A 225044-nucleotide genomic window follows, 5' to 3' on the forward strand; every position below is an offset into this window, starting at 1 on the left:
GGCACCGTCACTCTCGCCGCGCGCCGTGGCGAGTCCGACGCCACCGTCGTCATCGAGGTCGGCGACACCGGCTCCGGCGTGCCCGACGAGCTCGCCCCGCACATCTTCGAACGCGGCTTCTCCGGCGGTGGCTCCACCGGTGTCGGCCTCGCCCTGGCCCGCGCCCTCGTCGAAGCCGACGGCGGCCGCCTCGAACTGTCGAACAAGCGTCCGGCGATCTTCAGCCTGTTCCTGAAGGTGCCCCGCCCGGACGATGTCGGCGAGGTCCGCTGGCCGGCGGAGCCGGTGCCGCGCTAGGCCGAGCGGCGCGGGTACCGACCGAGGTGGACTGCGAGCTTCGCCCGTTCGAGCAGCAATGAGCAGTTCTCGACCAGACCCGCGACGACGATCCGCGCGCCGTCGCGGAGTTCGAGCTTGCCGACGGCGGTCCAGCGCGTGCCGCCGGTCCGCTGGTGCACATAGGCGACGTCGGCCCACTTGACTGTCCGCGTGCCGTGGCGGTCGGTGTGGACGAAGCCGCCTTCGTGCAGGCGGAACTCCTCGTCGCCGTGCCGCACCTCGCGCACGCCGACGCTGATGCCGCTCGCCAGCACGGCGAACGCGAGCCCGGCCAGCGCCGCGAAGCCCCCGATCGGCACCACGTGGTCGCCTGAGTCGTCGCCGAGCGCAGTGAAGTCGATCCAGAGCACGGCCGTTAGCCCGACGAACCCGATCAGCGTGGCCCGCAGCGCGACCCGGCGCCGCCGGTGTCGGCCCTCCGAGCGGTGGACCGACACCAGCGCACCCAGCTCGGCGGGACCCGGCTTCGTTTCCCTGATCCCGGCGATCTGAAGCACCTGCTGGCGGCGAAACGTCCTGGACGAGCGGATCTTCGCGATGGTGTACCAGGTCATGCCCACCAGCCAGACCGCGCCGATGACGACCACGACCTCGGGCACCGCCGGTTCCTGGTCCACCTCGCGCCCCCCTTTCGGGGGCCGAGGCTAGAGCTGCGGCCGGGGACCGGTCCCCTGCTTGGTCATCCGGCGACTTCCCTGGCCCAGTCGGCGAACGTCAGCGGCTTGCGGCCCAGCAGCCGTTCCACCGTGTCGAACACGACGTCCTCCCGGCCGGCCGACTGGCGCTTGAGCTCGAACGCGCCGTCGATCGCCTGGGCCGGCCAGCCCAGGGCGAGCATGCGCGCGCGGGCGGCGGGTTCAGGCTCTTCGACATAGCGGACCGGCCGGCCGAGCGCGTCGGCGAGGATGGCGACCTGCTGGGCGGGTGTGAGGGCTTCGCCGCCGGTGAGCTCGTAGGTGGCGCCCTCGTGGCCGGGGGTGGTGAGCACGAGCGTGGCGACGGCCGCGACGTCGCGGACGTGCACCAGGGCCGACGCGGGGTCGCCTTCGGGGACGTACACGGCGCCGTCCGTGCGGGCGGAGTGGAGCCAGAATCGGCGGTTGTCCATGAACGCGCCGGGGCGCAGGATCGTCCACGCCGGACCGGCTTCGCGGATCGCCTGCTCCGCACGGGCGTGCGCGAGGGTGATCGGGTCCGTCTGTCCGAAGTGGACGCCGGTGGTGGACAGCTTCACGAGGTGGGTGACGCCGGCCCGGGCGGCGGCGCCGGCGAGCGCGGTCTCCTGCGCAGCCGAGTCGCCACCGTGGCCGGAGGTCAACACGAACACCCGGGAGACGCCGTCCAGTGGCACGGAACCGACGTCGTCGAGGTTGCCGCGCACCACTTCGGCACGGGGGTCGATGCGGGCGCGGCCCGGGTCGCGCGTGAGGGCGCGGACTGAGGCACCGGCGTCCAGCAGAGCGGGAACGAGGGCGCGGCCGACCTTGCCGGTGGCGCCGAGAACGAGGATCACGAAAAGAACTCCTTGAGACAGAACGAAAACCGCACGAGGGCATGCGAGGGCACGAGACGGGAAAAGGTTCCAACCGTCACCCGTGAACGGGTGCGGTCCTCTTCGCGCTCGGCGACCACCTCGGATTCGTCCCACCGGCCCGGTCGACTCCGGGCGGCGTCTCAAGAAGCAACAACAACAAACATGACGTTAGACAAGTGCATGTCGACGAGCAACCAATTTACCGCGGCAGCCGCGTGACCTGCTCGCGCCGGCGTTCGCCCAGCTCGGCCGGGAAGACCCACTTCTTGAAGCCCCAGTACCTGAACACCATCGCCAGCAGCATGCCGATGATCGAGCCGCTCGCGAAGTCGGCGAACTCCTGCATGAACCTCGACACGAACGGCTCTTCGAGGTGCAGCACGTACCGCGAGGCGTACAGCGGGATCAGGTTCACCACCACCGCCACGCCACTGATTACGAAGAACAACGCGGCCTCGTGGGTCCGCTCGCGGCCGCCGCGGGTGCGGAAGGACCACTCGCGGTTGAGCACGTACGACACGATCGTGGCCACGATGATGGCGATGGCCTTCGCGGTCGTCGGCTTCGACTCGAGGACGCTGAGCTTGAGCAGGTACCAGACGCCGTTGTCGACCACGAAAGTCGTCCCGCCGACGATCGCGAACTTCAGCATCTCCCGGTGCTTGATGAGCACCGAGCGCAGTGGCTCCGGCGTGCGGGCCAGCACGGTCTCGACAACGGTCACGCCGCCCAGTTTAGAGAACCCGAGGTCACCGCGGGTCTCAGGCGGCCTTCCTGCCGGGAATGTCCGCATCGTCCGATGACCTGATCGCACGCAGGCGGGCACCCTCCGTGGGGAACACCCACTTCTTGAACGCCCACCAGCGGAACAGCGTGCCCAGCAGCGTGCCGATGATCATGCCGCTCACGAAGTCGGCGACTTCCTGCCCGAGCAGCGTGAGGTGCGGCTGCTGCAGGTCGAGCACGTAGCGCGAGATCCACTGCGGCAACGCGTTGAGCCCCAGCGCGATGCCGCTGATGAGGAAGAACAGCGCGGCCTCGTGCGTGCGCTCGCGGCCGCCGCGCGTGCGGAACGACCACTCGCGGTTGGCGACGTAGGAGAAGATCGTGGCGATCAGCACGCCGATGATGAGCGCCGTGACCGGGTTTTGCCGGAGCACGGTGAACTTCAGGACGTAGGTGATCGCCGTGGTGATCAGGAAGCTGATCCCGCCGACCACGGCGAACCGCAGCAGTTCGCGGTGCTTCGCCAGGAACCCTCGCACCTGGGCGACGCTACCCCCTCAGCCAGTCGAAAAAGCCGCGGGGCTCGATCGACGGCGGGGTCTCGCCGGGTTTGCCGGAGTTGCCGCTTCCCGGGGTCGGGGGCGCGCTCGTGGTGGTCGACGGCGTGCTCGGCGGGGTGGTGGTGACCGGGTCCGTCGGCTTCGCCGGAGGGGTGCTCGACGGCGTCGGCTTCCGGTGCGGCGGCTTCTTCGACGAGCTGGACGATTCGGAGGTCTCCGGGGTCGTCGTCGAGGAAGTAGACGGCGTCGGCGGGACTCCGGTCGTCGGGTACGGCACGTCGCAGATCTCGAGCCAGCAGCCGAACGACACCTTGGCCTGCTGCGCCGCCTTGCCGAGTGTCGCGTTCACGGTCACGGCCGCGTTGTGCGCCGGGCGGCCCTTGAGCCGCACCCACAGGTTCACGTGCTGGCCGGGTGCGAGCGCACCGCGCGTGGTGCACGTGGCGCCCGTGTCCGTGGAGTGGCACGGGAAGCCGCTGAGGCTCCACGACTGGTACAGCGCGTGGTCGAACGTGACCGTGACCGGCTTCGTGGTGTCACCGGTGTTGCGGACGCGGACGTAGACGAGCGGGTTGCGCGTCCACGGGAACGCCGAGAGCCCGTCGGTGTCGGCCTGCAGCGCGAGCAGGTCGGGCGGGGACTTCACGGTGACCTTCACGCTCACGGCGACCTTGATCGTCGCGCCCGCCGTGACCGAACCCGTGACGGTGCCGCCCTGCGCGGAGTCGTCGGCCTGCAGACGGAACGTGAGCACGGCCGTCTGGCCGGGCTGCAGGCCGGAGCCCGTTTTGCACGTCACGGTGCCGGTGCCGCCGGGGCAGTCGACGCTCAGCTGGGTCGTCGCCGGCGTTTCGGCCTGGCGCGAGAAGCCGCTCACGGCACCGCCACCGCCACCCGCTGGCACGGCGGACACCCCGGGCGGCAGGTTCAACGCGACCTGCACGGGGTCGGACGGGCTGCCACCGTCGTTGCGGACTGTGATCGGCAGGTTCACCGGTCCGGCGCCGGGCTGGAGTTCGAGATCACCGGAAGGAGTGGTTGCCGACATCTTCGCCGCCGCGGGTGTCGCCGGGGGCGGCGGTGCCGCGGGCGGCGCGGCAGGCGGCTGGACGGGCGGGGGCGCGGGGACCGCGGGCGGCGGCGCCTGCGGCGGTGCGGGCGGGGCCGGGGGCGCGGGAGGCGCGGGCTTGGCCGGCGGCACCGCGGGCGCGGCGGCAGGCGGCGGGACTTGCGCGGCCACGGGGATCTCCTGCGGCGAGCCGGCCGCGGCCAGCGCGACCGCCACCGTCGCCACGATGGCGGCGCCCGAAGCCGCGACGCCCGCGAACTGGCGGGGCGCGGAAGCGGCGGCTGCGGCACCGGCCTTGGCACCACCCGCCGCGGCGGCGCCGGCACCCACGGCGGCACCCGCCGTGGCCGCGCTCGCCTTGGCGGCGCCGATCGTCGCGAGGTAACCCAGCGCGGCGCCGCCCAGCACGATCGGAGCGATGATCGCGCGCAGGCCGCCGTTCACGTCGGCCAGTTCGGCCGCCAGTCCGCGGCAGTCCTCGCACTCGTCGAGGTGGTTCTCCACTTGGGAGCGTTCGCGTTTGGACAGCCCGTCGCGCGTCCACGCGCCGAGCCGCTCGGCCGTGGCGTGGCAGCGTTCGGCGGCGGTTTCCTGCAGGTGGACTTGCAGGTACGCCTGGCGCAGACCCTCGCGGGCGCGGTAGGCGAGCGCGGACACGCCGTTCGCGGTCAGGCCCAGCAGCGGCGCGACCTCGGCCGGGCTCTGCTGCTCGATCTCGGTGTGCCAGAGCACGGCCTGCCAGCGTTCCGGCAGCCGCGCGAACGCTTTCGCTGCCAGCGTGCGCTCGAGCCCGGCCACGGCGGTGTCGGAAAACGGCACGGTGAGCGCCTCGCCGATGGCCCCGCCGACGTCGCTCATGTCCTCGTTGAGGTCGACGCGGCGGTCGCGGCGGGTCTTGTCGTACGCGGTGTGGCGCAGGGCGGTGAGGAGGTAGGCGCGGAACGCGGTGTCCGGACCTTTGCCGCCGCGCAGCGTCTCGAGGACCTTCGAGAAGGCTTCGGACACCAGGTCGTCGGCCTCGGAGCTCGAACGCGCGAGCTGGCGGGCGAGGTTGTGGGCGGCGCGGCTGTGGCGTTCGTAAAGGGGCCCGTAGCTGGCGATGTTCCCTGAGCGGACCTCGGCGATCAGCTCGGTGTCGCTCTTACCGGACAGATCGGCGGGAACGGTGGACACGAGGCTCCTTCATCTGGCGCACGCGGCCTGGCCAGCCACGATCTACCTCTGTAACGCGAGCACAAGTGTGACGGACGCGGCGATACGCGTCACCTCGTGGTCGGTGTGTTGACTCCGTCGGCGCAACAAGTTCACCCGGGTCTGGGGTGTGTCGCTGCGCCCGTCCTGCGAAAAAGACCCCGGAACGCCGTCACGCGGACGGCGGTGTCACGTCCCCTGAGTGGAGCAGGACAAGATCGACATCGACCGGGAAGGAGCGGTGGCCAGTGGATGTACCGGCGACCGGGGCACTGTCCGGTCCCGCCGGCGAGCAGGAGTCCCGCGCCCGGTTCGACCGGGATCGGAACCTGCGCGCGCTGCGGGCCAGATGGCGCACCGCCAGTCTCGCCGCGGGGTGGCGCTTCCCGAGCGACTGGGCACTGCCCGAAGTGGACGCCGTGTGCGCCGCCGTGGTCCGCCACGGCGCGACGGGCGCGGAGACGGCGCTGGCCGGCCTCGGTCGAGCCCGGGCCGCCGCGGGCGCGAACCTCGCGGAGACGCTGTCCGACCTGGCCGCGCTGCACGCGGTGCTCGCCGACCCGGACGCGGTCGACGGCTTTGTCTCACCGGACGTCGACGCGACACCGGCGCGGTTACTGCGCGTGACCGCGCTGGCGTGGGCGGACGTGGCGACGGATCAGCTCGTGCACACCGAGGTGACCGATCCGTTGACCGGGTTGCCTTCTGCCGCGTACCTGCGGACGCGGCTGGCGGAGGTCTACCGGGCGAGTGCGGCCGACGAGCACGTGCTGCTGGTGGTGGCGATGGACCTGACCGCGGTGTCCGGCTGGCCCCGGCTGACGGGGATGATCTTGGTGGCCGACGCGATGCGCGCGGTCTTCGACACCGGCGAGAGCCACGCGACGTTGGGGCCGTCGGTGGTCGCGGTGCTGTGCCGCCGGGACGGCCGGCTGGCTTCGCGGGGAGTGGCTTTGCGCCGGGCCCTGAACGACCGGCTGTCGGTCGACGCGCAGCTTCGGGAGGTCAACCGGCCGCGCGTCTCGGCGGTCCGCCTGCCTGCTTCGCACGACCGTGCGTGCGACTTGCTGGCGGACCTCGCCCGGGGCTGACGCTCGGCCCCGGCCCGACCCATCGGGCCTGCTCCGGCGCGTTCATGATTTCCTGGTGTGGTGACCAGGACCGTACCCTCCGCCGTCGACGGCGAAGTTCCGGCGAGCGCTGCCCAGCCTCGTCTGGCCCTGCGCAAGTCACTCGCCAGACTGTCGATGCGGCCGCGGTCGATCCTGATCTTGTCGGTGATCCCGCTGGTCGCGATCGGTGTCGGGATCTGGGGCTGGACGCACGAGTGGGGGCTGGGGGTCGACAGCGCGGTCTACCGCGGCGGCGCGCTCACGCTGCTGCACGGAGACTCGCTCTACGACACCAACACCCTGTCCACCGAACCGTGGTGGGCGCTGCTGCCGTTCACGTACCCGCCGACGGCCGCGTTGTTCTTCGTGCCGCTGGCGCTCGTGCCGACGCAGGTGGCGTGGGGGTTCCTGACGGCCGTCTCGCTGGGCGCGCTCGCGCTGTCCGTGCGGATCTCGATCGGCGCGCTGCCGAGGCCGGAGGAGGACGGGCCGCGGTGGTGGGCCTCGCCCGCGCGGTCGACGATCGTGTTCTTCGTGGTCTTCCTCGGCCTGGAACCGGTGTGGCGCACGATCTTCCTGGGTCAGATCAACCTGATCCTGATGGCCATGATCCTGCTGGACATGCTCGTGCTCGGCGCGCGCGGCAGCCGGTGGGGCGGCGTGCTGGTGGGCGTCGCGGCGGCGATCAAGCTCACGCCGCTGGTGTTCCTTGGCCATTTGTTCATCACCGGCCGCCGCAAGGACGCATTGCGCGGGCTGGCGACGTTCGTGGTGCTGCAGGGCCTGATGTTCCTGATCAACTCCCACGACGCGTGGCGCTACTGGACCGCGACGCTGCCCGACACCGGCCGCATCGGGCCCGTGCACTGGGCTGGCAACCAGTCGCTCAACGCGCTGATGAACCGCGCCACCGACCTCGCGCCGTGGGCGTCGAAGGCGGCGATGGGCATCGGGCTGCTGCTGGCGATCCCGGCGCTGTGGCTGCTGATCCGCTTCCACCGCAAGGGCCAGGCGCTGGCCGCACTGCTCGTCACGGCGTTCTGGACGCTGCTGATGTCGCCGATCTCGTGGTCGCACCACTGGGTGTGGGTGGCGCCGCTGATCGTGCTGCTCGTGTCGCGCCTGCCGAAGACGACGCCCGCCACGGCGTGGAAACGCTGGCTGGGCACGGGGCTGGTGGCGTTCGTGTTCGTCAGCTGCGTGCTGCTGATCCTGCCGAACGGCCGCAACGTCGAGCTGCACTGGAAGGTGTGGCAGAACGTCCTCGGTGACGCGTACATCCTGATGCCGGTGGTGCTGGGGGTTGCCTTGATCCTGCGGTGGGGGCTGCAGCGGCGGGCGCGTAATCGCGGTTCGGGCCCAGGCCCGGATTCGGGGCCGGATTCCGGTTCTGGATCGGGTTCGGGCTCAGGGGAGGCCGCGGACCGTGCCGACGCCACGCCGGCTCACTGACCCGCGCCTGCTGGCGCTGCCGTTCCTCGCACTCGTCCTCGGAGCCGCCGTCTGGCTCACCCACCGGCACCTCGGCGCCGACAGCGCCGTCTACCGCGGCGGCGCGCTGACCCTGCTCAAAGGCGAGCCGCTCTACACCACCGGCGATCTCACGACCCTGCCCGACTGGGTCCGGCTGCCGTTCACCTACACCCCCGCCGCGGCCGCGCTGTTCCTCCCGCTCGCCCTCGTGCCGGCCGGGCTGGTGTGGGGCGTGGTGACGGTGTTGTCGGTGGTGTCACTGACCGTGGTGATCGCGGTCGTCGCGCGCCCCTCGCGCTGGTGGCTCCTCGGCGGCACCGCGTTGGCCCTGGCGCTGGAACCGGTGTGGAAAACGCTGTTCCTGGGCCAGATCAACCTGATCCTGATGGCGTTCGTGGTCGTCGACGTCCTGGTGCTTTCGCTGCGCGGCTCACGCCGGGCGGGCATGCTGGTCGGCGTCGCCGCGGCCATCAAGCTGACGCCCCTGATCTTCGTGCCGCACCTGTTCTTCACCGGCCGCTGGAAAGACGGCCTGCGCGCACTGGCCACCTTCGTCGGCCTCGAGGCCGTCATGTTCGCCGTCATCCCGCACGACGCGTGGTTCTTCTGGACGAAGTCCGCCACCGACCCCAGCCGCGTCGGCTCGGTCACGTGGATCTTCAACCAGTCGCTCAACGGCCTCGTCAACCGCGCCTCCGCCCTCGCCCCGTGGTCGCTCACGGTGGCCGTCGCCGTCGGCGCGGTCCTCGCCGTGCCCGCCGTGTGGCTCGTGATCCGGCTGCACCGCAGGGGCGAACCGAAGGCCGCCCTGCTGGTGACGGCGTTTTACGGACTGCTGCTTTCGCCCGTTTCCTGGTCGCACCACTGGGTGTGGGCCGTGCCGTTGATCGCCCTGCTCGTCACCACGGGTCGCCGCTGGTGGGCCCTCGCGGCCACCGCCCTGTTCGCCTCGGAAGTCGTCATGCTCGTCCCGAACGGCGCCGACGTCGAGTTCACGTGGGGCCTGGGCTGGTCGATCCTCGGCAACGCCTACGTCGTCGCGGCGGCCTGCACGATCGTCGGCCTGGCGGTGCGCGAGCTCCGGCTGAGCTCTCCCGTGGCGAGGCTGGCGAAATAGCATCGCCGCTCCCCAGCGTCGAATCCGCGTCGTACAGTGGAACGACTGCCGGGAGGTGCATGGCGGTGGTGAACGGCGAGACGGCCGAGCGGGCCTTCGCCGGACAGGCGTGGCGGGAGGTGTACACACGGCTCACCGGAGGCCGTGCGTCGCTCACCGCGGAAGATCTCGTGCGCCTTTCGACGGCGGCATATCTGCTCGGGCACGACGACGAAAGTTTCGAATCACGGGAGCGCGCGTATCTCGAGTACGTGCGGGATGGTGGGCCGGCCGAGGCTGCCCGATGCGCGTTTTTCCTGGCCCTGCCACTGCTGCTGCGGGGTGAGCCGGCTCGTGCGAACGGCTGGCTGGCGCGGGCGCGGCGGCTGCTCGACGAGCACGGCCTGGACTGCGTCGAGCGGGGTTACCTCCTCGTCCCGGTCGGCCTGCAGCGCATCCAGGGCGGTGACACCCGGGGCGCGCACGACGCGTTCACCGCCGCTGTGCAGATCGCTTCCCGCTTCGGCGACACGGACCTGCTGGCGCTGGGCCGGCACGCGCAGGGCCGGGCCCTGATCAAGCTGCACCGCACCGCCGAAGGACTGGCCCTGCTCGACGAGGCGATGGTCTCGGTGACCTCGGGCGAGGTGTCGCCGATCCCCGCCGGAGTGGTCTACTGCAGCGCGATCGAAGGCTGCCACGAGGTTTTCGACGTCATCCGGGCGCAGGAGTGGACGGCGTCGCTGAGCGCGTGGTGCGCGGCGCAGCCGGACCTGGTGCTGTTCCGCGGCCAGTGCCTGGTGCACCGTTCGCAGGTGCTGCAGGCGCTCGGCGCGTGGCCGGAAGCCCTGGTGGAGGCCCGCCGCGCCGGTGAGCGGCTCTCCGGCCTGCGCCGTCAGCCGGCGCTCGGCATGGCGCTGTACCAGGAGGCCGAGCTGCGGCGGCTGCGCGGCGAGCTCACCGCGGCCGACGACGGTTACCGGAAAGCCGGCGAGTACGGCCATCCCACCCAGCCCGGCTGCGCGTTGCTGCGCCTGGCCCAGGGCCGGACGGCAGCGGCTGTCTCGGCGATCGGCCACGCCGTGGCCGAGGCGGCGGACGACCACCTCGTGCGCGCCCGGATGCTCGCGGCGCAGGTGGAGATCGTGCTGGCCGCCGGAGAACCGGGTGCCGCCCGCGGCGCGGCCGACGAGCTGACGGCGATCGCCGCCGAGATCGGGATGCCGCTGCTGCGGGCGACGGCCGCGCACGCGCGGGGCTCGGTCCTGCTGGCGGAGGGCGATCCGTCGGCCGCGCTGGCCGAGCTGCGCACCGCGTGCGAGGGGTGGGCCGAGCTGGACGCGCCGTACGACGGAGCCCGCTCGCGCCTGCTCATCGGCCGGGCCCGGCAGCTGACGGGTGATGACGACGCGGCCGAGGTGGACTTCGCCACCGCGCGCGAGGTCCTGCACCGGCTCGGCGCCGGCACGAGCGTTCCGCCGATTCTGCCGACGCCGCCCACCTCGCTGACCGAGCGGGAACTGCAGGTGCTGGCGCTGGTGGCCGAGGGGCTGTCGAACCGGCAGATCGCGGCGCGGCTGGTGATCAGCGAACACACCGTGCGCCGGCATCTGCAGAACGTGTTCGCCAAGCTCGGCGTGCCCTCGCGCGCCGCCGCGGCCACCCACGCGGTGCAGCACCACCTCATCTGAGCAGTGGTACGGACGGACCATCCCGCCCCGGACCGAAGTGGTACGGCTGTTCGATGCCGGCCGCGCGGGCGGCTCCTAACGTGCTGGTCAGGAGGTGTCACTGATGAACGAGCACGAGCGCACCGAGACCGTGATCATCGGGGCGGGGCAAGCGGGCCTGTCAGCCGGCCACTACCTCGCGCGGCGGGGGCGCGACTTCGTGGTCCTCGACGGCAACGACCGGATCGGGGACAACTGGCGCTGCCACTGGGACACGCTGCGGTTGTTCACCCCGGCCCTGGCGGCAGGGCTGCCCGGCATGGCCTACCCGGGTCCGCCGATGCACTACCCGACCAAGGACGAGATGGCGGACTACCTCGAGACCTACGCTCGCCGGTTCTCGCTGCCCGTGAGGGGTGGGCAGCGCGTGGAGAGCGTGAGGCGAACCGAGGCCGGTTACGAGGTGACCACCGGGACCACGACGTTCACCTGCGACAACGTGGTGGTCGCGACAGGTACCTTCGGCCGTGCGCCGCGGGTCCCGGAGTTCGCCGGGGGGCTCGACCCCGGGATCCGGCAGCTGCACTCCAGCGAGTACCACAACCCGGCGCAGCTGAAGCCCGGGCCGGTGCTGGTCGTCGGCGCTTCGCACTCGGGCGGCGACATCGCGTACGAGGCCGCTCGGGCGGGTCATCCGACGGTGCTCAGCGGGCCGATCCGCGGTGAGTTCCCGTTCGACATCAACCGGCGCCCGGCCCGGGTCATCTTCCCGGTGCTGTTCTTCGCGGCCAAACACGTGATGACCCTGCGGACGCCGCTCGGCCGTGCAATGCGGTCCGAGATCCGGGCGCACGGCGGACCGTTGATCCGGGTGAAGCGCGCCGATCTGACCCGCGAGGGCGTCGAGCTCGTCGCCGACCGCACGACCGGCGTCCGCGGTGGTGCGCCCGTCCTCGGCGACGGCCGAGCGCTCGACGTCGCCAATATCGTGTGGTGCACCGGGTTCCGCCAGGACTTCTCCTGGATCGACCCACCCGTCACGGACGACTCCGGCTGGCCGCGTGAGGAGCGCGGCGTGGCGACCACGGCACCGGGCCTGTACTTCGTGGGGCTGTCGTTCCAGTGGGCGTTCTCGTCGATGCTCGTCGGTGGCGCCGGCCGCGATGCCGAGTACGTCGTGAAGCACTTGACCGCGCGCACCAAGGCGGCGGCCGGGGAGCGGAACGGACGCGCGCGGCTGGCCGCGGGTGCGGGTGGCGCGGCTCACTGAGCCGGTACCCGCAGCTCCGCCAGGTCTCGCCAAGTAACCTGAGCGGCGCTATGGACAAACGAACCGGTCTTCCCGTGGTGGGCATGGTGGGTGGCGGGCAGCTGGCCCGCATGACGCACCAGGCGGCGATCTCCCTAGGTCAGTCGTTGAGGGTCCTGTCGGCGAGTGCGGACGATTCGGCCGCGCTCGTGGCGTCCGATGTCGTCATCGGGCACCACACGGACCTCGAGGCGCTGCGGAAGTTCGCGCAGGGTGTCGATGTGCTCACGTTCGACCACGAGCACGTGCCGGGTGAGCACCTGCTGACGCTCGTGATGGAGGGCGTCGTGGTGCGGCCGGCGCCATCGGCGCTCGGGTTCGCGCAGAACAAGCTCGTGATGCGCGAGATGATGGCCGGCATGGAGGTGCCCGGCCCCGCGTTCGCCGAGGTGTCCACTGTGGACGACGTGATCAGCTTCGGCGCGGCGCACCGTTGGCCGGTGGTCCTCAAGGCCGCTCGCGGCGGCTACGACGGGCGCGGCGTCTGGATGCTCGACACGGCGCGGCACGCGCGCGAGGTGGTGCCGCGCCTGCTCGACGCGAGCACGGCGCTGCTGGTCGAGGAGAAGGTCGAGATGAAGCGCGAGCTGGCGGCGCTGGTCGCCCGCTCGCCGTTCGGCCAGGGAGCCGCGTACCCGGTGGTCGAGACGGTGCAGACCGGCGGCATCAACACCGAGGTCCTCGCCCCCGCGCCCGGCTTGTCCGAGGAGCGCGTGCACGAAGCGCAGGACCTCGCGTTGCGCATCGCGTCGATGCTGGACGTCACGGGGCTGCTGGCCGTCGAGCTGTTCGAGACGGAGAAGGGCCTGCTCGTGAACGAGCTGGCCATGCGCCCCCACAACTCCGGCCACTGGACGATGGACGGCGCTCGCACGTCGCAGTTCGAGCAGCACCTGCGCGGCGTGCTCGACTACCCGCTGGGCCGCACCGACCTCGTCGCGCCCGCGTGCGTGATGGCCAACGTGCTCGGTGCCGACGTCACGCCGCAGATGAGCCCGGACGAGCGCGTGCACCACCTGTTCGCGCGCTACCCCGACGTGAAGATCCACCTCTACGGCAAGCAGGACCGCCCCGGCCGCAAGCTCGGCCACGTCAACTTCGTCGGCGACGACATGGACGACCTGCGCAACCGCGCGCTGCTGTCGGCCCACTGGCTGTCCCACGCCGTCTGGCTCGACGGCTACGAGATCCACTGATCCACTGAAGGGAACACATATGGCGCCGCAGGTGGGCGTGATCATGGGCAGCGACTCCGACTGGCCCGTCATGGAGGCCGCCGGCCAGGCCCTGGCGGAGTTCGGCGTGGAGTACGAGGTCGGCGTCTACTCCGCCCACCGCACCCCGCAGCGCATGCTGGACTACGCCACGTCCGCCGCCTCCCGCGGCCTGCGCGCCATCATCGCCGGCGCCGGCGGTGCCGCCCACCTGCCCGGCATGGTCGCCTCCGCCACCGTGCTGCCCGTCATCGGCGTGCCGGTCCCGCTGAAGTACCTCGACGGCCTCGACTCGCTGCTCTCCATCGTCCAGATGCCCGCCGGCATCCCCGTCGCCACAGTCTCCGTCGGCGGCGCGCGCAACGCCGGCCTCCTCGCCGTGCGCATCCTGGCGGCTTCGGACCTGCAGCTGCAGTCGAAGCTGGCGGAATTCCAGTCGAGCCTGGAGGCGCTGGTGCTGGAGAAGGACGCGGCGCTGCGGGAGAAGGCCGGCCAGTAGGTCAGGGCAGCTGCTTCCGAAGCTCCCGCTTCAGCACCTTCCCCGCCGCCGACACCGGGATCTCGTCGACGAAGTACAGCTCCCGGATCCGCTTGTACGGCACCACCTTCTCGTTCACGGCGGCGATCAGCCCTTCGGCGTTCAGGTCCGCATCCGGCTGCCCCACGACGAACGCGACGGGCAGCTCGCCGACGTCGGCCTGCGGGCGGCCGACCACGGCGGCTGTCGCGACGCCCGGCAGTGCGATGAGCAGCTCCTCCAGCTCGCGCGGGAAGACGTTGTATCCCTTGTACAACAGCATGTCCTTCTTGCGGTCCACAATGGATAGATAGCCGTCCTCGTCGAGCACGCCGATGTCGCCCGTGTGCAGCCAGCCGTCAACGAGCGCCGCGGCCGTTTCGTCCGGCCGGTTGCGGTAGCCGCGCATCATCTGTGGCCCGCGCAGGCAGACTTCGCCCTCAACGCCGGCGGGCAGCGGGTCCTCGTCGAGGCCGACGATCTTCACCTCCGTGTCGAAGATCGGCCCGCCGACGGAGCCCACCTTGCGCACGCCTGAGCGGTTCGACGGCGAGATCACCGCGCCCATCGTCATCTCGGTGAGGCCGTAGCCCTCGGCGATCACGATGCCGGGGAAGCGCTCGTGGAGCGCGCGGATCATCTCGTGGTTCATCGGCGCCGCGCCGGAGCCGATGCTGCGCACGGACGACAGGTCGGCCGTGTGGAACGCGGGCGTCGCCAGCAGCGCGGCGAACAATGCGGGCGCGCCGCCGAGGGACGTGACGCGCAGGCGTTCGGCGTCGGAGACGTACGCGGCCGGGTCGAAGCGCGCGTGCAGCACGGTCTGGGAACCGCTGAGCAGCGCGGCGTTGAGGCCGGCGATTACGCCCATCGCGTGGAACCAGGGCGTCAGGTTGATCGCGACGCCGGTGCCGAGGCGTCCGACCCACTCGTCCGCGCTGCCGATCTGGTCGAGGATCACGTCACCGTGGGTATCCAGCGCCGGGATGGAGCCGCTGCTCCAGCACGCGCTCTGCAGCGTGTTCGCCACGATGTTGCGGTGCGTGAGCTCCACGCCCTTCGACCGGCCGGTCGTGCCGCCGGTGTAGGCGAGGTGGGCGAGGTCGTGGTGGACGTCGATGGCCACGTCGGGCCGGGTGGCCGGCGCTTCGGCGAAGAACTGCTTGAACTCGACGACGGCGTCGGACCAAGCCGGCGCACTCGGCGCGACCACGATCGTCAGCCGCGCCGGGATCCGGTCCGCGACGGCCGCGACGGTGCCCGCGACCGGCCCGAACGTGACCACCGCGGCGGCCTCGCAGTCGGTGAGCTGGAAGGCCAGGTCGTCGGGCGGGAGCAGCGGGTTCGTCGGGCTGAAGGTGGCGCCGGCGAGCAGGGTGCCGTAGTAGGCGACGGGATAGGCGAGGCAGTTGGGCAGGTGGATCGCGACCACGTCGCCGTGGCCGATGCCGCGGGCGAGCAGCGCGTTGGCGAACTTGCACGCGCCTGCGTACGTTTCGGTGAAGGTGAGGCTGTCGTCGCCCATCGCGAACGCGGTGCGATCACCGAAGCGGGCGGCGGCACCGGCGAGTATCGAACCCACCGGAACATCGGGGTAAGTGAGGGAAGCGGGCAATCCGGGCGGCGGCGTCGACGCGGTGATGGCCATCACCCGACCTTACGAAGAGTGCGGCCAAGGACACAAGAACGAGCGGAGCGCCCGGCGTGAACGAGCGCTAACATCGACAGAACTCTCCCCATTGCTGCAGAGAAGGTGACGGAAGTGGCCGAGGGCCTGTACCAGCTTGCCGAGGAGCACGAGGAGCTGCGGGCCGCGGTCCGGGCTCTCGCCGAGAAGGAGATCGCGCCGTACGCGGCCGAGGTCGACGAGAACGAGCGGTTCCCGACCGAGGCGCTGGAGGCGCTGACCAAGTCGGGCTTCAACGCCGTGCACATCGGCGAGGAGTACGACGGCCAGGGTGCCGACGCCGTGGGCGCCTGCATCGTGATCGAGGAGGTCGCGCGGGTCGACGCGTCGGCGTCGCTGATCCCGGCGGTGAACAAGCTCGGCACGCAGCCGATCATCCTGTCGGCCTCGGAAGAGCTGAAGAAGATCGTGCTGCCCTCGATTGCGCGGGGCGAGGCGATGGCGTCGTACGCGCTGTCGGAGCGCGAAGCCGGCTCGGACACCGCGTCGATGCGCGCACGGGCGAAGCTCGACGGTGATCACTGGGTGCTCAACGGCACCAAGGCGTGGATCACCAACGCGGGTGAATCTTCGTGGTACACGGTGATGGTCGTGACCGATCCGGACGCGGAGAAGAAGTCCAACGGCATTTCCGCGTTCGTCGTGCACAAGGACGACCCGGGCTTCTCCGTGGGGCCGAAGGAGCGCAAGCTCGGCATCAAGGGTTCGCCGACGCGCGAGATCTACTTCGAGAACTGCACGATCCCGGCCGAGCGCATCATCGGCGAGCCGGGCACGGGCCTCAAGACCGCGCTGAAGACGCTCGACCACACGCGCCCGACCATCGGCGCGCAGGCGCTGGGCATCGCCCAGGGTGCTCTGGACGCCGCGATCGCGTACGTCAAGGACCGCAAGCAGTTCGGCAAGGCGATCGGCGATTTCCAGGGCGTGCAGTTCATGATCGCCGACATGGGTACGAAGATCGAGGCCGCCCGCCACCTCGTCTACGCCTCCGCCGCCGCCTCCGAGCGCGGCGACAAGCGCGCGGGCTTCATGGCGTCGGCCGCGAAGGCCTACGCGTCCGACATCGCGATGTCCGTGACCACCGATGCCGTCCAGCTCTTCGGCGGCGCCGGCTACACCCGCGACTTCCCGGTCGAGCGCATGATGCGCGACGCGAAGATCACGCAGATCTACGAAGGCACGAACCAGATCCAGCGCATGGTGATGGCCCGGGCTCTGCTCAAGGGCTGAGGCTCTTGTTGTTCGGCCCGCGCACCTTTTCCGGGTGCGCGGGCTTTTTTTATTGCCGTCGCCACCCGGCGCGGATCTTGGCGGCGTCTTCGATGCGGTAGAGGACGTCGAGGCAGATCAGTTCTTTTTCCTCCAGTTGCAGCAGCCTTGACTCGGTTTCGGGATCGGTCGCGTCGGCGTTCTTCGCCAGGTTGATCCGCTGCTGTTTGAACGAATCCCGCTGCTCGCTCCAGGTGCCGGCCAGGCGGTGCAGGTCTCGCGCGGTGTAGCGCAGGATCTCTTGCAGGCTGGGGACTTCGCGTTCGACGAAGCGGCTTTGCAGCGTGCGGACTTTTTCCTCGGCGTCGTCGCGGTGGCGATTGGCTGTGTCGGCGGCGTCGGTTGCGGATTCCAGTTCTTCTGCCGCGTGGGACAGTTGTTCGAACAGGCTCGAGCGCGCGGGCAGGACCATGTTCGCGAGCGAAGTGTTGAGCACCTTCGCGATGGCGACGGCTTCGCTGAGGCGAATTGTCCGCCCGGTGGTGCCGTCGGCGTGTTTTTCGATGCGGGTGATGGCTGTGCTGTCGAGTTGGATTCCTACCCGTTCCAGCTTCTTCGCGAGGCCCGCTTGGGACACGCCCAGCTCTTCTCGTAGCGCGCGCATGTTCAGGGCGAAGGTGCGCTCGGCTTGGGCGCCGATGGCGTCGCCGGGAGCTTCGCGCGGTGGTTCCGGGTGATCCTGCACGAGGAGCAGTGTAGTGCTTGACGTGCAGCACCGTTTGAGGCACTCTGGGTGACGGGCGGTGCTGATGGAGCACCGTGCTGCACGAGGAGCACTGGGTGAGGAATGGTGATGACGAAGACCTGGTCGGTAGGGGATGGGCGGCTCGGCCGTATCGGCACGCGGAGTGGTGCCGGTACCAGGACGAGGAGCGGCAAGCGTGTGATGCAGGTGCGCCGGACGTGCGCGGGATGGTGTCCGACATCGCCGAGCCGCCGATCGTCTCCGCGACGGCCTGGCGGACCGAGACCACCGAGCGGCAGACGGTGCTGGTGCACGTCGAGAACCGGGACTGCTGGGCCGATGTCGAGGTCGACGGGGCCGGGGCGCGCGAGCTTGCCGCGCAGCTGGTTGCTGCGGCGGAGTTGATCGAGGTGCCGTTGCGGGAAGCGGCGTGACGAGGGAGCGTTCGGTGCGTCGGTCGCTGGGTCGGAAGGGAGTGGGATGTCGTTTGCGGAACAGGCGTTCGCTGCGTTTCGGCGAGGGGAGACCGACGCTGTCGAGCGGTTGAGTCGCGCGGAGCTCGGGCGGGCGAAGGCCGAGGGCGACGCTGCCGGCGAGGTTGATGCGCTGTGCATGTTGGCCAGGGTTGCCGTGCGGGGTGGGGACTTGTCCGGGTGCTGGGAGTTGGCCATGGAGGCGCTCGAGGTCGCGCGCCGGAGCGGTGACTCGGCGTTGGAGCGGGGGCCGGTGCATGTGCTGGCGGCCGTCGCGCGGATGAGGGGCGAGCTGGCGGAAGCGCGGGAGTTGTTCGCGCGGAGCATCGCGTTGCGGGAGGAGGTGGGGCTGGCTGATCTCGTGGTCTGGGAGCAGATGAACCTCGGGTACGTCGAGCTGGAGTCCGGCGCCGCCGGGCGGGCTCGGGAGTTGTTCGAGGGAGTTCGGCGGTACGCGAGGGAGCACGGCGTCGGTGACCTGGTGCCGTACGGCGAACTCGCGAGTGCCGTGCTGGCGGAGAGGGATGGAGACGCCGCGGGGGCCGTCCGGTTGCTGGCGGAAGTGGAGAGGGCGTTGCGGGAGCGGGGTCAGGTGCTCGATCCCGATGACGCCGAGGTGCGGGAGGCGTTGCGGGCGCGTCTTGTCACAGCACTGGGAGAGGAGGGGTTCAAGGACGAACACTCGAGCGAAAGCTAACCGTCCACTGTGGCCGGTGAGGTCCAGCTCGCCAGGAGGCGCAGGCGTTCCTCGGAAGGGGAGCCCGGCTCGACGGTCGTGATGCCGAGGGTTTGTTCGGGGTCGTCGACGGGGGTCATGGCTTCGTAGCCCAGCGTCAGCTCGCCGACGAGCGGGTGGTGGTAGTGCTTGACGCCGTGGGTGCGTTCGAAGACGTCGTGGTCGGCCCACCAGCGGCGGAAGTCCTGGTCGCCAAGGGAGAGTTCGCCGATGAGCTCCGCGAGCGCCGGGTCGTGGGGGTAGCGGCCCGCATACAGGTGGAGGGTGGCGACGACGCCGCGGGCGGCGCCTTCCCAGTCGGTGTAGAGGCCGCGGACGGTGTCGTCGAGAAAGATGAGCCGGGCCATGTTGCGGGAGCGAGGAGGGAGGGCGCCGAAGTCGGAGTAGAGGGCGTTGGCGAGGCGGTTGGCGGCGAGCACGTCCATGCGGCGGCCGAGCACGATGGCCGGCACGTGGTGGAGGCTGTCGAGCACGAGCTGCAGGCCCGGGCGGACGCGCTGGGGCGGCAGGGGCCGCGGCCGTGAGCGCGTGGGCTTGGCGAGGGTGAACAGGTGGGTGCGCTCGAGGTCGTTGAGCTGCAGGGCTCGGGAGATGGCGTCGAGGACGGACTTGGAGACGTTGAGGTTGCGGCCGCGTTCGAGGCGGACGTAGTAGTCCACGCTCACGCCCGCGAGTTGCGCGACCTCCTCGCGGCGGAGGCCGGGCACGCGCCGGGGGCCGGGGTGCGGGGTGAGGCCCGCGTCGGCGGGGGTGATCTTCGCTCGGCGCGAGCGCAGGAAGTCCCGGAGTTGCTCGCTCATGCGACCCAGCGTAAGGCCGATGTCCGCCTCGAGAGGGGGTCTGCTGGACCCCCGGTAGAGGGAGTCCTCTCACCTCGGGTGCGAAGGGTGGTTGCGTGGGAACCATGAAACGACGCATTCTCGGCGGCACCGGCATATCCGTGAGCGAGTACGCGCTCGGCACGATGATGTTCGGCGCCATGGGCAACACCGACCACGACGAGTCGGTCCGCATGATCCACGCGGCGATCGACGCCGGCATCAACTTCCTCGACACGGCCGACGTCTACTCGACCGGGGAGTCGGAGGAGATCGTCGGCAAGGCGCTCGCGGGTCGGCGCGAGGGCGTGGTGCTGGCGACCAAGTTCGGCCTCCCCATGGGTGAGGACCCGAACCAGCGCGGCGGCTCACCGCGCTGGGTCAAGCGGGCGCTGGAGAACAGCCTGCGCCGCCTCGGCACCGACTACGTGGACCTGTACCAACTGCACCGGCCCGACCCGGACACCGACATCGACGAGACGCTCGGCGCGCTGTCGGACCTCGTGCGGGAGGGCAAGGTGCGGGCGATCGGCAGCTCGTTCTTCTCGCCGGAGGAGACCGTGGAAGCGCAGTGGACGGCCGAACGCCGTGGCCACCAGCGCTTCCGCACCGAGCAGCCGCCGTACTCGATCCTCACGCGTGGCATCGAGCAGCGTGTGTTGCCGACCGCGCAGCGCTACGGCATGGGCGTGCTCACCTTCGGCCCGCTCAACTCCGGCTGGCTCTCCGGCCGCGCCGACCCGACGGCCGGGCACCGCAACGCCGGCCGCGGCGCGCAGATGTTCGACCTCTCGCGGCCGGGCGTCCAGGCGAAGGCCGACGCCGTCGCGGAGCTGACCAAGCTCGCCGCCGACACGGGGATCTCCGTGCCGCACCTGGCGATCGCGTTCGTGCGCGCCCATCCGGCCGTCACGTCGGTGCTGATCGGCCCGCGCCGGCCCGAGCACCTCACCGACTTGCTGGCCGGCGCAGACGTGGAGCTGAGCGACGACGTGCTCGACCGCATCGACGAGATCGTGCCGCCGGGGGTCGACGTGCACTCGGGCGACTTCTACATCAACCCCACGCCGGCGATCCTCGACAAGCGCCTGCGCCGGCGCTGATCACCGAGCCGCGGAAGGTCACTTCGCGGTGGCGAGCAGCAGCCCGATGACCTGTACGGCGTCGTCGAGCCGCGGCTCGCCCCCGAGGAGCTGGGAGTACATGAACGAGTCGCCGATGCGGATCACGGCCTGCGCGACGGCCGCCGTCGGCGCGTCGAAGCGCAGGCCGTTGCGGTCGAGCAGCTCGGTGAACAGGCGGGCCGCCCGGGACTCGACCTCGCCGGGTGACATGATCACCTTCGCGAACAGCACGGGGTCGCGCCGGGCGAGGTCATTCAGCGGCGCGAGCGTGACGACGGTGCGCATGAACCGCTCGACTACCACCAGCGTCCGCGCGAGGCCCGGGGGACCGGTCACGCCGGCCTCGATCGCGAGGTAGGTGCGTTCGGTGCTGTCGGCTAGCACGCGCCCGAGCAGCTGCTCGTGGTTGCCGACGCGGCGGTACAGCGTCGCGCGGCTCAAGCCGAGCTCGGCCGCGAGTGCCGACATGTCGATCGTCCGGCCGCGCAGGTACGCCTCGGTCGCCGCGCGGACGACGTCGTCGGTGGAGGGAGGGCCGGCCATCCGCGCAGTATGGCCGACTCCGCTTGCCAAAACACCCTGAACGTGAGACAAAACGTCTGTCTGTCTCAATGCGGAGGTGCGGTGTGGCCACGGTGACCGTGAACGGTGGGCAACAGGTCCACTACGTCGACCACGGTGGCGACGGCCCGGCCGTCGTGCTGCTGCACAGCTTCCTGATGGACGTCGACATGTGGCTCCCGCAGGTCGAGGCGTTGCGCGGCGACCACCGGCTGATCGCGATCGACGAGCGCGGCCACGGCGAGACCCCGGCCGACGGGCCGTTCGACTACTGGGACGTCGCCCGCGACGCGCTCGCGGTGCTCGACCACCTCGGCTTCGACCGCGCCGCCGTGATCGGCACCAGCCAGGGCGGGTTCGTCGGCCTGCGCATGGCTTTGCTCCAGCCCGAGCGTGTGACCGCGCTGGCCGTGCTCGGCACGTCGGCCGCCGCCGAGCCCGACGAGGTCGCCGCCGTCTACCGGCAGCTCGGCGACGTGTGGGCGCAGAACGGCCCCGACGGCGTGATCGACGGCGTCGCCGCCATCTGCTTCGGCGACAGCTTCGACGCCGCGGCGTGGAAGGCCAAGTGGCGCGAGCACTACCAGGGCGAGCAAGCCGGCCTGCTGATCGGCGTCCTCGCCGGCCGCGACAGCCTCCTCGACCGCCTCGGCGAGATCCAGACCCCGGTGCTGGTCCTGCACGGCACAGCCGATCGCGCCTACCCCGTCGAGAAGGCGGAAGAGCTCGTCAACGGCCTGCCGAACGCGAAGCCGCTGGTCACGATCGCGGACGGCGCGCACTTCCTCAGCCTCACCCACGCCGCCGACGTCAACCCGCACCTCAAGGGTTTCCTCGCCGCGCACGCCGCCGTGGACTGACCCGCGCGGCACCGGCGAAACCGCGGCACCGGCGGGCATTCGGGTGAGGATTTCCCTGCCTGTTGCCCGATCCGGGCGCATGTGAGACATGTGCCATGCTGATCCCCAAGGCGGAGGTGTCGGATGGCGACGGTGACTGTCAACGGTGGGCAGCAGGTGCATTTCGTCGACTACGGCGGTGATGGCCCCGCTGTCCTGCTGCTGCACAGCTTCCTGATGGACATCGACATGTGGGAGCCACAGGTCCAGTCCTTCGGCGCGGAATACCGGCTCATCGCGATCGACGAACGCGGCCACGGCGGCACTCCGGCCGACGCGGACTTCGACTACTGGGACGTCGCCCGCGACGCCTTCGGCGTGCTGGACCACCTCGGCATCGAGCGGGCCGCCGTGATCGGCACGAGCCAGGGCGGGTTCATCGCCCTGCGCATGGCTTTGCTCCAGCCCGAGCGCGTGACCGCGATGGCCGTGCTCGGCACGTCCGCCGAGAAGGAAGCCGAAGGCACCGCCACGGTCTACCGGCACCTGATCGCCGCCTGGCTCGAAGCCGGGCCGGAGCCACTGGTCGATGGCGTTGCCGTCTTCTGCCTCGGCGACTACGAAGCGTCCGCGTGGAAAACGAAGTGGCTCGAGGTCCCGGGGGAGAAGTTCCAGCGGATCATGGAGACGCTCGTCAGCCGCGACAGCGTGCTCGAACGCGCGGGCGAGATCCAGCTGCCGGTGCTCGTGCTGCACGGCAGCGGCGACAACGAGTACCCGATGGCCCGCGCCGAGTCGCTCGTGGCCGCGCTGCCCAACGCCGAACCGCTGGTCACGATCGTGAGCGGCGCGCACTTCCTCAGCCTCACCCACGCGTCGGACGTGTACCCGCACCTGAAGAAATTCCTCGAAGCCCACGCTGCGGGCAAGTAACCCACTCGGAGGAGTTTCCGTTCCTCTCGCAACGCGTTAACTGATCAGGTGACTGGGGTCACCATCGGTTCACAGAGAGGTGGAGCGGATGGGTGTGCGCGCGTTCGGGCGTCGGGTAGTGGTTCTCGTGGCGGCAGTGGGAGCAGTCGCCCTGAGTACCGGCACCGCGGACGCGGCGGTGAAGGAGCCGACCGGTCCGGTCCAGCCGAACATCATCTCGGCCGCGCTGTACTCCGTGGTGCAGCCGACGATCGCCCCGCCCGGCGCCAACGACTGGAACTGCAAGCCGTCGGCCGAACACCCCAATCCGGTGCTGGTGTCCAACGGCACCACGGCCAACGCATACGAGAACTGGGCCAACCTCTCGAAGGTGCTCGCCGACCACGGTTACTGCGTGTTCGCCGGAAACTTCGGCGGCTCGCCGGGCAGCTTCTTGCAGACCGTCGGCCCGGTCGCGGGCACGGCCGCGCAGCTCGCGGCGTTCGGGGACAAGGTCCTCGCGGCCACCGGGGCCGCGAAGCTGGACGTCGTCGGGCACTCCCAGGGCGGCATGAACCCGCGTTACTGGATCAAGTACCTCGGCGGCGCCTCGAAGATCGGCAAGCTCATCGGCCTGTCGCCGTCGAACTACGGCACGAGCTTGTTCGGCCTGCTCAGCACGCTGCAGGCCATCCCGCCGGTGCGCGATCTCGTGGGCCTCGCGTGCGCGTCGTGCAACGAGCAGTCCACCGGTTCGGCGTTCCTGACCGACCTCAACGCCGGCGGCGACACGGTGCCCGGCATCGACTACACCGTGATTCAGACCAAGTACGACGACGTGGTCACGCCCTACACCAACGCGTTCCTCAAGCCGGCTTCGAACGTCAAGAACATCGTGCTGCAGGACGTCTGCTCGGCCGACTTCACCGACCACCTGGGCATTCCGTACGACCCGATCGCCGAGCGCGAGGTGCTCAACGCGCTCGACCCGGCGCACGCGCAGACCCCGAGGTGCGTGTTCGTGCCCCCGGTGATCAGCTGAGCGACTGGTACATCACGTGCAGCCCCACGTACCCGCGCACCGGGTGGTGGAAAGCCCCGGGCACCGTGCCGATCACGGTGAAGCCGAGTGATTCCCACAGGGCGACCGCGCGGGTGTTGGTTTCGACCACGGCGTTGAACTGCACCCCACGGTAGCCCTCGGCGCGCGCCCACTCCAGCATGTGTGTGCCGAGCGCGCGGCCGACGCCTCGACCGGCGGAAGCGGGCGCGACCATAAAGCTCGCGGTCGCGATGTGCGAGCCTGGTCCTTCGCGGTTCGGCCCCATCTTCGCCGAGCCGAGAATGGCGTCGGAATCGTTCCCAGCGACAACGGTGCGGCCGGGCGGGGACATCAGCCAGAGGTCGCGCGCGGCCTGTTCGCCCAGGTCGCGGGGCAGGGCGTAGGTCTCGCCGGCGGCGGCGATGTCGTGCAGGAACGGCCAGATGGCGGGCCAGTCTCGGCTCGTCGCGTCGCGGATCAGCACGTAACGAGGATTCCAGAATTAGGTACAAACGCGAACTCTTTTCGTCCCGTTGTGCCATTCCGGTTGTGCAGGCCTGCGGCCGAGTGTCACAGTCGTCGACATGTTCTGGCCGGTCCCTGACACCTGGAAGCCGAGCGACGACGCCGAGCTGGTCGCCGGCTGGCGCCTGTGGCTCGAGCTGAGCGACCGCGCCTGGCCCACGGCCGCGTGGGACGGCACTCCCGCCGACGCGGTCAACCAGCTGCGCGAACTGCTCGGCGCGTGCGACGACATCGAGACCGTGTACCGCGAGACTTCCGCCGACCCGTCGGAGGAGTTCGTGCACGTCATCCAGTCGCTGGCGCTGTGCGCGAGCGCCGTGATCGGGCTGTGGTGGGACGATTTCGCGCCACTGGACTCCGACCGCGCGCCCAAGCTCCACGAAGATCTGCAGCGCTTCGCCGCGCACGCCGAGCAGGTGCTGACACTCCTGGCCACCCACGGCGGCTGGGCCGCGCTCGACTCGGTGCGCCGCCGCCCGGCCTGAGTCCATTCGGGACAGTCCAATTGCGCTGAATGGCCCAATCGGCCCCGGTTTTCGTGTCAGGCGGGTGAAACCCGGGCACTCCGGCCACGGAGGTGCCCGGATGAACGCAGTCAGAACGAGAATCCCGATCGGCAACACCCGCCGCAGCACGACCGCGCAAGCACTCGGCCGCGCCGGCATAGCCTGTTACGGGGTGGTGCACCTGATCGTCGCCTACCTCGCGCTGCGCATCGCGTTCGGCGGTGGGAGCGGCGCACCTGCGGACCAGAACGGTGCGCTGCAGGAGATCGGCTCGAACTCCTTCGGCCTCGTGGTGCTGTGGGTGCTCGCGATCGGGCTGCTCGCGTTCGGGTCGTGGCAGGTGCTCATGGCCGCGACCGGCTACGAGTGGGTGTCCGGCGGCGAACGGGTGCGCAAACGCCTCGGCGCGGCCGGGCGCGCGATCGTGGTGTTCGCGCTGGGCTACAGCGCGATCCGGATCGCCGTGGGCGCCGGTTCGGCCGCGGGCAACCAGCGTCAGCAGGAGGCCACGGCGAAACTCCTCTCGTTGCCGGCCGGACCGGCGATCGTCGTGGTGGCGGCTTGTTGCGTGGCCGCGGTGGCCGTCGCGGCCGGCGTGAAGGGCGTGCGGAGGTCGTTTATGGAGGATCTCGACACCTTCGAACTGCCGCGGGCCACCCGGCGCTGGGTGGCCCGCCTCGGCACCGGCGGTTACCTGGCGAAAGGCGTGGTTTTCGCCGTGATCGCCGTCCTGCTGGGGTACGCCGGTCTGCGGTCGGACGCGCGGGCGGCCGGTGGCCTCGACGCGGCGCTGCGGACGTTGGCAGGCCAGCCGTTCGGCACGGTGCTGCTCACGATCGTCGCATTAGGACTCGCGGCGTTCGGCGCGTACTGTTTCGGGGCCTCGTGGGCGCACCGGCGGTGAAGCTCAGCGCGGCCGGTATTCGGCGAACTCACTGAAGAACACCCCCTCGCCCTGCGTCAGCGTGGGCAACGCCTGCTCGAACTCGTGCAGGGACGCGGCCGGGATCGTGCCGGTGACGGTGCAGCCGGTGGCCGTGACCGTGGGCTCGTCGGGCACCGCGCGCAGCTCCACGAGCTTGCGGAGCACGCCGCTCACCGCGTTCGCCGGGGCCTCGACTTCGAAGCTGTGCACGGGTTCGTGCACGCGGGTGACGGCTGCGCGCAGGGCTTCGGCAAGCACGAGCGCGGTCATGCCCCGGAAGTCGCCGGCCGTGGTGAGCGGCGGGAAGAACGCGGCGTCGGTCAAGGTCACCACGCAGTCGATCACCGGGCGCGGGCGGTGGCGCAGCTGCTCGTGCACGGTCTCCTCGATGGCCTTGTGGAATGCCAGCGGCAGTGAGCCGAGGTGCACTCCCCGCCGGTATGCGACGCCAGAGGCGGGCGGGCCGGGTTCCACGCGCAGGCCGACGGTGGCCCAGAAGTACACGCGTTCATCAGGCGCGCGGTGGCCCACGGCGTGGCCCGCACGGCAGAGGCGTTCGACGAGCAGGATGCGGGACTCCTCGAACTCCGCGGCCAGGCCGAAGTCCTCGGCCAGCGTCGAGCGGATCACCTCTTTCTGGACTTCGCCGTAGAGCCGCACGGAGACTTCGTGTTCGTGGCGGCGGACGCTGATCAACGGGTCCTGTTCGGACAGTCGTTCCAGCGCCGAGTACAGGGCCACGGCGTCGTCCGGGTCGACGGGCCGCACCACCGTCTCCAGGCTGGGCGGGGCGAAAAATCCGGGCTCGGCCAGGGTTCCGGCGAGACCCAGGTGGTCGCCGATCCGCACGTCCTTGAGGCCCCACACGCGGGCGACGTCGCCGGTGCACGCCGTGCCGTCGACCGGGATGGCGCCGTGTTCGTAGACCCGCACGGCGGACGCGCGGCCGGTCAGCTCGGTGACCGTGCCGTCGGTTTCGCGGCGGTGGAAGGGAAATGGCGTGCGCGGGCTCAGTGAACCCGACCGCACCCGGACGTACGCGATCTTCTCCCCGGCGCGCCCGCGTTCGATCTTGAACACGGTGGCGGCCAGCTCGCCGGCCTCGGTGCGTTCCCTTGCAGGGAAGAGCTCCCGCACGCGCGAGACGAGCGCGGCCACGCCCGAGCCGGTGATCGCCGAGCCGAACACCACCGGGTGCACGGCTCCGCGCGCGACCTGGCGGACCAGGGCCGCGTGATAGTCCGGATCACGTCCCTCCACGTAGGACGCCAAGAACTCGTCGTCGTCCGCCAGCGCCTCGGCCAGCTCGTCGCCGGGTGGCAGCGGCACGGGTTTCGCCTGCGGTGTCCCGAGTCCGGTCACGGTGTCGAGCGCGACGCAACGCGGGGAAAGCCGCGTGCGCAGGGCGTCGAGCAGGGCGGTTTCCTGCGCGCCCACGCGGTCGATCTTGTTCACGAACACGAGCACGGGGATGCCGAGGCGCGTGAGGGTCCGCATGAGCACGCGGGTCTGCGCCTGCACCCCGTCGGCTGCGGACACCACGAGCACGGCGCCGTCGAGCACACCGAGCGCGCGTTCGACCTCCGCGATGAAGTCGGAGTGGCCGGGGGTGTCCACGAGCGTGAGCCGGTGCTCGCCCGTGGTCACGGCGACCACAGCCGATTTGATGGTGATTCCGCGGCGGCGTTCGAGCTCCAGGGAGTCGGTCTGGGTGTCGCCGGAGTCGACGCTGCCGAGGTGGCCGATCACGCCGGTCTCGAAGAGCAGGCGCTCGGTCAGGCTGGTTTTACCGGCGTCGACGTGCGCGAGGATGCCAAGGGTGAGGGTTTTCATGAACGGGTGAGGTCCTCATCGATGCGATGGACAGGCCGAACTGGGGTCGGTCGGACTGTCGGCGCATCGGGGTCTCCTCACCGTCTCGAACAGGGCGGTCGGCACGATACCGCTCGGTGACGGACGCGTACAGCGAGTATTTTCCGGTGCCTGTCGGTTTCCTGTCGATCACTCGCCGAAGCGGGCTTCGGCGGCACCCTCCGACCTACTGTGGGCCGGGACAGTGGGAAGATCACCGATCAGGAGTTTTCATGTTCCCTCGAGTCAAGGACGTCGCACTGCTGCTCGGCCGCATTGGCGTGGCGGTGGTGTTCTTCGCCCACGGCCTGCAGAAGTGGAACAGCGGGGTCGGCGCCACCGCGGACTTCTTCGGCCAGGTCGGCGTGCCGCTGCCCACGATCGCGGCAGTCTTCGTGATCGTCCTCGAGGTGCTCGGCTCGATCGCGTTCGTCGCCGGCTTCCTGCTGCCGCTGATCGCCGTCGGCTACGTCGTGGACATGGCGGGCGCGCTGCTCTCCGTCCACGCGCCCAACGGCCTCACCGGCACGGGCGGCTACGAGCTCGTCCTGGTGCTCGGCCTGGCCGCCCTCGCCCTCGGCTTCAACGGCGGGCGGCTTTCCCTGGACCACGTTCTGTTCTGGCGCAAGCGCGAGGCCCGTACCCGTACCACCCCTATGGCCGAGCTGGAAACCGTGTAACCACAGCGTCAGCGGGCTTCGGCCAGCACCGTCCGGATGACGTGCCGGGCGGTGTTCGCCATCGTCGCGTTCGTCTCCCGGTAGTACGGCAGGGCGACCAGCGCCTGGGAAAGCGTGCGGGCCCGGCCTCGGGCCCAGGTCGCGTCGTCCACGCCGAGCGCCTCGCGGAAGACCTCCCGCGCACCCGCCGGCAGCAGGTTCCACGCGGGGAACAGATCGCAGGCCGGATCACCCGTCCCCGTGCAGCCGAAGTCGATCACCGAAGTCAGCCGGCCGTTCTCGAGCAGCAGGTTGCCCGGCATGAGATCGGCGTGCAGCCACACCGGCTCCCCGGTCCAGCCCGGCGCGCGCAGCGCCTGCTCCCACACGGCGAGCGCGGCGTCGCAGTCGATGCCCTCCTGCGGCAGGCCACGGAGTTCGCCGATCGCGGCCCGCGTCCACGGATCGAGCTCGGTGAGCGGTCCGCCGCGGTGGGCGCGCGGCGCTCGCGGCAAGGTGATGCTCCGCATCGCCGCCACGAACCCGGCCAAGTCTTCGGCCAGCGCCAGCGGCTTGGCAAGCGCTTCCGCCTCGGGGTGCTCGCCCGTGCGCCAGCCGTAGACCGACCACGGCCACGGATACCCCTCGGCGGGCTCGCCGGCCCCGACCACCTCCGGAATGGCGGTCGGCAGGCTCGGGGCGAGGCGAGGCAGCCACTCCTGTTCCAATGCGACGTCCTTCGCCCCGCTCTCGAGCAGCGGCAGCCGCACGGCCAAGTCCTCGCCGAGCCGGTACACGGCGTTGACCGTGCCGCCCGAGGGATGGCGCCGCACGGGCAGCGCCGCCCACCGCGGGAACTGCCCGGCGACCAGCCGCCGGACGAGGTCGTCGTCGAGGGGGTGCGGTTGTCCGGGGGTCATGGCACGTCATCCGACCCGGGGAAACCGTTGGCCGTCAAGCGGGTTTCCGCCGCTGACGGTCAGCCGAGGTCGGTGGTGGTGCGTTCGGCGTCGCGTTTGCGGTCGAGCTTCGCCGGGTCCGCGTGAGTGACCTGGACGAGGTGGGCGCTCGCGGCCAGGGGCACGAGGAAGCCGTCCAGGACGCCTTCGGGGATAGTCCAGTCCAAGGTGGACAGGGTGCGGTCGGTGGCGGTCAGACCCAGCTTTTCGGCGCGCGCACGGGCTTCCGCGAGAACCCCGTCCACTGTGGACGATCCGAGCGCGGGAGTGTCCCCGGGGATGGCGGACATCGGTGTGAACTGGTCGCCCGACATCCGCGCCTCGGTGAGGTAGTCGAGGGCGCCGCCCGCCGGGGGAGTGGACAGGCCCCGGCCCATCGGGTCGAGGGAGACCACGGCGACGGCCGGTGCGTCGACGGAAGCGTCCGGTCCGATGAACACCACGCGCGCGCCGTTGGGCTCGGGGACCACGCGTGCGCCGCACCACCAGGCGCCGAGCAGGATGCCGGCGGTCTGCCAGTGGGCGGGCAGCTGCACGGCGACGTCGTCGCCCGGCTCGACGTCGAACTCGTCGACGAGCCAGTTGGCGGTCTTCGCGGCCCAGTTCAGCGTGGTCGCCACCGACAGCTCGACGCGGCTGCCGAGCTGGTCGTCGTAGTGCGTGATCAGCGGTTTCGCGGGCGACGCCAGCAGCGGGCGCAGCAGCTGTTCCGTAAGACTCATGCGCCCCAGGCTAGCCGGGGCCTCAGTCGACGCAGGGCACGCCGGGGATGCCCGACTGCAGCTGCGGCGCGGGCGCGCCGGCCGCGGCCCCACCACCGCCGGTGGGCGCGCGTCCGACCAGGCCGGAGACGAACTTGCGCACCGCCGTCGGGTCGATCTCGACGATGCTCTGCCCGTCGGCGCTGCGGCCGTTGGCCGTGATCACCGGCACGGTCGTGAAGTTCAGGTCGCCGGACGCCACGCCTTTCACCTGCTGCGCGAAGTCGAGCACGTCGAGGCCGTCGTCGAGCGTGATCGAGCGGTGCACGGCGTCCATGAGGCTGCTCACCGTCGACGGGCTGGTCAGCGTGCCCGCCGACAGCACCTGGTGCAGCGCCGAGGAAAGGAACGCCTGCTGGCGCACGATCCGGTCGAGGTCGCCGTGGGGCAGGTTCTTGCGCTGGCGCACGAACGACAGCGCCTCGCCGCCCGACACCGTCTGCACGCCGCGGCGGAAGTCCGCACCCGAGTCCTTGTCCGACGTCGAGTGGTTCAGGCACACCTTCACGCCGCCGAGCGCCTCGGTGAGCAGGTAGAAGCCCAGCAGGTTGATCTCGGCGTAGTGGTCCACCCGGATCTTCGTCAGGTCCTGCACGGTCTGGACCAGTACACGCCGGCCCTCGCTGTCGGAGTCGCGCTCGATCTTCGCCTGGTCGCGCTCGCCCTTGGCGCGCTCGGCGTCGGCGAACTTGGCCTTCGCCACGCCGTACGCCGAGTTGATCTTCGCCTGGCCGCGGCCCGGGATGTCGACCCAACTGTCCCGCGGGATCGAGACGCCCGACGGCTTGCTGCCGTCCTTTGGGAAGCGCAGCAGGATGATCGTGTCGGTGTTGATCCCCGCCTTCTCCTCGGTGCGCAGCGACTTCAGCATGCTCAGCGGCAGCGGGTTGCCCTGCGCGTCGGTGCGGGCGTCGCTGCCGACGAGGAGGATGTCGGTGGCGCCGTCGTCGGCGGGCGGGGCCGGCGGTTCCCCCGCGCGGGGGGTGAGGACGTCGGTGGTGGGGACGTTGCTCTGCAGCTGGTCCTTCGTCACGTACGCGTAACCGGTGGCGCCCAGCGCCAGCACCGAGACGAGCCCGAGCGCGATCCGCCGGGTGATCCGGCCGGCGCGGCCCGGGCGGACACGCGGGGTCCGCACCGTCGGCTGCGGCAGGTCCAACCGGGGGTAGGGCGACGGCTTCCAGTCGGAAGACTGTGCCGGTTCTTCACTGTCCGTGTCCGAATCCGGCGTCTCGGCAGCTTCAGCCGGCTCGACGGCTTCGTCCGACGACGGCTCTGTCGGCTCCGCGCTCTCGGCCCGGTCCGGCTTGTCCTCGTTCTCGTCCACCCCACGTACCTCCCCATAGCCCAGCCTAGAGGCCGCCCCCGGCCGCCACGCTGAGTGCCCGACTCTAGTTGACGCAGGGCACTCCGCCGGCCGTAATCGGCGGAGCGGGTGGTGCGGCCGGCGCGCTGGGTTTGGTCGGGGTGCTCGTCACGGTCGGGGTCGACCCCGATCCGGCGCCCGCTCCGCGACGGTCCTTGCCGAGCAGCACACGCACGTGCCCGGCGGTGACGTCGGAGTCCGGCTCGGCCTCGAGGTCGCCGCCGAGGGCTTGGCGGACCAGCGCGAGCGCGGCGTCGTCGGCCGGGTTGTAGCGGATCACCGTGCTCGCCCGGGTGGACAGCTTCGTGTCGCCGGCGAGCTGGAAACCCTTGCCCTGCAACAGGGTGTGGGTCTGCGTGGCGACGTCGGCGCCGCTGCCGTCGAACAGCTCGACCGTCACGGCGCCGGCGCCGGGCAGCGTGGCGGGCGTCGAGGTGGGGGTGTCGGGTGTGCCGTCGGAGGTGAGCCGGTCGACCTCCGCCTGCACCTGGGCCGGATCGACGCGCAACACGTCGGCGCCGCCGATCACCGCGTTGCCCTGCGTGGGGATGGTGTGGAACTCGACGTTGCCGCCCGTCAGGCCGCGCATCTGCTCCGCGAACTCGGTGAGGTCCCAGCCCTCGGAAAGCACCACGGACTTCTTCACCGCGGCCACGAGTTGCGCGATCTTGCCCGGGTTGGTGAGCACGTCGCCGGAGAGGACCTTGTTGGCCAGCCCCGAGAGGAACGCCTGCTGGCGCGCGATGCGGTCGAGGTCGCCGTTGGGCAGGCCGTAGCGCTGGCGCACGAACGCGAGTGCCTGCACGCCCGAGATGCTCTGGCGGCCCGCCGGCAGGTCCACGCCGGACTTCTTCTCCTTCACGGCCTTGTTCAGGCACACGTCCACGCCGTCGATGGCCTTCGTGATCTCGTAGAAGCTCGCGAGGTTCACCTCGGCGTAGCGGTCGATCATGCCCGGCTTGCCGATGAACTTCTCCAGCGTGGCCACGAGGTTCTTGCGACCGGCCACCTTGGACTTCTCGTCGACGTCTTTGAGGTCGGCGTCGCCCTGGTTCTGCAGCGTTTTGAACGTGTCGTTGTAGGCGTACACATACGCGCTGTTGAGCTTGTGCTTGCCGAAGCCGCCGGTGATCTCCACCCACGAGTCGCGCGGGAACGAGATGGCGACCGCGTGCTCTCCGTTCTGGGGGATGTGCACCAGGATCATCGTGTCGGTCTGCTTTTCACCGTCCGCGATGCCGGCGTGGAGCATGTCGAGCACTTCGCGCGGCAGCGGGTTGCCCTGCGCGTCGGTGCGGCTGTCCTGGCCCACGAGAAGGATGTCGATGGCGCCGTCGAGCGGTTTGGCGTGCGCCTCGGGCTGGTCGAAGATCTGCGTGGTCGTGAACCCGGTCTGCGGGTCGCCGATGAACTGCCAGCCGTACCAGGTCAGCGCCAGGACCACGATCGAGAACATCGAGAGCACGACCTTGCCACCGCGGCGCAGCACCACGAGTACGCCGCGGCCCTGCGTTGCCGGTACCCGCTGCGACGGCAGCGGCGACCCAGGCCACTCGGTCACGCGTTCCTCCCCCACCCATGCCCTAGTGGGCACCGGAGTGCCTCCAGGAGACTGTACCGAGTCTCGTGTGAGTCATCCGTAGTCTGGTGGTCGGATTGCCCGGTCGGGCACGAGAAGCGGGCACGAAGGGTGGAGAAGGATGCGAGTCCTGGTCACGGGCGGTGCAGGGTTCATCGGATCGCACTACGTCCGGCAGGTGGTTTCGGGTGCCTACCCGACGCTGCGTGACGCCGAGGTCGTGGTGCTGGACAAGCTCACCTACGCCGGCAACGAGGCGAACCTCGACCCGGTCGCCGGCAGCCCCCGCCTGCGGTTCGTCCGCGGCGACATCTGCGACGCCCCCCTGGTCTCGGACCTGATGCGCGGCGTCGACCTGGTGGTGCACTTCGCGGCGGAGTCGCATGTGGACCGTTCGATCCTGGGCTCGGCCGACTTCGTGCTCACCAACGTACTGGGCACCCAGACGCTGCTGCAGGCCGCGCTGGAGGCGAGCGTCGGCAAGTTCGTCCACGTGTCCACCGACGAGGTCTACGGGTCCATCGCGGACGGTTCGTGGTCGGAAGACCACGTGCTGGAGCCGAATTCGCCGTACTCGGCCTCGAAGGCGTCGTCGGATCTGATCGCGCGCTCGTTCTTCCGCACCCACGGGCTGCCCGTGTGCGTCACGCGGTGCTCGAACAACTACGGCCCGTACCAGTTCCCTGAAAAGGTCATCCCGCTCTTCACCACCAACCTCCTCGACGGGCTGAAAGTGCCCCTCTACGGCGACGGTCTCAACGTGCGCGACTGGCTCCACGTCGACGACCACTGCCACGGCATCCAGCTCGTCGCCGACGGCGGGCGCGCCGGCGAGATCTACAACATCGGCGGTGGCACGGAGCTCACCAACCGCGAGCTCACCGGCCGGCTGCTCGACGCGGTGGGCGTCGGCTGGGAGCGGGTGGAGCCCGTGGAGGACCGCAAGGGCCACGACCGGCGCTACAGCGTCGACATCACCAAGATCAGCTCCGAGCTCGGTTACGCTCCGCGGGTGTCCTTCGAGGACGGTCTGGCGGGTACGGTGCGCTGGTACACCGACAACCGCGCGTGGTGGGAGCCGCTGAAGGGCCGCGCCGCGCTCGGCACATCCTGAACTTTTTTCGTGCTCGGCGAAGCTTTTCGTGTGGAGGTAAGACGGTGCGGCTCGCTCTGCTCGTCCCCGGCGGTTCCGGCCAGCTCGGCCGCGACCTGGCAGCGCTCGCGGGTCCCGCGGTGGAGGTGGTCGCGCCGTCTTCGGCGGAGCTGGATCTCCGCTCGGCGGGCGAGGTCGTGAGGGCACTCGACGCCCTGGTTTCCCGCGCCGCCGCCTCGGGTGCGGCCCCGGTGGTCGTGAACGCGGCGGCCTACACGGCGGTCGACGCGGCCGAGCAGGATGAGGTTCGCGCGTTCGGCGTGAACGCCGACGGGCCGCGGGTGCTCGCCGCGGTGTGCTCGTCGCGGCGGGTGCCGCTGGTTCACGTGTCCACGGACTACGTGTTCCCGGGCGACGCTTCGCGGCCGTACGAGGTCACGGACGAGCTGGGGCCGAAGAGCGCATACGGGCGGACCAAGGCGGCCGGCGAGGACGCGGTGCTCGGATCCGGCGCGTCGGCCTGGGTGGTGCGGACGAGCTGGGTCTACGGCAAGAGCGGGGCCAACTTCGTCAAGACCATCCAGCGGCTGGAGGGCGAGAAGGACCAGCTGACCGTGGTGGACGACCAGGTCGGATCGCCGACGTGGTCCGCGGACCTGGCCGGTGGGCTGGTGGAGCTGGCAGGGCGGATCGCGGCCGGCGAGGGTCCGTCGTCGCGGGTGCTGCACTGCACCGGCGAGGGCGAGGTGACGTGGTGCGGGTTCGCGAAGGCGATCTTCGAGGAGATCGGCGCGGATCCCGAGCGGGTGCGGCCGTGCACGACCGAAGAGTTCCCGCGCCCGGCGCCGCGGCCCGCGTATTCGGTGCTGTCCAACGCATCCTGGCGCGAGGCGGGGCTGACGCCGTTGCGGCCGTGGCGCGAGGCGCTGGCGGAGTACTTCCGGAGCTGACTCGTGAGTGGCGCGCGCCGGTTCCGTCGGCGGGCGCCACTCACGAGCGGATCAGCGGCCGGCGGCCCGGCGGTAGGCCTCGACGGTCAGCGTCGCGCAGTTGCGCCAGGTGAAGCCGGCGGCGTGCGTGCGGCGGGCTGTGGACGTGGCCGTCGCGTGCGGATCGAGCACGGCTTGCCGCAACGCCGTCGCCAACCCGTCGACGTCGTCGTAGGGCACGAGCGTCGCACACGGACCGGCTACTTCCCGCAGCGCCGGAATGTCCGTGCAGACCACGGGAATGTCGGACGCCATGGCCTCCAGCACCGGCAGTCCGAAGCCCTCGTCGCGTGACGGCAGCACCAGCGCGGCCGCCCCGGCGACGACGGTCCTGAGGTCCACATCGGACAGATAGCCCGTCTGTCCGGAGCGCGGCAGCCGCGGGAACGGGCCCGGCCCGGCGAATACGAGCGGCGGCAGATCGGGCGCCGACGCGTGCGTGCGGGCCAGCCAGTCGAGGCCCTTGCGCGGCCCGGCGGCGCCGGCGAACAGCAGGTACTTCTCGGGCAGGCGAAGCTTCGCCCGCTGGCCGTCGTCCGGCGGGCGCGCGGTGAACCACGCCGGGTTCACGCCGAGCGGGGTGACGACGATCTTGTCGCGCGAGACGTCCAGGCGCTCGGCCACCGAGTCGGCGACGGCCGAGGTGGGTGTGCAGATCACGTCGGCGCGGCGGGCGCCGCGGCGCACCAGCTCCGGCAGCGTCCGGTCGGACGGCGCGAGCTCACCGGGTTCGTCGAGGAACGCCAGGTCGTGGATGGTCAGCACGCCGGCGGCGCGCAGGCGGCCGGGGAGGACGAAGTTGGTGCCGTGGACGACGTCGGTGGGGCCGGCGAACAGCTCGACCGGCGGGAGCTCGGAACGCAGCCACGCGCGGCGCAACAGCCGCGCGGGCACCGGCATGCCGCGCGCCCGCGCGCCGTGGGGCAGGACGCCGCGCAGCTTTCGCCAGCCGCGCAACGTGAACGCCACTGCGCGAGGGTCCACTTCGGACATCGACGCCAGTTCCTCGCTCAACGCCGCCGTGTAGCGGCCGATGCCCGTGCGGGAGCCGAGCAGCGGGGTGCCGTCGAGCAGCACGCGCAGCGGTCGGTCAGCCACGGCGCAACCGTTGCCGGGCGACCTTCACGACGCGGCCGCCGACGCGGCGGGCCAGCTCGCTCGCGCCGCCCTGCGCGAGGTACTCGCGGACGAGGTCGACGTCGCGGCGGACCAGGGCCGTGCCGCGAACCGGGGCGGTGGTCGTGAGGTCCGCGGTGCCCGGCAGCCGGTCGGCGGCGGGCCGCGGGTTGCGGCAGAACTCCACCAGGGGCTTCAGCGCCTCCGGCCACGCGTAGCGGCGCGCGACCTCGGCGATCCGCTCGACGCAGCCGGCCGCGAACTCCTTGTCGTACAGCGACTTCTCCAGCGCGGCCGCCAGCGCCTCCGCGTCCTCGGCCGGCACGACGACTCCGAGCCGCTCGGTGCGGACGAGGTCGGCGAACGCGTCGCCGTCGGTGGTGACGATCGGCAGGCCCGCCCACAGGTAGTCGAGCACGCGCGTGCGGAAGGCGAACGTGGTCTCGACGTGCTCGTAGTGCGTGGTCACGCCGCAATTGGCGTCGAGCAGCCAGTTCTGGCGCTCGCCGTATGGGACCCACTGCTCGTTGAAGAACACGTGCTTGTCGGTGAGGCCCAGCGAGTCGGCCAGGCGGATGGTGCGCGCGCCGATGTCCATCTCGGCGACCTCGGGGTTCGGGTGCTTCATACCCAGGAACACGAGCCGCGCGTCGTCCCGGTTCTGGCAGAGCAGATCCATCGCGCGGATGAGCGTGAGCGGATCGAACCAGCTGTACACGCCGCCGGCCCACAGCACCACACGGTCGGACTCGCCGAGACCGAGCGACGCGCGCAGGCCGGGGCCGGTGCGCACGGGTTCCTGCGGCGAAAGGCCGAACGGCACCACGGCCAGCAGTGACTGCGTGGTCGGGTCGGCGTCGTAGAGCCGCGGCGACAGCCGGCCCAGCGCGGCGAGGTGGCCCAGCCAGAAGTGGCGCTGCCGCTCCGACGCGCAGAGGAAGAAGTCGGCGCGCTCCAGCTGTGCGTCGAGGACCTTCGTGACGCCCGCGAGGTCGAGGGCGCGCTGGTCGTCGGCCACGCCCTTGCCCTGCTCCAGAAGCTCGAGGTGCATGGGGTCGTAGACGTCGGCGACCACGATCTTGTTCGCGTGCTGCTTCTTCAGCGTCGGCGCGAGTTCCAGGACGTGGCCTTGCAGGATGATCACGTCGGCCCACTCGACGGGCGCGTCGAGGTCGCGGAACTTGCCCGAGCTGATCTTGAACGCGGCGGGTGGTGGCGAGAGCAGCGGGTTGGTGGTCATCAGGTGCACTTCGTGCTCGGCCGCGAGCGTCGAGGCGATGTTCCACGCGCGGATCGCCGGGCCGGCCATGCGCTCGGTGATCGAGTCGCCCGTGAGCACGAGGATCTTGCGGCGCTGGCCGAACACGGCCTCGATGCCGAAGGCTTCCACGAGGATGTCGTGGGCGCGCAGGTAGTCCGGCAGGGGATACGCGGGCTCCAAAGCCTTGCGCAGCAAGGGAAGCAGGTCGGCGTCGGTGCGGACGCGGGCGGCCTGCTCCTCGGCGCGCGACTCGGCGAGCGACGGCATCATCTCCACGAACCGGTCGATGGCCAGCACGCCCGCGACCGTCGTCCGGGGCACCGCGAGGTCGCCCGTCTCGACCGGGCCGACACCCTTTTCGAGGTTGAGCTGCTCGGGGTCCAGCCCGCCGCGGGCGGTGGCGCGGCGCACGGCCAGCGCGAGCGCCGCGGGCAGGGCCTTGGCCAGCGACTCGTCGGAGAGGTTCTTGTAGAGCGCGGCGAGCGCGTTGCGTTCCAGCAGGAAGGTCTCGCGGCCGGTCTCGGGTGCGTCGACGGCCGACATCGTGCCGTGGTGGCGGTGATACGCCAGCGATTCCGGCACGTAGCGCACGCGCCAGCCGCGCAGGTTCAGCCGCCAGCCGAGGTCGACGTCCTCGTAGAACATGAAGAATCGTTCGTCGAAGCCGCCGAGCTCGGCGAACACCGAAGCGCGCACGAACATCGCCGAGCCGGTGCCGAAGAGGACGTCCTTGGCGACGTCGCGCTCCGCCTCGGGCACGTCGGCCAGCGGGCTGCCCGCGTGACGCTTGTAGCCCATGCCGAACCAGGTCAGGCCCGCGTCGACGAAGTCGGTGCCGGTGCCGTCCCAGTCGACGACCTTGCTGGCCACCGCCGCGACGGTCGGCTGCGCCCGCAGCTCCGCGACGGCCGCGGAGACCCACGTGGGCGCCGGGCGGGCGTCGTTGTTGAGGAAGGCGAGGACGGTGCCGCCCGCGTGCTTCGCGCCGAGGTTGCAGCCCCCGGCGAAGCCGCTGTTCACGGGCGACTCGATCAGCGTCACGTCCGGCACGGCGGCGCGGATGCGCTCGGCGTCGTCGCCCCCGGAGGCGTTCTCGACGCAGATCAGCTCGACGTGCTCGTAGTCCAGCTCGGCCGACAGCGCGCGAAGGCAGGTGATCGTGTCTTCGGCGCCGCGGTAGTTCACCACGATCACCGAGACGAGCGGTTGAGGTTCCCCCAGCGCCAAAACGAGCTCCTGTCCGTGGTGTCGGGCCTGACCCAGCTTAAAGGCCCGCCCAGGCGTCCCAGATCGCCCCTCGGCCGAGGGTGGTGATCGCGCCTGTGCGTCTGCGGGAGCGCAGGGTGGCGGGGAGCTTGATCGCGACTTCGGCCAGCACGCGAGCGCGAAGGCCGACGTGGAAGTTGGCGGCGTCGGGCTTGCTGCGGCGGAGGGGGAGCAGGGCGGTGATCAGGGCGAAGCGCACGATTTCGCGCACGGCGATCGCGGCCGGAGCGCAGCGCAGGAGCATGAGGAGACGGTTGCGTTCGTTCCAGCGGTGGAACAGGGGTGAGCCGGGTTTCGTGCTCGCGCCGTGGAGGTGGCGGACGCGGGCCTTCGGGGCCGAGACGACGTGCCACCCGGCCAGGCGCAGGCGCCACGCGGTGTCGGTGTCTTCGTAGTAGCAGAAGAAGCTCGCGGGGACGCCGCCGACGGCGCGCACGGCGTCGGCCCGCAGGAGTGCGGCGCCGCCGCAGAAGCCGAAGACCTCGTCGACGGGTTCGGTGAGGTCGGCGCCGTGGCCGTCGGCGGTGAGGCGGACGCCGGTCGACTGCGTGGTGCCGTCGGCGAGCTCCAAGTGGCTCGTGACGGCGGCGGCGAGCGGCTGTTCGTCGAGGGTGTCTTCGAGCTCGGCGAGCCAGGTGGGTTCGGGCGCGGCGTCGTCGTTGAGCCAGGCGATGGCCGGGGTTGTCGTGCGGTCGAGGGCCACGGCCATCGCGCCCGCGTAGCCCGTGTTGCGCCTGAGGCGGATGACCTGCGGTCTCGACGGGTGGGCCGCCAGGAGGGCGGCCGTGCCGTCGTCGGAGGCGTTGTCGATCACGAGCGTCCGATGTGGACGCGTCTGGGCGGCGAGGGCGTCGAGGCAGGCCTCGACGTGAGCCGCGCCACGCCAGGTGACCACGACGACGGTGCTGCCGGTTTCCGCGCTGGTCACCTGGGTGAGAATAGCGGCGTGCCCGAACTGGTAGTGCTCGCCGAGCAGCTGCTCGCCCCCGTCCCGGGTGGTACGGGCCGGTACACCGCCGAACTGCTGCCCGCGCTGGCGCGCACCGCGCCGCCGGGTTGGACGGTGTCGAGCGTGGTCGCGCGCCACGCAGACGTATCGCCTGCCGTTGTCGAAGGCGTCGAGGGGCCGCGCGCGCTCCCGGTTCCGCCGCGCGCCCTGGTCGGCCTGTGGCAGCTCGGCGTGCCCTGGTGGCCGGGCGGCGACGCGGTCCACGCGCCGACGCCCTTCGCGCCCCCGCGCCCGCCCGCGGGCCGCACGCTCACCGTGACCGTCCACGACACCGTGCCGTGGACCCACCCCGAGACCCTCACCGCCCGCGGCGTGAGCTGGCACCGGTCGATGATCGCGCGAGCCGCGCGTCGGGCGTCGACCTTGATCGTGCCGACGCGAGCGGCGGCCGACGAGCTGGCCGTGCTGGTGGACGTGACCGTGCCGGTGCGCGTCGTGCCCCACGGCGTGACGGTGCCTCAGGGACAGGCGGCGCTGGACCTGCCGTCGAAGTACGTCCTGGCCGTCGGCACGATCGAGCCGCGCAAGGGCATCGACGTGCTGGTGGACGCCGTCGCCGCGGTGGGCGATGTCGCCTTGGTGCTCGCCGGGCAGCCCGGCTGGGGCGGCATCGATCCGGTGCAGCTCGCGGCTTCGCGCGGCCTGACGGACGTGCACGTCCTGGGCAAGGTCACGGACGCGGAACTGGCTACGGCCCTGCGCGGCGCGAGCGTCCTGGCCGTGCCCAGTTTGGCGGAGGGCTTCGGGCTGCCGGTTTTGGAGGCCATGGCTTCCGGAGTGCCGGTGGTGCACACGGACGTGCCGGCGCTGGTGGAGGTCGCCGGTGGCGCGGGGGTGGTCGTGCCGCGGGGTGATGCGGTGGCGTTGGCGGCCGGGTTGCGTGAGGTGCTCGGGTCGCCTTCGCGGGCGGCGGAACTGGTGCGGCTCGGCCGCGACCGCGCGCGCGAGTTCACGTGGCGCGCCGCGGCGGAAGCGGTGTGGGCGGCGCATCGGAAGCGAACCTGAGTCACCTGCGAGATCGGGTCACGCACTGTCAGTTCGTCGGTTCCTTACTTGCTCGCTGGGTGATCGCCGTACTCTGCTCACGTGACCGGTGATCCCCGTGTGTTGATCGACGCGACCGCGGTGCCCGCGGATCGGGGTGGCGTCGGCCGGTACGTGGACTCGCTCGTCGCGGCGTTGGACCAGGACGGCGCGCGGCTGACGGTCGTGTGCCAGCCCCGTGACCTGTCGCTGTACGACCGGCTCGCCCCCGGCGCGCGCGTGGTGCCCGCGTCGCCCGCGACCTCCACCCGCACGGCCCGTCTGACCTGGGAACAGGCGACGTTGCCGCGGCTCGTGCGCCGGCTGGCGGCCGACGTCGTCCACTCGCCGCACTACACGATGCCCCTCGCGAGCGGCGCGGCTTCGGTCGTGACGCTGCACGACGCGACGTTCTTCACCGACCCCGTGCTGCACTCGTCGGTGAAGGCGCGGTTCTTCCGCGCGTGGACCGTGGCCGCGCTGCGCCGCGCGACGCTGTGCGTCGTTCCGAGCCAGGCGACGGCGCTGGAGCTGGGCCGCGTGACCCCCGTCCGGCACGCGGAACTGGAAATCATCCACCACGGCGTGGACACGGAACGCTTTCACCCGCCGTCCCCCGAGGAGATCGCCGCGGCTCGCGCGGCCGTCGGCATCGGGCGGACGCCGTACATCGCCTTCCTCGGGGCGCTCGAGCCGCGCAAGAACGTGCCGGCGCTGATCCGCGGCTACGCCCGGGCGATGTCGGGCGAGCGCGACGCCCCCGCACTGGTGCTCGCCGGCCAGCCGGGCTGGGACACACAGGTCGAACGCGCACTCGACGCCGTGCCCCACCGCCTGCGCGTGATCCGCGCCGGGTACCTGCCCTTCGGGACTCTCGCGGGCTTCCTGGGCGGCGCCGAACTGGTCGCCTACCCGTCCCTGGGCGAGGGCTTCGGCCTGCCCGTGCTCGAAGCCATGGCCTGCGGCGCCGCTGTCCTCACCACCCGCCGCTTGTCGCTACCGGAAGTCGGCGGCGACGCCGTGGCCTACTGCGGCGTCGGCGCGGGCGACGTGGCCGCCGCGATCACCGAACTCCTCGCCGACCCGTCCCACCGCGCCTTCCTCTCGGCGGCCGCCCAGCAACGCGCCAAGGACTTCTCCTGGGCGACGACGGCGGAGCGTCATCGGGAGGCGTATGGGAAGGCTTGGGATCGGCACCGCCGAATGCACTGACCGGCGCGGTTGAACGCTGCGCGGGTGCTCGCCGAAATCGGCGGCAGGGCGAACGGCGTCGTGTCCCGAAGACCGCCCGGCCCGCCCCGCATCACCCTCGGTGACGGGGTCGATGCGTGCCCGTAGCCGTGTGTGAGCAGGGGACAATGGGTGCCGTGACTGAGCAGCGCAGCTACGGCGACAATCTGGCCGTCGTGACCGTGACCTACTTTCCCGGCGACATGCTCGAGAAGTTCCTCGACACGCTGGAAAAGGCGACCGACCGTGAGGTCCGTGTGGTGGTCGCGGACAACGCGTCCACGGATGGCGGGCCCGAGAAGGCGGCGGAGCGCGAGAACGTCCGGCTGGTCAGCATCGGCGAGAACGTCGGGTACGGCACGGCCGCCAACCGCGGCGTGGCGGCGCTCGACGACAGCTATGGGTGGGTCGTCGTGGTCAACCCGGACCTGGAGTGGGAGCGGGGGTCGCTGGACGCGCTCCTCGAGGTCGCGAAGCGGTGGCCGCGTGGGGGTGCGTTCGGGCCGTTGATCCATGACCTCGACGGGACCGTCTACCCGTCCGCTCGTCTTCTGCCGTCGTTCGGGCGGGGGATCGGGCACGCCGTCTTCGCGAAGGTCTGGCCGGGCAACCCGTGGACGCGCCAGTACCGCCAGGAGAACGCCACGCCGCAGGAGCGCACGTCCGAGTGGCTGAGCGGTTCGTGCCAGCTGTTCCGGCGCGAGGCGTTCGACTCGGTCGGCGGCTTCGACACGCGCTACTTCATGTACTTCGAAGACGTCGACCTCGGCGACCGCCTGGCGAAGGCCGGCTGGCTGAACGTCTACGCGCCCTCGTCGAGCGTGATGCACATCGGTGGCGTGTCCACGGCGCGCGTGTCGAAGAAGATGCTGCGCGCGCACCACGCCAGCGCCTACCGCTACCTCGCCGACCGGCACCAGGGCGTGCTGTGGAAGCCCGTGCTGGCGGCGGTGAAGCTCGGGCTGGCCGTTCGCGTCAAGCTCGAGGGCGCGTGATCACAGCCCGTCGAGACGCCGCGAAAGGTTCGACCGGCCGCTGCTCTGCTTGATCGTCGGCACCAGCCCGGTCAGCTCTTCCTCGGCAGGCTCCCGCAGGGGACTCGGCACGGGCGCGGCCTGCGGGCGCGCCACCAGCGGCGTGGTCACCTGCGCGGCCGGCACCTCCAGCGGCGTGGTCGTGCTCGCCTTCGCCAGCGGATGCTCGTCGTTCTCCTCGATCAACGACGCCGGCAGCTGCGTCGTCGTGTCGGGATCCTGCTGGTCGAGCTCCGAGACCACGGATCTCGGGATTTGCTGCGTGTTGGAGGCGTCCATCGGCGATGTCATGTTGTCCGGCGTCACCACAAAGGCGCCGCGGGAACGTGCGCGTGCGAGCAAAGCGTCCGCGCGATCGCGGGGGTCCATCCCCTCGGCCTCCCGACTGACCCGGGGCCTCTGGGGAAAGGCCCACCTGTTTCCTGTCTAGGGTAGGCCCTCTGGGGCGCAGCCGTCAGCGTTTCCCGCGGCTTGTCGCTCAGCGGTGCGTGATACAAGAGGAGTTTTCTGTGACGTCCGAGCTCGAGGTCGACGCCGTCGTGCTGGTCGGGGGCAAGGGCACCCGCCTGCGGCCGCTCACCCTGTCCGCGCCGAAGCCGATGTTGCCGACGGCAGGCACCCCCTACTTGAGTCACCTGTTCTCGCGAATTCGCGCGGCCGGGATCCGCCACGTCGTGCTCGGCACGTCCTACCGTGCCGAGGTCTTCGAGGAGTACTTCGGCGACGGGGCGGCCCTCGGCCTCGAGCTCGAGTATGTGGTCGAGGACGAGCCGCTCGACACCGGAGGCGCGATCCGCAACGTGTACGACAGGTTGCGCGCGGACCACGCGATCATTTTCAACGGCGACATCCTCTCCGGCGCCGACCTGCGCCACCAGCTCCAGACCCATGTGGACACCGGCGCCGACGTCACCCTCCACCTCCAGCGCGTGCCCGACCCGAGCCGCTTCGGCTCCGTCCCCACGGACGAGCACGGCCGCGTGCAGGCGTTCCTCGAGAAGACGCCCAACCCGCCGACGGACCAGATCAACGCCGGCTGCTACGTCTTCCGCCGCTCGGTGGTCGAGACCATCCCGGCGGGCCGGCGCGTGTCGGTGGAGCGCGAGACGTTCCCCGGACTCCTCGAAGCCGGCGCGCACCTGCACGGCTTTGTGGACTCCTCGTACTGGCTCGACGTCGGCACGCCCGAGGCGTTCGTCCGCGGCAGTGCGGACCTCGTGCGCGGCATCGCGCCGACGTCCGCGTTGGCGGGCCCGACCGGCGAGTCGCTGGTGCTCGACGGTGCTTCCGTGGCTTCGTCGGCTCAGCTGACGGGCGGGACGACGGTCGGCGAGAAGGCCGTGATCGGCGACGGTGCGACCGTCGACGGTTCGGTCGTGTTCGACGAAGCCGTGGTCGAGGCCGGGGCCACTGTGGAGCGTTCGGTGCTGGGCCGCGGCGCGTTCGTCGGGGCGGGTGCCGTGCTGCGTGGCGTGGTCCTGGGCGACGGCGCGTCCGTCGGCGCGGGCTGCGAACTCCTCGACGGCGCCCGCGTCTGGCCCGGCGTCACCCTGCCCGACGGCGGCATCCGGTTCTCGAGCGACGCATGATCGAGTGGCGACCGCCCTTCCCGCTGGACCTGGCCGCGGTGCTGGGCCCGCTCAGCCGTGGGCGCGGTTCGCTGAACTTCCGCGGTGACCGCGGCGTCTGGTGGCTGGCCGCCAACACGCCGTCCGGCAAGGGCACGCTGGCTCTGCTGCGCCGGCCCGACGGCGTCGTCGAGGCCGACGCGTGGGGCCCGGGCGCGGAGTTCCTGCTCGACGGCGTGCCGGCGTTGCTGGGCGCCGAGGACGACGACACCGGCTTCGTCGCGCACCACCCCGTGGTCGCCCGCGCGCGCCACGACGCCCCCGGCCTGCGCCTCGGCTCGACGCGGCGCGTGTGGGACTCGCTCGTGCTGGCGGTGCTGGAGCAGAAGGTCTCGGGCAAGGAGGCGATCCGGTCGTGGGCCGAGATGTGCCGCTGGTTCGGCACGCCCGCGCCCGGCCCGGGGCCTGCTTCGCTGCGCGTGCCGCCGTCGCCGGTCGCAATCCGGTCCATTGTGGACTGGAACTGGCACCGCATCGGCGTGGACCTCAAACGCCGGACGGCGCTGATCAACGCCGCGCGCGTGGCTCCACGGCTGGAGGAAGCCGTGGCGCTAAGGGGTTCCGAGGGCCGGGCCCTGCTGCGCAAGGTCTCGGGCATCGGCGTGTGGACCGCCGCCGAAATCGCCCAACGCGCCTGGGGCGACCCGGACGCCGTCAGCTTCGGCGACTACAACATCCCCTCGATGGTCGGCCACACGCTCCTCGGCCGCCGCATCGACGACGAGGCCATGGCGGAACTCCTCGCGCCCTACGCCCCGCAACGCCAGCGCGCGATCCGGTACCTGGAGGTCGGCGGGGCCCGTGCGCCACGCTTCGGGCCCCGCATCGAACTCCGCGACTACCGCGCGATGTGACCTACTGCGGCGGCTGCTGACCCTGGCCCGGCTGTTGGTTCGGCTGTTGCTGACCAGGCTGACCCGGCTGACCTGGCTGCTGCGGTGAGGGGTAGGGCTGCCAGTTCTGCACGGCCTGCTGGTTCGGCTGACCTTGCTGCTGCGCGGGATATCCCTGCTGCGGATACGGTCCTGGCTGTTGCCCGGGGTATCCCGGCTGCGGGTACTGCCCCGGCTGCATCGGCTGCTGCTGCGCGAACTGCTGCGGCGGATACTGCTGCTGCGGCGGGTACTGCGGACCAGGCTGCTGCTTCGGCTTCCGCCCGACGGTGAACTTCAGCACGAGGATGACCACCAGCACGATGATCAGCAGCGCTGGGAGTGCGAAACGCAACACGGCGGCTGAATCTCCTTTTCAGTTCCCGAATCCGGACGGCGGTTGTTGACCTGGCGGGTACGGCTGCGGCGGCGGGTATCGGCCGGGCGGCGCCGGAGGCTGCTGTCCCGGATAGCCCCCGTACGGCTGGCCCGGCGGATACCCCGGCTGCTGCGGATATCCAGGTTGCTGCCCCGGCGGATATCCCGGAGACTGCATTCCTTGCCACGGCGGGGGAATCGGCGGCTGCCGCCGCTTCTTCGAAGCCTGCACACCCACCACGATCGCCACGACGATGCCCGCCAGCAGCAACAAGATGATGAGATGCCAAGGCTGAATGGCGTTCACGACACAATCCCCTCTCCCCGGCCACAGGCCATCGCCATCGTAGGGCGACCGGCCGTCAGGGGCCGGGCGAAACCGAAACGGTCAGCGCAGCGCGGCCGTCACGATGGCCAGCGCCTCGTCCGTCGACAGCCCCAGCTGCCGCGTCACCGCTGCGTAATCCGCGGCCGCCGCCAGAGCCCGCGAACGCGACTCATCCCCCGAAGCACCCACGAAACTCCCTGCCCGGCCGCGCGTTTCGATGAGGCCGGCTTCCTCGAGTTCCCGGTAGGCGCGCGCCACCGTGTTCGGGGCGACGCCCAGGTCCGAGGCCAGTGCGCGCACGGTGGGGAGCTTGGCGCCGACGGCGAGGGTGCCGTCGTTGATCTGCGCGGCGATCGACGAGCGCACCTGCTCGAACGGCGGCACCGAAGAGGCGCTGTCGTAGCTCACGGTCACCGCGGAACCTCCCTAACGCCGGCGCTTCCTGCGCAGGCTGACGATCACACCCACCACGACCAGCACGATCGCCACCCCGAACCCCACGGCCACGACCCAGCCGCTCACGAAACCACCGTCGCCGGTGTGGATGTGCGGGTTGGCGGGCACCAGGGGCATGCCCGCCATGCTAACGGGACGAAACGGCCGCGTTCACGAGTTCGGCCAAGTCCTCCGACCCCGCGGGCAGGGCGCCGACCGGCCACCAGCGCAGGTCGTCGGACTCGTCGCTGCGGACGGGCAAGGCCCCCGCCGGCGCGCGGACCGCGTAGCGCACGTCGAAGTGCCGCGTCGGCACGCCGAGGGAGCACGTGATCGGGTGCACGTCGAGGTGCACCGGCTCGGCGCCGATCGTCAGGCCGGCCATGCCCGACTCCTCCGTCGCCTCGCGCAGAGCGGCCTCGGCGACCGACGCGTCAGAAGGCTCGCAATGCCCGCCCAGCTGCAGCCAGCGGCCCACGCGCGGGTGCAGCGTCAGCAGCACCTGCGTACCCGTCGAGTCCAGGACCACGGCCGACGCCGTGAGGTGCCCTGCCTCGCACGAGCGCTGCACGGTGTCGTCCCGCGTCGCCAGGAAACCCAGAAACGCCTGGCGCAAAGATTCCTGCGAGCCCAGAGAAGGGGTCCACGTCGAAAGGACCGTCACGGCGTCCGAATGCAAGTTCACAGCTCCACCAGACCTTCGCCCGGCTCGCCCAGTGAACGCACGGGCGGCGTCTCCAGCGGATGCCCGATCGCGACGGCGCCCAGCGGCTCCCAGCGCGAATCCAGGCCCAGCGTCGACCGCACGAGGTCGGCCGCGAAGATCGTCGACCCGATCCAGCACGAGCCCAGGTCCTCCGCCGCCAACGCGACCAGCAGACCCTGTACCGCGGCGCCGGCGGCGACCGTGAACATCGTGTGTTCGCAGTCGTTGCGCCGCTGGTCGCGGTAGGTGTGTGCGCCCTCGGGCACGAGGAACGGGATCACGACCTCGGGCGCGCGATACAGAATGTCCCCGCGCGACAAGCGTTTCTCGACCTGCGACGGTGTGAAGTCGTCTTTCGAAAGGTCCGCGCGCCACGATTCGCGCATGGCGTCCAGCAGCTTCGCGCGCAACCCGGCGTCGCGCAGCCACACGAACCGCACGGGGTGCGTGTGGTGCGGCGCGGGCGCGGTCAACGCCGCCGCGACCGCCCGCCGAACCACCGATGGATCCACCGGCGCGTCGGAGAACGTGCGCACGGAACGCCGGTGCGGCACGGCTTCGCGCCGCCCCTGTGCCAGAGCTTCGTTGGTACCCAAGCGGAACAGGTCCTCGTCGACGGGCCGGATCAGGTTCCGCGCGGTGGAGCCGTCGTCGGTGAGCTGCAGGCCGCGCACGACCGCCACCGGCAGGCCGCCCAGCTTGCCCTTGACCAGGTCTGCGGCGGAGGCGAGCTCGTCGGCCACCGCGATCTCCGTGACGGCCAGCTCGTTGCCCTGCGAGTCGACCTGCCCTGCGTACGCGTGCAGCACGCGCAGGCCCGAAGCACCGATCGCGGCGTCGGTCTGCCCGACGCGCCACGCGCGGCCCATCGTGTCCGTGACGACCACGGCGACCTCGACACCCAGCCGTTCCCGCAGCCCGCCGCGCAGCGCGTGCGCCGATGCGTCCGGGTCCGCGGGCAGCAGTGCGACTTCGTCGCCCTGCACGTTCGACGCGTCGATCCCCGAAGCCGCCTGCACGATCCCCAGCGGGTTCTCCGTGATCACCGTGCGCGCGACGCGCGCGACGACCCGCACCGTCTCCTGGTCGATCAGCTCGCGCCGCGCCGCGTCGCGGGCCTCGGGGTCGCTCGGCACGCGCACGAGCCGGCCCTCGACCTTCGAGAACACCTTGCTCGTCACCACCACCACGTCGCCGGACCGCAGCCACGGCGCGGCCGCGACGAGGGCGCCGGTGAGGTCATCGCCCGGACGGAACTCGGGCAGCCCGGTCACGGGCAGGATCTCGACCTTGGCCGAGGCGTGATCGCTGAACTCAGGCTTGGCCGAATCAGACACCGGAAACTCCCGCAACGTCGAAGGCCGCCCGCACCATCGCGGCGGTCGCGTCCACATCGGACATCAGCAGCGGCACCGCGCGCACGGCCACGCCCGGCACCGTCACATCGTGGTCCTCCTCGGCGACGAGCCAGCCGTCCAGCACCCCGCCGTCGGAGCGAGCGCCGTAGTGCAGGCCGACGGCCTCGGCGGAGGTCTCCACGCCGATCGCCGTGAGGCACGCGTCGGCCATGCCGCGCAGCGCCTTGCCACCGATGATCGGCGAGATGCCCACGACCTTGGCCTTCGACTTGCGCAGCGCTTCGCGCACGCCCGGCACCCCGAGCGTCGTGCCGACGCTCACCACCGGGTTCGACGGCGCGAACAGGATCAGGTCGGCCTCGCCCAGCGCCTCGAGCACCCCCGGCCCGGGCTTGGCCTCCTCGGCGCCGACCGAAACGATCGAGTGCGCCGGCCGGTCGGCCCGGTAGCGCACCCACCACTCCTGGAAGTGGATCGCCTTCTGCTGCTCCGGCTGGTCGGGGTCGTCGATCACGACGTGGGTCTCCACGCGGTCGTCCGACATCGGCAGCAGCCGCACGCCCGGGCGCCAGCGGTCGCACAGCGCGTCGGTGACGGCCGAGAGCGGGTAGCCCGCGCGCAGCATCCGCGAGCGGATCAAGTGCGTCGCGATGTCCTTGTCGCCCAGCCCGAACCACGTCGGCTCCGCGCCGTACGCGGCGAGTTCCTCCTTGACGACCCACGTCTCGCCCGCGTGGCCCCAGCCGCGTTCGGTGTCGATGCCACCGCCGAGGGTGTACATGCAGGTGTCGAGGTCGGGGCAGATGCGCAGGCCGTGCATCCACACGTCGTCGCCGGTGTTCACCAGCGCCGTGACCTCGTGCGGTGACGGGCTCTCCGGCTCGCCGATCGCGGGCATCCCGAGTGCGGTCTTCACGCCGAGCAGGAAGCGCGCGCCACCGACTCCACCGACCAGTACGACGATCTTCACGACTGCGGATCCTCGCACGCGGAGGCACCGGGGCCCCAGTAGCGGTACCTGTGGTGCTCCGTACAGCCGAGCGCGGAATACAGCTTCAACGCGCCTTCGTTGCCCACGGCCACCTGCAACACCCACCTCTCCGCACCGTGCGCGCGGCCCCAGCCGGCCAGCGCGAACATGAGCGCCGACGCGAGCCCACGCCGGCGGAACTCCGGCCGCACGGCCAGCCGCGACACGTGCAGCCACCCGTCCACGATGGCACCGCGCACAGCTCCGGCGGTGACGCCGTCCACGTCAACCACGCCATAACCCACCTTGCCCGTGCTCAGCACGTGGCGTTCGGCCGTGCCCGGTGACGGGTTGTCCGCGGCCAGCTCCCACCACGCCGGCGTCGGCTCGTCGAGGACCTCGGCGTCCTGCGCGGGCCCGGCCGGCAGCGGCCCGACGAGCACCGACACCTGGTAGCCCGCGGCGTGCTTGGTCCACTCGCGCCAGCCGGCGGCCGCCACCTCACGCTCGGTGCCGCTGTCCTGGATCACCTGGACGACCGGTGGGATCCCCCGATCGTGGGCGAAGTCACAGACGGCCTTCAACGCGACGGCCACGCTCCGGCCGGGGTTGCCCACGGCGAGTGCGCTGTTGGCGCGCCCGGTGAAGCCGCCGGCCCAGCGCAGGCGCCAGTCGCCGAGGGGTTCGTCGACCACCGGCTGCCAGGCCTGCGCACACACGAGTTCGAGCTTTTCCGAGTCGTTCACGGTTAGATTGTCCTTGAGGCGGCACCCCATGTTCTCAGGGAGAACCGATGAGCTACGTGCGCAGGGACGACAAGCACAACGACGACCTGGTCGACGAGATCGCCGACGGTTTCGAACGCACCCTCAAAGAGAAGCGCGAGGGCGACACCAAGCCCGCCGGCCCGGGGTTCACCATCACCGGCGACGCGCGCAACGCCCCGAAGCCCCGCCGCCGGGACCGCTGAGCGGGACATTCGGCCCCATACCAGGGGTATGGCTAAGGGTTGCCTAAGCACTACCGGTGCCTCGGGAAGCGCGTAATGTCCGCAGGGACTGGCTAAGCAGAGAAAAGCAGGAGTACGCAGTGACCTACGTGATCGCCGAGCCCTGCGTCGACGTGCTCGACAAGGCGTGTATCGACGAGTGCCCCGTGGACTGCATCTACGAGGGCGAGCGGATGCTGTACATCCACCCCGACGAGTGCGTCGACTGCGGCGCCTGCGAACCGGTCTGCCCGGTCGAGGCGATCTACTACGAGGACGACGTCCCCGACAACTGGTCCGACTACACCAAGGCCAACGTCGACTTCTTCGACACGCTGGGCTCGCCCGGCGGTGCCTCCAAGGTCGGCAAGACCAGCCACGACCCCGCCTTCATCAAGGCGCTGCCCCCGCAGGGCGAATGACGACCCGCCCCCTGCCCGACTTCCCCTGGGATTCGCTCGCCGAGGTCAAGGCCCGCGCGCAGGCGCATCCCGGTGGGATCGTCGACCTCTCCGTCGGCACGCCCGTGGACCCGGTTCCGGCCGGGATCCGCGACGCGCTTGCGTCGGTCTCGGAGATCCCGGGCTACCCGGCCACCCACGGCACGCCCGCGCTGCGGACCACCGCGGTGGAGGCGCTGGGCCGGCGCTACGGCGTGGAGGGTCTGGAGCCCGACGCGGTGCTGCCGACGATCGGGTCGAAGGAAGCCGTGGCCTGGCTGCCGCGGCTGCTCGGCCTCGGTCAGGGCGACACCGTCGTGATCCCCGAGCTGGCGTACCCGACCTACGAGGTGGGTGCGCTGCTGGCGGGCGCCGACGTCATCCGCGCGGACGGGCTCACGCAGCTCGGTCCTCAGCGTCCGGCCATGATCTGGCTCAACTCGCCGTCGAACCCGACCGGCAAGGTGCTCGGGGTCGAGCACCTGCGCAAGGTTGTGGAGTGGGCGCGTGAGCGCGACGTGATCGTGGCGTCGGACGAGTGCTACCTCTCGCTCGGCTGGGACGCCGAGCCCGTGTCGGTGCTGCACCCGTCCGTCCACGGTGGACGGCTCGACGGGCTGCTGGCCGTGCACTCGCTGTCGAAGTCGGCGAACCTCGCGAGCTACCGCGCGGGCTTCATCGCCGGCGATCCCCGGCTGGTCAAGCAGCTGCTGGAGATCCGCAAGCATGCCGGGATGATCGTGCCGCGTCCGGTGCAGGAGGCCATGGTGGCCGGCCTGACCGACGACGAGGCCGTCGCCGCGCAGCGCGAGCGTTACCTGCGCCGTCGGCTCGTGTTGCGGAAAGCGTTGCAGGACAACGGTTTCGAGATCTCCCACTCCGAAGCCGGGCTGTATCTCTGGTCCACGCGCGGGGAACCGGCGCTGGACACCGTCGCGTGGCTGGCCGAGCGCGGCATCCTCGTGGCGCCGGGCACGTTCTACGGCCCGGCCGGCGGCAACCACGTGCGCGTGGCGCTGACCGCCACCGACGAGCGCATCGACACCGCCGCGGAGCGGTTGAACTCCTGATTCCCGAGCGGGCGCGCTTCGGTGCGCCCGCTCAGAAATCGCGTCCCGTGAAGCCCCGGTAGACGAACCTCGTGAGCGCCTCGACGGCCTCGTCGTCGCTCGGCGCCGTCCAGCCCGTGGGTTCCGGGGCGGTGAGCCACATCTGCGCGAAGTTGTCGATCAGCTGGTACATCATCACGATGCTCAGCTGCGTCGACGCGGGCAGCTCGTAACCGGCGGCTGTGACGCGCTCGAGGTGTCCCGTGAGGTCGGCCGCTTGTGTGACGCCGAAGCTCGCGAGGGTGCTCGCGAACCCGTCGTGGACCATCGACGCCTGGCGCAGCGCCTGCATCGTGGCCGCGTTGGCCTTGTAGAAGTCCCAGTACTGGCGCACGTGCCAGCGCACGGCCTCGGGGTCGCTGAAGTCCGACAGGTGGCCCTCCGCGGCCGCCTCCTCGTCGCCCGCCGCGGCCAGGTCGCCCAGGAGTGCTTCGAGCAGCTCCTCCTTGCCGGCGAAGTGGTTGTAGAACGAGCCCGCCGCGCGGCCGGCTTCCGCCGTGATGTCGGTGATCTTCGTGTTCAGGTAGCCCTTGCGCGCGAACACGCGCTTGGCCGCCTCCTTCAACGCGGTTTCCGTCTCGGCGGCCTTCCCCTTGCGGCTCGTCGCCGTCATCTCGGCACCTCCCTTGACACGAACGCTAGCAGCGCGCATGCTGAATCCAGATTCATTGAATCCTAATTCACTGGAGGGGACATGGACACCACAGTGCTGATCGCGGGAGCGGGCCCGACCGGCCTGACGCTGGCCATCGAACTGGCCCGGCGCGACGTCGCGGTCCGGCTCATCGACAAGGCGTCGGCGTTCTTCAACGGCTCCCGCGGCGACGGCCTGCAGCCCCGCACGCTGGAGGTTTTCGAGGACCTGGGTGTGCTCGACGCGGTGCTGGCCGCGGGCTCGCCGCAGTACCCGATGAAGGTCTACCTGGACGGCGAGTTCGTGCAGGAGCGCTGGATGAGCGACACCGTCGAGCCGACGCCCGCGGTGCCGTACCCGAACATCTGGTTCCTGGGGCAGTCGCAGACAGAGGGGATCCTGCGGGAGCGGCTGTCGTCGTTCGGGGTGCAGGTGGAGCTCGGGGTGGGGCTGGAGGGCTTCACGCAGTCTTCTTCGGGTGTGACGGCTTCGCTGTCGACGGGGGAGACGGTGGAGGCGGCGTACTTGGTCGGCGCCGACGGCGGCAAGAGCTTTGTGCGCAAGGCACTGGGGATTCCGTTCGAGGGCACAACTGATGAGTCGATCCGGATGTTGCTGGGGGACGTCCAGGCTTCGGGGCTTTCGCACGACTCGTCGTACTGGTTCGCGCCGGCTTCGTCGCCGATGAGCGGGGTGGCGTTCACGCCGCTGGCCGGTACCCCGCACTTCCAGTTCGGGGCGCCACTGGGGGATGGGGATCTGGCGGTGGAGACTTCGCTGCCGGCGTTGCAGGCGCGGCTGGACTCCGTGTCGGGCGGGGGGATTCAGCTGTTCGACCTGGCCTGGTCGACCGTGTGGCGGCCGAACATCCGCCTGGCTGCTTCCTTCCGCGTCGGGCGCGTGTTCTTGGCGGGCGACGCCGCGCACGTGCACCCGCCGACGGGCGGGCAGGGTCTGAACACCGGGGTCCAGGACGCGTACAACCTGGGATGGAAGCTGGCCTCCGGGTCCGCCGACTTGCTGGACAGCTACGAGCCCGAGCGGCGCGCGGTCGCGGCGCGGGTGCTGGGGATTTCGACGGCTTTGATGGAGAAATACACCGACGGGGATGAGGACGCGCATCGGCGGGGGTCGGAGACGCAGCAGCTGGATGTCGGGTACCGAGGTGGGCCGTTGGCTGGTGCTGGTGCCGGCTCGCTTCGGGCGGGGGACCGGGCTCCGGATGCACCGCTGGTGGATGCGAACGGCAAGTCGATGCGGCTGTTCGAGCTGTTCCGGGGGCCGCACGCTGCGGAGCTGGTTTTCGGTTCGGGTGTGGTGGGTTCGTCGGAGGTTCCGGGGTACCGGATCTTGCCCGCCGGGTCGGTGGCTTCGGGCCCGGACCTGGTGGACGCGGGCGGCCACGCTTACGCGGCTTACGAGGCCGCGGCGGGCCGCCGGGTGCTGGTTCGGCCGGACGGCTACGTCTGGTCGATCACGGCTTGGTGACTGGGGTTGAGTGGGTTGTCCACAGCTCCGTCGAGTTGTGGACGACTCGGTCCCCAACCGGCTTGACCACCGGTTTTGTCGGAGGTGGCCGATAGAATGGACATGGGGACGCCCCCTGGGGAGGGCGGGGGCTGTCTGTCGGCGGGTGTTCGGTCAGAGAGCCGCGTGAGCCGCCTTGTCGATCCGGGCCCACACCGCCGGCCAAGCCGCCCGGGCCTCGGTGCGCTTCAGCAGTTCGTGTTCCGCAATCCGGCCCGCGATGAAGCCGACCTCGCTGTCGGCGCCGGGCAGGACGGAGCGCACCTTCTCGGCCGCGATCACCGCGTCCTGGTGGTCGCCGAGGACGGTTTGGAGTTTGCGGGTCGCCTTGACCAGGTCGGTGAGGGCGGCGGCCTGCTTCTTCTTCGCCGACGAGCAGGCCAGCTCGGCGGTGTAGCGCAGCTTCTTGCTGTAGATGCGCAGGGCGTGCAGGTCGTCGTCCGGCGGGTCGGACGGCAGGGCGCGCACGGCCTTGAGAAGGCGGCGGTAGGGCTTGCGGACGTCGGTGGCGAGGCTGCCCGACCCGAGCGGCGTGGGGTCGAGCTCGTGGTCCGGCGTGCGCGTGAGCTGGGCGATGCGCTGCAACAGCGTGGCGTAGCGGGCGCTCGACAGGGCGCGCGCCAGCCGCCGGCGGGCGGCGCCGCGTTCGGTGACGAACTTCGAGACCAGGCGACGGCCCGCGGGTTGGTCGCGGACCTCGAAGGTGGCGATCACCTCGCGCAGGTGGCCGATCAGCACGTCGTAGTCGCGGACCTCGCCGAGGGACTGGCCGAGCCAGCCCAGCTCGACGCGCACGGGCTCGGCGGAGCCGCCGATGAGCGCTCCGGAGGTCTTCAGCACACTGCGCATCCGCCGGAGGGCGACGCGCATCTGGTGCAGGTCTTCGGGATCCGCGCCGCTGCGGGTGCCGGGCTCGCGGGCCAGCAGCTCGCGCAGCTCGTGGTCCAGCTTGGCCCGGATGTGGGTGGCCGCCGGGTCCCGGGGGCCGGCTTTCGCGGGCTCGTCGGGCAGGCCGAGCTCGGCCGGGGTCGTCGGCTCAGGTGCGCGGCGGCGGGTCGAGGAGGGCAACGATTCGGTGGTCACAACATGAATGGTAGGTGAACCCGCAGGCAGAGTGGACGTGACGTGTGACGAAAAAGGGCGCGCCCCTGGTGGAGCGCGCCCCGTTTCGTAAAGGATCAGTTCGCGTGCAGCGCTTCGTTCAGCTCGATCCCGACGCCGGTGCGCGACACGACCTCCACCGCACCCGTCGCCGAGTTCCGCCGGAAGAGCGCACCCGAAATACCCGAGATCTCCCGGGCCTTCACGGTCTTGCCGTCGACGACGACCTTCGTGCCGGCCGTGATGTAGAGCCCGGCCTCGATCACGGAGTCGTCGCCGAGGGAGATCCCCACGCCGCCGTTGGCGCCGATCAGGCAGCGCTCGCCGATCCCGATGACCTCCTTGCCGCCGCCCGAGAGCGTGCCCATGATCGACGCCCCGCCGCCGACATCGCTGCCGTCGCCCACGACCACGCCCGCCGAGATGCGGCCCTCGACCATGGACGCGCCGAGCGTGCCGGCGTTGAAGTTCACGAAGCCCTCGTGCATCACGGTCGTGCCGGACGCGAGGTGCGCGCCCAAGCGCACGCGGTCGGCGTCGGCGATGCGCACGCCCGTGGGCAGCACGTAGTCGACCATCCGCGGGAACTTGTCCACGCCGTACACGGTCACCGCGCCACGGCTGCGCAGCCGCAGCCGGGTCTGCTCGAAGCCCTCGACGGGGCACGGGCCGTGGTTCGTCCACACGACGTTGGCCAGCTTGCCGAAGATGCCGTCGAGGTTCTGCCCGTGGGGCTGCACGAGCCGGTGCGACAGCAGGTGCAGCCGCAGGTAGGCGTCGTACGCGTCGGCCGGGGCCGTGGCCAGGCTGTCGATCGTCACGCGCACCGCGACGACCTCGACACCGCGGTCGGTGTCGGGCCCGAGCAGCGCTGCCGCGGCGTCGCCGAGCAGCTCGGTGGTCTCGGCGGCCGACAGCCGCTCGGTGCCACTGGCGCTGGTGCCGGTCAGTTTCGGGTGCGGGTACCAGGTGTCCAGCACCGTCCCGTCGGACGCGACGGTGGCCAGCCCGACGCCGACGGCGCCGGTCGTTTCGGGGTCAGGGGTCTGCTCGCTCACGCCGGTCACGGTAGTCGAGTGACGCGCCTCAACCCGTGGTGGCCTGCTGGTTCACGAGCTTCTTCACCGACGTGAGCGCGCCCGAGATGGTGATCAGCGCCTGCGTGCACGCGCCACCCGGGCTCGGCACGGTCGTGCACCCCGCCCCGCGGAACGCGCTCACGCCCTGGTCGAGCGCGGCCGCCGCGTGGTCGAGCGCCACGTCGACGGTCTTGCCGGCCGCTGCGCGCTCGTGCACCGACGCGGCCGTGCCGCCGACCTCCGTGACGAACTTCTCGCAGCCCTTCGGCAGCTGCGTCTGCGGGCTCGTGTAGCAGGCGTCGGCGGACAGCGCGTCGAGCTTGATCGGCAGGGCGTCCGGGCCCGGCGAGCCGGGGTTCGGGCCGGGCGTGGGGCCCGCCTCGGAGCCGCAGCCGGTCAGGACCAGGGTCAGGAGGACGCCGCCGAGAGCGACCAGGGAGCTTCGCGTGCGCACGTCCCTCACCGTAGCCCTCGCACCGGGTCGGTACGGTGCCGGTATGACCTCGTTGGACCTGCGCGCCGACCCCGCCGACCTCACCGCCACCCTCGTCGACGCGTTCAGCGTCTCCGGCGAGGAGGGCCGGCTCGCCGACGCCGTGCAGGCCGCGCTCACCGAGCAGGCGCCGCACCTCGAGGTCGTCCGCAACGGCGACGCGGTGCTCGCGCGCACGAACCTCGGCCGCGGCTCGCGCGTGATCCTCGCCGGGCACCTCGACACCGTGCCGGAGAACGCCAACCTCCCGTCGCACCGCACCGGATCCGGCGACGAGGAGCTGCTCCACGGCCTCGGCTCCGTCGACATGAAGGGCGGCGACGCGGTGTTCCTGCACCTCGCCGCCACGCTGCCCGAACCGAAGCACGACATCACCTTCGTCTTCTACGACAACGAAGAGGTCGAAGCGGTCAAGAACGGCCTCGGCCGCATCGAGCGCGAGCTGCCCGAGTGGCTGGCCGGCGACCTGGCCGTGGTCGGCGAGCCCTCCAACGGCACGATCGAGGCCGGCTGCCAGGGCACGCTGCGCGTCGAGATCCGCACGAGCGGGACCCGCGCGCACACCGCCCGCGCGTGGATGGGCGAGAACGCGATCCACGCCTTGGCCGAGCCCCTGCGCCGGCTCGCCGAGTACGCGCCGCGCGTGGTCGACATCGACGGCCTCACCTACCGCGAGGGCCTGCAGGCCACGAAGATCTCCGGCGGCGTGGCCGGCAACGTCGTGCCCGACGCCGCCGTGCTCACGGTCAACTTCCGCTTCGCCCCGGACCGCAACCCCACGCAGGCGGAAGCCCACGTGCGTGAGGTCTTCCACGGCTACGACGCCACGCTCACGGACCTCTCGCCGGGCGCGTTGCCTGGTCTTTCGGCCCCGGCGGCCGCCGAGCTCGTGGCCGCCGCCGGTGGCCGCGCGGCCGCCAAGCTCGGCTGGACCGACGTCGCGCGCTTCGCGGCGCTGGGCATGCCGGCCGTCAACTTCGGCCCCGGCAACCCGAGCCTCGCGCACACGCAGCAGGAACACGTGCACGTGGCGGAGATCCGCCAGGTGGCCGACATCCTGCGCAAGTTCTTGAGCTGACGGCCGGCCGCCGCGCCCTGCTCACCCACCCCCAATGTGGCATTGGGTGCGCTGAACGCACCGAACGCCGCATCGGGTGCGTTGGGCGCACCGAACGCGGCATTGGGGTGCTTGCCGCAACCCGGCGGCCGGGGGTGAGTGGCGAGGACGGCTAAGCGCGAACGGCCTGGATGTCGAGCTTGATCTCGATCGTCGAGCCGACCATGACCAGGCCTTTGGCCAGCGTCTGCTGCCAGTTGATCGTGAAGTCCTCGCGGTGCAGCTCGGTCGTGGCGATGGCGCCGAGCCGGTCGCCGTTCCACGTCCGCAGGCCCAGGTAGCCGGCGTCCAGCCGCACGCCGCGGCTGGCTCCGTGCAGGTTGAGCGTGCCGTCGATGCTCCAGCGGTCGCCGGGCGCGCGGCGGAACCGGTGCCCGTGGAAGCGGATCTGCGGGAAGCGGCGCACGTCGAGGAAGTCCGGGGACCGCAGGTGGTCGTCGCGCTTCTCGGCCGAAGTGTCGATGCTCGCGGCGTCGATCACGACCTCGACGGTGGAGTCCTCGATCTGCTTGCCGACGACGATGCTGCCCTGGAAGCTGCGGAACCGGCCGTGGACCTCGCACAGCCCGATGTGCCGCGCGATGAACCGGATGGCCGTGTGGTCGGGGTCGAGCACCCATTCGCCCGGGTCGGGGAGCTGGCGGTTGTCGTCCGGCACGAGCCGCAGGTCCGCGAGCGAGGTGTGGTCGCCGCTCACGACCTCGACGGTGCTGTTTTGTGCCTGGTAGCCGCTCGCGCTCACGGACACCGCGTATGTCCCGGCCGACAAGGTGCTCACTGCCAGGCCGAACTCGTCCGCGACGGCCTTCGTCTGACGCTGGCTGCGCTTGTGCAGCATCACCATCTGCGTGCCCGGGAGCGGGTGGCCGTTCTCGTCACCGACCCGCACACTCAGGAGTCCGGCATCGGCGTTGAACGTCACGGGCCCGCCACGCTGTCCGTTGCTTCGCTTGCGCCCGAACACGTCGTCTCCTCTGCTTGACTTTGTCGGGGCACGTTATCAGCGACGTCAACGGAAGCCGGACCTGTTGAGCCGTAGTGAAGTCCGGCAGCGGGATCCCGGGCAGCGGTTCCGGGGCCGGGGCCTGGTGTTTCAGGCCCCGGCGCCGGGTTCAGCGGCCTTCGAGCGAGCGGACGTTGTCGCCGAACGTCCAGTTCTTCGAGCCGTCCCAGTTGATGGACCAGGTCATCAGGCCCTTTACGCCTGAAACGGCACGATAGGCCTGCGAGACGAGGTTCGGCGCCATGTACCCACCGCCCGCGCCGGACTGCGCCGGTAGCCCGGGCACCTGCTTGTCGAGCGGCACCTTCACCGTCGTGCCCTGCACGACCAGGCCGTTGGCGAGGCAGTTGGTCTGCGTGGTGAAGCCCTGCACGGTGCCGGCCTCGTAGGAGTCACCGGAGCAGCCGTACATGGAGCCGTTGTAGTACTGCATGTTCAGCCACCACAGGCGGCCGTTGTCGGCGTACTTCTTGATGATCGGCAGGTACGAGCCCCAGATCGAGCCGTAGGTGACGCTGCCGCCGGTCACGTAAGCGGTTTCGGGCGCCATCGTGAGGCCGAAGTTCGACGGCATCTGCGCGAGCACGCCGTCGATGATGCGGATGAGGTTCGACTGCGAAGCGGAGAGCGAGTTGATGTTCCCGCTGCCGGTCAGACCAGTCTCGATGTCGATGTCGATTCCGTCGAAGTTGTACTTCTTGAGGATCGGCACGATCGTGCTCACGAACTTGTCCGCCACCGTCGACGACGACAGGTCGATGCCCGCCGCCGCGCCGCCGATGGACATCAGGATCGTGGCGCCCGAGGCCTTGGCGGCGCACATGTCGGCCGGGGTCGCCACCTTCACGCCGGCGTCCATGCCGTCTTCCCACAGCACCGTGCCGTCGGACCGGATGACGGGGAAGGCCGCGTTGATCACGTTGTAGCCGTGGGACTTGATGCGGGCGTCGGTGATCGGGACCCAGCCGAGGCCCGGGTGCACGCCGTTGGCTGCGCCGTCCCAGTTCTCCCAGTAGCCCTGCAGCACCTTCCCGGCGGGCTTCGACTTCGCCGCGCACGTGTCGGCCTGCACCGACGCCCCGGCGGTTCCCGTGAGCCCCGCCAGCGGCAGGGCGAGCGCAGCGGCCACCACCGCGCCGAAGATCCGTGACTTGCGACCGAACATACCGGCTCCCGTCTCGCGGCAACGCTGTCCCAGCACGCGGCGTTCCGGGGAACGGTAAGCGGCGAACGGAGCAGTTGACTACCTACGAACGAGTGGTCTAGACAAATGAGTGGTCTGGACAAGTAGATCGGGTTGGAGGAAGGAGATTCCAGCGATCACCCTCAAAGCAATCTTTGCCACTGGAGGGCTGAACAACTCGACGACCAACAGCTACGACTCGCTCAACAACCTGATCGGCCTGCCAGCTACACCTACGACTCGCTCTCCCGAGGTTGCCACGGTCACCGACGGACGCGGGGTCCGGCTGAACCACGGCTACGGCTAGCTCGACCGCGTGGTCTCGGTGACCAAGCACAGCAACGCTGTCGTGCTGCAGAGCGCGGCATCGGCCTCCCCTTGCCGGCGGTGTGATACATCGAGGATTCGCTCACGCGCGGCCAGGCGGTGGAGTTGACCTCGACCGTCGAGGTGCCGCCCGCACTGCCGGTTGGCTGGGGCCCCCTTGCGCGCACGCGCCAGGTGCATCCGGCCGCGACGGCCTGGCGCGAACCCCGCGCCAGGCCGCCTCTGGCTCACGCCGCCCGCGACGTTTGCTCCACGCCGGCGGCAGGGGCGCGCTTTCTGCTCCCTCGCGCGTGGTTGAACAACACGTTCAGCACGAACGCGCACAGCGCTGTGCTGGTGATGGCGCTGCCGAAGACGATCTGCAGGCCCTGTGGTAGGTGCGTGTAGATGGACGGCGCCACCACCGGCACCATGCCGACCGCGATCGACAGGGCGACCACCAGCAGGTTGTGGTTGTCGGCGTAGTCGACTTTCTTGAGCACCCTGATCCCGACCGCGGACACCATCGCGAACATCACCAGCCCCGCCGCGCCCACCACCGGGTCCGGCAGCGACGCCACCACCGCCCCGAGCTTGGGCACGCAGCCCAGCACGATCAGCATGGCGCCGGTCGCCGCCGTGATCCACCGGCTGCGGATGCGGGTGATCTCGACCAGGCCGACGTTCTCGGCGTAGGCGGTGTCGATGAACGAGTTCATGATTCCGGCGAGCACTCCGGAGAGCCCGTCCGCGGCCAGGCCGCGGGCGAGGTCGCCTCTGCTGAGCGGCTTGCCGACCATCTCCGAGACCGCCAGCATGTCGGCCGTGGACTCGGTGAACGTCACCAGCATGACCACGCACATCGAGAGCACGGCGGCGATCGGGAAGTGCGGGGCGCCGAACTGGAACGGCATCGGGAACCCGAACCACGGGGCGCCGGCCACCCCGGCCAGGTTCACGAAACCGAGTGGTACCGCCACCGCGGTGCCCAGCACGAGCCCGATCAGCACCGCGGCCTGGCCGAGGATTCCCTTGAACAGCCGCATGAACGCGACGATGACCAGGATCACCCCGGCCGCCAGCGCCAGCCGCGGCACCGACGCGTAGCCCGGCGCGGTGCTGTCGCTCCCGGCGACCAGCTGCACGCCGACCCCGATCAGGGACAGCCCGATCACCGTGATCACCGTGCCGCTGACGATCGCCGGGAAGTACCGCACCACCCGCGCGAACAGCGGCGCGATGACGAGCCCGAAGATCCCCGCGAGCAGCATCGAGCCGTACACCGCTTGTAGCCCGTAGCCCTTGGTGATCAGGATCATGGGGGTGATCAGGGTGAACGTGGCGCCCGCCACGATGGGCAGCCGGACCCCGAGGATCCGGCCCACCCCTGCGCTCTGGATCAGCGTGATGACCCCGGACACGAGCAGGTCGGCGTCGACCAGCAGCGCGATCGTGTCGTGCGACAGGCCGGCGGCCGCCCCGAAGATGAGCGGGACCGCGATGCAGCCGGTGTACATGATGAACAGGTGTTGCAGGCCCAGCAGCAGCAGCCGGCCCGTCGGCGGTACCTGGTCGGTGGGGTGGCGGACCCCGTTCTCGGTGGGGGACATGCCGGCCTCCTAGCGGGCCGCGGCGGCGTTGAGGCGGGCGGCCTCGCGCTCCGCCGCGGCGTTCGGCCGAAGAGCCCGGGACCCGGCGAGCTTGGCGGCGATGTGGTCGGCCACGGTGGTCGGCGTGTAGAGCGGCTGCTCGCCTTCGGGCACGCACTGGGGCAAGACCTCGATGACAGCGTCGAAGTTGCCGTCGTGGAAGTAGGCGGCCGACCGGCGCGGGATCAACCGGCCCGTGCCGTCGGTCGGTGGCAGCACCCGGTGCAGGGTCGAGCGCCACTGGTCGTTCGTCCAGCGGGCCAGGGCGTCGCCGAGGTTGACCAGCAGCGCGCCGTCGGCGGGCAACACGTCGTGCCACGCCCCGTCGCCGTCGAGGATCTGCAGCCCCTGCACGGCGTCGGCCCACAGCACGGTGACGATGCCGTAGTCGGTGTGCGCCCCCATGCCCATCTGACCCCGGTCCACCACCGTCTCCTGCTCGGGCAGCCGGTAGTTGTTCATCCGCAGCACGTCGATCGAGTGCGTCGTGCGGGTGGCGAAGAAGTCCTCATCGAGGCCGAGCGCGAGCGCGAAGATGTCGGTGAGTCGGTGGGCCAGTGCGCCGGCGTGGGTCATCCACTCCGTGACCCGCTCCCGGAAACCGGGCACGGGTGGCCAGATGTTCGCCGGGTAGTGGTCGGCGGGCAGCTCCGGTGCCCCGGCCGCAGTCACGTCGGCGCCGACGTTGAACGCCTCGAACAGGTCTTCCGGGCTGGTCACACCGAGACTGAGGCTCACCTTCTCCGCGCGGGGCGGGGTGTAGCCGCGGTTGGTCTCCGGCGTCGCGGGGAGCCACTGTCGCTTCTCGTCCGCCGGCCGGGAGAAGAACGCGTCGATCGCCCTGGCGAGCCCGTCGGCCGCCGCGGCCGGGATGCCGTGCCCGACGATCTGCATGAAGCCGACCGTTCGGGCCGCCTCGTCGACCGCCGCCGCGATCGCGGCCAGGTCGGACGCGGACCCGCCGGGCCAGCGGCTGAGGTCGATGAGGGGGACCTGCAGGGTGCCGGAGTGGGGACCGGACATGGTGGCACCGACCTTTCGCATCGAGCGCGGGGCGGCTGCCTCCGCACACCGTTCACCAGTGTGGTGACCTGTGTTGCGGACATGTAACGAACCGAAGAATCCCCCGTTTCGATTGGTGTCACCTATCGCCGGCGACGATCAGCACCACGCGCAACCGGTCCTCGTCCACCCGGGCCCAGCGGTGCCGGGTCGTGCCGGGGTGGAACAGGCAGTCGCCCGGATCGAGCCGCACGGACTCCTCGCCCTCGAAGTCGACTCGCAGTCGGCCTTCCAGGACGATCAGCGCCTCGTCGCTGTCCCGCCAGAACCAGCCGTCGATGTCCTGGCCCGGCTCCGCGATGTACTCGATGATCTCGGCGATGGCGCCCGAGCCGCGGGCAGTCCTCGAGTACGCCGTCTCGGGCCGTTCGTTCAGGGCGTCGAGCCGGCGATCCGCCGCCCGCACCACGCGGATCGGCGAGGCCGGCAACGCGGGCAGCAGGTCGGCGGGGGAGACGGCCAGCGCTTCGGCGAGCCGGTACAAGGTGTTGACCGACGGTGCGTGCAGCCCTCGCTCCAGCTGGCTCAGGAAGGGCTGGCTGATGCCGGCGCGCGCGGCAAGATCTCGTGTGGACAGCCCCGATCGCGTCCGCGCTGCTCGTACCGCGGCCCCGACAAGTGCCCCGGCTTCGCCGGCTCGTCCTGTGTCCGTCGCCATCACCACTCCCTTTTCGTTGAGTCCGACGATAGGCGACACCATCTAAGACTGGGTTGGCTACGTGCGCCGGACAGGGTGCTCACCGGACTGTTCGTGGTGGCTGCGGCGCGCCGCTCTCGGCCGGGGCCGGCTCGGCGCCGCCCGGATCGAAAGGACACCGCGGCGCTGCTGCAGACGGCGACGGCGCGAGCAGCGGAAATCCACCATCGGGACCTGCTCACCGTCGCGGCCCTCGAGGTACTCGCAGACGACGACTGCGGTGCCTCGATGGCCGAACTCGGTCACGATGTGCCGTCGGGGTTCCCCCGAGTGTTCCTCGGATTCGAGGAACGCGAGGCCGTACCCCTCCGGCCGGCGGTGCTCGGGAAGCAAGAGCCTCTCCTCCAGTTCCGCGGAGCCAGGCTGCTCAGGCATTAGCATCGCGGTCGCGAAGTACTTGTCGAACACGTTCTTGATCGAAGCGACGTCGTCGTAGACGAAGTAGCCCCAGTTCTTCGAGCCGATCATGTCGAAGTTGAGGTACGCGGTGATCTTCGCGCGCTTGGCCGCCGCGATACTGTTCACGGAGAACTTCGAGCCGCGCATCCCCGACTCTTCGTCGGCCCACCAGGCGAACCGCACGCGCTGGGCCATCGCCGGATCGGTGCGCGCCGGCGTCAGCGCGACCTCCGGGATCGACGCGCTGCCGGAACCGTTGTCGTTGATGCTCGGCCCGGCGCTCACGCTGTCGAGGTGCGCGCCGAGCATGAGCACGCGGTTCGTGTCGCCCTTCGGCCATTCCGCGACGAGGTTCTGCGTCCGACCGGCACAGCTCGTGCACGTCTGACGGGTCACGGTGTAGCGGCGGCGCGCAGCTTACCCTCCACATAGGACACTGAGGCCGCGTAACCACCACCGTCTGAGCGGTTGCCGCCGTTCTGGCGGGCGATGGTCTCCAGCTGGTTGAGGTGCGTCTTGATGTTGGCGAGCGAGATGTCCGGCGCTACCGCGGCCGCCGCGACGGACGGCTGCGCGAGCGCGCCCAACGCGAACACCGGCGTCGCCAGGCCTGCGGTGATCCCTCTCCTGCCGGTCATCGGGTTCCCTTCGCGGACGGGGATGATCACCGTGAGTAAAGGAGTCGTCACAGGGTCGGTCAATGCTCCGAATGACCCAGGAAAGCATTACCCAGGCATTAATCAACCGCGAAAAACCCTTGAACATCAGGGCGTTTACCGGTCTGCGGTACGCGGCGCTACTTTCGTCGGGACTTGCTGTCAACCGGCCGTTGGTAGGTGTGGACCGGTGGTCCACAAGGGACCGTTCACCTCGCCGTCACCGACGTCGCCCGATGGTGGCGACGCTGGGGTTCTGCCTGGCGGGACGGCCCGTAGGCTGGGTTGGTGAGTGAACAGTCTGAGTTTCCGGACGGCCAGTACCCCGAGCGCCCGGTGGAGCGCCACAAGGGCCCGGTCGTGCTTCGGCGCGACCGTCGTGACCAGGGCAGCACCACCGACCAGCGGCTCCTGGACGCGCGCGGCCCGAGCGACTGGGTGCACACCGACCCGTGGCGGGTGCTGCGCATCCAGGCCGAGTTCGTGGAGGGCTTCGGCGCGCTCGCGGAGGTGCCGCGTGCGGTGACCGTGTTCGGCTCCGCGCGGACCAAGCGCGACGACCCCGAGTACGACCTGGGCCGCAAGATCGGCGGCGCGCTCGCCGAAGCCGGCTTCGCCGTGATCACCGGCGGTGGGCCGGGCGCGATGGAGGCCGTGAACCGCGGCGCGAACGAGGCCGGCGGCTTCTCCGTGGGCCTCGGCATCGAGCTGCCGTTCGAGCAGGGCCTGAACCCGTGGGTCGACCTGGGCGTGAACTTCCGCTACTTCTTCGCGCGGAAGACGATGTTCATCAAGTATTCGCAGGCCTTCATCTGCCTGCCCGGCGGCTTCGGTACGCTCGACGAGCTGTTCGAGGCGCTGGTGCTGGTCCAGACCAAGAAGGTGACCAAGTTCCCGGTGGTGCTGTTCGGCACCGAGTACTGGGGCGGGCTTTACGACTGGATCTCGAAGTCGGTGCTCGACGGCGGCAAGATCGGCGAGAAGGATCTCGACCTGCTGCACCTCACCGACGACATCGACGACGCCGTGCGCGTGGTCGAGGAGTCGTACCAGGCCTGGGAGGACACCCACTGATGAGCTCGTTGCGCCGGGTCTGCGTCTTCTGCGGGTCCTCGATGGGCTTCACCCCGGCGTACGCGGAGGCCGCCGCCGAACTGGGCAAACTGCTGGCCCAGCGCGGCATCGGCCTCGTGTACGGCGGTGCGAGCGTCGGCACCATGGGCGTGGTTGCCGACGCCGCGCTGGCGGCGGGCGGTGAGGTGATCGGCGTGATCCCCGAGGCGCTGTCCAGTGTGGAGATCGCGCACGCGGGCCTCACCGAGCTGCACGTGGTCTCCGACATGCACCAGCGCAAGGCCAAGATGGCCGCGCTGTCCGACGGTTTCCTCGCGCTGCCCGGCGGTGCGGGGACGTTGGAGGAGCTGTTCGAGGTGTGGACCTGGGCTCAGCTCGGCCTGCACTCGAAGCCCATCGGTCTCGTCGACGTCGGCGGTTACTACGGCCCGCTCGTGTCCTTCTCCGACCACATGGTCACCGAAGGGTTCCTGGGCGCCGGCTACCGCGACCTGCTGCTGGTCGACTCCGACGCGTCGGCGCTGCTGGACCGCTTCGCCGAGTACGCCCCGCCTGCGCCCCCGAAGTGGAACTGACTCAGGCGGCGCCCTCGCTCGGGCGCTTGTGGTAGGTGTCCACGTACTCCTGGCCCGAAAGCTCGAGGATCGAGTACATGACCTCGTCGGTCACGGAGCGGCGGATGGCCGACGACGAGTCCTGGCCCTCGTAGCGGGAGAAGTCCAGCGGGGTGCCGAACTTGATCTTGATCTTGCACACGTGCGGGATCTTCGAGCCGTCCGGCTGGATGCCCTCGGTGCCCCACAACGCGACGGGCACGACCTTCGCGCCGGTGGACAGCGCGAGCGCCGCGACGCCAGTGTGGCCGCGGTGCAGGCGGCCGTCGAGCGAACGCGTGCCCTCGGGGTAGATCGCGAACACGCCGCCGTCGTCGAGCACGCGCCGCCCGGCTTCCAGGGCGGCGAGGCCGGCGGAGGCGCTGCCGCGCTCGACGGGGATGTAGCCCAGCGCGTCGAGCGAGTTGGCGATGAAGCGGCCCTTCAGGCCCGTGCCGGTGAAGTACTCGGCCTTGCTGAGGAAACACACCTTGCGCGGCGTGGTGAAGGTGATCACGCCGGTGTCCAGCGCCGCGCGGTGGTTGGCCGCGAGCAGCACCGGTCCGTCGGCCGGCACGTTCTCCACACCCTCCACCTCGGGGCGGTAGATCGTGCGGACCAGCGGGCCGAGCACGAAACGGACGAGCAGGGGCAGCAAGGGGTCTCCCTCCGGCGGGCAGGTCGGTGGCACCAGCATGGCACGATCGGCCGATGAGCTGGTTCGAACGTCGCACCTGGCAGGAACCCGCGTGGACGCCCGCTGACATCCTGGCGGCCAAGCGTGACCGCACGGTTTCCGTGGTGCTGCCGGCGCTGGACGAAGAGCGAACTGTCGGTGACGTCGTCGCGTCGGTGCGGCCACTGCTCGGCAACGTCGTCGACGAGCTGGTGGTCGCCGACTCCGGTTCCACCGACGCCACCGCCGAGGTCGCGGCCGCGGCCGGCGCGCGGGTGGTGCACCGCGAGGACGTGCTGCCTGAGCTGCCGCCGCGCTCCGGCAAGGGCGAGGTGCTCTGGCGATCGCTGGCCGCGACGACCGGCGACGTCGTGGTCTTCCTCGACTCGGACCTCGTGGACCCGGACCCGGCGTTCGTGCCGGCGTTGCTCGGGCCGCTGCTCACCGAACCCGGCGTGCACCTGGTCAAAGGCTTCTACCGGCGTCCGTTGCGGCTGGAGAGCACCGGCGGCGGCCGCGTGACGGAGCTGCTGGCCCGGCCCGTGTTGTCCGCGTTGCGCCCGGCGCTGGGTGAGCTCGTGCAGCCGCTCGGCGGCGAGTACGCGGGCACGCGCGAGTTCTTCGAGTCGGTGCCTTTCGCCGGCGGCTACGGCGTGGAGATCGGCCTGCTGCTCGACGCCGAACAGCGCTACGGCCTCGACGGACTCGCCCAGGTCAACCTCGGCGTCCGTAAGCACCGCAACCGCTCGCTGCTGCAGCTGGGCGTGATGGCTCGGCAGATCCTCGGCACGGCCCTGGGCCGCTGCGGCGTGCCGACCGACGCCGACGCGCGGCTGACGCAGTTCGTGCAGGTGTCGGGGGAGTGGCTGCCCGACGTCAGCGAGATCCCCGTGCTGGACCGGCCGCCGATGGCGCAGGTGCGGGCCGCCCGTCCTCGAGGCTGAGCACGCGGTCGAAGCCGGCCAGGTGCTCAGGGCGGTGCGTCACGAGGACGACGGTCCCTTTTGCGTTCGCGAGGACGCGGGCGAGGACCTCGTCGCCGTGGGTTTCGTCGAGGCCTTCCACCGGCTCGTCGAGGACGAGGACCGGCGGGGCGGCGAGAACGGCACGCGTGAGGACCAGGCGCTGGCGCTGGCCGCCGGAGAGGGTGGTGGCGTCGCGGTCCAGGGGGACGTCGAGGTCGGTGACGGTGCAGGCGGTGCGGAGGTCTTCGTCGGACGCTCTTGGCGAGGCGATGAGGAGGTTTTCGCGGACGGTGGTGGCGAAGACGTGCGCGTCGGCGAGGGCGCCGGAGACCACCTGCGGGCTGGGGCCTTGGATCTGTTGACTGTCCACTGTGGCCCGGCCGGACGTGGGTGTGGTGAAGCCGAGCAGGACGTGGAGCAGGGTGGTTTTGCCGGCGCCCGACGGGCCGAGCACGCCCAGCCGGGTGCCCGGTGGGAGGTCGAGGTTGATGTTTTGGAGGGCGGGCTGTCGGCCCGGGTACTGGACTGTCACGTTCTCCAGCCTCAGGTGACCGGGTCCGGTGTGTTCGGGAGTCTCCGGCGGGGTGGTCGCCAGCAGTTCGCGCACGCGGTCCAGTGACGTCCGCAGCTCCGGGACTCGCTGGGCCGCGGCGATCAGGGGCAGGACGATCTCGAACAGCGCCAGCACGGCCAGTGTCAACGCGGCGGTCACCGGCAGACTCGCGCCGGCGAGCAAGGCCACGACTGCCGTCGTCGCGAGCTGGATGAAGGCGCCGGCCGCGGTCAGCGCTGACAGCCGGGTCGAGACGCTGCGGGCCCGCGCGGCGATCCCGTCGATCACGGTGTCGGCGGCTTTCGTCGCCTGAGGTTCGGCGCCGTAGGCCACGAGTTCATGGCGGCCGGTGACCAGCTCGACCGTGCGTTCGGCCAGCTCCTGCCGCGCGGGCGAGGTGAGGGCCTGGCTCTTCGCCGTGACACGTGCGGCCAGCCACGGCAGCAGCGCACCCGCGATGAGCAGCCCGGCCACGAGCACCGCCGCGGCCGGGAGACTCACGAATGCCGTGACCACGGCCAACGCCAGGCCGACGATTCCCGCCACCGCAGCCGGAAGTGCCAGCCGTAGCACGGCGTCCTGTACGGCGTCCACATCGGACACCAACCGCGTCACGAGGTCGGCGCCGGAATGTTCGGCGACGCGCCTCGGCACGAGCGCCGCGTACACCCGGGCCCGCAACGCCCCGAGATAACGCAGCACGACCTCGTGCCCGGCCAGGCGCTCGGCGTAGCGCAAACCACCGCGGGCCAAGGCGAACACGCGCACCGCCACGATCGCGACGGTCAACGCGGCGAGCGGCGGACGCTCGGCCGCCCGCATCAGCAGCCACGCTGCCGTTCCGGTCAGCGCCAGCCCGGAGATCTCGGCGCCGGCTGCGAGCAACGCGGCCCGGAGCAGTCGTGCGACGTTCATCGGACCCCCAGGGGAACTCGGCCGCCCACGAGCGGGACGGAACGCGTCGCCATCGCGGCCAACGCGGGGTGGTGCGCGACGAACAACGCCGTGCGGCCGGGCAGCAACGCCGCGGCCCCGTCGAGCACCGCCTGCTCGGTGCGCCGGTCGAGCCGCGCGGTGGGTTCGTCGAGCAGCACGAGCCCGGTGTCGGTTCGAGCAAGGGCGCGGGCGAGGCCGACGCGTTGCCGTTGCCCCGCCGACAATCCCGCGCCCAGCTCGCCGATGCGCGTCGCGTAGCCCTCGGGCAGCTCGGCGACGACCTCGTCGAGCGCGGCAGCGCGGGCGGCGGCGGGTACGTCGGCTCCGGAACCGAGCGCGATGTTCTCCGCGACGGTGCCGCTGAACAACGTCGGCCGCTGCGGCAGCCACGCCGTGTCGCGCAGCCAGGCCGCGTGGTCGAGGGACCGCAGGTCGACGCCATCCACGAGCACCCGGCCGGTTGTCGGCGTGACGAACCCCAGCAGCACGGCCAGCAGCGTCGACTTCCCGGAACCACTCGGCCCGGCGATGGCGACGTGGTCACCGCGACCGATCACGAGGTCCACTTCGGACAATGCGGTTACCTCGCCGTAGCGCACGGAAACACCGTCGAACTCGATCTCCGGCGGGCCCGCCGGCCGGGTCACCGTGCCACCGCGCCGGGCCGGCAGGGGAGTAGCCAAGGCTTCACGCATCGCCGTGAGCCCTTCGGCCGCCGCGTGGAACTTCGCGCCCGCCGCGCGCAACGGCAGGTACGCCTCGGGCGCGAGCACCAGCACGAGCATCGCCGTGTGCGCGGTGAGAGAGCCTTCGAGCAGGCGGAACCCGATGGGCACGGCGATCAGCGCGATCGACAGTGTCGCCACCAGTTCCAGGACCAGCGACGACAGGAACGCGACGCGCAGCGTGCCCAGCGTCGCGTCGGCGTGGGCGTCGGCCATCGCGCGCACGTGCTGGGCTTGCGCGCGGGCGCGGCCGAACAGCTTCAACGTCGGCAGGCCACGCACGGCGTCGAGGAAGTGCCCGCCCAGCCGGGTGAGCAGCGCCCACTGCCGTTCCGTGCGCGCCTTCGCACGAGCCCCGACCAGCGCCGCGAACACCGGGATCAACGGCAGCGTGGCCACCACGATCAGCGCCGACGTTAGGTCCGTCGTGACCAGCCGCACCACCACGGCAACCGGCACGAGCACCGACGCGACGAGCGCCGGAAGGTAGCCGGTGAGGTACGCCGTGGTCGCGTCGACGCCCTTCGTGACCTGCGTGGTGACCACGCCGGCGTCGGCCGTCGACCCGAGCAGCCGCCGGCGAAGCCCGGCCTGGGCGTCGGCCGCGAACCGGCCGGTGACCACGCTTTGCCCCAGCGTGAGCAGCACCCGCGCGCCCACGGCGACAAGGAGCGTGACGCCCAGGCCGCCGCCGGTGAGCAGCGTCGCGAGGCCTTCTGCCTGCAACAGGATCACGCCGGCGGTCAGCGCGCCGAGGACTCCGAGCAGGACCAGGTACCGGCGCGAGCCGGGCAGTGACGGCATTTCTTCCCCCTCTAGAAGTGCAGCAACGACTGCCGGTCGACCGGCCCGCGGTTCGCCCGCCAGGTCAGCAACTGCACGACCACCAGCACCACGAGCACGGGCACCGCGAACCACGCGAGCAGCCCCGCTGTCTCGGGTGCGGTGAAGGCGTCGGAAACGGTCAGCGCGTACCCAGGGTCCGAAGTGGACACCAGAATCGTCGGGAACCGCAGTGCGCCCACCACCAACGCCGGGGTCGCCGACAGCAGCATCGCCGCGGGCAGCGCGAGCCGGTACCGCTTGGACCGCAGTCCGAACAGGACGGTCCCGAACGCGGCGAACGCCACTGCTGTCACCGCGATCGCGGCCCACGAGATCCCCGACACCGCCAGCGCGCCCCACGCCGTGGCCACCACCAGGAAGGTGCCGACCGGCGTGGCGAACGTCTTCGCGAACCGCGCCGCCCGGCCGGCGAGCTCCGCCGGGCCGCGCACGGTGAGGAACACCGCGGCCTGCAGCCCGAACAGCGCCACGAACCCGAGCCCCCACAGCACGGCGTACGGGTCGAAGAGCGCGAGCACGTCGTCGACCGGGTTGCCCTGGGCGTCGACCGGCAGGCCGAGCACGAGGTTGCCCAGGAACAGGCCCCACGCCAGCGTGGTCACGAGCGCGCCCGCCGTGATGCCGAACGACCACGGCCCGCGGCGCGCGTCGGGCCGGCGGCTGCGCAGCTGAACCGACGCGGTGAATGTGACGAGCCCCAGCAGCAGCGCCACCACCAGCACGTACGCGCCGGCGAACACCCGGCCCTCCAGGTGCGGGAACACGCCGAACAGCACCCCGACGGCGGCGATCAGCCACACTTCGTTGGCCAGGAAGAACGGCCCGAGCGCACCCAGCGCCCGCCGTTGCTTCGCCTCGTCGCGGCCGAGGCCGGGCAGCAGGAAGCCCACGCCGTAGTCGTAGCCGGCCAGTGCGAAATACCCGCCGAGCAGCAGCCCGAGCACACCCCACCAGATGGTCGTCATCGTCAGACTCCGCTCAGTACGGGGAGTTCGGGCTCCGCGGGCGCCTCTTCCGGCTCCGGCCCACGCCGCGCGATCCGCGACAGCAGCACCCAGTCGGCCACGGCGAGCGCCGCGAACAGCACGCCGAACGCGATGAAGGAGAACAGGACCTGGCCGCCGGGCACGTCGGCGACCGCGTCGGCCGTGCGCAGCTTCCCCCAGATCAGCCACGGCTGGCGGCCGATCTCCCGCACGAGCCAGCCGCAGATCGCGGCCACGAACGGCAGCGCGATCGCCGGGACCATCAGGTAATGCAGGAACCGGGCGCACATCAGCCAATTGCGGATCAGCAGGATCGTGCCGGCCAGCGAGCACAGCAGCGCAACGAACCCGATCCCGATCATCGCCGCCAGTGGCACCCCGACGGCACTCTCGCCGAGCTTGTCCGGCTGGTACTTCGCGAGCTCGCCGAACTGCACGAAGCCCTGGTTGATCGTGACGATGCTGCCGATCAGCGCCGTGACCACGCCGAACCGCATCGAGCGGGTGAAGAAGTCGACCTCCGCGGTGCGCTTGAGGAAGTGGTACGCGCTCACGCCGGTCACGAAGAAGCCGCCGGTCATCAACGCGCCGCCGATGACGTGCGGCAGCGACGCCACGAGCGCGGGGTTGGTGAGCAGCGCGCCGAAGTCGTCGAGGTGCAGCACCCCGCCCTGCAAGTGGCTGCCGACCGGGTTCTGCAGGAACGAGTTGGCGACCATGATGAACAGCGCCGACGCGTACGCGGTGAGCGTGACCAGCCAGATCAGCGCCAGGTGCAGCCACTTGTTCAGCCGGCCCCAGCCGAAGATCCACAGCCCCAGGAATGTGGACTCGAGGAAGAACGCCACCAGCGTCTCGATCGCGAGCGGCGCGCCGAATACGTCGCCGGCGAATGTGGAAAGCCCGGTCCAGGTGAGCCCGAACTGGAATTCCATCACGATTCCGGTCGCGATGCCCAGCGCGTAATTGATCACATACAGCCGGCCCCAGAACCGGGTCATGCGGAGCAGCTGCGGAGTGCCGCTGATCGTCGCGCGTGTCTGCATGACCGCTGTCACGGTCACCAAGCCCAGCGTGAGCAGCACGAACAGGAAGTGGAACGACGTCGTGGTCGCGAACTGGAGTCTTGCTATGGGTAGGGGGTCCATGCCGAGCGAGTGTATAGGTAGCGCAGCTACATGTAGCTGAGAAATCTATGAGATCCGGGTCATCTCAGGGTTTTACCCGGGTCCCCGGCGTGGAACGGGGGATTACGCTTCCGGGGACGACATGAGTAGACTGCCCACCTATGAAGGCGGACACGTTGCGCGGGCACCTCGACGCGTTGCTGCTGGCTGTGCTCGACGGCCGGAAGCTGCACGGTTACGCGATCATCGAGGCGCTCTCGCTGCGGAGTGACGGCGCGCTCGACCTGCCGACCGGGACCGTGTACCCGGCGCTGCGCAGGCTGGAGCGGGCCGGCTACCTGGCCAGTGAGTGGGACGTGGTGTCGGGGCGCAAGCGCCGCACCTACCGGCTCACCCGCTCCGGGCAGCAGGCGCTCGCCGCCGAGCGGGCCGAGTGGCGGGAGTTCACCACGGTGATCGGCGGCGTCCTGCGGGCGGAGGCATGACGGCGGGGGAGGTCCGCGTGAACGCGATCGAGGGGTACTTGAGCGATCTCGACCGGCGGCTCGTCGGCTGCCGATCGACGAAGGACGACCTGCTCTCCGAAGCGCGCGACGGCCTGCACGACGCGGCCGACGCGTACCGCGAAGGCGGCTGGCCGGCCGAGGAAGCCGAGCGCCGCGCGGTGGCCGACTTCGGCGGCGTCGCGGTGGTCGCCGACGACTACCAGGCGGAGCTGTCCATGCACAGCGGCGTGCGCACGCTGTGGAAGCTCGTGCTCGGCGTGCCCGCGATGCAGCTTTCCTGGGACTTCGCCCGGATCCTCACCTTCGGCGACTGGACGCGCCTGTCGACCCCGACGCCCGAGTGGTACCGCGTGGCCACGCACTTCTCCCACGGCGCGGTGTTCGTGGTCCCCGCCGTGGGGCTCATCGCGCTGGTCTGCGCACGCTGGCTGAGCCGTCGCATCGACGGCGTCCGCCTGGCGCGCACGTGCGGGTACTTCATCGCCGGCGCCGTCGGCGTGAACCTCGCTTCGGTGCTCACTCTCGTGGTGGCGACGGGGTTCGTGGACGTCTCGCGGCTGTTCCTGTCCGTTCCGTGTGTGTTGCTGATGGTGGCGTATGTACTGCTGTCGGTGCGTCTGGTCGTGCTCGCGCGACGTTCCTGGGGCCGGTGTGCCACGATCGTGGCGTGACGACCGCGCTGATCTACCTCGTAGTCATGCTGCTGGTGGCCGCCGTGGTGTTCCTGCTCGCCGCCGTGGTGTTCGGCCGGGGCGAGGAGCTGGCCCCGCTGCCGCCGGGCAGCTCGCCCACGCGCCTGCCCGCCGAGGACATCACCGGCGAGGACGTGCGTCACGTGCGTTACCAGCTCGTGCTGCGCGGGTACAAGATGTCCGAAGTGGACTGGGTGATGCGCCGGCTCGGAGTGGAGCTCGACGAGCTGCGCGTCCGCGTCGCGGAGCTCGAAGCGGCCCAGCCGGAGCCGAGGCCCGCGGGTGAGTAGTGACCTGATCCTGTCCGTCGAGGTCGAGGCACCGGCGGGCACGACGTGGCTGGCGCTCACCGACTGGCCGCGCCAGAGCGAGTGGGTGCTCGGCACCACCGTGCGCGTGCTCGAGGGCAACGGGCGCAGCGTCGGCTCGAAGATCGCGGCCACCACGGGGATCGGCGGCGTCGGGTTCACCGACACCATGGAGGTCACGGCGTGGGAGCCGCCGCTTCGGGTGACCATGCGCCACCTGGGCAGCCTTGTGCGCGGCACGGCGGCGTTCCAGGTCGTGGCCAACGGGCCGACCCGCTCAACGTTCGTCTGGGCCGAGCACCTCGACCTGCCGTTCGGGCTGATCGGGCGCCTCGGCTGGCCCGTGGTGCGCCCGGCGTTCTCGCTCGGGGTGCACCAGTCGATGAAGCGGTTCGCGAAGTTCGTGCAGGATTATTCGGTCGGTGAGCAGTGATCGAGCTGCTGGGCCAGGACGGCGTCAAGCGCTGCTCCTGGGGGAACTCGACGCCGGACTACACCGCCTACCACGACGAGGAGTGGGGCAAGCCGCTGCACGGCGAGGCCGCGCTGTACGAGCGGCTGTCGCTCGAGTCGTTCCAGTCGGGGCTGTCGTGGATCACGATCCTGCGCAAACGGGAGAACTTCCGCAAAGCGTTCCGCAAGTTCCAGCCGGCGAAGGTCGCGCGTTTCGGCGACGCCGACATCGAGCGGCTGATGGCCGACGCCGGAATCGTGCGCAACCGCGCGAAGATCCTGGCGGCCGTCAACAACGCGCGCGCGATCGCTGATCTGGACGTGCCGCTCGACGAGCTGCTGTGGTCGTTCGCCCCGGCGAAGCACAAGCGGCCGCGGACGATGGCCGACGTGCCGGCCGTGACCGACGAGTCGAAGGCGATGGCGAAGGAGCTGAAGAAGCGCGGCTTCGCATTCCTCGGCCCGACCACTTGTTACGCGCTGATGCAGGCGACCGGCATGGTCGACGACCACGTCGCGGGCTGCTTCCGGGCGAACCGCTCGTGAGTGTTTCCGTCCGGCCGGAACCGGACGGAACACTGACGGCTACTTGCCCTGGAAGTTCGGCTTGCGCTTGCCGACGAAGGCTTCCACGGCCTCGGTGTGGTCGGCGGTGGCGCCGAGCGCGGTCTGGGCTTCGTCTTCGGCCGCGAGCGCTTCGTCCAGAGAGGACTGCGCGGAGACGGCGAGCACGTGCTTGATCTTCGAGTACGCCACCGTCGGGCCGGCGGCAAGCTTCGCGGCCACGGCCTGGGCGCGCGCGGCGAGCTCCTCGTCGGGCACAACCTCGCCGACCAGGCCGATGCGCTGCGCCTCGGCGGAGTCGACGGTGCGGGCCAGCAGCATCAGCTCGGCGGCGCGGCCGAGGCCGATGAGCCGCTGCAGTGTCCACGACGCGCCGGAGTCCGGGCCGAGCCCGACGTTCGCGAAGGCCATCAGGAACGACGACGACTCGGCGGCGATCCGCAGGTCGCTCGCGTAGGCGAAGGCGGCACCCGCGCCGGCGGCCGTGCCGTTGACCGCGGCGATCACCGGCTTCGGCATGTCCACGATGGCCTTGACGATCGGGTTGTAGTGGTCGCTCACCGTGTGCAGCGGGGCCGGGTCTCCCGCCTGCAGCAGCCCGACGTGTTCCTTCAGGTCCTGTCCCGCGCAGAACGCCTTGCCCGCGCCGGTGAGCACGATCGCGCGCACGTCCGCGTCGTCGGCCGCGGCGCGCAGCTCCGCGAGCAGCCGTTCCTTGAGCTCGACGGTCAGCGAGTTGTACGCCTCCGGCCGGTTCAGGGTCAGGGTGCGCACGCCGTCGGCGTCGGCGGTCAGGAGGACGTCGGGTGTGGTCACTGTGGTGCTCCTCTTGGCGTAATCGTGGGTCCTCCGCCGAGTCTTTCAGCCCCGCGTGGCGCATACCAGCACCGATACGGCGGCAAATGATCGGTCCGCGTTCGCGCCCGGCCGCTGATGAGGGACAATGGGGGTCAAGACCCGGCTGGCATGGGAGTGCGCGACCCGGGCGCGCCGGTTGAGACGGAGGGAGCACGCTATGGCGGCCATGAAGCCCCGGACCGGAGATGGTCCCCTCGAAGTGACCAAGGAGGGGCGGGGCCTCGTGATGCGAGTGCCATTGGAAGGTGGCGGCCGTCTCGTCGTCGAGCTCTCCGCGGAAGAAGCGAAGGACCTCGGCGCAGCACTTCAGGAGGTCACCGGCTGATTCCGGCTCCCCTCCCCATCCACTCACCGAACCCCGGTCTCCTCATGGAGGCCGGGGTCGTGGTTCATCTGCGCCCGAAGGTTGCTCACTGTGCGTAACTCGCTACCGCCTGTCCCGACCAAACTGCCCGAGATCGAGGTCGCCGACGCGTTCCGGCGCGGGGCCCCGCAAGTGGTGCTGGCACTTTCGTCCGCAGAAGTGGAACTCGGCGGGGTGAAGGCGACCGGCAAGGCGGGCGACGTGCAGGAAGTCCCGGCCGACGGCGCGGTGCGCTGGGTCGCGGGCCTCGGCGCGGGCGAACCGCGCGACTACCGCCGCGCGGGGGCGGCGCTGGCGCGCGCGGTGTCCTCGGTGGACCAGCCGGTTCGGACCGTCCAGGTGGGGCTGCCCGAGGACGTGTCCGCTGCGCATGTAGGCGAGCTCGCGATGGGCTTGTTCCTGGGCGGCTACCGGTTCGTCGTGACCACAGAGGACCCGAAGCCCGCGGTGCAGACCGTCCGGCTGGTGAGCCCTTCGGCCGCAGCGTACGCAGACGAGGTCGCCCGCGTCCGTGAGCTCGCGGCCGCCGCCGCGCTGACGCGGGACCTGGCCAACGCACCGTCGAACATCAAGAACCCCGCGTGGCTCGCGAACACCGCCGCGAAGGTCGTCGGCTCGGCCGCGGTGACCGTGAACGTGCGCGACGAGAAGTGGCTCGCGGACAACGGCTTCGGCGGCGTGCTCGCCGTCGGCGGCGGCTCGGATTCCCCGCCGCGCCTGATCGAGCTGGAGTACCGCCCGCGCGGCGCGAAGACCCACTTGCTGTTCGTGGGCAAGGGCATCACGTTCGACACGGGCGGCCTGTCCGTGAAGCCGGCCGACGGCATGCACCTCATGCGCACCGACATGGCGGGCGGCGCGGCCGTGATCGCCTCCGTGCGCGCCATCGCCGCGCTGGGTCTTGCGGTGCGCGTGACGGCGTTGGTGCCCGCCGCCGAGAACCACGTCTCCGGTGGTTCGTACCGCCCCGGCGACATCGTCCGCCACTACGGCGGCCGCACCACCGAGGTCGGCAACACCGACGCCGAGGGCCGCATGGTCATGGCCGACGCGCTGGCCTACGGGATTCAGACGTACAAGCCCGACCTCGTCGTGGACGCCGCCACCCTCACCGGCGCCATGAAGGTCTCACTGGGATTGCGCACCGGCGGCCTGTTCTCGACAGATGACGACCTCGCCGCCCGCGTGATCGAAGCGGGCACCCGCGCCGGCGAATCCTGGTGGCGCATGCCCCTGGTCGACGACTACGCCCCCGGCATCGAAGGCGAACTCGGCGACGTCCGCCAGGCCCCCGGCGGCCCCGGCGGCATCATGGCCGCCCTCTTCCTCCGCGAGTTCACGGCCGGCCTGCCCTGGGCCCACCTCGACATCGCCGGCCCCGCCCGCGCCGACAAGACGTATGACGACGTGGTCCCCGGCGCCTCCGGCTTCGCCGCCCGCACCCTCGTGGAACTCGCCGCCTCCTACTCGGCCTAGCCCCCCCGCCCCACGCTTCGCCCGCACCCCAATGCGGCGTTGGCTGCGCTCACCGCACCCAACGCCACATATTGGGGCGCTTTGACGACTCCACCCACCGCCACCCGCCCAACCAACTCACGACTCGCCCAAGCCGCGTCCACCCTCGCAACCGCCGCCCACCCACGCGACGAAACCCTGCACCCAGCCCCTCCCCGGCACCCCGATCCGAAGCCTTCTTGCGGCCGGCGAGCCGTTGTCAAGGCACGCTTTCCCGCCTTGACAACGGCTCACCGGCCGTCAACACAATCCAGCTTCGGGGTGCACGCCCAACGCAACACGCCCTGCGAGGACCGAGAACCCAGAACCGAAAACCCCACAACCCCCAACAAAGAACGAATCACCGAGCCACCCCACCCAACACAAACTCCCGAAATACCCCCACAGCCCGACTAACCGGCTCCCCTCTCCGCCAAGCCAGCCCGATCGTCCTCCCCACCGGCGGCTCGATCTGCACCTCCGCCACCCCAGCCGGCGCCCCAGGCTCGAAATGCGGCAACAACGCCACCCCCAACCCGGCCGCCACCAACCCCCGCACGGTGTCCGACTCCTGCCCCTCAAACGCAATCCTCGGCGAAAACCCCGCAGCCGCACACAACTCGTCCGTGATCCGCCTCAACCCGTAGCCGGGCTCCAGCAACACGAACTCCTCGTCGGCGAGCTCCTCCATTCGCACCCCACTGCGCCCAGACAACCGATGCCCTGCCGGCACCGACAACAAAATCGGCTGCGTGGACAACACCGCCGTCTCGAACACCGCATCCTCAGGAACCGGCGCCAGCAACGCCAAATCCAGCTCGCCACCGGCAAGCCGGTCGACCATTTCCTGCCGCGACCCCTGCACCAACGTGAACCGCGCCCTCGGCGCTTGCGCCCGGTACCCCCGCAGCAACGAAGGCACCAACGACCTCCCCAGCAGATGCAGGAACCCGAGCACCACCCGCCCGCTCTCCGGCTCGATCTCCTCCCGAGCCGACCGCGCGCCCGCGTCGACGGAAGCCAGAGCCCGCTCGGAAGCCTCCGCCAACAGCTCCGCCGCCCGCGTCAGCCGGATCCCGCGCCCGTCCGGCACCGTCAACGGCGCCCCCAACGACTCCGCGAGGGCCGCGAGCCGACGGCTGACCGTGGGCTGCGGCACACCCAGTAGCTCGGCCGTGCGTGTGACGTTCCTCGTGCTCCGCAGGGTCGCGAGGAGCAGCAAGTGGGGCGCGAGCTGGGAAGTCAGGCTTTCATGCGTCACGGTATGGATTATCGCGCACAACCGTATTGGACGTATTGTTTAGCTCTCCTTACTTTCGGCGGATGTGACCACTACAGCCAGTACCACCGTCCGGGTGAAGGTCGCCGTCGCAGCTGCCGGGTTCACGTCGTTCGCGCTGCTCTACGCGCCGCAGCCGGTGCTGCCGCAGCTCGCGCTGCAGTACCACCTCGACCCTGGCGGCGCGTCGCTCGCGGTGAGCGTGGCGACGGGGGCGCTGGCGATCTCCGTGCTGCCCATCGCGGCACTGTCCGAAGTGGTCGGGCGCCGGTCGGTGATCATCGCGTCGGTGGTGATCTCGGCGGTGCTGGGGCTACTGCTGCCGCTCGTGCCGTCGTACTCGGTGATGCTGGTGCTGCGCGCTGTCCAGGGCGTGGCGATCGCGGGGTTCCCCGGCGTCGCCACGGCGTACCTCGTCGAACGGCTCGGCAAGGTCGGCGTCGCGGCGGCGGTGGGCGCGATGATCGCCGGCAACTCCATCGGCGGCATGACCGGCCGCCTCGCGACGGGCTTCACCGCGGGCCCGCTGGGCTGGCGCGGTGCGCTGTACGTCGTGGCCGGCATCTCGCTGATCTGCGCGATCGTCACCGTCGTCGCGCTGCCGCGTGGCCGGCAGCACCAGGAAGACCGTCAATCCCTGCGTGACGTCGGCATCGGCCTGCTCCACGCGGTGCGCAAACCCGTGCTCCTGGCCCAGTACGCCGTCGCGCTGCTGGCCATGGGCTCGTTCGTCGCGCTCTACAACGCCGCCGGCTTTCGCCTCACCGGCGAGCTGCACCTCTCGCCGGCCATCGCGTCACTCGTCTTCCTCGCCTACGCGTTGGGCTCGGTCTCCTCGGCGACGGCCAACCGGCTGGCGACGAGGATCGGCCGCCGCCGCGCGATCATCGGCGCGCTGCTGCTCATGGCCGTCGGCGCGGCGCTCACCATTCCGGACTCCGTGGCGATGGTCGCCGTCGGTTTTGTGGTGCTGACCTGCTCGTTCTTCGCCGCCCACGCCATCGCCAACAGCTGGGCCGCGGCCGAAGCACCCGAGAACGCCCGTGGCCAGACCGGCGGCTGCTACACGCTCATGTACTACCTCGGCAGCAGCGTCGGCGGCGGGGTCGGCGCGGTGATCTACGGCGAAGCCGGCTGGGTCTGGCTCATCGCCGCCGTGGCCGTGTGGCTCGTGCTGGCCGCGGCCGCCGTCGGCGTGGGCACCACGGTCCACGTCCGCACCCGCGAGCTGGCGCACACGTAAAACCTCAGCCGACCGCCGCCACCAGCAGCCCGCCGCCGACCGGCAACAGGGCCGGGACCAGGCGTTCGTCCTCCCGCATCGCCCGCGCGACCTCGCGCAGGGCGAGTGTCTCCGGGTCCCGCCGCGACGGGTCGGCGACGCGGCCGCCGGCCAGCACGTTGTGGAAGGCGATGATCCCGCCGCGGCGCAGCAGCGAGACGCCCTTCTCGTAGTAGTTGGGGAACTCGAGGCGCGCCGCGTCGATGAACACCAGGTCGTAGCCGCCGGGCGTGAGCCGGGGGAGCACGTCGAGGGCGCGGCCGACGATCAGCCGCGTGCGGCCGGGCGGGATGCCGGCTTCGAGGAACGTCTTGCGCGCCGCGCGCTGGTACTCCGGCTCGAGGTCGATCGACGTCAGCACGCCGTCGGGGGCCATCCCGCGCAGCAGGTGCAGGCCGCTCACCCCGACCCCCGTGCCGACCTCCACCACGGCCCGCGCGCCGAGCGTCGCGGCGAGGAAACGCAAGGTCGCGCCCGCCCCCGACGCCAGCGGGGCGCAGCCCAGGTCGGCCGCGCGCGCCCGCGCCGCGGCCAGTACGTCGTCGTCGGGAAGGTACCCGTCGACGTACTCGGCGCCGACCGGCTCGGCCGCCGAGGCCGCATGCGTCCCGGAACTCACGCGCGAAGGTTAGCGTTGCTTGTCGATAAATCAGCGAAGGCTCCCTGGTAAGCCCGCCGAAATAACTTCTCAGCCTGCTCTCAGTCCTGTCTCACTAGAACCATAAGGAGACCCGACAAACTCAATCTCGACCGTGCGGGAACACCGTGCCCGAGAGCAGCGTTGGCTGAGCAGAAGAGGAGAGTCGCAGATGGAGGTGCCTGCTCCCCTGATGCAGACCGCTGACAAGTCGGAGCCAGAGCTGGTGACCGTGGACTCGGGCGAGGCCACCTGGACGCCCCCGTCGTGGGACGAGGTCGTGCGCGAACACGCCGACCGCGTCTACCGCCTGGCCTACCGCCTCACGGGCAACAGCCACGACGCCGAGGACCTCACGCAGGAGACGTTCATCCGCGTCTTCCGCTCGCTCGCGTCGTACAAGCCGGGCACCTTCGAGGGCTGGCTCCACCGCATCACCACGAACCTGTTCCTCGACATGGCCCGCCGCCGCTCGCGCGTGCGCATGGAGGGGCTGCCGGACGACACCGACCGCATCGTCGGCGACGACCCGAGCCCCGAGCAGGTCTACACCGACACACACCTCGACCCCGACTTGCAGGAGGCGCTCGACGAGCTGCCCCCGGAGTTCCGGGCCGCCGTGGTGCTCTGCGACGTCGAAGGCCTCTCGTACGAGGAGATCGGCGCCACGCTGGGTGTCAAGCTCGGCACCGTCCGCAGCCGCATCCACCGCGGCCGGCAGGCGCTGCGTGCGTCGCTGGAGCGCCGCCGTGCGCTCCGGGACGAGTCTGTGAAGGTGTCGGTATGACCGCTGCGCGAGGGTGGGGTCTCCCCGAGTCGCATCTGCTTCCGGATGTCGTGGTCGCCCTGGTCGACGGCGAGCTGTCGCTCGGCGCGCAGGACCGCGCGTCGGCCCACATCGCCCGTTGCCCGGGGTGCGCTGCCGAGGTCGCCGCCCAGCGGCAGGCCGTCGCGGCTGTGAAGTGCGCCGGCGAGCCGTCGATGTCGGCCGGGTTCCTCGCGAGCCTGCGGTCGATCCCGGACCACACCGAGCTGCCCGGCACTCCCGACAACCTGGCGATGACAGCCGACGGTCAGCTCGTCGCCATCCAGCGCCCGGACCGGGTCGCGGGCCTGCGTGACGCGGGGGTTCTCGGAGGTACTGCCCCGTTGGGCTCGTCCACGCCGCTCGGGCACTCGTCCCACGTGCTCGGCGGCGGCCGTTTCACCCTCACCCGTAAGCGCGCCGCACAAGGCGCGGGCGTCGTCGTCTCCGGGCTGGTGCTGAGCGCGCTGGCCCTGGTCGGCACGACCGCCGACAGCGGCGAAGGCGCCCCGGACACCGGCGGCGTGCCGCAGCCCAACGCGAACCTGCTACCCGCCCAGATGGCCGTGCCCCGCTCCGAGCCGACGCTGCCGCCCCCGTCCTCGACGTTGCCGACGGCCACGTCGGTCGTCGACCGGCTGACCCCGGTTCCGGCTCGCTGAGCCACCCGCACCGCTTCTCCAGGGGGAGGTAGCGGTGTGGGGCAACAGCCCATGCGGCCGGTGTTTTCGGCCACTGCACCGGTTGGCTGAGCGCTCGCCGGCGTTCCACCTCGCGGAGTCCGCGCGGCCGCCCATCTGCCGCCGACTGCCACACGGCTGGTCGCGTGGCGGCCCGTACGGGCTTGACGAACGGCCCCGGCCACCGAGGCAGATCGTGTGGTGCGGCGCGGGCCAACAGCCATTTCACCGTCGTCTGGGCAGACTCGGACGTCGAGGCTTGGGTATCGTCACGCCCAGCCACCTGATCTCAGCCCCGGGGAATGATGACCGAGCAGCCGAACGCGAACTCCGCCCAGCCGCCTGCCGCGGGCGACGACCGGCTGGGACCCCGGCCGCTCGACCGCCCTGCCGTGGACCCGGCGCAGGAAGCGGTGTTCGGCCGGCCGCGCGGTGTCGACGGCGCGTTCGACAAGCTCTACACACCCGCCACCAACGGCAAGGGCAACCTCGACCTCGCCCCGCCCACACCGGAGTCGCTCGCGGAGGCGTTCCGCCGCCCGCCGGGTGCCGAAGGCGTGGTGCTGGAGCGCCCGCGCGAGGCGACCGGCGAGCAGCCCGCGCCCGAAGATCCCCTGTGGACGGACACGCGCGACCCGTGGCGTGATCCCGCGGCCGGCGCTGTGCTGGCCGGCCCGGCGATGCCCGCGGAAGACAAAGAGAAGCCCCGCAAACGCCCGTCCGGCGCGCTGCTGAGCCTGCCCGAGGTGCTGTTCGGCCGTCGCGTGCAGCCGAAGGCCCTGGCGCTGCTTGGTGTGGTCGCGCTGCTCGTGGGCGCGGTCGGCGGGCTCGTCGGCTGGTGGATCGCCGACACGGGTTCGGCGCTCACCGGCAGCGCCACGATCTCCGAGGCCGAAGCAGCCAAGGAACGCCCGCCGGGATCGATCGCCGACATCGCGAAGCGCGTCTCGCCCGCGGTCGTGTCGCTCGAGGTCTTCAAGCCCGGCGCCGACTCCGGTGAGCAGGGCTCGGGCGTGATGATCGACCCGCAGGGCTACATCCTCACCAACGAGCACGTGGTCACCACCGCTGTCGCCGACTCGACCGTGAAGATCACCGCGATCTTCAACGACGGCACGCGCACCGAGGCCAAGATCGTCGGCTCCGACCAGAAGACCGACCTCGCCGTGGTGAAGGTCAACGTGACCAACCCCGTGGTGATGCAGATCGGCAAGTCGTCCGACCTGCAGGTGGGCGACGCCGTGATCGCCGTCGGTTCGCCGCTGGCCCTGCAGAACTCCGTGACGTCGGGCATCGTCAGCGCGCTCGACCGGCCGATCACGGCCGGTGGCGACAGCGGCGAGCCGCCCGTGACCTACGAGGCCATTCAGACCGACGCTGCCATCAACCACGGCAACTCCGGTGGCGCGCTCGTCGACTCCACCGGCGCACTCGTGGGCATCAACTCGTCGATCCGCTCGTCGAGCGCCGACGGCGGCAGCATCGGCATCGGCTTCGCCATCCCGAGCGACTACGCGATGAAGATCGCGAAGGCGCTGATCAAGGACGGCAAGGTCGTCCACGCGGACATCGGCATCAACGCCTCCTCCACGGTCGCCGGCTCGTCCACGATGGGCGCGCAGGTGAAGAACGTGGAGCCCAACGGCCCCGCGGCTGCGGCCGGCATCAAGGAGGGCGACGTGATCACGAAGATCGGCGACCGCCTGGTGCGCGACTCCGCGGAGCTGACCGTGGCTGTCCGCAACCACGACGTCGGTGAGGTCGTGCCGGTGCAGCTCGCGCGCGCCGGCGCGGTGCTGGTTGTCGACGTGACTCTCGGATCCGACTGATCGACGTCACATCGTCTTAAGCCCCGCTTCGTCCTTCGGGCCTGCCGGAACACGGGGCGGCCCGGGTAGTCTGACCGGGGAAGCACCGAGCGGAGGTTCACGGGTGTTCGACAGTGTCGGATGGGGCGAGATCCTCGTGCTCATCGTCGCCGGTCTCTTCATCCTCGGCCCGGAGCGCCTTCCGGAAGCCGCGTCGTGGATGGCGAAGAGCGTGCGCAAGGTCCGCGAGTTCGCCAACGGTGCGCGCGCACAGCTGCGCGAGGAGATGGGGCCGGAGTTCGACCAGCTCCGCAAGCCGCTGGAAGACCTGCGCGGGCTGCGCAACTTCGACCCCAAGCGGGTCGTGACCCAGCACCTGTTCGACGGGGACGCGGATCCGTTGGGGCTCAGCAGCTTGAACTCCACGAACGGTTCGAACGGGACGAACGGCTCCAACGGTTCCCAAGCCGTGAAGCCGCAGAGCGCCACGCCGCAGGCCGAACCGCTCAAGCCGGGCGAGCGGCCCCCGGTCGACCCCGACGCCACCTGAGCGCCGGGTCCGTCCCTTAGCGACCGGTCAGGGTGTGACCTCGGCCGGACCTCGCAACGTCGGGCGAGTGCCGACTTGCGGCGGTCGGAACGGGCGAGTTGGCTGTGGCGGGTTGCCGGTGTGGCGGCCGGCCCGACGTGACCCGACCTCTCGCACGACGAAACGAACTTCCTGGGTAGTCTCGGGCAAACCGCCCATAACGACCCTGGAGGTCTCTGACATGTCACGCCGTGCGGGCGCGCTGGCCGCAATCATCGCCGCAGCGGGTGTCCTGGCCGCCGGGTGCACCGCGGACGACGAGCCCAGCACCCAGCCACCGGCCACCTTCACGTCCGTGCCCGCTCCCGCGACGACCGGCGGGCCGTTCGCCTCGCCGTCCCCGAGCAGCACGCTGAACGCGCCGGCAGGCGACCAGACCTACGTGAAGCGCGGCGCCCAGACCGGCGTGCCCGACCTCGACGTCCTCATCACGGTCGACTGGGCCAAGGGCAAGATCAACCCGCCCGCCGGCACCGTCGACGTGCAGGTCGGCGACCGCGTCCGGGTCGTGCTCACTTCGGACCAGCAGGTCGACGTGAACGTCGACGGCCACCCCGAAGCCGCCACCGCCGTCGGCCCCGGCGACTCCGCGAACGTCGACTGGGCCGTCACGCAGCCCGGCGCCACCGCGGTGACGCTGGGCGCCGACAAGACGCTCCTGACGACGGTCCGCGCCTCCTAGGCGCCGACAAACCGCTCAGCGGCCGGCGGGGCTGACGTTCAGCATCATCCCCGCCAGGCCGCGGGCCCGGACGGTGAGCTTCTTCGCCGCTTCCTTGAGCACCAGCGACGCCGGCGCGTCCGGCTCCGCCAGCACGATCGGCGTGCCCTCGTCGCCCTGCTCACGCAGGCGCGGGTCGAGCGGCACCTGGCCCAGCAGCGGCACCTGCGAGCCCACGGACTTCGACAGCGAGTCGGCCACGGCCTGGCCGCCGCCGGAGCCGAAGATCTCCATGCGCTCGCCCGAAGGTGTCTCCAGCCACGACATGTTCTCGATCACGCCGGCCACGCGCTGACGCGTCTGCATCGCGATCGCGCCCGCGCGCTCGGCCACCTCGGCGGCGGCCTGCTGCGGCGTGGTGACCACGAGGATCTCCGCGTTGGGGATCAGCTGCGCCACGGAGATCGCGATGTCGCCGGTGCCCGGCGGCAGGTCCAGCAGCAGGATGTCGAGGTCGCCCCAGAACACGTCGGCGAGGAACTGCTGCAACGCGCGGTGCAGCATCGGGCCGCGCCACACCACCGGCGCGTTGCCCGGCGTGAACATGCCGATCGAGATCACCTTCACGCCGTGCGACTGCGGCGGCATGATCATCGTCTCGACCTTGGTCGGCTTCTCGCGCGCGCCCAGCATGCGGGGGATCGAGTGGCCGTAGATGTCCGCGTCGACGACACCGACGGACAGGCCGCGCTCGGCCATCGCGACGGCCAGGTTCACGGTGACCGAAGACTTGCCGACCCCGCCCTTGCCCGAAGCCACGCAGTAAACGCGGGTCATCGAACCCGGCTGCGCGAACGGGATCACCGGCTCGGCGGAGTCGCCACGCAGCGACTTGCGCAGCTCCGTGCGCTGCTCGTCGCTCATCACGTCGAGCTCGACCCGCACGTCGGCGACGCCGGGGAGCTTCTTGACGGCCTTGGTGGTGTCCTCGGTCAGCGTCGCCTTGAGCGGGCAGCCCGCCACGGTGAGGTAGATGCCGACGGCGACCACGCCGTCTTCGCCGACCACGACGTCCTTGACCATGCCGAGGTCGGTGATCGGCTTTTTGATTTCGGGGTCGTACACGTCCTTCAGCGCGGTGCGGACGTCTTCGACGCTGGGGAGCTGCTGTGTACTCGTCACCACACCCATGTTACGTACCGGTCGGCACGTCCGATTTCGCCGCCTGCTTCGGCTTGCGTGATTTCGGTCGTACCGCGAGGTCGTCACGTAGCCGGTCGAGCTCGCTGCGCAGGTAGTCGCGGGTGGCGACCTCGCCGACGGCGAGCCGCAGCGCCGCCAGCTCACGCGCCAGGTACTCGGTGTCGGCCTTCGTCTGCGCGGCGCGCGTGCGGTCCTCTTCCAGCGAGACGCGGTCGCGGTCGTCCTGCCGGTTCTGCGCCAGCAGGATGAGCGGCGCGGCGTACGCGGCCTGCGTGGAGAAGGCCAGGTTGAGCAGGATGAACGGGTACGGGTCCCAGCGCAGCGACACCGCGACCAGGTTCAGCACGATCCAGATGATGACGATGAGCGTCTGCCAGAACAGGTACTTGCCGGTGCCGAGGAACCGCGCGATGCGCTCGGTGAAGCGGCCGAAGGTGTCCGGGTCGATGTTGAGCCGGAACCGCGCCTGGCTGCGCGGCTGGTCGAGCCGGCGGCCCGAGGTGAGTTCAGGCACGGTCGGCCTCCTGGGTGTGGGCTTCGGCCTGGTCGTGGACCTCGGCGGGCACGTCGGCGACGTCGTGCAGGCCGGTTTCGCGCCAGTCGTCGGGCAGCAGGTGGTCGAGCACGTCGTCGACGGTGACGGCGCCCAGCAGGTGCTCCTCGGGGTCGACCACGGGGCCGCACGCGAGGTTGTACGCCGCGAAGTAGCGCGTGACCTCGGCCAATGAGGCCTCGGGCCGCAGCGCCGTGAGGTCGGTGTCCACGGCGCTCGCCACGAGCTCCGCGGGCGGCTCGCGCAGCAGGCGCTGGAAGTGCACCACGCCCACGAACCGGCCGGTCGGCGTCGCCGTCGGCGGGCGGCACACGAACACCATGCTGGCCAGCGCGGCGGGCAGGTCGGCGTTGCGGATGTGCGCGAGCGCCTCGGCCACGGTCGCGTCGGGCGTGAGCACCACCGGTTCCGGGGTCATCAGGCCGCCCGCGGTGTCGGACGAGTACGCCAGCAGCCGCTTGACCGGCGCCGACTCCTCGGGCTCCATGAGCGCCAGCAGCCGGCGCTGGTCGGCGGGCGCCAGCTCGGCCAGCAGGTCGGCGGCGTCGTCCGGGCTCATCGCCTCGAGGATGTCGGCCGCGCGCTCCTCCGAGAGGTAGGCCAGCAGCTCCTTCTGGTCGTCGTCGGGCAGCTCTTCGAGCACGTCGGCGAGGCGTTCGTCGTCCATCGCGTCGGCGACTTCGTGCCGGCGCTTCAGCGGCAGGTCACGCACGGTGGCCGCGATGTCGACGGCCCGCATCGTGTCGAACAGCATCAGCAGCTGCCCGGCGCCTTGGGGTTCCTGTGCGGTCAGGTCGGTGAGGCCGAGCCCGGCGACCTCGTTCCACGGCAGCACGTGCATGGCCGTGCGGCGGCGGGCGATCCCGAGCCGGGTCTGGCGTTCGCGGATGGCGAGCTTCGCGAGCACCCAGTCGCGGGTGCGGGTGGGTTCCATGGCGGCGTCGACCACCGTCACGCGCGTCTCCGTGCCGGCGAGTGACGCGTGCGCGTCGAGCAGCTGCCCGCAGACGAGGACCTCGTTGGGGCGCTGGGTGAAGTGCCGCATGTTCACCGAACCGGTGGCCAGCGTCACAGCCGTCGGCTCGATCGTGGTGACGCGCAGCATCGGCACGAAAACGCGCCGTCGCGTCGCGAGCTCGACCACGAGGCCGAGGATGCGGGGCGGCTGCTGGTCGAGTCGCAGGCCCGCGACGACGTCGCGGACCTTGCCGATCGACTCGCCGTCGGGCCCGAACACCGGCAGACCCGCCAGCCGAGCCACAAAAACCCTGTTCACGGCAGCCATGGGCCAGACACTATCCGCAAGGCGGTCCCTGCGCCCGCGTCGCGCAACCGTGTCTTGCCAGCGTCCTCTCAGCTAGGACTTGCAGGCCCAGGCGCTCAAAGTGGGAAGAACCGCGTAGAAGGGCTGCTCGTCGCCGAGATCGGTGACGTCGCGCAGATCCGACTCGAACCAGAGCCGGTTCTGCACCGCGCGCACGAGCGTCCACGCGCGGGCGCGGTCGGGGTCGAGTCCGGTGGCTCGCAGTTTGTCGTCCACTGTGGCTTCGCCGAACCGGTTCCACAGCAAGGAGAACACGCCGTACTCGAGGTCGCCGGCGATCGGTTTGGGGTCGATCACGAGCCATGGTTCGCGCCGGGCGGCCAGCACGTTCTCGTAGTGCAGGTCCTCGTTCACGAGCAGCGCGCCCGCGGCGGGGCCGAGGTCGCGGCACACCTCGAGGGCCGCGTCGAGCTCACGGCGGGGGAACGGGCCGCCGAGGTCGTGCCAGCTCTTCGGCAGCACCTCCAGGAGACGTTCGGTTTCGCTGCTCAACGTCCGCGACAACGCGGGTGGCGCCGGCACGGCCAGCCGGCGGGCGAGCTCGCTCATGATTTCCGCGGCTTCGAGCACCGGCTCGGTCTGGAGCGTCCGCGTGTGGTCGAGGCGTTCCAGCAGTTGCACACCTTCGTCCGGCGCGGACTCCAGCACCAGCACGGCACCCCGACCGGCCCATGTGGACAGTGCGAGCGGCTCGTCGCGGGATTCCTCGTGCGGCCAGCCGAGTTTGAGCACGGCGGGCGTGCCGTCGGCCCGGCGCGCGGGCTGCACGACGCCGACGAACCCGTGCATCGCCTCGCCTTCGAACTCCAGGCCCCATTCGCGGGCGAAGCGGTCGGCGAGGTCGGGCAACGACGTCAGCCACGGCAGGCATTCCGGTCCGAGGACCCGGGGTGCGCGAGCGGCGAACGACGGCGGGATCACGAGTCGGGGCACATCCTTAATCGTGCCGGTCACGTCGAGTCATTTCTTTGGGCCGATTCCGCGCGTACAGTGAAAATCCAGGGGTTCTGCGATCCCGGGGAGCTGCCATGATCGTTGAAATTCTCAGCGCTGTGGTCGTCGTGGGCGGAGTCTGGCTCGCCTCCGGTGTGCGCGTGGTGAAGCAGTTCGAACGTGGCCTGGTGTTCCGCTTCGGACGGGTGCGCCCGGAGGTGCGCGGGCCGGGCTTGACGCTGCTGGTACCGGCTGCGGACCGCATGCACAAGGTGAACATGCAGATCGTCACCATGCCGGTGCCGGGCCAGGACGGCATCACGCGCGACAACGTGACGGTCCGGGTCGACGCCGTCGTGTACTTCAACGTGGTCGACCCGGTGCTGGCCGCGGTCAACGTGCAGGACTACCGCGCGGCCGTCGGCCAGGTGGCCCAGACGTCGCTGCGGTCCATCATCGGCAAGAGCGACCTCGACGACCTGCTGTCGAACCGGGAACGGCTCAACCAGGGCCTCGAGATCATGATCGACAGCCCCGCGATCGACTGGGGCATCCACATCGACCGCGTCGAGATCAAGGATGTGGCCCTGCCGGAGTCGATGAAGCGCTCGATGTCCCGCCAGGCCGAGGCGGAACGCGAGCGCCGCGCCCGCGTGATCTCGGCCGACGGTGAGCTGCAGGCGTCGGAGAAGCTCGCGCAGGCCGCGGCGGCGATGAGCGACCACCCGGGTGCGTTGCAGCTGCGCCTGCTCGAGACGGTGGTGCAGGTTTCGGCGGAGAAGAACTCGACGCTCGTGCTGCCGTTCCCCGTGGAGCTGCTGCGGTTCCTTGACGCGAACACGCCGAACGCCAGGAAATCGGCGCCCGAGGAGGCGGATTCGCCGGAGCCTGCCGCGCTCGACAAGTCCGAGACCAACGGGTTCGTGGGCCCGCCACAGCCGCGCCACGAAGGCGACGCGCTGACCGAGTGACGCGCGAGGCCCGCCTTGGTCGACGGGCCGCGCGAGTGTGCTTTCCGGTCAGTTGTCCAGGTACCCGTTGGTTCCGAGGATCACGATGGTGACGAAGAAGCCCACGTACAGCGCCACGATCACGTAGCCGATCACCACAGCCGACAGCGCCATGCCGCGTCCGCCGGCCTCGCCGCGGTTGGCCTTGGCGAGCGCGATGTGGCCCATGACGATGCCGGGGATCGCGATCAAGCACGTGATCAGGCCCAGCAGTGAGCACACGAGCGCGCCGATGGCGAGGCCGTTGGACTGCTGCTGGCCGTACGGCGAGTACGGCTGACCGTAGGGCTGAGGCGGGCCGTACGGCGAGTACGGCGCGGCGGCCGGCATACCGGGAGCACCGGGAGCAGCGGGAACACCGGGAGCAGCGGGAGCGCCCGGGTACGAGGCGGTCGGGCCCGGGTACGGCTGGCCGGGGTAGGCCGGAGCCGCGTACGCACCGGCCGGCTGCACGCCGGGATACGCGGCGGGTTCGGGCTGGCCGGGCACCGCGAAGCCGCCGGAGGGCTGGCTGCCGGGCGCGGCGTAGGGAGACGGCTGCTCGCCGGCCGTGCTCCCCGGCGCGGCGTACGGCGACGGCGTTTCGGTTGAGCCCGGCGCGGCGAACGAGGACCCGGTGCTGTCCGGCGCCGCGAAGGTCGTCGGCTGGTCGCTCGCCGAGCTGACGCTGTCGGGCGAGCTGAACGCCGTCGCGTCGCCCGACGGCGGGTCGTACGGGGCCGGGTCCGCGGTGGCCGGTGGGTCGTACGAGCCGGGGTCGGCGGTCGCCGGCGGCTCGTACGCCGTGGTCTCGTTCGGCCGGTCCTGCGGCTCGGACGGGTTGGTCATCGGGTTCCCCCTCGGTTCTGGTGGTCGCCCACCGCGAGCCTTCTCAGCCGAAGGCGCCGTACTTGTCGAGCTCGTGCAGCACGAGCGGGATCATGATCCCCCACACGGCCAGCGCCAGGTAACCGATCACGAAGCCGGCGATCGCCAGCGCGCCGCCGGTCGCCCGCCCGTGGCGCGAGCGGTAGTAGGCGATGTGCCCCATCACGATCCCGGCGATCGCGGCGGGCGCGCACACGATGAAGCCCGCGATCGAGCACACCAGCGACCCGATCGCCAGACCCGCGCCGGGCGGCGGGCCCTGCGGCGGGTAGGGCTGGTGCTCGAACGACGGGTGTTCGTAGCTCTCGTTCATCACGCTCCTTCCCGGCCACAGGTTGCCCGGAACCGCACTTTACTAATTCGGCCAAAAGTAGGCCGACCCCCGCGCGGCACGTAACTTGTTGCCGCGAAGCCATTCGGCCGTGACTGTGGCCGGATTAGTAACGATCGACACAGTACCGGGGCAAACGCGGTCACGGCGTGAGCACCCTCATAGGCGCGTACCCGCCCGGCCGTCCATACTCCGCGGTAACCCCGCGGAAGGAGCCCGTGATGGCCCGCCTCGCCCAGACCGCCGGCCTGACCGACGTGCAGTCCGAGATCCTCGCGACCGTGCGTTCGTTCGTGGACAAGGAGGTCATCCCGCACGCGCAGGAGCTGGAGCACGCGGACGCCTACCCGGCGGAGATCGTCGAGGGCATGAAGGCGCTGGGCCTGTTCGGCCTCACCATCCCCGAGGAGTACGGCGGCCTCGGCGAGTCGCTGCTCACCTACGCGCTCGTGGTGGAGGAGATCGCGCGCGGCTGGATGAGCATCTCGGGCGTCATCAACACGCACTTCATCGTCGCGCACATGATTTCCCGCCACGGCACCGAAGCGCAGAAGCAGCACTACCTGCCGAGGATGGCCACGGGTGAGGTGCGCGGCGCGTTCTCGATGTCGGAGCCGGACCTGGGTTCCGACGTCGCCGCGATCAAGACCCGGGCCCGTCGCGACGGCGACGACTACGTGATCGACGGCGCGAAGATGTGGCTCACCAACGGCGGCACTTCGAACCTGATCGCGCTGCTGGCAAAAACCGACGAAGGCGCGCCGAAGGCCCACCACAACCTGACGACGTTCCTCGTCGAGAAGCCCGAGGGCTACGGCGAGGTGCTGCCGGGCCTCACCATCCCGGGGAAGATCGAGAAGATGGGTTACAAGGGCGTCGACACCACGGAGGCGGTGTTCGACGGCTTCCGCGTCGGCGCCGACCAGGTGCTCGGCGGCGCGCCCGGCGAGGGCTTCGCGTACATGATGGACGGTGTCGAGGTCGGCCGCGTGAACGTGGCGGCGCGGGCGTGCGGCATCGCGATCCGCGCGTTCGAGCTGGCGGTGGAGTACGCGCAGCAGCGCAAGACGTTCGGCAAGCCGATCGCCGAGCACCAGGCCATCGCGTTCAAGCTCGCGGAGATGGCGACGAAGGTCGAGGCCGCGCACCTGATGATGGTGAACGCCGCGCGGCTCAAGGATTCCGGCGCCCGCAACGACGTCGGGGCCGGCATGGCGAAGCTGCTCGCGTCGGAGTACTGCGCCGAGGTCACGCAGGACGCGTTCCGCATCCACGGCGGCTACGGCTACTCCAAGGAGTACGAGATCGAGCGGCTCATGCGCGAGGCGCCGTTCCTGCTGATCGGCGAAGGCACCAGCGAGATCCAGAAGACCATCATCAGCCGCGGTCTGCTGCGCGAGTACAAGTCGAAATCCTGAGCGGCTCCGAGTACCCGAGTTCACACCGAAGTGCGCGAAACCACTCGTACCCTGGACCAGTGAGCGAGCTTTCGGACACCGAGCTGACGCGCGCCGCGCAGTCCGGTGAAGTGACGGCGCTCGGCGCGCTGCTCGCGCGGCACGAAGCCGGCATGCGCGGCGTCGCGATCGCGATCCTCGGCTACACCGCCGAGACTGACGACGCCGTGCAGGACGCGGCCGTGGTCGCGCTGCGCCGGATCGGCGATGTCCGCGACCCGGCCGCGGTCGGCGCGTGGCTGCGGACGGTGGTGCGCAACGCCTGCCGCGCGCGGCTTCGGTCCACACGCGACATTCCCGTCGCCGACGGCTGGGACCTCACCGCGTCCACGCTCGCCACTCCCGAGCAGCTGCTCGACGACCACGCGCTGCGCGACTGGGTCTCCCACGCCGTCGAACAGCTCTCGCCACCCGTGCGGCTCGTGATGCTGCTGCGGCACTTCTCGCTCGGCGTCACGTCGTACGAGCAGATCGCGCGGGCGCTCGGCATCCCCGTCGGCACCGTGCGCAGCCGGCTGAACCAGGGTCGCGCCAAGCTCGCCGAAGCCCTGCGCGCCACCGCGGCTTCGGCCCACGACGACGCCGGCGCGCTCGTCGCGGGCAGCAAGCTCGACGCGCTGGACACCCTGGCCGCGGCCGAACGCGGCGAGTTCACCCGGGTGCTCGCCGACCGGTGGGCCGAGGACGTCGTGCTCACCGCGGGCGACGTCCGCGGTGTCGGCCACGACTTCCTGCTGCGCGGCATGGAGGGCGACCTCGCCGCCGGCGTGCGCCAGCGGCCGGTGCACATCGTCGCGAGCCGCGAGGTCGTGGTGTGGGAGATGGACCTGCTCAATCCACCCGACAACCCGACGCACTGCCCGCCCGGCGTCGCCTGGCTGATGAGGCTGGACGGCGGCCGCGTCGCAGATCTGCGGCTCCACCACGCGCCTATGGCCGCCGTCACAGCGAACTGATCGAACCAACGGTCGTCGCTGCGCATCGTGCGGGTGTCCAGACACCCGTACGAGACGGAGCACCCCGTGACCGAACACCTCGCCCCTGGCACCCACACCGTCGAGCTCGACGGCCTCGTGCAGCGCTACCACGTCCACGGCTCCGGCCCGGTGTGCGTCGCGCACTCCGGCGGCCCCGGCATCGACTGGGAGTACCTGCGGATGCCGCTCGTGGAAGAGCAGTTCACCGTCGTCTACCCGGAGCCCATCGGCACCGGCGGTTCGAGCCGGCTGGCCACGCACCCCGACGGCTACACGCGCGACCGCTACGTCCGCGCGGTCCTCGCCCTGCTCGACCACCTCGGGCTCGCGAAGACCCTCTTCCTCGGCCACTCCCACGGCGGGTTCGTGGCCCAGCGCCTCGCGCTGACGCACCCCGAGCGCGTCTCCGGGATCGTGCTCTACGACAGCGCGCCCGTCGTCGGGGCGGAGCACGGCGAGGAGCTGATGCGACAGCTGGAGGAGTACGCGGCCCGCTCCGAAGGAGACTCCGGTCTGCCCGACGTGCTCGCCGCGTTCCAGTCGCTCGGCTCGCTGTCGTCCGACGAAGACGTGACCAAGGCCGTGCGCGGCATCCTGCCCGCGTACTTCGCCGACTTCCGCGGCCGCTTCGCGGAGTTCGGCGCGCTGCAGGGCCAGGTGAGTGGCGTGTACATCTCCGGCCGCGACGCCGACGGCACCCCCGAGCTGTTCGACGACCGCCCGGTGCTGAACACGATCGGGGTGCCGGCGCTCGTGGTCGTCGGCCGCTACGACGTGATCTGCGGGGTGCGCTGGGGCCGCGAGCTGCACGACGGGATCCCGGGCTCGCGGCTCGTGGTCCTGGAGCACAGCGGGCACTTCGGCCACCTGGAGGAGCCCGGGCTGTTCGCCGACGCGGTGGTCGGTTTCGCCAAGGGCCTGGACCACTGACGCACCCTGGGTGAACGGCATTCACCAGTACGCGGTTCGCACGGTTCGCCGGTTCTTGACAAGATGGACCCCTCGGACCGGACGAGTACGCAGGTGATGATGGTGAGCAGTCCCTTTGGTGGTGGACGGCCGGCCGGGCCGCCGCGGCTTCCGACGCCGCCCACCGGCTGGCCGATCGGGTCGTACGGCACTTACCGGGAAGCCCAGCGCGCGGTGGACTTCCTGGCGGAGAGCGAGTTCGCGGTCACGGATGTGACGATCGTCGGGGTGGACCTGATGCTCGTGGAGCGCGTGATCGGCAGGCTCACGTGGGGCCGGGTCCTGGGCGCGGGCGCGATGTCGGGCGCGTGGTTCGGCTTGTTCGCCGGGCTGATGCTGGGCCTGTTCGTGAACCAGGGCTTCGCGTTGCAACTGCTCACCGGGCTCGTGCTCGGCGTCCTTTCGGGTCTGTTGTTCGCCGGCATCGGCTACCGCGCGTCCCGCGGGCGCCGTGACTTCTCGTCCGCGAGCCAATTGGTGGCCGGCCGTTACGACGTGCTGTGCCAGCCGCGTTCGGCCGAACAGGGGCGGGAACTGCTCTCGAAGCTGGCGTTGAAGCCGCCGCCCGCCACCGCCTGACACCCGTTTTCGCGCTGCCCGGCGCCGCATCCCGTGGTGCCGGGCAGTGAAGAACAGGGGGCGGATTAGGGGCGTCCTAGGCCGAATTCGGGTTGTGCCGTTGGCGAATTCGTGCTGAGTCACCCGAATGGAAGCAGTGCCGGTCCACAGTTCACCCCGGTAATTCCGGCGTTTCGCGCTGCGCAAGCCTGAATCGTTACGGATACTGCTTGCGGGGTGTGATCGCCGGGCATAGGTTGTCCGACACCAGTCGGGCGGCCGCGTTCTCCAGCGCGACCGGCCGAGCACTGGCACGTCGGGGTGCTGGCGCGACTCGCCTCATCGCGTCGTGATGCCTGGGGGCGTCACGGTAACCGGCGTGCGCGGGTGAGGAGGCTTTTGTTCGATGGGGAAGAAGAGGCTACGGGGTCGCTCGCCCGCCCGAATGGGCGCGCTGCTGGCCGCCGGATTGATGACCACGGGTCTGCTCGCCGCGTGTGGCACAGGCTCGGGACCGATGAAGATCAACGTGTACTACGCGCCCGAGGACAATTTCCAGACCGTTGTGGACAACTGCAACAAAGCCGCGAACGGGCGCTACGAAATCGTCTACAACAAACTCCAGCGCGGTGCCGACGACCAGCGAATCCAGATGGCGCGCCGGCTCGCCGCCGGTGACACGTCGATGGACATCCTCGGTCTCGACGTGACGTGGGTGTCGGAGTTCGCCGAGGCCGGCTGGGCCGAGGAGTGGACGGGGCAGAACAAGGCCGCCGCGTCCGACGGCGTGCTGCAGGGCCCGCTCGAGACGGCCACCTACAACGGGAAGCTCTACGCCGCACCGAAGAACACCAACGTGCAGCTGCTCTGGTACGACGACCGCATCACCCCGAACCCGCCGAAGACGTGGGACGAGATGATGCAGATGTCGCAGCAGCTCAAGAGCCAGGGCAAGCCGTACAGCATCGTGTTCACCGGTGCGCAGTACGAAGGCCTGGTCGTCATCTACAACACGCTCGTGGAATCGCTCGGCGGCCACATCCTGTCCGACGACGGCAAGTCCGTGGTGATGGACCAGGGCGCGGTCGACGCGCTGGCGCTGCTCAAACAGGTCACGTCGTCGGGCATCACGGACCCGTCGCTGACCAACCAGAAGGAGGACGACGTCCGCCAGACGTTCCAGCGCGGCAACGCCGCGTTCGAGCTCAACTGGCCGTTCGTCTACGCCTCCTACGCCGAGGAGAAGCCGCAGGACCTGTCGCACTTCAAGTGGGCGGTGTACCCCGAGGCGAAGGCCGGCATGCCGGCGAAGACGACCATCGGTGGTTACGACCTCGCGGTGAGCACGTACTCGCAGCACAAGCCCGAGGCGTTCGAAGCCGCGTTGTGCTTGCGCAGCGCGGAGAACCAGAAGTTCTCGGCCATCAACGACGGGGTGCCGCCGACCATCGAATCGGTGTACCACAACGACGTTCCGCTCGACCCGTCGAAGCCGGCGTCGAACGACAACCCGAACATGGCCATCAAGTACCCGATGCGCGACACCATCCTCGACGCGTTGAAGACCGCCGCGGTGCGCCCGCTTTCCCCGGCGTACCAGAACGCGTCCACGGTCATGTCGAAGATCCTGTCGCCGCCTTCGGAGATCGACCCGCCCGTGACGGCCCAGCAGCTGCGGGAACAACTCAGTGACGCGCTCCAGTCGAAGGGAGTGATCCCGTGACCGTCCAGGACCCCTCAACCGGCACCGCCGAACCCACCGGCGCACCGCCCGCGCACGAGGCCGTGAGCCACCGCAAGGGAAAACCCGTTCTCAGCGAGGGGAAGAGGGCCGAACGGCGGCTGGGCCTGTGGCTCTGCGCGCCGGCCTTCCTCGTGATGATCGCGGTGACGGGCTACCCGATCGTCTACTCGATCTGGCTTTCGCTGCAGCGCTACGACCTGAGGTTCCCCGCGCAGCAGGAGTTCATCGGGTTCGCCAACTACGGGGCCGTGCTCACCAGCTCCTACTGGTGGACCGCGTTCGGCACCACGATGTTCCTGACCGTGGTGTCGGTGGCAATCGAGTTCGTGCTCGGCATGGCGCTCGCGCTGATCATGCACCGCACGCTCGTGGGCCGCGGGCTCGTGCGCACCGTCGCGCTGATCCCGTACGGCATCGTCACGGTCGTCGCGGCGTTCTCGTGGTACTTCGCGTGGACGCCGGACACCGGCTACCTCGCGAACTCGCTGGCGTCGGGCGGCGCACCGCTCACCGAGCAGTGGCCGTCGCTGTTCATCATCATCCTCGCCGAGGTGTGGAAGACCACGCCGTTCATGGCGCTGCTGCTGATGGCCGGTCTCGCGCTGGTGCCGGAGGACCTGCTGAAGGCCGCCGCGATGGACGGGGCCTCGGCGTGGCAGCGGTTCACCAAGGTGATGCTGCCGGTGATGAAGCCCGCGATCCTCGTCGCGCTGCTGTTCCGCACGCTCGACGCGTTCCGCATCTTCGACAACATCTACGTGCTCACCAGCGGCGCGCAGGACACCGCATCGGTGTCGATGATGACCTACGACAACCTGGTCAAGGGTCTCAACCTCGGCATCGGGTCCACGATGGCCGTGCTGATCTTCATCACGGTGGCGATCATCGCGTTTCTCTTCATCAAGGTGTTCGGCACCGCCGCACCCGGCACGGACGACGGGGGTAAACGCTGATGGCCATCGGTGGTGCGGTCACGACCGGCCGCAAAGTGCGCTGGGGCGTCATCGACATCCTCGTCGTGGCGTTCGCGCTGATCCCCGTGCTGTGGATCATTTCCCTGTCCTTCAAGACGAAGGAAACGCTCAACGACGGCAGCTTCTGGCCCCAGGAGTGGACGCTCAAGAACTACGCCGACATCTTCCAGACGTCGGAGTTCCTGCGGGCGCTGGTGAACTCCATCGGAATCTCGGTGATCTCCACGGTGATCGCGGTGGTGCTGGGCACGATGGCGGCCTACGCCATCGCGCGCCTCGAGTTTCCTGGGAAGAAGCTGCTCGTGGGGCTGTCCCTGCTGATCGCGATGTTCCCGCAGGTCTCGCTCGTCACGCCGCTGTTCAACATCGAGCGCAACCTGGGTCTCTTCGACACGTGGGCGGGGCTGATCCTGCCCTACATCACGTTCGCCCTGCCGCTTTCGATCTACACGCTCTCGGCGTTCTTCCGGGAGATCCCCTGGGAGCTCGAAAAGGCGGCGAAGATGGACGGCGCGTCGCCGGCCCAGGCCTTCCGGAAGGTGATCGCGCCGCTGGCCGCGCCGGGCGTGTTCACCACGGCGATCCTGGTCTTCATCTTCTGCTGGAACGACTTCCTGTTCGCCATCTCGCTGACGTCCACCACTGCGTCGCGCACGGTGCCGGCCGCGTTGTCGTTCTTCACCGGGTCTTCGCAGTTCGAGGACCCGACGGGCCAGGTGAGCGCGGCCGCGGTCGTGATCACCATCCCGATCATCCTGTTCGTGTTGTTCTTCCAGCGTCGCATCGTGGCGGGGCTGACGTCCGGTGCGGTGAAGGGCTGACCCATGGCTGAAATCGTCCTCGACAAAGTTTCGAAGCGTTACCCCGACGGTGCGCTCGCAGTGTCCGAAGTGGACATCACGATCGCGGACGGCGAGTTCATCATCCTCGTCGGCCCGTCCGGCTGCGGGAAGTCGACCACGCTCAACATGGTGGCCGGGCTGGAGGACATCTCGTCCGGCGAGCTGCGCATCGACGGCAAGCGCGTGAACGAGCGGGCGCCGAAGGACCGCGACATCGCGATGGTGTTCCAGTCCTACGCGCTTTACCCGCACATGAGCGTGCGCGAGAACATGGCGTTCCCGCTGCGGCTGGCCAAGGTGGCCGACGCGACGGTGCGCGCGAAGGTGGAGGAGGCGGCGGAGATCCTCGACCTCACCGCGCACCTGGACCGCAAGCCGTCGAACCTCTCCGGTGGCCAGCGTCAGCGCGTGGCGATGGGGCGCGCGATCGTGCGCAACCCCAAGGCGTTCCTGATGGACGAACCACTGTCCAACCTGGACGCGAAGCTGCGCGGCCAGATGCGCACATCGGTGTCGAAGATCCAGAAGCAGCTGGGCACGACCACGCTGTACGTGACCCACGACCAGACCGAGGCCATGACGCTGGGCGACCGCGTGGTGGTGCTGCGGGCCGGGTACGTGCAGCAGATCGGCTCGCCGCAGTTCCTCTATGACAACCCGGCGAACCTGTTCGTGGCCGGGTTCATCGGCTCGCCGTCGATGAACTTCGTGCCGGCGACGCTGGAGAACGGTGAGCTGCACAGCCCGCTGGGCACCACGCCGCTCACCGACCGGATCCGCCGGATGGCCGAGGCCGCCAACGCGCCGCGCGAGGTGATCGTGGGCGTGCGGCCGGAGCACTTCGAGGACGCGGCGCTCGTCGACTCCGCCCAGCGTGGCGAGGGTTCCACGTTCACCGCGCACATCGATGTGCTCGAGTCGATGGGCTCGGAGAAGTTCGCGCACTTCACCGTGGAAGGCGAGGTGGCCACGTCGGCCGAGCTCGCCGAGCTGGCCGCCGACAGCGGTTCCGCCGACGTGCCGGGCGCCGAGTCGCTCATCGTGGCCCGGCTCTCGGCCGAGTCCCAGGCCGCGGAGAACGCGGACCTGGAGATCTGGTTCGACGCGGACAAGGTGAAGCTGTTCGACCCGAGCAACGGGCGGAACCTGACCTACCAGGAATAGGTTTCCAGTACGGAGGCCCCTTCACGCTCTGCTCGGGAAGGGGCCTTCGTCGTGTTCAGGGGATCTTCGCGAACACCAGCGCCGCGACCTGGCTCGCGACCGGGCACGCGGCCGCGCCGCTGGAACCGCTCGTGTCCACCACGCTCACCACCGCCTGCTCGCCGCGCCCCGGGGTGTCCGGCGACGGCTGAGTGGTCGTCAGGTGGCAGAACGCTCCGTCGGTGCTCTGGCGCGCCGTGCGGCCGCCGAGGGTTGCGGTCGCGCCGGTGGGTGCCTGTTTCTGCACGGAGAACGCGACGCTCACCGTGCCGCGGATGCAGGAGTGGCCCGACAACCCGGCCGAGGGCTGCGTGCCGGCGCCGGCGATCGCGTCGAGCTCGTGGACGTTGAGCAGTGCGCACGGGTCGACGCGGCCCCACGAGCGGTCGGGGAACTGGTGGTGGCGCACCTTGCCGCCGCTCGCGGCCGCGAGGACCCCACCGACCACGGCGTCGGCGTCGGAGCAGCGGTCGGCCGACGCGCCGGCGCCTTCGGCGTCGGTCACGGCGATGTTGAGGCGGATCCCGTCGGCGAACGTCACCACGCGCGAGCACGTCTTGTCGGGCGTGAAGCCGGCCTGCTGCACGGCGACGCCGTCGGGGAGCGGGCCGGAGTACTCGTACGGCTTCACGTTCGGGTCCGCGTCGGCGGCCAGCGGGCCCACGCTCACCGTGTGCTGGCGCCCGCTGCGCACGTAGTCGGTCCGGCAGTCGGTGAACGACGAGTCGGGGTCGTCGGCCGTCGCGCCGCGCAGGCGGGAGACGTCGAGCAGGCTGCAGTAGTCGAGCGTGGTGAAGTCGCCGAGCGCCGCCACGGCCGTCATCGGCGAGGGGGCTAACGAGACGGGCGCGGGGGCGGCCGCCGAGGAGCAGCCGGCGAGCAGGAGCGCGCCACCGAGCGCGACGACAACGGGTCCAAAGGGGGAACGCACGGGGTGCAGTATCACCACGAATCGCGCGAAAAATCAGCCCTGACAGGGAAATCCCACACTGCGCTGTGGTGTCCGCGCAGGTCAGCGCCGCGAAATCGGACGCCGGTCCGTGCGTGGCGGGATGACCGGCTCGGGCCCTTAGGGGTCCGAATCGTCCCGGGGAGCGATGTGCTCGCGGCGCATTCCTGGTGTCCTTGAGTCACGAACCCAACGGGAGGGACCACGATGACCGCACCTGTCACGCAGAGGCTGAGCCGCCCGCGCAACGACCGCATGATCGGCGGCGTGTGCGCCGGGCTCGCCCGCCGATTCGGCACCACGCCGGGCAAGGTCCGCGTGCTCGCGCTGCTGTCCTGCCTGCTGCCCGGCCCGCAGTTCGTCGCCTACCTGATCCTCTGGGCCGTCATGCCCAGCGAGTGAGGTCCGGCCGCACCGAAGCCGTGAAGGGCACCCGCGTGGTGCCCTTCACGGCTTTTCGCGCGGAACCGGGGGAGTGGCCGGATGCGGGTGGCGCGGCTGGCGCCACGCGCACATCGCCTGGTCGATCTCGGCCTGGTCGAGCCCCGGGTGCGGCAGCTCGGTCGCGCGGCCCGGCTCGGCGCGCAGGCCGTCGAGGATCAGCGCGAGACAGCGGCGCCACAGGTGCGGCTCCACGGCGCTGGTGTACTCGACCGCCGCGCCGACCATCTGGTGGATGAGCGGCAGATCGGTGGGCACGAGGTCGGCCCGCAGCTGCCCGGACTCCTGCGCACGCTCCATCAGCCGCGTGATGAGCGGCACCATGTGAGCTTTCACCTCGGCCACGTGCTCGTGCCCGAACGCCTTGGACAGCATGATCTCCCGCAGCCCGCGGTCGGCGGAGTGCAGCTCGACCGTGCGCCACACGAAGTCGACGAAACCGTCCCACGGGTCTTCGGCGCCCAGCGCCTGCTCCGCGAGATCGGCGATGTCCTGCAGCTGCTCGACGAACATCGCCTCGACCAGGTGTTCCTTGCTGGGGAACCGCCGGTAGACGGTGCCGACGCCCAGGCCGGCGTGGTGCGCGACGTCGTCGAGCGTCGCCTCCAGCCCTCGTTTGCCGAAGACGGCGCGAGCGGATTCGAGGATGCGCCGGCGGTTGAGCTCGGCATCACGCCGCAGCGGCCGCGCCGGTGCGGCGTCCGGTGTCATGACGCCCAGGTTACCAAAAGAAGTCGAGGCACCATCTCCGGTTTTTGTGTACTTTGGGCCGCGTAACGGGAGGGACCTACTCCACATAGCGCTTTGATCACTATCGTGAGGGAAATCCACATGCCTGACTCGACGGCCACGCTCGAGCGTCCGGGGGAGGACGCGCCGAGCCACGCCGAAAACCCGCACCACTCCAGACGCTGGGCCATCCTCGTGATGATCGGCCTGGCCCAGCTGATGGTGGTGCTCGACGCCACCGTCGTGAACATCGCGCTGCCTTCGGCGCAGGTCGACCTCGGTTTCTCCAACGACGCCCGCCAGTGGGTCGTCACCGCGTACGCGCTCGCGTTCGGCAGCCTGCTGCTGCTCGGCGGGCGGCTCGCGGACCTGTTCGGCCGCAAGAACGCGTTCCTCGTGGGCCTGGCCGGCTTCGCCGCGGTGTCCGCGATCGGCGGCGCGGCGAGCAGCATCGAGATGCTGCTGATCGCCCGCGCGGCGCAGGGTGTGTTCGGCGCGCTGCTCGCGCCGGCCGCGCTTTCCCTGCTCACCACCACGTTCACCGACCCGAAGGAACGCGGCCGCGCGTTCGGCGTGTTCGGCGCGATCGGCGGTGGCGGTGCCGCCATCGGCCTGTTGCTGGGCGGCGTGCTCACCGAATACCTCGACTGGCGCTGGTGCATGTTCGTGAACATCGTGTTCGCGGTCATCGCCTTCATCGGCGGCGCGCTGCTGCTGCGCCGCCAGGAGTCCGACGGCCCGCGCCCGAAGCTCGACCTGCCGGGCACGGTCAGCGCGTCGGCCGGTCTCTTCGCACTCGTCTACGGCTTCTCCAACGCCGAGCACGACTCGTGGGGCTCGATCTCGGTGTGGGGCTTCCTCGCGGCCGGGCTGGCGCTGCTGGCGACGTTCGTCGTGCTGCAGCAACGCGTGAAGCACCCGTTGCTGCCGATGCGCGTGCTGCTCGACCGCGACCGCGGCGGCTCGTACATCGCGATGTTCCTCATCGCGATCGGCATGTTCTCGATCTTCCTGTTCCTCACGTTCTACGTGCAGCAGAACCTCAAGTTCACGCCCATCGAGAGCGGATTCGGCTTCCTGCCGATGGTCGCCACGCTGATGGCGGCCGCGACCACCGCGACGGGCGTGCTGCTGCCGCGGTTCGGGCCGAAGCCGCTGGTGCCCACGGGCATGCTGATCGCCGCGGGCGGTCTGCTGTGGCTGAGCGCGATCGACGCCGGCAGCACCTACGCCGAGGGCGTGCTGGGGCCGCTCATGGTGCTCGGCGTGGGCATCGGCCTGTCGATGGCGCCGGCGATGAGCGTCGCGACCTTCGGGGTCGAGCTGCACGACGCGGGCGTCGCGTCGGCGACGGTCAACACGATGCAGCAGGTAGGTGGCTCGATCGGCACCGCGCTGCTGAGCACGCTCGCGGGCAACGCGGCGACGTCGTTCCTGGCCGGGCGCGCGCCCACGCCGCAGCTCGCCGCGGAGGCGGCCGTGCACAGCTACACCACGGCGTTCACCTGGGCCGCGGTCATCTTCGCGGTCGGTGCGGTGATCACCGGGCTGCTGCTGCGCCCGGGCGCCCCGCGCGGCGTGGCCGTGGTGCAGGCCGTGCACGTCTGAAGCTCGCTGATCGGGGTGAACGGTCCCTTCCCTGCTCGGCCGGGAAGGGACCGTTCTTTTTTCAACACCGGTAACCCGCGCCGCGGCTCACCCGACTCACTGGACATGACGGACCCGGCGAAGGTCTTTTTCCGCGATCCGAGCTACGACGGCCAGTTCGCGCGCACGCTCAACGCCGCGGTGGTGCACGCGGCCGACCTCGGTGAGGCGTTCGCGACCGCGCGCGGCCTCGGCAAGCTCTCCGGCGGCGGCTGGTACGACGCGTGGTCGGCCACCGCGGACCGCGCGCGCGTCGTGGCGGACTCGGCGCTGGCCGCGGGGGACCGCGTGAGCGCGCGCCACGCGTTCCTGCGCGCGAGCGAGTACTTCCGGCAGGCGTACTTCTTCATTCGGTCCGATGTGGACGATCCACGGCTGCAGTCCGCGTACCGCGGTCACGTCGAGGCGTTCGCGGAGGCCGCGAAGCTCCTCGAACACCCCGCCGAAGCGGTGCGGATCCCGTACGAGGACACGACTTTGCACGGCTATTTCTTCGCGCCGCACGCGTCCAGCACGCCGCGGCCGACCGTCGTGCTGCCGTGCGGCTACGACTCCACGGCCGAGTCCGGCTGGCTCGACGTGCCCGGCGCCGTCGACCGCGGCTACAACGTGCTCGTGTTCGACGGCCCCGGGCAGGGCGAGACGCTCTACGTCCAGCACCGGTACCTGCGCCACGACTTCGAAAACGTGCTGACCCCCGTGCTCGACTGGCTGCTCGACCGGCCCGAGGTCGACCCGGCGCAGGTGGTGCTCGTCGGCCGGTCGTTCGCCGGCTACCTCGCGCCGCGCGCCGCGACCGCCGAGCACCGGATCGCCGCGCTCGTGTGCGACCCGGCGCAGCCGGACCTCGGCGCGCGGGTGCCGTCCGGCCCGGCCGCGCTGGCGGCCGCGCCCGTGGTGCGGGTGCAGATGCGGCGCAACGCCGACCGCGCGGAGTTCTTCCGCGCCCGCATGGCCGCCCACGGCATCGACTCCGTCCGCGAGTACTTCGCCGAGCTGCGGCGGTTCACCATGCTCGCCGACGCGGCGAACATCACCTGCCCGGCCCTGCTCGTGGAGTCCGAACACGACTTCACGGCCGGCGGCGGCCCGACACTGCGCGACGCGCTCACCACCAAAGCCCAGGTCGTCCAGCTCACCGCGGCCGAAGGCGTCGACGGTCACTGCGCAGGCCTCGGCCAGCAGGTGTGGACGGGCACCGTCTATCCATGGCTGCACCGGACCCTGTCCACCTCACTTGTCGGCTGAAAACCGTTCCCACCCTGACTGCCGCGTCACGCCCAGTGCTTCGCCGATGCGCGCCCACGCGACTCCGCGCGACCGCAGCAGGTCCACCTGGGCCTGGATGCGTGCGTCGGCCTGGGCGCTCACCATGGCCATGCGCGGGATGCTCTGCAGGATCTCGTCGTCGGACTTCAGTTCCCACAGCGTCACTTCCGGCGTGGCCGGCTCTTGTTGCCCGGCGAGGATCTCGCCGCACAGGCTCACGCAGCCGTCGCAGATGTACACACCCGCGCCGGAGATGAGCTTGCTGACCTCGTCGGCGCGCTTGAGGCAAAACGAGCAGTAGCTGTCGTCGGTCATCGAGACCTCCCCAGGAACATGTCAGGGGCGACGGGAGCGCAGCGCCTCGATCACGTCGTCGTCCCAGCGGTGGGTGCGGATGAGCCGGTAGCGCTCGGCGGCGACCCACAGGTAGGCCTCGGCGTCGGTGCGGTCGCCGACCAGGTCGGCCTGGCGGAGCATGCCGGTGACGGGCGTGAACTCCTCGTCGAACCAGCGCTGCGCGAGGTTGGCGCGATCGGTGAAGCGGCCCTCGTCCTGCATCAGCCGGAAGCCCCACGCCTCCACGTGCTCGCCGAGCTGCGCGTAGTCCCACGGGTCCGACATGATCACAGACGCCCGCGCGTGGCCGGTCAGCGGCACGCGTTCGAGGAACAGCCGCCGGTAGTCCTTCACGATCAGGTCGCCGCGGTAGCGGATGCCGTTGGGGTTGAGCTTCGTGCGCACCGCGGTGACCTGAGCCTCTATTGTGGACAGACCCTGCGCGTGGGCGACGGACACGCGGTGGTGACCGTCGATGATGAAGTGCAGCTCGCCCACGCGATACACCTCGATCGGCGGGATCGCCTCCCCGCGGCGGGCCGCGAGCGCGAGCCGCTCCCAGCGTTCGCGCACGCGCCCGGACGTGGGGCGGAAGCGGCGGTCGAAGTCGCGGCTGCGGTCCACTGTGCCCACGATCGAGTCCAAAGTGATCACTCGCGGCCCGATGCGCGACTCGCCGGCGTAACCCAGCGCGTCGACGACTTCGTGGAACGGCAGCATGATGTTCACGTCGTCGGGCTCGCGGCGCAGCCAGGTGGACAGTCGCGAAAGGACCTGGCCGCGGCGGGCGCGCAGGAAGTCGTGTTCGGCGTCGGCGCGCGGGAAACCCGTGGGTCTGGTCATCGCGGGAACTCCATGATCCGGTGGCCCACCACGTTGCGCACGCGGGTGGTGCCGACCACGCGGTCGGGCACCGGTTCGCCGTGCGGGTGGATGTGGCCGTGCAGCAGCCAGCGCGGCCGCAGCGTGGCGATCGTGCGGTGCAGGCAGGCGAAACCGCGGTGCGGTGGGTCTTCGCGGTCGACGAGGTGCAGCGGAGGGGCGTGGGTGAGCAGCACGTCGACCTCGTGCCCGTCGCGGCGGCGCCACTTCGCGCGCCACTCGAGCCCGCGGGCCCGGCGCGACTGCTGGCGTTGGGTCCACTGGTTCGGGCCCTCGTTGTACCGGATCGAGCCGCCGAGCCCGGCGAACCGGAGCCCGGCGACGTCGACCACGCGTCCGTCGGCGTTGATCCCGCCCGCGGGGCCGGGCCATTCGGTGGGGAAACCGTCCTTCATGGACAGTCCGCCGTAACGGGTGTAACCGCTCAGGTCGGGATCGTGGTTGCCCGGCACGAACACGCACGGCACGTCGAGCGCGCCGGCGAGGAACTCGAGGTAGTCGTAGGGCAGGTCGCCGGCGGCGACCACGAGGTCGACGTCCAGCGAGCGGACCGCACCGGTCCACAGCCGCTCGTCGACCTCGTCGGCCACCACCAGCGCCTTGGGCATGCGCCCAGAGTAAGGCCTGACAGCGTTACTTCACGCGATCACTTCATGCCGTGAGAGAAACCCGGGTTGAGGGTGATCACGGTGACGATGCCGAGGATCCAGACGATCCCGAGGGTCAGGGCCCAGAACTTGAGGTTGGTCAGCAAACGAGGCATGGGAGTACTCCTGTAGCGCTACCGGGTGAAGGAACGGGGACCGCGTGGCGGCCTAGAGCCAGCCGTTCTTCCGGAATATTCGGTACAGGAGCAGGCAGATCGCGAAGATCACCGTGACCGCGATCGGGTAGCCGAACTTCCAGTGCAGCTCGGGCATGTAGTCGAAGTTCATGCCGTAGATCCCCGCGCCCATCGTGGGCACGGTGATGATCGCGGCCCACGCGGTGATCTTGCGCATGTCGGTGTTCTGCTGCAGCGAGATCTTCGCGACGGTGGCGTCGACCAGGGTGCTCAGCAGCTCGTCGAACGCGGCCACGCGCTCGGACACGGTCACGAGGTGGTCAGCGACGTCGCGGAAGTACGAACGCACCTCGTCGGGCACCAGCCGCGTGTAGCCCTCGGCCAGGCGCGAGACGGGCGTGGCGAGCGGCAGCACGGCGCGGCGCAGCTCCAGCACTTCCCGCTTCATCAGGTAGATCTGCTCGGCGCTCACCAGCGAGCGCGGCGCGAACACCTGCGCCTCGATCTCGTCGATGTCGGACTCGATGCGGCTCGAGACCTCGAGGTAGTGGTCCACCACGTGGTCGGCGATGGCGTGGACCACCGCGGCCGGGCCGAGGCTCAGGCGCTCCTGGTCGTCGTCCATGTCGCGGCGCAGCCGGGCGAGGCCGGAGTGGTTGCCGTGGCGCACGGTGATCACGAAGTCGCGGCCGAGGAACACCATGAGCTCGCCGGTCTCGACGATCTCGTTGGCCGTGGTCGGCGACTCGTGCTCCACGTAGCGGACGGTCTTGAGCACCAAGAAGAGCGTGTCGTCGTAGCGCTCGAGCTTCGGCCGCTGGTGGGCTTCCAGCGCGTCTTCCACGGCCAGCTCGTGGAGCCCGAACGTGTCGGCGATGCCCTGGATCTGCTCTCCGTCCGGTTCGTGCAGTCCGATCCAGACGAACCCCGCGTGCCGCTTGCGCACCTCTTTGATGGCGTCGGAATGCGTCCAGCGGCCGGGCAAGCGCGCGCCGTCGACGTACACCGCGCAGTCGACGACGTACGCCGACAAGGGCACAGGGATCGGCCGCTCGAGCATCGGCTTGGTGCGGCTGCCGCCGCGGCCGCGAAGGCCTCCGAGGGAGGGGATGGCAGGCATGGGATCTCCTGGGCTGGCGTCGTGGTGGAACACAAAGACGACGGCCAGGCGGACTTCAGCGTCCGTCCGGCATCACCGGCGTTCCCTGTTCGCCGGACCTACCAGGAGAAAAATCGGCCGGCCGGCTCGGCGGGAACGCTGGGACTACTAGGGAGCGGACTATCGCCACTACTCATGGGGCGTTCCTCACCTCCTTCAGGCCGGCGCGATCGTAAGACGCGGAGAGTGGTGGGGCTCGCGTTGACGCACGAACACCAATGGTCGAGGGTACTCCTCACCACCGGTGAGTGTCGCAAGTGGCTCAGGCGGCGTTACCCGGCCGGGAGTTGTTTCGAGGAGGAACACGGGTGGCCATCGCCCTGGAAGAGATCAAGCAGCGGTTGCGCAGGTTCGCCGAGGTCGAGGCGCGCGGCGTCTCGCCGCTGTACGACCACCTCGCCACGCAGTCGGCCGAGGACGACGACGTCGCCGGCCTGCTCACCGACGCCCGCGGCGGCGAGGCCCGCGGCACCCTGCTGCTGGCCGCGGCCCACCGCCTCATCCAGGCCGACCCAATCCACCCGCTGTCGCGCTACTACCCGTCACTGGGCGGTTTCGACGGCGTGGACAACGAGACCTGGCCGCTGTTCCGCACCTTCCTGCTGGAGCGCGCGGACAAGGCCCGCCAGATCATTTCGACGCGCTACACCCAGACCAACGAGGTCCGCCGCGCGTCGCTCGTGTACCCCGCGGTCGCGGCGGCGGCGAAGGAAGCGGGCGGCAAGATCGCCCTGCTCGAGGTCGGCTGCAGCGCGGGTCTGCTGCTCGGCCTCGACCGCTTCTCCTACCGCTACCAGTGCGACGGCGGCGAGCAGCTCGTCGCCGGACCCGCCAAGGCCGCCGTCGGCCTGCACTGCGCCCTGGACCTCGCGCCCGGCGCGGTGCTGCCGAAGCTGCCGAAGAAGGTCTCCATCGCCGCGCGCGCCGGTCTGGACCGTGCCCCCGTCGACCTCGCCGACGAGGACGAGCTGGCCTGGCTGGAAGCCTGCGTCTGGGCCGACCAGCCGGATCGCATCCGGCTCCTTCGCACGGCCGCCGCGGAACAGCGCAAGCACGTCCCGCCCCTGATCGCCGGTGACGGCGTGGACGACCTGGCCGCGGCCGCGGCCACGTTGCCGCCCGAGCTGCCGCTGGTGGTCCTCACCAGCCACGCGCTGGCCTACTTCGGCGACCGCCGGGCCGACTTCGTGGCCGCGTTGGCTTCGCTCGCGGCTACGCGCCCCCTGTGGTGGGTCACGGAGGGCTCTTACTCGGCCGGCCTCAAGCTCGTGATGCCGGATCGCACCGACCTGGACGCCCCGGCGCCCGGCTTGTCGGACCCCTGCGTGCTCGGCCTGGTCTCGTGGTCCGACGGCAAGCCTGTGGCCCGTGCGCTGGCCCGGACCACGCCGCGCGGGCAGCGCATGACCTGGCTGCCCGCCTGACGGTTCGCGCAGGCGCACCAGCTGCACGCTGTGTCACCTGTGTCACATTCACCCCATCAGTCACACCCGCGCACCGCTCGCCTATGCGTCCTCACATGCACAGGCATTGATGTGGAATTGCTCAACCCACATTTCCCGTGCTCATCCGGCGATCGGTGCGGGGATAACACCATTCACCGACGTACGAAATCCACAAACATTCGCGCAAGCAATCGACGCACCGCGGAAATGCACCGACTTGACTCAGGCCCTTGGTAGCGCACCCCAGTCACGCAGTGTGATGAAAAGCAAGTCGACGAGCAGGCCTGAGGCGTCCAGTTCCACCAGTTCGGCCGAGTCGACCCAGCGGGCGTCGTCGGCGTCGTCGCCGGCGGTGAGGGTTCCGGCCGCGACGGTGCACTCGTAGTCCCGGATGTCGTAGGGGCCGCGGGCGACCATGCCCACGAATGCGTGCGGTGTCACGTCGAGTCCGGTCTCTTCCCGCAGCTCGCGGACGACGGCTTCAATGTCCGTTTCGCCCTGTTCGACCCGGCCGCCGGGCAACGACCAGAGACCCCTGCCCGGATCGTGACCGCGCTGGATGAGCAGCAGTCTGCCCTGGTCGTCGAACACGATGCCGCCCACGCAGGGCACTCGGATGGCCATGAGTGTCAACCCCTGGATTCGTCACGCTGTACACGGAGAGTAGCCATACGGTACACTTCGGACGGCCTGCTGACCCATGCGCGGGACTTTCCTGCCGCGTGGGTGGTTGGTGCGGTACAACATAGAAAGTCAGTTTTCCGGTGCCACGTTTAGAGACGGGATTGATCGCTGTGAACGCGAAGAAGCTTGCGGGTCTCGTGGGTATCGCGTTGGTGCTGTTCTTCGTGATCGCTCAGCCGAATCAGGCGGCGGGACTCGTCGGCAACATCGTCGAATTCCTCCGTAGCTCGGCCGAATCGGTGGTCTCGTTCGTCAGCAACGTGTTCAACGGCTGACGGAGGATAACCTCGAGACATGTTCGCGCCACGCGACCCTGACGAGTACCTGCTCGACACTGAGCGGCGGGTCATCCGCATCCGCCGCCACTGGGCAGTCCTGCTCTGGGACACGTTCGAGGCGGCGGCTCTGCTCGCCGTCTGCGTACTGGTCTCGTACCTGCTGCCACCGTCGTTGTGGGTGGTGCAGAACATCCTCTGGTACGTCGCGCTGCTGGTCGTGCTGCGGTTCGCCTACGCGGTGGTCCAGTGGTGGGTCGAGCGGCTTGTCGTCACGGACAAGCGGTTCGTGCTGACCAAGGGCGTCATCACCACGAAGGTGCTGATGATGCCCATCACGAAGGTCACCGACCTCACCTACGAGCGGCCCGGCTGGGGCCGGGTGCTCGGTTACGGGACGATGGTCGTCGAGTCCGCCGGTCAGATCCAGGCGCTGAACCGCATCGACTACCTGCCTCGGCCCGAGGAGTTCTACGACACGATCTCGGAGCTCGTGTTCGGCGACAAGCAGAAGCAGGCCGAGCGCTTCTCCATGATCAAGGCGCAGCGTGCCGCGAGGGGCAAGAAGCCCGTCGGCTGACCTGCGGGCGTTGTCCCAGGTACCGGCGTCGCTGTGACGCAGCGCATCGTCGAGAATGGTCACGATGCGCATCGACCTGCACGCCCACTCCACGGCCTCCGACGGCACCGACAGCCCTGCCGGGCTCGTCGAAGCCGCCGTCCGGTCCGGCCTCGACGTGGTCGCGATCACCGACCACGACACCACCGCCGGCTGGGCTCCGGCGGCGGCGGCCGTCCCGCCCGGGCTGACTCTCGTCCCCGGCGCCGAGCTGTCCACCGTGTCCGTCGACCCGGAAACGGGCTGGCGGATCAGCGTGCACCTGCTCGCGTACCTCTTCGACCCGACCGCGCCCGCGCTGGTCGCCGAGCAGACGCGCCTGCGGGCCGAACGCCGCACGCGGCTGCGCGCGATGGCGGCCCGCATGGCCGCCGACGGCCTCCCGATCGACGCCGACGAGATCATGGGCCTGCTGCCCGCCGACTCGCCGGCCGGCCGGCCGCACCTCGCGCAGGCGCTCGTGCGCGCCGGGCTGGTGTCGAGCGTCGACGAGGCCTTCGCGGAGTACCTCGGCAGCCGCCGCGGCTACTACGTGCCGCGCCACGACACCCCCGTCGAAGAGGCGATCGACATGATCGTCGCCGCGGGTGGCGTCACGGTGATCGCGCATCCGTTCGCCTACAGCCGCGGCGCGACGATCAGCGAGGACACCCTGCGTGACCTCGCCCGCCGTGGCCTGACCGGCGTCGAGGTGGATCACCCCAACCACGAGCCGGCCACGCGCGTCCGCACGCGTGAGCTCGCCGACGAGCTGGGGCTCATCCGCACCGGGTCGAGCGACTACCACGGCACGAACAAGACGATCGGCCTCGGCCAGGAGACGACCGACCCCGGTCAGTTCGAGCAGCTCGTCGCGCGCGCCACCGGGTCGCAGATCGTGAAGGGCTGAGATGGGCGTCGCGCAGTTCTTCGACGCGAAGCTGTTCATCAGCGCCACCATCACGCTCATCGTCATCATGGACCCGCCGGGCACGGTGCCGGTGTTCCTGAGCCTCGTCGGCCGCAAGCCGATGGCCACGCGCGTGAAGGCGGCGCGCCAAGCGGTGTTGGTTTCGCTGCTGGTCATCACGCTGTTCGCTGTTGCCGGGCAGGCGATCCTCGCGTACCTCGGCATCGGCATCCCCGCGCTGCAGGGCGCCGGCGGCCTGCTGCTCCTGCTCATCGCGCTGCAGCTGCTCACGAGCAAGGGCGGCAACGAACCCGAAGCGACCGACGACGTCAACGTTGCCCTCGTGCCCCTCGGCACGCCGCTGCTCGCCGGCCCGGGCGCCATCGCGGCGACGATCGTGTTCGTCCGCCAGGCCGACGGCCACCTCGGCGCCTACATCGCGCTGGGGTGCGCGATCATCGCCGTGCACTTCGTGATCTACACGTGCATGCGCTTCTCGGGTGTGGTCATCCGGCTGATCAAGGAAAGCGGCATCACGCTCGTCGCGAAGATCGCGGGTCTGCTGCTGGCGGCGATCGCCGTGGAGCTGGTGGCGAACTCCGTGAAGGGCTTCATCGCCGGGAACTTCTAGGCTCGGCCGGCCGGTCGCTGCCCGAGGCGTGGATCTCGCGCACCGACACGGTTTCGCGGTTGCCGGGCAGGGAGCCGCGGCGTTCGGCTGAGGGCCGCCCCCGCGCCGGAAAGTGTCGGTGGTGGTGCGTAGCGTGGACGCCGGAACCGAACGGGGGTCGAGTGAAGGAACAGCTGGGGTTCGATTTCGGCGTCGAGCAGCCGCAGCGGCTCACGAAGGTGTCGCCGGCGCGGCTGAGCACGTTCGAGGACTGCCCGCGCCGCTACCGCTTGAGCTACCTGCAGCGCCCGACGCCGCAACGCACCGGCCCGTGGGCGCACAGCACGCTGGGCGCGGTGGTGCACAACGCGTTGCGGGCGTTGTTCGACTTGCCGGTCGCCAAGCGCACCGCGCAGCGCGCGATGGCGCTCGTGGGCGAGTACTGGAAGGACGCGGGGTTCGAGGACGCCGAGCAGGCCGCGCGCTACCGGGCGCGGGCCAAGGGCTGGGTCGGGGAGTACGTGGAGGACCACGACGTCACCGAGGACCCGATCGGCCTCGAGCGCTGGGTGTCCGCGCCGGTCAGCACCACCGGCGGGCAGCCAACGATGATCATCGAGGGCCGCGCCGACCGCATCGACCGGCGCGGCGGCGAACTGGTCATCGTCGACTACAAGACCGGCCGACGCGCTCCCGACGAGTACGAGGCCCGCGCTTCGCAGGCGTTGGCCATGTACGCGGTCGCTTCTTCGCGCACACTTCGCATGCCCTGCACCAAGGTCGAGCTCCACCACCTGCCCACCGGCACGATCGCCGCGGCCGAGCACACGCCCGACTCGCTCCGCCGCCACCTCCAACGCGCCGAAGAAACCGCGGGCGACTTACGCCTGGCCACGGATACCCTCGACGCAGGCGCCGATGGCGACGCCCTGTTCCCCGCCCGCCCCGACCGCCGCTGCTCCTGGTGCGACTTCCGCCCGAGCTGCGCGGAAGGCCAGCAGGCCGCGCCCGCGTCCCAACCGTGGGACCTCCTGGCGCCTTGACCGCCCTCCCTTCGAGCCGACGATTGGACGGACCCCCCACCGTGGCCTCACCCGACACCGAGGAACTGACCACCGCCCCCTTGGCCGCGGCGGACGTCGCCACTCGCGAGGGCACCCCTCCGTCGGACGCCCACGCCGAACCTCCGTCGGCTGAGGCTGACGAGCACGGTGAGCCTTCGGAACCTGTCGCGGAAGCGTCTGCCGCCGAGTCGCCGGCCGTCGACGCCGAGCCCGACCCGACCACGGCGACGCACTCGGCCGAGACGCCGGCCGAGTACGTGCCCGTCGCGGCGCCACAGCGGATCGAGGCCGTCGGCGCGGGGAAGCCGCGCGGGCGGTGGTGGCGGGGGTTCACCGGGTCGATCGCCGCGGGACTGGCCGTGCTGGCGGTGGGCGTGCTGGGTGTCGGCGCGGTCTGCCTCGCAACCGGGGCGCCGGGGCCGAGCGTGCTGTTGCTGGTGGGCCACCCTGTCGCCGCGGTGGTCGCGTTGGTGCTGCAGCGGGTCGCGGATCGGCGCTACGGCCGCGCCGCCGGGCTGGCGGGCATCGGGGTGCTGGTGGTCACGTTCGTGGCGCTCACCGTGTTCTGGTGGGCCTGACCCGGGTGCTGTCCGAGGACGAAGCGGCGGAGCTGTACGACGTCCTACGGCCCGGCGGAAGGTTCGCGTTCGAGACGTGCCACCCGCAGGCAAAGGCTTGGGAGGACTGGATTCCCGCTCACCCGGTCACGGTCTCCCAGCCGCGTCCCCTCCGGCTGTAGCACGAGGTCGAGTCGGTCGTCGGCGGCGTTGTTGTCACGTTCACCGAGACCGCCGTCGACCCCGAGGGCACCGTGCCGCGAGATCGTCACGATCGCTAGCGCAGGGCGGCAACCACAGGACCGCGCTGCTCAAGCAGCACCGGCCCCAAAGCCGTAAGCCGCACAACCCCGCGGTACGCCCCACGGTCGACGCCGACCGTGCGGATCGTGGCGCCGTTGGATTCGTTGAGCACGGCCAAACCGCCGTTGATGGGGACGACGAGCTGGCGGGCGAAGGTGATGCCGGGGCCGCGGGTGCTGTCGAGGGTCCAGCGCGGGGTGAGGTCGTCGCGCGACAGGGCGACGGTCTTGGTGCCCGTGAACCAGTACACGCCGCTGTCGGTGCGAGTGGTCTGTTCGACGCCGCCCGCGGGGTCGCCGGCCAAATCACTGGCCGGCAGGTCCATCGGGTACGCGGAACGCTCGTTGCCGTCCGGGCCGTAGATGACCAGGAGCTTCTGGTCGGGCAGCAGCACGGCCGTGAAGTCGCCGGACATGGCGATCACGCGGGCGCGCGAGCCGGCCAGGATGGTGCTGAAGACGACCTGCGGCTCGTCCTCGTGTTCGGCCGTGGCCTTGTAAACGGTGAGGCGGTCGTGGGGATCACCGGGGCAGCGCTCGATCACGCCGACCTTCTCGGCGGCCGCGGCGACCGTGCCGTACGTGCAGCCCGTGCGCGGCTGCTTGTTCGGGTTGACCATGAACGGGACCTGGCCGTACTCCATGCTCTTCACGAGGTCGTCGCGCCAGGTGTCGAGCAGGTGCTTGCCGGTGGTGGTCACGTGGCTGCCGTCGCTGACGAGCTGGGTGCCGAGCTCCGCGTCGCCGTTGCGCTGGGCCGTGATCTGGCCCGTGGTGGGGTCGAGCTGCGTGACCTCGCTGCAGCCCATTGCCTTGTGGTACACCGCGTTCACGCGCCCCCACGCGGTGTCCACAGTGCACAGTTGCAGGTTCTCGCGCGTGTAGTGCCAGCGGATCTGCCCGGTGAGCGGGTCGCGGCCCGCGACCTCGCCGCCGTCGGCGGTGGTCACGGTGTCGCCCTCGCCGATCGGCACGGGCGTGGCCGAGCTGGGCGCCTGCCACAGCTGCGCCATCGAACCCGGCACGGCCGTGGGCGCCGGCGGCAACGTCGGCGGCGGGGAAGCGAGCGCGCGGCTCGTGTGCAGGTTGTCGCTGTTCAACGCGACAACCAGCGTCACGACCACCACGACCACGGCGATCAACGCCGCGATCACGCGGTCCCGCCCGCTGTTCCACGGCGAGCGCCGCGCGCGAACGGGAGGCCCCGTCACAGTGCTCGCAGAGCTCTGCGACGGGGGCAAAACATCTTCGGTGCCGAGGGGGCGGTGTGAAACCACCCCGGAGTCCGAAGGCGGTACAAAAGCCGGAACGTCCGGTTCAGACTGGTCCGGTGCGCCGTCTTCGTGGTCGCTCACGTACCTGACTCCCGCCGTCGGCTCCGCTGGTCCCCTCAGTCTGCCGACGCAGGTGTATCAGACGTCGCGGAGGGGCGGCGACGACGGCGCCGACGTGCCGGACGCTCACCCGTTTCTCCGGTTTCTCCCGAAGCCGAGGCCGACGCGGTGGCCGCGCCGGCAGGGCCGGTCGACTCCCCACCGCCACCACCACGGGTGCGGCGACGCGAGCGCGAGCGCTCCTCACCCGAACCTGAACCCGACGCAGCGGAGTCGGAGGAAGCAGCAGCGTCCGCCTTCTCGACCGCCTCAGCCGCATTCGCACCACCACGGGTGCGCTTGCGCGGAGCCCGCGTGCGCTTGCGCGGCGCGGCGTCGTCGTCAGAAGCAGAACCGGCGCCCCGGCCACCACGGCCACGGCGCTTGCCGCCCAGGTCCTCTTCCTCCTCGGCGGCCAGCCCGGCGCGGGTCCGCTTCGCGAGCGGGAGCCGGCCGGTGGTGCCCTCTGGGATGCCGAGGTCGCTGAACAGGTGCGGCGACGACGAGTACGTCTCCACCGGCTCCGGCTTGTCCAGACCCAGCGTGTCGGAGATCAGCTTCCAGCGGGGCATCTCGTCCCAGTCGACGAGGGTGACCGCGACACCCGTGCGCCCCGCGCGGCCGGTGCGGCCGATGCGGTGCACGTAGGTCTTCTCGTCGTCGGGGCACTGGTAGTTGATGACGTGCGTGACGTCGTCGATGTCGATGCCGCGAGCCGCGACGTCGGTGGCCACCAGCACGTCGACCTTGCCCGAGCGGAACGCGCGCAGCGCCTGTTCGCGAGCGCCCTGGCCGAGGTCACCGTGCACGGCGGCGGCCGCGAAGCCGCGCTCCACCAGGTCGTCGGCCACCTTCTGCGCGGTGCGCTTGGTGCGGCTGAAGATCATGGTGAGTCCGCGGCCTTCGGACTGCAGCACTCGGGCGATGACCTCCGGCTTGTCCATCGAGTGCGCCCGGTAGACAAACTGCGTGGTGCGCTCGTGGATCGCGCTCGCGTCGTTTTCCTCGGCGCGGATGTGCGTGGGCTGACGCAGGAACGTGCGCGCCAGCGTGATGATCGGGCCCGGCATCGTGGCGGAGAACAGCATCGTCTGCCGTTCGTCCGGCACCATCCGCAAGATGCGCTCGATGTCGGGCAGGAAGCCCAGGTCGAGCATCTCGTCGGCCTCGTCGAGCACGAGCCCGCGGACCTTGCCCAGCACCAGGTGCTGCTGCTCGGCCAGGTCGAGCAGGCGGCCCGGGGTGCCGATCACGACGTCGACGCCCTTGCGCAGCGCGTCGATCTGCGGCTCGTACGGCCGCCCGCCGTAGATGGCCAGCGTGCGGATGCCGAGGTGCTTGCCGGCGCCCTTGAGGTCGTTGGCGACCTGGATGCACAGCTCGCGGGTCGGGACCACGACCAGCACCTGCGGGGTGCCGTCGCCGGGCACCTGCACGCGGTGCAGCAGCGGGACGCCGAAGCCCAGCGTCTTGCCCATGCCGGTGCGGGCCTGGCCGATGAGGTCGTCGCCCGCCATGGCCAGCGGCAGCGTGAGCGCCTGGATGGCGAACGTGCGCTCGATGCCGGCCTCGCCCAGCGCCTTCACGATCTCCGGCTTCACGCCGAACGAGGCGAAGGTGGGTGCCTCGGGCTCGACCTCGACGCCCGCCTGCAGCGGGTGCGAGGTGTCGAGCGCGGCCGGGCCGGTCTCGCTGTGCTCCAGCGCGACTGCGGGGGTGGTGGTTTCTTCGGTTGTGGACTGTTCTGCGGTCAGGGTGATCGCCTCTCTCGTGACCAGCGCGCACAGGCCGGTTGTCACTCGACACTCGACCGGGGGGTCTGGGCAGGCACCTTGAGGATCCGGCGCCGCAGCCGCCCTCCCGGGAATGCCGCTGGAGGCGTGCACGCACAATTGCAGCGAGCCCCGGCAGCCCTGGTGGCGCCGGTCGCCCGCCTGTTTCCCGCAGCCAGAAGACGTGCGGAAGCCTTGTCAATTCTTCCGCAGTGTACCTGGTCAGGAGTTTTTCAACACTACCGGGCGCGACGGCGCGGCGTGGGATCGGTCTCTTCACGGCGTCGACCACGGGTTCGGCGATACCCTCGTCGCCGTGACCGACCCGAAAGAGATCAGCGAAGGTGTCGTCGACCTGCTCGGCGTGATCGCCTATCTCGAGCTTTCCGCGTTCGACCGGATGGCCGAGGACGCCCGCACCGCGCCGACGCTCGCCGGCCGCGCCGCGCTCGCCTCCATGGCCGCGGCCGAGATCGGTCACTTCGACATGCTGTCGGCCCACCTCGCCGGCCACGGCGTGTCCGTCGACGACGCCATGCGCCCGTTCGTGGCCCAGGTCGACGCGTGGCACGCCTCGACGCGGCCCAAGTCGTGGCTGGAATCGCTGGTCAAGGCCTACGTCGGCGACGGCCTCGCGGCGGATTTGTACCGCGAGATCGCCAGCTGGCTCGACCCGGAGACGAAGGACCTGGTGCTCACCGTCCTCGCCGACACGGGTCATTCCGCGTTCGCCGAGCGCGAAGTCGCCGCAGGCATCAAGGCCGACCCGAAGACGCGCGACAAGCTCGCTTTGTGGGGCCGCCGGCTCCTGGGCGAGGCCCTCACGCAGGCCCAGTACGTGGTCGCCGAACGCGATGGCCTGGCCGAACTCATCGTCGCCGGCTCCGGCGACCTGTCGGGAATCGCCGGGTTGTTCCGGCGGTTGCAGCAGGGGCACACGAAGCGCATGCAGGCGCTCGGTCTCGGCTGAAGTGCCGGTTCACCACGCGGTGGCGCGACACCGCAGCGCTGCGGTTGGGCTAGCCTTGCCAGGCGTAACGACAACGAATTTCCAGCGGAGGTCCCACGTGGAGGTCAAGATCGGCATCAAGGACACGCCGCGCGAGCTGGTGGTGTCCAGTGGCCAGACCGCCGACGAGGTGGAGAAGCTGGTCGCCGAGGCCCTGACGGCCGGTGACGGGCTCTTCCGCCTCAACGACGAGAAGGGCCGCAAGTACATCGTCCCGTCCGACCGCATCGCGTACGTCGAGATCGCCCCCTCGGACGTCCGCAAGGTCGGCTTCGGCGTCGGCGACTGAGGCTCGCGAGTTCTGGCGGTTCTCGAGTTTTCGCGGTTTGACGAAAAAGCCGCCCTGGGCTTTGGCCCGGGGCGGCTTTTTCATGTCTTGGGGAGCTTTGGCGAGTCGCTGGGCCCCGAATCAGGCAGTCGCTGCTTCGACTTCTTCCAAGCTCGTCGGCACCGAAAACGGCGGCGTGGACGTCCCCGTGATCCGGTACCGCCCCCAGGGGTCCGGATCCGACAGCTCACCGTCGGCCGAACGATCCTCCACCACGACCGTGCAAGCCTTCTTCCGGCCGCCCACCGCCGCGGTCAGCTCGCCCGAGGCGGAAATCCGCCCGTACCAGTGGTAATACCCGTCGATCGGCTGGAAGTGGCCGCGCAGGTCGACCTGCACAGCCATTTCCACGCCAGCGACGACGAGGGTCGCAGTGCCGGCGTAACCGTCTTCGTCGCTCATGAAAAGCCTCCCAACGATGGAAAACAGCTCAGCCCGCGTCGCTGTCCGCCGGGGCGTCGGTCTTGGCGCGTCCGAGTTGGACGACCTTGTTCTCCTCCAGCGGCAGGTTCGGGTCGATCACCACGCCGTGCTGGCGGGTGAGCCCGTCGATGGCCGCCCAGATGATCTGCGTGAGGTACTCGACCACGGAGTCGCGGCTCATGGAGCGGCGGTCGAGCCACCATTCGCCGGTGCTCTGGACCATGCCGACGATCCCGTGCGCCCACGGTTCCGCCGCGCCGGAGTCCATGGAGAACATGCGCATGTAGTCGCCGAGCAGGGCCGTCAGCGCGGTGGCGATGACTTCCTTGTCCTCGGCGACGACGTCGGAGTCGCTCACCGTCTTCTCGTGCAGGCCGCCGCGGGCGAGGAGGCGGTAGAGGTTCGGGTGTTCCTCGATCACGGAGAAGAACGCGTCCAGCGCCATCCGGATGCGCGGCACGGGCGCGAGTTCCGCGTTGATCGCCGGGATCAGGCGCTCGAAGAGGATCTCCGTCCCGCGCTGCCCGAGCGCCACATACAGGTCGGCCTTGTCCTCGAAGTGCCGGTACAGCACGGGTTTCGTGACGCCGGCCTCGGCCGCGACGTCCTCCATGCCCAGGTCCGGACCATGGCTGTCGAGCGCCCGCAGCGCGGCCTCCACGAACTCCGCCCGGCGCGCAATGCGGTGCTTGCGCCACCGGTCGCGCCGGGCGTCACCGGTCGCGGCTTCCCCCGGAGCCGGGTGCTTGCCGGACTGCTTGCTGGAGCGCTTGACACGTTCGATCACCCGGGTCATGCTACCAGAGGTAACTGTTACCTCAAGTTACAGCTATAGGAGAGAGGGCGAGCGATGACGCGGACGCTCAAGGAGACCGACCGGGAGAAGACCGCCGACCGGCTGCTCAAGTCTTCGGCGAACAAGTTCTACGACCCCGATGTCGACATCGACTGGGACGCACCGCTCGTCGACGGCAAGAACTACATCCTCCCCGAGCGCTCGTCGCTCTATGGCACGAAACTCTGGGACGGGCTCACCCCCGAGCAGCGCATCGAGCTCGGCAAGCACGAGGTCGCGAGTGTCGCCACCACCGGCCTGTGGTTCGAGATCCTCTTGATGCAGATGCTGCTCAAGGAGGTCTACGACGAGGACCCCACGAGCTCCCACGCGCAGTTCGCCCTCACCGAGATCGCCGACGAGTGCCGCCACTCCACGATGTTCGCCCGCATGGCCGCGCGCATCGGCTGCCCCGCGTACGGCCCGGTGCCGGCGCTGCGCCAGTTCGCGAAGCTCATGCCCACCATCTCCTACGGCCCCGCCCGCTACGGCGCGATCCTCGTGGCCGAAGAGGTGCTCGACCGCCTGCAGCGCGAGCAGATGGTGGACGAGAACGTGCAGCCGCTGGTGCGCATGGTCAACCGCATCCACGTGCTCGAAGAAGCGCGCCACGTGACCTTCGCGCGCGAAGAAGTCACGCGCGGGATGGCCAAGCTGGGCAAGCACGAGATCGCCTACCAGCAGTTCATCATCGCGTTGATCTCGTACTTCGTCACGCGCGCGTTCATCAACCCCAACGTCTACAAGGCCGTCGGCATCCGCCCGCGCGACGGCGTCGAAGCGGCGCTGAACAACCCGCACTGGCGCGCGACGATCGCGTGGGCCGGCGAGAAAATCATGCCGTTCCTGCAGGAGTCGGGCCTGGTCGGCTTGCCGGGCCGCTACTTCTGGAAGAAGTCCTTCCTGCTGCCGGAGGGCAAGTGACCACGCTCGAACGGCTGCGTGACCCGGCGCGCGACCATCGGTTCATGGCCGGCGACGGTGCCGCCCTGCACGTCGAGACGTCCGGTCCGGCAGACGCACCGGTCACGCTCGTGCTGGTGCACGGCTGGACGCAGGACCACCGCACGTGGGACGGCGTCGTCCGGCACCTCGGACCGGCCACGCGGGTGTTGCGCTACGACCTGCGTGGCCACGGGGGATCGTCGCCGGCTCGACGGGGGGCGGCGACGATCCCGCGACTCGCGGACGACCTCGCCGAGCTGATCGCCGAACGCGTACCGAACGGACCGCTCGTGCTGGCGGGCCATTCGATGGGCGGCATGACGATCATGGCGCTCGCCGAACGTCATCCGGACCTGCTGAAGGCGCGCGTCGCCGGTGTGGCGTTCGTGGCCACGTCGTCGGGCCAGATGGACCGGATCACGCTCGGCATGCCCGGGCCGGCAGGGGCGATGTCGGCGCGGTTCGAGCGGCGGCTGGCCAAGGCGCTGGCGCACCGCAAGGGCGAACGGCTGCCGTTGAGCCCGGCGATGGTGCGGTCCGGTGCGCGGTTCCTGGTGTTCGGCGACAATCCGAAGCGCGGCGACGTGAACAGCGTCGTCGACCAGCTGCTGTGCGCGCATCCCGCGAGCCTGGGCGAGTTCCAGGACGCGATCTCCGTGCACGACTGCCGCGTGGCCTTGCGCGCACTGCGGACCGTGCCCGCGGTGGTGCTGGCGGGGGAGAAAGACCGGCTGTGCCCGCTGCCGCACGCGAAGGTGATCGCCGACGAGCTGCCCGACGCCGAGTTCATCCGCTACCCGGGCGCCGGCCACATGCTTCCGCAGGAACGCGCGGCCGAAGTCGCCGCGCGGATCAAGACCCTGCTGCCGGCTAGGACCCCTGCTCCATAAGGGACTTCAAAGCCGAGACGGTCGCGGGCACATCCTCGAACACGGGGGTGTGCCCAGTGTCCACTGTGGTCAGTTCCGCGTCCGGCAGGTGCTCCACCAGGTAGCGCGCGTCCGCCACGGACCGAGCCCGGTCGTGGACGCCGTGCAGCACCCGCACCGGACACCGGATCGACGCGAGCTCCGGCGTCAGGTCGAGATCGCGCTGGCTCGTCAGCACCTCCAGCGCGGCCTCCTGCGGCACGCGCGCGGCGTACGCGAGCAGGTCGTCACGCAGCTCCACCGGCAACGGTGAAGCGAACGACCGGTCCAGCACCGCCGCGTGCAGCTCCGGCCCCCAAGCCTGCGAAATCGTCTGAAGGATCCCGTCGACGTCACCGTGGCCCCGCATGTGCGCACCGGTGTTCGCGAGCAGCAGCCCGGCCACCAGTTCGGGGTGTTTCGCCGTGAGCCGCAACGCGATGCAGCCACCCGTCGAATGCCCCACGAGCAGCACCGGCCGGTCGATCCGCGAAGCGATCCGCTCGGCCACGTCCTCGATCCGCCACGGCCCGGGCGCCGACATCCAGTCCACGGCGTGCACGACGCCCGGCCACGCCCGCGCCAGGGGACCGAAGACCGCCGGGCTGCAGAGCGTGCCGGGGACGGCCACCACGAGCGGGGCCAAGCGCGTCAGCCGTCCTTGAGCGGGAAGCCACCGCCGATGCCGCGCCACGCGAGGTTGGCCGTGAGCGCGACGGCTTCCTCCTGGGACATCGACTGGTTGTGCTGCAGCCAGTAGCGCGCCGAGACCTGCGACATGCCCACCAGGCCCACGGCGAGCAGCCGGGCCTTGTCCTCGTCCAGGCCGGCGTCGGCGGTGATGGTCTCGGTGATGGCCTCGACGCTGGCGGACACCGCGCGGTCCACGGCCTCCTGCACGGCCGGCTCGCCGCGCAGGTCGCTCTCGAAGACCATCCGGAACGCGCCGGCGTCTTCACTCACGAAGTCGAAGAAGGCACCGACCGTGGCCGGCACGCGCTGGCGGTTGTCGCTCGTCGAGTCGAGCGCGCCCTTCACGCGGCTCACCAGGTCGTCGACGTGACTTTCGAGCAGCGCGATGTAGAGGTCCAGCTTGCCGGGGAAGTGCTGGTACAGCACGGGCTTGCTGACGCCCGCCTCCTCGGCGATCTCGTCCATGGCCGCGGCGTGATAGCCGTTTTCGGCGAAGACGCGTTGCGCGGCCGTCAGCAGCTGGGCGCGGCGTTCGGTCCTGGGCAGCCGAACGCCTCGTTGCTGCAGTCGCGCCATTTCCGTCATTCTTCCTCCCGTCCACGGCTTCGCCGGGCAGTAGCACCGCCGCGTGAAGCGGGTTTGAGATTACTCGCGGGTACGCCCGGAACGCCAAGTGTCGGGCATCCTGGGGTGGTGACCACATCCACGACGCGCCCGGCGACCGCGACGGCGGTGTGCCCGGCTGTGACTCACGTGCCGCTGTCCACGGCGCCGTTGCCCGCGCTCGAGCCGGTGCTGCCGCCCTGGCCTGGCGTTGTCGAGGACGTGGGCGGTGTTTCGCTGAACGTACGCCGCACCCCTGGACCCGACGGTACCGTCGCCGTCTACGTGCACGGGCTCGGCGGGTCGTCCAGCAATTGGACCGACCTCGCCGCGCTGCTCGCGCCCACCGCGAGCGGCCGAGCGATCGACCTGCCGGGCTTCGGCTTTTCAGAGCCCGCCGCCGGCTTCGACTTCAGTCTCGACGAGCACGCCGAGGTCGTCGCGCGCTACATCGAGGGCCTCGACGCGGGGCCGGTGCACCTGGTCGGCAACTCGATGGGCGGCGCGGTCGTGCTGCTCGTGGCCGCGGCGCGCCCCGAGCTGGTCCGCACGCTCACGCTGATCTCGCCGGCGATGCCCGACCGCCGCCCGGACCCGCGGCGGCTGTCGGACCCGCTGATGGCGCTGGCGTACCTGCCGGTGGTGGGCGCGCGCGTGCGCCGCCGGCTGGCCTCGATGACGGCCCGCGAACGCGCGGCGCAGGTCATCAAGCTGTGCTTCTACGACCTGGCGAAGTTCCCCGAGCAGCGGCTCGACGAGCTGACCGAGGAACACGGCGCCCGCGCGGCGCTGGCCTGGGCCGCGCCCGCGATGGCGCGCAGCACGTTCGGCATTTTCCGGCGCTGGAGCGCGGTCGGTGACGCGTCGCTGTGGTCCGTCGCGGCGCGGGTGAGCATCCCCACACTCGTCGTCTGGGGCCTTCACGACCGGGTGATCTCCGTGCGGCGCGCGCCCCGCACCGCGCGGCTGCTCCGACACGCCCGGCTGCTGGTCCTTCCCCGAACCGGGCACGTGGCTCAGATGGAACGCCCGAATGTCGTAGCGCGGGCCGTTCTGGGGTTGTGGGAGGCCGCCGAAAAGGGCACCTGGTAGTCCGAACGAGTGACAGATCATCTCTCGGTCATCAGCCGGTCGCCGAGAGCATCACGGTTCGGATATGGCACCCTGGGGCGGTGGACCGGCCGAAGGACGCACGAGGAGACGACCGGCGAGCCTCGTACGCCGGTTCAGCCAGGCGTGCGACGTCGGCCTCGTCAAAGAATTCGTCGAGTAGTTCGTCAACCAGCTCCAGGAACGCATCGCTCACGGACACGGGCTCCCCGCGCGTCGGCCAGTTCCGGCCGTCGAAGCCGCCCGCCCAGCGCGTGGGCGAGGACCGCTACCGCCCCGGCTCCCGGCGCACCAGCGCGGAGCCGCTGAAGGCGTCGTGGCAGCCGAAGGGTGACGAGGAGAAGCCCGCCGCCCGCAGGCCGGCCGCGAAGAAGCGCGGCGTCGGCGGGTTCGTGAAGACCTACGGCTGGCGCGTGTACGCGCTGCCGATCCTGGTCGTCATCACCGCGCTCGTCGTGGTGAACACGGCCACCAGCCCGGCCGAGCCCGGTTCGACCACCACCGCGGGCACCGGCGAATCGGCGGTGGGCGACGCGGCGGCCGGCGCGATCGACGGCGGCCAGGCCATCCCCGAGAACCCCGCCAAGCCGGCGGACGTGAACGTGCCGACGGCCGAGCTGCCCACGGGCGGCAACTACACCGAGAGCGGCAAGGGCACCTGGCACGTCGTGCCGGGCTCCGGCCCGACGGTCGGCAAGAGCGGCAAGCTGTACACCTACACCGTCGAGGTCGAAGACGGCATCGACCCGTCCAGCTACGCCGGCGACGACAGCTTCGCCACGGCCGTGCAGGGCATCCTGTCCGACCCGCGCAGCTGGACGTGGAACGGCAAGATCCGGCTGCAGCGCGTGGACGCGAGCTACCCCGACCCGAGCTTCCGCGTGAGCCTCACCACGCCGAACACCACGCACCGCGCCGACGCGTGCGGGTTTCAGATCAAGTTCGAGGCCTCCTGCTACCGCCGCAGCATGGGCCGCGTGCTCATCAACCTCGCCCGCTGGGTGCGTGGCGCGAAGGCCTACGGCGCGGACATGACGGGCTACCGGCAGTACGCCATCAACCACGAGGTGGGCCACGCGCTCGGCAACATCCACGTCGGCTGTCCCGCGACCGGGGACCCGGCGCCCGTGATGATGCAGCAGTCGTTCGGCGTCGCCGACGACTATGTGGCGATGCTCAACAACATCCCCGGCGGCGACAAGGGCAAGGTGGCCTCCGACCACCACGTCTGCGTGCCCAACGCCTGGCCGAACCCGACGCCGCCCGCGTAGAACCGGTCCCGCCGTACAAAGCAACCCTCGTCCCACGATCCGGACGCCGGGAAGCCCACCTTGCCTGTGGGCGTTGTGGATACTGGGATTGACTACGCGATCCACGCGAGTATGGAGGACCCGATGTCAGACACGGCACTGCCGCCGCTCGTTGAGCCGGCTGCGGAGCTCACGAAGGAAGAGGTGGCCCGGTACAGCCGCCACCTCATCATCCCGGACGTCGGGGTGACCGGGCAGAAGCGGCTGAAGAACGCGAAGGTCCTGGTCATCGGTGCCGGCGGCCTCGGCAGCCCCGCGCTGCTGTACCTCGCCGCGGCGGGTGTCGGCACGCTCGGCATCATCGACTTCGACGTGGTCGACGAGTCGAACCTGCAGCGCCAGGTCATCCACGGGGTGTCCGACGTCGGCAAGCTCAAGGCCGCGTCGGCGCAGGAGTCGATCGCCGAGATCAACCCGCTGGTCAAGGTGTACCTGCACGTCGAGCGGCTGGAGTCGGCGAACGCGCTCGAGATCTTCGAGCAGTACGACCTGATCCTCGACGGCACCGACAACTTCGCCACGCGCTACCTGGTCAACGACGCCGCCGTGCTGCTGGGCAAGCCGTACGTGTGGGGCTCGATCTTCCGCTTCGAAGGCCAGGTCAGCGTCTTCTGGGAAGACGCGCCCAACGGCAAGGGCCTGAACTACCGCGACCTCTACCCGGAGCCGCCGCCTCCGGGCATGGTCCCGTCGTGCGCCGAGGGTGGTGTGCTGGGCGTGCTGTGCGCGTCCATCGGCTCGATCATGGTGACCGAGGCGATCAAGCTCATCACCGGCATCGGTGAGCCCCTGCTCGGGCGGCTCATCAGCTACGACGCGCTGGAGATGAAGTACCGCGAGGTCAAGATCCGCAAGGATCCGGAGACCCCGAAGATCACCGAGCTGATCGACTACGAAGCCTTCTGCGGTGTGGTGTCCGACGAGGCCGCGCAGGCCGCTTCGGGCAGCACGATCACGCCGGCGGAGCTCAAGGCCAAGTTCGACAACGGCGACGACTTCGCCCTCATCGACGTCCGCGAGCCCGGCGAGTACGAGATCGTGAACATCAAGGGCGCGACGCTGATCCCGAAGGACCGCATCCTCTCGGGCGAGGCGCTGGCCGAGCTGCCGCAGGACAAGCCGATCGTGCTGCACTGCAAGTCGGGTGCGCGTTCGGCGGAGGCGCTGGCCGCTCTGCACGCGGCCGGGTTCAAGGACGCCACGCACCTCGGTGGCGGCATCCTGTCCTGGGCCAAGCAGATCGACCCGAGCCTGCCCACCTACTGACGGTTCCCGCGCAGGAAGGCCTCCCCGGTTCGCCGGGGAGGCCTTCCTGGCGTTTTGGGCGCGTGGCGGCGGGTGTGTCGGAAATATGAAAGCGTTCCGTGACCAGCGCGTCTTCTCGTTCGTGGCGCGCACAGGCGGGTACCTTCGGTTCTCGTGAGGTCCACTCTCGAACGGCCACCTGAGCGGGTGTGCGCAGCCTTCGGCGGCGACATCGGCCTCGTTTCGGCGTTGCCGGACTCGACGGCCTGGCGCTGCGGCGAGCTGGTGCTGAAGCCGGTTTCCGACCGCTCGCGCACGTTGTGGACCGCCCGCGCGCTGGAGCACGCTGACGACCCAGGCCTGCGGATCGCGAAGCCGGTGCGCGCGAGCGACGGCCGCTGGATCGTCGGCGACTGGTCGGCGTGGCGCTACGTCTCGGGCGCGGCCGAGAACCACGTCGACGGCGCCATGCTCGCGGCGGTGAAGCTCCACCGCGCCACGGCCGACCTGCCGCGGCCCGATTTCCTGTCCGCGCGCGACGACCTCGACGCGGTGGCCGACCGCATCGCGTGGGAAGAGCTCGATCGCCCGCTCGACGAGGCCAAGGGCGGTCGTTGGTTCGAGGTGCTCGCGCCGTCGCGCCGGCCGATCAAGCTGCCGTTGCAGGTCGCGCACGGCGAGCTGCTCGCGGGCGTGCTCTTCGACGGTGACGCGGCGCCCGGCATCGTCGACTTCGTGCCGTATTACCGGCCGGGCGAGTGGGGCGCGGCGATCGTGGCCGTCGACGCCCTGGCGTGGGGCGGCGCCACCGGCGAGCTGCTCGACCGCTGGGCGCACCTGCCGGAGTGGCCGCAGCTGCTGCTTCGCGCGGTGCTGTTCCGCTTGGCGGCCAACGCGTTGAACCCGCGTTCGACGGGCGCGGCGCTCGACGGTCTGCGCGCGGCGGCGCGTGAGGTCAGCGCGATCCTCTGAGTTTTTCCGACCTCACCGTGAGGTCGCGGAAAGTGGCGAGTGATGTCAACTGCCTGAAACAATCAGGCATCTCCAGGTAACACGGCGTGCTTAGCGTCGGGGCCATCGCCGACCCCGAGGAGCGCCCGTGCCGCACGTCGACACGCATTGCCCCTACTGCGCGCTGCAGTGCGGAATGCGCTTGGCCGGCACGCGCGTCACTCCGCGCGACTTCCCGGTCAACGCGGGTGGCCTGTGCCAGAAGGGCTGGACGTCCGGGGAGCTCCTGCGTTCCGGCGATCGGCTGACCACACCGCTGATCCGGCGTGACGGTGAGCTGACGCCGGTGAGCTGGGCCGAGGCGCTGGACCTCGTGGCGGCGAAGCTGCGTGAGCTGCGTTCGTCGCACGGGCCCGACTCCGTCGCGGTGTTCGGCGGCGGTGGGCTGACCAACGAAAAGGCTTACCTGCTGGGGAAGTTCGCGCGGGTCGCGCTGGGGACGTCGCAGATCGACTACAACGGCCGGTTCTGCATGTCGTCGGCCGCGGCGGCGGGGCTGAAGGCGTTCGGGGCCGATCGCGGGTTGCCGTTCCCCGTCACGGATCTGGCCGAAGCGGACGTGGTGCTGCTGGCCGGGGCGAACCCGGCGGAGACGATGCCGCCGTTCGTGCAGCACCTGCGCGGTGCCGAGCTGATCGTGATCGACCCGCGGCGCACGCCGACGGCCGAGCTCGCGAGCCTGCACCTCGCGCCGGCACCGGGGACGGATCTGGCTTTGGCGTCGGGAATCCTGCACGCGGTGGTCGCCGAGGGGCATCTCGACAAGTCCTATGTGGATCTTCGCACGAACGGGTTCGACGAAGCCTGGCGCCTCGCCGCTGCGTGGTGGCCGGAGCGGGCCGAGCGCGTGACCGGGGTTGCGGCGGCCGATCAACGCCGAGCTGCCGAGATGTTGGGTGAGGCGCACAACGCGTACGTGCTGACTGCGCGGGGCACCGAGCAGCACGCGACGGGGACGGCGAACGTCAGCGGGTGGATCAACCTGGCGCTGGCGTTGGGGCTGCCCGGTCGCGCCGGTTCCGGGTTCGGCTGCCTCACCGGTCAGGGCAACGGCCAGGGCGGGCGCGAGCACGGGCAGAAGGCGGACCAGCTGCCGGGGTACCGGAAGATCGACGACCCGGCCGCGCGCGAGCACGTGGCCGGAGTGTGGGGTGTCGCGCCGGAAAGCCTGCCGGGGCCGGGGCGTTCGGCGACGGAGTTGCTCGAGGCGCTGGGGCAGGAGGGCGGGCCGAAGGCGTTGCTGGTGTTCGGCAGCAACGTCGTGGTGTCGGCGCCGCGGTCCCGCCGCGTCCAAGATCGGCTGTCCGCTTTGGACCTCCTCGTGGTCGCCGACTTCGTGCTGTCGGAGACGGCCGAGCGCGCTGACGTTGTGCTCCCCGTGACGCAGTGGGCCGAGGAAGACGGCACGCTCACCAACCTCGAGGGCCGGATCCTGCTGCGCCGCAAGGCCGTCGACGCGCCGGTGGGCGTCCGGTCCGACCTCGACGTGCTGCGGGAGCTCGCCACCCGGCTCGGTCAGCCCGCCGAGCGGTTCCCGGTGGACGCCCCGGCTGTGTTCGACGAGCTGCGCGCGGCCTCCAAGGGCGGCACGGCGGACTACTCCGGCATCACCTACGACCGGCTGCGCTCCGGTGAGGCGCTGCACTGGCCGGTGCCTTCCGCGGAGCACCCCGGAACCCCGCGGATGTTCCTCGATCGCTTCGCCCACCCGGACGGCCGCGCTCGGTTCGCCGCCGTCGACCACACCGGGCCCGCGGAGCTGCCGGACGCCGAGTTTCCCTTGCAGGCCACCACGGGCCGGGTGCTCCAGCACTACCAGTCCGGCGCCCAGACGCGCCGGATCCCGGAGCTGGTGGACGTCGTGCCCGAGGTGTTCGTGGAGGTCCACCCCGACACCGCCGCCCGCGCGGGCCTCGCCGAGGGGGAGCGGGCGCTGGTCCGTTCGCGACGCGGGGAGACGGTCGCCCGCGTGCGGTGCGTCGCCTCGCTGCGGCCCGACCTGGTGTTCCTGCCGTTCCACTTTCCCGGCGAGGGGCGCGCGAACCTCCTGACGAACCCGGCGCTCGACCCGGTGAGCCGCATGCCGGAGTTCAAGGTGTGCGCGGTCGCACTGTCCAGAGTGGATGCCGGGGTGGCCGCATGAGAGCCCGGCACGTGGTCGTGGCCGGTTACGGCATGGCCGGCGCCCGGCTGGCCGACGAGCTGCGGCGCCGGGACCCGTCGGCGGAGCGGGTACGGCTGACGATCGTCGGCGCCGAGCCGCATCCCGCGTACAACCGGGTGCTGCTGTCGTCCGTGCTCGCGGGCGGGCTGAGCGCGGCGACGGTGCGGCTGCACGACGAGGACTGGGCGGCTCGGTCCTGCGTCGACCTGCGGCTGGCCACGTCCGTCACCGGGGTCGACCGCGCGAACCGTCGTGTGGAGACCACCGACGGCCCGCTGGAGTACGACGCGCTCGTGCTCGCCACCGGCGCCACGCCGTGGCTCCCGCCGGTCGAAGGGCTCGAGCCGGGGCCGGGCGTCGCGATGTTCCGGACCCTCGACGACTGCACCCGCATCCTCGACGCCGCCCGGCCCGGTGCTCCGGTCGTGGTGCTCGGCGGCGGGCTGCTCGGCCTCGAGGCCGCACGGGGCCTCGCCGGGCGCGGCGCGAATGTGACCGTGGTGCACCCGCACGGCCACCCGATGGAACGCCAGCTCGATGCCGGCGCCGGCCGCGTGCTCGCGCGGCGGCTCGCCGAGCTGGGCGTGACCTTCCGCTTCGACGCGACGGCCGCGCGCCACCTGCCTGGCGACGGCGTGAAGCTCGACGACGGCAGCTTCGTCCCGGCCGACCTCGTGGTGGTCGCCGCCGGCGTCCGCCCGGACACGGCGCTGGCCGAGGCCGCCGGGCTTGCGGTGGACCGCGGCGTGCTCGTCGACGACCTGCTGCGCACCAGCGACGGCCGCATTCACGCGCTCGGTGACTGCGCGCGCCACGCACACGCACCGGCCGGGCTCGTGCAACCCGCGTGGGAGCAGGCCGCGGTGCTCGCGGACCTCCTCACCGGCGCCGACACCGCGGCGCGCTACCGAGGCACGAGCGTGGTCACGCGGCTGAAGGCGCGGGGTGTCGACCTGACCGCGCTCGGCGAGACGCACGCGAGTGACGACGCCGACGTGCTCACGATCGACGACCCGTCCGGCGGCCGCTACGGCAAGCTCGTGGTCCGCGACAACCGCGTGACCGGCGCGATCCTGCTCGGCCTGCCCGACGCCGCGGCCACCGTCACGCAGTTCCACGACCGCGGCATCCCGCTGCCCGAAGACCGGCTCGCCGTGCTGCTCGGCCGCGCGCTGCCCGCGGGCGCGCCGGCCGCCGCGAGCCCTGCCGACCTGCCGGCGTCGGCGCTGATCTGCCGGTGCAACGCCGTGACCAAGGGCCGGCTCGTCGACGCGTGGCGCGGTGGCGCCACCGACGTCGCCGCGCTCGCCCGCACCACCCGCGCCACCACCGGCTGCGGCGGCTGCCACGACACCGTGTCGGCCGTCGCGGGCTGGTTGGCGGCGCAGTGAGCACCCGACTCTCTCTTGCCAAGGAGGACGCCGTGAAGAATCGCTGGATCGAGCACTGGACACCCGAGGACGAGACCTTCTGGGAGACGACCGGGAAGCGGATCGCCCGCCGCAACCTGTGGTTCTCCGTGTTCGCCGAGCACATCGGGTTCTCGATCTGGACACTGTGGTCGGTCGTCGTGCTGTTCATGGGCCCCGCGTACGGGTTCTCGGCGGCGGACAAGTTCCTGCTGGTGTCCACGCCGACGCTCGTGGGCGCGATCATGCGGCTGCCTTATACGTTCGCCGTCGCGAAGTTCGGCGGTCGCAATTGGACGATCTTCAGCGCGGCGTTGCTGCTGGTGCCGACGGTGCTGACGGCGATCGTGCTGCACCCCGGAACGTCGCTCGGCACGTTCGTGCTGATGGCTGCGCTGGGCGGCGTCGGCGGCGGGAACTTCGCGTCGTCGATGACGAACATCAACACGTTCTACCCGGAGCGGTACAAGGGCTGGGCGCTCGGCCTCAACGCGGGCGGCGGAAACCTGGGTGTCGCGGTGATCCAGCTGGTCGGCTTGCTGGTGATCGGCACAGTGGGTGCGACCGCGCCGCGGCTGGTGCTGTTCATCTACCTGCCGCTGATCGTGATCGCGGCTTTGTGCGCGGCGCTGTTCATGGACAACCTCGCCACGGTCCGCGGTGACACCAAGGCCATGCGTGAGGTCGTCCGATATGGACACACGTGGGTGATGTCGCTGCTGTACGTCGGCACGTTCGGGTCGTTCATCGGCTACAGCTTCGCGTTCGGGCTGGTGCTGCAGAACCAGTTCGGCCGCACGCCGTTGCAGGCGGCGGCGGTGACGTTCCTCGGGCCGCTGCTCGGTTCGCTGGCCCGGCCGCTGGGCGGCCGGCTGTCCGACCGGCTCGGCGGCGGCCGGGTCACGTTCGCGACGTTCGGCTTGATGGCGCTCGCCACGGTGGTGCTGGTGCTGGCTTCGTCGGCGAACTCGCTGGGGTTGTTCACGGTCGCGTTCATCGTCCTCTTCGTCCTGACGGGCATCGGCAACGGTTCGACGTACAAGATGATCCCCGCGATCTTCCAGGTGAAGGCGCGCGCGGCCATCGACCTCGGTGGTGACGAGGCCGCGGAACTGCTCAAGGCCCGTCGCCTGTCGGGTGCGTTGATCGGGCTCGCGGGGGCTATCGGCGCACTGGGCGGGTTGTTCATCAACCTCGCGTTCCGGCAGTCGTTCGCCGACGCGCACAGCGGGATTCCCGCGTTCGTCGGCTTCCTGGTGTTCTACGCGGTGTGCGTGGGCGTGACGTGGGTGGTGTACCTGCGCAAGCCCGCGGTGCGGGCGCAGGTCGCGCTGGCCGGGGCGGAGGTCTGATGAGGACACTCGTGGTGGCCGGGCACGGCATGGTCGCGCACCGGCTCGTGGAGGCGCTGCGCGCGGCGGACACGGCCGGCGAGTGGCGGGTCGTGGTGCTGGCGGAGGAGAACCGGCCCGCGTACGACCGGGTGGCGCTGACGTCTTATGTGGACACGTGGGATCCGGCCGCGCTGGCCCTGCCGGGCGCGGACTACGCGGACGATTCCCTTGTGGATCTTCGCCTCGGTGACGCCGTGGCGGCGGTCGACCGGGCAGCTCGTACGGTGACGACCGCGACCGGTCGCGTGCAGGAGTACGACGCTCTGGTGCTGGCCACCGGCTCGCGGCCGTTCGTGCCGCCGGTGCCGGGGCGGGAGCTGCCGGGTGTGTTCGTGTACCGGACGATCGACGACCTGGATGCCATCCGGGTGGCTGCCTCGAAGCCGGGCCGTGGGCGACGGTCCGCGGTGGTGATCGGCGGCGGGCTGCTCGGACTGGAGGCCGCGAAGGCGTTGCGGGACATGGGCTTGTCGCCGCACGTCGTGGAGATGGCGCCGCGGCTGATGCCGCTGCAGGTCGACGAGGGTGGTGGCGCGCTGCTGCGCCGGCTCATCCAGCAGCTCGACGTGACTGTCCACACGGGAACGGCGACGGACGCCCTCGAGGCTGACGGGTCAAGGCTGTTGGCCAAGCTCGGCAACGGTACGGAGCTGGACGTGGACCTCGTGGTGTTCTCCGCGGGTGTCCGCCCACGCGACGACTTGGCGCGTGAGTGTGGCCTGGCCGTGGGCGAACGCGGTGGGGTGCTGGTGGACCCCGAGTGCCGCACCAGCGATCCGGCCGTGTTCGCGATCGGCGAGTGCGCGGCCGTCGAGGGGCGGGTGTACGGGATCGTCGCCCCGGGGTACGCGATGGCGGAGGTCGTCGCGGCGCGGCTCACCGGGGGAGCGGCGTCGTTCCCGGAGCCCGATACGGCCACGAAGCTGAAGCTGATGGGTGTCGACGTCGCCAGCTTCGGCGACGCGCACGCGGCAACCGAAGGTGCGCTGGAAGTCGCGGTGAACGACGCCGTGGCAGGGACGTACAAGAAGCTCGTGGTCACCGACGACGGCCGGACGCTGCTCGGCGGCGTGCTGGTGGGCGACGCGGCCGAGTACCACACGCTGCGGGCACTGGTCGGCCGTCCGTTGCCCGCGGAGCCGGGTGCGCTGCTCGCGCCGGCCGGCGGCGGCGCGGCGGTCGGAGTGGAGGCGTTGCCGGACGAGGCCCAGATCTGTTCGTGCAACGGCGTTTCCAAGGGTGCGCTGACGCGGGCCATCCACGAGGAGGGCTGCGACTCGGTCGGCAAGCTCAAGGCGTGCACGCGAGCGGGCACGTCGTGCGGCTCGTGTGTGCCGATGTTGGCGAAGTTGCTCAACGCGTGCGGAGTCGAACAGTCGACGGCGCTTTGCGAACATTTCGCGCACTCGCGGGCGGAGCTGTTCGAGATCGTGCGGGCCACGCGCATCACCACGTTCAGCGAGCTGGTCAGCCGCTACGGCACGGGTTCGGGCTGCGCGGTGTGCAAGCCGGCCGTCGCGTCGATCCTGGCGACGCTCGGCAACGGCCACATCCTCGGCGGTGAACAAGCGACGCTGCAGGACACGAACGACAAGTTCCTCGCCAACCTGCAGCGCAACGGCAGCTACTCCGTGGTCCCGCGCATCCCCGGTGGCGAGATCACGCCGGAGAAGCTGATGGTGATCGCGCAGGTCGCGAAGGACTTCGGGCTGTACACGAAGATCACCGGAGGCCAGCGGATCGACCTGCTGGGCGCGACGGTGGACCAGCTGCCGGAGATCTGGCGGCGGCTCGTGGACGCGGGGTTCGAGTCCGGGCACGCGTACGGCAAGGCGCTGCGGACGGTGAAGTCGTGTGTCGGGTCGACCTGGTGCCGCTACGGCGTGCAGGACAGCGTCGGCCTCGCGATCGAGCTGGAACTGCGCTACCGCGGGTTGCGTTCGCCGCACAAGATCAAGTCCGGCGTCTCCGGCTGCGCGCGGGAATGCGCGGAGGCACGCGGCAAGGACTTCGGCGTGATCGCGACCGAGCACGGCTGGAACCTCTACCTGGGGGGCAACGGCGGCGCCACCCCGCGCCACGCGCAGCTGTTCCTGTCCGATGTGGACACCCCGACGTTGATCCGGACGATCGACCGGTTCCTCATGTTCTACATCCGCACGGCCGACCGGCTGCAGCGCACGGCACCGTGGCTGGAGGAGCTCGACGGCGGCCTGGAGCACCTGCGCGCGGTGATCGTGGACGACAGCCTCGGCATCTGCGAGGACCTCGACGCCGCGATGGCCAAGCACGTCACGGACTACGAAGACGAGTGGCGCGGCGTGCTGGAGGATCCGGAGAAGCTGGCGCGGTTCAGCTCGTTCGTGAACGCGCCGGGCACGCCGGACCCGTCGATCTCGTTCCGGCCGGAGCGCCTCCAACGGGTTCCGGTACTGCTGGGCGTTCCGGAGGTGCGGCGATGACGACATCGATCGAACGGACCTGGACGGCGGTGTGCGCGGTCTCGCGGGTGGGCGACTGCTCCGGCGTGGCGGCGCTGGTGGAGGGCGAGCAGGTGGCCGTGTTCCACGTCGGCTCGCAGTGGTTCGCTCTGTCCAACTGGGATCCGTGCAGTGCCGCGGCGGTGCTGTCGCGCGGGATCGTGGGCGACGCCGGGGGTGAGCCCGTGGTCACGTCCCCGGTCTACAAGGAACGGTTCTCGCTCCACACCGGACAGTGTCTGGACGCGCCGGGTGTTTCCGTGCCGGTCTATCGCGTGCGCGTGCGGGAAGGGATCGTCGAGGTGGGCTCCCCGTGACGGACGTGCTCCCGCTGGCCGGTTTCGTAGCCGGCATCACCGCGGCGCGCCGGGCGGACGAGCTCGGCGCGCTGCTGGTGCGCAAGGGGGCTGCCGTTCGGTACGGCCCGGCCATCCGGATCGTCCCGCTCGCCGACGACACGGAGCTGCACGCGGCCACCGTGCGGCTGCTGGGGTCCACCGTGGATGTAGTGGTCGCCACCACCGGCATCGGCTTCCGTGGCTGGGTGGAGGCCGCCGAGGGCTGGAACCTCGGCGATGCGCTGCTGGCCCACCTTGCCCGCGCCCGCCTCGTCGCCCGTGGCCCGAAAGCCACGGGCGCCCTGCGGGCCGCGGGCTTGTCGGAGGACTATTCCCCACCGTCCGAAAGCAACGCGGGCGTGCTGCAGCACCTGCTGGCGTCCGGTGTGGACGGTTTGACGATCGCCGTCCAGCTCCACGGCGAGCCCCTGCCGTTCTTCACCGAGGCCCTGCGGGCGGCGGGTGCGTCGGTGATCGAGATCCCCGTCTACCGCTGGGTCGGCCCGGCCGACCCGGGCCCGCTCGACCGCCTGGTGGACGCCGTGCTCGACGGCACCGTCGATGCCCTGCCCTTCACCTCCGCGCCGGCCGCCGCTTCGACGCTCGCCCTGGCCCGCCGCACCGGCCGTCTGCCGGCGTTGGTCGACGCCCTGACGTCGCGCGTGGTCGTCGCCTGCGTCGGCCCCATCACGGCCGCACCCCTTGCGGCGCTGGGCATCCCCACCGTCCAGCCCGCGCGCTCCCGCCTCGGCGCCCTCGCCCGCACCGTCGCCGACGCGCTCCTGGCCCGCACCCCGTGCCTCTCCGTCGCCGGCCACGCGCTGGAACTGCGTGGCCACGCCGTCCTCCTCGACGGCGACTGGCACGACATCGCCCCCGCCCCCATGGCCTTGCTCCGTGCCCTGGCCCACTCACCCGGCCGCGTAGTCTCCCGCCGCGAACTCACCACCTCCCTCCCGGGCGGCGGCGAGGAACACGCGGTGGAGACAGCGATCGGCCGCCTGCGCACCGCCCTCGGCGGCCCGGCCGTGATCCAGACCGTGGTCAAACGCGGCTACCGGCTGGCCGTCGACCGGTGAGGCCGGCGCGGATACTGGAGCCATGCCGCAGCCGCACGAGACCGCGATCGCCCACATGGCAACCCTCGCGGCCGGTGCGCCCGCGGACCCGTCGTGGCGAGTGACCCTGCACTTCCACCCGGATCGGCTCGTCGCAGGGACACCGATTCTGGAACTGCTGGCTCGTGACGCGGTGTACCGGTCGCAGTTCGAGACCGGCACGGGCAACGGGGGCCTCACCGCGCACCCCGGCGGCGCCCGCTGGCGCTGGGAGAGCCGGATCTTCGCCGGGGCCTACGACGACGCACCGCCGGCGCAGCGGCCGAAGTACGGTTCGCTGAACTTCCGCCGACGCCGGATCGGTGGCTCACCGCGTTTCGGGTCGGCCCACCTGCGCCTGGCCGGGCCGGTTCTGGCTCGCACCACGTTCTGCTACCCCGACAGCTTCTTCGAACCCCGGCGATTCGGCGTCGCGTCGAGCCTGTGGGCACTGATCGCGGCAGCCCTGGCGGACGACCCGGATCCGCTCGACGACTACGTCGAAGCGCACGTCCACGGTGTGCTCGATCTTCACGCCGACGTCGAAGCTGTGGTGCTGGACCCCTGCTACCGCGGCACTCCGATCGAGGCCGCTGCCGCCCGGTTGCCGTGCGCCGTCGAATGGCACGGGGGCTTTGTCCTGGCTACGAGCGAACTGCGTCGGCATCCGGAGTACCGAGGCTCGGAGGTCGTGCGGCTCGGGGAATCGCTGGCCCGCGACGGCCGCCTCGATCCCCGTGTTCTCGGTGACGCGTCGCGCGCCGGCCGGCACGACGAGCAGGCACTCAAGCGGGTCTGGCACTACGTGGCGAGGTTCGGCTCTGCCGAGCTTCGAGGATGAGCGCGCACCGGACTGTCCGAAAAGGACGTAACCCGGTCAGACGCGGCTGCCGGCCGGCCGTCGACCGGTGAAGTCCGGCAGTACCAGTGCACTGTGCTCCGGGCGGCCCGGGCCGACGGGCAGCGTCGTGAGTTCGCGCAGGCCGGCGTTGCGTTCGGCAAGGGCTTCGGGCGTGGCGGGGAACATGGTGGCGTTGCCGACGGTGACGAGGGCCTGGTTGGCCTCGACAAACGGGCGCGCGGTCTGTTCGTAGGCGGCGAACGCGGCGGTGTGGTCGGCGTGCGAGGCCAGCTCGCCCGCCAGCACGTAGGCGCCGACGAGCGCGGTGCTGGAGCCCTGGCCCGTGAGGAACGACGGCGCGTGGGCGGCGTCGCCGACGAGGGCGACGCGGCCGGAGGACCAGCGAGGCAGGTGGATCTGGCTGACGATGTCGAAGAACAGGTCGTCGGCCGTGCGCATGGCCGCGACCAGGCGCGGGATCTCCCAGCCGTCGCCTTCGAAGACCTCGGCGACGAGCTCGCGCTGGGCGGCCGGGTTGCGGAAGGCGTCGAAGGGTGGCTCGGGGCGGGTGAAGTTGAGGAAGCCGAAGATGGTGTCGCTGTCGCCCACGGCGTAGAGGGCGGCGCCGCGGCCCGGGGTGGACCAGAGGACGCCTTCGTGGGCCAAGCCGAAGTCGTTGTGCATCGTGAAACCGGCGAAGCAGTAGCCGAGGTAGCGGTGGAACTGCTCCTCCGGGCCGAACGCCAGCGCGCGGACGCCCGAGTGCAGGCCGTCGGCGCCGATGACCAGGTCGAACGTGCGGCGCCGGCCGGCATCAGGCCCATGCGTTCGACCACGCCGAGGGCGGTGCCGCGGATGTCGATGGGGTAGCCGCCGCCGCGCAGGGCCTCGGCCTTCTCGACGACGGTGACGTCGAAGCCGTATTCACGCAGCCAGTAGGCCAGCGCGGGGCCGGCGATGCTGGCGCCGGAGATCAGGACGGTGGTCATGGTGCCCCTCGATAGCTAAGTTAGGTATGCTTCTCGCGAGCGCAACGGGCCCTGGACGACTCCTGCGCTCGAGGCAACTATATAGCTAACTTAGGTATGCAAGAGGTGTGATGAGCGACACAGAAGGCCGGCTCGACCCGATGACGGTGCTGCCGCGCCTGATGCAGCTGAGCACGGTGCTCAACCGCAGCCACCTCGGGGAACGCGCCATGGAGCAGGCCGGCCTCGCCCTCGACCGGCCGGCGCTCACCGTGATCATCACCCTGCAGATGGCGGGCAAGCCGCTGCGCGTCGGCGAGATCGCCACACGTATGCAGGTCGTGGGGCCGCACGTCACGCGCCACCTGAACACGCTGGAGAAGCGCGGGCTCGTCCGCCGCGTCACCGACCCCGACGACCAGCGCGCCCGCCTCATCGAGCTCACGCCGGACGGCGTCGCCGCGGCCGGGCGCTACCTGCAGACCGTCCTGAGCTGGTTCACCGAGGCGGTGGCCGACTGGTCGATCGAGGACCAGCGGACGTTCGGCACGCTGCTGAACCGGTTCGTCGACGACCTGACGGCCCGGCTGTCCGAAGTGGAGTGACTAGCCCCAGGTGACGGAGAAATCCGCGTACCCGCGAGCCGTGGCGGCCCGGGAAGCTTCTTCCTCAGCCGCATCCCGATCCGCCGCGCGAAGCGGGTCGAACGTGGTCACCGTGACGGCCAGGCGTTTGCCTGAACCGCGGGTGCGCCAGACGCCCATCAGCTCGCCGTCCACCAGCAACGCGCCGGGGCTGCCGAGGATCTTCCACACTTCCTTCGCGCGGGCCTTGTCCGGCACCAGCACGGCTTTGTCACGGGCCTGCGTGAACGGATCCAGCGGCGGCAGCAACCGAACCACCGACGGCGACGGCGGATTCTCCAGCGCAGCCACCTGATCGGCGGGCAGGAACGCCCGGCGACCGTCCACTTTGACCTCGACCAGATCATCAGGCCACGCAGCCGACAGAGCCGTCTTCGCCGTGCCCACGAAACCCGCCGCGTCGCCTTGGGTGGCGGGGCCGTTGGCAACGAGGTAGCCGCGCACCACGCGCGACACGGCCGCCGCGTCGGGCGAAGTGCGCATGCGGCCACGGTCTTCCAACGGCGCCAGCGTCGCCGGGGACTGGTCGGCTTCCAGGCGCACGCCGCCGTGGAGGGTGGCCAGGCGCATGAGCTGCTCCTGGATGTGCGTGGCGTTGCAGGGGCGGCACCAGCGGGAGTACTCGGGTGGCAGCTCGCGCGTGGCGGCGGCGCTCACCGCGCCCTTCGACATCGGCTGCGTCACGACCTTGCGGATGGCCCGCGCCGCGGTGAAGAGCACCTCCGACGCGGGCACGCCCGTCGCGCCGATTTCCTTTTTCTGCCACAGCATCCGGGCCAGGGCGTCGGCGTCGTCGAGGGGGATCAGCGACGTCACGAGCTCGCGCAGGTCTTCGCGCCGGTGGAAGTGCGGGGCGCCGCGGTGGGACCAGACGAGCACCACGCGCGGATCGTCCACAAGGGACGTCGGCTCCACCGGTGTCGAAGACCGCGCCGAGAGGGCGAGCAGGGCGGTGTCACGCATGCTGTCCTGCAGACCGAGGTCGAACAGCGGCGACGCCACCGGGTCCGCGAAGTCCCGGTGCAGCCCGTGCCGCGCGACCCGGTACGCCATCACTTGCTTGCGTGACACCTCCAGCACAGCGGCCTCCTTCAGCTCAGCGCGTAGTCGAAGGTGTACGACACCGTCGGTTCGCCCATCGTGCCCTTCACCGTGCCCGACCCGGTCAGGCCGGTGAGCTCGCCCGTCGCGGAGCCGGCCACGACGTCGAACTTCGACCAGATGCCCTTCGGGTCGAAGCCACCCTCGTGCCGGACCACGAACGTGCCGCGACGACCGTCCACGGTCGCGTCGAACCGTTCGAAGCTCGGCGACGTGGTGCCGCCGCCGTCGTAACCCTCGCCCGCGTAGTACAGCAGGTAATCGCAGATCGAATCACCTTCGATCACGCCGCTGTACTCCATCGTGGCGTGCGCGTAGGCCACGCGCGGGCCGCCTTCGCTGCCGCTGGCGAGGTGTTCGTCCCAGTTCTTCATGCTGAACGTGTTCATGGGACCCACTCAACCGCCCATACCTGTCAGCTTGTGTCAGGATTTTCGGTCATACTCGATTCATGCGCGCGTCCCGGCTGCTCACGGTGCTGCTCCTGCTGCAGAACCGTGGCCGGATGACGGCCGAAGAGCTGGCCGCCGAGCTGGAGGTCTCCGTCCGGACGGTCTACCGCGACATCGACGCGCTGTCGGCTTCCGGCGTGCCCGTCTACGCCGACCGCGGCCGCACCGGCGGCTACCAGCTGGTCGACGGCTATCGCACGCGGCTGACCGGGCTCACCGAGGAGGAGGCGCAGTCGCTTTCGCTGGCCGGCCTGCCCGTGGCCGCGGCGGAGCTGGGCCTCGGCACGGTGCTGGCGGCAGCGCAGCTCAAGCTGTATGCCGCGTTGCCGAAGGAGCTGCGCAGCCGCGCGGGTCGCGTCGCCGAGCGGTTCTACCTGGACGTGCCCGGGTGGCACCGCGGGATCGAGAGCCTGCCGGTGCTGTCCGCGGTCGCCGACGCCGTGTGGTCGAGCCACCGCGTCCGGATCCGCTACGAACGCTGGGGCCAACGCGAGGTCGAGCGCGTGCTGGAGCCGCTCGGCCTGATTCTCAAGGCGGGAAACTGGTACCTTGCCGGCCGGTGCGAGGGGTCCGATCGCACGTACCGGATTTCCCGGATCCTCGAGCTGACGGACCTCGGCGAGGCTTTCGAGCGACCGGCGGATTTCGACCTGCCTCGTTACTGGCAGGAGTGGTCGGAGCAGTTCGAGCGGCGCATGTACCCGCGGCTCGCGACCGTGCGCCTGTCGCCGCGGGCGCAGGGTCTGCTGCCGTTCTACGCGGGCAGCGTGGGGGCGCGGGCGCTGCGCGAGGCCCTGGACGGCGGCGCGGTCGCCGATGAGGAAGGCTGGCTCACGATGCGGCTGCCGGTCGAGCCGGGTGAACCCGCGATCGGCGAGCTGCTGCGGTTCGGGCCGCACCTGGAGGTGCTCGAGCCAGCGGACCTGCGGGCGCAGCTCGCGGAGGCGATCAGGGAGATGGGCGCGACCTATGGGTGAGCTGGACGGGGTGCGGATCGGCGTCACGGCCGAGCGCCGCGCCGAGGACCTCATCTCCGCACTGCTCCGCTACGGCGCGCAGGTGCGCCACGCGCCGACGATCACCATCGTGCCCCTCGCCGAAGACCCCGAGCTGCGGCTCAGCACCGAAGCCGTGCTCGCCGCGCCGGTTGCTTTCACGGCCGTCACGACCGGTGCCGGCTTCCGCGGCTGGCTTGCCGCCGCCGACGGCTGGGGCCTCAAGAACGACCTGCTCACGACGCTGGGCTCGTCGCGGATCTTCGCGCGCGGCCCGAAAGCCGTGGGCGCGGTGCGGGGAGCGGGGCTGCGCGAGGAGTTCTCGGCGCCGGGGGAGAGCAACGCCGAGCTGTTCGCCGCGCTGGTGTCCGCGGGTGTGGTCGATTCCCGCGTTGCCGTCCAGCTGCACGGCGCTCCACTGCCGGAGTTCACCGGGCAGCTGGTCGGCGCCGAGGTGGTCGCGGTGCAGCCCTACCGTTGGCACTCACCCGCCGACACTGCCCCGGTCCTCTCCCTGGCACATGACATCCAGGCGGGCGAAGTCGACGCCCTCGTTTTCACCAGCGCCCCGGCCGCCACCAACTTCCTCACCCTGACCGCCGGCACCGGCGCCCTCGACGTGGTGCGCGCGGGCCGGATCAAGACCTTCTGCGTGGGCCCGGTGACGGCGGCCCCGCTCGAAGCGCAGGGCATTCCGACGTGCCAACCGGACCGGCAACGGCTCGGTGCTTTGGTGAAGCTGGTGGTCTCGACGTTGGGGAGGGCTTGATGGGTGAGTTCAGGGGTTCGTTCGCGGTGCCGCTGGACGACGAACGCACTCAGCTCGAGGCGTTCATCGAGGAATACCGCGTGGGCATCGAGATGACGCTCGACGGGCTCACCGAGGAGCAGGCCCGCCGTCGGCTCGTGGCGTCGGCCACGACGCCGCTCGGGCTGCTCAAGCACGTCACCTGGATGCAGCGGGTGTGGTTCGAGGAATGCGTCGGTGGGACGTCCCGCGGTGAGCTCGGGCTGGTGCGGAGTCCGGACGAGTCGTTCCGGCTCGCCGACGACGACACCGTCGCCTCGGTCACGGCGGCCTACCGGGAAGCCTGCGCCACGGCCCGGACGGTGGTCGCGGATCTGGCGCTGGACGCCGTCGTGACCGGCCACCGGTCCGGCCCGCGCACCGTTCGCTGGGTGTACCTGCAGGTGCTGCGGGAGCTGGCCCACCACTGCGGCCACGCCGACATCCTGCGCGAACAGATCCTGGCCGTCTGAGCTCAGGAAGCCACAGCTCAGGAAATTGCAGCCACGCGCTCGCGCCCGACCGCTTCCTCACTGAGGCCGTGGCGCCAGTAGCCGGTGAAACAGATCGTGTCCTTGTCGAAGCCGCGCTCGCGCACGAGGTGCCGGCGGACGTGCTTCACGACGTTGGCCTCGCCCGAAACCCAGGCGTACGGCGCGCCACCGGGCAGGTTCGCGGCGCGCACGGCATCGAGCAGGGCTTCGCCGTGGGGCCGGGTGCCGCGCACGACCCAGTGCAGCTCGACGCCACCGGCCGTGTCGAACGTCTGGCGTTCGGCGCGGTCCGGGATCTCGACGTAGATCGAAGCCCGTGTCGACCGCGGCAGGTTCTCCACGATCGCGCCGATCGCGGGCAGCGCCGTCTCGTCGCCGACCAGCAGCTGCCACTCGGCGGTTTCCGGCACCTCGTACAGGCTGTGCGGCCCCACGAACGCGACCCGGTCGCCCTCCGCCGCCTGCGCGGCCCACGCCGAGGCCGGGCCCAGGGTGTCGTCGTGGAGCACGAAGTCGATGTCCACCTCGCCGAGCGCGGGCCGGAACGCGCGCACGGTGTAGGTGCGCATCGGCGGCCGGACCTCGTCGGGCATCGCGAGGTAGGACTGGTACCAGGACACCACGTCGCCGCTCGTCGGCGGGGGCGGCAGCTGCGGCTCGTCCTGACCGTCGAGCGGGAAGAACACCTTCAGGTAAGCGTCGGGTCCGAAGCCTTCGGTCGCGGCGAGCGTGGCGCAGTCGAACGTGACCCTGGCCATGTGCGGGGTGACCCGCCGGACCGCGGTGACCCGGCCGCGGTGCGCAGTCAGCAATGCCATTAGGCAAACCTAACCTAAGTGGCGGGGTTAAAACAGACCTTCGGGTTCCTCCTCCTGCGGCAGCCCGTCGGGACGCCAGCGGTACTCGCGCAGGTTCACGCGCTGGCCGTCGGCGAGCACGCCTTCCGCGCGCAGGAGTTCGAGCTGTCGGTGGGCCAGATGCGGCGCCGGAGTGCCGTTGGCGCGCAGGATCCGCTGCCACGGCAGGTCGTGCCCGTCTTCAGCGAGCACGCGCCCGACGAGCCGGGGTGAAGGAGCGCCGCTGAGTGCGGCGATGTCACCGTACGTCGCCACCGTGCCCGCCGGCACGTCGCTGATCACAGCCCGGATCCGTTCGTGAAGTTCGTCGTCCACCCGAGCACTGTGCCGCACGCCACCGACAGTTTCGACCGCCGGTCGCGCAACTGCGTGCCGGTGCGCCACCCGTGCGTGTCAGCGTGCTTCCATCGTAGGCGTGAACGGGCGGAGAACGGCGCAGGGCAGGGCGCGGCTCGTGCGCCCGCCCGCCGTCGGCGCACCCACGTTCACCTGGGACGCAGGCGCGCGCCGGCTGCTGTCCGCACCCGCCGGGTTCCTCCGCGTGCTCGGCGGGCCCGGCACCGGCAAGACGACCTTGCTCGCCACCGCGGCCGCGCGCCGCATCGCCGACGGCGCCGACCCGGAGAGTGTGCTCGTGCTCACCGCTTCACGCCGCGCGGCCGACGCGCTGCGGGCCGACATCACGCGCCGCCTCACGGCCGATCCCGAGCAGTCGTCGGTGTTGCCGCGCACGGTGAGTGAACCGCTCGTGCGCACGGTGCACTCCTACGCGTTTTCGCTGCTTCGCCTCGAAGCCCGCGCCGAAGAGCTGCCGCCGCCACGGTTGCTGGCCGGCGCGGAGCAGGACGTCGTCGTGCGCGACCTGCTGCAGGGCGATCTAGAGATCGGCGCCCCCGACTGGCCCGACCAGCTCCGTCCGGCCCTGCTCGTGCCGGGCTTCGCCGAGGAGCTGCGCGACCTGCTGATGCGCGCGGCCGAGCGAGGGCTCGGTCCCGAGGACCTCGTGGCGCTCGGCCACCGCAAGGACCGCGAGGAGTGGGTGGCGGCTGGGCATTTCTGGGCGCAGTACGAGGAGGTCACGCAGCTGCAGGGCGCGGGCGGCAATGCGCTCGGCGTCCGCAGCGCGCCCGCGCTCGACGCCGCCGAGCTGGTCACCTCCGCCCTGCTCGCTCTCGAAGACGACGAGGAGCTGCGCGAGCGCGAACGCGGCCGCGTGCGGCACCTGTTCGTGGACGACGCCCACCACCTCGACCCGCTGCAGGTCCAGCTGATCCGCCAGATCGGCCAGACCGCGGCCGAGTTCGTGGTGGCCGGTGACCCCGACCAGTCCGTGTTCTCCTTCCGCGGAGCCGATCCCCGGCTGTTTGCCGACGCGGACTCTGACGGCGACCGCACGGTCACGCTCACCACCTCCCACCGGCTCGCCCCGGCCGTGCGCGAGGCCGTGACGAAGCTCGGCGCCACGCTGCCGGGCGCGTCGCAACACCGGAAACTCGTTTCTCCCCCGGGAAAACGCGGGGGCAAAGTCCGCGTTCGGCTGATGCCGACGCCGGCCGCCGAGGCGAGCTGGATCGCCGACCAGCTGCGCCGCGCCCACCTCATCGACGGTGTGCCGTGGTCCGAGATGTCGGTGCTCGTGCGCTCGCCCGCGCGGACTTTCCTGGTGCTGCAACGAGCTTTGCGCGCGGCCGGGGTGCCGATCGGCTCGGCGACGCAAGAGCTGCCGCTGGCCAAGCACTCCGCCGTCCGGCCGCTGCTGGCCGTGCTGCGGATCGCGGCCCAACCGGAGCTGCTCGACGTCGACCTCGCCGAAATGCTGCTGTCCTCGACGCTGGGCGGGGCCGACCCGCTCGCGTTGCGCCGGGTCCGCCGCGGCCTGCGCCGGCTCGAGCTGGCCGGCGGCGGCCAGCGCTCCAGCGACGAGCTGCTCGTGGAAGCCCTGCGCGGCGGCGACATCCTGGTCGGGCTCGCCGACGCCGAGGCGACGCCGGTGCGGCGCGTCGGCAAGCTGCTGAGCGTCACGCACCAGGCGGTCGCTCGCGGTGAAGGCGTGGAACAAGTGCTGTGGGAGCTGTGGGAGGCCAGTGGCCTGCAGGAACGGCTGCTGCGGTTCGTCGACCGCGGCGGCTCGCTCGGTGCGCAGGCCGACCGTGACCTCGACGCCGTGGTCGCGTTGTTCGACGCCGCCGGTCGTTATGTCGACCGGCTGCCGCGCGCGAGCGTCGCGTCGTTCGCCGACTACCTGTCGTCGCAGAACATCGCGGGGGACACGCTGGCGCCCGCCGCGATCCCGGGCGAGGGCGTGTCGCTGCTGACCGCGCACGCGGCCGCGGGTCGCGAGTGGACGGTCGTGGCCGTGGCGGGCGTGCAGGAAGGTGCGTGGCCGGACCTGCGCCTGCGCGGCTCCGTGCTCGGTGTGGAACGGCTCGTCGACCTGCTGTCGGGAGTAGACGACGGCGACAAGGTCTCCGCCATCGCCCCGATCCTCGCCGAGGAGCGGCGCCTGTTCTACGTCGCCGCCGCCCGCGCACGCCGGACGTTGCTGGTCACGGCCGTGGCGGGCGAGGACGAGCAGCCGTCCCGCTTCCTCGACGACCTGGAAGAGAACGGCGCCGACGACGGCGCGCTCGACTCCCGCATGAAGCCACCCGGCCGTTCGCTGGTGCTGGCCGAGCTCGTCGGCGAGCTGCGCGAGGTCGTGTGCGACGACAAGGCCGACCCCGAACGTCGTGCCCGCGCGGCGAAGCAGCTCGCACGGCTGGCCGACGCCGGCGTGCCCGGCGCGCACCCCAGCACGTGGTACGGCCTGCTGCCGTCTTCCACCGACGAACCGGTGCACAAACCCGGTGACCTCATGCGGATCTCACCGTCCACAGTGGAAATTCTGGTGAAGTGCCCGCTGCGCTGGCTCGTCGAACGCCACGGCGGCAGCGACCCCGCGCAGCTCGCCGCGGTCACGGGAACGCTGGTGCACGGCCTCGCGCAGGCCGTCGCGGGCGGGCGCACCGAAGACCAGATCCAGGCCGCGCTCGACGACGCGTGGGTGCGCGTGGACGCCGGCGCACCGTGGTTCTCCCGGCGCGAGCGCAACCGCGTGGAGCAGATGCTACGCAATTTCGTCGCGTGGCTGGAGGGCAGCCGTAAGGAGCTGATCGAGGCGGGTGTCGAGCAGGACATCGAGGTCGAGCTGCCGATGGGCGACGACGAGGTGCGCGTGATGCTGCGCGGCCGCGTCGATCGCGTGGAGCTGGACAAGGACGGCCGCCCGGTGATCGTGGACATCAAGACCGGCAAGGTGCCCGTGTCCAGCGCCGACGCCGAGCAGCACCCGCAGCTCGCCGCGTACCAGCTCGCCGTGCTGCTCGGCGCGATCGAGGGCAAGAACACCCCGGGTGGTGCGCGGTTGGTCTACGTCGCGAAGACCAACAACAAGACCGGCGCCACGCAACGCGACCAGCCGCCGCTCGACGACGACGGCGGCCGGCAGTGGCTCGACCTCGTGCGTTCCGCGGCGGCCGCCGCGGCCGGGCCCGGCTACCAAGCCCACGAGAACCCCGACTGCGACCGCTGTCCCGCCCGCAGCTGCTGCCCGCTGCGGCCCGAGGGCAGGCAGGTGACCGGCCCGTGAGCTTGCGGCTCATCGCCAACCCGGTCGAGCCCGCGGAGATCGCCGACGCACTGGGCCTGCACCGCCCGACCCCCGAGCAGGCCACGGTCATCGCCTCGCCCGTGGAGCCGTCGCTGGTCGTCGCGGGCGCCGGTGCGGGCAAGACGGAGACGATGGCCGCGCGCGTGGTGTGGCTGGTGGCCAACGGGATCGTGAGCCCCGAACGCGTGCTGGGCCTGACGTTCACCCGCAAGGCCGCGCGCCAGCTCGGCGAGCGCGTGCGCGCCCGGCTGCGCCGCCTGGCCGGGTCCGGGCTGCTGGAGAAGCTCGACCCGTCGGGCGGGTTGCGCGCCACGGTCGTCGCCGGTGAGCCCACCGTGCTGACCTATCACGCCTACGCCGGGCGGCTGTTGTCGGAGCACGGCCTGCGGCTGCCGGTGCAGCCGGGCGTGCGGCTGCTTTCGGAGACGTCTTCGTGGCAGCTCGCGCACCGCGTGGTGTCCACTTGGGACGACGACCTCGACACCGACCGCGTGCCGTCCTCGGTCACGGCGCAGCTGCTCGCGCTGGCCGGGGAGCTCGGCGAGCACCTCGTGTCGACCGAACGGCTCGCCCAGTACACGACGTGGCTGTGCGAGGTGATCGAGAACGCTCCGCGCGCCAAGGGCCAGCGGACGGCGCTGCCGCAGAAGCTGCAGGAAGTGATGGCTGCGCAACGGTTCCGGCTCGCGCTGCTGCCGCTCGTCGAGGCCTACCACCGGCGCAAGCGGGCCGAGGGCGCGCTCGACTTCGCCGACCAGATGTCGCTCGCGGCGCAGCTGGCCGACGGCTACCCGGCCGTGATCACCGGTGAACGCGAGCGCTACGGCGCCGTGCTGCTCGACGAGTACCAGGACACCGGCCACGCGCAACGCGTGCTGCTGCGGTCGCTGTTCGGCGGGGGAGACCACGCGCCGATGCCGGTCACCGCCGTCGGCGACCCGGCGCAGGCCATCTACGGCTGGCGTGGCGCTTCGGCCGCCAACCTGCCGCGCTTCACCACCGACTTCCCGCGCCACGCCGAAGGGCGGCTCGCGCCCGCGCACGAGTTCGGCCTGCTCACGAGCTTCCGTAACCCGCCGCAGATCCTGGACCTGGCCAACGCCGTGGCCGAGCCGTTGCGGGCGCGCGGCCTCGGCGTCGAGCCACTGCGGGCGCGTGAGGGCGCCGGCCCGGCCGACATCGCCGTGGCACTGCTGCCGGATGTTCGAGCCGAACGCGAGTGGGTGGCCGACGCGCTGGCTCGGCGCTGGCTCGCCGAGAAAGAGGAGACGGGCAAGCCGCCGACGGCCGCCGTGCTGGTGCGCCGGCGCGCGGACATGGCGCCGATCGCGGCCGAGTTGCGGATGCGCGGGCTGCCGGTCGAGGTCGTCGGTCTCGGCGGGCTGCTCGACGAACCGGAGGTCGCCGACCTCGTCAGCACGCTGCGGGTGCTGGCCGACCCGCTCGCCGGCAGCGCGGCGGCCCGCCTGCTCACGGGCGCGCGCTGGCGGCTCGCGGCGGCGGACCTGGCCGCGCTGTGGCGGCGCGCGGGGGAGCTGTCTTCGCCCGTGCCACAGGCGGATTCCGAAGACGAACCCGTGCTGGTCACCGAACGCGCCGAGCAGGCCGGGCTCATCGACGCCGTCGACGAACCCGGCAAGCCCGAGCGCTACTCCGCGGACGGCTACCGGCGAATCCGGCGTATCGGCTCGGAGCTGGCGGCGTTGCGGCGGCGCCTCGACCAGTCGTTGCCCGAGCTGGTGGCCGACGTCGAACGCACGATGCTGCTCGACGTCGAGTCCCTCGCCCGGCCGGGCTCGGCCGGCCGCGCGCACCTCGACGCGTTCGCGGAGGTCGTCACCGATTACGCCGAGACCGCGCCGACCGCGACCCTTCTGTCCTTTGTGGACTACCTCAACACCGCTGCCCACGCCGAAGACGGCCTCACGCCCGGCGAGGTCGAGGTCGTGCCCGACCGCGTGCAGGTGCTCACCGTGCACTCCGCCAAGGGGCTGGAGTGGGAGGTCGTGGCCGTGCCGCACCTCGTCGCGGAGGTGTTCCCGAGCAAGCGCCGGTCCTCGTCGTGGCTGCGCACGGCGACGTCGCTGCCCGCGTTGCTGCGCGGCGACTCGGCCGACCTGCCTGAGCTGCGCGTTTCCGACGGCTTCGACCGCAAGGAGGTGCAGGAGGCCCTCGAACTGCACGAGGAGGGTTTCGTCGAGCGGGAGGCCGACGAGGAACGCCGGCTCTGCTACGTCGCGTTGACGCGGTCGGAACGCGCGCTGATCGTGTCCGGTCACTGGTGGAACGAAAGCAGCACGCGCGCGAAGGGACCGTCGGTGTTCCTCACGGAGATCGCCGACGTGCTGCGCGCGGCCGAACCGCCGATCGGCGTGCTCGACGCGTGGGCCGACGAGCCCGCCGAGGACGAGGAGAACCCGCTGGTCGCGGACTCCCGCAAGGCGAGCTGGCCCGTCGACCCGCTGGGCGACCGGCGGACCGGGGTGTCGACGGGCGTCGAGATGGTGTTCGCGGCGATGGCGGCGCTGCCCGAAGCACCCGAAGAGACAGAACCTGCGCCGGTGAAGGCCGAACCCGAGCAGCCGGAACTGTTCGACGTCGCCGAAGACGACGAGGTGCCGCTCCCGCCCGAACCCGACGAGTTCGACGAAGAACCTTACGCGGACGAAGAAACCTACGAGGAAGACGCCGAAGACGACGAAGACGAGGTCGACCCTGAAGACCCCGACGGCTGGGCCGCCGACACCGACGTGCTGCTCGCCGAACGCGCCCGCGCCCAGGCCACTGTGGACCGAGTCGTACTCCCCACCCAGCTTTCCGTGAGCCAGCTCGTGGAGCTCGCCGCCGACGCCGAAGCGCTCGCCCGGAAGCTACGACGCCCGCTTCCGTTGCCGCCCAACACCTTCGTCCGCCGCGGCACCGCGTTCCACACCTGGCTCGAACAGCGCTTCTCCGGCGAGGGCCTGCTGGAGATCGACGACCTGCCCGGCGCCGCCGACGTCGGCGAGGCCCCCGACTCCGATTTCGAAGTACTGCAAGAAGCCTTCGAACGCAGCGAGTGGGCCGAGCGCGTGCCGCTGGCCGTGGAGGTGCCGTTCTCGGCCGACGTCGAGGGCATCACCGTGCGCGGCCGGATGGACGCCGTCTACGCGGATCCCGACGGCGGCTGGACCGTGGTGGACTGGAAAACCGGCTCCGTCCCGTCAGCCGACCGCCTGCCCGCGCTGGCCGTGCAGCTCGGCGCGTACCGGCTCGCGTGGGCGGCGCTGAAGAACGTGCCGGTGGACCGCGTGCGCGCCGCGTTCCACTACGTCCGCCACGGGCACACGCTCAGCCCCGCCGACCTCCTGGACGCCGAAGGCCTGAGGGACCTGCTCCGCCGTGTCCCGCGCGAATGACTGTCCCGCGCGAATGACTCAGGCGTTGTCGCGAACCTTCAACGCCCACTTCACGAGCGGCCACTGTGCTGTCAACCGGAACCAGGCCGCCGCGCGCACCGGCGCCGCCAGCTTCTTGCGTTCGAAGTCCAGCGCCATCTTCACGTTGCCGGGGAACACGCCCACGAACAGCAGCGCCGCCGCGAGCCCGCCCAGCCGGCGGGTCCGGGGCAGCGCGATGGCCGCCGCCACGCCGAGCTCGGCGGCGCCCGAGACGTACGTCCACGCGCGACGCGAACCGGGGAGCTCCTCCGGTACCAGCGCGTCGTACTGCTTGGGGCGCAGGAAGTGCGTCAGGCCCGCGGAGGCGAGGAAACCGGCCAGCCAGTACGCGGGCCGTTGCGGCCTGCTCGAGTCGGACATGCGTCCAGCCTGCCACAACGTGATCAGCGCGACGGGTGTGCGGGCGATGACCTTCGGCTATCCTCCCCGCTGTGAGTGACGCCGAACACCCGCGGGGAGCCGGTGCATGAAAGCCTTGAAACGGCTGCCCTTGAACGTCCGGCTCAACGATCGCCCCGACCACGAGCTCGTCGGCGTGATCCGCATGCCGGAGTTCACCACGAGCCCGATGCGCTCGATCGTCAAGCGGATCATCGGCGCGCTGCTCGCCCTGCTGGCGACGGTGCTGATCGTGTTCGCCGACCGCGGCGGCTACCGCGACGTCAACGGCGACGGGGTGTCCTTCCTCGACGCGATCTACTACTCCACCGTCTCGCTCTCCACGACCGGCTACGGCGACATCGCGCCGGCCTCGGCCTCGGCGCGGCTCGTGAACGTCCTCATCATCACGCCTCTGCGCGTGCTCTTCCTCATCGTCCTCGTCGGGACCACGCTGGAGGTGCTCACGGAGCGCTCCCGGCAGGCATTCAAGATCCAGAAGTGGAGGACGAAGGTGCGTGACCACACCGTCGTCGTCGGATTCGGCACCAAGGGCCGCTCGGCCGTCAACGCGCTGCTCGGTGACGAGGACGTGCTGCCCAGCCGCATCGTCGTGGTCGACACCGACCAGCAGGCGCTGGAGGCGGCGAGCTCGATGGGCCTGGTGACCGTGCACGGTTCCGCGACCAGGGCCGACGTGTTGCGGGTGGCCGGCGTGCAGCACGCGAAGGCCGTGGTCGTTGCCCCGAACCGCGACGACACCGCCGTGCTGGTCACGCTCACCGCGCGCGAGCTGGCGCCGAAGTCGCACATCGTGGCGTCGGTGCGGGAGGCGGAGAACGTCCACCTGCTCAAGCAGTCGGGCGCGAACCAGGTCGTGGTCTCGAGCGAGACGGCCGGGCGCCTGCTGGGCATGGCGACGTCGACGCCGCTCGTGGTCGACATGGTCGAGGACCTCATCACGCCGGAGTCGGGGCTGGCGATCGCCGAGCGCGCCGTGGAGCCGTCCGAAGAGGGCGGTTCGCCGCGGCACCTGCCCGACATCGTGCTCGGCGTGGTCCGCGACGGCGTGCTCTACCGCGTCGACGCCCCGCAGGCCGATGCGATCGAACCGGGCGACCGGCTGCTGTACGTCAAGAAGGTCACCTCGGCCGACAAGGTCGAATCCTGATCCGTGACTTCCTGACCACTGGGTGACGGCCGATCGGCGGAGGGTGACGCCGATGGTCGGGACCTCACTGGGTTTTGCCCCGTGGATCTGGAACCATGGCGGCGTGCAGCTCTCCGACCTCACGAGCAAGACCTCAGTCCAGAGGTGGCTGCAGGTGGGCATCCCGGCTGCCGCCGGCGTGCTCGTGGTGGTGCTGGCGTGGCTCGCCGGGCCCGGCCTGTTCGGCATCGCGGGCGACGAGGCCGGCGCGCCCGTGCAGGCCGAAGTGACTCAGCCGGCCGCGTGTTCGGCGGGGAACCCGGTCGAGTCCGTCACGTTCAGCCTGGGCGGCAAGCCGCGCCAGGGCACGCTCAACGGCTGTGGCCACGCCAAGGGCGAACGCGTCGAGGTCGGCGTGCCCGTGGACGCTCCGGCCGACGGCCCGATCACCGTCAGCGCGGCCGACACCTCGGCGGGCGCTCAGGACTCGCGCGGCCCGGTCGCGCTTGTGCTGCTGGTCTTCGCGTGCTTCGCCGGCGGCACGTACGCGTTCCTGGTCATCAGGGGCTCGGGCAAGCTGGCCCTGCTGCACTGACCGCCTAGCTGACCAAGGACGAAGGCGCCGCGAACGTGTTGCAGTCGGCGATCCGGTTGGCCTTCGCGCCCTGGCGCCACCAGTAGGCGTAGTGCGCGTTGGTGCCGTGGTCGTGGCTGTGGGAGGTGTTGTCGCCGCGGGTCTCCTGGTCGTTCCAGGCCTTGTTGTACATGTCGCGGGTGATCGTGCCGCCCTGGTCCACGTGGGCGCCGAGGAACATGCCCGAGAAGCACTGGGCCTGCAGCTCCTTGCGCCGCGACATCTCCAGGCCCTCGGGGCTGTTCTGGCCGGCCGCGTAGATCTTCTGCCACGCGGCGTCCATGATCCCGGCGACCTCCTGCACGTGGTGGCCGTACTCGTGCGCGAACAACGCCAGGTAAACACCCGGGTTGTTGCCGTACTGGTCGGTCTGCAGCCCCGCGAAGGGCACGTACAGGTTGTCCTCGCAGTAGTACGCCGCCGTCGCGATGCCGACCTGGATCGTGCCGCACGCGGTTTCGAAGCTCGGCCCGGTGGGGAAGTGCAGCGCGGGCGGGGTGAACGGCAGGTTGTAGGCCTGGAGGAACGGGCCCCACGCCGCGTCGAGGCACTTGCTGGCCGAGGTGAAGAACGCTTCCGCGCCCGACTGCGTGCTCTGCCACGTCGGCAGGTCGCAGACGCGGTTCTGCAGCCCGGCGTTGGGGTCCTGCAGGATCGGGTGGTCGGCCAGCTTGAGGATCTTCTGCGGGCCGGCGGAGCTCGGTTCGGAGGACTCCGTCGGCGCCGAGGACGCGGTGGAGGACGAGCCGTTGTTCGGCGGCAGCTCGAACGCGCTGGTCGGCGCGGGTGCCGGCGGGTTCTGGTAGCCGGTGGCGTTGACGTTCTGGCTCGGCCGGTTCAGCGCGACGATCGCGACGACCCCGAGGACCAGCACCGTGACGGCACCGAGCGCGATCCCGATGATCGCGCCCGGCGACTTCTTCTGGTGCTGTGGTGGGAAGCGCTGCGGCGGGTACTGGCCCATCCACGGGCTCTGCGGCGGCGGCCCTTGCGGCGGTCCCTGGGACGGACCCTGCATCGTCGGACCCTGGGGCGGGGGGCCCGCGGGTCCCTGCCTGCCAGGCCCGTGACCCGGGACCGGCGGTGGTTGAACGGTCCCGCGAGGCGGCACCTGGCCGTAAGGCGGTTGCGTCATCAGGGCAGTCCCGGAGGGTCTCGGCACGGGCCGGGCGGCCCCCGGCTTCCGTTCAGCATATCGGGGGAACGGGGGGCGTACGCACCACTCGTGCCGACGCCGTCACCCGACCCGGGTGTCACCCCAGGTCTGGCCCGGTTTGGGCGCCTCTGGAAGAGTGAGCGGCAGCAAGTGACGGGTCGTGAATACGAGGGGCTTCGATGACAGACACACCCGGTTCGCCGGGGTCCGGCGCACCCGACGACGCGCCCACCCCGAGCCAGGGTTTCCAGCGTCCCGAACCGACCAGTCCTGAAGCGACCGGTTCCACGGGCACGCCCGCTTCCGGCACGCCCGCGTCCGGCACCGCGCAGCCCGAAGGCTCGCAGCAGACACCCGGCACCGGCGGCGTTTCGCCGCAGCAGCCCCAGACCCCGCAGACCCCGCCGTCCGGCGGCTGGCAGTCGCCGGGGCAGCAGCAGACCCCGCCGCCCAGTGGTCAGTGGCAGTCGCCCGGTCAGCAGTACGGGCAGCCGATGCCGCAGTACCCCGCCGGCGCCTATGGGCAGCAGGGCGGCTGGACCCCGCACGGCCTCGGCAAACCCGGCGTGATCTCGTTGCGCCCGCTCAACGTCGGCGACATCCTCGACGGCGCGATCACCGCCATCCGCCGCTACCCGGCGCTGATCCTGGGCACGTCGGCGGTCATCGCGGTGTTCGTGGCGGGCCTGAACCTCATCGTGCAGCTCGTGGTGCAGCCCGACCTCAACCGCGTCGCGACGCTCGGTCCGGCCGCCACGCAGCAGGAAGCGCTCGACGCGATGTACAACCTGCTGGGCAGCACCGCGTTGTCGCTGATCCCGACGCTGATCATCACGCTGCTCGGCCAGACGTTCCTCACCGGTTTCCTCACGGTGGTCATGGGCAAGGCCGTGCTCGGCCGTCCCGTCGACTTCCGCACGGCGCTGCGCGAAGCCGCGCCGCGGCTGCTTCCGCTGCTGGGCCTGACGGTCCTGTATGCGCTGGCCACCATGGTCGCCGCGATCTTCTGCCTGCTGCCGGCCGTGATCCCGTACGTGTTCTGGGCGCTCGCCAGCCCCGCGCTGATCCTGGAGCGCGGCACGATCCGGCAGGCGTTCGGCCGTTCGCGCACGCTCGTGTCGGGCGCGTTCTGGCGCGTGCTCGGCATCCTGCTGCTCGCCGCCGTGATCGGCTACCTGATCTCGGCGATCATCGCCATCCCGTTCGACCTGGGCTCGGGCGCGTTCTCCGGCCTGTTCGACCCGCAGGCCGCGGCGCCGGTCCAGACCACCGGCGGCCTGGTGCTGAGCGCGGTGGGCGTGGTGATCGCGAGGACGATCGTCGCGCCGTTCATCGCGCTGGTCACGGTGGTCCTCTACATCGACCAGCGGATGCGCCGCGAGGGCATGGACATCGAGCTGGCGCGCGCCGCGGGCCTCAACCCGCCGCCGGCGCCGCGGCAGGCGTGGTGACGTTCCTGCTCACCGACGTCCCGGTCGACATCGACCGGGACCCCGCCCGCCTGCGGGCGATCCAGGAGCTGAGCGACCCGTCGTACGCGGCCGCGCGGCCCGGTGTGCTGCAGCAGGTCGCGCAGTGGCTGGGCGAGAAGTTCAGCGAGCTGCTGAACAGCCTGTCCGGCGTGCCGGGCGGGCCGCTGGGTCTGCTGCTGATCATCGGGCTCCTGATCGTGCTGATCGTGGTGGTGCGGCTGCGCGTCGGGAAGGTCGGACGCGCGGCGCAGGCGGCGCGGCAGGTCTTCACGGGCCGCCGTCGCAGCGCCGACGAGTACCGCAAGGCGGCCGAACAGGCTGCCGCACAAGGACAGTTCGCCGACGCCGTGCGTGAGCGCTTCCGCGCCATCGTGCGCGGCCTCGAAGAACGGGCGCTGCTCGACTCGCGCACCGGCCGCACGGCCGACGAAGCCGCCGCCGAAGCGGGCGCGCTGCTGCCCGCCCTCGCCGCCGACCTCGCGGCGGGCGCCCGGCAGTTCGACGACGTGCACTACGGCGGCCGCCCCGGCACCGAAGCCGCCTATCGCGCCCTGACGGACCTCGACGACCGCGTCCGCCGTGAGCGGCCGGTGCTGGTGGGCGCGTGAGCACTTCTGTCTCGCCTGATCTCCGGCGTATTTGGCACGGCGTGCGGGTTCCGCTCGCGCTCCTGCTGCTGATCGTGCTCGTCGCGCTGGCGCTCGTGCTCAGCCGCGGCGACCAGACGAGCGGCGAGCTCGAGCCGGGTTCCTACGAACCGAACGGCAGCCACGCCCTTTCCCACCTGCTGCAGGAAGAAGGCGTCGACGTCCACCCCGTCCACACCATCGCCGAGGCGCTGGAGCAGGTCGACGGCGGCACGCTCGTGATCACCTCGCCGGACCAGGTTCCGGGCGACGGCCTCGTCGACCTGCGCCGCCGCGTCGCGCACCTCGTGCTGCTGGCGCCGGGGCCGGAGTCACTGTCCAAAGTGCTCCCGACGGTGAGCGCGGTCGGCAGCACCGACGTCGCCACGCTCGACCCGGGTTGCACGGTCGGCGCCGCGGTCGGCGCCGGTCCCGTGACGCTCGGCGGCACGCGCTTCCGCACCGACGACCCCGAAGCCCGCCAGTGCTACCGCGACGGCGACGCGCCGACGTTCGTGCAGGTCGCCGACCGTTCGGGCACCGTCACCGTGCTCGGCACGGGCGCACCGCTGACCAACGACCGCCTCGCCGACGAGGGCAACGCGGCGCTCGGCATGCGGTTGCTGGGCGACCACCAGCGGCTCGTCTGGTACGTGCCGTCGCCGACGGATCCCGCGCTCGCCGGTGGGCAGAAGTCCTTCTACGAACTCATCCCGCCCGGCTGGCGCTACGGCGCTTTGACGGCCGGGATCGCCGTGGTGTTGCTGGCTTTGTGGCGCGCGCGCCGCCTCGGCGCGGTGGTGAGCGAACCGTTGCCGATCGTGGTGCGCGCGGCGGAAACGGCCGAGGGCCGCGCGCGGCTGTACCGCCGGGGCGGTGCGGCCGGGCACGCGGCGGAGACGTTGCGGGAAGCGGCCCGCGCGCGGCTGCGCACGACGCTGGGCTTGCCGCGTGACGCCGAGGCGGCCGCGGTCGTCGAGACGGTAAGCGCGCGCACGGGCCGGAACCCGGCCGAGGTCGGCGGCGTGCTCTACGGTCCGCCCCCGGCCGACGAAGCCGGGCTGGTCCGGCTGGCGGACGAACTGGACAGCGTGGAACGAGAGGTGGAGCGGTCTTGAGTACCGAACAGACGCAGGCGCCGAATCAGGCTCAAGACGCGCGAGCGGCCTTGATCGCCCTGCGCGCCGAGGTCGGCAAGGCCGTGGTGGGCAACGACGCGGCCGTCACCGGGCTCATCCTGGCGCTGCTCTGCCGCGGCCACGTGCTGCTGGAGGGCGTGCCCGGCGTCGCGAAGACGTTGCTGGTGCGGGCTTTGGCGGCGTCGCTGGACCTGAAGACCAAGCGCGTGCAGTTCACGCCCGATCTGATGCCGGGCGACGTCACGGGTTCGCTCGTGTACGACGCGCACAGCGGCGAGTTCTCCTTCCGCGAGGGCCCGGTGTTCACGAACCTGATGCTGGCCGACGAGATCAACCGCACGCCGCCGAAGACGCAATCGTCGCTGCTGGAGGCGATGGAGGAGCGGCAGGTGTCGATCGACGGCACGCCGCGGCCGTTGCCCGACCCGTTCATGGTGATCGCGACGCAGAACCCCGTGGAGTACGAGGGCACCTACCCGCTGCCGGAAGCGCAGCTGGACCGGTTCCTGCTCAAGCTCACGATGCCGGCGCCCTCGCGTGAGGACGAGATCGGCATCCTCTGGCGCCACGCGCAGGGCTTCGACCCGCGGGACCTCGCCGCCGCGGGCCTCCGCCCGGTCGCCGGCGCGGAGCAGCTCGCGACCGCGCGCCGGGCCGTGGCCCGTGTGACGATCGGGCCCGAGGTCATCGGTTACGTCGTGGACCTGTGCCGCGCGACGCGCGAGCTGCCGGCCGTGCGCATCGGCGTTTCCCCGCGTGGCGCAACGGCTTTGCTCGCCGTCACGCGCGCGTGGGCCTGGCTCGCCGGGCGCGACTACGCGACGCCGGACGACGTGAAGGCGTTGGCCCGGCCCGCGCTGCGGCACCGGCTCGACGTGCGGCCCGAGGCCGAGCTCGAGGGCGTGACCGCCGATGGGGTCCTCGACCGGGTGCTGGCCTCCGTGCCGGTGCCGCGCTGAGCGATGGCTCTCACCGGGCGGCTCGGGCTGCTGGCGCTGCTGGGTGCGCTGGTGGTCGGGCTGCTGTTCCCGTCCGCGGCCGGCGTGCTCGGCGTCGTCGTGGTGCTGCTCGTGCTGGTTGCCGTGGACCTCGTGTTCGCCGGCAGCGTGCGTGCGCTGCGGTTTTCGCGCAGTGGCACCACTTCCGTGCGCCTCGGCGAGCCTGCCGAGGTCGCCCTGACCGTCACGAACCCGGGCCGGCGCGCGGTGGTCGGGCTGCTGCGCGACGCGTGGCCGCCGAGCGCGGGCGCCGACGACCGGCACCGGATCTCCGTGCCACCGGGCGAACGCCGGCTCTTCAACACCGCCATGCTGCCGACGCGCCGAGGAGACCGCCGGGCAGTCCGCGTGACCGTGCGCGCGGCGGGACCGCTCGGCCTCGCGGCGCGCCAGGGTTCGCACGAGGTGCCGTGGTCGGTGCGTGTGCTGCCGCCGTTCCACAGCCGCAAGCACCTCCCGTCACGGCTGGCGCGGCTGCAACAGCTCGACGGCCGCAGCGCCGTGATGATCCGCGGCCAGGGCACGGAGTTCGACTCCCTGCGCGAATACGTGGCCGGCGACGACGTCCGCTCCATCGACTGGCGCGCCACCGCCCGCGCGGCCGACGTGATGGTCCGCACCTGGCGCCCGGAACGCGACCGCCACGTGGTGCTCGTTCTCGACACCGGCCGCGTCTCCGCCGGCCGCGTCGGCGACGCACCCCGGCTCGACGCCGCCATGGACGCCGCGCTGCTGCTCGCCGCCCTGGCCTCCCGCGCCGGCGACCGCGTGGACCTGCTGGCCTACGACCGCCACGTGCGCGCCGCCGTGCCGGGCTCGTCGGCCACGACGTTGCTGCCGTCGCTCGTGAACGCCATGGCGCCGCTCGAACCGTCCCTTGTGGAGACCGACTCCCGCGGCATGGTCGCGGAAATCCTCCAGCGCACCCGCCGCCGCGCCCTTGTCGTGCTCCTGACAGGCCTCGACTCGGCACCGCTCGAAGAGGGCCTGTTCCCCGTGCTGAGCTCCCTGACCTCCCGGCACCAGGTGATCGTCGCGTCGGTGGCCGACCCGCGCGTCGCCGAGATGGCATCAGGCCGCGGCGACGCCGAAGCCGTCTACGATGCCGCCGCCGCCGAGCGCACGCTGGCCGAACGCGCCTCCGTCACCGCCCGCCTGGGCCGCCGCGGCGTCGACGTGGTGGACGCCGTGCCGGAAGACCTGCCCCCGGCGCTGGCGGACCGGTACCTGGCGCTGAAAGCCGCCGGCCGGCTGTAGGGGAGTCGGGTTCTGGGCCGACGCGGGCCAGCACGTGATCCGCACCCGATGGAGTGGCTCCCCTTGGTCCGCCGCGGCCGGTGCTGTTAAGCCGGAAGCAACTTCGGCTCGAGGGAGTGCTTGCGTGCGTCGGCTGCTGTTCGTGGTGGTGCTGCTGTTCATCGGGTCCGGCGGGGTCGCCGATGCGGCCGACGGCGCGCCCGTCTACCTCGCCGACGGTGGTGGCACCGTCTCGCTCGCCACCGTCGGCGGCAAGGTGCAGCTGGCCGACGCGAAGGATCCGAGCGCGGCCTGGACGTACGACAAGGGTTCCCAGCACTACCGCAATGTCGCGAGTGGACAGTGCCTCGCCGCGCAGAGTCCGGTCGACGGCGTGGGCGTGCTGCCGGCCGCTTGCGCCGACGGGGACCACAAGCAGCAGTGGCGCCGTGTCGCGGGAAACCCGGGGCTGGTGACGATCGCGAACGTCGCCTCCGCGCGCTGCCTCACCGCCGAGGCGCCGACGCCGGGTGCGCGGCTGTACCAGGAAGTCTGTTCGCTGCCGGGCCTGTCCAACGCGTGGGCGGCGGGTGGCCGCACGCTCGCCATCCTGTCCGGCAACGGCCAGCACCTGGCCACGAAAGACCCCGCAAACCCGTTCGTGGTCCGCGTGATCGGAGAGAACGGCCAGCCGGCGCCCGACGTGCCCGTCACCTTCTACGTCCACGCCGCCCGGGCGCGGAACGTGCTGGTCTTCGAAGGCGGCAAGGAAACCGCACAAGCCAAAACCGGCGCCGACGGGGAAGCCACGAGCCCGAAGCTCGTCCTCACCGACCCGGCGAGTTCGACATCCGCTTCACCGGCAGCGCCACCCTCGACGACGGCAATTCCATCGCCTTCGAGGGCAGCTGCCTCTGCTAGCCCGCTTCCGGCAGCGCGTCGCCGGTGTAGCGGCGGTCGAGGTCGCCCCGCTCGCCGTCACGCGCGGCGTGGCGGCCGAGCGTGAAGACGTAGGTCAGGAACAGCAGTTCCACGACCGCGCCGATGCCGATGCGCACCCACGTCGGCCAGCCCGACGGCGTCACGAAGGCCTCGATCACGCCGGACACCAGCAGCACGCACGCCAGCCCCAGCGCGATCACGACCACGGACCGGCCCTGTTCGGCCAGCGCGGCGCTGCGGGACCGGCGGCCGGGGTCGATCACGGTCCAGCCGAGCTTCAGGCCGGTGCCCGCGGCGATGAACACGGCCGTGAGCTCCAGCAGACCGTGGGGCAGCAGCAGGCCGAGCAGCACGTCGCCGCGGCCCGCCGAGGACATCAGGCCGATGGCGATTCCCGCGTTGAGTGAGTTGAGCCACAGCGCGCTGATCACGGGCAGGCCCAGCGCGACGCCCAGGAACAGGCAGGTCGCGGCCACCCACGCGTTGTTCGTCCACACCTTCGCGGCGAACGAGCTCGCCGGCCCCGTCGAGTAGTACGTCTCGTACTGGCCGCCGGGCGCCGTCATGGCCTTGATCTCGTCGGGGGAGACCAGCGCCGAACGCACGGACTCGTCGCTCGCGATCCACACGCCGAGCACCGCCATCACGACCACCGACGCCAGCGCGGCGGGGATCCACCAGCGCCGGCTGAGGTACACCGCGGCCGGGAAACGGCGGGTGAAGAACAGCGCCACCTCGCGCCACGCCGGGCTGTGCGAGCCCGTGACGGCCGAACGGCCCCGCGCGACCAGGGCCGACAGCCGTGCCAGCAGGGCCGGGTCGGGCGCGGTCGAGCGGATGATCGACAGGTGCGTCGCCGTGCGCTGGTAGAGCGTCACGAGTTCGTCGGCCTCGGCCCCGGACAGCCTGCGCTGCCGCACGAGCTCGCCGAGCCGGGCCCACTCCGCGCCGTGCGCCGCGACGAAGACGTCGACATCCACCGGATCACCTCCTGGGACCCCAGCCTAGGGCTCACTGCGCCGTGGCTGTTGCCGATCCGGCCACAGTCACGGCGGAAAACGTTGCGACTTGCAGGCGGCGCTCGGTTGGGTGCCCGCCTGCTTTTGGCCGGACCGGCAACTGGGCCGTCTGTTGCCGATCCGGCCACAGCCACGGCGGAAACGTTGCGACATGCAGGCGGCGCTCGGTTGGGTGCCCGCCTACTTTTGGCCGGACCGGCAACTAGGCTGGCCCGGTGCAGGAAGAGTCCGATCTCGTCACCGGTGAGGCTGTGGTCCTCGACCTTCGGGTGGCCAAGCTCGCCAGCCGCGGCGCCGCGATGCTGCTCGACGTGCTCGTGCAGGGCGCGCTCCTGCTGATCGTCGTGGTCACCGTGGCCGCAACTTCGTCCGACCTCGACCCGGCGCTCACGATCGCGCTGTTCCTGTCGGTGTTCGTGCTGATCGTGATCGGCTACCCGGTCCTGTTCGAGACGCTCACCCGCGGCAAGTCGCTGGGCAAGATGGCGCTGGGACTGCGCGTGGTCCGGCTCGACGGCGGCCCCATCCGCTTCCGCCACGCCCTCACCCGCGCTCTCGCCGGCTTCTTCGTCGACTTCTGGGCTCTCGGGTTCCTGGGCGCGGTGGCCGTGATCGTCTCGCTGAGCTCGTCGAACGGCCGCCGCGTCGGCGACTACCTGGCCGGCACGCTGGTGATCCGCGAACGCGTGCCGCAGAGCGCTCAGGCCCAGGTCGTGATGCCGCCGGGCCTCGAAGGCTGGGCTGCGCAGCTGGACCTCAGCCGCCTGCCCGACGACCTGGCGCTCGCCGCGCGCCAGTACCTGAACCGCTTCCACGAGCTGCGGCCCGACGCGGCCCACGCGCTCGGCCAGGGGCTTGCCGACCAGACGGCCCACGCCGTGGGGGTGGCGGTGCCGTACGGGATGCCGGCGTGGGTGTTCCTCTCGGCGGTTTTGGCGGAACGGCGCAACCGCGACCAGGCGCGGCTGGCACAGCAGGTATACGCGGGGCCGCAGCCGCAGGCGTACCAGCCGCAGCCGTTCCAGCAGCGGCAGCCGTCTCAGCAGTTTCAGCCGCAGCAGTTCGAACCCGCCGCCCAGCAGACTCAGCAGTACCAGCAGCAAGTCCAGCCGACGGCCCAACAGCTCCAGCCGGTCGCGCCTCAGCCGCAGCAGCAGTTCCAGCCGGTTGCGCAGCAGACCCAGCCCCATCAGTTCGAACCCGCCGCCCAGCACGCGTCCCAGCCGGTTGCCCAGCAGTACTCGCCGCAACAGCCCGCGCCACCGGCCCCGCCGGAGCGGGAGCCGGAGCCGGAGAACCCCTTCACCCCGCCGAGCTGACCCGATGCTCCTGGAACTCGCCACGGCGCTCGCCGGGCTCACCGCCGACGTCACCGCCACGGCCCACCCTGACGGCTCCGTCACGGTCACCGAACAGGTCACCACCGGCACTCCCGCCACCCACCGCATCGCCCTGCGCGTGGCCACCACCGACGACGAGGACCGCGTCTACACCGTCCGCGACGCCCGCCTCACCGGCTCCGGCCACCTCGACGAGGACTCCGACGGCCTCGTCGCGACCTACACCGGCCCCGCCACCCTGTCGTACACAGTGGACGGTGCCGTCGCCGGCGGCGGGCAGCTGCGCTGGCAGGTCACCGGCGGCTGGGACGCCGACCTCACCCGCCTCACCACGGCGTTCAGCGCCCCGGGGATCTCCACAGTGGACTGTTACGCCGGCGCGATCGGCTCGGCGCGCCACTGCACGTTCTCCGAGCTCGGTGCCGGCGGCATCGCCCGCGTCGAGCAGGACGGCTTGCGCCGCGGCGAGCGCGTGGACCTCGCGGTCGAGATCCCGCCCGGCGCGCTGCCCGCCAACGCCCGGTTCGTCGCGGTCTCCCCGGTGGCCGACTTCTTCAAGGGCCCGGGCATTCCCGTGCTCGCCCTGGTCCTGCTGCTGATCGCCGCCGTGCCGACGTGGCTGCACCGTCGTCGTGGCAAGAACCGCTGCGAGGTGCTCAGCCATGGTTACTGATCCGGCCAAAAGTAGGCCGACCCCCGCGCGGCACGTAACCGTTGCCGCGAAGTCATTCGGCCGTGACTGTGGTCGGATCGGTAACGATCGGCACAGTAGCTTCCGCAGCTTCGCCGTCGTCCTGGCGATCCCGGCCCTCGTCTTCGCCGCGACCCCGGCCCAAGCCCAGGACCTGCCCGCCCTGCCGCAAAGCGCCGAGGTCACGCTCAAACTCCAGCGCGACGGCACCCTGTCCGTCACCGAGGCCGTCTCCGTCCCGGCCGGCACCACGATGACGCGCACCCTTCCGCTGCGCACCTCCGCCGACGCCGGCCACGACCGCGTGCTCACCGTGCGCGACCTCAGCATCGAGGGCTCCGGCAGCACGCAGACCACGGACGACCAGATCGTCGTCGACTTGCGCGGCGGCACTTCGGTGGTCCGCTACACCGTGGCCGGGACCGTCGGCAGGACGCTCGGCGTCGAGCACCTGACCTGGGACCTCGCCGGCGGCTGGGACACCCGCCTGGAGCTGCTGCGCGCGACCTTCGCCGCACCGAACCTGCCCGACGCCGTGGTCTGCCTGGCGGGCCCGCCAGGCTCCGCCACCCCGTGCGGTGCGGCGCAGCTCGACCACTCCGGGCTCACGCGCGTGTCGGTGTCGAAGCTGGCGCCGGGCGACCGCGTGGAGCTCACCGCGGAGCTGCCCGCCGGCACCGTGCCCGCGACCGAACAGCTCGTGCCCGCGAAGTCCGTGGCCGGCGCCTTCCTCGTCACCACCCCGATCCTGGCCGCGTGGCTCGCCTTGGCGGCGCTCGTCATCGCCGGCCTCGTCACGCTGCGGGTCCTGCGCCGACGCGACCGGGCCGCCGTGCTCCCGGTCCGGCTCGAAGTCGACGGCCAGTTCTCCTCACCCCAGGGCGTGCTCCCCGGTCACGTCGGGTTCCTGCTCACCGGCCGTACCGACGACCTCGACGTCGCCGTCACCGTGCTCGACCTCTGCGTCCGCAACTACCTGTGGGTCGGCGAAGACGGGCAAGAAGGCTGGACTCTCCACCGCCGCAACCCACCCGACGAGTACCTCACCGCCTTCGAACGGACGGTCTACGAAACCGCTGTCCCCGGCGATTCGGCGCCGCTGTCGGCCATCACGCCGGACATCGAGGACGAACTGCGCACCGCCGTCGTCCGCCGCGGCTGGCTCACGCGCCGGCCGGCCCTGCTTGCCAAAATCGCCGCCCGCCTGTGCTTCTACGGCGTCTTCCTCACCGCCCTGCTCGCTTTCACCGCCGGTTACGCCCAGCTCGGCCTGGTCGTGGTCGCCACTGGCGCCGCGCTCGCCCTCTTCGCCCAATGGTTGCCTCCGCGCACGCAGGACGGCAGCCTTCTGCGCGACCAACTCCGGGGCCTGCGCACCGAACTGGCCACACCGGCGGAAGTCACCGAACTGATCTTCTCCCGCGCCCTTCCGTACGCCGTCGCGCTCGGCGAAGCCGACCGTTGGCTCGGCACGCTCGCGGAACCGGTTTGTTCGCTTCAGGCGTACTGGTTCGGCGCCCCCGCCACACCCGCCCGGACCAGCGCTTTCCTGGCCGCGCTCGGCGCCGCGACCAAGAGCGCGCCCCATGCGCTGGGAGGGGTGCCACCAGCCGAGCCGAGGGTCGGGTCCTCTGCGTAGGGTGGGGGCATGGCCGATCCCGAGCTCGTCCGTTTCACGATTGACAACGGTCTGCGCGTGGTGCTCGCCCCGGACCCGACCGCGCCTGTTGTCGGGGTCAGCGTGCACTACGACGTGGGCTTTCGCTCCGAGCCGGAGGGGTTGACGGGTTTCGCGCACCTCTTCGAGCACTTGATGTTCCAGGGCAGTGAAAGCCTGGAGAAGCTGGCCCACTTCCGCCACGTGCAGTCGAGCGGCGGGACCTTCAACGGGTCCACCCACCCCGACTACACCGACTACTACGAGGTGCTGCCGTCGGCGGCCCTCGAGCGCGCGCTGTTCCTCGAAGCCGACCGCATGCGCGCCCCGAAGCTGACCGCGGAGAACCTGGCGAACCAGATCGAGGTCGTCAAGGAGGAGATCCGCCTCAACGTGCGCAACCGCCCGTACGGCGGGTTCCCCTGGATCCTCCTGCCGCCGGTGCTGTACTCGACGTTCGCCAACGCCCACGACGGCTACGGCGCGTTCGAGGACCTCGAAGGCGCGACGCTCGACGACTGCGCCGCCTTCTTCGACACCTACTACTCGCCGGCCAACGCGGTGCTCACCGTCGCCGGCGACTTCGAGGTGGAGAACGCCAAGGCGCTCATCCAAAAGCACTTCGGCGACGTGCCGCACCGGCCTGCGCCGGTGCGGCCTTCGTTTGCCGAGCCACTGCCCACCACGGAGCTGCACGGCGAGCACGAGGACGCGCACGCGCCGCTGCCCGCGATCGCCGTGGGCTACCGCATGCCCGACCCGATCAACGACCTCGACGGTTACCTCGCGTATCTGGTGCTGGCCGGCGTCCTCACCGACGGTGACGGCTCCCGCCTGCAGCAGCGCCTGGTGCACCGCGAGCCACTGGTGGTCGACATCGGCGCCGGCGCCGGGCTGTTCGGCCCGTTCGAGGCGCGCGACCCCGACACGTTCACGATCACCGCGATCCACCCGCCGGACGTGGATCGCGAGCGCGTGCTGGCCGCCCTCGACGAGGTGCTGGACGAGCTCGCGACGACGCCGCCCGACGAGCAGGAGCTCAAGAAGGTGACCGCGCGCTGGGCCGCGAGCCTGCACTCGGAACACGACCGGCTGGTGTCGCGCACGCTGGCGCTGGGTGCGTTCGAGCTGCTCTACGGCGACGCGTCGCTGGTGCACCGGCTGGCCGACCGCATGTCGGCGGTCACCGGCGAAGCCGTTTCGGCCGCGGCGAAGGCGCTGCGCCCCGACGCGCGCGCCGTGCTCGTCGTGAAGCCCGCCAACTCCGAAGGGATGGACGAGCAGTGACTTCGGCTACGCATCGCAGCGCGCAGGAGATCGGGCGCACCGCGACCGGTCCGCGTCCGCTGCCCGAGCTGGGCGCGCAGCGCGCCGCCACCGACCTGTCCCATGTGGACACCACGCTGAGTAACGGCCTGCGCGTGCTGGCCGTGCGCAAGGCTTCGGTCCCGCTCGTCGAGGTGCGGCTGTGGATCCCGTTCGCGGGTGAGGACGCGCTGCACCCGGCCACCGCGGAGGTGCTGGCCGAGACGCTGCTCACCGGCACCGCGAAGCGCGACCGCGTGGAGATCGACGCGGAGCTGGCGCTGATCGGCGGCGACCTCGGCGCGGGCGTGGACCCGGAACGCTTGTACCTCAACGGTTCCGCCTTGGCTGAAGGCCTGCCGACGCTGCTCGACGTGCTCGGCGACGTGCTGACCGGCGCCACCTACGGCGAGGCCGAGGTGACCCGTGAACGCGAGCGGCTGATCGAGCGCATCGCGGTGTCGCGCACGCAGCCGCGCACGATCGCGCGGGAGGCGTTGCAGAAGCAGCGCTACGGCGACCACCCCGTCACGCGTGAGGTCCCGCAGGCTTCTGATGTTGCTGTCGTCGTTCCCGAGCAGGTGCGGGCGCTGCACGCGGCTTCGGTGCTGCCGCGTGGTTCCGTGCTGGTGATCGTGGGCGACATCGACCCCGACACCGTGCCGGCCGAGCTCGACCGCGCGCTCGGCGGCTGGGCCTCGGACCGCTCGGCTCTCGTGCTTCCGCCGCTGCCGGAGCTGACCGGCGGCAACGTGCTGCTGGTGCCGCGCGCCGGCGCCGTGCAGTCGCAGATCCGGCTTTCGGCCCAGACGGTGGCCCGCACGCACCCGTCGTACGCGGCGCTGCAGCTGGCGAACCTGGCCTTCGGCGGGTACTTCTCCTCGCGCCTGGTCGAGAACATCCGTGAGGACAAGGGTTACACCTACGGCGCCCACTCCGGCTTCGAGTTCACCGGCGAGAACGCGGTGGTGAACGTCGACGCCGACACGGCCAACGAGGTCACCGCCGCCGCGCTGCTCGAAACGCGCTACGAGCTGGGGCGCCTCGGTCTCGTGCCGCCGACGGGCGAGGAGGTGGAGTCGGTGCGGCAGTACGCGATCGGCTCGCTGCTCACCTCCACGTCTTCGCAGTCGGGTCTGGCCGGGCAGCTGATGGCGCTGGCGACCACGGGCCTCGGCGTCGAATGGCTGCAGGAGCACCCGGCGCGCCTCGCGGCCGTGACGGGGGAGCAGGTGGCCGAGGTGGCGCTGGAGTACTTCGCGCCCAAGCGGTTCACCGGCGTGGTGGTCGGCGACGCGGAGCTGCTCGCGCCGAAGCTGACCGCGCTGGGTGACGTGACGGTGGGCTCGGAGACGGCCGACTGATGACCGTACCGTTCACCCTGGAGTCGCTGCCGACCCTGTCGCGGTCCACTGTGGACCGTCAGGAGACGTTGCGCACCAACCCGGAGCGTCTCGTCTCCAAGTGGTCCGAGGCCCGCGTGGTGCTGCTCGACGACACCGGCCGCACGCCGGTGGCCGAGGGCAGCTCCTCGCTGGCCGCCCGCAAGGCCATCGACTTCGGCACGGAACCCCCGGCCGACGCGGTGTTCCTCGGCGAGTGGGAGGACACCGACTACTGGTCGCTGCCCGGCCGCCCCGAGGGCGACGTCGACACCGTGCAGATGTCCGGCAGCTGGGGCGTGGTCGAAGAGGTCCCGCGCGTCGACGGCGAGATCTGGGTCGAGCTGCGCGGCTACGGCGACCAGCTGGACGACACCTCGGCCGGCCTGTTCACCACCGCGCAGGCCCTGCGCCACTGGCGGCGCCAGGCCCGCTTCTGCACCCGCGACGGCTCACCCACGAACCTGATCCAGTTCGGCTGGGCCAGCAAGTGCGAGGCCAAGGGCCACGAGGAGTACCCACGCACCGACCCGGCCGTGATCTGCCTCGTCCACGACCAGGACGGCGTCAACGGCTCCCACGTGCTGCTCGCCCGCCAGCCGGTCTGGCCCGCGGGCCGCTACTCCGTCCTCGCCGGCTTCGTCGAAGCCGGCGAGTCGCTGGAGGGCTGCGTGTCGCGGGAGATCCGCGAGGAAGTGGGCGCTTCCGTCACGGACATCCGCTACCTGGGCAGCCAGCCCTGGCCGTTCCCGCGCTCGATCATGCTGGGCTTCACCGCCCGCGCCGACCGCTCCGCCCCGCTGGTCCCCGCGGACGGCGAGATCGAAGAAGCCCTGTGGGTTTCCCGCGACGAGGTCCGCGCCGCTTTCCGCAACAGCGCGGGCGGGGCGGCGGTCCCGACTCCGATCGCGGGTGGTGCGTCGGAGATCATTCTGCCGGGCAACTCGTCGATCGCCCGCGTGATGCTGAAGGCGTGGGCTGACGCGGAGGAGTGACGTTCGGTTTCGCTCGTGACACGGCCCTCCCCGGCTTGAGCCGGGGAGGGCCTTTGTCGTTTCGCAGTAGCGTGATTTCCCTGTGCCGTCGTTTCCTCGAACCGGCTGCGCCCGGCGAGCCTCCGTCGACCACGGCTGCTCGGTGTCAGCATGGGGCGCATGGACACCGTCGTCGTTCCGCGGAGCGTCCTCAGTGCGCTGAGGCAAGCCAGTGTCGCCGGAACAGCCACCGTGCTGATCGACCGATTCCGCACCACCGCCCGGGAAGCGGTCGCGCGTCCGCCGGCCGCGTACGGCGAGATCTTGGCCTGGCTGTGGCAGATCGACGCCGATGCCGCCGTGATCCACATCGCCGACCTGATGAAGCAGCTGCGCGAACACCATCCGCTCGCCCACGTGGTGACGCCTCCCGTCGGATTCGGCGAGCTCCTTGACGGCGTGCGCGGGTGCTTGCCCGCCGGCTTCGCCCAGGCTGACCTGCTGATTTCCTACACCCGCACCTCGCTGGGCGACTTCTACGGCGGTTGACGGCCTCCGGAGATCTGCCTCCGACGCCGCGCGCACGCTGAGCATCCACCCCATCACCCACCGCCGCGTCCGAAACCTCCTGGACTCGAAGTGTTACCCGCTCGTTCCGGATGACCATTGACGCGATGTGGCCCCGCTCACTACAGTCGCCCGAAACCGTCTGTAAAGTATCCTAATTAAGGGGCCACGAGTGCGCGCCGGAAGCCCGAGGATGTTGCGCGAGATCAACGATCGCGCGGCGATCGAGGCGTTGCTGCGCGGCGGGCCGCTCACGAGGGCGGAGCTCGAGGTCGTGATCGGGCTGTCCAAGCCGGCCACGGCGCAGCTGCTCACGCGTCTCGAGCAGGACAATCTCGTGGGCAAAGCGGGCGAACGCGCGGGTGGCGGACGCGGGCCGCGGGCTCAGCTGTGGGCCGTCAACGGCAGCCTCGCTCACGTGGCCGCCGTGGATCTCACGCCGCACGTCGCCGATTTCGTGATCGCGGATGTCGCGGGGACGGTCGAAGCCGAGTACCAGGTCGAGCTGCCTGTGCACGAGGGCGCCGACGTGATCGGCACGTTCGGCAAGGCGCTCAAGCACGTCACCAAGAAAGCCGGCAAGAACCTCGATGACCTGGCCAACGTCGTGATCGGCGCGCAGGGCGCGTTCGACCCGCGTACGGGCCTGCTCTCCTCCGCGCCGCACATCCCCGGCTGGCTGGGGTTCGACGTGCCGGCAAGGCTGAGCGAAGAGCTCGGGATCGCCGTGACCATCGAGAACGACGTGAACCTGGTGGCCGTCGAGGAGATGACGGTCGGGAAAGCCCAGGAAGTCGACGATTTCGTGATGGTGTGGCTCTCCGAAGGTGTCGGTGGCGCCGTGGTCATCGGGCGCCGGCTGCTGCGCGGCGCGACCGGCGGTGGCGGCGAGATCGACTGGATGCGCGTGCCCGACCCGTCCACTGTGGACACCGGTGACCACTGGCCCGAGGCCGGCGCGCGATTCGGCAACCTCGTGGACTCGCCCGCCATCGCAAGGCTCGCCCACGCGCACGGCCTCACTGCCGAAACAGGCCCGCAAGCAGTAATCCAAGCGACAACCCAAAGCCACCAACCCTTCCTCGACGACCTGGCCCGCCGCGTCGCCGGCGGTCTCGCGAGCCTCGTGGCCGTGGCCGACCCGCAGCTCATCCTGCTTTCGGGCGACACGAGCCGCGCCGGTGGCGACGAATTCGCCCAGAGAGTCGCACGGAAACTCCACGAACTGGTCCTGCCCCGCACCCCGGTCGCGCTCGCTTCGGTGCAGGGCAACGCCGTGCGGGCGGGCGCGTTGCAGTCCGCGCTCGCCACCGCCCGTGAAGACGTCTTCGGCGTCGTCACCCCCACGCTCCGCGGGTCGCGTCGGCCCTTGGAGGACACAGCGGGAGTGCCTCGGACGGCACTCCCGAGCTCTGCCCCGTCCCCGACCGAGTAACCACCATGAGGAGGAGGGTCATGGCCCCCACGACCCGCATCCGGAGGATCGCGCGAAGGCGTGGTTCTCTGCTGCTGTCCGCCGCGGCCGCCGCCACGCTGCTGGCGACCGCCGCGTGCGGCGCGGCCGCGCCGAGCGGCTCGGGCGACGCCGCCGCGCCGCCGAACAAGGACGACAAGCTCACCCTCACCGTCTACAGCAAGTTCACCGACCGCGAGTACGGCGTGGTCACGGCCGCGCTGAACAAATTGAAGGCCAAGTACCCCAACATCACCATCAACCACGAGGGCAACCAGGACGACGACAAGCTCACGCAGTCGATCCGCGGCGGCAACCCGCCCGACGTGGCCATCTCCTTCTACACCGACAACCTCGGCGCGTGGTGCTCCACCGGCAGCTTCACCGACCTCAAGCCGTACCTGGACCGCGACAAGATCGACGTGAACCAGATCCCCCAGGCCGTGCGTGACTACACGTCGTACCAGGGCAAGCGCTGCGCCATGCCGATGCTCGCCGACGTCTACGGCCTGTACTACAACAAGGACATGTTCGCGGCGCACGGCATCTCCTCGCCGCCGAAGACCACGACCGAGCTGTTCGAGGACGCGAAGAAGCTCACCGAGTTCAACCCGGACGGCTCGATCAAGACGATGGGCTTCATCCCGGCGATGCCGTTCTACGCCAACCAGGCGCAGTACTGGGCCCCGAACTTCGGCGCGCAGTTCATCGGCCCGGACGGCAAGTCGTCGATCTCGTCCAGCCCCGGCTGGAAGGCGATGTTCGAGTTCCAGAAGAAGCTCATCGACTTCTACGGCGGCCACGACAAGGTCGAAAAGTTCAAGGCCGGACTCGGCGACGAGTACTCTGCCGACAACGGCTTCCAGAAGGGCAAGCTGGCGATGATGTACGACGGTGAGTTCCGCACCGCGTTCATCAAGGACCAGACCCCGACGCTGAACTACGCCACCGCGCCCGCGCCGGTGCTCGACAGCATGGCCGACCACTACGGTGCCGGCTTCGCCACCGGCACGATCATCGCGATCCCCAAGGGCGCCAAGAACCCCGGCGCCGCGTGGGAGCTGATCAAGCAGGTCACGCTCGACACCGACACGCTCGTGGACATGGCCAACGGCCTCAAGAACGTGCCCAGCACCACGGCTTCGCTGTCCTCGCCGAAGCTCGACGCGCCGCCGCAGTTCAAGACGTTCCTCGACATCTACGGCAGCGGCAAACTGGTCGCCAACCCGTCCACTCCGATCGGTGACGCCTTCCTCAAGGCGGTCAACGACTTCGCCGAGAAGTGGCAGGCCGGCTCCGTGCCCGATCTCGACGCCGGCCTCAAGCAGGTCGACGCCCAAGTCAATGACGAGCTGGCACAAAAAGGATCGGGCGGATGACTCTGCCTGATGGCGCCTCGGCGGTAAAGAGTACCTCGGCGCAAGTCCTCCCCACCGAGGCGACGATCCCGCCTGCACCTACCAAGGTGCGGGCGGGATCCCGCCGGGCCAAGCGCCGTCGCACGGTGTTCTACTTCATGGCGCCGGCGACGCTGGGGTTCCTGATCTTCTTCGGGTACCCGCTCATCGCCACGGTGTACTACTCGTTCACCCGCTACGACCTCATCAACCCTCCACAGTGGATCGGGTTCGACAACTACGTGCGCATGTTCACCAGCGAGCCGCTGGTGAAGACCGCCGCGTACAACACGTTGTGGCTCGTGATCATCCTGACGATCTGCCGGGTGCTGTTCTCGCTCGGCGTCGCGTCGGTGATCTCGCGGCTGAAGTCGGGCGTCGGCCTGGTGCGCACGCTGTGCTACCTGCCGACGCTCGCGCCGCCGGCCGCTGCGACGCTCGCGTTCGTCTTCGTGTTCAACCCGCAGTTCGGCCCGGTGAACCGGTTCCTGCACCTCGTGGGCATCGACGGCGGGCTGTGGTTCAACAGCCCGGTGATGTCGAAACCGTCACTCACGCTGCTGGCACTGTGGGGTTCGGGCGAGCTGATGATCATTATCCTGGCCGCGTTGCTCGACGTGCCGACCGAGCAGTACGAGGCCGCCGAGCTCGACGGCGCCGGCGCGGTCCGCAAGTTCTGGCACGTCACGCTGCCCACGATCTCGCCGGTGCTGCTCTTCGGTGTGGTCAACTCGATGATCTACGCGCTGCAGTTCTTCACCCAAGCCATCGTGGCGTCGTCCGCCTCGGCGGGCACTGCTGACGTGGCCGGCAACTCGAAACTCATCGGCGCGCCGGAGAACTCGACGCTGACGTATCCGATCTGGTTGTACGTACAGGGTTTCCGCTACTTCAACATGGGTTACGCGGCGGCGATGGCCGTGCTGCTGTTCATCGTGTCCGCGGGCTTCACGTGGGTGCTGGTGCGACAGCTACGCAAATCCCAGCACCAGGAGGAGGGGGCATGAACATATACTCGCGCCAGCCGGTTCATGGCCCCGACCGGGTGCGGGTCTCCCGCAAGAACGGAGTGGGGGCATGACGACGATTTCGGCACCTACCCGACCACCCGCGTCCGTGCCCCCGAGGGTCCGGTTCCGGCGCCAGTGGGACAAGCGGCTGGGCTTCATCGCGACCCACGCCATCGGCATCGCGCTCGGTGTGATCTTCGTGTTGCCGCTGCTGTTCGTGTTCCTCACCGCGGTGATGAAGAGCGATCAGGCGATGACGTCGAGCCTGTGGCCCACGGAATGGCATTTCGAGAACTTCGTAGAGGTGTTCCGAAAGGCGCCTCTGTTGGAGTACTTCGGCAACAGTCTGCTGTACTCGTCGCTCGCGACGGTCGGCGCGCTCGTGTCGGCCATCCCGGCGGCGTACGGCCTGGCGAAGCTCAAATGGCGTGGGCAGAACCTGTTCTTCATGCTCACGGTGGCCGCGATGATGTTGCCGCCGCAGGTCACCGTCGTGCCGCTGTACGACCTGTGGGTGCGGATGGGCCTCACCGGCACGCTCGTGCCGCTGATCGTTCCGTACTTCTTCTTCGACGCGTTCTCGATCTTCCTGCTGCGCCAGTTTTTCCTCACCATTCCCAAGGATTACCTGGAAGCGGCGAAGATCGACGGCTGCAACGAGTTCCGGGCCATGACGCGGGTGCTGCTGCCCATGGCCAAGCCCGGAATCGCGGCCACCGCGATGTTCTGTTTCCTGTTCACCTGGAACGACTACTTCGGACCCCTGCTCTACACCGGTGAGAACCAGGACAACTGGCCACTTTCGCTGGCCATCGCCTCGTTCCGCGGCATGCACCACGTGGAGTGGAACCTCACGATGGCCGCGACCGCGCTGATCATGGCGCCGGTGATCGTGTTGTTCGTGTTCGCGCAGAAGTCGTTCGTCAAGGGCATCACGTTCACGGGAGTCAAGGGATGAAGCTGGCAGTCGTCGGTGGCGGGTCCACCTACACGCCGGAACTGGTCGACGGCATCGCGGGCCGAAGGTCCACTTTGGATGTCGACGAGATTGTGCTGATCGACCCGGATGCCTACCGCGTGGAGACCGTCGGCGGGTTCAGTCAGCGGCTGCTCGACCACGCCGGGCACCCGGCGAGGGTCCGCACCACCGCGAACCTGGAGGAAGGCGTCGAAGGCGCTTCGGCCGTGCTCATCCAGCTGCGGGTGGGTGGGCAGAAGGCGCGGGCGTCGGACGAGACGTTCCCGCACGCGTGCGGCTGCGTCGGCCAGGAGACGACCGGCGCGGGCGGCTTGGCGAAGGCCCTGCGCACGGTGCCGGTGGTGCTCGACATCGCCGAGCGCGTGCGCAAGGTCGCCGGTGACGACACGTGGATCGTGAACTTCACGAACCCCGTCGGCATCGTCACGCGGGCGCTGCTGCAGGAAGGCCACCGCGCGGTGGGGCTGTGCAACGTCGCGATCAACCTGCAGCGGAAGTTCGCCAAGCTGCTCGGTGCATCCACGGGAGACGTTCGGCTCGTCCACACCGGACTCAACCACCTGAGCTGGGAACGCGGCGTGCTCGTCGACGGCGTCGACCGGCTGCCCGAGCTGCTGGACAAGCACGCGGAGTTCCTGGGCGAGGAGGTGACCGCGCCCGTCGAGTGGATGCGCCGGATGAACGCCGTGCCGTCGTACTACCTGAAGTACTACTACTCGCACGACGCGCAGGTGGCCAAGCAGCTCACCGAGCGGCCGCGCGCCGAGGTGGTGAGCGACGTCGAGGAGGAGCTGCTGAAGATCTACCTCGACCCGGAGCAGGTCACCAAGCCGGATTCGCTGGAGAAGCGCGGCGGCGCGTACTACTCGGAGGCCGCCGTGCAGCTCGTGCACGCGCTGACGGCGGGCGGGCCGGCCGAGGAGCACGTGGTGAACGTGCGCAACGACGGCACGTTCTCCTTCCTGCCCGACGATGCGGTGATCGAGGTATCGTCCACTGTGGATTCGGACGGTGCTCGGGCGATTCCGCAGCAGACGGTGGAACCGCGTTTCGCCGGCCTCATCGCCGCGGTCACGGCCTACGAGCACCTCGCGCTCGAAGCCGCCGTGAAGGGTGGACGCGACCGCGTGGCCGACGCGCTGCTGGCCCACCCGCTCGTCGGCCAGTACACCAAGGCCGACCAGCTGGCCGACTCCCTCGTGTCGATCAACCGTGATTTCCTGCCGTGGGCGCGCGGATGAGCGAAGCCGGGCCCGCGGTCGTGGCGATCGACGGGGGGAACAGCAAGACCGAGGTGCTCGTGGTGTCGCGCGAGGGCGACGTGCTTGCCGAATCGCGCGGCCCCGGCGCCTCGCCGCAGAACGTCGGCGTCGACGGCTGCGTCGCGGCGCTGGAGACGCTGGTGCTTTCGGCCTTGACGTCGGCGGGTCTGCCGACGACACGGCCGTTCGGCGTGCACACCTCGGCTTACCTCGCGGGGCTGGATTTTCCGCGTGAGGAAGAGGCACTGCACGCCGCGTTGTTCGCGCGCGGCTGGAGCTCCACCTTGCACGTGGGCAACGACGTGCTCGCTCTGCTGCGCGCAGGCAGCTCCGACGGCACGGGCGTGGCCGTGGTGTGCGGCGCCGGGATCAACGGCGCCGGCGTCGGCCCGGACGGGCGCGTGCACCGCTTTCCCGCGCTGGGCAAGATCTCCGGTGACTGGGGCGGCGGTTACCGCCTCGGTGAGGAAGCCCTGTGGTGGGCCGTGCGCGCGGAAGACGGCCGCGGGCCTTCTACGGCTCTACAGGCGGCGGTTTCGGGTTTCTTCGGTGTTTCGAGAGTGTTCGACGTGGTGCAGGGCCTGCACTTCAAGGAGATCGACTCCGTCCGGATCCACGGGCTGTGCCCGCTACTGTTCGACGTCGCCGCCGCCGGCGACGAGGTCGCGCAGCAGGTCGTGACGCGGTTCGTGGAGGAGGTCAGCGTGTTCGCCGCGGTGATCCTGCGGCAGCTGGACCTGACCCAGTCGGCACCCGAGGTGGTGCTCGGCGGGGGAGTACTCACGGGCGTCGGCCCGTCGGTGATCTCCGAGATCGAGCGGCGCTGCCTGAAGGTGGCTCCGCGGGCGGTGGTGCGGGTGGTCGACGTGAACCCCGTCGTCGGCGCGGCTTTGTTCGGCCTCGACGAGCTGGGTGCTTCCGCGGAGGCCAAGGCCGCGCTGAAGGCCGCCACGCAACGGATCTGACGCGTTCGGCGGCGGTGTCCCGTGTGGACACCGCCGCCGCCGTCGGCCGGGCTCAGCCCACGATGTTCTTCCCGGTCTCCAGCACGGACTTGAGGTCGGAAAGCACCCAGGCCCAGCCGCCACCGGCGTTCTCGCCCGGACCGGCGTCGACGTTCTCCATCGCGCCCGACACCAGCGCCGCGTGCCCGGGCGCGCCCGTGACGTCGTGGGTCACGGTCAGTCTGGTCCCGGCGGTCTTGGTTTCCTCGATGTCGTACGTGAGCGTGGTGTAGGGCTCCGCGATGAGGCTCGGGTCCATCAGCAGCTTCCACGTGATCACGAGCTTGCGCGGCGGGTCGGACTCGAGCACCTCGCCGTCCAGCAGGTCGCTCGTGTACCCCGCGTCGATGAACTCCTGCGTCGGCTTGGTGCGGTGCTTGCCGCCCGTCTTGAGGTCGAACTCGGCCAGCCCGGAGTACCCGTACTTCTGCGTCCACTCCGGCTTGGTGATCGCGTCCCAGATCGCCTGCGGCGTCGCCTTGATGTACACGCGGTTGACCTGCACGGTCTTGGTCTCGGTCATTTCGGTGGCTCCCTCTCCAGATCGCTCTTGAGCTCCATCAGCGCCGACACGTGGCGCTCGGTGTACTTGTCGATCCACCGGTCGTGGATCTCCCGGATCGGCACGGAATTGAGAAAGTGGAGCTTCTCCCGCCCCTCCTTGCGCGTGACGACGAGGCCGGCCTCCTCGAGCAGCTTGAGGTGCTTCATCACCCCGAACCGCGTCATGTCCACTTCGGACTCCAGCTCCGTGAGCGTGCGGCCGTCACGCTCGAACAGCCGGTCCAGCAGACCCCGGCGGGTCGGATCCGCCAGCGCCTTGAACACCAGGTCGTCGTCAGGCACCCGGCAAGAATAGGTGACCAACAGGTCACATGTCAACCCGTGCTCGAATCAGGGTCTGGCGTTTGTGCTGATCAGCGGGTTCGGCTGCTCGCGGGGGAGACCCCGGTGACCCGCTTGAACGCCGCGCTGAACGCGCTCTCCGAGCCATACCCCCATCGCGCCGCGACGGACGCGACCGTGCGGCCCTCGGCCAGCTCCCGGGTGGCGCCGGAGATCCGCCGGTGCAGCAGGTAGTCCATCGGCGACAACCCCACCAGCGCCTTGAACCGCGCCACCGGAACTTTCGTGTCCAGGATCGCACTCGGCACGATGACGTTCGGCGGCTCGGGCCGGCAGCCCTGGGACGTGATCGGCGGGCTGGACCTCAAGGCGGCGGGTGAACTGGTCGGCATCGCTCTGGACCAGGGCGTGAACCTCATCGACACGGCCGACATGTACGCCGGCGGCGAGACCGAGAAGCTGCTGGGCAAGATCCTCAAGGGCCGCCGCCGCGACGTGGTGCTCGCCACCAAGGCGTACTCGCGCATGGGCGTCGGCCCCAACGAGGTGGGGCTCTCCCGCGTGCACCTGCGCCAGGCGATCGAGGACAGCCTCCGCCGCCTCGGCACCGACCACATCGACCTCTACCAGATCCACGCCCACGACCACCTGACGCCGCTCGACGAGACCCTGGCCGCCCTCGACGACGCCGTCCGCCAAGGCAAGATCAGCTACGTCGGCACGTCCAACACCTTCGCATGGCAGCTCGCCAAGGCCCTCGGCGTCGCCGACCTGCGCGGCTACCCGCGGTTCGTGTCGCTGCAGGCGTACTACTCGCTCGTCGGCCGTGATCTCGAGCGAGAGCTGCTGCCGCTGGTCAACGAGGAGAAGCTCGGCCTGCTCGTCTACAGCCCGCTGGCCGGCGGCTTCCTCTCCGGCAAGTTCACCCGCGACAGCCACGACGCCTCCGGCCGCCGCGCCCAGGCCGACAACCCGCCGATCGACCGCGAGCGCGGCTACGACATCGTCGACGCGCTGCGTAAGGTCGCCGACCGCCACGACGTCGGCGTCGCCCGCGTCGCGCTGGCCTGGGTGCTGGCGCAGCGCGGGGTGACCAGCGTGATCGTCGGCGCCAAGCGGCCCGACCAGCTGCGCGAGAACCTCGCCGCCGTCGACCTGGAGCTCACGGGGCAGGACCTCGCCGAGCTGGACGCCGTCAGCGCGCTGCGGCCGGAGTATCCGGCCTGGGCCCTCGACGGCGCCTATCCGTCGCGCACGCCCTAAAGCAAGGCGCCCAGCGGCAGGATCAACGCGATCGACACCACCGAGATCACCGTCTCCATCACCGACCACGTCTTCAGCGTCTGCCCCACGGACATCCCGAAGTACTCCTTGACCAGCCAGAACCCGGCGTCGTTCACATGCGAGAAGAACAGCGAACCGGCGCCGATGGCCAGCACCAGCAGGGCGTTGTGCGTCGGGTCGAGGGTGGCGGCGAGCGGCGCGACGATGCCGGCGGCGGACACCGTGGCGACGGTCGCGGAGCCCGTCGCCAGACGGATCGCCACGGCGACCAGCCAGCCGAGCAGCAGCGGCGACAGGTGGGCGCCGGTGGACAGGTTGGTGATCACGCCGCCGACGCCGGCGTCCACCAGCGTCTGCTTGAAGCCACCGCCCGCGGCCACGATGAGCAGGATGCCCGCGATCGGGGCGAGTGAGTCGCTGATGATCGACGACAGTTTCGCGCGATGCAGGCCCGCCGGGCGGCCCAGCGTGACCATGCCGACGAGGACCGCGAGCAGCAGCGCCACCAGCGGGTCGCCGACGAAGTCGAGCACGCGGCGCACGGCGTTTTCCTTGCCCAGCAGGATGTCCGAGAGCGCCTTCAGCAACATCAGCGCCACCGGCAGCAGGACCGTGGTCAGCGTCGCGCCGAAGCTGGGCCGCTTGTCGACCTCGGTGCTCTCGGACGCGGGCACCAAGCGTTGCGGCGGCGTGGCGTCCGGCACCCACCGCGCCGCGACGCGACCGAACAGCGGGCCGGCGATGACCACCGTCGGGATGCCGACGAGGAGGCCGAGCGCGAGCGTGATGCCCACGTTGGCGCCGAGCGCACCCGCCGCGGCCAGCGGGCCGGGGTGCGGCGGGATCAGCCCGTGGAGCACCGACAGGCCCGCGAGCGCCGGGATTCCCAGCAGCAGCACGGGTTTCCCGCTGCGCTTGGCGACGAGCAGCACCACCGGGATCAGCATCACGAGACCGATCTCGAAGAACATCGGCAGCCCGATCAACGCGGCCACCAGCGCCATCGCCCACGGCAGCCCGCCGCCGTGCACGCGCCCGAGGATCGTGTCCACGATCCGGTCCGCACCACCGGAATCGGCCAGCAGCTTGCCGAGCATCGCGCCGAACGCGATCAGCAACCCGACCGAAGCGACCGTGCTGCCGACGCCGCTTTCGAAGCTCTTCAACAGCTTGTCCACGGGCATACCGGCCACGAGGCCGAGCACGCCGGAGCCGATCGTCAACGCCAGCAGCGGGTGGAGCTTCAGCTTGCTGATCAGCACCACGATCACGGCGATGGCGAGCACCGTCGCCAGGATCAGGCGGGTGTCGTGGCCGGTCCAACCGGCCGCGAGGGTGGTGGTCATGCACGCTCCTGGAACGCGTGAAGCGCCGCCTCGACGAGAGCGGCGGGAGGTTCGGTGATCTCGACGACGTGGCCCGGCTCGTCCGGCTGCAGCGGTTCGAGGTCCGCGAGCTGGGAGTCGAGCAGCGTGACGGGCATGAAGTGGCCCTTGCGGGCCTGCATGCGCTCGGCGAGCACGTCGCGATCGCCGTGGAGGTGGAGGAACCAGACGCTGCCGCCGGCTCTCAGTTCGTCGCGGTAGCGGCGTTTCAGCGCGGACGACGACACGATTCCACCGGACTCCTGGTGCGCCGCGATCCAGTGCGCGATCGCTTGCAACCAGGGCTCGCGGTCGGCGTCCGTCAGCGCGTGGCCGGCGGTCATCTTCTCGATGTTGGCCTTCGGGTGGAAGGTGTCGGCCTCGGCGTACTCCACGCCCAGGCGCTCGGCCAGCGCCTCGCCGACCGTCGTCTTCCCCGAGCCGGACACACCCATCACGACGATGACGGTCATCCGCACCTCCTTGTGTCCGCACGAGTCAAACCCAAAAGTACTACTTATTCACGAAGAAGTAGTACTTAATCGAATCAGAGCGGTAAGTTGGCCGGATGGGGAGCGATCGGCACGAGGAAGTCCTCGACGTGCTGGGCGCGGCGATCGCCAACGGCGAGCTGGCGCCCGGCGCCGTGCTGCGCTCCGACGAGCTGCAGGAACGCTTCGGCGCCTCGCGCACGGTCGCGCGAGAAGTCGTGCGCGTGCTGGAAACGATGGGGCTCACCACGAGCCGCCGCCGCGTCGGCGTGATCGTGAGCGGCCCGGCCGGGTGGAACCACTACGACCCGCGCCTGATCCGCTGGCAGCTCGACGGTTCCGGGCGCGCGACGGCGCTGCGGACGTTGACGGAGCTGCGCTCGGGCGTCGAGCCGTCGGCCGCGCGGTTCGCGGCGCTGCGCGCGACGCCGGAGGACCGCGGCCGGCTGCACGCGCTGGGCCACCGTCTGGAGGAGACGGCGCGGGCGCGCGACCTGACGACGTTCCTCGGCCACGACATCGCGTTCCACGACCTGCTGCTCACCGCGTCGGGAAACCCGATGTTCGCGCAGCTGTCCTCGGTGGTCGCCGAGGTGCTCGCGGGCCGCACCTCCCACGGCCTGATGCCCGAGGAACCGCAGCCCGAAGCCGTCGCGCTGCACGTGGAAGTGGCCGTGGCCGTGGACGCCGGCGACGCCGATCGAGCCGAGCGCGCGATGCGCGACATCGTGGACCAGGCACGGGACGAAATCGCCGCCGCGGTGTCGAGTAATCTCGGCGGGAAGTAACCACACGCACTGAAATCACCGGCGTTTCGCCGGCCGGGCATCGGCCCGGCGGCGACACCGGAAACCACGTTCCCGGGGGGCTACTGGTGAGCGCGGCACGCGCGATCGGCTTGATGCTCGGCTTGGCGGCCGACGGCGTCCTCGGCAACCCCCGGCACCGCCCGCCGGTGACGGCGTTCCGTCGCTTGGCGACGCTGGGCTCCGGCGCCGGGCAGGGCGGTGAATCCGCCGCTGCGCTTCGCGCGGGGGGCGGTGTTGCTGTTGGGATGCCTGGGGAATCCACTGTCACGCTTGCAGCCGGCGCCGAGGCTGTCGGTGCGCCCGCCGGAGAGCTCGCCGCCTCGATGTCCGCCCGCGCCGCCGTCACCGGTTTCGGCCTGGCGGGTGCCGTCGTTGCGGTCGGGCTGGTCGCCGAACGCGCCGCGCGCGACCGTCCTGTGGTGCAGGCCGTGGTCACGGCCGTCACGACCTGGGCCGTCGTCGGCGCCGCCGGCCTAGCGACGCAGGGCACGGAGCTCGCGCGCGACCTCGAAGAGGGCCGCCTCGAACCCGCGCGCGGCACACTGTCCGAACTGGACCCGCGAGTCGCCGACGGGCTCGGCATGATCGCGCTTTCCCGTGCCTCCGTGGAAACTCTGGCCGAGAACACGTCCGAAGTGGTCGTCGCGCCGCTGCTGTGGGGAGCGCTTGCCGGGGTGCCGGGGCTGCTCGCGTCGCGGACCATCAGCGTCCTCGCGCGCGGCTCGGCGGGTCACTGGCTGGTCGCCCGGATCGACGAGCTCGTCCACCTCGTGCCGACGCGTGTCGCGGCCGCCCTCACTGTGCTGGCCGCTCCCGTCGTCGGCGGCTCCGCGGGCGGCGCGTGGCGGGCTTGGCGGCGGGACACGATCGCCCACCCGAGCCCCAACGCGGGCCGCGTGGAGGCCGCGTTCGCCGGTGCGCTGGAGATCCGTGTCGGTGGGCGCACGGTGTACCCGCAGGGGGTGGTCGAGCTGCCCGTGCTGGGCGTCGGCCGCAACCCGGACGCCGGTCACGTCACGCGCGCGGTGGAGCTGTCGCGTGTCGTCGGCTGGCTGGCGGGCGCGACTTCGGTGACGGTGGCCCTCCTCGTCGGCGCGCGCCGCCGTCGTCGTCGCAAGTGAGTCGGTCGCAAGTGAGTCAGCTGCGCCGCTGAAGGTGCTCCAGCGCGGCCGCGTCCAACGGCCCGCCCCGCGCCGCCAGCTTCCCCGAGATCCGCTCCCGGTCGGCCGGCGTCTTGTTGCCGCCGTACTTGAACTTCGCCTGCACCGACGTCACCGTCAGCTCGATCCCGCGGATCCCCGGCAGCAGCCGCCGGTCGGGGGCGTCGACCGAGGACACCGGGGTGCGGCCGCTGCCCGGCTCGAAGTGCCCGAGCTGCCGGTTGAGCACCTCCGCCTTCTCGGCCGGATCGTCGACGATCCGCACGTCGCAGGCGAGCTGCGCGGTCGCGTAGTACGACGTGGGCACGCCCACCGCCGGATCGTCCGCGGTGTTCCAGTCCGACCGGATGTAGGTGTACTCGCCGACCACCGTCAGCAAGGCCCGCGGGTGCTCCTCCAGCAGCGGCCACACCGGGTTGGGCCGCGCGAGGTGCAGCCACACGGTGGCCTCGCCGTCGAAGGTGAAGTGCGTCGGGACGACCACCGGGACGTCTCGGCCGCGACCACCGGCCACCAGCTGGCCGAAGTCGTGGCTCCTGAGCCACTGTCGCCATTCCGCGTCGTCTCCGGCGTCCCAAGGGTGGATCAGCATGACACCGAGTATCGCCCCGCGAAGTGGCCCCGAAACAGGGCCAGTTTAAGCCTGGAACAGGTGACCACTTGGCAACCGCTTTGGCTACGCCGAGGGGGTGAACTCTTCCTCGTCCTCGGCCAGCATCTCCGCCACGGACTTTCGGCGCGTGCGCTCCGGCTTCTCCGTGGTCAGGGCGCCACCGGGCTTGAGCTCCCGGATCGTGAAGTACAGCCAGCCGAAGATCGCCATGCTGCCGAACGCCAGCCACTGCAACGCGTAGGAGAAGAACGGCCCCGAGTCCAGCTGCGGCAGCGGCAGCGCGCCGAGCACGCCGGGCTGGTTCTCGTCGAGCTGGAAGTAGCCGGGCCGGATCTTCAGGCCGGACGAGCGCGCCACCACCTGTGAATCGACGGTGTAGCTCTGCAGCTTCCCCTTCGTCGACGCGTCGGAGAACGCGTCGCGGTGCTTCGGGTCCACCTCGTCGCTGCGCACGCGCGCGACCACGGTCACCTGGCCTCCGGGCGCGACGGCGTAGGGGAGCACGCCGGACTGGTCGTCGAGCCGCACATAACCGCGATCGATGAGGTAGACGGTCCCGTCGGCCGCGCGCAACGGTGTGAGCACCTCGAACGCGGCCTCACCCTGCACGGTCCGCAACCGCGCCACGACCTCCGCCGACGGCAGGTACGTGCCCGTGATCGACACGAGGTGCCATTCCGTCTGCTGGTCGGGCGTCGCGTCGGCCGGCATCAGCTGGGCGGCGGGCGCCGGCTGGGCCGTGAACGACGCGGTGAGCGCGTTGTTCTGGGCCTCCTGCTCGGCGTCGCGCCGGAACTGCCAGGGCGCGAGAAGGGTGTAGCAGCAGACGGCGAAGGTGAACACCACCACCGTCAGTGCCAGCCAGCCGGGCCGGAGCAGAAACCGCAACCGCACCCCTCCACGGTAGGCCGTCGCCCCCACCGGGTGCGCGGCGACCTCTCCCACCTGTGATTTTCCCCGGGACAAACCGGTCCTAACCGTGCGCGCGCACCCAGTCGAGAAGGGCGGGCATCGCGCGCTCGATCATCGCCAGCACGTCCTCGAAGCCCTCGTCACCGCCGTAATACGGGTCCGGCACCTCCGCGCCGACCCTCGCCGACGGGTCGAACTCACGCAGCAGCCGCACCTTCGCCGGATCCTCGACGCGCCCGCGCAGGAAGTCGAGGTGCCCCTCGTCCGCCGCCAGCAGCAGATCGGCCTCCAGGTCTTCGTCATTCACCTCCGACGCGACGTGCTGCGTCGGGTAACCGTGCGCACGGAGTGTCGCCTGCGCCCGCCGGTCCGCGGGCTCCCCCGCGTGCCACGGCCCGGTGCCGGCGCTCGACACCTTCACGACGTCCTCCAGCCCCTCCTCTGCGAGCTTCGCCCGGAACACCAGCTCCGCCATCGGCGAGCGGCAGATGTTGCCTGAACACACGAACACCACAGTCAGCACGGGTTTTCCTTCACTCCTCGGGTGGGTGGCTCGGACACGAGAAAGCCCTCCAGGGTTCTCGGATCGCTGGAGGGCTTTCTCCGGGTTTTTCCGTTACGGATCAGCGTCCGAGCTGCGCCAGGAACGCCGACCAGCCGTCACGCGTGGCCGTCAGGTGCCCGGCCGGCCGGTCCTTCGTGTCGCGGATCCCGACGACGTCGGTCGCCACCGCGACCTCCACGCAGTCCGAGGTGTTCTGCGACCGGCTCGACTTCCGCCAGCCGGTGAAATGTTGCTGTTTCATGCCGCTGTCTCCAAGTTGCCGAGGACCTCAGCGATGAGCGTTCGTGTCTCTTCGGGACTCATCGCAACGTCCTGAACTCTATCGATCGCCAGCTGGTAGGCCTCGACATCGGCGGGCTGGTGGAAGAACAGAGCGGATCGCCGGTTTTCGATCTGCACCACGGGCGTCCGGTCGGCGAACTCCAGCAGCACGAACGGCCCTTCCAGTGCGGGGTGCCAGCCCGCGGACTCCGGGATGGCGCGCACCGTCACGTTGCCCCAGCGGCTCGCTTCATCGAGCGCGCGCAGCTGCTCTGCCATGACCGCCGGCCCGCCGATGTTGCGACCCAGCGCGGTTTCGTCGAACAAGGCGAGCAGCTCCACCGGGTTTTCGCGCCGTGTGATCGCGTCGCGGCGCCCGATGCGAACCGCGACTCGGGTCTCGACGTCACTCGCCGGTACCCCGCCTGCACCGATGATGGCGCGCGCATACGCCGAGGTTTGGAGCAGCCCTGGAACGATCAGCGGCGAGACGTTCACGATTCGCGCCGCATCGCGTTCCAATTCGAGCAGGGCGGCGAGCTGGCGCTGCTGCTCGGGCAGACCCGAAGCGACCCAGTGCCGGCCGTCGCTGTCGCGCGCGAGCTCCACCAGTTCTTCGCGCAGGTCGGGGTCCGTGCCGAGCGCCCCGAGCACCGTCGCCACATCGATCGGCCGAGGGTTCCGCTCGCCGGACTCCCAGCGGCCGATCGTGGTGTGCGCGACTCCGATCCGCGCGGCCAGCGTGCGCGCACTGAGCCCGGCGTCTTCGCGAGCCCTGCGGAGTTCGGCGCCGACGGCGCGCGCTCTCGGAGTCGTCCCAGCCATGCGCCACAGAAAACCACACACAGCGTTGCGAACGGTTACCCCGATCGGTGCATTGTGCCGAACGGTGCCATCGATCATAGTTTCCCGGCTTCACTCGGCACCGCATGGCACCAGGGCGGCACCGGCTGGAGCGGGAGATCAGATGCGGCGACGGGGAGCGGGGCATGACGGTGAGGATCTCGGGCGAACTATCGCCGGCGATGGTCGAACGGGGGCTGTACGCGGTGCACTTCTGGGCAGTCGACACCCGTAACCACCGATACCTGCGATCGCAACTCGAAGACCCCGATCGCGGCACCTTCCAGCCCGGCTGCGTGCTGAACAGCTTCATGATCCCGGCCCGCTGGGCCTTCCGGTCGGAACTGTCATCGGACGAACTCGCCGACGACCGCGACAAGTCCCGCGACTGCCGCGTGTGCTTCCGGGCGAGGCGATGACCGTGGGCTGGTGGATCACCGACGACGGCCACGAAGTCGACACCGACCGCGACACCGGCCAGATCATCGACGACGCCGGCCGGCGCACCGTGGCCGACTTCGCCGCGTGGGCCCTGACCGGCATCGAACAGGGGCGCACCATCGACGACCTCGCCAAGACCGCCCAATGCGGCGACGCCTTGATCCGCCTCGCGATCCTCGTGGCCCGCCGCCGCCGCGCCGCCGGCCACCACACCGCCGAGGCCCGCCGCGCCGACGACCGGCTCGCCGAGGACGCCGCCCGAGACCGCGTCGCCGAGGCCCGACCTGCCGAGGCCCGACCTGCCGAGGACCGCGCCGCCGCAGACAGGGTCGCCGAAGGCCCGACCTCCGAGCACCAGCCCGCCGGGGATCGAGCCGCGAAGGACCGAGCCGCCGAGAACGCCACCCACACCTGACCAACCCGACCCAGCTCCCGGCCGCCGCCCTGGTGCCCCGACCTCGGTGCGGCGGCCGGGTTCCAACCTTCGCCGTCCGATGGTGCAGCGACGGTGGAGGGCGGACGCCCCCGGTGACTTCTCGGACGCCGGGGGCGTCGCGCCGCCTCGGGGTCCCGGGGCCGCCGCCGCCGTCGTGGGAAGATCCCGTGGTGCCTGCCCTAGCCGAGATCCTCGACGTCCTCGAACGCCACTACCCGCCGCGCCTCGCGGAGAAGTGGGATGCCGTCGGGCTCGTGTGCGGGGACCCGGCGGAGGAGGTCACGCGGGTGCTGTTCTGCGTCGACCCCGTCGAGGAGACGGTGGCCGAGGCCGAGGACCTGGGCGCGCAGCTGATCGTCGCGCACCACCCGTTGCTGCTGCGCGGGGTGCACGGCGTGCCCGCCGACACGGTCAAGGGCGGCCTCGTGCACCGCCTCATCCGCGGCGGCCGCGCGCTCTACTGCGCGCACACCAACGCCGACTCGGCCGACCCCGGCGTGTCCGACGCGCTCGCGAACGCCATCGGCCTCACCGTCGACCGGCCGCTCGACCCGCAGGAACCCGGTGGCCGCACAGGCATCGGGCGGATCGGGCACCTGGCCGAAGCCGAGCCGTTCGCGGTGTTCGTGCAGCGCGTCGCCGAGGCGTTGCCGGCCACGGTGCCGGGCGTACTGGGCGCGGGGGACCCGGATCGGCCGATCCGCACTGTCGCGGTGTCCGGCGGCGCGGGCGACTCCTACCTCGCGCGCGCCACCGCCGAGGGCGTCGACGCGTACGTGACGGCGGACCTGCGCCACCACCCCGCCGGCGAGCACCTCGCCGCCTCGGGGCCCGCGCTGGTCGGGCTCACGCACTGGGCCAGCGAATGGCCCTGGTGCGCGCAGGCCTCGGCCCTTGTCGACGCGGCCTTTGCGGGTAACGTCGACAGTCACGTCTCCACGAGGCGCACCGACCCGTGGACCGTCCGCGCGACCCCCGCTAGCTGACTCCCCGCATGACCACCAATTCCGCCGAGTCAATTCAACAAGGAGCACCGTGAAGGCCGACCCCGCCGTCCAGCGCCAGCTGCTCGAACTCGCGAAGGTGGACGCCGAGCTTTCGCGCACCGCGCACCGCCGGCGCACCCTGCCCGAGCTCGCCGAGATCGACGCGGGCGAGAAGACCGTGCGCGACAAGCGCGACGCGCTGGTGTCCGTGCAGACTGCCGCGTCGGACCTCGACCGCGAGATCGCCCGGCAGGAGAAAGAGGTCGAGTCGGTGCGGGCCCGCGAGGACCGCGACCGCAAGCTGCTGGAGTCGGGCTCCGTCAACGCCAAGCAGATGACCGACATCGAGCACGAGCTGCAGACGCTCGGCCGCCGCCAGAGCGCGCTCGAAGACGACCTGCTGGAGCTCATGGAGCAGCGCGAGGCCCTGGAGCTCGACGCGCAGCGCACCGGCGCCGAGGTCGACAAGGCCGAGGCGGGCGTCGCGGCCGCGATCGAGCGCCGCGACGCGGAGTTCAAGGACCTCGACACCACGCGCGCCCGCCGCGACGAAGACCGCGCGAAGCTGCTGCCGCGCTTCCCGGAGCCGGTGCTCAAGCTGTATACACGCGTGCTGGACCACAAGGGCATCGGCGCGTCCTTGCTGCGCGCTCGCCGCTGCGGCGCCTGCCAGCTGGAGCTGGACCGCAACACCATCGCCGAGATCAAGGCGACGGCCGAGGACACCGTCGTCCAGTGCGAGAACTGCGGGGCGATCCTGGTCCGTACGTTGGAGTCGGGCCTGTGACCGACCGGGTCGTCGTCGAGGCCGACGGGGGGTCCCGGGGCAACCCGGGCCCGGCCGGCTACGGCGCGGTCGTGAAGGACGCCGCCACCGGCGAGGTGCTGGCCGAGCGCCACGAGTTCCTCGGTGTGGTGACCAACAACGTCGCGGAGTACTCGGGGCTCATCGCGGCCCTGACCGCGGCGGCGGAGACCGGCGCGTCCATTGTGGACGTGCGGATGGACTCCAAGCTGGTCGTGGAGCAGATGTCCGGCCGCTGGAAGATCAAGCACGCCGCGCTGCAGCCGCTCGCCGCGCGGGCGCGTGAACTCGCGGACGGGTTCGATCGTGTCACCTACATGTGGATCCCGCGCGCAGAGAACTCCCACGCCGACCACCTCGCCAACGTCGCGATGGACAGCGGCACCGGCAAGGTGACCACCCAGGCCCCGGCGCCGACCAAGCCGCAGGTCAAGACCACCTCCGGCACCGGTGAAGCCGACCGCGTCGCCAAGGCCGGCTGGACCGGCGCGCGTGGCACGCCCACCCGACTGCTGCTCCTGCGCCACGGCCAGACCGAGATGTCGGTCGACCGCCGCTACTCCGGCCGCGGCGATGTGCCGCTCACCGAGCGCGGGCGCGGCCAGGCGGCCGCGGCGGCGAAGCGGCTCGGCGCGTGGCCGGGCCTCGTCTCCGAAGACGGCGAGGCCGCCCCCATCGTCTCCTCGCCCTTGACCAGGACGAAGCAGACCGCCCAGGCCGTGGCCGACGCGCTGGGTACCCGCTTCGTCACGCACCCGGGCCTCATCGAGACCGACTTCGGCGAGTGGGAGGGCCTCACTTTCACCGAGGCCGCCGAACGCGACCCCGAGCTGCACCGCTGCTGGCTGCGCGACTCGTCGTGCGCGCCGCCCGGGGGCGAGAGCTTCGACGCGGTCCACGAGCGCGTCGGCCAGGCCCGCCGCGACCTGATCGAGCAGTACGAGGGGAAGACGATCATCGTCGTCAGCCACGTCACGCCCATCAAGACGCTGCTGCGGATGGGGCTCGACGCGGGCCCGAGCCTGCTGTTCCGCCTGCACCTGGACCTGGCGTCGCTCTCGATCGTGGAGTTCTACCCGGATGGCAACTCCTCCGTGCATCTCGCCAACGACATTTCACACCTGTCCTAACCGCGCGCTGACCGGGGCTGTGCTGATCGTTACCGATCCGACCACAGTCACGGCGGGAACGGTTGCCCGGTACCTTGACGTCCAGTTGCGTGCCCGCCTGCTTCTGGTCGGATCGGTAAAATGTGGGGCGGATCACGCGCAGGGATGACGCGTGAGCGGGCGCCGATCCGGTATTGGCTAGAGTGCTGTGTCGACCGCGGCGCCGCGGCGCGGGTTCCACCCGGGATCCTCATCAGGGGGGCGCAGGCTCGTGCGTTTCTCGGCAAGCTCTGCGAGTAGAAACAGTGACGAGGTAATGACCGCTAGCGCACTCACCGAAGCATCCGAACGCGACCTCCCCGGCGAGGACGCGCCCGTGACCGCCGTCGGCCTGCGCCACGGCTGGATCGCCTCCGTGCTGGCGGTGCTGGCCGGTGTCGCCGCTGTCGCCTGGCACGCCACGCGCTACGGCCACTGGATCGTGGACGACGCGGCCATCACGTTCTCCTACTCGCGCAGCTTGGCCGACGGCCTCGGCCCCGTCCTGCAGCCGGGCGCGCCGCCCGTCGAGGGCTTCTCCGACCCGACGTGGATGGTCCTGCTCGCGCTGGGCAAGCTCGCCGGCCTGTTCGACCACGGCCTCCTGTTCGGCATCCCCGACTACGTGCTGTTCCCGAAGCTGCTCGGCCTGCTGTTCACCGCCGGCATCCTCACGCTCTGCCACGTCGTGGCGCGGCAGATCTTCCCGCGTCACGCGTGGGCGGTCACGCTGGCCGTGGGTCTCACGCTGGCGACCATCCCGTCGTTCGTGATCTGGGTGGTCTCGGGCCTCGAGAACTCGCTGTTCGCGTTCGCGGTGCTCGGCCTCGCGGTGCTGCTGTTCACCGCGGTGCGCAAGGAACGCACGCTCACGTGGAAGGTCGCGGTGGGCGCGGGCGTGATCGTGGCGTTCGCCGCGCTGACGCGTCCGGAAGGCCTGATCTACGCCGGCGCGTACCCGATCGTCCTGCTCTACGGCGTGCGGCGCGAGGGTTTCTGGGTCAGCTTCCGCTACGCCGTGCTGTCCATTGTGGCTTTCGCGGTCCCGTTCGGCGCTTATGTGGCTTGGCGCCACAGCGAGTTCGGCGGCCGGTTCCTCGCCAACCCGTCGGTGGCGAAGAAGCAGGGCTTGCCTGACCTGATGTCGTTGGTCCGGCCCGGAACCCTGATCCTCTACGCCGGTGTCGCCGCCGTGGTCGTGCTCGCGGTGGTCGTGATCTGGGCGCTGCGCAAGGCGCCTTGGCGGCGTCCGCTGGCCGCGTTGATCACGCCCTTCGCGCTCGGCGTGATCGCCTTCGGCGTGATGGTGCCCGACTGGATGGCGCAGTTCCGCTTCGCGACGCCGGTGTGGGTCCTCGGCGTGCTCGCGGGCACGCTGTCGTTCGGCGAGCTGCTGCGCACGGTGAAGGTGCGCTGGCGCGCGGTCGCGTCCGTGGTCGTGGTGGCCGCGGCGATCCCGTCGCTGGTCGGTTTCGTGCAGCAGTCCGACGAGTTCATCAAGAGCCCCACCGTGCCGGCGTGCCTGATCGCCGACCGCTTCGGCCGCGGCTTCAACACCTACGCCGACATGCTGGGCCTGCAACAGGCGTCGCTGCTGCTGCCGGACCTCGGCGGCTCGTCGATGACCAGCCGGCTGCAGCTCGTGGACATGGCGGGCCTGGTCAACGCGCCCATCGCCGACCTCACGCACGACGAGAACATGGCGGGCCTGCGCGACTACGTGTTCGACACGGTCAAGCCCACCTTCATCCACTCGTGGGGCCCGTGGGCCGGCGGCAACGGCATCTCCCTCGACCCGCGCATCGACCGCGACTACTACCCGATCTTCATCTACCCCGGCCCGGGCCTGCGCAACGGCGACTGGGTCCGCAAGGACGCGGTGAAGGATCCGGCGAAGCTCCAGGCCGTCCAGCACTACGCGGCGACCACGATGATGGACGTCGAGGCCTACCGCTTCGGCAACGGCCTCGACGACTGCGGCCCCACGCTGGAGCCGGGGCAGACGATCCCGCCGCGGCCCTAGCCGGATTCCGTTCGCCCTGATCTGTCACGGCAGGACCAGCCACAACGCGGCGGTCGCCGCGGCGAGGGAGACGGGTGTGGTCAACGCGCCCAGCGCCGTGAACTCCCTCGCGCGCGGCGTGTGCCCGTGGCGGGCCAGCACGCGGCGCCACAGCAGCGTCGCCAAGGAGCCGAGGTAGGTCGCGTTCGGTCCGACGTTCACGCCGATCAGCACGGCCAGCAGCACGCCCGTGTTCGGGTGGTCGCCCAGCACCGACAGCAGGATCAGCGTCGCGGGCAGGTTGTTGACGAGGTTCGCCAGCACGGCCGCGATCGCGGTGGTGAGCAGCAGCTCGGGCAGCCCCGCCGTCGTGGGCAGGAACGCTTTGAGGGCGCCGCCGAGCACGTGTTCGTCGACGGCCTCCACCGTGATGGCCAGGCCGAGCACGAACAGCACCAGCATCGGCGACGCTTCCGTGATCACCTGCCACGGCTTGATCTTGCGTTCGCCCAGCGCCCGCGCGCTGAGCACGAGCGCCGCCAGCGCCGCGACCCAGACGGGCTCGACGTGCACGAGCTCGCCCACGCCGAAGCCGACGAGCATCACGCCGAGCACGACGAGCGCGAACACCGGCGCCTCGCGGTGCTGCGGCTTCTCGGTGCTGCGGGGGCCTTCCAGGTCGCGTTTGAAGAACCTCGCGAACACGGCCAGCTCGATCAGGATCGTGACCAGCCAGGGCAGCGCCATCAGCGCGGTGAACCCGGCGAACGTGAGCCCGGACGCGGCGAAGGCCAGAAGGTTGGTCAGGTTGGAGACGGGCAGCAGCGTCGAGGCCGAGTTGGCGAGGTGGGCGCAGGCGTAGACGTGGGGCTTCGACTCGAGCCTGAGCCCCTCGGCCGTGGCCAGCACGACCGGCGTGAGGAGCACGACGGTCGCGTCGAGGCTCAGCACCGCCGTCACGCCTGCCGCGGCGACGAAGGTGAACACGAGCAGCCGCTTGGGCTCACCCCGGCAGACTTCGGCCAGCCGGCTGCCCAGCCAGGAGAACACACCGTCGATGGCGGCGAGGTGGCTGACGAGCAGGATCGCGGCCAGGAACCCCATCGTCGGCAGGATCTCGACGACCCGCTGCCACGCGGCCGCGGGCGTGGTGAGCCCGATGGCGAGCACCACCGCCGCGACCGGAACCGCGGCGACCGCCTCGGGCAACCCGCGCGGGCGCACCATCGCGAACCCCAGCGTCACGGCCAGGAGCGCGAGGGAGACGACCGCGGCGAGGGGTTCGGGCACGCGAGAACGCTAATCGAGCCCACCCGGCGTCCGGTGAGCGGCTGTGAAGGTGCCGCCGAGGCCCGGCTTGCACACTGCCGTCTCGACCACACGCTGCCGACTCGCCTGTGCGCCCCTCGGCGAACTACCAACCTGCTGCGGGCTTCCCCTTGCCTTTGCCACTACGCCCGCGGGATCGCGCCGGCTTCTGGACTGAGCGATTTTCGTGCGGCCCCTGGGCCGCATGAAAATCGGGAGGGAAGAAGCCGGCTCAAAGCGATCCCGCACGCCTCGGCGGGGCCGAGGCAGATGACACAGGCTCGGGAATGCCTTTGCCCTTCGCCAGTTCGCGTTCCTTCTCGCGGATCACGGGCAGCACGTTCTTCCCGAAGTGCTCCACGTCTTCCAGGTAGTGCAAGAAACCCAGCAGCAGCAGGTTCGCGCCGCGCTTCTCGTATTCGATCGCTCGGTCGGCGATTTGTTCCGGCGTGCCGATGAGCTGGGTGCGGAAACCGTCGTTGTACTGCACGAGGTCCTTGAACTCGGAGTCGGCCCACATGCCTTTGTTGTCCGCCGTGGACTTCCCGGCCTGCGCGACAGCGGAACGGAACCCTTCGACAGCCGGCCGGTTGGCCTTCTCGATGATCTCGCGCAGCACGGCTTCGGCCTCGGCAGCCGATTCGCGGGCGATGACGAACCCGTTGAGTCCGAAGCGGACAGTGCGGCCGTTCGCGATGGCGCGGACGTCTTCGACTTGTTCGGTGAAACCGTCGTAGTCCTTGCCGTTGCTGAAGTACCAGTCGGACACGCGGCCGGCGACCTTGCGGGCGGCCGTGGAGTTGCCGCCCTGGAAGATCTCCGGGTGCGGGCGGCCGGGGGAGACCTCGGGCTTGGGCTTGATGTCGAAGTCGTGGATGCGGTAGAAGTCGCCGCCGAACTCGGCGTGGTCGTTCGTCCAGAGCTCGCGCACGGCGGTGATGAACTCCTCCGTGCGACGGTAGCGCTCGTCGTGTTCGAGCCACGGTTCGCCCAGCTTGGTGAACTCGTCCTTGAACCAGCCGCTGACGACGTTGATGGCCGCGCGCCCGCCGGAGATCACGTCGGCGCTCGCGACGAACTTCGCGAGCACACCCGGGTGCCACAGGCCGGGGTGGATCGCGGCGATCACCTTGAGACGCTGCGTCGCCAGCAGCAGTGCGAGGCTGAAGCCGGTGGATTCGTGCTGGTAGGAGGCGCCGTAGCTGGCGGTGTAGCGGACTTGGGTGAGCGCGTACTCGAAGCCGTTGTTCTCGGCCAGGATGGCGAGCTGCTTGTTGTACTCGTACCCCCAGTCGGTGCGCTGCTCGATGTCGCTGGTGACCAGGCCGCCGCTTACGTTCGGGACCCAGTAGGCGAATTTCAGGGGCTCGTGCAGGTCTGGTGCGGACATGTCGCGAGTGAAACAGCGGCCCTGAGCAGCGTCAACGCACGTCCAGGGCGTGAGATCATCCACAAAGGACCTTGCGCTGATCGACTTGAACCGGTTGTGGGCGGGGCCCGTACTCCCCTTTGCGAAGGGAGCTGGTGGCCGTGGACCTGATCAACGTCGTGGAGCTCGTGGCGCTGGCGGTGATCGTGACGCTCGGCGTCGTCGAACTGCTCGCCCCGCCGCGCGCCCGTCCGGCGGTGCGCGGGTACGATTGCGGGGCGGACGAGTTGGCTGGACGGTCGCGAATCGGGGTGACCCGGTCCGAGGAAAGTCCGGACTCCGCAGGGCAGGGTGGTTGCTAACGGCAACCCGGGGCGACCCGCGGGACAGTGCCACAGAAAACAGACCGCCCCCGTCTCCGGACGGGGGTAAGGGTGAAACGGTGGTGTAAGAGACCACCAGCACCCCGGGTGACCGGGGTGGCTAGGTAAACCCCACCCGGAGCAAGGCCAAGAGGGAGCTGCCGCTCCTGCGCAGGCGCTTGAGGACGGCCCGTCCGATGCCTGCGGGTAGGCCGCTGGAGCCTGCCGGCAACGGCAGGCCGAGATGGATGACCGTCGCCCGACCGGCCGCGAGGCCGCGCCGGGCACAGGATCCGGCTTACACGCCAACTCGTCCGCCCTGCTTTGGGGCTTCTGCCGTCCCGGGCAACTGCCGGCCGAAGCCGTGCCGTCGATTCCGGCATCTGCTGGGGCCAGGTTGGTGGGGCCGTGCACGTTTTGGCTGGCGTTGTGCCTCTCCGGCTCTGGCATCTGCTTCGGTTCGGCCGCGCCCGTTCTTGCCGACGCTGTGCCGTCCCGCTCCGGCACCTGCTTCGGCCCCACCACCCGCCAAAAACCCACCCCCATCCCCAAGACACCAACACCTACCGCCCGGTAGCATCCCGCCCATGGGCGAAGCAGCCGAAGCGGCGAAGAAGTTCAAGGGCACCTTCGACACCCTCCACTCCCTGATCTACTTCGTCCCCGAAGCCGAAGAGCACCTCACCGCCGCGGGGCTCCGGCCCGGGCGCATGACGTACTTCGCCAGCCGCTCCGCGCCGATGGGTGCGGTCAAAGCCGGCGTGGTTGCCGCGACGTTCTACAACTTCAACCCCGAGATCGTCGAGCGCCACATCCCGCGCGCCTGGACCCTCGCCACACCCGAACAAATCATCGAAGCCCGCTTCACCGCCGTCGACGCCGCCCTCAGCAGGCTCCTCGGCGACGAGATCCACGCCGAAACCACCGCCGAAGCCGCGGAGCTCGCGCGTGAAGCCACAGACGGCTGCCGCCCGGAAGGCCGAGCCCTCTACGCCGGCCACGCGAGTCTTGCCTGGCCCGAAAAGCCGCACCTCGTCCTCTGGCACGCCCTCACGCTCGTGCGCGAGCACCGCGGCGACGCCCACGTCGCCGCGCTCATGCTCCACGGCCTCGACGGCCTGGCCGCCCTTGTCACGCACGTCGCGAGCGGCGCCGGCTTCACGCCCGACATGGCCAAGAGCACGCGCGGCTGGAGCGACGAACAGTGGGACGCTGAGGTCGCCCGCCTGGCGAGCCAAGGCGTCATCGGCCCCGACGGCGACCTCACGGACAAGGGTGCCGACCTCCGTGAGCGCGTCGAGGCCGCCACGAACGCCGCCTCCGAAGGCCCCTGGCGGCACCTGGGTGAGGAAAAATCCGCCCGTCTCGCCGAGCTGTGCCGGCCGCTGAGCCGTGCCGTCGTCAAGGCCGGCGCGTTTCCGCGAGCGGTGACCTCTTCCCGATAAGGCACCTCTCGTGCCCGATGTCCGGCATCACGCTATGTAGTGAAAATCCCGGCCCGACTTGCGCGTATCGTGACAAGCGCCTCACTGCTCCCGGCGACCCTGGGGCAGCGTGGCGGTGACACTGCGGGCTCACTCGGAGAGGCCGAATGGGGCATGCCACACTGGCTCCGGCCGGATATCGACCACTTGGGAAGTACCGAGAGTGAGCAAAACACTCCCAGCAGGGTGAGTTCGTGAGTCCACTGCGAAATCCGGGTGGCCGGGGTTAATCCCAAGCACCCTTGCCCCCATGATGGAGGGCGAGGAATTCTGACCAGACGACCCCAGCCCCATCCGTGTCCACAAGTCGACATTTACACAGCGCGCTTTGACCACTACCCCTTGTGACGCCATGATGTTGTTCGAGGCTTCGCCGAAGCCAGAAGCGCGCGGGACCGTCCGCGCACCGGGAGTATCGCGATGACCACCATGACCACGCTCGAGACGCTGGCTGCCGGCGAACTCGGCACCGGAAACGTCCGAAACTGGTTGCTCGACAACGTCGTCCCCCTGGTGTTGCTGGCCGTCGCGCTCCTGTTGCTCTGGCTCGGTGGCGGCAAGGGTGACAACGCCGGTGTCATGCGCAGGCTCGCCGGTGTCGTCATCGCGCTCGCCATCATCGGACTCGCGGTCAGTGGCGCCGGCGTCAACGTGGGCCAGTGGATCGCCGGCCTGTTCACGGGCTGAGGCGGAGCAGGCGTGCGCATCAGGACGGATGACGAGGTCTACCGGGTCGACGCCGTCTGGCTCGGCCCGCCGAAGGCGACTTTTCCCTGGAGAGCCCGCTACGTAGCGTGGCTCATCGGCATACCCATCTTCCTGGTCGTGCTCACCATCGAACGGTGGGCCGGCTGGAGCTTCGGATTCTTCTCCACGGCGTGGGCGTTCGTGGCCACGATCGTGATCACCCGGCTGATCACCGCCAAGATCAGCCACGAGCGCCCGCTGGGCGCGGTGATCGGGATGGCCGGCCGCGAGCTCAACACACCGCGTGAGAAGCCCGCGGGTACGGGCGGCGCCGTCAGCGCCAGCCGTATCCGCGTGCGGGCCGAGCGCCCGTTGCCGAAGCACAAGAGAAGGCGGCAGTACCGGCACCACGGCTACGGCCAGGGCACCGGGGTTTCGGCCGGAGCACAGGGAGCACCACGAGCGCGCCGGAGCCGCCCCGCGGCTCGGGCCGGGAGGTAGTCGTTGTTCGGTCGCGGCGGAAGCCGAGGAAAGCGGGATCGAAGCGTGCCCACGGGCGCCTGGGAAACCCCGCAGCAGGTCCGGCAACCCTCGCCGAGGAACAACTCCTCGGCGGGCAAGAGGCTGCCCGGTGAGCAGGCCATACCCGCGTACACGCCATCGATCGCGGCGCGCAGCATCGACGGGCACCTGCTGCGCACCGGGCACGAGGTGTACGCCTGGTACCGGCTCGCGCCCCAACGGTGGTCGTTCCGCTCCGACTCACAGCGCCGCGACCTGATCGCGGCCATCGCGGGCCAGTACGCGGAGCTGCAGGGCCGCTGGCTGCACCTGCGCGTGACCAACCGGCCGTACCCGATCCGCATGTGGGCCGAGGCCCACGTGCACAACGCCGTCGGCCGTCCCCAGGACGTGCCGGGTGCCCTTTCCTTCGACGACTACCTGATCGGCGAGCAGCAGCAGCTGATGGGCCGTTCGATGGCCGAAAAAGAGGTCTACCTCGGCGTCCAGGTGCAGACCCGCCGCATGGTCGACCGCGCCGTCGAACGCGCCGCCCCCGTGCTGCGCAAGATCCTGCCCGAGGCCGTCGACGCCGAGCTGGTGGCGCTCGACTCCGAGGTCGAGCACCTCGACCAGGTCATCGGCACCGCCGGGCTCGAAGGCCGTCCGGTGCACGCCGAGGAGATGTCCTGGCTGATGCACCGCTCGTGCTCGCTGGGCCTGCCCGCGCCGCGCAACATGCCGGCCGTGCCGGGCGCCGCGTGGGAGCCCGAGGACCTCGCCAGCTTCACCGACGCAGCCGACTTCCACGCCGACCCGTACGCGCCCACGGTCACCGTCCGTGGCCGCACGGGGTCCAACGCCGGCGTGTCGCGGCACCTTGCCGTGCTCACCGTCGGCCAGATGCACGGCCTGCAGATCCCCGAGGTCGACGACCCGTGGATCCAGCACGCCGACCGCCTGCCCGCCGCCGTCGAGGTGTCCGCGCGCATCTACGTGCGCCGGCCCGAAGAGGTCGCGGGTGAGCTGCAGCGCCAGATGAACAAGGTGCGTTCGCAGGTCAAGCACTACACCGACGAGCACGAGCTGGAGCCGCCGCAATCGCTTGCGCGCCAGGCCGGGCGCGTGCTGGAGATCGACGACGAGATGACGTCGGGCTTCACCGCGCTGGCCACCCGCGTGCGCTCGTGGTGGCGTCTGGCCGTCTCCGGCCCGACGGAGCGCGACGCGCTGCGCCTGGCCCAGCAGCTGCTCGACCTGTACAAGCCGAAGGTCGCGATCGAGCACCCCGAGGCCCAGTACGCGATGGCGCGCGAGTTCATCCCGGGCGAGCCGCTGGCGTCGGCGGCGTACATGCGTCGCGGCTCGGTGGTGTGGACGGCGTCGTCCGTGCCCACGGCCACCGCGGAGGTCGGTGACCGGCGCGGCATCCTGCTCGGCGAGACGGTGACCGCGACCCGGCGGCCGGTGGCGTGGGACCCGTGGATGGCGCAGGAGATCCGCGACGGCTCGGGCCTCACAGCGATGGTGGCCGGCCTGGGTGGCGGCAAGTCGTTCCTCGGCGGCGGCATCGTCTACAAGACGCTGCGCGCCGGGGCGCACTGGACGATCCTCGACCCGTCGGGCCCGCTGGCGCGGCTGTGCGACCTGCCGGAGCTGCGGCCGTACGCGCGACCGATCAACCTGCTCAACGCACAGCCCGGCATCCTCAACCCGTACCGCGTGGTCGCTGATCCGCTGCTCGAGCACTTCATGGACGAGGACGACCCGGAACGCTCCTGGCGGCGCGAAAAGGCGCTCGCCGGCGCGACCCGGCGCCGTCTGGTGCTCGACGTGCTCACGGGCGTGCTGCCGTACGAGGTGTCGCGCATGGCGCAGACGCGGATCGTGCTGCTGCGCGCCGTCCGCGCCGTCGGCGGTCGTTTCGACGCCGACCCGGGCCAGGTCATCGACGCGCTGCGCCGCGATTCGAGCGAGCACCACGAGCACGCCGTCGTGGTCGCCGACTTCCTCGACGAGATGCGCGAACGCATGGCGCTGCTCATCCCGGAACGCGGCGCCGACCCGTACTCCGAGACGCGCGACGACCGCATGACGGTGCTGACCATGGCGGGCCTGACCCTGCCCAAGGACGGCGTGCCGCGCGAGTACTGGACGGACGCGGAGTCGCTCGGCGTCGAGATGCTGAACCTCGCGGCGTGGCTCACGCAGCGGTCGGTGTACGAGAAGCCGAAGGAACAGCGCAAGGGCGTCTGGATCGACGAGGCGTTCTTCCTCTCGGAGGTCCCGACCGGCCGCGTGCTGATGAACCGCTTCGCGCGCGACTCGCGAAAGTGGAACGTCCGCGTGCTGCTGTCCTCGCAGATCCCGGCCGACTTCCTGAAGATCCAGGGCTTCGTCGCCCTGCTCGACTCGGTCTTCGTCGGCCGCCTCGACGACGACGACGCCCAGGCCGACGCCCTGCGCCTGCTCAAGGTGCCTGTCGGCGTCGGCTACGAACAGGTCGTCGCCGCGTTGGGCCGCCGCCCCGGCGCGCAACGCGGCACAGAACGCGACGTGGAACCCCGCCAGTTCATCTTCGGCGACGGCGCCGGCGGCGTGGAACGCATCCGCGTCGACTTCTCCGGCCCCCACCTCGACCAGCTGCGCTCGGTCATGGACACCACCCCGGGTTCCCCCGACGCGCGCACCAAGCCGGGCGCGGCCCTCGTGCGACCCCACGAGGAAGCGCCCGCCCCCTACGTCCCCACCCCACCGGAGGACGACGAGCTGGAACACGACTTCGAGCTCCAGGCCGAGCTCGAAGTCGGCCTTACCGACGAGCAGCTCCTCGGCTCGCCGGACCCGCTCGCGTCCGAGACCGGCGAGGTGGAGGGTGCTGTGCACAACGGAAACGGACAACCTGCCAACGGACACTCCCCCGACCGGCACGCCCGGGCCGGCGGCAAGGGTGGTACCGGCAGGGATGCCGCGTGAACACAGTCTGGACGCTGGCGTTCGTCCTGTCGTTCGCCGCTGGCTGGCACGCGCTGAAGCGGCGCATCAAGGAAGGTCCGAAACCCGGCCGGCGGCAGCCGAGCCGGCGGGCGGCCATGCTCGCCGTGATCACGATCCTCGGCTTGCAGACGGTGCTCATGGCGCCGTCGGCCAACGCCGCGGCCTGCGGTGAGTCACCGAACCCCGAGCGGCCCGGCTCGGGCATGGTCGGCGCGATCGACCCGCCGGAAGGCCACGGCGAGCCCGGCAGCGCGTACATCGACTACAGCTACGCGGGCATGGTCTGGAACACCTACCAGACCAACTGCACGGCGCTGTCCGCCATCGCCTCGCCCAGTTCCACAATCGACACGTGGGCGGGCAACCAGCTGTTCAACGTCGGCAAGAACATCGTCGGCGCCACCAACTCGCTGCACTACACCGTGCTCGAGGGCGGGCTGCTGAACCCGATCTACAGCGCGGTGAAATCGGGCGCGGAGAAGGTCTACAACAACATCTACGCGCAGCTGTTCGGGCTCGTCGCGCTGATCCTGTCGATCATGCTGTTCCGCCAGATCTGGCGGGGTGACCTCGCGGCGGTGAGCAAACGGGCGCTGTACGCGCTCGCAGGGGTGTGGCTCGCGGCGTCGTCGCTGGCGATGCTGCGGTACTTCGACCCGATCGACAAAGCGATCGTCCAGACCACCACGAACATCCAGGCGGGCTTCGTCGACGAGAGCTCCGACCGGATCGTGCGCGACATCCTGCCGACGAACCTGCACACCCAGATCGTCTACGACAACTGGCTGCGCGGGGAGTTCGGTTCGCCGACCGCGCCGCAGGCCGACCAGTTCGGCAAGCCGCTGCTCGACGCGCAGGCGTTCACCCGCGACCAGCTCGTGAACGGCGACGACGGCAAACAAAACGTCGTCGACGCCAAAAAAGCCGCCTTCAAAGACATCTCCGGCAAGCTCGGCCCTGCCACCGGCTACTTCACCGGCGAGTCCGGCGGCCGCACCGGCGCCGGGTTCCTGGCGCTGGGCCAGAGCATCGTCTACTCGCTGTTCCAGTTGCTGGCCAAGGCTTCCGTGCTCCTCGCGCAGGTCTTGATCCGCCTGTTCACGCTCACCGCGCCGCTCATCGGCCTCGTCGCGCTGCTGCACCCGGACATCCTGCGCCGCGTGCTGAAGGTGGCCGGCGGGATCGCGTTCAACCTGGTCGTGCTGTCGGTGCTCGCGGGTGTGCACGCGCTGCTGCTGCAGGCGATCTTCGACGCCGGCAGCTCGCTCAACCTGCTCACGCAGATGGTGCTCGGCGGCCTGATCACGGTGCTGCTGTTCCTGGTCGGACGGCCCGTGCGGCGGCTGTGGCAGATGGTCGAGATGTCCGTCAACGTCGTGGGTGCCGCGGTGCCTTCGCCCAACGGCGGCATTTTCTCCCGCTTCCGCAAGAAGGCCGGGCCTTCGCCGCAGGACGAGTTCTGGCAGAACGTGCGCGACACCGACGACGTGGTCGACGGCGAAGCGCGCGGTCCGATGGGCGCGACCGTCGGCGGCGGGCGCTACCGGCCGGAGGCCGCGGTCTTCGCCAGCGCCCAGCGGCTCGACAACGGTTCCCGCTCCGCGCGTCCGGCCGCCGCTTGGTCGGGTGCGCCGTGGCCCGGCGCCGTCGGGTCGGCCGGCGAGCGCGCCGCGCTGACGTCGGGCGGCGGTGGAGCGCCGGTGTTCTCGCAGTACAACCCGGTCACGGGCGAGCCGGGCGACTACGTCGGCGGCCGCCGCGTGCCGATGCAGGAAAGCCGGCGCGTCGACACGTCGCCGGTGGCCGACCGGCGCTGGAGCGACGAGCAGGAGCCGGTCGTCGTCCCGTCGCGGATGAGCTCGTCGGACCGCGGCTACACCTCGCCGGAGTCGATTCCGGAGCAGGCAGGCGTCTACACGCCGCCGGGCATCCGCGCGCAGCCTCGCCGGGTCGACCCGGAAGTGGTCGCGGGCAAGCCCGTTTTCGTGCTGTACCGGCCTTCCCGTGGCATCGAGGTCCGCGACACCGACCAGCTCATGGGGCGGTGACGCGTGCCGATCCGGACCAACCGCGGCCGGACCGCGGTCTACCGCCGCCTGTGGGGCTATCCGCTCCGCTCGCCGCGCCACCTTGTGGGCACGATCGTGTTCCTGGCGATCGTGGTCACCGCGCTCGGCATCGTGCTGCCGAAGGTGATGGGCAAGCCGGCCACCGCGACGCCGGGCGCGCCGGGCAGCACATCGGTCGCCACGACCACGTCGCAGCCGCCGGGCATCGCGGCACCCGTGCCGACCACCGCGACGCTGCCGACGCGGCTGTCGAGCCCGCTGCTCACCCCGACGTCCGCGGCACCGAACCCCGAGGCCGTCAACGTCGCCAAGCAGTGGGCCACGGCCTGGGTCAACCACCCCGCGGGCATCACCAACGCCGACTGGCTCAACGGCATGCGCGCCCTGACCACCGACGAGTTCCTGCCCCAGATGTCCACTGTGGACCCCGCGAACATCCCGGCCACGCGCGTGACCGGCGACGCGACGGTCCAGTCCTCCTACACCAGCTCCGTCGTAGTCATTGTCCCCACTGACGGTCCGAAGCTGTCCATCACCGTGGTCAACACGGGCGCGGGGTGGCGGGTTTCGGACTACGACCAGGCGAGCTGACTCGGTGAAGATCGCTATCCTCGTCGCGGTGCTGGTCGCCGCCGTCTTCGCGACGGTGCTCACCGCGAGCACCGTGACGAAAGTCGTGGTGGACCAGCAGGAAGCCGCCGCCGGCGGGATCCTCAACACCTCGTGCGACGCGGCGATCGGTCCCACGCAGCCCGGCCAGCCGGAGACCGGTGCGGGGCAGGCGCAGAACCTCGACGACGAGCAGCGCGGCATCGTCTCGCTCATCATCTCCATCGGCAAGCAGCGCAGCCTCGCCCCGCGCGCCTGGCAGGTGGCGATCCAGGCCGGCATGACCGAGTCGGGCCTGCGCAACCTCAACCACGGCGACCGAGACTCCCTGGGCATCTTCCAGATGCGCCCGTCGATGAACTGGGGCAGCGTCGCCCAGGTCACTGACCCGAACTACGCGATCAACAAGTTCTACGACGTGCTCCTCGCCGTGCCCGACTGGCAGAACGAACGCCCGGGCGACGCCGCGCAAGCCGTGGAACGCTCCGGTTTCCCCGACCGCTACCACAAGTGGGAAGCCATGGCTTCCGTGCTGATCGAGAACCTGGGCCAGGTCGTCGACGCGTCCGGCTGCGGCCAGGGCCTCGGCGCCGCGCTCCCGCCCAGCCAGGCGGCGGCGCAGGCCATCAAGTTCGCACTGGGGGAGCAGGGCAAGCCCTACGTGTGGGGCGCGACCGGTCCCGGCGCGTACGACTGTTCCGGTCTCATGCTGCGCGCCTACGAGTCGGCCGGCGTGATCCTGCCGCGCGTCTCCCAGGACCAGTACAAGGCCGGCGCGATGCTCCCGGTGCGCGAGGCGCAGCCCGGTGACCTGATCTTCCTCGCGACGGACCCCGCCGACCCGTCCACCATCCACCACGTGGCGATGTACCTGGGCGACGGCAAGATCGTCGAGGCCCAGCAGACAGGCGTGCCCGTGCACGTGCGCCCCTTCTCCTTCGACGAGGCCGAAGTGGTGCCGCAGGCGGTGCGCCCCGGCGTCTAGCATGGAGTTCGGGAGTCACCGGCTCTTGACACGGACCGGGGTGACCGCTAAGGCGCTTGACCGGCGCCGCGGATTCACCCGAAGTCGCGGCCTGTCCACGAGCACGCGGCCGCGCGCTGGCAGAGGATGACACACGTGGCACGGAAATTCGGCAAACGAGGCAAGCCCGGCCAGGGCGAGCCCCAGGACCCGGCAACGTTGTTCGGTGCGCCCCAGCCTCCGCGGCAGGCCGCGCACCCCGCGTCGAGCACCCCCCTGGCCGACCACCTGGCCCACGGCTGGCCCGGCGTCGACCCCGGGTACGTCGTGCTGCCCCGCTCCCTGGCCGAGGGCATGTCCCTGCCCTGGCAACAACAGATGGCCGCGCTGCTGGCCCAGTTCCACGCCGAACACGCCGCCTTGGCGTGGCCGATCTACCGCGTGGTGCCGTCGCGCTACGAAAAGCTTGTCGACCTGGACGAAGAACAACTCGCGGAAGCCGGCTACCTCGTCGAAATCGACACCGAAGGCGAGATGATCTACCGCGAGCGGAGCGGGCGGAAGGTCGACGACCCGCTGAACACGACCGTTCTCGTGTCCTGCCTGGATCCGATTCCGAAGCCCAAGCCGCGGCCTGCCGCTCCCGCCCCTTCTCAACCGTTGCGGGCGCCTGCACCGATGAACATCGGCCCGGCCCCGGTGTGGCGGACGGTGCCGCATCCTGGTGAGGGTGAAGTTCCTGGTCCTGGTGGTCCGATTTCTCGCGCTCCTGGCCTTGCTGGCCCTGTCGGTCCGGGTCCTGTCGCTCCGGGTCCTGCTGCCTCAAATGCCGGCCCCGGCCCGGGTGGACCTGGCTTCCAGACCCCGCCCGCCGCGCCACCACACCCTGGTTTCGACCCGACATCACACCCTGCGCCGCCCAACGGCCCTTCGCCCGAGGCGACCGGCTGGCAACACTCCGCCGCAGGTCACCCTGGTGGTTCAACCTTCGCCACCGGTGCCACGGACCTGAACGCAGCCACCTTCGGCACCGGCTCTCCCAACGCCGGCGGCCCCGGCCTCGGCGCTCCGGGCTTCGCCGCGGGACCTGGAGTCCCAGCCGCAGCACCCGAGACCGCTCAGACCACCTCGGCGTCGTTGCCTGTTGTTCCCGCTCAGATCCCGGTCTCCACCCAACCTCAGCGGACCTCGGCTCCGCAGCCACCACCGGCTCCTCCGGCCCAGCCGCCGATTGCCGAGACACCCGAACCTGGCCTGCTCCCGTCCGAGACCCCGCACGCCGCGGAACCGGTCACGCAGCCCGCGCCCCTTCAGCCGCCGGCTCCGCCCACGGAACCAGAGCCTGTCCAGACTGCGGCTCCCGCACCGGTCGACCCACCGGCCGGCACCATTTCTCCGGCCCCTTCGGCAACCGACTCCTCCGTCGCGCCCGCGGCCGCGCAGGAAACGGCCCCTGTCCCTACTTCGGGCGACACAACACCACCTGCTGCCGACACGTCTCCGGCTGCAGCCCTGGCAACTACCGCCGATCCGGACGATGCCCCAGTGGCCGAGCCTGCCGGGGACCCCAACCCCAGCGCATCGGATCTCATCGAATCTCCATCACAGACTTCCGAGCCACCGCAGGAACCGGCAGCCCCGTCGCCACAGCAGGACGCCGCCCAGCAACCGCCACGACCGGACGAACAGCCGCAGCCTGCACCTCTGACCAGCCCGCCGGCGGACCTCCCGGCCGAGCAGTCGCAATCGCCCGACCATTCGCCCCCGCATGACCAGCCGCACACATCTCCGGCGACCGAGTCCTCGACACAGTCGCCGATCGCGCAGGCAGAGCCACAGTCGTCGGACCACCCATCACACGATGATGTGCACCCGCAGGAGCCGTCGGCGCCCGAGTTTTCGGCGCAGTCGCCGGGTGCGCAGGCGGAGCCACTGGACCGATCGCCGCTGGTGGAAGAGCAGCCGCAGGCGTCTTTGGCCAGTGCGTCTTCGCCGCAGTTGTCTGATCAAGGGGCGTTCGAGGCCGCCGCGAGCGAGCCGCAGCCTGCGATTGAGCAGGCTTCGCCGCAGGTTGAGGTGCAGCAGCCGGATGAGGTGGCTTCCGTCGTTGCGGCGGGTCAGGCCGAGAGCGCCGAACTACCCGCGTACGAGCCGATTCCGCATGTCGAAACGTCCGAGCAACCGGTGGATGCGCAGGCCGAGCCAAGGCAGGTGCCTTCCACGACTGAGCCGGAGCTGCCGCCGGCCGATCGGCCGACGTCGCAGATCGCCGCGCCGGAGCAGCAAGTTCCGCAGGTAGAGGACCAGCCGTCCACCGAGAGTTCGGGGGCAGCGGAGCCGCAGAACGGGCGGCCGCAAGGGGAGTACCCGTCGGCTCAGCAGGCCGCTGCACCGGCGCAGGTCCCGCAGACAGTTCAGCCGCCGGCTGCGCAGGCAGCTCAACTTCCGGCTGCGCAGGCGGCTCGGCCTCCGGCTGCGCAGCCGGAGCAGGTTGCTGGTCATCCGCAGCACGGCCAGCCGACGAGTGCTGCCGAGCCTGCTCGCGGTGAAGAGCTGAGCCAAGCGCAGCAACCTTCCGGGATTCAGCCGACCCAACCGGCAACTGGGGCGCCGCAGCCGCCGCGCGAGGCAATGCCGCAGGCGAGCGGGCAGCCGAGTGCAGCGCAGCCGCAGCCTGGGTGGGCCCATCCGCAGGCGGGGAGCGATCAGCAGCCGGCTGGTGTACGTGCAACACAACAGCAGGGCGGCCAGTGGAGCCAGCCGCAGTCGGGCGGCCTTGTGCCGGGCGGCACGCAGCCGCAGTTTGCGGGCGCGGCAAGTGGGTCGCCTCAGCCGGCTGCACAGCAGCAAGCTGCCGCGCAGCCAGACGCGGCGCCAAGCGGTTTGCCCCAGCCCGGCCCGCAGCAACCGGCTGGCGCGCAGCCGGAGGCAGTATCGAGTGGCTTGCCCGAGCTGAGCGGGGTGCAAGGCCCCGGCGGGCAGCATCCGGCTGCTCCGGCAACCGGCTTGCCCCAACCGAGCACGCAGCCAGCGGCTCCGGAGAGCGGCGTGGCGCAACCGGGTGCGCACCAGGCGATTCCGCCGAGCGGCTTGCCGCAGCCAGGTGCACAGCCGGAGGGGCAGCAGCCGGCTGCTCCGGCGAGCGGCTTGCCCCAACCGGGCACGCAGCCTGGCTGGAGCCAGCAGGAAGTGCGCGCCCCATGGCCCGAACTGCCCCAACCCCAACCGCGGCCCGCGCTAGGGCCGGACGGCCGGCCCCTGCCGGTGTTCCCCGGCCAGGAGACCGGACCCGTGGCACCGCCGCCCGCTGCAGCGCGGGTGTATCGCGCTGCGCCGCCGGTGTTTCCCGGGAAGGAGCCGGTGGTGCCGGTGGTGCCCGAGGTGAACCAGCCCGTTCAGGAGAAGCCGGGGTTGCCGCAGCCGTCGTCGATGGAGAGGAAGTTGGCGGGGCAGCGGGGGCAGGCGGAGGGTGCGCAGGTGAGGGATGTGCCGTTGGGGTTCTCGGAGCAGACGGCCCACGGACAGCAGCCCAACGCATCCCAAAGCCACCCCGCCGACGAAACCCCCACCCCGCCACGCGGCATCCCCCAGGTGCGCGGTTGGTTCGACCAGCACCCCGACAACCCCAACACCCCACCGCAAACCGCCACACCCCCCAATGGCGACGACCCCGACGGCGGCGAGTTCGGCCCCACCGGCGACCCGACCGAGATCCCGTTCCGCTGGCGCAAGTGACCTGCCGGATGTCAGGCTGGACGCATGGCTGACGACCCCAACCCGGACCCCGGCTGGTACTACAACACCCGCACCCACGAGGTGGAACACCTGGAACGCAGCCGGAGCATCGACCTCCTCGGGCCCTACCCCGACGAGGCCACCGCCCGCCGCGCCCTCGACATCGCCCGCGAGCGCAACCGACAGGCCGACGCCGCCGACCGCGAATGGGACGGCGACTGACCACCCGCCACGTCGGGCCGGGTCCATCCGGCCCGGCCCGCTGACGTCCGCCCGCTGACGTCCGCCCGCGGTATCCGGCGCGCCTGATCTCGACCCCGGGCCCGCGAAGGTTTGCGTGGCCCGACTCGGGCGCACTTCGCCGCCCACGGCAGGTCAGCTCGCAGCGCCGGAATCGCCGCCGAAACCGGGGCTGATACCGCAGTTCTCAGATCGACCCGACCGCCACGTCACCGCCCGGGCGGGCCGGCTCAATGTTCGGAATTACCGCCGAACTGAGACATGGGCTGGTTGCCGCGATCATCGGCCGGCACGTCGCTGTCCGGCCCGGCGTGCCGAGGCACGGCCGGTGCACCGGCCTGAGTGGTTGCCCGTGGAGCGCACGTCGCTGCCCGGCTCGCCGCGCCGAGCCCCGACGTATGCGCCGACACCCGAGCCGCGGAACCCACAGACCACAACCTCACAAAGACGTCGAAACTCCCGGCCCCAACACGAACTCCGGATCCACCTGCGCCTCGAGGTCCTCGCCCATCCGGCCGTTACCCCAGGCCCGCGCGTTGCGCAGGTGGAAGTCCACGGCCTGGCGCTGATAGCGAGCCCAGTCGCGGGTCACGCCGTCGACCGTCGACAGCATCGACGCGAGCGTCCCCAGGTTGTGAGGCTCCAGTTCCCCAATCGGACGCGAAGCGCCGCGCTCACCGGCCCGGACGTGTCCCGAAGACTCCAGCCAGCCCAGCAGAGCCGGGCCCAGCGAGGACTGCAGAAAAGCCACATCCTCCGCATCCGTCACCTTGTTCCCCACCGCCACCAGGTGCACGCCGAAGTCGCGCGCGTGGTCGGCGTACTGGCGGTAGACGCCGACGCTGCGCAGCGTCGGCTCGCAGACCAGGAACGTCACGTCGAAGCGCGTGAACAGGCCGGACGCGAAGGCGTCGGCGCCGGCGGTCATGTCCATCACCACGTACTCGCCCGGGCCGTCGACCAGGTGGTTGAGCAGCAACTCCGCGGCGCCGACCTTCGAGTGGTAGCACGCTACGCCGAGGTCGTCCTCGTCGAACTGGCCCGTGACACCCAAGCGCACGTCGCCCAAAAACCGGAAGCACGCGTCGGTGACGGGGTTGTCCTCGAACGGCGTGACCAGGCGCGATCCGCGGCCCGGCGGCGTGGTTTTGATCATCGCCGACGCGGAAGGGATACGCGGGTTGTCGCCGCGCAGGTAGTCCTTGATGAGCGCCATGTTGTCGCCCAGCGTGGGCCACGCGAGCGCTTCCTCCTCGGTCGCGCCGAGGGCGACGGCGAGGTGCTGGTTGATGTCGGCGTCGATGGCCAGCACCGGTTTGCCGGCGCCGGCCAGGTAGGAGACGAACAGCGACGAGAGCGTGGTCTTCCCGCTGCCGCCCTTGCCGACGAACGCGATCTTCACGGCGAAACCCTTTCACAAAATGAAGATGGTTTTCATTACAGCAAGGATCAACGTACACCCGCGCGGCTCGCGCCCGAACGGGCGATCGGCGGCCGTCGAGCGGGATAGTGTTGTGTGGTGCCACTCGTGATCAGGACACCCGCGTCGGGAGGGGACTTCGGTCGGCTCCGGACGGAGTTCTCGTTGCCGGAATCGTTCGGTCCCGAGGTGCTGGCCGAGGCGGAGGCCGCTGTGCTCTCCGCGCGCGCCGAGGGCCGCGAGGACGCCACGGACCTGCCGTTCGTGACGATCGACCCGCCCGGCGCCAAGGATCTCGACCAGGCGATGGTCGTCGAACGCACCGGGGGCGGTTTCCGCGTGCACTACGCCATCGCCGACCTCGCCGCCTTCGTCCCGCCCGGCGGCGCGCTCGACCACGAGGCCCGCCGCCGCGGCCAGACGCTCTACCTGCCGGACGGCAACGTCCCGCTCCACCCCACCGTCCTGTCCGAAGGTGCCGCAAGCCTGCTGCCCGGCGAGGTGCGCGCGGCCGTGCTCTGGACGGTCGACGTCGACGCCGACGGCGAGCCCGTCGCCACCCGTGTACGCCGCGCGCTGGTGCGCTCGACCGAACAGCTCGACTACGAGAGCGTGCAGGCCTCGCTCGACGCGGGCACTCCGCACCCGTCCGTCGCCGCGCTGCCGGAGCTCGGCCGGCTGCGACGCGAGCTGGCCGTGCAGCGCGGGGCCGTGGAATTACAGCTGCCGGAGCAGGAGATCAGCGGCGACCCCGACGGCGGCTGGGCGCTGGCCCGTCGTCCGCGCACCGCCGTCGACGCGTGGAACGCCGAGATCTCGCTGCTCACCGGCATGGCCGCGGCGCAGATCATGATCGAAGCCCGCGTCGGCGTGCTGCGGACGTTGCCGCCACCCGAGCCGGACGCCGTGGAGTGGCTGCGCCGCTCGGCGTCGGTCGTTGGCGTCTCCTGGCCGGCGGGGCTCGGAGTTTCGGAGTTCCTGTCCTCTTTGGACCCCGGACAGCCGTCGTCGATGGCCATCTTCGCTGACACCACGCGGCTTCTGCGAGGCGCCGGCTACACGTCCTTCGACGGATCCCTGCCCGCGCTCACCACCCACGCGGGCATCGGTGGCGCGTACGCCCACGTCACCGCGCCCATCCGCCGCCTGGTCGACCGCTTCGGCACGGAGGTCTGCCTCGCCGTCACGGCCGGGCGCGAGGTGCCGTCGTGGGTTCGCGACGCGCTCGCGGAGGTGCCGTTGCAGATGTCCGCTTCCGACGGTCTCGCCGCCCGCGTCGAACGCGCCTGCATCGACCAGGTGGAAGCGTGGGTCCTGGCGGAACGCGTCGGGCGCGAGTTCACCGCCGTGGTGCTGCGCGCGGAGGAGACGCGCGCGGAGATCCTCGTGGAGGACCCGCCGGTGATGGCCAAGTGCACGGGCGAGAAATTCCCTGAAGGCGAACGGATCGGCGTCCGCCTGACCGCCGTGGACGTCGACAAGCGGAAGGTGTCGTTCGAACGCGTATGAGGAGCACCGAACTCGTCGACGACCTGGGCGAACCGGTCCCGTTGTCCGGCCCGCCGGTGCGAGTGGTGTCCCTGGTGCCTTCGCTGACGGAAGCCGTGGAGATCAGCGCGCCCGGCCGGCTCGTCGGTGCCACGGACTACTGCACGCATCCGTCTGATTTGGACGTTCCACGCGTGGGCGGCTCGAAGTACCCGAAGATCGACCGCGTGCTCGACTTGGCGCCGGACCTGGTGCTGGCGAACTCCGAGGAAAACCGCCCGGAGGACGTGCAACGCCTGCGTGCCAACGGGATCCCCGTGTTCGTCATGGCGGCGGCCGCTTCGGTTCCTGCGGCTTTGGGCTCGCTGCGCCGTCTGCTGACGCAGGTCTACGCCCTGGACGAGCCCCAGTGGCTGGTCTCCGCCGAAGAACTCTGGCGCACGACGGCCCCGATCCGCTTCCGCGCCGTCATCCCGGTCTGGCGCAAGCCGTGGATCGTCCTGGGCCGCGACACGTTCGCGGGAGACGTCCTCCGCCGCGTCGGGGTAGCGAACGCCTATGCCGGCGCCGATGACCGCTACCCACGCCCGCCGCTGGACGAGCTGCAGGCCGCCGCCGCCGACATCGTGGTGCTACCGGACGAACCGTACGAGTTCACCACCGACGACGGCCCGGACTTCTTCCCGGACCAGCGCCCGGTTCTGGTCTCGGGACGGTATCTGACCTGGTACGGCCCGTCACTTGTCGAAGCCCACGGCGCCTTGACCGAAGCGTTGGCGAAGCTGCCGTGACACTCGGCGTCCGCGCTGCGCGTTTGCTCGCATCATTGGACTGCTGTCGCATCGAGCGCGGCCTCACCGACGCCGAATTCGATCGTATCGAGGCCCAGTACGACATCGAATTCGCCGACGACCACCGTGCGTTCCTCGCCACGGGCCTCCCCGTCGAGTCTCCGCACGAAGAGGGTCAGACCTGGACACACCCGTGGCCCGACTGGCGCAACGGCGACCCGGCCGCCCTTCGCGCCCACATCGACTGGGAGACGGACTACGTCATCGACCTCGTCCGGGACGGCTACTGGGAAACCCGCTGGGGCAACCGCCCGGTCACCCCGCACGACGCGGTGGGCGCCTTCCGCCGCCGCCTCCGCATAGCGGCCCCGATGGTGCCGATCTACGCTCACCGCTACCTCCCCGGAGGACACGGCACCTCCGGGCGCCCGGTCCTTTCCATGCGCGGCTTCGACATCATCTACTACGGCAGGGATCTGCTGAACTACATCGTCCGCGAGTTCGCCGAGCCCCTGTCCGGAGCGTGGCCGCCCCCACGGATCGCGTTCTGGGGCCACTACCTCGAAGACGAGTAGGGACCGCGACGGGCCGCCCGGCGGTTGAGCGGCCCGTCGACATCCGGCCCCTACAGGGTCAACCCCGTCAGTACGGTCACCCGTTCCTCCGTGAAATCCGCCATCGCAGCCGCCGGGCCCTCGCGGCCGACGCCGGAGTCCTTGACGCCGCCGTAAGGCATCTGGTCGGCACGGAAGCTGGGGACGTCGCCGATGAGGACGCCGCCGACCTTCAAGCGGGCGGAGACGTCGAACGCCGTGGGCAGGTCGCGCGTGAAGACGCCGGCCTGGAGGCCGAAGCGCGAAGCGTTGATCCGCGAAACGCCCTCGTCCACAGAGGACACCCGGATCAACGAAACCACCGGCCCGAACACCTCCTCGGCCATCACGGCAGCGTCTTCCGGCACCCCGGACAGCACCGTCGGCTCCACTGTCGCACCGGAACGGCCGCCGCCGGTGAGCAAAGAAGCGCCGGCGGAGACGGCGTCCGACACCCACGAAGTGACCCGCGAAGCCGCGGCCTCGTTGATCAGCGGGCCGACATCCACCCCGTCGGCAGACGGGTCACCCGTGCGCAAAGCAGCGACCTGCGCCAGAACCCGAGACTCCAGCTCGTCATACACATCCGTGTGCACGTAAACCCGCTGCACGGAGATGCACGACTGCCCCGCCTGGTACATGGAAAACGTCGCGATCCGCTGCGCCGCGAAGTCCAGGTCCGTCCAATCCGGACAGACCAGCACGGCGCCGTTGCCGCCCAGCTCCAGGGAGACGTGCTTGCGCGGCACGCTCTCCCGGATCGACCAGCCGACCGGCACCGAGCCTGTGAACGAAACCACCGGCAGCCGCGGATCGCGAACCAGAGCGGCCGTCTCCTCGTTGCCCAGCGGCAGAATCGACCAGCTCCCCGCAGGCAACCCCGTCTCCGCCAGGATCTCGCCCAGCAGCAATGACGTCAGCGGCGTCGCCGGCGCCGGCTTCAGCACGATCGGCGCGCCGACCGCGATGGCCGGCGCGACCTTGTGCGCCACCAGGTTCAGCGGGAAGTTGAACGGCGTGATCCCCAGCACCGGTCCGCGAGGCACCCGGCGCACCAAGGCCAGTCGGCCCGTACCACCCGGGTCCGTGTCGAGGCGCTGAAGCTCGCCCGAGAATCGGCGGGCCTCTTCGGCGGCCCAGCGGAACGTCGACACCGCGCGCCCCACTTCGCCCCGCGACCACTTCAACGGCTTGCCCGACTCGGCCGTGATGAGCCGCGCGATCTCGTCGGCCCGCTGACTCAACGAACGGGACACGTGGTCCAACGCCCCCGCCCGCACGTGCGCGGGCGTAACAGCGAACTCGTCTGCCACCGAAGCCGCCGCCGCAACCGCCGCCTCGACGTCCGAAGCGGTCGGCACGAAGTGCGAACCGGCCTCGCTCCCGTCATAGGAATGGTGGACGACCGCGGTCGAGGAACTGGTCACCGGCTTGCCGGCGATCCAAAAGGGGACAGTCACTTGCGCACCTCCGTGCGGACCGCGTGCTCGAGGACGGACAGGCCCTCGTCGAGCAGCTCGTTGGACAGGGAAAGCGGCGGCAGCAGCCGGATGACGTTGCCGTCGGTCCCGCAGGTCAGCACCACCACGCCGAGCGCGTGACACGCCGCCGCGACGCGCTTGGTGAGGTCGGCGTCCGGCTCGGAGGTGCCGGGGCGAACGAATTCCGCGGCCAACATCGCGCCGCGCCCGCGCACGTCGCCGATCACGCCCGTCTCGGCGGCCAGAGCCCGCAGCCGCGGCAGCACGACCTCCTCCACGCGCCGCGCGGAAGACGCCAGATCCGAACTACGCATCGTCTCGATCGAACCCAGCGCAGCGGCACAAGCGATGGGGTTACCGCCGTAGGTCCCGCCAAGACCACCGGGCCCGACCGCGTCGAGCAGCTCCGCGCGCCCGGTCACGGCCGACAGGGGCAGGCCCGCCGCGATGCCCTTGGCCGTCGCGATCAGGTCCGGCACCACGCCCTCGCGCGACGACGCGAACCAGTCGCCGGTGCGGCAGAAGCCTGTCTGCACCTCATCAGCCACGAACACCACGCCATTCGCAGCGCACCACTGCGAAAGCGCCGGCAGGAACCCCGGTGCCGGCTCGATGAACCCGCCCTCACCCTGGATCGGCTCGATCACCACGGCCGCCACCTGGTCGCCGCCGATCTGCTTCTCGATCCGGTCGATCGCGATCCGCGCGGCCTCCGGACCCGAAAGCCCGTCGCGGTACGGGTAGGACCCCGGCACGCGGTACACCTCGGGCGCGAACGGGCCGAAGCCGTGCTTGTAGGGCACCGACTTCGCGGTCAACGCCATCGTCAGGTTCGTCCGCCCGTGGTAGGCGTGGTCGAACACCACCACGGCCTGCCGCCCGGTCGCGGCGCGCGCGATCTTCACCGCGTTCTCCACGGCCTCCGCGCCGGAGTTGAACAGCACCGACTTCTTCGCGTGGTCACCCGGCGTCAGCTCCGCCAGTGCCTCGCACACCTCGACGTACCCCTCGTACGGCGTGACCATGAAACACGTGTGCGTGAACCAGCCCGCCTGCTTGCGCACGCGGTCCACGACCTCGGGCGCGGAGTGGCCCACGTTCGTCACGGCGATGCCGGAACCGAAGTCGATGAGCACGTTGCCGTCGGCATCGGTGAGCAGACCGCCACTGGCCGACGTGATGTACGCGGGCAGCGTCGAGCTCACCCCCGCCGCGACCGCGGCCGTCCGCCGCTCCTGCAGCGCGCGCGACGCCGGGCCGGGGATCTCGGTGCGCAACTGGCGCAGGCGGGGCGCCGGGGCCACCAGGGTTTCGGTGGTCATGGTCATGGGCTCAACTCCTGGGAAACGGGCTGGGTCACCTCCCAGGATGAGGCGGCTCCATGCACAAGTCAGCTGGCCAAGATGTCCAATGCCGCGCGTAAACTTGGCCACTATGGCACTCACCCTGCGCGCGCTCACTGAACAGCGGTCGCTCGCGCTGCGCGTGGTTGCGGGGGAGGCCGGCCTCGATCGCCCGATCGGCTGGGTGCACCCGACCGAGCTCACCGACCCGCACGCCTTCCTCGAAGGCGGCGAGCTCCTGCTCACCACGGGCCTGGCCCTCGACGACACGACGTCGGAGGCCTACGTCCGCCGCCTCGTCGAAGCGGGCACCGCCGGGCTCGGCTTCGGCGTCGGGCTCAGCCACGAGCACGTGCCGCGCACCCTGGTCGAAACCGCCGACGAGATCGGCCTCCCGGTGCTCGAAGTGCCCCGCAAGACGCCCTTCATCGCCATCACCCGCGCCGTCTCCCGCGCGGTCGCGGCCGACGAGTACGCCGCGACCGTCCGCATCGGCCGCGCCCAGCAGGAACTCACCCGCACCGCCGTGGGAAAGACGGGCGCGGCGGGTGTCGTGCGGCGGCTCGCCCGGCTCATCGACGGCTGGGTCGTGCTCTTCGACGCCGCCGGCCAACTCCGCGAAGTCTCTTCCGCAGCCGCTCGCGCACACGGGGAACAGCTCGACGTGAAGGACCTGCGCGCCGGCACACGGGTTGTCACGCTGGGGGAGCAGGAGGTCGTGCTCCAGACCTTGCACACGCGCGGCGCGCTCGCGGTCGGCACCACCGAGCCGCTCGACTCGACCGGTCGCCACATCGTGAACACGGCGGTCTCGCTGCTTTCCCTTGCCCTGGAACAGGATCGTGCCCAACGCGGCGCGCTGTCCCGGCTGCGCACCGGCCTGCTCGACCTGTTCGCCGACGGCCAGGAAGCCCTCGCGCTCGACGTGCTGCGCACCGCGCAAGGCGCCCCGCCGCAACCGTGGGCCGTGCTCGCCGTCGCGGGCCGGCCTGCCGCGCGGACCGCGCTGTACGACCGCCTGGAACCCGTTGCGGGGCAAGTGTTCTTCGCCCACTCCGAGTCGCTCCTCGTCGCCGCGACCGACGACGCCGACCGCGTGCTCACCGTGGCCGCCGAAGTCGGCGGTTGCCACGTCGGCGTCGGAGACGCCACCGAGTTCCCGGCAGCGCTGCGCCAGGCCCGGCAGGCGGCCGAAACCGCGCGCAGCCAGGACATTCCGCTCCTGCGCTATGCCGACCACGCCGGCCGGGGCCTGCTCAACCTCCTGGATCCCCTTGCCGCCCAAGCCTTTGCCCACGAGCTTCTGAACCCGCTGCGCACCCACGACGAGTCCGGCCGCGGTGAGCTGGAGGAGTCCCTGCGCTGCTGGCTCGAAAACCACGGCCACTGGGACCGCGCCGCCACGCAGCTGCACATCCACCGTCACACCCTGCGCAACCGCATCACCAAGGCCGCCGAGCTCCTCGGTCAGGACCTCGACTCACCCGGCACCAGGGCCGAACTCTGGCTCGCCCTTCAGGTCAACCGCTGAGAAAACACCCGCTGAGAAGTCACACGCTGACCAGCAACGCGATCGGCGAATCCCCGCACCGCCGCAACGTCGCGCCACCCGACATCGTCTGCGGCTCCGCCCCGGCCGTCCACCACGCCGGCACATCGACGTCTCGCACCAGAGAACCCGTCGCCTGCCGGACGCTGTTCGACACGATCACCCGCCCCTGCGCGTTGAGCAGAGCCGCGCGCCGGCCCAGCGAACGCAGCCGCCGGCTCACCGTCCGCTCGAACTCGCGCACGTAGACGTCCGCGCCCACCACGCCGGCAAACGAACCGTCGCGGTACACGGGCAGCGTGAAAGTGAGCGTGTACTCGTCGGTGCAGAGGTAGTCGACGTACGGGCCGTTGATGTGGCGCCGGCCGCTGTCGCGCGGCACGGTGAACCACGACTGGCGCGTGTAGTCGAGGAAGTTCGGGCTCTCCGGGTCGAGGCTGATGAACAGCTGCTCCGGCACGGTGTCCTCGGAACCACTGTCGTCCGAACCGGTGGTGGTCCACCACTCGAAGCCGAACTCCTGGTCCGACAACACGTGGGGCGCACTCACGAACCCCGCGCCGATCACGAGGCCGCCGAGGGCCTCCAGGACCTGCGGCCGGATGCCGTGGAGCGTGCGGGAACCGGCGCCGCCGGGCTCGGCCAGCAGCGTCTCGGCCGCGGCCAATACGGGCTTCAGCCGCTCGAAGATCTCCTCGACCAGCGCGGATACCTGTGCGACGACTTCGTCGCCGGTCAACGTGCGGGTGTCGGTCACGATGCTCACCTCGATCGCGGGGTCATCGAAGCCTACGGCGTTTCGAGGCTTAAGTGCAGATCCACGAGCCGGTCGAGCGCGCTCAGGATGTGCTCCTCGGTCAGCTTGCGGGCCAGATCGCCGTCGGCCGCCGCGATCGCGGTGACGATCGCGTAGTGCTCAGCGTAGGACTGGCGGCAGGTGTCCTCGCCGTCGAGGGGCACCCAGAGCAACCCGCCGTGTTCGCCCTGCAGTTGGACCTCCTGGTTGGTGAGCCGCGGCGACTGCGCGGCCGCCGCGATCTCGAGGTGGAAGTGCCGTTCGGCGCGCGTCGCCTCGGGACCGGTCGTGCCGAGGAGGTCTTCGCTGGTCAGGCGCAGTCGTTCCAGGTCTTCGGGCGAGCTGCGTTCCGACGCGAGCTTGGCCGCGGACCCGGCCACGGCGAGGTAGTGGTCGCCGAAGTCGCGCAGATCCGCGAGCGAGACGAGCCGCAGGCGCTGGGCCCACGAGCTCGGCGCCGGCCATGCGGGCGTGCGCACGAAGCTGCCGCCGCCGCGCCCGCGCCTGGTCTCGACCAGCCCCTGCTGCCGCAGCACAGCGAGCGCTTCGCGGACCGTCACGGTGGAAACGCGGAACTGCGCGGCGAGCTCGACCTCGCTCGGCAGCTGCTCGGCGTCGTCGAGGAGACCCAGGGTGATGGCGTCGAGCAGCCGGGCCGCGACCGCCTCGGCGCGGCCGAGCTGGTCGAGCGGAGCGAACATCGCCAGTCGTGCGCTGTTCGACATCTCCTTGCGCATCGTGGGCCCACCCGTCTCGGCATGCGATTGGGGCCAATAGTGCCCCAGGACCTTGTCATGTGAAATATGGAGTTATATGTTTCACCCTGCCACGGAGAGTCAGGAGGCGCACGCGTGCAGGAATTGAAGCACTACGTCGGCGGGAAGTTCGTCGACTCGCAGTCCGGGAGGGTCCTCGAAATCGTGGACCCGGTCACCGGCCGCGCGTACTGCACCGCGCCGGTGGCGAGCGCCGAAGACATCGACCACGCGCTCAAGGTCGCGGCGGAGGCGTTCGAGAGCTGGAAGGAGACCACGCCGGCCCAGCGCCAGCTCGCGCTCCTGAAGATCGCCGACGCCGTCGAGGCCCGCGGCGAGGAGCTCGTGCGCGTCGAGTCGCAGAACACCGGCAAGCCGGTCGCGCTCACGATGTCCGAAGAGCTGCCGATGATCGTCGACCAGCTGCGCTTCTTCGCCGGCGCCGCGCGCGTGCTCGAAGGCCGCGCGGCCGGTGAGTACATGGAAGGCCACACGTCCTTCATCCGCCGCGAGCCCGTGGGCGTCTGCGCGCAGGTGACGCCGTGGAACTACCCGCTGCTCATGGCGATCTGGAAGATCGCGCCCGCGCTCGCGGCGGGCAACACGGTCGTGCTCAAGCCGTCGGACACCACGCCGGCGTCCACTCTGCTGCTGGCCGAGATCTGCGGCGAGTTCCTGCCGCCGGGCGTGTTCAACGTGGTGACCGGCGACCGTGACTCCGGCCGCGCGCTGGTGGAGCACCCGATCCCCTCGATGGTGTCGATCACCGGCTCCGTGCGCGCCGGCATCGAGGTCGCGGGCGCCGCGGCCCGCGACGTCAAGCGCGTGCACCTGGAGCTGGGCGGCAAGGCGCCCGTGATCGTGTTCTCCGACGCCGACCTCGAGGCCGCCGCCGAGACCATCGCGATGGCGGGCTACTTCAACGCCGGCCAGGACTGCACCGCCGCCACGCGCGTGCTGGTGTCCGACGACGTGCACGACACCTTCGTCGCCGCCCTCTCGCGTCAGGCCGAGGCCAGCAAGACCGGCAAGCCGGACGACGACACCGCCGCCTTCGGCCCGCTCAACAACGCCGCGCAGCTGGAGAAGGTGTCCGGCTTCATCGACCGCCTGCCCGGGCACGCCACCGTCCACTGTGGAGGGCGACGCGTCGGCGACGAGGGCTTCTTCTACGAAGCCACCGTGGTCTCCGGCGTCACGCAGGACGACGAGATCACCCAGAACGAGGTCTTCGGCCCCGTGATCACCGTGCAGCGCTTCTCCGACGAAGCCGACGCGGTGAAGGCGGCCAACGGCGTGCCCTACGGCCTCGCCTCCTCGATCTGGACCAAGGACCACCAGCGCGCCATGCGCGTGTCCGCCAAGCTCGACTTCGGGTGCGTGTGGATCAACACCCACATCCCGCTCGTCGCCGAGATGCCCCACGGCGGGTTCAAGAAGTCGGGTTACGGCAAGGATCTCTCGCTGTACGGACTCGAGGACTACACCCGCGTCAAGCACGTGATGAGCGCGCTGTAGGTACCGGTGACGAGATCCACGGGAAGGCCCGCCATGCCACACCTTGCCCCGACGGCCGCCCGGCGGCCCGAGCCGCCGCGCGCCGGCGGTGAGCCGGCGATCCGGCTCACCGGGCTGCAGAAGCACTTCGACAAGGTCCGCGCCGTCGACGGCGTCGACCTCGACATCCCGCCCGGTGAGTTCTTCTCCATGCTCGGCCCGTCGGGCTCGGGGAAGACCACGGTGCTGCGCATGATCGCCGGCTTCGAGCTGCCCACCGCGGGCACCATCGAGCTCGCCGGGCGCGACGTCAGCCAGCTGGCGCCGTTCGAGCGCGACGTGAACACCGTGTTCCAGGACTACGCGCTCTTTCCGCACATGTCGGTGCGGCAGAACGTGGAGTACGGCCTCAAGGTCAAGCGGGTCGCCAAGGCCGAGCGCAAGCAACGCGCCGCGGAAGCCCTGGAGACCGTGCGGCTCGGGGAGTACGGCGACCGCAAGCCTTCTCAGCTCTCGGGTGGTCAGCGCCAGCGCGTCGCTCTCGCGCGGGCCCTGGTGAACCGCCCGAAGGTGCTGCTGCTCGACGAACCGCTGGGAGCACTCGACCTCAAGCTGCGTCAAGCGATGCAGATCGAGCTCAAGCAGATCCAGCGCGAAGTCGGGATCACCTTCGTGTTCGTGACGCACGACCAGGACGAGGCGCTGACCATGAGCGACCGCATCGCGGTGTTCAACGCCGGGCGGATCGAACAGGTCGGCACCCCGGTGGAGGTGTACGAGAGACCGGCCAGCGCGTTCGTCGCCGGCTTCGTCGGCACGTCCAACCTGCTCAGCGGGCGTGGGGCCGAAGCGGTGATCGGCAAGCCCGGCGTGTACAGCATCCGGCCGGAGAAAATTCGCATCGATGCTGATCTTGCGTCGCCGGCCGGTCCAGGCGAGACTTCGGCGACCGGAATCGTCACGGATGTCGTATACGCCGGATCTACAGTGCGCTACGCTGTCGCGCTCGATGCGGGGGGTCAGTTGTCCGTGGTTCGCCAGAACACCAGTGAACCGACCGAGTTCGCCGACCGCCGGGTCCGTCTGCGGTGGCGCCACGAACACAGTTTCCGGGTCCCCGAAGCCGGCTAGTTCTCACGGGAAGGTTTCTCTCGACATGAAGAACAGGAAGACGCTGCTCGCGGGTCTGTGCGGCGTGAGCCTGCTGCTCGCGGCCTGCGGGACGTCGGGCTCCGACTCAAACGCGGGGTCCGCGCCGGGCGCTCAGGGGTTCACCCCGCCCAAGCTGGCCGCACTCACCCAGCTGGGCCAGCCGGAAGGCCAGCTGAACGTGCTCGCGTGGCCCGGTTACGCCGAAAACGGCTCCACCGACTCGACCATCAACTGGGTCAAGCCGTTCGAGGACCAGACCGGCTGCAAGGTCAATGTCAAGGCGTTCGGCACGTCCGACGAGGCCGTGACGCTGATGAAGACGGGCCAGTACGACGTGGTGTCCGCCTCGGGCGACGCCTCGCTGCGCCTGGTCGCCTCGGGCGACGTCGAGCCGGTGAACACCGCGCTCGTGCCGAACTACAACGACGTCTACCCGTTCCTGAAGAACAAGTCGTGGAACAGCGTCAACAACGTCGCCTACGGCATCCCGCACGGCTGGGGCGCGAACGTGCTCACCTGGCGCACCGACAAGGTGAGCCCGGAGCCGACGTCGTGGTCGCCGATGTTCGACGTGAACTCGCCCTACAAGGGCAAGATCATCGCCTACGACTCTCCGATCTACATCGCCGACGCCGCCCTGTACCTCATGGCGCACCAGCCCGACCTCGGCATCAAAAACCCGTACGCCTTGGACGACAAGCAGTTCAACGCGGCGGTGGACCTGCTGAAGAAGCAGCGCCCGAACGTCAGCGAGTACTGGGCGGACTACCTCAAGGAAACGCAGTCGCTCAAGAACGCGGACGCCGTGATCGGCACCGCGTGGCAGGTCACGGTGAACCTGGCCAAGAGCGAGGGCGCTCCGCTGGGTGCGACCGTGCCGAGCGAAGGTGCCACCGGCTGGTCGGACACCTGGATGGTGGCCACGAAGTCGCAGCACAAGACGTGCGCGTACAAGTGGATGGACTACATCATCAGCCCGAAGGTCAACGCCCAGGTGGCGGAGTACTTCGGTGAGGCCCCGGCCAACTCCAAGGCCTGCGCCGAGATGACCGACAAGTCCCTGTGCGACACCTACCACGCCAACGACGCGGCCTACGCCGCCAAGATCCAGTACTGGACCACGCCGATCCCGCAGTGCCTCGACGGCCGCACGGACGTCAAGTGCAAGGACTACGGCGACTGGACCCGTGCCTGGACCGAGATCAAGGGTTGACGTGCTCGTGAGTGCCGGCGCCGCTTGAAACCGGCGCCGGCATTCGTGAGATTCCCCCTTTGCTCCGGGGGCGGCGGGCACCTCCCCCCTCGTCCGCCGCCCCCGGACCCCCTCCCGCAACCGTGCCCCGAAGGTGCTCGACATGACCGCCGTGAGCCCGCCGAGCCGCCGCGCTTCGGCTTTCTTCTTCCGCAAACCCAAGCTGCGCCTGGGCATTCTCCTTTCGGCTCCGCTGCTGTGGCTCGGCCTGGCCTACCTCGGCGCGCTCGCCGCCCTGTTCATCACGGCCTTCTGGTCCACCGACGTGTTCACCGGCAAGGTGGTCACGGACTGGTCGTTCGACAACTTCGTCACCCTGTTCACCGACTCGGTCTACCGCACGATCACGCTGCGGACAGTCGGCATCGCGCTGCTGGTGACGGTCATCGACGCGGTCATCGCCTTCCCCATGGCCTTCGCGATGGCCAAGCTCGCTTCCCCTCGGGCGCAACGGATCCTCGTGATCGCCGTGATGACGCCGCTGTGGGCGAGCTACCTGGTGAAGGCCTACGCGTGGCGCACCCTGCTTTCCGGCAACGGCGCGATCAGCTGGCTGCTGAGCCCCTTCGGCCTCTCCGGCCCCGGCTACGGCGTCGCGGCCACGGTGATCACGCTGTCGTACCTGTGGCTGCCGTACATGATCCTGCCGATCTACGCCGGCCTGGAGCGCCTGCCCGACTCACTGGTCGACGCGTCGGGTGACCTCGGCGCGAAGTCGTTCCGCACGTTCCGCTCGGTGATCCTGCCCCTCGCCTTCCCGGCGATCGTTGCGGGCTCGATCTTCACGTTCTCCCTGTCGCTGGGCGACTACATCGCCGTCAAGATCGTGGGCGGCACGTCGCAGATGCTTGGCAACGTCGTCTACGACAACATCGGCGCGGCCAACAACCTGCCATTCGCGGCGACCGTGGCCA

The 225044-nt window shown here is 70.7% G+C and carries 226 protein-coding genes and 1 other RNA gene (2 of these 227 cut by a window edge); 136 read left to right on the forward strand and 91 right to left on the reverse strand.

Going from position 1 to position 225044, the window contains the following annotated elements; all coding sequences use genetic code 11:
• A protein-coding gene (locus K1T34_RS23395) for an ATP-binding protein (RefSeq protein WP_220247367.1) crosses the window boundary here: on the forward strand, positions 1-297 show its final stretch. Its footprint begins 987 nt before the window's first position; the window shows 297 of its 1284 coding nt (coding positions 988-1284); its start codon lies beyond the left edge, outside the window; its stop codon occupies positions 295-297.
• On the opposite strand, the gene K1T34_RS23400 is transcribed toward K1T34_RS23395, so the two are convergent.
• From K1T34_RS23400 to K1T34_RS23420, 5 genes are all read right to left on the reverse strand, one after another.
• A complete protein-coding gene (locus tag K1T34_RS23400) occupies positions 294-956 on the reverse strand; it encodes a hypothetical protein (protein ID WP_220246335.1) in 663 nt (220 codons plus the stop codon). The genes K1T34_RS23395 and K1T34_RS23400 overlap by 4 nt on opposite strands.
• A 62-nt stretch (positions 957-1018) precedes the next feature.
• Positions 1019-1852, reverse strand: a complete 834-nt coding sequence (locus K1T34_RS23405; RefSeq protein ID WP_220246336.1) for an NAD(P)H-binding protein — start codon at positions 1850-1852, stop codon at positions 1019-1021.
• 220 nt (positions 1853-2072) lie between these two features.
• On the reverse strand, positions 2073-2597 hold the full coding sequence (locus K1T34_RS23410) for a GtrA family protein (protein ID WP_220246337.1): 525 nt from the start codon (positions 2595-2597) through the stop codon (positions 2073-2075).
• A 37-nt stretch (positions 2598-2634) separates the two neighbouring features.
• Positions 2635-3138 carry a GtrA family protein gene (locus K1T34_RS23415; RefSeq protein WP_220246338.1) on the reverse strand — a complete coding sequence of 168 codons (504 nt, stop codon included), beginning with the start codon at positions 3136-3138 and terminating at the stop codon, positions 2635-2637.
• Between the two features lie 10 nt (positions 3139-3148).
• Entirely contained in the window at positions 3149-5401 is a 2253-nt protein-coding gene (locus K1T34_RS23420; RefSeq protein WP_220246339.1) for a sigma-70 family RNA polymerase sigma factor, read from the reverse strand.
• A 266-nt stretch (positions 5402-5667) separates the two neighbouring features.
• On the opposite strand from K1T34_RS23420, the gene K1T34_RS23425 reads away from it, so the two are divergent.
• The 7 genes from K1T34_RS23425 to purE all read left to right on the forward strand — a co-directional run bounded on the left by K1T34_RS23425 (position 5668) and on the right by purE (position 13792).
• A complete protein-coding gene (locus K1T34_RS23425; RefSeq protein WP_220246340.1) occupies positions 5668-6510 on the forward strand; it encodes a GGDEF domain-containing protein in 843 nt (280 codons plus the stop codon).
• Positions 6511-6570: 60 nt separating this feature from the next.
• Positions 6571-7983, forward strand: a complete 1413-nt coding sequence (locus tag K1T34_RS23430) for a glycosyltransferase 87 family protein (protein WP_220246341.1) — start codon at positions 6571-6573, stop codon at positions 7981-7983.
• The gene (locus K1T34_RS23435) at positions 7958-9121 is read left to right on the forward strand and encodes a glycosyltransferase 87 family protein (protein ID WP_220246342.1); all 1164 of its coding nucleotides are present in this window, start codon (positions 7958-7960) and stop codon (positions 9119-9121) included. The genes K1T34_RS23430 and K1T34_RS23435 overlap by 26 nt, the downstream gene beginning before the upstream one ends.
• Before the next feature lie 59 nt (positions 9122-9180).
• Entirely contained in the window at positions 9181-10791 is a 1611-nt protein-coding gene (locus K1T34_RS53455; protein WP_255638664.1) for a LuxR C-terminal-related transcriptional regulator, read from the forward strand.
• Between the two features lie 103 nt (positions 10792-10894).
• On the forward strand, positions 10895-12040 hold the full coding sequence (locus tag K1T34_RS23445) for an NAD(P)/FAD-dependent oxidoreductase (protein ID WP_220246343.1): 1146 nt from the start codon (positions 10895-10897) through the stop codon (positions 12038-12040).
• 50 nt (positions 12041-12090) lie between these two features.
• Positions 12091-13275: a 5-(carboxyamino)imidazole ribonucleotide synthase gene (locus K1T34_RS23450; RefSeq protein WP_220246344.1), complete on the forward strand. Its 1185-nt coding sequence runs from the start codon at positions 12091-12093 to the stop codon at positions 13273-13275.
• Positions 13276-13294: 19 nt separating this feature from the next.
• Positions 13295-13792, forward strand: a complete 498-nt coding sequence (gene purE / locus K1T34_RS23455) for a 5-(carboxyamino)imidazole ribonucleotide mutase (RefSeq protein WP_220246345.1) — start codon at positions 13295-13297, stop codon at positions 13790-13792.
• A gap of 1 nt (position 13793) precedes the next feature.
• Here purE and K1T34_RS23460 read toward each other — a convergent pair whose 3' ends face one another.
• Positions 13794-15458 (reverse strand): class I adenylate-forming enzyme family protein, encoded by a 1665-nt coding sequence (locus K1T34_RS23460; RefSeq protein WP_220246346.1) that lies wholly within the window; start codon positions 15456-15458, stop codon positions 13794-13796.
• Between the two features lie 114 nt (positions 15459-15572).
• Here K1T34_RS23460 and K1T34_RS23465 point away from each other — a divergent pair, with 114 nt between their 5' ends.
• On the forward strand, positions 15573-16730 hold the full coding sequence (locus tag K1T34_RS23465; protein WP_370643774.1) for an acyl-CoA dehydrogenase family protein: 1158 nt from the start codon (positions 15573-15575) through the stop codon (positions 16728-16730).
• Between the two features lie 49 nt (positions 16731-16779).
• Here K1T34_RS23465 and K1T34_RS23470 read toward each other — a convergent pair whose 3' ends face one another.
• Positions 16780-17454, reverse strand: coding sequence for a helix-turn-helix domain-containing protein (locus K1T34_RS23470; protein ID WP_220246348.1), 675 nt, complete (start codon positions 17452-17454; stop codon positions 16780-16782).
• A 74-nt stretch (positions 17455-17528) separates the two neighbouring features.
• Here K1T34_RS23470 and K1T34_RS23475 point away from each other — a divergent pair, with 74 nt between their 5' ends.
• On the forward strand, positions 17529-17888 hold the full coding sequence (locus K1T34_RS23475; RefSeq protein ID WP_220246349.1) for a hypothetical protein: 360 nt from the start codon (positions 17529-17531) through the stop codon (positions 17886-17888).
• 46 nt (positions 17889-17934) lie between these two features.
• Positions 17935-18624, forward strand: a complete 690-nt coding sequence (locus tag K1T34_RS23480) for a hypothetical protein (RefSeq protein ID WP_220246350.1) — start codon at positions 17935-17937, stop codon at positions 18622-18624.
• Here K1T34_RS23480 and K1T34_RS23485 read toward each other — a convergent pair.
• Positions 18621-19463, reverse strand: coding sequence for a helix-turn-helix domain-containing protein (locus tag K1T34_RS23485; RefSeq protein WP_220246351.1), 843 nt, complete (start codon positions 19461-19463; stop codon positions 18621-18623). The two genes, K1T34_RS23480 and K1T34_RS23485, sit on opposite strands and share 4 nt — an antisense overlap.
• A gap of 104 nt (positions 19464-19567) precedes the next feature.
• On the opposite strand from K1T34_RS23485, the gene K1T34_RS23490 reads away from it, so the two are divergent.
• Positions 19568-20584 carry an aldo/keto reductase gene (locus K1T34_RS23490; RefSeq protein WP_220246352.1) on the forward strand — a complete coding sequence of 339 codons (1017 nt, stop codon included), beginning with the start codon at positions 19568-19570 and terminating at the stop codon, positions 20582-20584.
• 18 nt (positions 20585-20602) lie between these two features.
• Here K1T34_RS23490 and K1T34_RS23495 read toward each other — a convergent pair whose 3' ends face one another.
• Positions 20603-21148, reverse strand: a complete 546-nt coding sequence (locus K1T34_RS23495) for a QsdR family transcriptional regulator (protein WP_220246353.1) — start codon at positions 21146-21148, stop codon at positions 20603-20605.
• Positions 21149-21231: 83 nt separating this feature from the next.
• Between K1T34_RS23495 and K1T34_RS23500 the strand changes: the two genes are divergently transcribed.
• The 3 genes from K1T34_RS23500 (at position 21232) to K1T34_RS23510 (ending at position 23959) form a co-directional block, all read left to right on the forward strand.
• Positions 21232-22026, forward strand: coding sequence for an alpha/beta fold hydrolase (locus tag K1T34_RS23500; protein ID WP_220246354.1), 795 nt, complete (start codon positions 21232-21234; stop codon positions 22024-22026).
• Between the two features lie 123 nt (positions 22027-22149).
• Positions 22150-22938 carry an alpha/beta fold hydrolase gene (locus tag K1T34_RS23505; RefSeq protein ID WP_220246355.1) on the forward strand — a complete coding sequence of 263 codons (789 nt, stop codon included), beginning with the start codon at positions 22150-22152 and terminating at the stop codon, positions 22936-22938.
• A gap of 136 nt (positions 22939-23074) precedes the next feature.
• Positions 23075-23959, forward strand: a complete 885-nt coding sequence (locus K1T34_RS23510) for a triacylglycerol lipase (RefSeq protein ID WP_255638665.1) — start codon at positions 23075-23077, stop codon at positions 23957-23959.
• Here the strand turns inward: K1T34_RS23510 and K1T34_RS23515 are convergent.
• On the reverse strand, positions 23952-24443 hold the full coding sequence (locus tag K1T34_RS23515) for a GNAT family N-acetyltransferase (protein ID WP_220246357.1): 492 nt from the start codon (positions 24441-24443) through the stop codon (positions 23952-23954). The two genes, K1T34_RS23510 and K1T34_RS23515, sit on opposite strands and share 8 nt — an antisense overlap.
• A gap of 100 nt (positions 24444-24543) precedes the next feature.
• Between K1T34_RS23515 and K1T34_RS23520 the strand changes: the two genes are divergently transcribed.
• Together K1T34_RS23520 and K1T34_RS23525 are read left to right on the forward strand one after the other, a co-directional pair.
• Entirely contained in the window at positions 24544-24969 is a 426-nt protein-coding gene (locus tag K1T34_RS23520; protein ID WP_220246358.1) for a hypothetical protein, read from the forward strand.
• A gap of 100 nt (positions 24970-25069) precedes the next feature.
• Entirely contained in the window at positions 25070-25894 is an 825-nt protein-coding gene (locus K1T34_RS23525) for a DUF1206 domain-containing protein (protein ID WP_220246359.1), read from the forward strand.
• A 3-nt stretch (positions 25895-25897) separates the two neighbouring features.
• Here K1T34_RS23525 and K1T34_RS23530 read toward each other — a convergent pair whose 3' ends face one another.
• Entirely contained in the window at positions 25898-27748 is a 1851-nt protein-coding gene (locus K1T34_RS23530) for a translation factor GTPase family protein (RefSeq protein WP_220246360.1), read from the reverse strand.
• A gap of 251 nt (positions 27749-27999) precedes the next feature.
• Here K1T34_RS23530 and K1T34_RS23535 point away from each other — a divergent pair, with 251 nt between their 5' ends.
• On the forward strand, positions 28000-28446 hold the full coding sequence (locus K1T34_RS23535; protein WP_220246361.1) for a DoxX family protein: 447 nt from the start codon (positions 28000-28002) through the stop codon (positions 28444-28446).
• 8 nt (positions 28447-28454) lie between these two features.
• Here the strand turns inward: K1T34_RS23535 and K1T34_RS23540 are convergent, their stop codons facing one another.
• From K1T34_RS23540 to K1T34_RS23555, 4 genes are all read right to left on the reverse strand, one after another.
• Positions 28455-29345 (reverse strand): aminoglycoside phosphotransferase family protein, encoded by an 891-nt coding sequence (locus K1T34_RS23540; protein WP_220246362.1) that lies wholly within the window; start codon positions 29343-29345, stop codon positions 28455-28457.
• A 59-nt stretch (positions 29346-29404) separates the two neighbouring features.
• Positions 29405-30106, reverse strand: coding sequence for a TIGR03089 family protein (locus tag K1T34_RS23545; RefSeq protein ID WP_220246363.1), 702 nt, complete (start codon positions 30104-30106; stop codon positions 29405-29407).
• A 22-nt stretch (positions 30107-30128) separates the two neighbouring features.
• Positions 30129-31472, reverse strand: a complete 1344-nt coding sequence (locus K1T34_RS23550) for an LCP family protein (protein WP_220246364.1) — start codon at positions 31470-31472, stop codon at positions 30129-30131.
• A 64-nt stretch (positions 31473-31536) separates the two neighbouring features.
• Positions 31537-33072: an LCP family protein gene (locus K1T34_RS23555; protein WP_220246365.1), complete on the reverse strand. Its 1536-nt coding sequence runs from the start codon at positions 33070-33072 to the stop codon at positions 31537-31539.
• Between the two features lie 139 nt (positions 33073-33211).
• Here K1T34_RS23555 and rfbB point away from each other — a divergent pair, with 139 nt between their 5' ends.
• Positions 33212-34204: a dTDP-glucose 4,6-dehydratase gene (gene rfbB, locus K1T34_RS23560; RefSeq protein WP_220246366.1), complete on the forward strand. Its 993-nt coding sequence runs from the start codon at positions 33212-33214 to the stop codon at positions 34202-34204.
• A 44-nt stretch (positions 34205-34248) separates the two neighbouring features.
• Positions 34249-35133: a dTDP-4-dehydrorhamnose reductase gene (rfbD, locus tag K1T34_RS23565; protein ID WP_220246367.1), complete on the forward strand. Its 885-nt coding sequence runs from the start codon at positions 34249-34251 to the stop codon at positions 35131-35133.
• Positions 35134-35184: 51 nt separating this feature from the next.
• Here rfbD and K1T34_RS23570 read toward each other — a convergent pair whose 3' ends face one another.
• The 3 genes from K1T34_RS23570 to K1T34_RS23580 are packed head-to-tail and all read right to left on the reverse strand — an operon-like array spanning position 35185 to position 39743.
• The gene (locus K1T34_RS23570; protein ID WP_220246368.1) at positions 35185-36270 is read right to left on the reverse strand and encodes a glycosyltransferase family 1 protein; all 1086 of its coding nucleotides are present in this window, start codon (positions 36268-36270) and stop codon (positions 35185-35187) included.
• Positions 36263-38776, reverse strand: a complete 2514-nt coding sequence (locus K1T34_RS23575; protein WP_220246369.1) for a glycosyltransferase — start codon at positions 38774-38776, stop codon at positions 36263-36265. The genes K1T34_RS23570 and K1T34_RS23575 overlap by 8 nt, the downstream gene beginning before the upstream one ends.
• Before the next feature lie 37 nt (positions 38777-38813).
• A complete protein-coding gene (locus K1T34_RS23580; protein WP_220246370.1) occupies positions 38814-39743 on the reverse strand; it encodes a glycosyltransferase family 2 protein in 930 nt (309 codons plus the stop codon).
• Positions 39744-39761: 18 nt separating this feature from the next.
• On the opposite strand from K1T34_RS23580, the gene K1T34_RS23585 reads away from it, so the two are divergent.
• The 3 genes from K1T34_RS23585 to K1T34_RS23595 all read left to right on the forward strand — a co-directional run bounded on the left by K1T34_RS23585 (position 39762) and on the right by K1T34_RS23595 (position 43072).
• Complete coding sequence (locus tag K1T34_RS23585) at positions 39762-40829, forward strand: glycosyltransferase family 1 protein (RefSeq protein ID WP_220246371.1); 1068 nt, start codon at positions 39762-39764, stop codon at positions 40827-40829.
• Between the two features lie 99 nt (positions 40830-40928).
• A complete protein-coding gene (locus K1T34_RS23590; protein WP_220247369.1) occupies positions 40929-42059 on the forward strand; it encodes a glycosyltransferase family 1 protein in 1131 nt (376 codons plus the stop codon).
• A gap of 155 nt (positions 42060-42214) precedes the next feature.
• Positions 42215-43072: a glycosyltransferase family 2 protein gene (locus K1T34_RS23595; RefSeq protein WP_255638667.1), complete on the forward strand. Its 858-nt coding sequence runs from the start codon at positions 42215-42217 to the stop codon at positions 43070-43072.
• Here the strand turns inward: K1T34_RS23595 and K1T34_RS23600 are convergent, their stop codons facing one another.
• Positions 43073-43480 (reverse strand): hypothetical protein, encoded by a 408-nt coding sequence (locus K1T34_RS23600; RefSeq protein WP_220246373.1) that lies wholly within the window; start codon positions 43478-43480, stop codon positions 43073-43075.
• 140 nt (positions 43481-43620) lie between these two features.
• Between K1T34_RS23600 and K1T34_RS23605 the strand changes: the two genes are divergently transcribed.
• Both K1T34_RS23605 and K1T34_RS23610 read left to right on the forward strand, forming a co-directional pair.
• Positions 43621-44700 (forward strand): sugar phosphate nucleotidyltransferase, encoded by a 1080-nt coding sequence (locus K1T34_RS23605; protein WP_220246374.1) that lies wholly within the window; start codon positions 43621-43623, stop codon positions 44698-44700.
• On the forward strand, positions 44700-45593 hold the full coding sequence (locus K1T34_RS23610) for a DNA-3-methyladenine glycosylase (RefSeq protein WP_220247370.1): 894 nt from the start codon (positions 44700-44702) through the stop codon (positions 45591-45593). The genes K1T34_RS23605 and K1T34_RS23610 overlap by 1 nt, the downstream gene beginning before the upstream one ends.
• Before the next feature lies 1 nt (position 45594).
• Here the strand turns inward: K1T34_RS23610 and K1T34_RS23615 are convergent, their stop codons facing one another.
• The 8 genes from K1T34_RS23615 to K1T34_RS23650 form a co-directional block, all read right to left on the reverse strand.
• On the reverse strand, positions 45595-45969 hold the full coding sequence (locus K1T34_RS23615) for a hypothetical protein (protein ID WP_220246375.1): 375 nt from the start codon (positions 45967-45969) through the stop codon (positions 45595-45597).
• A gap of 18 nt (positions 45970-45987) precedes the next feature.
• Entirely contained in the window at positions 45988-46296 is a 309-nt protein-coding gene (locus K1T34_RS23620; RefSeq protein WP_220246376.1) for a hypothetical protein, read from the reverse strand.
• A gap of 81 nt (positions 46297-46377) precedes the next feature.
• Complete coding sequence (locus tag K1T34_RS23625; protein WP_220246377.1) at positions 46378-46731, reverse strand: GntR family transcriptional regulator; 354 nt, start codon at positions 46729-46731, stop codon at positions 46378-46380.
• A gap of 12 nt (positions 46732-46743) precedes the next feature.
• On the reverse strand, positions 46744-46890 hold the full coding sequence (locus K1T34_RS23630; protein WP_220246378.1) for a hypothetical protein: 147 nt from the start codon (positions 46888-46890) through the stop codon (positions 46744-46746).
• Positions 46891-46900: 10 nt separating this feature from the next.
• Positions 46901-47437 carry an NUDIX hydrolase gene (locus K1T34_RS23635; RefSeq protein ID WP_220246379.1) on the reverse strand — a complete coding sequence of 179 codons (537 nt, stop codon included), beginning with the start codon at positions 47435-47437 and terminating at the stop codon, positions 46901-46903.
• Positions 47434-48852 carry a coenzyme F420-0:L-glutamate ligase gene (locus tag K1T34_RS23640; RefSeq protein ID WP_220246380.1) on the reverse strand — a complete coding sequence of 473 codons (1419 nt, stop codon included), beginning with the start codon at positions 48850-48852 and terminating at the stop codon, positions 47434-47436. The genes K1T34_RS23635 and K1T34_RS23640 overlap by 4 nt, the downstream gene beginning before the upstream one ends.
• Positions 48788-49786 carry a 2-phospho-L-lactate transferase gene (gene cofD / locus K1T34_RS23645; protein WP_220246381.1) on the reverse strand — a complete coding sequence of 333 codons (999 nt, stop codon included), beginning with the start codon at positions 49784-49786 and terminating at the stop codon, positions 48788-48790. Before cofD ends, K1T34_RS23640 begins: the two co-directional genes overlap by 65 nt.
• Positions 49783-50532 (reverse strand): N-acetyltransferase, encoded by a 750-nt coding sequence (locus K1T34_RS23650; RefSeq protein ID WP_220246382.1) that lies wholly within the window; start codon positions 50530-50532, stop codon positions 49783-49785. The genes cofD and K1T34_RS23650 overlap by 4 nt, the downstream gene beginning before the upstream one ends.
• Before the next feature lie 47 nt (positions 50533-50579).
• Between K1T34_RS23650 and K1T34_RS23655 the strand changes: the two genes are divergently transcribed.
• From K1T34_RS23655 to dapC, 3 genes are all read left to right on the forward strand, one after another.
• Complete coding sequence (locus K1T34_RS23655) at positions 50580-50756, forward strand: hypothetical protein (protein ID WP_220246383.1); 177 nt, start codon at positions 50580-50582, stop codon at positions 50754-50756.
• Positions 50757-50875: 119 nt separating this feature from the next.
• Positions 50876-51196, forward strand: coding sequence for a ferredoxin (gene fdxA / locus K1T34_RS23660; protein ID WP_220246384.1), 321 nt, complete (start codon positions 50876-50878; stop codon positions 51194-51196).
• Positions 51193-52284, forward strand: a complete 1092-nt coding sequence (dapC, locus tag K1T34_RS23665; RefSeq protein ID WP_220246385.1) for a succinyldiaminopimelate transaminase — start codon at positions 51193-51195, stop codon at positions 52282-52284. Before fdxA ends, dapC begins: the two co-directional genes overlap by 4 nt.
• A gap of 31 nt (positions 52285-52315) precedes the next feature.
• Here the strand turns inward: dapC and K1T34_RS23670 are convergent, their stop codons facing one another.
• Positions 52316-52936 (reverse strand): TetR/AcrR family transcriptional regulator, encoded by a 621-nt coding sequence (locus K1T34_RS23670; protein WP_220246386.1) that lies wholly within the window; start codon positions 52934-52936, stop codon positions 52316-52318.
• Positions 52937-53017: 81 nt separating this feature from the next.
• Between K1T34_RS23670 and K1T34_RS23675 the strand changes: the two genes are divergently transcribed.
• Positions 53018-54445, forward strand: a complete 1428-nt coding sequence (locus K1T34_RS23675) for an FAD-dependent monooxygenase (RefSeq protein ID WP_220246387.1) — start codon at positions 53018-53020, stop codon at positions 54443-54445.
• A gap of 153 nt (positions 54446-54598) precedes the next feature.
• Here K1T34_RS23675 and K1T34_RS23680 read toward each other — a convergent pair whose 3' ends face one another.
• The 3 genes from K1T34_RS23680 to K1T34_RS23690 all read right to left on the reverse strand — a co-directional run bounded on the left by K1T34_RS23680 (position 54599) and on the right by K1T34_RS23690 (position 57118).
• On the reverse strand, positions 54599-55567 hold the full coding sequence (locus K1T34_RS23680) for a CHAD domain-containing protein (RefSeq protein ID WP_220246388.1): 969 nt from the start codon (positions 55565-55567) through the stop codon (positions 54599-54601).
• Positions 55568-55662: 95 nt separating this feature from the next.
• A complete protein-coding gene (gene dapD, locus K1T34_RS23685; RefSeq protein ID WP_220246389.1) occupies positions 55663-56643 on the reverse strand; it encodes a 2,3,4,5-tetrahydropyridine-2,6-dicarboxylate N-succinyltransferase in 981 nt (326 codons plus the stop codon).
• A gap of 28 nt (positions 56644-56671) precedes the next feature.
• Positions 56672-57118, reverse strand: coding sequence for a hypothetical protein (locus K1T34_RS23690; protein WP_220246390.1), 447 nt, complete (start codon positions 57116-57118; stop codon positions 56672-56674).
• 43 nt (positions 57119-57161) lie between these two features.
• Here K1T34_RS23690 and dapE point away from each other — a divergent pair, with 43 nt between their 5' ends.
• Positions 57162-58235, forward strand: coding sequence for a succinyl-diaminopimelate desuccinylase (dapE, locus tag K1T34_RS23695; protein ID WP_220246391.1), 1074 nt, complete (start codon positions 57162-57164; stop codon positions 58233-58235).
• 151 nt (positions 58236-58386) lie between these two features.
• Here dapE and K1T34_RS23700 read toward each other — a convergent pair whose 3' ends face one another.
• The 7 genes from K1T34_RS23700 to K1T34_RS53460 all read right to left on the reverse strand — a co-directional run bounded on the left by K1T34_RS23700 (position 58387) and on the right by K1T34_RS53460 (position 65211).
• A complete protein-coding gene (locus tag K1T34_RS23700) occupies positions 58387-59238 on the reverse strand; it encodes a YceI family protein (protein ID WP_220246392.1) in 852 nt (283 codons plus the stop codon).
• Between the two features lie 148 nt (positions 59239-59386).
• Positions 59387-60442 carry a chitinase gene (locus K1T34_RS23705; RefSeq protein WP_220246393.1) on the reverse strand — a complete coding sequence of 352 codons (1056 nt, stop codon included), beginning with the start codon at positions 60440-60442 and terminating at the stop codon, positions 59387-59389.
• Between the two features lie 572 nt (positions 60443-61014).
• Positions 61015-62376, reverse strand: a complete 1362-nt coding sequence (locus K1T34_RS23710; RefSeq protein WP_220246394.1) for a nucleobase:cation symporter-2 family protein — start codon at positions 62374-62376, stop codon at positions 61015-61017.
• Positions 62377-62385: 9 nt separating this feature from the next.
• A complete protein-coding gene (locus K1T34_RS23715; protein WP_220246395.1) occupies positions 62386-63438 on the reverse strand; it encodes an isopenicillin N synthase family oxygenase in 1053 nt (350 codons plus the stop codon).
• A gap of 118 nt (positions 63439-63556) precedes the next feature.
• Entirely contained in the window at positions 63557-64135 is a 579-nt protein-coding gene (locus tag K1T34_RS23720) for a helix-turn-helix domain-containing protein (RefSeq protein WP_220246396.1), read from the reverse strand.
• 57 nt (positions 64136-64192) lie between these two features.
• Positions 64193-64969 carry a M28 family peptidase gene (locus K1T34_RS23725; protein WP_255638669.1) on the reverse strand — a complete coding sequence of 259 codons (777 nt, stop codon included), beginning with the start codon at positions 64967-64969 and terminating at the stop codon, positions 64193-64195.
• Positions 64966-65211: a hypothetical protein gene (locus K1T34_RS53460; protein ID WP_255638670.1), complete on the reverse strand. Its 246-nt coding sequence runs from the start codon at positions 65209-65211 to the stop codon at positions 64966-64968. Before K1T34_RS53460 ends, K1T34_RS23725 begins: the two co-directional genes overlap by 4 nt.
• A gap of 306 nt (positions 65212-65517) precedes the next feature.
• Between K1T34_RS53460 and K1T34_RS23730 the strand changes: the two genes are divergently transcribed.
• Together K1T34_RS23730 and K1T34_RS23735 are read left to right on the forward strand one after the other, a co-directional pair.
• Positions 65518-66303 carry a TIGR00730 family Rossman fold protein gene (locus tag K1T34_RS23730; protein ID WP_220246397.1) on the forward strand — a complete coding sequence of 262 codons (786 nt, stop codon included), beginning with the start codon at positions 65518-65520 and terminating at the stop codon, positions 66301-66303.
• The gene (locus K1T34_RS23735) at positions 66303-66878 is read left to right on the forward strand and encodes a TIGR00730 family Rossman fold protein (protein ID WP_220246398.1); all 576 of its coding nucleotides are present in this window, start codon (positions 66303-66305) and stop codon (positions 66876-66878) included. Before K1T34_RS23730 ends, K1T34_RS23735 begins: the two co-directional genes overlap by 1 nt.
• Before the next feature lies 1 nt (position 66879).
• Here the strand turns inward: K1T34_RS23735 and K1T34_RS23740 are convergent, their stop codons facing one another.
• On the reverse strand, positions 66880-67554 hold the full coding sequence (locus K1T34_RS23740; RefSeq protein WP_220246399.1) for a 1-acyl-sn-glycerol-3-phosphate acyltransferase: 675 nt from the start codon (positions 67552-67554) through the stop codon (positions 66880-66882).
• A 53-nt stretch (positions 67555-67607) separates the two neighbouring features.
• On the opposite strand from K1T34_RS23740, the gene K1T34_RS23745 reads away from it, so the two are divergent.
• Positions 67608-68516, forward strand: a complete 909-nt coding sequence (locus tag K1T34_RS23745; RefSeq protein ID WP_220246400.1) for a glucosyl-3-phosphoglycerate synthase — start codon at positions 67608-67610, stop codon at positions 68514-68516.
• Here K1T34_RS23745 and cydC read toward each other — a convergent pair.
• Genes cydC through K1T34_RS23765 form a run of 4 tightly spaced genes read right to left on the reverse strand, consistent with a single transcriptional unit; the run spans position 68449 to position 73731 of the window.
• Complete coding sequence (gene cydC, locus K1T34_RS23750) at positions 68449-70005, reverse strand: thiol reductant ABC exporter subunit CydC (protein WP_220246401.1); 1557 nt, start codon at positions 70003-70005, stop codon at positions 68449-68451. The genes K1T34_RS23745 and cydC overlap by 68 nt on opposite strands.
• Positions 70002-71555 (reverse strand): thiol reductant ABC exporter subunit CydD, encoded by a 1554-nt coding sequence (cydD, locus tag K1T34_RS23755; protein WP_220246402.1) that lies wholly within the window; start codon positions 71553-71555, stop codon positions 70002-70004. The genes cydC and cydD overlap by 4 nt, the downstream gene beginning before the upstream one ends.
• Before the next feature lie 11 nt (positions 71556-71566).
• Positions 71567-72562, reverse strand: coding sequence for a cytochrome d ubiquinol oxidase subunit II (locus K1T34_RS23760; protein WP_220246403.1), 996 nt, complete (start codon positions 72560-72562; stop codon positions 71567-71569).
• 2 nt (positions 72563-72564) lie between these two features.
• Complete coding sequence (locus K1T34_RS23765; protein WP_220246404.1) at positions 72565-73731, reverse strand: cytochrome ubiquinol oxidase subunit I; 1167 nt, start codon at positions 73729-73731, stop codon at positions 72565-72567.
• 140 nt (positions 73732-73871) lie between these two features.
• On the opposite strand from K1T34_RS23765, the gene K1T34_RS23770 reads away from it, so the two are divergent.
• Genes K1T34_RS23770 through K1T34_RS23790 form a run of 5 tightly spaced genes read left to right on the forward strand, consistent with a single transcriptional unit; the run spans position 73872 to position 76215 of the window.
• Positions 73872-74195 (forward strand): helix-turn-helix transcriptional regulator, encoded by a 324-nt coding sequence (locus K1T34_RS23770; protein ID WP_220246405.1) that lies wholly within the window; start codon positions 73872-73874, stop codon positions 74193-74195.
• Positions 74196-74212: 17 nt separating this feature from the next.
• Positions 74213-74887, forward strand: a complete 675-nt coding sequence (locus K1T34_RS23775) for a permease prefix domain 1-containing protein (protein WP_255638671.1) — start codon at positions 74213-74215, stop codon at positions 74885-74887.
• Positions 74884-75198 (forward strand): DivIVA domain-containing protein, encoded by a 315-nt coding sequence (locus tag K1T34_RS23780; protein WP_220246407.1) that lies wholly within the window; start codon positions 74884-74886, stop codon positions 75196-75198. The genes K1T34_RS23775 and K1T34_RS23780 overlap by 4 nt, the downstream gene beginning before the upstream one ends.
• Positions 75191-75649: an SRPBCC family protein gene (locus tag K1T34_RS23785; RefSeq protein WP_220246408.1), complete on the forward strand. Its 459-nt coding sequence runs from the start codon at positions 75191-75193 to the stop codon at positions 75647-75649. Before K1T34_RS23780 ends, K1T34_RS23785 begins: the two co-directional genes overlap by 8 nt.
• Positions 75646-76215 (forward strand): DNA-3-methyladenine glycosylase I, encoded by a 570-nt coding sequence (locus K1T34_RS23790; protein ID WP_220246409.1) that lies wholly within the window; start codon positions 75646-75648, stop codon positions 76213-76215. The genes K1T34_RS23785 and K1T34_RS23790 overlap by 4 nt, the downstream gene beginning before the upstream one ends.
• 39 nt (positions 76216-76254) lie before the next feature.
• Here the strand turns inward: K1T34_RS23790 and K1T34_RS23795 are convergent, their stop codons facing one another.
• Positions 76255-77049, reverse strand: coding sequence for an enoyl-CoA hydratase-related protein (locus K1T34_RS23795; RefSeq protein ID WP_220246410.1), 795 nt, complete (start codon positions 77047-77049; stop codon positions 76255-76257).
• Positions 77050-77248: 199 nt separating this feature from the next.
• On the opposite strand from K1T34_RS23795, the gene K1T34_RS23800 reads away from it, so the two are divergent.
• Both K1T34_RS23800 and K1T34_RS23805 read left to right on the forward strand, forming a co-directional pair.
• The gene (locus tag K1T34_RS23800) at positions 77249-77416 is read left to right on the forward strand and encodes a DUF3117 domain-containing protein (protein ID WP_005155393.1); all 168 of its coding nucleotides are present in this window, start codon (positions 77249-77251) and stop codon (positions 77414-77416) included.
• 90 nt (positions 77417-77506) lie between these two features.
• Positions 77507-78931, forward strand: a complete 1425-nt coding sequence (locus tag K1T34_RS23805; protein WP_220246411.1) for a M17 family metallopeptidase — start codon at positions 77507-77509, stop codon at positions 78929-78931.
• A gap of 379 nt (positions 78932-79310) precedes the next feature.
• On the opposite strand, the gene K1T34_RS23810 is transcribed toward K1T34_RS23805, so the two are convergent.
• On the reverse strand, positions 79311-80210 hold the full coding sequence (locus K1T34_RS23810) for a LysR family transcriptional regulator (RefSeq protein WP_220246412.1): 900 nt from the start codon (positions 80208-80210) through the stop codon (positions 79311-79313).
• A gap of 94 nt (positions 80211-80304) precedes the next feature.
• On the opposite strand from K1T34_RS23810, the gene K1T34_RS23815 reads away from it, so the two are divergent.
• Positions 80305-81471, forward strand: a complete 1167-nt coding sequence (locus K1T34_RS23815; protein WP_220247371.1) for an MFS transporter — start codon at positions 80305-80307, stop codon at positions 81469-81471.
• A 4-nt stretch (positions 81472-81475) separates the two neighbouring features.
• Here K1T34_RS23815 and K1T34_RS23820 read toward each other — a convergent pair whose 3' ends face one another.
• On the reverse strand, positions 81476-82129 hold the full coding sequence (locus tag K1T34_RS23820) for an O-methyltransferase (protein ID WP_220246413.1): 654 nt from the start codon (positions 82127-82129) through the stop codon (positions 81476-81478).
• Positions 82130-82319: 190 nt separating this feature from the next.
• Here K1T34_RS23820 and sigE point away from each other — a divergent pair, with 190 nt between their 5' ends.
• From sigE to K1T34_RS23845, 5 genes are all read left to right on the forward strand, one after another.
• A complete protein-coding gene (gene sigE, locus K1T34_RS23825; RefSeq protein ID WP_220246414.1) occupies positions 82320-82934 on the forward strand; it encodes an RNA polymerase sigma factor SigE in 615 nt (204 codons plus the stop codon).
• Positions 82931-83614 (forward strand): zf-HC2 domain-containing protein, encoded by a 684-nt coding sequence (locus tag K1T34_RS23830; protein WP_220246415.1) that lies wholly within the window; start codon positions 82931-82933, stop codon positions 83612-83614. The genes sigE and K1T34_RS23830 overlap by 4 nt, the downstream gene beginning before the upstream one ends.
• 323 nt (positions 83615-83937) lie before the next feature.
• Complete coding sequence (locus tag K1T34_RS23835) at positions 83938-85461, forward strand: S1C family serine protease (protein ID WP_220246416.1); 1524 nt, start codon at positions 83938-83940, stop codon at positions 85459-85461.
• A 103-nt stretch (positions 85462-85564) separates the two neighbouring features.
• On the forward strand, positions 85565-85990 hold the full coding sequence (tatB, locus tag K1T34_RS23840) for a Sec-independent protein translocase protein TatB (protein WP_220246417.1): 426 nt from the start codon (positions 85565-85567) through the stop codon (positions 85988-85990).
• Positions 85991-86210: 220 nt separating this feature from the next.
• A complete protein-coding gene (locus tag K1T34_RS23845) occupies positions 86211-86711 on the forward strand; it encodes a hypothetical protein (protein ID WP_220246418.1) in 501 nt (166 codons plus the stop codon).
• A gap of 15 nt (positions 86712-86726) precedes the next feature.
• Here the strand turns inward: K1T34_RS23845 and K1T34_RS23850 are convergent, their stop codons facing one another.
• From K1T34_RS23850 to K1T34_RS23865, 4 genes are all read right to left on the reverse strand, one after another.
• Positions 86727-87872, reverse strand: coding sequence for an Mrp/NBP35 family ATP-binding protein (locus tag K1T34_RS23850; RefSeq protein ID WP_220246419.1), 1146 nt, complete (start codon positions 87870-87872; stop codon positions 86727-86729).
• 10 nt (positions 87873-87882) lie between these two features.
• On the reverse strand, positions 87883-88407 hold the full coding sequence (locus K1T34_RS23855) for a DUF1003 domain-containing protein (RefSeq protein WP_220246420.1): 525 nt from the start codon (positions 88405-88407) through the stop codon (positions 87883-87885).
• Positions 88400-89731 (reverse strand): magnesium transporter MgtE N-terminal domain-containing protein, encoded by a 1332-nt coding sequence (locus K1T34_RS23860; RefSeq protein WP_220246421.1) that lies wholly within the window; start codon positions 89729-89731, stop codon positions 88400-88402. The genes K1T34_RS23855 and K1T34_RS23860 overlap by 8 nt, the downstream gene beginning before the upstream one ends.
• Positions 89732-89803: 72 nt before the next feature.
• Positions 89804-90703, reverse strand: coding sequence for an aminoglycoside phosphotransferase family protein (locus K1T34_RS23865; protein ID WP_220246422.1), 900 nt, complete (start codon positions 90701-90703; stop codon positions 89804-89806).
• A 95-nt stretch (positions 90704-90798) separates the two neighbouring features.
• Here K1T34_RS23865 and K1T34_RS23870 point away from each other — a divergent pair, with 95 nt between their 5' ends.
• Positions 90799-91674 (forward strand): slipin family protein, encoded by an 876-nt coding sequence (locus K1T34_RS23870; protein WP_220246423.1) that lies wholly within the window; start codon positions 90799-90801, stop codon positions 91672-91674.
• A 48-nt stretch (positions 91675-91722) separates the two neighbouring features.
• Here K1T34_RS23870 and K1T34_RS23875 read toward each other — a convergent pair whose 3' ends face one another.
• Together K1T34_RS23875 and K1T34_RS23880 are read right to left on the reverse strand one after the other, a co-directional pair.
• Entirely contained in the window at positions 91723-92541 is an 819-nt protein-coding gene (locus tag K1T34_RS23875) for a DUF4190 domain-containing protein (protein ID WP_220246424.1), read from the reverse strand.
• A 43-nt stretch (positions 92542-92584) separates the two neighbouring features.
• Complete coding sequence (locus K1T34_RS23880; RefSeq protein WP_220246425.1) at positions 92585-92893, reverse strand: DUF4190 domain-containing protein; 309 nt, start codon at positions 92891-92893, stop codon at positions 92585-92587.
• A 239-nt stretch (positions 92894-93132) separates the two neighbouring features.
• Here K1T34_RS23880 and K1T34_RS23885 point away from each other — a divergent pair, with 239 nt between their 5' ends.
• The 8 genes from K1T34_RS23885 to K1T34_RS23925 all read left to right on the forward strand — a co-directional run bounded on the left by K1T34_RS23885 (position 93133) and on the right by K1T34_RS23925 (position 101596).
• Positions 93133-94329, forward strand: coding sequence for an acyl-CoA dehydrogenase family protein (locus tag K1T34_RS23885; RefSeq protein WP_220246426.1), 1197 nt, complete (start codon positions 93133-93135; stop codon positions 94327-94329).
• 59 nt (positions 94330-94388) lie between these two features.
• The gene (locus K1T34_RS53465) at positions 94389-95324 is read left to right on the forward strand and encodes an RNA polymerase sigma factor (RefSeq protein WP_255638672.1); all 936 of its coding nucleotides are present in this window, start codon (positions 94389-94391) and stop codon (positions 95322-95324) included.
• Between the two features lie 66 nt (positions 95325-95390).
• Positions 95391-96275, forward strand: coding sequence for an alpha/beta fold hydrolase (locus tag K1T34_RS23900; RefSeq protein ID WP_255638673.1), 885 nt, complete (start codon positions 95391-95393; stop codon positions 96273-96275).
• Between the two features lie 96 nt (positions 96276-96371).
• Complete coding sequence (locus K1T34_RS23905; protein ID WP_220247373.1) at positions 96372-96893, forward strand: general stress protein; 522 nt, start codon at positions 96372-96374, stop codon at positions 96891-96893.
• Between the two features lie 385 nt (positions 96894-97278).
• Positions 97279-98595, forward strand: coding sequence for an ABC transporter substrate-binding protein (locus K1T34_RS23910; RefSeq protein ID WP_220246427.1), 1317 nt, complete (start codon positions 97279-97281; stop codon positions 98593-98595).
• Positions 98592-99569, forward strand: a complete 978-nt coding sequence (locus tag K1T34_RS23915; protein WP_304504326.1) for a carbohydrate ABC transporter permease — start codon at positions 98592-98594, stop codon at positions 99567-99569. Before K1T34_RS23910 ends, K1T34_RS23915 begins: the two co-directional genes overlap by 4 nt.
• Positions 99569-100411, forward strand: coding sequence for a carbohydrate ABC transporter permease (locus K1T34_RS23920; RefSeq protein WP_220246428.1), 843 nt, complete (start codon positions 99569-99571; stop codon positions 100409-100411). The genes K1T34_RS23915 and K1T34_RS23920 overlap by 1 nt, the downstream gene beginning before the upstream one ends.
• Before the next feature lie 3 nt (positions 100412-100414).
• The gene (locus K1T34_RS23925; protein WP_220246429.1) at positions 100415-101596 is read left to right on the forward strand and encodes an ABC transporter ATP-binding protein; all 1182 of its coding nucleotides are present in this window, start codon (positions 100415-100417) and stop codon (positions 101594-101596) included.
• Positions 101597-101651: 55 nt separating this feature from the next.
• Here the strand turns inward: K1T34_RS23925 and K1T34_RS23930 are convergent, their stop codons facing one another.
• Positions 101652-102566 carry a hypothetical protein gene (locus K1T34_RS23930; RefSeq protein ID WP_255638674.1) on the reverse strand — a complete coding sequence of 305 codons (915 nt, stop codon included), beginning with the start codon at positions 102564-102566 and terminating at the stop codon, positions 101652-101654.
• Positions 102567-102791: 225 nt separating this feature from the next.
• On the opposite strand from K1T34_RS23930, the gene K1T34_RS23935 reads away from it, so the two are divergent.
• Positions 102792-102986, forward strand: coding sequence for a PspC domain-containing protein (locus K1T34_RS23935; protein ID WP_220246430.1), 195 nt, complete (start codon positions 102792-102794; stop codon positions 102984-102986).
• Positions 102987-103031: 45 nt separating this feature from the next.
• Here the strand turns inward: K1T34_RS23935 and K1T34_RS23940 are convergent, their stop codons facing one another.
• The gene (locus tag K1T34_RS23940) at positions 103032-103736 is read right to left on the reverse strand and encodes a TetR/AcrR family transcriptional regulator (RefSeq protein ID WP_220246431.1); all 705 of its coding nucleotides are present in this window, start codon (positions 103734-103736) and stop codon (positions 103032-103034) included.
• Positions 103737-103856: 120 nt separating this feature from the next.
• Here K1T34_RS23940 and K1T34_RS23945 point away from each other — a divergent pair, with 120 nt between their 5' ends.
• Positions 103857-105362, forward strand: coding sequence for an MFS transporter (locus tag K1T34_RS23945; protein ID WP_220246432.1), 1506 nt, complete (start codon positions 103857-103859; stop codon positions 105360-105362).
• Between the two features lie 105 nt (positions 105363-105467).
• The gene (locus tag K1T34_RS23950) at positions 105468-106649 is read left to right on the forward strand and encodes a S9 family peptidase (protein WP_220246433.1); all 1182 of its coding nucleotides are present in this window, start codon (positions 105468-105470) and stop codon (positions 106647-106649) included.
• Here the strand turns inward: K1T34_RS23950 and K1T34_RS54480 are convergent.
• The 4 genes from K1T34_RS54480 to corA all read right to left on the reverse strand — a co-directional run bounded on the left by K1T34_RS54480 (position 106635) and on the right by corA (position 109792).
• Positions 106635-106985, reverse strand: coding sequence for a ClpX C4-type zinc finger protein (locus K1T34_RS54480; RefSeq protein ID WP_220246434.1), 351 nt, complete (start codon positions 106983-106985; stop codon positions 106635-106637). The two genes, K1T34_RS23950 and K1T34_RS54480, sit on opposite strands and share 15 nt — an antisense overlap.
• Before the next feature lie 21 nt (positions 106986-107006).
• Positions 107007-107849, reverse strand: a complete 843-nt coding sequence (locus tag K1T34_RS23960) for a chromosome partitioning protein ParB (protein WP_220246435.1) — start codon at positions 107847-107849, stop codon at positions 107007-107009.
• On the reverse strand, positions 107846-108496 hold the full coding sequence (locus K1T34_RS23965; protein ID WP_220246436.1) for a metallophosphoesterase: 651 nt from the start codon (positions 108494-108496) through the stop codon (positions 107846-107848). The genes K1T34_RS23960 and K1T34_RS23965 overlap by 4 nt, the downstream gene beginning before the upstream one ends.
• Positions 108497-108703: 207 nt before the next feature.
• Positions 108704-109792, reverse strand: a complete 1089-nt coding sequence (corA, locus tag K1T34_RS23970; protein WP_220246437.1) for a magnesium/cobalt transporter CorA — start codon at positions 109790-109792, stop codon at positions 108704-108706.
• 347 nt (positions 109793-110139) lie between these two features.
• Here corA and K1T34_RS23975 point away from each other — a divergent pair, with 347 nt between their 5' ends.
• Positions 110140-111255, forward strand: coding sequence for a DUF2332 domain-containing protein (locus K1T34_RS23975; protein ID WP_220246438.1), 1116 nt, complete (start codon positions 110140-110142; stop codon positions 111253-111255).
• A gap of 243 nt (positions 111256-111498) precedes the next feature.
• Here the strand turns inward: K1T34_RS23975 and K1T34_RS23980 are convergent, their stop codons facing one another.
• Entirely contained in the window at positions 111499-111900 is a 402-nt protein-coding gene (locus tag K1T34_RS23980) for an NUDIX hydrolase (RefSeq protein WP_220246439.1), read from the reverse strand.
• A 170-nt stretch (positions 111901-112070) separates the two neighbouring features.
• Between K1T34_RS23980 and K1T34_RS23985 the strand changes: the two genes are divergently transcribed.
• The 7 genes from K1T34_RS23985 to K1T34_RS24015 all read left to right on the forward strand — a co-directional run bounded on the left by K1T34_RS23985 (position 112071) and on the right by K1T34_RS24015 (position 116156).
• Positions 112071-112235 (forward strand): hypothetical protein, encoded by a 165-nt coding sequence (locus K1T34_RS23985; protein WP_204091374.1) that lies wholly within the window; start codon positions 112071-112073, stop codon positions 112233-112235.
• A gap of 19 nt (positions 112236-112254) precedes the next feature.
• The gene (locus tag K1T34_RS23990) at positions 112255-112815 is read left to right on the forward strand and encodes a PH domain-containing protein (RefSeq protein WP_220246440.1); all 561 of its coding nucleotides are present in this window, start codon (positions 112255-112257) and stop codon (positions 112813-112815) included.
• A gap of 55 nt (positions 112816-112870) precedes the next feature.
• Positions 112871-113743, forward strand: a complete 873-nt coding sequence (locus tag K1T34_RS23995; protein ID WP_220246441.1) for a PHP domain-containing protein — start codon at positions 112871-112873, stop codon at positions 113741-113743.
• 1 nt (position 113744) lies between these two features.
• Positions 113745-114374, forward strand: coding sequence for a MarC family protein (locus tag K1T34_RS24000; protein ID WP_220246442.1), 630 nt, complete (start codon positions 113745-113747; stop codon positions 114372-114374).
• A gap of 161 nt (positions 114375-114535) precedes the next feature.
• Positions 114536-115396, forward strand: a complete 861-nt coding sequence (locus tag K1T34_RS24005) for a PD-(D/E)XK nuclease family protein (protein WP_220246443.1) — start codon at positions 114536-114538, stop codon at positions 115394-115396.
• Between the two features lie 41 nt (positions 115397-115437).
• The gene (locus K1T34_RS53475) at positions 115438-115995 is read left to right on the forward strand and encodes a hypothetical protein (protein WP_255638675.1); all 558 of its coding nucleotides are present in this window, start codon (positions 115438-115440) and stop codon (positions 115993-115995) included.
• Positions 115986-116156, forward strand: a complete 171-nt coding sequence (locus tag K1T34_RS24015; protein ID WP_220246444.1) for a hypothetical protein — start codon at positions 115986-115988, stop codon at positions 116154-116156. Before K1T34_RS53475 ends, K1T34_RS24015 begins: the two co-directional genes overlap by 10 nt.
• A gap of 95 nt (positions 116157-116251) precedes the next feature.
• Here the strand turns inward: K1T34_RS24015 and K1T34_RS24020 are convergent, their stop codons facing one another.
• Entirely contained in the window at positions 116252-117631 is a 1380-nt protein-coding gene (locus tag K1T34_RS24020; RefSeq protein ID WP_220246445.1) for a hypothetical protein, read from the reverse strand.
• A 35-nt stretch (positions 117632-117666) separates the two neighbouring features.
• A complete protein-coding gene (locus K1T34_RS24025; RefSeq protein WP_220246446.1) occupies positions 117667-119448 on the reverse strand; it encodes a DEAD/DEAH box helicase in 1782 nt (593 codons plus the stop codon).
• A 289-nt stretch (positions 119449-119737) separates the two neighbouring features.
• Here K1T34_RS24025 and K1T34_RS24030 point away from each other — a divergent pair, with 289 nt between their 5' ends.
• Together K1T34_RS24030 and K1T34_RS24035 are read left to right on the forward strand one after the other, a co-directional pair.
• A complete protein-coding gene (locus K1T34_RS24030; RefSeq protein ID WP_220246447.1) occupies positions 119738-120391 on the forward strand; it encodes a ferritin-like fold-containing protein in 654 nt (217 codons plus the stop codon).
• 97 nt (positions 120392-120488) lie between these two features.
• Positions 120489-120719 (forward strand): DUF3107 domain-containing protein, encoded by a 231-nt coding sequence (locus K1T34_RS24035; protein ID WP_220246448.1) that lies wholly within the window; start codon positions 120489-120491, stop codon positions 120717-120719.
• A 120-nt stretch (positions 120720-120839) separates the two neighbouring features.
• On the opposite strand, the gene K1T34_RS24040 is transcribed toward K1T34_RS24035, so the two are convergent.
• Both K1T34_RS24040 and K1T34_RS24045 read right to left on the reverse strand, forming a co-directional pair.
• The gene (locus K1T34_RS24040) at positions 120840-121160 is read right to left on the reverse strand and encodes a DUF4873 domain-containing protein (protein ID WP_220246449.1); all 321 of its coding nucleotides are present in this window, start codon (positions 121158-121160) and stop codon (positions 120840-120842) included.
• 28 nt (positions 121161-121188) lie between these two features.
• Complete coding sequence (locus K1T34_RS24045; protein WP_220246450.1) at positions 121189-121977, reverse strand: TetR/AcrR family transcriptional regulator; 789 nt, start codon at positions 121975-121977, stop codon at positions 121189-121191.
• Between the two features lie 54 nt (positions 121978-122031).
• Between K1T34_RS24045 and K1T34_RS24050 the strand changes: the two genes are divergently transcribed.
• Together K1T34_RS24050 and K1T34_RS24055 are read left to right on the forward strand one after the other, a co-directional pair.
• Positions 122032-122940: a diiron oxygenase gene (locus K1T34_RS24050; protein ID WP_220246451.1), complete on the forward strand. Its 909-nt coding sequence runs from the start codon at positions 122032-122034 to the stop codon at positions 122938-122940.
• Positions 122937-123851 carry an alpha/beta fold hydrolase gene (locus K1T34_RS24055; protein WP_255638676.1) on the forward strand — a complete coding sequence of 305 codons (915 nt, stop codon included), beginning with the start codon at positions 122937-122939 and terminating at the stop codon, positions 123849-123851. The genes K1T34_RS24050 and K1T34_RS24055 overlap by 4 nt, the downstream gene beginning before the upstream one ends.
• Here K1T34_RS24055 and K1T34_RS24060 read toward each other — a convergent pair.
• Entirely contained in the window at positions 123832-124515 is a 684-nt protein-coding gene (locus K1T34_RS24060) for an alpha/beta fold hydrolase (RefSeq protein ID WP_255638677.1), read from the reverse strand. The genes K1T34_RS24055 and K1T34_RS24060 overlap by 20 nt on opposite strands.
• A 5-nt stretch (positions 124516-124520) precedes the next feature.
• Positions 124521-125147 (reverse strand): TetR/AcrR family transcriptional regulator, encoded by a 627-nt coding sequence (locus K1T34_RS24065; RefSeq protein ID WP_220246452.1) that lies wholly within the window; start codon positions 125145-125147, stop codon positions 124521-124523.
• Between the two features lie 189 nt (positions 125148-125336).
• Between K1T34_RS24065 and K1T34_RS24070 the strand changes: the two genes are divergently transcribed.
• Entirely contained in the window at positions 125337-126257 is a 921-nt protein-coding gene (locus tag K1T34_RS24070; RefSeq protein WP_255638787.1) for an alpha/beta fold hydrolase, read from the forward strand.
• Positions 126258-126288: 31 nt separating this feature from the next.
• Here K1T34_RS24070 and K1T34_RS53480 read toward each other — a convergent pair whose 3' ends face one another.
• Positions 126289-126471 (reverse strand): hypothetical protein, encoded by a 183-nt coding sequence (locus K1T34_RS53480; protein ID WP_255638678.1) that lies wholly within the window; start codon positions 126469-126471, stop codon positions 126289-126291.
• Between the two features lie 58 nt (positions 126472-126529).
• Here K1T34_RS53480 and K1T34_RS24075 point away from each other — a divergent pair, with 58 nt between their 5' ends.
• From K1T34_RS24075 to K1T34_RS24120, 10 genes are all read left to right on the forward strand, one after another.
• The gene (locus K1T34_RS24075) at positions 126530-127546 is read left to right on the forward strand and encodes a DUF3152 domain-containing protein (protein ID WP_255638679.1); all 1017 of its coding nucleotides are present in this window, start codon (positions 126530-126532) and stop codon (positions 127544-127546) included.
• A gap of 123 nt (positions 127547-127669) precedes the next feature.
• Positions 127670-128851 carry an adenylyltransferase/sulfurtransferase MoeZ gene (moeZ, locus tag K1T34_RS24080; RefSeq protein WP_220246455.1) on the forward strand — a complete coding sequence of 394 codons (1182 nt, stop codon included), beginning with the start codon at positions 127670-127672 and terminating at the stop codon, positions 128849-128851.
• A 153-nt stretch (positions 128852-129004) separates the two neighbouring features.
• Positions 129005-129802 carry a TIGR02569 family protein gene (locus K1T34_RS24085; protein WP_220246456.1) on the forward strand — a complete coding sequence of 266 codons (798 nt, stop codon included), beginning with the start codon at positions 129005-129007 and terminating at the stop codon, positions 129800-129802.
• 127 nt (positions 129803-129929) lie between these two features.
• On the forward strand, positions 129930-131984 hold the full coding sequence (locus tag K1T34_RS24090) for a molybdopterin oxidoreductase family protein (RefSeq protein WP_220246457.1): 2055 nt from the start codon (positions 129930-129932) through the stop codon (positions 131982-131984).
• Positions 131981-133396 carry an FAD-dependent oxidoreductase gene (locus K1T34_RS24095; RefSeq protein WP_220246458.1) on the forward strand — a complete coding sequence of 472 codons (1416 nt, stop codon included), beginning with the start codon at positions 131981-131983 and terminating at the stop codon, positions 133394-133396. The genes K1T34_RS24090 and K1T34_RS24095 overlap by 4 nt, the downstream gene beginning before the upstream one ends.
• A 32-nt stretch (positions 133397-133428) precedes the next feature.
• On the forward strand, positions 133429-134766 hold the full coding sequence (locus K1T34_RS24100; RefSeq protein WP_220246459.1) for a NarK/NasA family nitrate transporter: 1338 nt from the start codon (positions 133429-133431) through the stop codon (positions 134764-134766).
• Complete coding sequence (gene nirB, locus K1T34_RS24105; protein WP_220246460.1) at positions 134766-137270, forward strand: nitrite reductase large subunit NirB; 2505 nt, start codon at positions 134766-134768, stop codon at positions 137268-137270. Before K1T34_RS24100 ends, nirB begins: the two co-directional genes overlap by 1 nt.
• Complete coding sequence (gene nirD, locus K1T34_RS24110) at positions 137267-137605, forward strand: nitrite reductase small subunit NirD (protein ID WP_220246461.1); 339 nt, start codon at positions 137267-137269, stop codon at positions 137603-137605. The genes nirB and nirD overlap by 4 nt, the downstream gene beginning before the upstream one ends.
• Positions 137602-138705, forward strand: coding sequence for a uroporphyrinogen-III synthase (locus K1T34_RS24115; protein WP_220246462.1), 1104 nt, complete (start codon positions 137602-137604; stop codon positions 138703-138705). The genes nirD and K1T34_RS24115 overlap by 4 nt, the downstream gene beginning before the upstream one ends.
• A gap of 22 nt (positions 138706-138727) precedes the next feature.
• Positions 138728-139564 carry a DUF3626 domain-containing protein gene (locus K1T34_RS24120; protein ID WP_220246463.1) on the forward strand — a complete coding sequence of 279 codons (837 nt, stop codon included), beginning with the start codon at positions 138728-138730 and terminating at the stop codon, positions 139562-139564.
• Between the two features lie 36 nt (positions 139565-139600).
• Here K1T34_RS24120 and K1T34_RS24125 read toward each other — a convergent pair whose 3' ends face one another.
• Positions 139601-140353, reverse strand: coding sequence for an FAD-dependent monooxygenase (locus K1T34_RS24125; RefSeq protein WP_370643835.1), 753 nt, complete (start codon positions 140351-140353; stop codon positions 139601-139603).
• Here K1T34_RS24125 and K1T34_RS53485 point away from each other — a divergent pair.
• Positions 140282-140434: a hypothetical protein gene (locus K1T34_RS53485; protein WP_255638680.1), complete on the forward strand. Its 153-nt coding sequence runs from the start codon at positions 140282-140284 to the stop codon at positions 140432-140434. The genes K1T34_RS24125 and K1T34_RS53485 overlap by 72 nt on opposite strands.
• 229 nt (positions 140435-140663) lie before the next feature.
• A complete protein-coding gene (locus tag K1T34_RS24130; RefSeq protein ID WP_255638681.1) occupies positions 140664-141137 on the forward strand; it encodes a MarR family winged helix-turn-helix transcriptional regulator in 474 nt (157 codons plus the stop codon).
• Here the strand turns inward: K1T34_RS24130 and K1T34_RS24135 are convergent, their stop codons facing one another.
• Complete coding sequence (locus tag K1T34_RS24135) at positions 141138-142256, reverse strand: winged helix DNA-binding domain-containing protein (protein WP_220246464.1); 1119 nt, start codon at positions 142254-142256, stop codon at positions 141138-141140.
• Between the two features lie 11 nt (positions 142257-142267).
• Entirely contained in the window at positions 142268-142666 is a 399-nt protein-coding gene (locus tag K1T34_RS24140) for a DUF3224 domain-containing protein (RefSeq protein WP_220246465.1), read from the reverse strand.
• Between the two features lie 62 nt (positions 142667-142728).
• Between K1T34_RS24140 and K1T34_RS24145 the strand changes: the two genes are divergently transcribed.
• The 3 genes from K1T34_RS24145 to K1T34_RS24155 are packed head-to-tail and all read left to right on the forward strand — an operon-like array spanning position 142729 to position 144984.
• Positions 142729-143706: a YafY family protein gene (locus K1T34_RS24145; protein WP_220246466.1), complete on the forward strand. Its 978-nt coding sequence runs from the start codon at positions 142729-142731 to the stop codon at positions 143704-143706.
• Entirely contained in the window at positions 143699-144493 is a 795-nt protein-coding gene (locus K1T34_RS24150) for a uroporphyrinogen-III synthase (RefSeq protein WP_220246467.1), read from the forward strand. The genes K1T34_RS24145 and K1T34_RS24150 overlap by 8 nt, the downstream gene beginning before the upstream one ends.
• The gene (locus tag K1T34_RS24155; RefSeq protein ID WP_220246468.1) at positions 144493-144984 is read left to right on the forward strand and encodes a DinB family protein; all 492 of its coding nucleotides are present in this window, start codon (positions 144493-144495) and stop codon (positions 144982-144984) included. Before K1T34_RS24150 ends, K1T34_RS24155 begins: the two co-directional genes overlap by 1 nt.
• Before the next feature lie 17 nt (positions 144985-145001).
• Here the strand turns inward: K1T34_RS24155 and K1T34_RS24160 are convergent, their stop codons facing one another.
• Both K1T34_RS24160 and K1T34_RS24165 read right to left on the reverse strand, forming a co-directional pair.
• Positions 145002-145823, reverse strand: coding sequence for a siderophore-interacting protein (locus tag K1T34_RS24160; protein ID WP_220246469.1), 822 nt, complete (start codon positions 145821-145823; stop codon positions 145002-145004).
• Between the two features lie 27 nt (positions 145824-145850).
• Positions 145851-146177, reverse strand: a complete 327-nt coding sequence (locus K1T34_RS24165) for an MGMT family protein (protein ID WP_220246470.1) — start codon at positions 146175-146177, stop codon at positions 145851-145853.
• A 139-nt stretch (positions 146178-146316) separates the two neighbouring features.
• Between K1T34_RS24165 and K1T34_RS24170 the strand changes: the two genes are divergently transcribed.
• Both K1T34_RS24170 and K1T34_RS24175 read left to right on the forward strand, forming a co-directional pair.
• Positions 146317-149490 carry an ATP-dependent DNA helicase gene (locus K1T34_RS24170; RefSeq protein WP_220247380.1) on the forward strand — a complete coding sequence of 1058 codons (3174 nt, stop codon included), beginning with the start codon at positions 146317-146319 and terminating at the stop codon, positions 149488-149490.
• Positions 149487-152909 carry an ATP-dependent DNA helicase gene (locus K1T34_RS24175; protein ID WP_220246471.1) on the forward strand — a complete coding sequence of 1141 codons (3423 nt, stop codon included), beginning with the start codon at positions 149487-149489 and terminating at the stop codon, positions 152907-152909. The genes K1T34_RS24170 and K1T34_RS24175 overlap by 4 nt, the downstream gene beginning before the upstream one ends.
• An 18-nt stretch (positions 152910-152927) precedes the next feature.
• Here the strand turns inward: K1T34_RS24175 and K1T34_RS24180 are convergent, their stop codons facing one another.
• On the reverse strand, positions 152928-153311 hold the full coding sequence (locus K1T34_RS24180) for a hypothetical protein (protein ID WP_220246472.1): 384 nt from the start codon (positions 153309-153311) through the stop codon (positions 152928-152930).
• Positions 153312-153417: 106 nt separating this feature from the next.
• On the opposite strand from K1T34_RS24180, the gene K1T34_RS24185 reads away from it, so the two are divergent.
• Positions 153418-154500: a TrkA family potassium uptake protein gene (locus K1T34_RS24185; RefSeq protein ID WP_220246473.1), complete on the forward strand. Its 1083-nt coding sequence runs from the start codon at positions 153418-153420 to the stop codon at positions 154498-154500.
• Between the two features lie 154 nt (positions 154501-154654).
• Positions 154655-155074 (forward strand): hypothetical protein, encoded by a 420-nt coding sequence (locus K1T34_RS24190; protein WP_220247381.1) that lies wholly within the window; start codon positions 154655-154657, stop codon positions 155072-155074.
• 4 nt (positions 155075-155078) lie between these two features.
• Here the strand turns inward: K1T34_RS24190 and K1T34_RS24195 are convergent, their stop codons facing one another.
• The gene (locus tag K1T34_RS24195; RefSeq protein ID WP_220246474.1) at positions 155079-156131 is read right to left on the reverse strand and encodes a neutral zinc metallopeptidase; all 1053 of its coding nucleotides are present in this window, start codon (positions 156129-156131) and stop codon (positions 155079-155081) included.
• A gap of 317 nt (positions 156132-156448) precedes the next feature.
• On the opposite strand from K1T34_RS24195, the gene K1T34_RS24200 reads away from it, so the two are divergent.
• From K1T34_RS24200 to K1T34_RS24225, 6 genes are all read left to right on the forward strand, one after another.
• Positions 156449-157720, forward strand: a complete 1272-nt coding sequence (locus K1T34_RS24200) for a hypothetical protein (RefSeq protein ID WP_220246475.1) — start codon at positions 156449-156451, stop codon at positions 157718-157720.
• The gene (locus tag K1T34_RS24205; RefSeq protein WP_220246476.1) at positions 157714-158349 is read left to right on the forward strand and encodes a DUF4129 domain-containing protein; all 636 of its coding nucleotides are present in this window, start codon (positions 157714-157716) and stop codon (positions 158347-158349) included. Before K1T34_RS24200 ends, K1T34_RS24205 begins: the two co-directional genes overlap by 7 nt.
• Positions 158346-159485: a DUF4350 domain-containing protein gene (locus K1T34_RS24210; protein ID WP_220246477.1), complete on the forward strand. Its 1140-nt coding sequence runs from the start codon at positions 158346-158348 to the stop codon at positions 159483-159485. The genes K1T34_RS24205 and K1T34_RS24210 overlap by 4 nt, the downstream gene beginning before the upstream one ends.
• A complete protein-coding gene (locus K1T34_RS24215) occupies positions 159482-160465 on the forward strand; it encodes a MoxR family ATPase (RefSeq protein WP_220246478.1) in 984 nt (327 codons plus the stop codon). Before K1T34_RS24210 ends, K1T34_RS24215 begins: the two co-directional genes overlap by 4 nt.
• A 3-nt stretch (positions 160466-160468) precedes the next feature.
• Positions 160469-161761: a DUF58 domain-containing protein gene (locus K1T34_RS24220; RefSeq protein WP_220246479.1), complete on the forward strand. Its 1293-nt coding sequence runs from the start codon at positions 160469-160471 to the stop codon at positions 161759-161761.
• A gap of 124 nt (positions 161762-161885) precedes the next feature.
• Positions 161886-162746, forward strand: a complete 861-nt coding sequence (locus K1T34_RS24225; RefSeq protein WP_255638682.1) for an RICIN domain-containing protein — start codon at positions 161886-161888, stop codon at positions 162744-162746.
• On the opposite strand, the gene K1T34_RS24230 is transcribed toward K1T34_RS24225, so the two are convergent.
• Positions 162658-163662, reverse strand: coding sequence for a stage II sporulation protein M (locus K1T34_RS24230; protein ID WP_220246480.1), 1005 nt, complete (start codon positions 163660-163662; stop codon positions 162658-162660). The two genes, K1T34_RS24225 and K1T34_RS24230, sit on opposite strands and share 89 nt — an antisense overlap.
• Before the next feature lie 254 nt (positions 163663-163916).
• Here K1T34_RS24230 and K1T34_RS24235 point away from each other — a divergent pair, with 254 nt between their 5' ends.
• The 13 genes from K1T34_RS24235 (at position 163917) to K1T34_RS24295 (ending at position 178683) form a co-directional block, all read left to right on the forward strand.
• A complete protein-coding gene (locus K1T34_RS24235) occupies positions 163917-165020 on the forward strand; it encodes an RDD family protein (protein ID WP_220246481.1) in 1104 nt (367 codons plus the stop codon).
• Positions 165021-165024: 4 nt separating this feature from the next.
• Positions 165025-165714 (forward strand): DUF2207 domain-containing protein, encoded by a 690-nt coding sequence (locus K1T34_RS24240; RefSeq protein WP_220246482.1) that lies wholly within the window; start codon positions 165025-165027, stop codon positions 165712-165714.
• A 172-nt stretch (positions 165715-165886) separates the two neighbouring features.
• Complete coding sequence (locus tag K1T34_RS24245; protein ID WP_370643836.1) at positions 165887-167371, forward strand: DUF2207 domain-containing protein; 1485 nt, start codon at positions 165887-165889, stop codon at positions 167369-167371.
• A gap of 9 nt (positions 167372-167380) precedes the next feature.
• Positions 167381-168676 carry a pitrilysin family protein gene (locus K1T34_RS24250; protein WP_220246484.1) on the forward strand — a complete coding sequence of 432 codons (1296 nt, stop codon included), beginning with the start codon at positions 167381-167383 and terminating at the stop codon, positions 168674-168676.
• Positions 168673-170058 (forward strand): pitrilysin family protein, encoded by a 1386-nt coding sequence (locus tag K1T34_RS24255; protein ID WP_220246485.1) that lies wholly within the window; start codon positions 168673-168675, stop codon positions 170056-170058. The genes K1T34_RS24250 and K1T34_RS24255 overlap by 4 nt, the downstream gene beginning before the upstream one ends.
• On the forward strand, positions 170058-171071 hold the full coding sequence (nudC, locus tag K1T34_RS24260) for an NAD(+) diphosphatase (RefSeq protein WP_220246486.1): 1014 nt from the start codon (positions 170058-170060) through the stop codon (positions 171069-171071). Before K1T34_RS24255 ends, nudC begins: the two co-directional genes overlap by 1 nt.
• A 159-nt stretch (positions 171072-171230) precedes the next feature.
• A complete protein-coding gene (locus tag K1T34_RS24265; protein WP_220246487.1) occupies positions 171231-171599 on the forward strand; it encodes a hypothetical protein in 369 nt (122 codons plus the stop codon).
• 211 nt (positions 171600-171810) lie between these two features.
• Positions 171811-173052 (forward strand): ROK family transcriptional regulator, encoded by a 1242-nt coding sequence (locus tag K1T34_RS24270; protein ID WP_220247382.1) that lies wholly within the window; start codon positions 171811-171813, stop codon positions 173050-173052.
• A gap of 20 nt (positions 173053-173072) precedes the next feature.
• Positions 173073-174449 (forward strand): extracellular solute-binding protein, encoded by a 1377-nt coding sequence (locus tag K1T34_RS24275; RefSeq protein ID WP_220246488.1) that lies wholly within the window; start codon positions 173073-173075, stop codon positions 174447-174449.
• Positions 174446-175474, forward strand: coding sequence for a carbohydrate ABC transporter permease (locus K1T34_RS24280; protein WP_255638683.1), 1029 nt, complete (start codon positions 174446-174448; stop codon positions 175472-175474). The genes K1T34_RS24275 and K1T34_RS24280 overlap by 4 nt, the downstream gene beginning before the upstream one ends.
• A 70-nt stretch (positions 175475-175544) precedes the next feature.
• A complete protein-coding gene (locus K1T34_RS24285; RefSeq protein WP_220246489.1) occupies positions 175545-176435 on the forward strand; it encodes a carbohydrate ABC transporter permease in 891 nt (296 codons plus the stop codon).
• Positions 176432-177697 carry a 6-phospho-beta-glucosidase gene (locus K1T34_RS24290; protein ID WP_220246490.1) on the forward strand — a complete coding sequence of 422 codons (1266 nt, stop codon included), beginning with the start codon at positions 176432-176434 and terminating at the stop codon, positions 177695-177697. The genes K1T34_RS24285 and K1T34_RS24290 overlap by 4 nt, the downstream gene beginning before the upstream one ends.
• On the forward strand, positions 177694-178683 hold the full coding sequence (locus K1T34_RS24295; RefSeq protein ID WP_220246491.1) for an N-acetylglucosamine kinase: 990 nt from the start codon (positions 177694-177696) through the stop codon (positions 178681-178683). The genes K1T34_RS24290 and K1T34_RS24295 overlap by 4 nt, the downstream gene beginning before the upstream one ends.
• A 52-nt stretch (positions 178684-178735) precedes the next feature.
• On the opposite strand, the gene K1T34_RS24300 is transcribed toward K1T34_RS24295, so the two are convergent.
• From K1T34_RS24300 to K1T34_RS24310, 3 genes are all read right to left on the reverse strand, one after another.
• Positions 178736-179245, reverse strand: coding sequence for an SRPBCC domain-containing protein (locus tag K1T34_RS24300; protein WP_220246492.1), 510 nt, complete (start codon positions 179243-179245; stop codon positions 178736-178738).
• Positions 179242-179568 carry a helix-turn-helix transcriptional regulator gene (locus K1T34_RS24305; protein WP_220246493.1) on the reverse strand — a complete coding sequence of 109 codons (327 nt, stop codon included), beginning with the start codon at positions 179566-179568 and terminating at the stop codon, positions 179242-179244. The genes K1T34_RS24300 and K1T34_RS24305 overlap by 4 nt, the downstream gene beginning before the upstream one ends.
• A 71-nt stretch (positions 179569-179639) precedes the next feature.
• On the reverse strand, positions 179640-179843 hold the full coding sequence (locus K1T34_RS24310; protein ID WP_220246494.1) for a helix-turn-helix transcriptional regulator: 204 nt from the start codon (positions 179841-179843) through the stop codon (positions 179640-179642).
• A gap of 10 nt (positions 179844-179853) precedes the next feature.
• Between K1T34_RS24310 and K1T34_RS24315 the strand changes: the two genes are divergently transcribed.
• A complete protein-coding gene (locus K1T34_RS24315; protein WP_220246495.1) occupies positions 179854-180831 on the forward strand; it encodes an aldo/keto reductase in 978 nt (325 codons plus the stop codon).
• Here K1T34_RS24315 and K1T34_RS24320 read toward each other — a convergent pair.
• Positions 180828-182198, reverse strand: coding sequence for a gluconate:H+ symporter (locus K1T34_RS24320; protein ID WP_220246496.1), 1371 nt, complete (start codon positions 182196-182198; stop codon positions 180828-180830). The two genes, K1T34_RS24315 and K1T34_RS24320, sit on opposite strands and share 4 nt — an antisense overlap.
• Positions 182195-182689 carry a gluconokinase gene (locus K1T34_RS24325; RefSeq protein WP_220246497.1) on the reverse strand — a complete coding sequence of 165 codons (495 nt, stop codon included), beginning with the start codon at positions 182687-182689 and terminating at the stop codon, positions 182195-182197. The genes K1T34_RS24320 and K1T34_RS24325 overlap by 4 nt, the downstream gene beginning before the upstream one ends.
• 95 nt (positions 182690-182784) lie before the next feature.
• On the opposite strand from K1T34_RS24325, the gene K1T34_RS24330 reads away from it, so the two are divergent.
• Positions 182785-183495 (forward strand): FadR/GntR family transcriptional regulator, encoded by a 711-nt coding sequence (locus tag K1T34_RS24330; RefSeq protein WP_220246498.1) that lies wholly within the window; start codon positions 182785-182787, stop codon positions 183493-183495.
• Between the two features lie 86 nt (positions 183496-183581).
• The gene (locus K1T34_RS24335; protein ID WP_255638684.1) at positions 183582-184637 is read left to right on the forward strand and encodes a cobalamin biosynthesis protein; all 1056 of its coding nucleotides are present in this window, start codon (positions 183582-183584) and stop codon (positions 184635-184637) included.
• Positions 184638-184653: 16 nt separating this feature from the next.
• Here the strand turns inward: K1T34_RS24335 and K1T34_RS24340 are convergent, their stop codons facing one another.
• The 5 genes from K1T34_RS24340 to K1T34_RS24360 form a co-directional block, all read right to left on the reverse strand.
• Positions 184654-185268, reverse strand: coding sequence for an FMN-binding negative transcriptional regulator (locus K1T34_RS24340; protein WP_220246499.1), 615 nt, complete (start codon positions 185266-185268; stop codon positions 184654-184656).
• An 84-nt stretch (positions 185269-185352) separates the two neighbouring features.
• A complete protein-coding gene (locus K1T34_RS24345) occupies positions 185353-186183 on the reverse strand; it encodes an SURF1 family protein (protein ID WP_220246500.1) in 831 nt (276 codons plus the stop codon).
• Positions 186184-186262: 79 nt separating this feature from the next.
• Positions 186263-186724: a low molecular weight protein-tyrosine-phosphatase gene (locus K1T34_RS24350; protein WP_220246501.1), complete on the reverse strand. Its 462-nt coding sequence runs from the start codon at positions 186722-186724 to the stop codon at positions 186263-186265.
• 100 nt (positions 186725-186824) lie between these two features.
• Positions 186825-187007 carry a DUF397 domain-containing protein gene (locus K1T34_RS24355; RefSeq protein WP_220246502.1) on the reverse strand — a complete coding sequence of 61 codons (183 nt, stop codon included), beginning with the start codon at positions 187005-187007 and terminating at the stop codon, positions 186825-186827.
• Positions 187004-187930 carry a helix-turn-helix domain-containing protein gene (locus K1T34_RS24360; RefSeq protein ID WP_370643780.1) on the reverse strand — a complete coding sequence of 309 codons (927 nt, stop codon included), beginning with the start codon at positions 187928-187930 and terminating at the stop codon, positions 187004-187006. Before K1T34_RS24360 ends, K1T34_RS24355 begins: the two co-directional genes overlap by 4 nt.
• Before the next feature lie 86 nt (positions 187931-188016).
• Here K1T34_RS24360 and K1T34_RS24365 point away from each other — a divergent pair, with 86 nt between their 5' ends.
• From K1T34_RS24365 to K1T34_RS24390, 6 genes are all read left to right on the forward strand, one after another.
• Entirely contained in the window at positions 188017-188289 is a 273-nt protein-coding gene (locus tag K1T34_RS24365) for a hypothetical protein (protein WP_220246503.1), read from the forward strand.
• Positions 188286-188726, forward strand: coding sequence for a hypothetical protein (locus K1T34_RS24370; protein ID WP_220246504.1), 441 nt, complete (start codon positions 188286-188288; stop codon positions 188724-188726). The genes K1T34_RS24365 and K1T34_RS24370 overlap by 4 nt, the downstream gene beginning before the upstream one ends.
• A 191-nt stretch (positions 188727-188917) precedes the next feature.
• A complete protein-coding gene (locus tag K1T34_RS24375; RefSeq protein WP_220246505.1) occupies positions 188918-189733 on the forward strand; it encodes a Nif3-like dinuclear metal center hexameric protein in 816 nt (271 codons plus the stop codon).
• A 49-nt stretch (positions 189734-189782) separates the two neighbouring features.
• Positions 189783-190520 (forward strand): zinc ribbon domain-containing protein, encoded by a 738-nt coding sequence (locus K1T34_RS24380; RefSeq protein ID WP_220246506.1) that lies wholly within the window; start codon positions 189783-189785, stop codon positions 190518-190520.
• Entirely contained in the window at positions 190517-191668 is a 1152-nt protein-coding gene (locus K1T34_RS24385) for a bifunctional RNase H/acid phosphatase (protein WP_220246507.1), read from the forward strand. Before K1T34_RS24380 ends, K1T34_RS24385 begins: the two co-directional genes overlap by 4 nt.
• A gap of 295 nt (positions 191669-191963) precedes the next feature.
• Positions 191964-193709, forward strand: a complete 1746-nt coding sequence (locus K1T34_RS24390; RefSeq protein ID WP_220246508.1) for a glycosyltransferase family 39 protein — start codon at positions 191964-191966, stop codon at positions 193707-193709.
• A 24-nt stretch (positions 193710-193733) separates the two neighbouring features.
• Here K1T34_RS24390 and K1T34_RS24395 read toward each other — a convergent pair whose 3' ends face one another.
• Entirely contained in the window at positions 193734-194915 is a 1182-nt protein-coding gene (locus tag K1T34_RS24395; protein WP_220247386.1) for an SLC13 family permease, read from the reverse strand.
• 313 nt (positions 194916-195228) lie between these two features.
• The gene (gene sfnG / locus K1T34_RS24400; RefSeq protein WP_220246509.1) at positions 195229-196386 is read right to left on the reverse strand and encodes a dimethylsulfone monooxygenase SfnG; all 1158 of its coding nucleotides are present in this window, start codon (positions 196384-196386) and stop codon (positions 195229-195231) included.
• A 262-nt stretch (positions 196387-196648) separates the two neighbouring features.
• On the opposite strand from sfnG, the gene rnpB reads away from it, so the two are divergent.
• The 10 genes from rnpB to K1T34_RS24450 all read left to right on the forward strand — a co-directional run bounded on the left by rnpB (position 196649) and on the right by K1T34_RS24450 (position 209995).
• Positions 196649-197044: RNase P RNA component class A (gene rnpB, locus K1T34_RS24405), an RNA gene on the forward strand.
• Between the two features lie 270 nt (positions 197045-197314).
• Positions 197315-198172, forward strand: coding sequence for a hypothetical protein (locus K1T34_RS24410; RefSeq protein WP_220246510.1), 858 nt, complete (start codon positions 197315-197317; stop codon positions 198170-198172).
• A gap of 459 nt (positions 198173-198631) precedes the next feature.
• Positions 198632-198898, forward strand: a complete 267-nt coding sequence (locus tag K1T34_RS24415) for a hypothetical protein (protein WP_220246511.1) — start codon at positions 198632-198634, stop codon at positions 198896-198898.
• A gap of 12 nt (positions 198899-198910) precedes the next feature.
• Positions 198911-199399, forward strand: a complete 489-nt coding sequence (locus K1T34_RS24420; protein ID WP_220246512.1) for a hypothetical protein — start codon at positions 198911-198913, stop codon at positions 199397-199399.
• A 3-nt stretch (positions 199400-199402) separates the two neighbouring features.
• Positions 199403-202375, forward strand: a complete 2973-nt coding sequence (locus K1T34_RS24425; RefSeq protein ID WP_220246513.1) for an ATP-binding protein — start codon at positions 199403-199405, stop codon at positions 202373-202375.
• A complete protein-coding gene (locus K1T34_RS24430) occupies positions 202372-204444 on the forward strand; it encodes a magnesium transporter (protein WP_220246514.1) in 2073 nt (690 codons plus the stop codon). Before K1T34_RS24425 ends, K1T34_RS24430 begins: the two co-directional genes overlap by 4 nt.
• Positions 204445-204447: 3 nt before the next feature.
• The gene (locus tag K1T34_RS24435; RefSeq protein WP_220246515.1) at positions 204448-205056 is read left to right on the forward strand and encodes a hypothetical protein; all 609 of its coding nucleotides are present in this window, start codon (positions 204448-204450) and stop codon (positions 205054-205056) included.
• Between the two features lie 4 nt (positions 205057-205060).
• A complete protein-coding gene (locus tag K1T34_RS24440) occupies positions 205061-206059 on the forward strand; it encodes a C40 family peptidase (protein WP_220246516.1) in 999 nt (332 codons plus the stop codon).
• 1845 nt (positions 206060-207904) lie between these two features.
• Positions 207905-209773, forward strand: coding sequence for a hypothetical protein (locus K1T34_RS24445; protein ID WP_220246517.1), 1869 nt, complete (start codon positions 207905-207907; stop codon positions 209771-209773).
• Between the two features lie 24 nt (positions 209774-209797).
• A complete protein-coding gene (locus K1T34_RS24450; RefSeq protein ID WP_220246518.1) occupies positions 209798-209995 on the forward strand; it encodes a hypothetical protein in 198 nt (65 codons plus the stop codon).
• A 457-nt stretch (positions 209996-210452) separates the two neighbouring features.
• On the opposite strand, the gene K1T34_RS24455 is transcribed toward K1T34_RS24450, so the two are convergent.
• Positions 210453-211415 carry an AAA family ATPase gene (locus K1T34_RS24455; protein WP_220246519.1) on the reverse strand — a complete coding sequence of 321 codons (963 nt, stop codon included), beginning with the start codon at positions 211413-211415 and terminating at the stop codon, positions 210453-210455.
• A gap of 126 nt (positions 211416-211541) precedes the next feature.
• Here K1T34_RS24455 and K1T34_RS24460 point away from each other — a divergent pair, with 126 nt between their 5' ends.
• From K1T34_RS24460 to K1T34_RS24470, 3 genes are read left to right on the forward strand one after another with little or no spacing between them, the layout of a single operon-like run.
• Positions 211542-212942, forward strand: coding sequence for an RNB domain-containing ribonuclease (locus K1T34_RS24460; RefSeq protein ID WP_220246520.1), 1401 nt, complete (start codon positions 211542-211544; stop codon positions 212940-212942).
• Complete coding sequence (locus tag K1T34_RS24465; RefSeq protein WP_220246521.1) at positions 212939-213712, forward strand: helical backbone metal receptor; 774 nt, start codon at positions 212939-212941, stop codon at positions 213710-213712. Before K1T34_RS24460 ends, K1T34_RS24465 begins: the two co-directional genes overlap by 4 nt.
• Positions 213709-214287: a hypothetical protein gene (locus K1T34_RS24470; RefSeq protein ID WP_220246522.1), complete on the forward strand. Its 579-nt coding sequence runs from the start codon at positions 213709-213711 to the stop codon at positions 214285-214287. Before K1T34_RS24465 ends, K1T34_RS24470 begins: the two co-directional genes overlap by 4 nt.
• Before the next feature lie 50 nt (positions 214288-214337).
• Here the strand turns inward: K1T34_RS24470 and K1T34_RS24475 are convergent, their stop codons facing one another.
• Together K1T34_RS24475 and gabT are read right to left on the reverse strand one after the other, a co-directional pair.
• The gene (locus K1T34_RS24475; RefSeq protein WP_220246523.1) at positions 214338-215765 is read right to left on the reverse strand and encodes an aldehyde dehydrogenase family protein; all 1428 of its coding nucleotides are present in this window, start codon (positions 215763-215765) and stop codon (positions 214338-214340) included.
• Positions 215762-217114, reverse strand: a complete 1353-nt coding sequence (gene gabT, locus K1T34_RS24480; RefSeq protein ID WP_220246524.1) for a 4-aminobutyrate--2-oxoglutarate transaminase — start codon at positions 217112-217114, stop codon at positions 215762-215764. Before gabT ends, K1T34_RS24475 begins: the two co-directional genes overlap by 4 nt.
• Positions 217115-217220: 106 nt before the next feature.
• Here gabT and K1T34_RS24485 point away from each other — a divergent pair, with 106 nt between their 5' ends.
• Positions 217221-218660: a PucR family transcriptional regulator gene (locus K1T34_RS24485; protein WP_220246525.1), complete on the forward strand. Its 1440-nt coding sequence runs from the start codon at positions 217221-217223 to the stop codon at positions 218658-218660.
• Positions 218661-218679: 19 nt separating this feature from the next.
• On the opposite strand, the gene K1T34_RS24490 is transcribed toward K1T34_RS24485, so the two are convergent.
• Both K1T34_RS24490 and K1T34_RS24495 read right to left on the reverse strand, forming a co-directional pair.
• Complete coding sequence (locus K1T34_RS24490; RefSeq protein WP_220246526.1) at positions 218680-219435, reverse strand: cache domain-containing protein; 756 nt, start codon at positions 219433-219435, stop codon at positions 218680-218682.
• Between the two features lie 32 nt (positions 219436-219467).
• Complete coding sequence (locus K1T34_RS24495) at positions 219468-220211, reverse strand: FadR/GntR family transcriptional regulator (protein WP_220246527.1); 744 nt, start codon at positions 220209-220211, stop codon at positions 219468-219470.
• A gap of 114 nt (positions 220212-220325) precedes the next feature.
• Between K1T34_RS24495 and K1T34_RS24500 the strand changes: the two genes are divergently transcribed.
• The 4 genes from K1T34_RS24500 to K1T34_RS24515 form a co-directional block, all read left to right on the forward strand.
• Positions 220326-221747 carry a gamma-aminobutyraldehyde dehydrogenase gene (locus K1T34_RS24500; protein ID WP_220246528.1) on the forward strand — a complete coding sequence of 474 codons (1422 nt, stop codon included), beginning with the start codon at positions 220326-220328 and terminating at the stop codon, positions 221745-221747.
• A gap of 33 nt (positions 221748-221780) precedes the next feature.
• Positions 221781-222857 (forward strand): ABC transporter ATP-binding protein, encoded by a 1077-nt coding sequence (locus K1T34_RS24505; RefSeq protein WP_220246529.1) that lies wholly within the window; start codon positions 221781-221783, stop codon positions 222855-222857.
• A gap of 25 nt (positions 222858-222882) precedes the next feature.
• Complete coding sequence (locus K1T34_RS24510; protein ID WP_220246530.1) at positions 222883-224091, forward strand: ABC transporter substrate-binding protein; 1209 nt, start codon at positions 222883-222885, stop codon at positions 224089-224091.
• Between the two features lie 142 nt (positions 224092-224233).
• Positions 224234-225044, forward strand: the 5' portion of a protein-coding gene (locus K1T34_RS24515) for an ABC transporter permease (protein WP_220246531.1). 71 nt of this gene lie beyond the right edge of the window; 811 of the gene's 882 nt are visible here — the first part of the coding sequence; the start codon lies at positions 224234-224236; its stop codon lies beyond the right edge, outside the window.

Origin of the sequence: Amycolatopsis sp. DSM 110486 (genome assembly GCF_019468465.1) — a bacterium.
GTDB lineage: Bacteria > Actinomycetota > Actinomycetes > Mycobacteriales > Pseudonocardiaceae > Amycolatopsis.

Excerpts from the sequence above, each read along its gene's own strand:
- purE (WP_220246345.1), top strand. The coding sequence starts at position 13,295 with ATGGCGCCGCAGGTGGGCGTGATCATGGGCAGCGACTCCGACTGGCCC.
- K1T34_RS24510 (WP_220246530.1), top strand. The coding sequence starts at position 222,883 with ATGAAGAACAGGAAGACGCTGCTCGCGGGTCTGTGCGGCGTGAGCCTG.
- K1T34_RS23920 (WP_220246428.1), top strand. The coding sequence starts at position 99,569 with ATGGCCATCGGTGGTGCGGTCACGACCGGCCGCAAAGTGCGCTGGGGC.
- K1T34_RS23675 (WP_220246387.1), top strand. The coding sequence starts at position 53,018 with ATGGACACCACAGTGCTGATCGCGGGAGCGGGCCCGACCGGCCTGACG.
- K1T34_RS24045 (WP_220246450.1), bottom strand. The coding sequence starts at position 121,977 with ATGACCCGGGTGATCGAACGTGTCAAGCGCTCCAGCAAGCAGTCCGGC.
- K1T34_RS53455 (WP_255638664.1), top strand. The coding sequence starts at position 9,181 with ATGGCGGTGGTGAACGGCGAGACGGCCGAGCGGGCCTTCGCCGGACAG.
- K1T34_RS23715 (WP_220246395.1), bottom strand. The coding sequence starts at position 63,438 with ATGTCCGGTCCCCACTCCGGCACCCTGCAGGTCCCCCTCATCGACCTC.
- K1T34_RS24160 (WP_220246469.1), bottom strand. The coding sequence starts at position 145,823 with ATGGCATTGCTGACTGCGCACCGCGGCCGGGTCACCGCGGTCCGGCGG.
- K1T34_RS23980 (WP_220246439.1), bottom strand. The coding sequence starts at position 111,900 with ATGGCCATCCGAGTGCCCTGCGTGGGCGGCATCGTGTTCGACGACCAG.
- gabT (WP_220246524.1), bottom strand. The coding sequence starts at position 217,114 with ATGACCATGACCACCGAAACCCTGGTGGCCCCGGCGCCCCGCCTGCGC.
- K1T34_RS54480 (WP_220246434.1), bottom strand. The coding sequence starts at position 106,985 with ATGACCGACGACAGCTACTGCTCGTTTTGCCTCAAGCGCGCCGACGAG.
- K1T34_RS24495 (WP_220246527.1), bottom strand. The coding sequence starts at position 220,211 with ATGCGCAAGGAGATGTCGAACAGCGCACGACTGGCGATGTTCGCTCCG.
- K1T34_RS24275 (WP_220246488.1), top strand. The coding sequence starts at position 173,073 with ATGGCCCCCACGACCCGCATCCGGAGGATCGCGCGAAGGCGTGGTTCT.
- K1T34_RS24095 (WP_220246458.1), top strand. The coding sequence starts at position 131,981 with ATGAGAGCCCGGCACGTGGTCGTGGCCGGTTACGGCATGGCCGGCGCC.
- K1T34_RS53460 (WP_255638670.1), bottom strand. The coding sequence starts at position 65,211 with ATGACCGGCAGGAGAGGGATCACCGCAGGCCTGGCGACGCCGGTGTTC.
- K1T34_RS23965 (WP_220246436.1), bottom strand. The coding sequence starts at position 108,496 with ATGCCCAAGGCGCTGGTGGTGGCCGACGAGGTCGACGAGCGGCTGTGG.
- dapC (WP_220246385.1), top strand. The coding sequence starts at position 51,193 with ATGACGACCCGCCCCCTGCCCGACTTCCCCTGGGATTCGCTCGCCGAG.
- K1T34_RS23535 (WP_220246361.1), top strand. The coding sequence starts at position 28,000 with ATGTTCCCTCGAGTCAAGGACGTCGCACTGCTGCTCGGCCGCATTGGC.
- nirB (WP_220246460.1), top strand. The coding sequence starts at position 134,766 with ATGAGGACACTCGTGGTGGCCGGGCACGGCATGGTCGCGCACCGGCTC.
- K1T34_RS23760 (WP_220246403.1), bottom strand. The coding sequence starts at position 72,562 with ATGACGACCATCTGGTGGGGTGTGCTCGGGCTGCTGCTCGGCGGGTAT.
- K1T34_RS23910 (WP_220246427.1), top strand. The coding sequence starts at position 97,279 with ATGGGGAAGAAGAGGCTACGGGGTCGCTCGCCCGCCCGAATGGGCGCG.
- K1T34_RS24365 (WP_220246503.1), top strand. The coding sequence starts at position 188,017 with ATGACGGTGAGGATCTCGGGCGAACTATCGCCGGCGATGGTCGAACGG.
- K1T34_RS23990 (WP_220246440.1), top strand. The coding sequence starts at position 112,255 with ATGTTCGCGCCACGCGACCCTGACGAGTACCTGCTCGACACTGAGCGG.
- K1T34_RS23925 (WP_220246429.1), top strand. The coding sequence starts at position 100,415 with ATGGCTGAAATCGTCCTCGACAAAGTTTCGAAGCGTTACCCCGACGGT.
- K1T34_RS23485 (WP_220246351.1), bottom strand. The coding sequence starts at position 19,463 with ATGAGCGAGCAACTCCGGGACTTCCTGCGCTCGCGCCGAGCGAAGATC.
- sigE (WP_220246414.1), top strand. The coding sequence starts at position 82,320 with ATGGAGGTGCCTGCTCCCCTGATGCAGACCGCTGACAAGTCGGAGCCA.
- corA (WP_220246437.1), bottom strand. The coding sequence starts at position 109,792 with ATGCCTGCCATCCCCTCCCTCGGAGGCCTTCGCGGCCGCGGCGGCAGC.
- K1T34_RS23935 (WP_220246430.1), top strand. The coding sequence starts at position 102,792 with ATGACCGCACCTGTCACGCAGAGGCTGAGCCGCCCGCGCAACGACCGC.
- nirD (WP_220246461.1), top strand. The coding sequence starts at position 137,267 with ATGACGACATCGATCGAACGGACCTGGACGGCGGTGTGCGCGGTCTCG.
- K1T34_RS24285 (WP_220246489.1), top strand. The coding sequence starts at position 175,545 with ATGACGACGATTTCGGCACCTACCCGACCACCCGCGTCCGTGCCCCCG.
- K1T34_RS23525 (WP_220246359.1), top strand. The coding sequence starts at position 25,070 with ATGAACGCAGTCAGAACGAGAATCCCGATCGGCAACACCCGCCGCAGC.
- sfnG (WP_220246509.1), bottom strand. The coding sequence starts at position 196,386 with ATGTCCGCACCAGACCTGCACGAGCCCCTGAAATTCGCCTACTGGGTC.
- K1T34_RS23720 (WP_220246396.1), bottom strand. The coding sequence starts at position 64,135 with ATGGCGACGGACACAGGACGAGCCGGCGAAGCCGGGGCACTTGTCGGG.
- K1T34_RS23480 (WP_220246350.1), top strand. The coding sequence starts at position 17,935 with ATGTCGTTTGCGGAACAGGCGTTCGCTGCGTTTCGGCGAGGGGAGACC.
- K1T34_RS24185 (WP_220246473.1), top strand. The coding sequence starts at position 153,418 with ATGAAAGCCTTGAAACGGCTGCCCTTGAACGTCCGGCTCAACGATCGC.
- K1T34_RS24280 (WP_255638683.1), top strand. The coding sequence starts at position 174,446 with ATGACTCTGCCTGATGGCGCCTCGGCGGTAAAGAGTACCTCGGCGCAA.
- K1T34_RS23885 (WP_220246426.1), top strand. The coding sequence starts at position 93,133 with ATGGCCCGCCTCGCCCAGACCGCCGGCCTGACCGACGTGCAGTCCGAG.
- K1T34_RS23520 (WP_220246358.1), top strand. The coding sequence starts at position 24,544 with ATGTTCTGGCCGGTCCCTGACACCTGGAAGCCGAGCGACGACGCCGAG.
- K1T34_RS23490 (WP_220246352.1), top strand. The coding sequence starts at position 19,568 with ATGAAACGACGCATTCTCGGCGGCACCGGCATATCCGTGAGCGAGTAC.
- K1T34_RS24290 (WP_220246490.1), top strand. The coding sequence starts at position 176,432 with ATGAAGCTGGCAGTCGTCGGTGGCGGGTCCACCTACACGCCGGAACTG.
- K1T34_RS23505 (WP_220246355.1), top strand. The coding sequence starts at position 22,150 with ATGGCGACGGTGACTGTCAACGGTGGGCAGCAGGTGCATTTCGTCGAC.
- K1T34_RS23655 (WP_220246383.1), top strand. The coding sequence starts at position 50,580 with ATGAGCTACGTGCGCAGGGACGACAAGCACAACGACGACCTGGTCGAC.
- K1T34_RS23860 (WP_220246421.1), bottom strand. The coding sequence starts at position 89,731 with ATGGCTGCCGTGAACAGGGTTTTTGTGGCTCGGCTGGCGGGTCTGCCG.
- K1T34_RS24410 (WP_220246510.1), top strand. The coding sequence starts at position 197,315 with ATGGGCGAAGCAGCCGAAGCGGCGAAGAAGTTCAAGGGCACCTTCGAC.
- K1T34_RS24320 (WP_220246496.1), bottom strand. The coding sequence starts at position 182,198 with ATGACCACCACCCTCGCGGCCGGTTGGACCGGCCACGACACCCGCCTG.
- K1T34_RS24395 (WP_220247386.1), bottom strand. The coding sequence starts at position 194,915 with ATGGTGCGCCCGCGCGGGTTGCCCGAGGCGGTCGCCGCGGTTCCGGTC.
- K1T34_RS23495 (WP_220246353.1), bottom strand. The coding sequence starts at position 21,148 with ATGGCCGGCCCTCCCTCCACCGACGACGTCGTCCGCGCGGCGACCGAG.
- K1T34_RS23880 (WP_220246425.1), bottom strand. The coding sequence starts at position 92,893 with ATGAACGAGAGCTACGAACACCCGTCGTTCGAGCACCAGCCCTACCCG.
- moeZ (WP_220246455.1), top strand. The coding sequence starts at position 127,670 with ATGTCAGACACGGCACTGCCGCCGCTCGTTGAGCCGGCTGCGGAGCTC.
- K1T34_RS24155 (WP_220246468.1), top strand. The coding sequence starts at position 144,493 with ATGGGTGAGTTCAGGGGTTCGTTCGCGGTGCCGCTGGACGACGAACGC.
- K1T34_RS24505 (WP_220246529.1), top strand. The coding sequence starts at position 221,781 with ATGCCACACCTTGCCCCGACGGCCGCCCGGCGGCCCGAGCCGCCGCGC.
- K1T34_RS24145 (WP_220246466.1), top strand. The coding sequence starts at position 142,729 with ATGCGCGCGTCCCGGCTGCTCACGGTGCTGCTCCTGCTGCAGAACCGT.
- K1T34_RS23745 (WP_220246400.1), top strand. The coding sequence starts at position 67,608 with ATGAGCTGGTTCGAACGTCGCACCTGGCAGGAACCCGCGTGGACGCCC.
- K1T34_RS24390 (WP_220246508.1), top strand. The coding sequence starts at position 191,964 with ATGACCGCTAGCGCACTCACCGAAGCATCCGAACGCGACCTCCCCGGC.
- K1T34_RS24120 (WP_220246463.1), top strand. The coding sequence starts at position 138,728 with ATGCCGCAGCCGCACGAGACCGCGATCGCCCACATGGCAACCCTCGCG.
- K1T34_RS23670 (WP_220246386.1), bottom strand. The coding sequence starts at position 52,936 with ATGACGGCGACGAGCCGCAAGGGGAAGGCCGCCGAGACGGAAACCGCG.
- K1T34_RS24130 (WP_255638681.1), top strand. The coding sequence starts at position 140,664 with ATGAGCGACACAGAAGGCCGGCTCGACCCGATGACGGTGCTGCCGCGC.
- K1T34_RS23530 (WP_220246360.1), bottom strand. The coding sequence starts at position 27,748 with ATGAAAACCCTCACCCTTGGCATCCTCGCGCACGTCGACGCCGGTAAA.
- K1T34_RS24140 (WP_220246465.1), bottom strand. The coding sequence starts at position 142,666 with ATGAACACGTTCAGCATGAAGAACTGGGACGAACACCTCGCCAGCGGC.
- K1T34_RS24200 (WP_220246475.1), top strand. The coding sequence starts at position 156,449 with ATGACAGACACACCCGGTTCGCCGGGGTCCGGCGCACCCGACGACGCG.
- rfbB (WP_220246366.1), top strand. The coding sequence starts at position 33,212 with ATGCGAGTCCTGGTCACGGGCGGTGCAGGGTTCATCGGATCGCACTAC.
- K1T34_RS23940 (WP_220246431.1), bottom strand. The coding sequence starts at position 103,736 with ATGACACCGGACGCCGCACCGGCGCGGCCGCTGCGGCGTGATGCCGAG.
- K1T34_RS23460 (WP_220246346.1), bottom strand. The coding sequence starts at position 15,458 with ATGGCCATCACCGCGTCGACGCCGCCGCCCGGATTGCCCGCTTCCCTC.
- K1T34_RS23875 (WP_220246424.1), bottom strand. The coding sequence starts at position 92,541 with ATGACCAACCCGTCCGAGCCGCAGGACCGGCCGAACGAGACCACGGCG.
- K1T34_RS24485 (WP_220246525.1), top strand. The coding sequence starts at position 217,221 with ATGGCACTCACCCTGCGCGCGCTCACTGAACAGCGGTCGCTCGCGCTG.
- K1T34_RS24065 (WP_220246452.1), bottom strand. The coding sequence starts at position 125,147 with ATGACGGAAATGGCGCGACTGCAGCAACGAGGCGTTCGGCTGCCCAGG.
- K1T34_RS23945 (WP_220246432.1), top strand. The coding sequence starts at position 103,857 with ATGCCTGACTCGACGGCCACGCTCGAGCGTCCGGGGGAGGACGCGCCG.
- K1T34_RS23770 (WP_220246405.1), top strand. The coding sequence starts at position 73,872 with ATGAAGGCGGACACGTTGCGCGGGCACCTCGACGCGTTGCTGCTGGCT.
- K1T34_RS23735 (WP_220246398.1), top strand. The coding sequence starts at position 66,303 with ATGAGCTCGTTGCGCCGGGTCTGCGTCTTCTGCGGGTCCTCGATGGGC.
- K1T34_RS24040 (WP_220246449.1), bottom strand. The coding sequence starts at position 121,160 with ATGAGCGACGAAGACGGTTACGCCGGCACTGCGACCCTCGTCGTCGCT.
- K1T34_RS24240 (WP_220246482.1), top strand. The coding sequence starts at position 165,025 with ATGCTCCTGGAACTCGCCACGGCGCTCGCCGGGCTCACCGCCGACGTC.
- K1T34_RS23640 (WP_220246380.1), bottom strand. The coding sequence starts at position 48,852 with ATGTGGACGCGACCGCCGCGATGGTGCGGGCGGCCTTCGACGTTGCGG.
- cydC (WP_220246401.1), bottom strand. The coding sequence starts at position 70,005 with ATGAACGTCGCACGACTGCTCCGGGCCGCGTTGCTCGCAGCCGGCGCC.
- K1T34_RS23835 (WP_220246416.1), top strand. The coding sequence starts at position 83,938 with ATGACCGAGCAGCCGAACGCGAACTCCGCCCAGCCGCCTGCCGCGGGC.
- nudC (WP_220246486.1), top strand. The coding sequence starts at position 170,058 with ATGACCGTACCGTTCACCCTGGAGTCGCTGCCGACCCTGTCGCGGTCC.
- K1T34_RS24300 (WP_220246492.1), bottom strand. The coding sequence starts at position 179,245 with ATGACCGAGACCAAGACCGTGCAGGTCAACCGCGTGTACATCAAGGCG.
- K1T34_RS24265 (WP_220246487.1), top strand. The coding sequence starts at position 171,231 with ATGGACACCGTCGTCGTTCCGCGGAGCGTCCTCAGTGCGCTGAGGCAA.
- K1T34_RS24330 (WP_220246498.1), top strand. The coding sequence starts at position 182,785 with ATGGGGAGCGATCGGCACGAGGAAGTCCTCGACGTGCTGGGCGCGGCG.
- K1T34_RS24295 (WP_220246491.1), top strand. The coding sequence starts at position 177,694 with ATGAGCGAAGCCGGGCCCGCGGTCGTGGCGATCGACGGGGGGAACAGC.
- K1T34_RS23710 (WP_220246394.1), bottom strand. The coding sequence starts at position 62,376 with ATGTCCCCCACCGAGAACGGGGTCCGCCACCCCACCGACCAGGTACCG.
- K1T34_RS23950 (WP_220246433.1), top strand. The coding sequence starts at position 105,468 with ATGACGGACCCGGCGAAGGTCTTTTTCCGCGATCCGAGCTACGACGGC.
- K1T34_RS23800 (WP_005155393.1), top strand. The coding sequence starts at position 77,249 with ATGGCGGCCATGAAGCCCCGGACCGGAGATGGTCCCCTCGAAGTGACC.
- K1T34_RS23445 (WP_220246343.1), top strand. The coding sequence starts at position 10,895 with ATGAACGAGCACGAGCGCACCGAGACCGTGATCATCGGGGCGGGGCAA.
- K1T34_RS24000 (WP_220246442.1), top strand. The coding sequence starts at position 113,745 with ATGGGCGTCGCGCAGTTCTTCGACGCGAAGCTGTTCATCAGCGCCACC.
- K1T34_RS24450 (WP_220246518.1), top strand. The coding sequence starts at position 209,798 with ATGGCTGACGACCCCAACCCGGACCCCGGCTGGTACTACAACACCCGC.
- K1T34_RS23705 (WP_220246393.1), bottom strand. The coding sequence starts at position 60,442 with ATGTTCGGTCGCAAGTCACGGATCTTCGGCGCGGTGGTGGCCGCTGCG.
- K1T34_RS23995 (WP_220246441.1), top strand. The coding sequence starts at position 112,871 with ATGGTCACGATGCGCATCGACCTGCACGCCCACTCCACGGCCTCCGAC.
- K1T34_RS24220 (WP_220246479.1), top strand. The coding sequence starts at position 160,469 with ATGGCTCTCACCGGGCGGCTCGGGCTGCTGGCGCTGCTGGGTGCGCTG.
- K1T34_RS23600 (WP_220246373.1), bottom strand. The coding sequence starts at position 43,480 with ATGGACCCCCGCGATCGCGCGGACGCTTTGCTCGCACGCGCACGTTCC.
- K1T34_RS24180 (WP_220246472.1), bottom strand. The coding sequence starts at position 153,311 with ATGTCCGACTCGAGCAGGCCGCAACGGCCCGCGTACTGGCTGGCCGGT.
- K1T34_RS24340 (WP_220246499.1), bottom strand. The coding sequence starts at position 185,268 with ATGCTGATCCACCCTTGGGACGCCGGAGACGACGCGGAATGGCGACAG.
- dapE (WP_220246391.1), top strand. The coding sequence starts at position 57,162 with ATGACCTCGTTGGACCTGCGCGCCGACCCCGCCGACCTCACCGCCACC.
- K1T34_RS23830 (WP_220246415.1), top strand. The coding sequence starts at position 82,931 with ATGACCGCTGCGCGAGGGTGGGGTCTCCCCGAGTCGCATCTGCTTCCG.
- K1T34_RS24465 (WP_220246521.1), top strand. The coding sequence starts at position 212,939 with ATGAGGAGCACCGAACTCGTCGACGACCTGGGCGAACCGGTCCCGTTG.
- K1T34_RS23545 (WP_220246363.1), bottom strand. The coding sequence starts at position 30,106 with ATGAGTCTTACGGAACAGCTGCTGCGCCCGCTGCTGGCGTCGCCCGCG.
- K1T34_RS24370 (WP_220246504.1), top strand. The coding sequence starts at position 188,286 with ATGACCGTGGGCTGGTGGATCACCGACGACGGCCACGAAGTCGACACC.
- K1T34_RS23870 (WP_220246423.1), top strand. The coding sequence starts at position 90,799 with ATGATCGTTGAAATTCTCAGCGCTGTGGTCGTCGTGGGCGGAGTCTGG.
- K1T34_RS23450 (WP_220246344.1), top strand. The coding sequence starts at position 12,091 with ATGGACAAACGAACCGGTCTTCCCGTGGTGGGCATGGTGGGTGGCGGG.
- K1T34_RS23540 (WP_220246362.1), bottom strand. The coding sequence starts at position 29,345 with ATGACCCCCGGACAACCGCACCCCCTCGACGACGACCTCGTCCGGCGG.
- K1T34_RS24195 (WP_220246474.1), bottom strand. The coding sequence starts at position 156,131 with ATGCAGGGTCCGTCCCAGGGACCGCCGCAAGGGCCGCCGCCGCAGAGC.
- K1T34_RS23630 (WP_220246378.1), bottom strand. The coding sequence starts at position 46,890 with ATGCCCCTGGTGCCCGCCAACCCGCACATCCACACCGGCGACGGTGGT.
- K1T34_RS23905 (WP_220247373.1), top strand. The coding sequence starts at position 96,372 with ATGATGGTGAGCAGTCCCTTTGGTGGTGGACGGCCGGCCGGGCCGCCG.
- K1T34_RS24415 (WP_220246511.1), top strand. The coding sequence starts at position 198,632 with ATGACCACCATGACCACGCTCGAGACGCTGGCTGCCGGCGAACTCGGC.
- K1T34_RS24250 (WP_220246484.1), top strand. The coding sequence starts at position 167,381 with ATGGCCGATCCCGAGCTCGTCCGTTTCACGATTGACAACGGTCTGCGC.
- K1T34_RS24150 (WP_220246467.1), top strand. The coding sequence starts at position 143,699 with ATGGGTGAGCTGGACGGGGTGCGGATCGGCGTCACGGCCGAGCGCCGC.
- cydD (WP_220246402.1), bottom strand. The coding sequence starts at position 71,555 with ATGCCGTCACTGCCCGGCTCGCGCCGGTACCTGGTCCTGCTCGGAGTC.
- K1T34_RS24355 (WP_220246502.1), bottom strand. The coding sequence starts at position 187,007 with ATGAAACAGCAACATTTCACCGGCTGGCGGAAGTCGAGCCGGTCGCAG.
- K1T34_RS24325 (WP_220246497.1), bottom strand. The coding sequence starts at position 182,689 with ATGACCGTCATCGTCGTGATGGGTGTGTCCGGCTCGGGGAAGACGACG.
- K1T34_RS23845 (WP_220246418.1), top strand. The coding sequence starts at position 86,211 with ATGTCACGCCGTGCGGGCGCGCTGGCCGCAATCATCGCCGCAGCGGGT.
- K1T34_RS24270 (WP_220247382.1), top strand. The coding sequence starts at position 171,811 with ATGTTGCGCGAGATCAACGATCGCGCGGCGATCGAGGCGTTGCTGCGC.
- K1T34_RS23960 (WP_220246435.1), bottom strand. The coding sequence starts at position 107,849 with ATGACCAGACCCACGGGTTTCCCGCGCGCCGACGCCGAACACGACTTC.
- K1T34_RS23765 (WP_220246404.1), bottom strand. The coding sequence starts at position 73,731 with ATGGACCCCCTACCCATAGCAAGACTCCAGTTCGCGACCACGACGTCG.
- K1T34_RS24360 (WP_370643780.1), bottom strand. The coding sequence starts at position 187,930 with ATGATCGATGGCACCGTTCGGCACAATGCACCGATCGGGGTAACCGTT.
- K1T34_RS24050 (WP_220246451.1), top strand. The coding sequence starts at position 122,032 with ATGACGCGGACGCTCAAGGAGACCGACCGGGAGAAGACCGCCGACCGG.